We start from the raw sequence: 210,595 nt of genomic DNA on the forward strand, positions 1-210,595 counted from the left end.
CGTCAGATCCGCCACCGCCTTGCGAAGCCGTTCGTTCTCCTTCTGGAGATCCTTCAACTGCCGAAGCTGGTCACGGCTCATGCCGCCATATTGCTTACGCCACCGGTAGAACGTCAGCTCGGAAACGCCGATCTGGCGAACGGCATCCGCCATCGCCATGCCTTGGCCGCGCAAAACCTCAACCTGCCGAAGCTTCGTGACGATCTCGTCGGGCTTGTGTCGCTTGTTTGCCATTGTGGTCCTCCTTCAGGGTCAAAACCATACTTCAAGGTGGACCCGTTCAATGGGGGTGGATCACGCATCCGCATAGACATCGAAGGCGGACTTGTAAGCCGTCATGCTGGTCTCGATCTCGGCCTTCACCTCATTGGGAATATAAGCCCGGCCCAGCATCTTGGTGAACATTGCAAAGGCCGTGTCGAACTCCTCACGCGAACCACCGCCCGAAAGGGTAAACTTGCGCTCGGCAAGCTGCACTTCCATGACCGTACGGACGAGCTTCTCGAAGTCGGAAGCACCACCGAACTTGAGCTCGTCATTGATCCGGTTCTTCGCCTTGTCAGCGAAAGCCGTCAGATCCGCCCGGAGGCCTGAACTGCCGTCAAGGCCGATCTTTTCCTGAATGGCATGCAGCTCCGCGAAAGCACCGCCAATGGCCGAGAGCGTATCCTTCACATCCGCCATTTCGTTGGCGAGCGGCTGAGCGGAAGGCATCGCAGAAATCGAAGAAATGCCGGCGTCTGCCTTGGCGGCCTCGGCCTTGAACCTGTCAAAGACGGCAGTGGACGGAGCAGAGAGATAGAGCTTTTCCTCGATCTGCATCTGTTTGGCGATACCGGCAAAATCATAGGCCGCGCGTGCCAGGTTGGTGTTCGCTTCGGACGCCCGGAAAGCGTCTTCCACCTTGGACTGGCTCCACCAGAAGGCAGCCCCCACCACCAGCAGGCCCACGGCCGTAATCAGACTGATGGACAAGATCCGCGCACGTACTGTAAGCCCGTTCGCAGACCGGCCTCCGCCACCGGTTTGTGCAGAAAGGGCCTGTTCTGGAATGGTGTGTGTGTTCCGGATCATTCAGACGCTCCCCATCAGGTGACAGCCACTACACGCTGGCTCAATATTCTTAACAGCAAGAGCCGTTAATGCGGGCTGAATACACCTCTAGGAACAGGCGCCTTTGCCGATTAAATTTTCACCACGCATGCTCTTATCGGTATCACACACCGCAACCCGGCAGACATATGTCTACACAAGCACAAAAACTCGCCCCAATTGCATTCATTTCACTTTGGTCAACCGGATTTATCGGCTCCAAACTCGGAGCACCGTACATTGAACCCTTCGCTTTTTTGGCTTTGAGATATGCTTTCGCCGTTCCGTTGCTGATTAGCCTTGGTGTTTTGCTGGGCTCCGGCCGGTACCTGCCGGTGAAAACCGCGATTCACTGCATGGTCACCGGCACTCTTGTGCACGGCATCTATCTGGGCGGTGTGTTCTGGGCCATCCGGCAGGGTCTGCCCGCAGGTGCAGCGGCGCTGATGGTCGGCTTGCAGCCGGTTGTGACGGCATTGGCGGCCGGCTGGCTATTGAAAGAACAGATCACCTGGCGCCACTGGCTGGGCTTTGCCGGTGGCTCTGCCGGCCTTCTCCTGGTGCTGCTGCCCAAGCTTGGCGAAGCGGCCTCCGGCATCACCTCCGTTACCGTCTCCGTCATGCTGGTGTCCGTCATCGCCATCAGCCTGGGCACGGTCTACCAGAAGCGCTTCGTGCAGGGCGCAGACCACGTGACCGGCACCACCTGGCAATATGCCGGCGCATTGCTCTTCACGGTGCCGCTGACCTTCACCGAAACCTGGGAGATCACCTGGTCGCCCCAGCTCATTTTCGCCATGGCCTGGCTTGTGCTGGTGCTGTCCATCGGCGCCATCCTTTTGCTGATGTACATGATCCGGACCGGATCGGCTGCGGAAGTCGGCTCCCTGTTCTATCTGGTGCCCGCCGCCACCACGCTGGAAAGCTATTTCCTGTTTGGCGAAACGCTCACCCTTGTCCAGATCGCAGGCATGGTGCTGATCATGGCGGCGATCCTGTTCATCCGCCGGAAGCCCCGTCCGGCGTGACCCGGCGCGCCGCCCTGCGCTGCGCCAGCGTCCTCTGGCGCAGGATGGCGGCATTCAGCTCACCGCCGATCAGCAGCAGCACGGCAAGAATGTAGAGAAAGACCAGCGCCGACATGACGCCGGCCAGACCGGCATAGGTGGAGACGTAATCCGCGTAGCCCGCCAGATACCAGCCGAAGACCGTGCCGGACGCCACCCAGAGCACCAGCGTCAGCACCACCCCCGGCAGCGCATCCATCATGCTGCGGCGCCCGGCCGGGAGCAGCCAGTGAATGGCATAAAGGCCGGCAAAGCCGAGGAAACCGGCGATGACATAGCGGGTCAGGTGCAGTTCCTGGAAGACTTCCGCCAGCCCCGGAAACCACTTGAGGGCCGCCGACAGGACCAGAGGTGCCAGCACCACGAGAAAGGTGAAGGCAATCAACGCCACCGAACCCAGGATCACGATCAGGATCGCCTGCAGCCGCAACCAGATGAAGGACCGTGTCTCCCGCACCCGGTAGGCCCGGTTGAGTGCCAGCCGCACCGCGCTGACCCCGTTGGAGGCAAACCACAGGGCCGCCACGGCGCCAAAGGTCAGGAGGTCACCACGGCGGACCGTCAGCACCTTGTTGATCTCATCAGCGACAGGGGCCGCCACACTCTCCGGCCAGGCATCAAAAATCAGCGCCGAGACCTGATCGGCCACGCCCGAGAGCCCCAGAAAACCGGTGAGGGCGGCGATGAAGATCAGGAACGGGAACAGCGCCAGCAGCGTCGACAGCGCCACATGGCTGGCCATGGCCCAGCCATCATCCGTATTGAAATGGCTGACCGCATCCCACAGGACGCGGAAGCTGGCGGGCAGAGACTTTATCAGTTTCATATCCCCGATGTGGCCCGTTTGGCGTGCAGGCGTCAAGCCCATGCTGCCTTTGCGGCACTGTCTGCTTGGCCGAAAGGCGTAGAGCTGTGGCCTCGACAAAGCCGCAGGTGCAGCGCAACATGCTTTCCAGAATGCGACGCAACAAACAACAAATGCAAAGGGACGGACGGATGGGCATGGCTCTGGGACAAAAGACAGCCAGTGGGGCAGCCGGTGAGGACAGTGCAGTGGAACATCTGTTTGCGCAAACGGGAGAGGCCGTAGCCGCGCTGGACACCCTGCTGGATGCCGCCACCCGCGCCGTGCGGGCGAAGGTGGCGGACGGCAAGGGCCTGTCTGCGGAAGCCATGGACCGGCACCAGCATGCCACCCACGGGCTCGCCTGGCTTGCGACCTATGTGGAAGCCCTGCGGCAAATGGATGCCTATGGCCAGCGCCTGCGGACGGAAGGGCGCCTCGGACGCCTTGAGGAACTGATCCTCCGCCTCGGCTTCAGCGAATATCTGGCGCAGGTCCTCGGCGGCATCCCCATGAACCAGGGCGAGTTCATCCGCCTTGCCAGCCTCGGCCTAGGCGAGGCGGACACCGCCGCCCTGCGGTCCTGTTCTGCCGGGCTGATTGCGCAGGGCTCCAGTCCGGAGCTGCGGGCAGAACTTGCAGAGCTCGTCCGTCATCAGGAAGGCCATTCGATTTTCGGCGACAGCGGCCTTGATGAAACGCTGGAGCAAATCCGCAGCGAAATGCGCCGCTTTGCTGATGACAAGGTGAGCCCCCATGCACATCAGTGGCACCTCGACAACGACTATATCCCGCTCGACGTCATCAATCAGATGGCGGAACTCGGCGTCTTTGGCCTGACCATTCCGGAGGAATACGGCGGGATGGGCCTTGGCAAGCAGAGCATGGTTGTCGTCTCGGAGGAGCTCTCCCGCGCCTATATCGGCGTCGGCTCGCTCGGCACCCGCTCGGAAATTGCCGCAGAGCTGATCCTGTGCGGCGGCACCGAAGAGCAGAAGGCGCACTGGCTGCCAAAGATCGCCTCGGGCGAGATCCTGCCCACCGCCGTTTTCACCGAACCCAACACCGGCTCCGACCTTGCCTCGCTGCGCACCCGTGCCGTGAAGGAAGGGGACGTGTGGAAGGTTTCCGGCAACAAGACCTGGATCACTCACCCGGTGCGCGCCGACATCATGACGCTTCTGGCCCGCACCAATCCGGATGAGCCGGGCTACAAGGGCCTGTCCATGTTCATCGCCGAGAAGCCGCGCGGCACGGATGAGGACCCCTTCCCTGCGCCCGGCATGTCCGGCGGCGAGATCGAGGTGCTCGGCTACCGGGGCATGAAGGAATACGAGATCGCCTTTGACGGCTTCGAGGTGAAGGCGGAAAATCTGCTTGGCGGCGAGACCGGTCAGGGCTTCAAGCAGCTGATGCAGACGTTCGAGGGTGCCCGCATCCAGACCGCCGCCCGCGCGCTGGGGGTTGCGCAGGCCGCACTCGACCTCGGGCTTCGCTATGCGCAGGAGCGCATCCAGTTCGGCAAGCCTCTGATCAGCTTTCCGCGCGTTTCCGACAAGCTGGCGCTGATGGCGGCCGAACTGATGCTGGCCCGCCAGCTGACCTATTTCTCCGCCGCCGAGAAGGACTCCGGCCGCCGCTGCGATCTGGAAGCGGGCATGGCCAAGCTGCTGGGCGCGCGCGTGGCCTGGGCAGCGGCGGACAATGCCCTGCAGATCCACGGCGGCAATGGCTTTGCGCTGGAGTATCAGATTTCCCGCGTGCTCTGCGACGCCCGCATCCTCAACATCTTCGAGGGTGCGGCGGAAATCCAGGCCCAGGTGATCGCCCGGCGCTTGCTGGAAACCCGGGCGCTCTGACGGGCGTCCGGCTGCCATCCCTTGAGGCTGCAGCGCGGCGCCACCATATTCTGTCCGTAGCCGGCAAGCACAAGAAGCACCGGCTGCGGAGAGGATGGCCATGACGCATCATACCGAAGCACCCGGCTTTGATCCGGAAATCCTTGGGCCGGAGCTGGGCACGGACGAGCAGAAGTCACGCCGTGTCCGCGAAAAGCTGCTGGAGACGCTGCGCAAGGCGGCCCGGCAGGTGCCCTTCATGGAAGATGTGGTGGCCGCCTATTTCTGTGCGCTTGATCCGGCAACCCCGCGCAAGGTGCGCGCCACGCTGCTGGCGGCGCTGGCCTATTTCGTCCTGCCGCTGGACCTGGTGCCGGATTTCATCCTCGGTATCGGCTTTGGCGACGATGCCACCGTGCTGATGGGCGCCATCGCGATGGTGCGTGCCCATATGCGGCCGGAACATACCGAGGCTGCGAAAGACGTTCTCGCCGGCAACAGGCCGCTCTGATCCGGACGGAACTTCAAAGCAGTCTCAGCCCGGCCTGTCGGCCGTGCTTCTCCAGCAGCCGGATGTGCGCCCGGCAATCACCCAGTAGATGATGCCGCCGGTAAAGCCGGAGGCCAGCGCCACCGTGGTGCCCGGCAGCCACCCGCTGCGGCCATTGGCGGCGAGGCTGCCGTCCCTCATGATCCAGAGCCCGGCCGCGATCAGCCCCGCCAGCCCCACATGATAGACGATGCTGCGCAGCCGCAGCACTTCGGCAAGAGCGATGGCGATGAAAGAGGGCGCGAAGGCAAGCGCCCCCAGAAAGGCCGCAGAGACGAGCGCCGTGCCGGTGACCGCACCGGCCATCACCGGGTCCTGCTGCGCAAACACATCCCGGAAAAAGCCGAAGGCCAGAAAGCCCGCCGCCCCCAGCAGCCCCAAAATGAAACCGGTCACCGCCTTGACCACCTGCAGCACCAGCAAACCGCCGTCAATCATGCTTTCTGCCCCTGCCTGAAACCGGTCCCAGCCTGCCGCGCCAACTGGCCCGTTTCAAGGCAGGCCAATTGCCCCACCCTTTACGCGGCCAGCGGAAAGGCTTCCTCGACAAGATAGGGTCCGCCGCCGATGCTGGCACGGGAGGAGAACAGGACAAAGCGCCCGGCAAGGAAAGTTGGTGCCTGAAAACTGCCGCGCTCCGTCAGCCAGCGGGCAACATCGGCGTTGCTGGCCGTCTTGCAGCGGGCAATCGTGACATGCGGCATGTACTTGCGCCGCTCCGGCGGCAGCCCCAGCCGCTGCAGGATACGCTCCTGCTCAGCCTGAAGCTCGGCCAGCTGGGCGGACGGCTCCACCCGCGCCCAGATGGAATGCGGCTTACCATTGCCGAAGGAGCCAAGGCCATTGAGCCGGATTTCGATCGGGTCCCGCCGGATGCGCGACAGGGCATCGGCCACCTCGTCAGCCGTGCGGTCATCGATATCGCCGATGAAGCGCAGGGTGATGTGGTAGTTTTCGGGATCAATCCAGCGGGCGCCCCGCAGGCCTCCGCGGAGCATGGACAGGTGCAGGCCGGTTTGGGCCGGAATTTCGAGACCTGTAAACAATCGCGGCATCGGGCAACCCTCCGCTGTCGCTGGTCCCTCCATCAGGGGACATCTTGCCGCACTGCGCAAGGAAATTCGCAAAGGCCTTGAAAAGACGGGGCTTTGCGCTCCCGAAATGAAGCGCGGCGCAAAACGCGCCGCACAAGCTGTTGATTCGCAGGCTCTCCCTGCCCTTGCGGCAGCCATGTCACAGGCCATCACACAGATCAGGGCGAGGTGTTGCCATGCATCTGGTGCAGCAGGTCGATCTTGTCGATCAGCTCCGGCGAAAGCTTCAGATCCGCCGCACCGATGGCCACCTGCAGCTGCGCCATGGAGGTGGCACCGATGATCACCGAGGTCATGAAGCTGCGGGTCAGCGGGAAGGCGATGGCCAGCTGCGCCGGATCCATGCCGGCCGACCGGGCCAGCTCCACATAGGCGCGGATGGCTTCTTCGGCGCCCGGCTTCTCATAGCGCTGCAGCCGGTTGTAGAGCTGCTTGCGCGATCCGGCAGGCAGCGCGCCATCCAGATACTTGCCCGTCAGTGTGCCTTGCGCCAGCGGCGAATAGCCGAGCAGGCCGACATCCTCGCGTAAGGAGACTTCGGCCAGCCCCGTGTCGAAGGTGCGGTTCAGCATGTTGTAGGCGTTCTGGATCGACACCGGCCGGGCAAGGCCTTCGGTCTCGGCCAGCTTCAGATAGGTCATCGTGCCCCAGGCGCTTTCGTTCGACAGGCCGATGTGCCGAACCTTGCCTTCCTTGACGAGTTCAGTCAGCGCCGCCAGCGTTTCGGCAATCGGCGTCTCGTCCGCAGCCGGCACTGGATCGTTCCAGCGGGTGGGGTTGGAGCCGAAGCCGGGGACCGTCCGGTCCGGCCAGTGCACCTGATAGAGATCGACGTAATCGGTCTGCAGGTTGTTCAGGCTGCGCTCGATCGCCTCACGGATCTGCGGGCGGGTGAGGCGCACCTCTTCACCAGACTTGCGGTAATAGGTGCTGTCCGAACGGCCCGCCACCTTGGTGGCCAGAACAATCTTGTCCCGGTTGCCGCGCGCCTTCAGCCAGGTGCCGATGATGCGCTCGGTCCGCCCCTGCGTCTCGCCGCTGGGCGGGATCGGATACATCTCGGCGGTGTCGAAGAAGTTGACGCCATGGTCCAGCGCATAGTCGAGCTGGGCATGGCCTTCAGCTTCCGTGTTCTGCTCGCCAAAGGTCATAGTGCCAAGGCAGATCGAGCTGACCATGATATCCGTGCGGCCAAGACGGCGTTGATCCATCGGAACATCCTTCGTGTTTCGAAAGGTCTTTGTTCAAGACAATTTGACAGGCGCGGCGAACCGCGAAAGGCGGGACCCGGCGGGGCAGAAGGTTATTTCTGCCGGGCGCGGGCAACGAGATCCTGCACGAGAGGTAGCACATTGGCAACGATGACCGAAACCCCTTCCCCCGTGGGGTGCATGCCGTCAGCCAGATTGAGTTCCGGCCTCATCGCCACACCTTCGAGGAAGAAAGGATAGAGCAGCGCATCGTGGGCCTTTGCCACGTCCGCGAAGATCGGGTCGAAGGCAGCGGCATAATCCTCGCCCAGATTGCGCGGCGCCATCATGCCGGCCACCAGTACTTCGGCACCCCGCTCCCGCAGGCGGGAGACGATGGCTTCGATATTCTTGCGGGTGGCAGCCGGATCAATGCCGCGCAGGGCGTCGTTGGCGCCCAGTTCCACGATCACCGCATCCGCATCCGGCGGCACCGACCAGTCGAGCCGCGACAGGCCGCCGGAGGAGGTATCACCGGAGACACCCGCGTTGATCACGGTGACGTTCTCACCCCTTTCCTTCAGCGCCTTTTCCAGTTGCACCGGAAAGGCCTCATCAGGGGCGAGCTGATAGCCCGCCGACAGGCTGTCCCCGAGGACAACAATCTTCACAGCTGCGTCATTGGCAAGCGCATGGCCAGAAGAAAGGCTTGCAGACACCGCAATTGCGACAAACAGATACACAAACTTGAACATGGCGGTCTGGATCACTCCGTGACAGGGCCCCATATGCACCCGAAACCCGCAGGTTGCGGGACCATACTTTTCGTTGCCCGATGGGCTGGCACCGCAGTGAAACGGCAGCGGCACCGCGCAGATCTCATCCAGGCACCCAACCTATATAGGGTCACACATGACGACTGGACCAGCCATTGCGCTCAAGGGAGTTCACCTCAGCCTCGGAGACGGCGCAGGCCGGGTTCACATTCTCAAGGGTGTCGATCTGGAAATCGAGGCCGGCAGTTCGACTGGTCTGGTTGGCCCATCGGGCTCTGGCAAGTCCACCCTGCTGATGGTGATGGCCGGGCTGGAGCGGGCCGACAAGGGCTCGGTCATCGTTGCAGGCTCCGAGCTGACGCCGCTGAACGAAGACCAGCTTGCCCGCTTCCGCGGCCGCAATGTCGGCATCATCTTCCAGTCCTTCCATCTGGTGCCCAACATGACGGCGCTGGAAAATGTTGCCGTGCCGCTGGAGCTTGCCGGCGACCCCAAGGCCTTCGACAAGGCCCGCGCGGAACTTGAAGCCGTGGGCCTCGGCCACCGCCTCTCCCACTATCCGGCACAGATGTCCGGCGGCGAGCAGCAGCGCGTGGCCGTCGCACGGGCGCTGGTGGTAGAGCCGGAAATCCTCATCGCCGACGAGCCGACCGGCAACCTCGACGCTGCAACCGGCGAGCAGATCGTCGAGCTGATGTTCTCGGCCATTGCCCGCCGCCGCACCACGCTGGTGCTGGTGACCCATGACCCGGCGCTGGCCGAACGCTGCGACCGGGTGGTGCGCATGCGCTCCGGCCAGGTGGAGGAGGAGCATCACGCCTCCCCGGCGGAGGCCAGCGCATGACGGCCTTTGCCCCGGCCCCGTCAGGCGGCAACAGTTCGCTCGCCCTCGCCTTCCGCTTTGCCCTGCGCGAACTGCGCGGCGGCTTGAAGGGCTTTTACATCTTCATCGCCTGCATTGCCCTTGGCGTTGCCGCCATCGCGGGCGTTGCCTCGGTATCGCGGGCCCTGACGGAAGGCATTTCCAACGAGGGGCAGGCGATCCTCGGCGGCGACATGTCCTTCCGCCTCGTCCACCGCGAGGCCGATGCCGCCGAATATGCCTATGTGCAGAGCCTTGGCGAAGTCACCCGCACTGCGGCCCTGCGCGCCATGGCCCGCAAGACCGACGGCAGCGATCAAGCGCTTGTCGAGCTGAAATCCGTCGATGGCGCCTATCCGCTTTACGGCACTCTCACGCTTCAAGGCGGCGCCAATCCTGCCGAGGCCATGGGCCGCCAGCCCGATGGCAATTTTGGTGCCGTCGCCGATGCCTCTCTGCTCGCCCGCCTCGGTCTCGAAACCGGTGACAAGCTCTCCGTCGGCCGCGCCACGGTCACCGTCACCGGCGTGATCGACACCGAACCGGACAAGCTCTCCGGCGGGCTGGAATTCGGCCCGCGCCTGATGCTGAACGAAGCCGCCCTGCCCGAAACTGGCCTCGTTCAGCCCGGCAGCCTCGTCACCTGGTCTTACATGGTCAAGCTGCCGTCCAATATCACGGATGACAGCATCATCCGCCTTATCGAGCAGGCCCGTGAAAAATTCCCGCAAGCGGGCTGGCGCATCCAGTCCCGCGCCAGTGCCTCGCCGGGGCTGGAGCGCAACATCGAGCGCTTCACCCAGTTTCTGACGCTGGTGGGTCTCACCGCGCTGGTCGTCGGCGGGGTCGGTGTTGCCAACGCGGTACGGGCCTTCCTTGAAAGCAAGCGCGAGGTGATCGCCAGTTTCAAGTGCCTCGGCGCCAGCAGTGATCTCGTCTTCCGCATCTATCTGATCCAGATGATGATCATCGCCGCCGTCGGCATCGCCGTCGGTCTTGCCGCCGGAGCGGCCATACCCTTCGCCGCGGCGGGCGCCATCTCCGGCCTGCTGCCGGTCAAGCTGGCGGTGTCCATCTATCCCCCGGAACTTGGCCTCGGGCTTCTCTACGGCCTGCTGACGGCGCTTGCCTTCGCCATCTGGCCGCTGGGCCGCGCCCATGACGTGCCGCCCACTGCCCTCTTCCGCGATCAGGTGACGGGCGTCAAGGTCTGGCCGCGCAAGCGCTATCTGGCCGCAACGCTGGTTGCCGCCGTGTCGCTGGCAGGCATCGCCATCTTCCTGGCTGAAGACCGGCGCATTGCCTCGATCTATGTGATGGCCTCCACCGCTTCCTTCCTGCTGCTGGGCGGGGTGGCACGGCTGATGATGCTTGCCGCCCGCAAGGCGCCGCAGGTGCGCTCCACCGGCCTCAGACTCGCCATTTCCAACATCCACCGGCCGGGCGCGCTCACCTCTTCTGTGGTGCTGTCGCTCGGCCTTGGCCTCACCCTGCTGGTGTCGCTGGCCCTCATCGACGGCAACCTGCGCCGGGAGCTGACGGCGACGATTGCCGAAAAGGCCCCAAGCTTCTTCTTCATCGACATCCAGAGCACCGAGCGCGATGCCTTCGCCATCTTGCTGCAGCAGGAAGCCGGGGACGCGAAGATCCAGAGCGTGCCCATGCTGCGCGGCCGCCTCGTCAGCCTCAAGGATGTGCCGGTCAACCAGATCACCCCGCCGGCCAGTGCCGCCTGGGTGCTGCGCGGCGACAGGGGCATCACCTATCAGGACAGCCTGCCGGCCAACTCCACCCTGATGAAAGGTGAGTGGTGGCCGGAGGGCTACAGCGGCGAGCCGCTGGTCTCCTTCGATGACGAACTGGCCACCGAACTTGGCCTTGCGGTCGGTGACCGGATCACCGTCAACGTGCTGGGCCGGGAGATCACCGCGAAGATCGCCAACACCCGCAAGGTGGAATGGGAGTCGCTCGCCATCAATTTCGTGATGGTCTTCTCCTCCAACACCTTCGCCGGTGCCCCGCACGCCTTCCTGATGACCGTGACCTGGGATCGGGATGTGCCGGCAGAGCGCGAGCTTGGCCTTTTGAAAACCGTCTCCTCCGCCTTCCCGACAGTCACGGCCATCCGCGTCAAGGATGCGCTGGCGCAGGTGAATGATCTTGTCGCCCAGCTTGCCGTCGCCATACGTGCGGCCTCCGCCATCACGCTCATTTCCAGCATTCTGGTGCTGGCCGGAGCGCTGGCGGCCGGAAACCGCAGCCGCATCTATGACGCGGTGATCCTGAAGACGCTTGGTGCCACCCGCGCCAGGCTGACCGGCGCCTATGCGATGGAATATGCGATGCTCGGCCTCGGTACGGCGGTCTTTGCAGTGCTGGCCGGGTCCATTGCCGCCTGGTTCGTGATCACGCAGGTGATGAACGGGTCCTTCACGCTGCTCCCGGGCACCGCAGTCGCTGCGGCCCTTGCCGCGCTGGTGCTGACCGTCGGCTTCGGCCTCATCGGCACATGGCGCGTGCTGGGCAAGAAACCTGCGCCGGTGCTGCGCAATCTGTGACCCGAAGACGGTCTTCCGGCACCTTTTCACCGGCGCCGGGGACCTCAGATGGAGATTTTGTAATCTTCCCGGAAGCGTTTTTTGGACCATTTGCCCTTGTGCGATGGCGGAACCCCGCCCATATTCCTCTGCAAACGGACTTGCTCCGTCGAGGCGGTTCGGGAGTGTCCCTCCCGCATAACCATGAAGGGGAAACAATACATGTCGACGTTCGACCGGAAAAATGAAGCACCGTACGCGGTCGCCGGCCGCTACGCCGATGCCGGCATTGACCAGGGCCTGCGCTCTTACATGCTGGGCGTCTACAACTACATGACCATCGGTCTTGCCATCACGGGCTTCATCGCCCTGGGCCTTGCCCAGTTTGCGACGACCACTGATCCGGCAGCCGCCGCTGCTGTTCTCGGCAATGGCACGATGCTCTCGCAGCTTGGCTATGCGCTCTATGCCTCGCCGCTCAAGTGGCTGATCATGCTGGCCCCGCTGGGGATGGTGTTCTTCCTCTCCATGCGCATCCAGTCCATGAGTGCCTCGACCGCGCAGGTCAGCTTCTGGGTCTATGCCGCCCTCATGGGTGCGTCCCTGTCCTCGATCTTCCTCGTCTACACGGGCGGATCGATCGCACGCGTGTTCTTCATCACCGCAGCTTCCTTCGGTGCGCTGAGCCTCTATGGCTACACCACCAAGAAGGACCTGTCGGGCTGGGGCTCGTTCCTGCTGATGGGCCTGATCGGCATCATCATCGCCTCGGTGGTCAACATCTTCCTGGCGTCTTCCGCCCTGCAGTTCGCTGTCTCGGTGATCGGCGTGCTGATGTTCGCAGGCCTCACCGCCTATGACACCCAGCAGATCAAGGAAATGTACTACGAAGGCGACTCCGGCGAAGTGGCCGCGAAGAAGTCGATCATGGGTGCCCTGCGCCTCTACCTCGACTTCATCAACCTCTTCCTCATGCTGCTGCAGCTCTTCGGCAACCGCGAATAACTGCGGCACACAGCAGAAAAGTTCGAGGGCGCGGATTACCTCCGCGCCCTTTCCATTTTCTGAAGCCCCCGGAAATCGCCATCACCGGCCATTGATTGAACACAAATCAGTTCTGGACGATATGGAAAGCCTGTTTCTGTTTTTTTCCAGGGCTGACATGCGTAAACACACCCATTTTCTGCGCTCCGCGCTTCTCGGCGCCACGGCGGTTACCACTTTCTCGCTGTCCATAGCTGCATCGCATGCAGCCCCGCTGCTGCCTGTCAACGAATATGATGCCCAGTGGGGTCTGCTGATGACCGGCGCCCCGATCGCTCATTCCCGTGGCTACACCGGAGCCGGTGTCACAATCGGTGTCCTCGACAGCGGCATCCTGGCCAGCCATCCGGATCTCATCGCCAACCTCAGCGCCCTGAACTATAACGGCGCCGAGGAGATGGCGACCTTCACCGACGCCAATGGCCACGGCACCCATGTGGCCGGCATTATCGGCGCATCGGCCAATGGCACCGGCATGATGGGCGTTGCGCCGGGTGTGAGGCTCGCCAACCTTGCCATCATGGACAGCGCCGGTGACATCGAAAACGAATATGTCGCCCGTGTGCTTGACTATGCCCTGGACAATGGCATCCGCATTTTCAACAATTCCTGGGGCAGCTATGTCTACACCCCGACCGGCGATCTGGCGATGGACCGGACAACCTTCGAAGCCGACAACGCGGTGCTGCTGGCCGCTGTGCGGGATGCAGCCAGCCGCGGCGCGGTGATGGTCTGGGCGACAGGCAACGACGGCGCGGCGGATGCAGGCATTGAATCGGCACTGCCCTATCTCTATCCGGAACTGAAGGCCAGCTGGATCTCGGTAACCGCCGTCGGCCAGAACGGCATCACCCCCTCCTATTCCAACCACTGTGGCGTGACCATGATGTGGTGCATAGCCGCACCGGGCGGCGATGACGACGAGACAACAGGCGGCATTTACTCGACCGCCAACACCGGTGATTACGTGCGTATGTCGGGCACCTCGATGGCCACACCGCATGTCACGGGTGCGCTGGCGATCGCCCAGCAGATGTATCCCAACGCCACGCCGCAGGAACTGGCACGCCTCGTCCTGATGACTGCCACAGACATTGGTGCTGCCGGCATCGACAGCCAGTATGGCTGGGGCCTGCTGAGCCTCGACAGGCTGACCAGCACCAATGATGTGAAAAAGGTTGCCGCCTTCTCCCAGACCGCACAGGTACAGACGCAGGCGGTCAATACGGTGATGGGCATCACCGAGCAGCGCGCCAGCTCGCTGCTGGATCCCGCCGGTCCAGCCGTCGCCATCTCCACCAATGGGGCAGCGCCCAGCGAAGCAAGCCGCCGCTTCTGGGCGCAGTCGCTGGCCGGCATCAGCCTGATGGACGGTACCTCCACCTCCGCCTCCTCCACCAGCCGCAGCGCAGGCCTGCTGGTGGGCGGTGAATTCATCGCAACCGAGAATCTGCGCCTTGGCGCCGCCGGCGGCTTCAGCACCTCCTCGATGCGCAGCGCCGGTGACCGCGCCCGGATCAACGGCCTGCATGCCCTGATCTATGGCGGCTACACCTACGACCGCTATTTCCTCGAAGCCGCATCCAGCTTCTCGCGCTTCGAAAATACGCTCGACCGCAAGAACATCACCGGCTCGGGCACCAGCGTGGCCGTCAACGGCCAGACCAAGACCAAGGATCTCGGCCTCTCCGCCTCCGCCCGTATCGGCATGACCTTCGAGACCGAAGGCCTGCTGGCCCGGCCCTATGTCCATGGCCGTGTGCGCCACCAGTGGCTCGGGTCCGGCAGCGAAACGGGCGCCGACGTGTTCAACGCCAGCCTGCGCAGCTCCACCGCCACCGGTTCGGAAACCGGTGTTGGCCTGCGCCTGTCGGCCATGCCGGTCGCCTTCGGCAGCTACAGCGTGACGCCGATGATGGATCTCTCTTATGCCCGCGCCCTGGGTCCGGTTGCCGCGGGCCGCAAGGTTCAGCTGCTCGGAAGCTCCGTCAACAGCGCGGCCCCGGATCTTGGCCGCGATATCGGACGGCTCAACCTTGGCGTTGCCGCCACCAATGCCAGCCAGAAGCTGACCGGCAAGCTGTCCTACGGCGGCGAACTGCGCCGTAACGCCCAGTCCCATTCAGTCAACGCCGAGTTGAGCCTGCGCTTCTGAGGCTTAAAGGAAAAGCTGGAAGAAAAGCCCCCGGATCAGACGGTCCGGGGGCTTCGTATCCGTCACGGGCAATCTGCCTGCGCTCAGGCATCCACCAGCCGCAGATGGCGCTTCTTTTCGAAGACCTTGAGAACAGATGCCAGCTCGTGCCCGCGCTTGAGCACCATGCCGCCCGTGGCCACCACGCTGTAGGCGCCCTGGCGGCGGGCAAGCTTCGGGTCCTTCTCGATCCGGTAAAGCGGCATTTCGCTGCTGCGGCGGAAGACGGAGAACACGGCCCGGTCCTTCATCAGGTCGATGGCATAGTCCCGCCACTCTCCATCGGCGACCATGCGGCCATAGATGCGCAGGATCTGGTCGAGCTCTCTCCGGTCAAAGGCAACGACGGGTTTCGCCGGGATCTGCGGGACGGTGGACTGGGCAGCACCGTGCTGGAGAGCATTGTTCTGGGAACTGGCACCGGGCGGACTGTCCGGCCGGACGGGCATCTCAGAGGGAAAGCCTTGCGGCTGTCCGGCTGCATCTCCTTCGCTTTCGCTCATGCCACCTCCCGTCAACCTTGCTGCGGAATCAGACCTGCTGATGCCTGCCGGCGAGGATATGTCATTGACTTGTCATGATGCCCCTTGCGGACCTCACTGGCAAGCCTGCGTGTGGCAGGGTTTTGAGGCCGCAGGAATGCTGAAAAGATACCTTGCTTTTGCCTCAATTGAGCCCTTCACACGCCACGTTGGCCCACCATCTTATGATCATACCCGTTCGGCCTGAACGGTTCTGGTTCCGGTACGCATTAGCCCCCCAGCCCCCCGGAACGGAGCTGATCAGGTTGAGTGCTGAAGTACATTCGAACGGGCACCTGAAGGGCCAGCACTCGTGCTGGCCCTTTTCATTTGCCGTTGCGGAAGACGGCGCACCTCCCTCTTCATTGCCTGCTTCCTGTTTGCCTCCCGCCCGGCTATCATCTGCCCATGACGACGAGCCTCGTGGAACTGCGCCCCGCACGACATGATGACGCGGCCAGCCTTGCGGCCGTGCATGCGCAGGCGTGGCGCCTTGCCTACCGGGGCATGCTCGACGGGCTGGACCTGGAGCGTTTTGTAGCCCGCCGCAGCGGCGGCTGGTGGCATGACGCCATCGACAAGGGTGTCGAGATCGAAGTGCTGGAAGTGGCAGGCGAGGTGGCAGGCTATGCCAGCTATGGCCCCTGCCGCATGCGGGGCACCGGCTGCGCCGGGGAGGTGTACGAGCTTTATCTCAAACCGGAATATCAGGGCCTCGGCTTTGGCCGCAGATTGTTTGCCAGCGTCAGAACCTGCCTTGAGCGGCGCGGCCTCAAGGGCCTTGCGGTGCGCGTGCTGACGGACAATGAACCGGCCTGCGGCTTCTATGCCGCCCTTGGCGGCGTACCGGCCGGCCGCTCCTGGCACCAGACAGGCAGCAGGCGGCTGGAGCTGTCCATCTATTGCTGGCACGAGGCGGAGCGGTGAACCGCGCCTGCCGGATCTGTCACCCAGCGGCACCGGAAAGCCCCGATTTCAACGCTTTACCACACTTGCCCCTTGCTTCGCGGCGCGGTCCCTGCAATAGACCTGCGCAGCAACTCAAGGAGCAAGCTCATGCGTATTGATGCGGTGCCGATCGGCAAGAACCCGCCGGAAGACATCAACGTCATCATCGAAGTTCCGGTCGGCGGCGAGCCGATCAAGTACGAGATGGACAAGGCAGCAGGTGCCATGTACGTGGACCGCTTCCTCTACACCCCGATGCGCTATCCGGGGAACTATGGCTTCGTGCCCCACACCCTGTGCGGCGATGGCGACCCCATCGACGTGATGGTGATCAACCAGCGCCCGATCCTGCCCGGCGCCATCATGAGCTGCCGTCCCATCGGCGTGCTGCTGATGGAAGACGAGAGCGGCCAGGACGAGAAGATCATCGCCGTTCCCAGCACCAAGCTGACCCGCCGCTACGAGAACGTGAAGTCGGTCGACGATCTGCCGGTGATCACCATGGAGCAGGTGAAGCACTTCTTCGAGCACTACAAGGATCTGGAGCCCGGCAAGTGGGTGAAGATCACCGGTATCGAAGGCCCGGAAAGGGCGCGTCAGCTGATCATCGAGTCGATCGAGCGCGCCAAGGCCGAAGAGAAGTAAGACACTGCTGCCGGGAGCAACGCCCTCCGCAGACAGTCAACAACGAGGCCGCGCGGGTCAACCCGCTGCGGCCTCGATTGCTTCCATGTCCTCATCCGACAGGCCGAAGTGATGGCCGATCTCATGCACCAGAACATGGGTCACCACATCACCCAGCTGTTCCTCGTGCCCGGCCCAATAGTCGAGAATGGGGCGGCGGAACAGCCAGACCCGGTTCGGATGCTGCCCGGTGTGCAAGAAGTCGCCGCCCTGTGCGAGGCCAATGCCCTGAAACAGGCCCATCAGTTCAAACGGGTCCTCAAGGCCGACGCTTTTCAGCATCTCCTCATCGGCGAAATCGGCGACCGTGATCAGCACGCCCTCGCAAAGCGCCTGAAATTCTTCGGGAAGCTGCGCATAGGCCTGGCGGGCAATGATCTCGAAAGCATCCAGCCCCGGGGCCACCATGGCCGCGATGGCTGCAATCTGCGGGTCTGGCGCCCCTGTCCGCTCACTCATCAAATCGCCCCTTGTGAACTTGCAGTTCACATCAGATAGGCGCTGACCAGATAGATGACCAGCCCAACCGCAAACAGCAGGCCGGCCATGCGGCCGATGCGCGTGCCCCAGACCTCGATCCGGTCGTTCTGGTTCTTGTCGGCGGCGCCGAAATGACGCTGGGCATGGCTGGCCATGCGGCTGGTGGCGGAGCCCAGGATGGTTTCGCTCTCGGCCTCAACGCGCGACAGAGCGCGCCTGGCTTCATCTTCCCTGGCTTTTGCCCGCCGTTCCCGCTCACCCATGGCCGTGTCTCCTCTCAGCCCTTGCGGGCCTGGTGGCCTGCAAACAGCGCCAGAACGGCCACTGCGGCGGAGGCCACCATGTTCCAGCCCGCAAAGGACAGGCCTAACATGCGCCAGCTGGCTTCCGTGCAGGAGACGACACGGGTGTTCTGCAGCGCCTGCAGCATGTTGGCCGCAGATTTGGGCGTGGCACCGCCGCCGCCGCAGTCGGATGGCCCCATCCAGAAGCCCCATTCGGCCCCGGCCTGATAGGCGCCAAGTCCGGCCCCATAGGCAAAAACCGCCGCCACGAGAAGCAGCAGCACCGTGGCAATGCCTGTGCGGCGGGTCAGGAGAGCAAGCAGCGCCAGCACACCCAGCGGCAGCCCCACATAATAGGGCACGCGCTGCTCAAGACACAGCTTGCAAGGCAGATACCCGCCAATGAGCTGGAAGCCCCAGGCGGCCGCAATGGAAGCCGTGCCCCCCAGAAGCAGAAGCAGAGTGGCCGCCTTGGCCCGCTGAAGCGACGTCATTTCAGATCCTCACGCGATATCACAGCAGCTTGATAGCAGCGAAGCCGCCAACAAGCAGAATCACAAATACCGTGAAGACGAGGCCAAGGCGCTTTTCGATGAAGTTGCGGATCGGCTCACCGAACAGATACAGCAGCCCGGCGACCGCAAAGAAGCGCAGCCCGCGTGACACGATGCTGGCGATGACAAAGACCGGCATGGAGAGGCCCGTGACGCCTGCGGCGATGGTGATCACCTTGTAGGGAAACGGCGTCAGCCCGGCGATGAACACAAACCACCAGCCCCAGGCATTGAAGATCTCGCTGAAGCGGTCGAACTTGTCCATGTAGCCATAGAAGGTCAGGATCGGCTCTGCGACCTGATGGAACAGGAATGCGCCGATCAGATAACCGAAAATGCCGCCCAGCACGGACATGACCGTTGCGATGGCCGCGTAGAACCAGGCCTTGCGCCGGTTCGCGACCACCATGGGGATCAACAGCAGATCCGGCGGAATCGGAAAGAACGAGCTTTCAATGAATGAAACCGCCCCCAGCGCGTGCGGTGCGCGCGGGCCAGAGGCGAGGGACAAGGTCCAGTCGTAAAGTTTTCTCAGCATAATGGCATTCTGCATAGCCGCCGCCGGAACTTTTGTCATCGGGAGAACGGTGGCAGCAGCCGGATATTTTCGCAGTGCAGCAGACAATTGCCAATTGGAGCGGGGAAAGCACCGGGCAGTGGATTGACGGCAAAGCCAGTCTGGCTATAGTCGCGGCTCCAAGGACGCTGCCCCTGTGGCGGAACTGGTAGACGCGGCGGATTCAAAATCCGTTTCCCGTGAGGGAGTGCCCGTTCGATTCGGGCCAGGGGCACCATACTTTCCAGCGCCATTTGCAGGCACGCTGCATCAGTTCAGCGCATCCGCTTCAGCGCCCCCCTCAGCGCGTTGCCTTGCGCCCCTCCCCTTCATTTGAATCGCCGGTCTTGAGCTTCGGGGACAAGTCTTTAATCTGCCGCTCGATTTACAGCCTGAAGCGAGAGGGAGACGCTGCGTGGGGCAGGCAAAACGCAAGAAGGACACTGGCGCCCGCATATCCTGGTGCCGCACCTGCACCTATTGCTGCGAGCTCCCCGAGATTGGCCCGCTGGACAAGCCGATGTACCGGCCCTGCGCCAGCATCAAGGACCATGGCTGTGCCATCTTCGGCCAGCCAGAGCGGCCCTCTGCCTGCCTTGCCTATCAATGCGCCTATCTCTCGGCCCGGCTGACGAACAGCCCGGACCGCAACCGCATCCCCCATCCGCTGGATGCTGGCGCCTATTTCCACCGCGATCCGATCGAGCGCATCTACGTGATGTTCGTCGATCCGGCCCGCCCGCTCGCCTGGAAGACAAGCGATCTCGTGCCCTATCTGCGCGCCCGCCTGCAGGAAGGCTTCGAGCTGCTGATCCTGGACCGGGGCCGGCGGATGGCCGTCACCTCGGTTCTTCTGTTTGACGCGATCCTCGCCCGTGACATGGTGGCCTTTGCCGATCAGGAAGGCCGCCCGCATGACATCGGGAGCTGGCCCGCCGAAGCGGCACGCTATTCGCGCGAAAACTGATCAATCCGGTGACAAGCGGTTAACCGCATTTGCAACTTGGGGATCTTGCAACACTGCGGTTAAACCACGCGGTAATGAGCCCTGCGGCATAGATTCAGGACCCGCAAGCGCCCGCTGGCAATGAGGCGCCACCGGACAGGAGAAGGCAGGGCATCATGGCACTGATCGAGATTGGCGGCATCGGCAAGCCGCAGGACAGAGACTGTGCAGCGCAGGAGAGCCGCTCCGGCAGTTCAACCCCGGCCTTCCGTTATGCGACCCTCAACACTGCCGCCATGCGCAGCGCGCCGATCCGCCCGGAATGGATCATCGAGGGCACGCCGCAGGCCCGGCTCACCAGCCTGTCGGCCGGCACCAACGGCTGGTCTTCGACCGACCATTGGGAGTGCACCGCCGGCACGTTCCACTGGCACTTCTTCTGGGACGAAACGGTGCTCTTCCTTGAAGGTGAGGTGCATATCACCGACGAGGCCGGCAACACCTATGAAGGCCGCCCCGGCGTCAGCATGCTGTTTCCCGCAGGCACCCGCGCGGTCTGGCATGTGCCGGTCTATGTGCGCAAGATCGCCTTCAACCGCCGCCCTATGCCCTGGACCGTTTCCTTCCTGATGAAGGTGAGCGCCCGCCTTGGCCGCCTGTTCGGGCGCGGCTGACCGCGCAGGTCTCCCAAAATCATTCGACACCGCACCGGCGGCAGGCTAGTAGTTCTGCCATGAGCACGCCGGACAAGGAAGTCGAACTCAAGCTGGAGCTTGAGCCTGGCGCAGCGGAGAGCCTCAAGATCTCCGGGGCCGTCACAGGATTTTTCTCCGGCAAAGCCTCAACGAAGCAACTCACGTCGATCTATTTCGACACGGCAGATCTCAGACTGCACAAGGCCAGGATCGCCGCACGGGTGCGCAAGTCCGGGCGGCGCTGGATCCAGACGGTCAAGCTCGGCAAGCCGCTTTCCGGCGGCCTGTCTTCTCCCATCGAGATCGAGACAGATGTCAGCGGCCCGCACTTCCAGCTGGATCAGGTGCCCGATGAGGATATCCGCCGCCAGATCGCGGACTGCACCGGCGGTGCCGGACTCGTTCCCTGTTTCGAGACGGTGATGCAGCGCACCCAGCGCGACCTCACCCGGGAGGATGGCACCCTCATCGAAGCCGCGCTGGACGTGGGCGAGATTGTTGCGGGAGACAAGCGCCTGCCCCTGTGCGAACTGGAGCTGGAGCTGAAATCCGGCAGCATCGCGCCGCTTTATGAAGCCGCACTGGCACTGACAGGCGCAAATGCCTTCCGCTTTTCGCCGATGAGCAAAGCCGAGCGCGGCTACCGGCTGTTTCTCGGGCAGGACGAAGCCCCATGCAACGCCGGCACCATCGACCTCGACGCGACGATGCGCGTGGAAGACGCCTATCAGCACATCCTGCGCTCCTGCATTGATCAGATTTCGGCCGCCCGCATGGTCTGCCTGACCAGTGCGGACAATGAAGGCCCGCATCAGCTGCGCATTGGTTTCCGGCGGCTGCGCACCGCGTTCAAGCTGTTCCGCCCGATGCTCGACCCGCGCCGCACCGGCGCGCTGGACCAGCAGGCCAGCCGCTATGCCGCCGCCGCCGGAGCGCTGCGGGATCTCGATGTGCTGAGCGATGAAATCATCGCCCCTCTTGCATCTCACGCGCCGGAAGGCATCAATATTCCGCTGCTGCTGGAGCAGCTTGGCAAGGACCGGCAGGCCGCAAGGCAGGGCCTGAAAACGGAACTTGCAAGCGCAGCCTTCAACGGTTTCCTGCTGGATCTTGCCAGCTACTGCGAGACAGCGGGCTGGCGCAAGGAAGAGGATGCTCGTCAGGCGGACCGGCTCGCCGAAGCCGTCACCGCCTTTGCCAGCGAGGCCATTGGCAAACGCTGGCGCAAGGTGCAGAGCTATGGCCGGCGGCTCGACACCCTGTCGCGGACCGAGCGCCATGACATGCGCAAAGCCCTGAAGAAGTTCCGTTACGGGCTGGAGTTCTTCGCCTGCCTGTTCCCCGGCGAAAGCCGCAAGACGTTTCTGAAGCACCTCAAGAATCTGCAGGACGTCTTTGGCTACCTCAATGACGTGGCCATGGCGGAAAGGCTGGCCACACTGACGCCTGGCCCCGTGAAGACGGCAGGTAAAGCGGCGGGCAAGACGGTTCGTGCCACCTCTCTGGCCGCCGCGTCCGGCTTCGTCCTGGGATGGCATGAGGCACAGGCCCGGACAGCCTGGCCGGAAGCCCGCAGCGGCTGGAAGGAAGCCAGCAAGGCAAAGCCCTGCTGGACCCGCAGGAAGAGCTGATCAGCTGCGCACCACCAGTTCCATCCGGTCTGCCGCAACGCGGCTGCGGGCATATTGCACCGGACGGCCATCCGGGTCCTCGTTGACTATTTCCATGACCATCACCGGCGACCCCAGCTCGATATCCAGCAACCGGGCATCGGCCTGCGTCGCCCGTTCGGCATAGATCCGTGTCTCCCGGCGGTAATAGCCGCCAAGGCCGGCACGCGTGAAGCACTGGGTGAAGGAACCCGTCTCGGCGAAATCCGCCGCAAGACCCGGAAAGCGGATCAGTTCACACCAGCTTGTTCCAGCCAGAACCGGTGTCTCTCCAGACACCCGCAAGGTCTCTATCCGCTGCAGCGGCGTTCCCGCCGGCAGCTCGAGCTTGCCGGCAAGGAACTCACTCGCCCCCTCGACCCCGGCTCCCGTCAGGCGCCCGCCCGGCGCCTGGCCTTGTCCGGCCAGAATTTCAGAGAGCCGCGTCTGCCGCGAGATCGGATAACCGACAGAACGGTCGGCAAAAAATGTTCCCCGCCCCTGGTCCGCCCGCAGCAGGCCCTCATGTGTCAGCACGGAGATGGCCCGCCGGACCGTGTGCCGGTTCACGCCGAAGCGGGCCGCAAGCTCCATTTCCGGCGGCAGCTGCATTCCGGGCACAAACCGGCCGGTGGCTGCTTCGGTGCGGATCCACTCGGCTATCTGGCGCCAGACGGCAATCCCGGTTCCCCGGTCCAGCGGTCCAAACCCGGTCATTCAGCGCCCCCTTGCCACGGCGTTGCTTTGCCACTCACCTCAATATATACAAGTAGACAAATTTAACAAACGCTCACCCCCTCACCTGCACGGCAGGGCATTGCAGTAATTACCTATGCCGCTGCGAAAAGCAAGTTAATCCAATACAACCATCGGCGCTACTTCTCAAAAATCTACTCGTAGAGACTGCAGCCGCAAACAGGGATATGATTCATGCCGATTCACGGCCTTTCCCACATGACTTTCATCTGCTGTGAGATCACGCGAATGACCAGAACTCTCACGGAGGTCCTTGGCCTCCGCGAGCTTTACTGCAGCCGCGGGGCCGGATTTTCGTTGTCTGCGGAGAAATTCTTTGTATCTGGAGATATTTGGATCGCTGTCATGCAGGGCGAAAGCCTGCCTGAGCGCAGCTCTAATCACATCGCCTTCAAGGTGGATGACGCGGAGATCGAGCCTGCTATGGAGCGTATCCGCAGCCTTGGCCTTGAGGTAAGGCCGCCCCGGCCCCGCATTGCCGTTGAGGGCCGGTCGGTGTACTTCTGCGACGAAGACAACCACCTGTTCGAGCTTCACTCCGGCACATTGGAGGAGCGGCTGGCCGCCTACGCGCGCCAAACCGGAGCTGAGGACAGCGGCGTCTCTGTCACATAGCCTACATGCGCCAGCCTTAGTTCTGGCCATTGCTTCTTATATCCAGCCTTACGATTCTTGAGACAAGACGGCTCCCCTTCCGATGCGCTACGCTATTTATTACACCGCTCCCGCAGACAGTTCCCTGACCCGGCTCGGTGCCACGTGGCTTGGACGCGACGCGGTGGACGGCACGGCCCTGCCCCAGCCGCATATACCGGGCCTCACAGCCGAAGACCTCGCCACCCTGACCACGGACCCGCGCCGCTATGGCTTTCACGGCACATTGAAGGCGCCGTTTTCCCTCGCAGGCGGACGTGATGAACCGGCGCTGCGCGATGCCTTCCGCAGCTTTTGCAGCCATGCGGCCCCCTTCACCATTCCCGGTCTGTCGGTCACCCGGCTGGGCCGCTTTCTGGCGCTGACCCCGCAGCCGGAGAGCGTGGATCTGAACGGTTTTGCCGCTGCCTGCGTCGAGGCTTTCGAGCCCTTCCGCGCGCCTTTGAGCGAAGCCGACATGGCCCGCCGTCTGGCTGCGAACCTCTCGCCCCGTCAGCAGGACCTCCTGCGGGCCTGGGGCTATCCTTATGTCTTCGAGGAATTCCGCTTCCACATGACCCTTTCGGTGAAGCTTGAGGAGGACAGCACCATGTCTGCCCTTGAAGCGGCCGCTATGGATCATTTTGCTACGGTGACAGACCGCCCGCATCAGATTGCCAGCCTCGGCCTTTTTGCCGAGCCGGAACGCGGCGCACCGTTCCGCGCCGTCGACATCCTGCCCCTCACGGGATCCACCGGCCCGCAGGACCCTGCCCTGCGCCTGATCCCCGTTTCTGCCGAAAGCCAGAGCCAATGACCCACATGACGCACAGCTTCACCAACGCCCGCCTCGTCCTGCCGGAGAATGTCATCACCGGCAGCCTGGAGGTGAAGGGCGGCACGATCAGCGCCATCGATGAAGGCGGCATCCCGGCCCATGGCCATGATTGCGAGGGGGATTTCCTGATTCCGGGACTGGTCGAACTGCATACCGACCATCTGGAAATCCACTATTCCCCGCGCCCTAAGGTGCGCTGGAACCCGGTTTCCGCCGTGCAGGCCCATGATGCGCAGATCGCCTGCGCCGGCATCACCACCGTGTTTGACGCGCTGCGCGTCGGCATGGATGCGGAAGCGGAACTGAATGTGGACGACATGCGCGCGCTCGCCGGCGCCATCGAAAGCGCACAGGCCGAAAAGCGGCTGCGCGCCGAGCATTTCATCCATCTGCGTTGTGAGGTTTCCGCCCCGGACGTGATGAGCGCCTACGAGCATTTCAAGAGCGATGCCCATGTGCGCCTGATGTCGCTGATGGACCACACCCCCGGCCAGCGGCAATTCGTCTCCATCGAGATGTACCGCGTCTATTACCAGACCAAGAAGAACTTCACCGACGAGCAGATGGAAGCCTATATCGCCATGCGGCAGGCTGTTGCGGACAAGAACGCCCCGCAGCACCGCAAGCTGCTGGCAGATTCGGCCCGTGAGCGCGGCATCCTTCTGGCCAGCCATGACGATGCAACCGTGGCCCATGTGGACGAGGCGATCAGCCTCGGCACCGGCATTGCCGAATTCCCGACCACGCTGGAAGCAGCCCGCGCCTCGCATGCGGCCGGCATGGGCGTGCTGATGGGCGGGCCGAATGTGGTGCGCGGCGGCTCCCACTCCGGCAACATTTCCGCCAAGGCACTGGCAGAAGACGGATGCCTCGACATCATCTCCTCCGACTATGTGCCGGTGTCCATGCTGCAGGCCGCGTTCCATCTCGCCGGTGACGTCGAGGGCATTTCGCTGCCGCAGGCCATGGCAATGGTGACCGCCACCCCGGCGAAGATGGCAGGCCTTGCCGACCGTGGCCGTCTGGAGACGGGCCTCAGGGCCGATCTGGTCCAGGTGCGGCTGGTGGGCAATGTCCCGGTCGTACGCGGTGTCTGGCGCGAGGGACGGCGCGTCGCGTGAACGGACGCATCAAACGCTGGCGGCATCTGTCACGGAGAGTGCAATGAACGGCGGGATAGAGGAACGCCAGACAAGTGGCGGTACGGCACTGCTCGGGCCGGGCAGGCTGGTGCTGGTGGTTGGCCCCAGCGGGGCGGGCAAGGACACGCTGATGAATGCCCTGCGTGACAGCCTTGCGGGCGATCCGGCCTATTTCTTCGCCCGCCGCCTCATCACCCGGACAACGGACGGGGCGACGGAGGACCATGACGCCATCGGCCGGGCCGAATTTGACGTGCTTTGCCGCGAGGGCCGCGTGGCGCTTGCCTGGGAGGCGCATGGCCTTGGCTACATCCTGCCGGAGAGCATTGATGACGGCATCCGCGCCGGCCGCACGGTGATCGCCAATGGCTCACGCCAGATCCTCAATCAGGCCCGGCAGAAATATGCCTCCCTGATCATCCTGCTGGTGACCGCCCCCATTGATGTGCTGGCCGGACGGCTGGCAGCGCGCGGACGCGAAAGCCGGGAAGAAATCAGCCGCCGCCTCAGCCGGGCCGACATTGATATGCCCGACGTGCCTGGCGTCATCCGCATCGACAATTCCGGCAAGCTGGATGACAGCCTTGCCTGCATGCGCAAGGCCCTTGGCCTGCCTGACGCTGCAAGCTGACGCCTGTTTCACCTCAAGGCTGGGGCTGGGATTCCGAACCCGGCTCCTCGGGCAGAATCTCCCGCCCCTCCGGCACGCCAGGGCCTGAAGAACCGAGGAAGCCGGACGGCAGGCCAAAGCCCTGCTCCAGCGCCTTCAGCACGCTCTGGTCGCTGACATCGCCGCTCAGAACCTTCTGCACATCGATCTGCACCTTGCCGCCGGTGGTCTGGCTGATCAGGTCATTGGCCACGGTCCCGAGCGCCTCATCCGGCTTGACCTTGAGAAGCTGCACCAGTTCGCCGCCCACCTGCTGCAGCTGTTCATAAGCTGCCTGCGGGTTTTCCAGAATGCCCTGTATATCGGGATAGATCTGCGGCCGGTCCCAGGAGCCCCGGATGACGACCGGCACGCCGAGGGCCGCCATCGTCTTGGATTCGCCCTTGGCCCGCGGCGTCGGCGCAATGCCCTGCAGGCTGGGCACGATCTGCGGCTCCACCCGCCAGTCCAGCGTCCGGCCCGGCATGTCGGTGGTGCCGCTGCCCGTCATGCGGATGAGCGGACCGGCCAGCGCCAGATCCTGGTTGAGGGCAACACCGTTGCTGATCTGGAAGGATGCACTCAAGGTGGTGAAATCCGTCCGCGCCTCGCTGGACTGCTGCCAGCCCAGCAGTGTGCGGGCCGCAACATTGCGCACCATATCCGGCAGGTTGACCCCGAGAATGGCGCCGTTGAGGACCTCAAGCTTCGCTTCGCCGCCGAGATTGCCGATCAGCTCCGCTTCACTGCTGCCACGCGTATTGACGTCATAGGAGAGCGAGCCCACGCCATCGAGCCAGGAAATGCCCGTGGCATCGCGCAAGAGATCCCGGGCTCCGACTTTGGCCAGGGTGAAGGCCGAGCGGATCTGCGGCTGGCGGTTGCCGCCTTCCACCGTCAGCGTGCCCTTGCCCTCGCCGCCATACAGCGAGACCTGCTGCAGATCTGCGGTCAGAACCCCATCGGCAACCGCTACCTTGAGCGCGCTGTTGCCAAGCTTGATCCTGTCCCAGTTGATCGACTTGGCCGTGAGGGTCAGGTCCGCATCAAAAGCCGCAAGGCCGCCGAAATCGACCGGGGCATTGCTCCAGCCCTTCGCAGCTCTGGCGCCGCCGGAGGGGGCCGCAGCACCTGCGGCGGGCTTTGCACCGGAAGGCGCCTGCGCAGGGCCCGTGCCCAGATAGGGATCCAGCGGCAGGCTTTCGAGCACGAGCGAAGCCGTCAGCTTCGGCACCCGGCCAAAGGCCAGCCGGCCCTCGCCGCTGCCGCTGATGCCATCCAGCGTGAAGGCTGTGTTGCGGAAGGAGACCGCATTGTCCCCGGCGGCAAACACACCCGCCACCCGGAACGGGCCAAGACCGGCGCCAGGCGCAAGCGGGCGGCCCAGCCAGGACAGCAGATTGCGCAGGCTCTTCGTCTCCACGAAGACCGAGCCATCCACCCCGCCGGACAAGGAGGCAGAGCCTTCAAACCCGGCGGCCCCCTTGGCACCTTCAAGGCGGATATCGACGGGTGCCGGAAGACCGGCCAGCAGAATGGCCGGAGTGGCGGTTCCCTTCAGGGCGAAGGCTTCGCCGCGCCAGCTCAGCCCGCCGGAGACGGTGACAGGCTTGTCCAGCCCGTCGAAACTTATCTTGGCATTGATGCCACTGATCTGGTTGGCGCTTTCATCGCCGCCGGTGGCCGCTGCCAGGTCAAGGCCTGTCACTGTGCCGCCCGAGACCGAGACAAGGCCGGAGAGCTCCAGCGAGCTCAGCAGCGAGGGCGCATCTGCTCCTGCGGCCGCAAAGCGCAGATCCGTACCGAACTCACCCGTGGCCGGGAAAGGCAGGTTTGCCAGCCTCAGCGCATCCTGCAGGCTGCCGCCCGACGACTGGATACGGCCTTCAAGCCGCGGCGCCTTGCCAGTGAGGTCCGCATTGAGAGAGAGCGCCAGCTTGAGCGCGCCAAGGGCCGCCGTTCCATCCTGCAGGACAATCTGGCGCGTATCACCGGCAACACGGCCCGCGAGGGACACTTCACCGCTGTCCTGCGCACCGTCAGTTCCGGCAAGCGCCATGATGGCAGCCAGAGAAGCGGCCTTGCCATCAACGGCCAGATCCACAGCCAGCGGCGACAGGCCAAGCCCGCCTTCCACATTGACGGTCACCCCGCCCGCCTTGACCATCAGATCAATGGCTGCCGTCTCTCCGGCGGCAAGCTTCAGAAGGCTCGTCACCTCCACATCCAGCACGACAGACTGGCCATTCCACACGGCACTGGCGTCAAGATCGGCCGTGCGGTCCAGCGCGGGCACGGTAAAGCGGCCGTTGATATCGCTCAGTTCCTGCCGGAAACCGCTGCGCGCATCCGCAAAGGTGATGCGGCCACCGCGAATCTGGACATCATCAAAGCCGATCCGGGTCAGGGCGGTCAGATCACGCGCTTCCTGCGGTGTCTCGTCCGGGAGCGCCGGCGCCGGTGATCCGGCAGATGCGGGTTGCGGACTGCCTTTGCCATCGAACTGGGTGAAAACGCCCTCAATCCGCTTCATCGGCTTGCGCGGCGCCCAGGAGGTGCGGCCTTCCGCGTCAATGAGCAGATCGAACTCCGGCTTGTCGAGGCCGATCCCCGTCACCTGAATGGCCCCGCCGAAAAGGGCACCCCAGGCAAGCTCAAAAGAAATGGCGCCGGCGCGTGCAAACTCGACACCCCGCGCCCCGGCCTCGCCCGACAAGCCCACATCCGTGGCGCTGAGCTGAAACTGGGGGAGAAGAGAGATGGCGACGGGCCCGTCGATCCGCAGCCGCCAGCCGGTGGCTGCTTCCACTTCCTGCACGACGCGCGCCTTGATGGCGTCCTTCGGCAGCACCATGGGCACGATGACCACAGCAGAGGCCACGAGCACAGCCACAATGCCCGCCCCGATCACAAGCCGCTTCATCCCAATCTCCCCGAATACCGAATCGAACCGAGTTTAGGACAAAGCGTGTCAACAGCGTGACCTTGAAACGCAGAACTGCGTAATTCTTATGCGGCCCCTTACGCATTCGAGCGCCCGCAAGGCGTTCCCGGCGCCCGGGCTCAGACTGTCAGATGGCGGCGGACTTCCGTCTCATTCAGCTCCGTCCGGAGCCCCGCCATCACCACCTCGCCACGGTCCATCACGGCAAAACGGTCGGCGAGGTCCCTGGCGAACTCGAAATATTGCTCCACCAGAATGATCGCCATGGTGCCCTGATCGCGCAGCCACTCGATGGCCCGGCCAATGTCCTTGATGATCGACGGCTGGATGCCTTCCGTCGGCTCGTCCAGCACCAGAAGCTTCGGCCGCATGACGAGGGCGCGGGCGATGGCAAGCTGCTGCTGCTGCCCGCCGGACAGATCACCGCCCCGGCGCGAGAGCATGTCCTTCAGCACCGGGAACAGCTCGAAGATGGTCTCCGGGATGGTCCGGTCACGGCGGGCGAGCGGGGCATAGCCGGTCTCCAGATTTTCCTTCACGCTCAGGAGCGGAAAAATCTCACGGCCTTGGGGCACGACGGCAATGCCAAGCCGGGCCCGGGCATGGGGCGCAAGGCGCGAGATATCCTGTCCCTGCCACAGGATGCGCCCACCGCTGACCGGCTGCTGGCCCGCGATGGCACGCAAGGTCGAGGTCTTGCCCACACCGTTGCGGCCCATCAGGCACGTCACCTTGCCCGCCTCCGCCTCAATGGACACGCCCTTGAGCGCCTGAGCCGCGCCGTAGTGAAGATCGATCTTTTCAACGCTCAGCATGGTCTGCTCCATTTCACCCGGCACGAGGCGCCGGCCCCTTATCGGGCTCAAGTTCCTCTTCCCTCATGGAGAGAGGGCAGAGGGTAACGAAAACGTAGGCTTTCTTCTCTTTCGTCATGGCCAGGCTTGTCCCGGCCATCTGTAAACTATTGATTTTTATAGATCATCGACAAAAGGCCGAGAATGACGATGGAGAGGTCGAAGATTCGTCAGCTGTCTTGCGCTGCGGCGATTCGAGAAAGCCGCAAGCGCTACAAAATCCCTCACCGTCCCAGATAAACTTCCACCACCCGCTCATTCGAGGACACGTGGTCGATCGAGCCTTCGGCCAGAACGGAGCCTTCGTGCAGCACCGTCACCTTGACGCCCAGCGCACGGATGAAGCTCATGTCGTGCTCCACCACCACCACGGAACGGGTCTTGTTGATGTCCTTCAGCAGCTCCGCCGTTTCCGCCGTTTCGGCATCGGTCATGCCGGCGGCGGGCTCATCGACCAGGAGAAGCTGCGGCTCCTGCGCCAGCAGCATGCCGATTTCCAGCCACTGCTTCTGGCCATGGCTGAGATTGGCCGCCAGCTCGTTGCGCCGTGCGCCGAGCCGGATCAGCTCCAGCAGATCCTCGATCCGCGCCTTTTCCTTGCGCGACAGCACATGAAACAGCGTCGAGAACGGCCCGCGCGGGGCTTTCAGCGCCAGTTCCAGATTGTCCTGAACCGTATGGCTCTCGAAGACCGTCGGCTTCTGGAATTTCCGGCCAATGCCAAGCTCGGCGATATCGGCCTCGTCCAGCTGGGTGAGGTCAGTCTCGCCGCCAAAGAACACCTCTCCCGTATCGGGCCGGGTCTTGCCGGTGATCACGTCCATCATCGTGGTCTTGCCCGCACCGTTGGGGCCGATGATGGCACGCATCTCGCCCGGAGCGATGACGAAGGACAGGGAATTGAGGGCGCGGAAGCCATCGAAGGAGACGCTGACGCCATCCAGATAGAGAAGGCTCGCTTGACGGGTCATGGTTTCACTCCGCCGGTTGCGGCGCTTTGGCGCCAGAAGATTGGGGACCGGATTGGGGGCCCAATGAAGACGTGTCCTGCGGCTTGCTGCGGCCCGCGGTCTTCGTCCGGACCTTCTCCCGGATCTGCGCGGCAAGGCCGGTGATGCCCTTGGGCAGGAACAGCGTCACCACCACGAACAGCGCACCCAGCGCAAAGAGCCAGATTTCCGGCAGAACGGCGGTGAACCAGGTCTTGCCGTAGTTGACCAGCACCGCGCCGATAATCGGCCCATAGAGCGTGCCGCGCCCGCCGACCGCCACCCAGATCACCACCTCGATTGAATTGGCCGGTGCAAACTCGCCCGGATTGATGATGCCCACCTGCGGCACGTAGAGCGCCCCGGCCAGCCCCGCCATCATGGCCGAAACAGTCCAGACGAACAGCTTGTAGCGCTCCACCTTGTAGCCGAGAAAGCGGGTGCGGCTTTCCGCATCGCGCACCGCCACCAGCACCTTGCCGAGCTTGGAGCGGGTGATGGAGCGGGCGAGCAGGAAAGAGACAAGCAGCGCAACACCGGAGGCCAGGAACAGCCCGGCGCGGGTGGCATCGGCCTGCACGGAGAAGCCGAGGATATCCTTGAAATCGGTCAGGCCGTTGTTGCCGCCAAAGCCCATGTCATTGCGGAAGAAGGCGAGCAGCAGCGCATAGGTCAGCGCCTGCGTGATGATCGACAGATAGACCCCCGACACCCGCGAGCGGAAGGCGAACCAGCCGAAGACGAAGGCGAGCACACCCGGCACCAGGAGCACCATCAGCATGGCAAAGGGAAAGCTGTCGAAGCCGTACCAGTACCAGGGCAGTTCCTTCCAGTTGAGGAACACCATGAAGTCCGGCAGTACCGGATCGCCATAGACGCCGCGCGGACCGATCTGGCGCATCAGATACATGCCCATGGCATAGCCGCCGAGGGCGAAGAAGGCCCCATGCCCCAGCGAGAGAATGCCGCAATAGCCCCAGACGAGATCCACCGACAGCGCCAGCAGCGCATAGGTCAGATACTTGCCCATCAGGCTCACCGCATAGGTGGGCACATGCAGCAGATGATCCGGCGGCAGCAGCAGGTTGAGCGCGGGCACCGCCAGGATGATGCCGCCTGCAATGAGGAGGAAAAGCGTGGCCTGCCGGTCGAAGGCGCGGAGAAGGAAATGGATGATCATGCGTCAACTGCCCGGCCCTTGAGAGCGAACAGCCCCCGTGGACGCTTCTGGATGAAGAGGATGATGAAGACGAGCACGAGGATCTTGCCGAGCACGGCCCCGGCATAGGGCTCCAGGAACTTGTTGACGACACCAAGCGTCAGCGCGCCCACCAGCGTGCCCCACAGGTTGCCCACTCCGCCGAAGACGACGACCATGAAGCTGTCGATGATGTAGCCCTGCCCGAGGTTGGGTGACACATTGTCGATCTGCGACAGGGCAACACCGGCGATCCCGGCAATGCCGGAGCCAAGACCGAAGGTCAGCGCGTCGATCCAGGGCGTGCGGATGCCCATCGAGGCGGCCATGCGGCGGTTCTGCGTGACAGCGCGGGTATAGAGGCCGAAGGGCGTCTTCTTCAGCACCAGCATCAGCCCGGCAAAGACCAGCATGGCGAAGACGACGATCCAGAGCCGGTTATAGGTGATGGTCATCTCACCCAGCTGGAAGGCGCCGGACATCCAGTCCGGATTGCCCACTTCCCGGTTGGTCGGACCGAAGATGGAACGCACCGCCTGCTGCAGCATCAGCGACAGGCCCCAGGTGGCCAGCAGCGTTTCCAGTGGCCGCCCGTAGAGGAAACGGATGATGCCGCGCTCGATGGCCATGCCGGTCAGCCCCGTCACCAGAAAAGCCAGCGGCAGCGCAATGAAAAGCGACGCGCCGAACAGGCCGGGGAAACTGGTGCGGATCACCTCCTGCACCATGAAGGTGACATAGGCGCCGATCATCACCATCTCGCCATGGGCCATGTTGATGACGCCCATCACGCCGAAGGTGATGGCAAGGCCGATGGCGGCCAGCAGCAGCACCGAGCCCAGCGACAGGCCGTACCAGATGTTCTGCGCGCCATCCCAGAGCGCCAGGTTTTTTTCGATACGGGTGATGCCGGTCTGCGCCGCATCGCGCAGGGCCTGAGGCGCCCTGGCATCGCTGGCGATCGACGTCAGCACGGACAGGGCATCGCGCCCGCCCGCCGAGGCGATCAGATCCACCGCCGCCAGCTTGTCCGCTTCCGGCGCCTCACCAGCCAGCAGGGTGGCCGCCCGGGCGCGCTCCATCGCAGTCTTCACCCTGGCATCGGTTTCCGCCGCAATCGCGTCCTCCAGCTGGGGCAGCGTTTCCACATCTCGGGAGCGGAACATGGAATTGGCCGCAGCCAGACGCACGGCAGCATCGGACGAGCCCAGCGTCAGGCTGCCGACGGCCGCACGGATGGCCCGGCGCAACCCGTTGTTGACCTTGATCTTGGTCACTTCGCCCGTCGTGACCGTACCCAGCGCCTCACCGGTCAGCGGATCGGTCAAGGCAAGGCCGGAGCCCGCCTTGACGCCGATGACGGCCATGGCGTCGCTCTTGCGCACGTAGAGATCGCCGGACGACAAAGCCTCCAGCGCCGGGGCCACGGCAGGATCACCGGTTGCCGCCAGCGCCCCCACCTGCGCCTCGGTTTCCTTGAACCCGCCCTCGCCCAGCTTGTTCACCAAGGGGCGCAGAGCATCCGTGTCCTGCGCAAGAGCATGCTGCTGCACGGCAACGGACATCACCAGCATCAGCAGACAGATCATGAGGCGTTTCAGAGACATGGGCGTCACCTGGCTGGAAATTCTCTTGATAAACCGGGCGGCTACGCCGTCCGGCAGGTCCCCCCCTGCCCTTGGAGGCAAGCTGCTGCGCTTATGATTCTTTGCGCACAGCAGCCTCTCAGTCCCCCTCCCCTTGAGGGGGAGGGGAGAGGAGACTCTGGTGCGAAGCTGCATTCATCGGATACGGCAGCCTTGTTCCTTGGGAAGCGGGACTGGTCGCGAACCACACGGCACTGAGCAAGGCGGGAGATTCCCGCCCTGCTTCTCACATCAGCTGCCGGAGCCGCCGCACTTGCCGGTCTTCACGTTGAAGTTTCCGCAGGAGAGCGGGGCGCGCCAGTCGGCGATCAGGTCCATGGAGCCCTCCAGATAATCGGACCACTCGTCACCGACCACGAGACCGGGGGTTTCCCAAACGGTCTCGAACTGGCCGTCTGCCTGGATTTCGCCGATGAGCACCGGTTTGGTGATGTGGTGGTTCGGCATCATGGCCGAATAGCCGCCGGAGAGGTTCGGCACGGAGACGCCGATCAGCGCATCGATGACGGCATCCGTGTCGGTGGTGCCGGCCTTCTCGACGGCCTTCACCCACATGTTGAAGCCGATGTAATGGGCTTCCATCGGATCGTTGGTCACGCGCTTGTCGTTGCCGATGAAGGCGCGCCAGCTTTCGATGAACTCGGCATTGGCCGGAGTGTCGACGGACTGGAAATAGTTCCAGGCAGCGAGATGGCCGACCAGCGGGGTGGTGTCGAGACCGGCGAGTTCTTCCTCGCCCACGGAGAAGGCGACGACCGGAATGTCTTCGGCCTTGATGCCGGCGTTGCCGAGTTCCTTGTAGAAGGGCACGTTGGCATCGCCGTTGATGGTGGAGACCACTGCGGTCTTCTTGCCGGTGGAACCGAAGGCCTTGATGTCGGACACGATCGTCTGCCAGTCGGAATGACCGAACGGCGTGTAGTTGATCATGATGTCCTCTTCCTTGACGCCCTTTGACTTCAGATAGGCTTCAAGGATCTTGTTCGTCGTGCGCGGATAGACATAGTCGGTGCCCGCCAGCACCCAGCGCTCCACGCCTTCCTCGTTCATGAGGTAGTCCACCGCCGGAATGGCCTGCTGGTTGGGGGCAGCGCCGGTGTAGAACACGTTGCGCTGGCTTTCCTCACCCTCGTACTGGACGGGGTAGAACAGGATCGAGTTCAGCTCCTCGAACACCGGCAGCACGGACTTGCGCGACACGGAGGTCCAGCAGCCGAAGACGGCCGAAACCTTGTTGACCGAGATCAGTTCACGGGCCTTTTCGGCAAAGAGCGGCCAGTCGGATGCAGGGTCAACGACGACGGCTTCCAGCTTCTTGCCCAGCACGCCGCCCTTCTTGTTCTGCTCCTCGATGAGGAACAGCATGGTGTCCTTCAGCGTCGTTTCGGAAATCGCCATCGTGCCCGACAGCGAATGCAGGATGCCGATCTTGATCGTCTCCTCGGCCAGCGCGCCGCCGATCATGGTCGAAGTCATCAGGCCCGCCACCACGAACCCTGCCACGCGGGAAGTCATCCTGGTCATCATCTGCTGTTCCCCTTGATTTTTGCCCGTCCCGGTCCGTTGCCGGGATCACCCCATCTGGAAGCGGTGCGCCGTCCGGATTGTCTCCGCTCATCCGGCTTGCCGCCCGCGGCCGCCGCTGGCTGCCGTCTGAAGGGGATCGTGCGGCCTCATGCGGCAGCGCAACATACGTCGATTGACGTAGCCCCCTGCGCAGCCCCTGCAGCCTGCCTGCAACACAGGCAATTGCACCCGGCCAAACCGGCATGATCCCTGCTAGGGATGGAGGAATTTGAAAGACAGGAGCGGCATCCGGAGCGTTTCCGAAGATGCGCGGCTGGAAAACTGCCCAATGAATGGGCAGACGCCTAAATAGGGGGCGCCTGAATGACAGCGCGTCAGCGCATCCTGCCGGTGCGCCGGCATTACAATCAATGGGTCAACAACCAGACCCTGGAAGATTATGCGCTGCGCTTCACCGCCAAGAGCGCCCGGCGCTTTTCCAGCCGCGCCATCTCGCACACGGCCGGCGGCGCGATTTCCTTTCTGGCGCTGGAGGCAATTGGCGGGACCATCACCCTGTCCTACGGCACCGCCAATGCCTTTGCCGCCATTCTGGCGGGCTGTGCCGTGCTGCTTTTCGTCGGCCTGCCCATCGCCCGCTATGCCACGCGCCACGGGGTGGATATCGACCTGCTGACGCGCGGCGCCGGTTTCGGTTACATCGGCTCCACCCTGACATCGCTGATCTACGCCAGCTTCACCTTCATTCTCTTCGCCATCGAGGCCTCGATCATGTCGAGCGCCCTCGAATATGCCTTCGGCATCCCGCTGTGGATCGGCTACATCCTCAGCGCCGTGGCGGTGATCCCGCTGGTCACCCATGGCATCACCCTGATCAGCCGCTTCCAGCTTCTGACCCAGCCCTTCTGGATCGTTCTCAACATCCTGCCTTTCATTTTCATTGCGCTGACGGACTGGCAGGCGGTGGGCGTCTGGCTCGGCTTTGCAGGCATTGATCCGGCCTCCGGCGCCCTGCGGGAGGCCTATTCCAATCCGGTTGACCTCTTGCAATTCGGGGCCGCCGCTGCCGTTGTGCTGGCGCTGATGGCGCAGATCGGCGAGCAAGTGGACTTCCTGCGCTTCCTGCCGGCGAAGGAAAACCTGTCTCCGCTGCGCCGCTTTGCCCTGTTTCTGGCCGGTCCCGGCTGGGTGGTCATCGGCCTGCCGAAGCTGCTGGCTGGCTCTTTCCTTGCCGTTCTGGTGCTCTCCTCCGGCATTCCGGCAAGCGAAGCCGATCAGCCATCACGCATGTATGCGGTCGCCTTCGGCTACATGCTGCCGTCCGAACAGGCCGCCATTCTGCTGATGGCCGCCTTCGTGGTGGTGGCGCAGCTCAAGATCAACGTGATGAATGCCTATGCCGGGTCGCTGGCCTGGTCGAATTTCTTCTCCCGCCTCACCCACAGCCATCCGGGCCGGGTGGTCTGGCTGGTGTTCAACGTCGGCATTGCGCTCCTGCTGATGGAACTGGGCATCTACGCCCTGCTGGAGGAGACGCTGGGCGTCTTCTCCATCATCGCCATGGCCTGGCTGTCGGCGATTTCCGCCGATCTCTTCATCAACAAGCCGCTGGGCCTTGCCCCGCCGGGCATCGAGTTCAAGCGCGCCCATCTCTATGACATCAACCCCGTAGGCACCGGCGCCATGGGCGGGGCGGCGCTGATTGCGCTGCTGGCTCACTACGGCATTTTCGGCGTCACGGCGGCGGCGCTCGCCACCTTCATCGCCTTTGTCCTGCCTTTCGTCTTCGCCCCGCTCATCGCCTGGGGCACGAAGGGCAAATATTATCTGGCCCGCAAGCCGCGCCGCCACTGGCAGTCCCGCACCGCCATCACCTGCTCGGTCTGCGAGAACCCGTTCGAGCCGGAGGACATGGCCTATTGCCCGGCCTATCAAGTGCCGATCTGCTCGCTCTGCTGCACGCTGGATGCCCGTTGCGGCGACAGCTGCAAGCCGAAGGCGCGGCTCGCCTATCAGACGAAGACAGTCGCAGCCGCCGCCCTGCCCGCCTGGGTGATGGAAAAGCTCAGCACCCGCCTTGGCCGCTATCTCACCACATCGGTGCTGGTCATCGCCGGCATCGGCCTCATCCTCACCATCATCTACAATCAGTCCATGGTGCACAGCCCGCAGGAAAACCTGGCGCCGGGGCAGATCATCGCGCTGATCTTCGTCGTCTTCGCCATTGCCGCCGGCATCGGCGTCTGGTTTCTGGTGCTCGCCCATGACACACGCCGGGTGGCGGAAGAAGAATCCGCCCGCCAGAACACCCTGCTGCTGCAGGAAATCGAGGCGCACCGCAAGACGGACGCCGCCCTGCAACGGGCAAAGGAAGCAGCGGAAGCGGCCAACCACGCCAAGAGCCGCTATGTCATCGGCCTCAGCCACGAATTGCGCACCCCGCTCAATGCGGTGCTCGGCTATGCGCAGGTGCTGGAGCGGGACGAGGCCATCCCGCGCGAACGCAAGGCCAGCATTCAGGTCATCCGCCGCAGTGCGGAGCATCTCTCCGGTCTGATCGACGGGCTGCTGGACATCTCCCGCATCGAGGCCGGCCGCCTGCAGGTCAGCACGGACACGGTCAACATCCACGAGTTTCTGGACCAGATCGTCGCCATGGTGCGGCTGCAGGCGCAAGCCGCCGGGCTCGGCTTCGAGTTCTCCCGCGCGCCGAACCTGCCCGCGCTGGTCCGCACCGACGAAAAGCGCCTGCGCCAGATCCTCGTCAACCTTCTGTCCAACGCCATCAAGTTCACGGACAAGGGCCAGATCAGGCTGGACGTTGCCTACCGCTCGCAGGTCGCCACCTTCCGCATCACGGATACAGGCCGCGGCATTGCGCCGGAAGATCTGGATCGCATCTTCGAGCCCTTTGGCCGCGGCAGCAGTGAAACGGTACACCGCACGCCGGGTCTTGGCCTCGGGCTGACCATCACCAAGCTTCTGGCGCAGACGCTGGGCGGCTCCATTGACGTCACGAGCGAGACTGGCAAGGGCAGCACCTTCACTGTGCGGCTGATGCTGGCAGCCCTCAATGGCCCGGCTCCGGCCCTTGCTGCCGACCGGCTGGTACGCGGCTATGAGGGGCCGCGCCGTTCCATCCTCGTCATCGACGACAATGGCGACCACCGTGCCCTCATGCGCGAAATGCTGGCGCCACTCGGCTTCATCGTGCTGACGGCGGAAAACGGGCAGGAAGGCATAGACCTCACGCTGGAGCTCGCGCCGGATCTGGTGCTGGCCGACATTTCCATGCCCGGCCTCAACGGCTGGGAAGTGGCAGCCGCCCTGCGCCATCGCGGCTACAAGGGCCGCATCGTCATGCTTTCGGCCAATATAGGCGACACGGCGCTGCGCCCCACCGGCGAGCCTGCCCATGACGATACGCTGGCCAAGCCTGTGGACATGGCCCAGCTTCTCGACCGCCTCGGCCGCCTGCCCGGCCTCGTCTGGCGTTATGGCGCACCGGCCGCACCTGCACCGGAGCCGAAGGCTGCCCCTTCCCTGCCCATCATCCTGCCGCAGGCAGACCCGCAGCGGGAGACAGCCCCCGGACTTTATGCCAATCCCGGCCCCAGCCACTTGCGCGACCTGATGGATCTTGGCGATATCGGCTATGTGCATGGCATCGAGGCAAAGCTGAGCGAGCTGGGCCGGGAGGCGGGCAACGCGCCCCTCGTCGCCGCCCTGCGCGAGCGGCTGGAGCAGTTCGATTTTGCCGGCTACAGAACAATTCTGGAAGAGGTCCAGCCCCATGACTGAAACAAGCTGCGTGAGGCCGTATGACTGAAGCCACTGCCCAGCGCGACATTGTTCTTGTGGTGGATGATTCCCCCGAAACCCTCGGCTTCCTGACGAAGGCGCTGGAGGCCTCGGGCGTGACTGTTCTGGTCGCCACCTCCGGCACGGCAGCGCTCACCATTGCCGGGCGCATCACACCCGACATGGTGCTGATGGACGCGGTGATGCCGCAACCGGACGGCTTCGAAACCTGCCGGCAGCTGAAGGCCATGCCGGAGCTGGCGCATGTGCCGGTGATCTTCATGACCGGCCTCAGCGAGACCGAGCATGTGGTGCATGCGCTGGAAAGCGGCGGCGTCGATTTTCTCACCAAGCCGATCAATCTCGATGAGTTGCAGGCCCGCATCCGCGTGCATCTGGCCAATGCCCGGCAGGTGCAGAGCGCCCGCATCGCACTCGACGCCGCCGGACGGCACCTGATGGCCGTCACCTCAAATGGCAGCGTGAAATGGGCCACCCCGCAGGCCCGCACCGCGCTGAGCCATTTCGTCGGCCGTGCGGGCAGCGATGTGCTCCCCCTTATCAGCCAGCATCTGGGCGCCTGGCTTGGCAGCCTCAGTCAGATGGCAGGCCAGATGGGCGGCAGCCGCTCCACCTCCTTCATGGGGGCGCCGGGGCAGAAGCTTGATTTCACCTATCTGGGCGCCGTCGGCCCGGATGAATATCTCTTCCGCCTGACGGGCGGCGGTGAGGCAGGCCAGACGGATGGCCTGCGCACCCGCTTCGGCCTCACCGCCCGCGAGGCGGAGGTGCTGCTGTGGATCGCCCGTGGCAAGGCCAACAAGGACATCGGCGAGATCCTCGGCCTTTCACCGCGCACGGTGAACAAGCATCTGGAGCAGATCTACGTGAAGCTCGGCGTCGAAAACCGCGCCTCCGCCGCCGTAAAGGCCGCCGAAGCCATGAGCGAGCTGTAGCACCGCGATTGCACGCAAGCACCGATCTGGACTAGAGAAGCTTCGATTGCAGGCGGCTTTTCGCACCCGCAAGAAGAAGGTGACCGGCTGATGATGTTCGACAAGGCCCCCGAAACGCTGCTCAACGTGCTGATGGTGCTCGATTATGTGGGCGTTGCCGTCTTTGCCGTGACCGGCGCCATCGTCGCCTCGCGCAAGGGCATGGACTTCATCGCCTTCCTGTTCTTCGCCACCATGACCGGTGTCGGTGGCGGCACCTTGCGTGACCTGATCCTCGGCGTGCCTGTGTTCTGGACCAAATCGGAAGGCTACCTGCTGGTCTGCTTTGGCGTCAGCGTGCTGATGTGGTTCGGCGCGCATATCGTCGAAAGCTGGGGCAAGCCGCTGCGCTGGGCCGATGCCATCGGCCTTGCCGCCTATTGCGTGATGGGGGCAGCCAAATCCATGGCGGTCGATCACATGCCGCTCGTCGCCATCCTGCTGGGGGCCTCCACCGCCACGTTCGGCGGCATCCTGCGTGACGTTGTCGCCGGCGACCCGACCGCCATTGCCAAGCCGGAGATCTATGTCACCGCCGCCTTTACCGGCGCGGCCGTCTTCGTGGTGCTGACGCTGGCCGGCTTCTCGCTCTGGCCCGCGGCCATCATCGGTGCGCTCGCAGCCTTCATCATCCGGGGCGGCGCCATTCTCAGGGGCTGGACGCTGCCGGGCTATTCCGCACCGAAATCCTGATTTTTGCGCCGGTCTCAGGCAGCGCGGCTGCCCGGACCGGGAAGGGCGCGGGACGGAGAGGACTGCCCGGCCTCGGCCCGCAGCTTGTCGGCTTCCTTGTGCCACTTGTCGGCCTCGGAGCGCTTGACGCGCGCCTCGCGGCGCCAGCGGCCCTGCTTTGCCCAGGCCCCAAGCCCGCCGATGACGATGCCCACCAGAATGGCGGCAAAAATCACCCAGAACAGCGGCACGCCGGTCAGCGTCAGGCGCGGATCCTGCGGATCAAAGGGGTTCAGCGAAAGATCGACCCCGTGCCGGTTGGCCACAGACAGCGGCACCACCACAAGGGCGATGGCAACAAGGATCAGGTTCTTGAGAAACCGGGTCACGGGCCCTGCCTTTTTCTAGTGCATGTCCGGCGCAAACGGCTCTGGATGCAATACTCTCGGGTCTTTGTCTTCACGCAAGTGCGGACACACAACCGGTCTCCGCCGTTGCTGGAACTGCCTTTGCTGCGCAGCGGTCAGTCTTCGTCGCCGCTGTCTTCGCCGTGATCCACGCCATCATTCAGGCGCTCACGCATTTCCTTGCCGGTTTTGAAGAAGGGAACGTATTTCTCATCCACCTCAACCTTCTGCCCCGTGCGCGGATTTCGGCCGACACGGGCCGGGCGGTTCTTGACGGAAAAGGCGCCAAAGCCGCGCAATTCCACACGGTCACCGCGCATCAGCGCCTCGGTGATCTCGTCAAGGATCGCGTTGACGATGTTCTCGACGTCGCGCTGATAGAGATGCGGGTTCTGTTCCGCGATGCGCTGCACAAGCTCGGACTTGATCATTCCCCGCTCCCTTGTTCCTGACCACCCGGCACACCCCCGGGAGCGTGCCAAACAGACACGAGCCCGTCAAGCGTAAGGCTTGGAGAAATCAATCCCTTAGCCTCTGAAACGCCCTCAATCAGCGCCTTGGCGGCCCCTTCACCGATACCTTGCGACATCCGTGCCGCAAACGGCAGGCGGCTGCGCTCATCGGGCACCTTCCAGGTGACGACCGGAAGATCCTTTGCAACACCCTTTTCCTTCTCCAGCCAGGCAATGGCCGCATCTTCGCCGCCGATCGCATCCACCAGCTTGCGCTCCTGCGCCCGGAAGCCTGTGACGATGCTGCCGTCGGCAACGGCGCGGGCCTCTTCCGGGCTCAGCTTGCGCCGCTCAGCCACCAGCTTGACGAACCAGTCGTAGCTGTCGCCTACCAGAAGCGCCAGCATGTCACGGGTTTCGGGCGAGGGATCGGAATAGAAATCGGGCTCGGCCTTCATCGGCGCGCTTTTCACCGCATCCATCTTCACCCCGACCATATCCAGCAGTTTCTCTGCATTGCCGAACTGGAACAGCACGCCGATGGAACCGGTAATGGAATTGTGCCGCGCGACGATGTGATCACTGGCCAGAGCCACCATGTATCCAGCCGAGGCGCCGACCGTGCGGATTTCCGCGACCGCCGGCTTCTTCTTGGACAGCTCATGGAGCGCCTGATAAAGCGCCTCGCCGCCCGTGGTGCTGCCGCCGGGCGAATTGATGGAGATGATCACACCGGCGACTCTCTCGTTCTCGCCGATTTCACGGATCAGCTTGAGCTGGTCGCGGTCCTCCATGATCACGCCTTCGATGGGAATACGCGCAATATGCGGCTTGCTGCGCTCGGCATTGAAACCGCCGCCAAGGGCAATGAGACCTGAGATGAGACCAACGGCCAGGATGAGAAAGGCTGCAACGCGCCAGAACACGAGCTTGCGGCGGAGCCTCCGGCGGTCGGTTATGGCTTCGGCATCCAGGGACATCTGTCACGCTCCACGGTCAACGGCCTTCATGGCTACACAGCCTGCGCTGCGATGAAAAGCCCAAATAGGCTGCAAGGTCAAATCATTGGCAGCGGGGGAGACATTCTGCCTGCCTGACTCTCTGCTCCGGAGCGCCGATGCGGAAGGCCGGGGACAGCCGTACCCCGGCCTTGAGTTAAGATTTCTGCCTTGCTTGAGGCTGACGGCGCAGCGCCTTAACCGGCCGCATGAGCCGCAATCCGGCGCAGCCGGCGCAGAATCATGACAAATGGCACCATGGAGAGGGCCATGACGGCCGAGCCTGTCATCGCCAGCAAGAGATTGCCATCCTCGATGGCAATCGCAACGCCGGGGATCATCAGCCACATGCCGATGGTTGCTGCGACAAAATGCAGCCGCGCCAGCCGGGAATGGGCCGCCTGCGGCACGGCGTTGTAGTAGAGCCCGAAGAGCGTCATCGTCAGAAAGCCGAGCAGGGTCAGCTGCACATTGCCAGTGGCAAAGGCTGCCCCCTCGCCTGCGGACATCTGAATGCCGAAGATGATGCTGCCCACGCCATAGAACATGGCGGAAATGAAGAACCAGAAGGAGATGCCTCGCATGGGTCTGTTCCTTGATCCAAAGCCGCTCCAGCGCCTTCACGGCCCTGCAGCCCGCCCCCATGGCAATGGCATGCGCCTGTTGCGGGACCAAAACCGTGGTCTGCATCACATTCCGGCCGATTGGCTTGCGCTATCACATTCTGCCGCCTGAAGCCGCTGGAGGTTCACGTTCGGTCACAACCGCGTGGGACCGCCGGCTGAAACGGCATTTAACGCCCGCTTTCCCTTGACGAACCGGGGGAAACGAAGGCAAGCCAGCTAACTCGAAGGGCAGGAGCCATCACGAATCATCCACCCTTCGGTTTTACCCATCACACATGCCCGGCTTCTGTGCCGCCGGGTCATCCGGGAGTGCCCGCCATGCGCAAGCTGCTTTGCGCTCTTGCCCTTTCCCTGACTGCATCCTTCGCCCCCGCCCTGACGGCGACGCCCGCCCGGGCGGCCGCCTGCGGCAATGATGCCTCCGGTTTCAATGCCTGGATTGCAGCCTTCAAGCAGGAGGCCCCGGCCCGTCATGGGCTGAAGGCCTACACGGTGGCAAATGCCCTTGAGGGCGTGACCTATGATCCGCAGGTGATCAAGCTCGACCGGGGGCAGCGGTCCTTCAAGCTCAGCTTCGAGGAATTCTACCAGCGCCGCGTCAACAAGGCGCTGATCAACCGGGGCCGGCAGCTGCATGCTCAATATGCCGGGCTGTTCGAGCGCATCCAGCAGGATTTCGGCGTGCCGCCGCAGATCATCATCGCCATCTGGGGCCTCGAAACGGGCTATGGTGCCAACTCGGGCAAGATGGATGTGGTGCGCTCGCTGGCGACCCTATCCTATGACTGCCGCCGTTCGGAATTCTTCACCCGCGAGCTGGTCTCGGCCCTGAAGATCATCGAAAACGGCGACAAGGTGCGCGAGGACATGCGCGGCGCCTGGGCGGGAGAACTCGGCCAGACCCAGTTCCTCGCCAGTTCCTATCTCAACTACGCCGTCGACTATGACCGGGACGGCAAGCGCGACCTGATCCGCTCCATCCCGGACGTGCTGGCCTCCACCGCCAACTACCTGAAGCAGAAGGGCTGGCGCGCCGGTGAAAGCTGGGCTCCCGGCACCCCGAACCACGAAGTTCTGCGGGAATGGAACAAGGCCGAGGTCTATGTCCAGACCATCGGCGTGATGGCTGAACAGCTGGTGGAATGAAAAGAAGGGCGCGCCGGATGGGGGCGCCCTTTATGTTTCACATGCCCGCTTCCGTCATGGCGTGACGAAACTCGAAGGACCGAGCCCTTTGCAGCAAAGGACCCAGTCCCTAATTCGGCACTGTCTTAGCGGAAGACGCCCGTCTTCACCGAGACGTCGGAATCGGTCATCGAATAGCGGCGGACGATGTTCTTGCTGTTGAACAGAACGACAAGCTGCTTGCGCTTGCCCGAGTGGGACGTGCCGAGTGCGCCAACCACGGGGATGAAGTTCACCGCATCAGCCTGCAGGTTGTCGAGCTGGTAGGTCCAGATCTCCTCACCCTCGGAGGTGAAGCTCGTCTGGTAGGGCGAGCCGAACATCTGCTGCACCTCGCTCCGCGTCGTCTTGCCTTCGGTCAGCTTGGCGGAGACGCTCGCCTCCGTTTCGTTCCTGAGACTCTGATTGCCGGAAGATGCGCAGCCGGCAAGGGTCAGGCCTACAACAAGTGCAGTCAGTATCTTCTTCAAGGTTCATCTCCGTCATTGCGGCAAGTCTGCACGCATGGCTGGTAAAAATGGCCATTGGCTAGCGGCTACTGGCAAAACGGACAAGGCCGAGCGAGCCAAAACAGGGCAGCCGCCAGCAACCGCTGATCAGGCATACGGTTGCGTGACCTGATTCCGTCTTGAACTTCAATGCGCTGCGCCAAAGCAGAAAAAACGGAATACCTGCGGAAAACTTTCGGAAAGTCACTGTCTGACGCCTTGCCCATGTGCCCCCTTTGCAAGCCAAGACACCCTTGCAAATGAATGATCGTTCATTTATTTTATTAACCTGGAGGAGACACGCATGGCACGCACGGTGGGCGCCAGAGGAGAGGAAACGGCAGAGCGCGTGCGCGAAGCTGCGCTGCGGCTGTTTGCGCGTGAGGGCTACGCTGCCGTTTCCATGCGCCAGATCGCCACCGCTGTCGGCGTCCAGCCCGGTGCGCTCTACAACCACTTCCCCACCAAGCAGGACATTCTGCGCGACCTGATGGTCAGCCACATGCAGGCGCTGCTTGAAGCCTGGGACGAAAACTGCGCCGCAGCAGAACCCGGTGAAGGCCCGGATGCGGCGCTGGAGCGTTTCACCCGCTTTCACATCCGCTATCATCTGGCGCGCACCGATGCGGTGTTTGTCTCCTACATGGAGCTGCGCAATCTTGAGCCGGAGAATTTTCAGGCCGTCGAGCATCTGCGCCAGCGCTATGAGGCAATCCTGACGGACATTCTGAAGCGCGGTGCGCAGGCGGGCAGCTTTGCCGTCAGCGAGCCGCAGGTCGCCACCCGCGCCATCATCGCCATGCTGACCGGCCTTGGCACCTGGTACCGGGAGGGCGGCAGGCTCTCCAAGGCCGATATCGAAACCATCTATCTGGACATGGTGACTGCAAGCGTCACCGGAGGGAGAGGAGCCGGGAGACAATGGGCATCCTGAAATCGAACGCAGCCACACGCGGCGAGGTTTTCGAGAAGAACCGCAAGGCGCATGAAGCGGCCCTTGAAGAGGTGCGCCGGGCAGCGGAAGCGGCCTTTGAAGGCGGCGGAGCTGAAGCCCGCGCCCGTCATGCCTCCCGTGGCAAGATCCTGCCGCGCGAGCGCGTCTCGCGCCTGCTCGATCCCGGCTCGCCCTTTCTGGAAGTCGGCCTCTTCGCCGCCCATGGGCTCTATGACAACGCCTCCCCCTCCGCTGGCCTGATTGCAGGCATTGGCCGTGTCGAGGGCCGGGAGGTGATGATCGTCGCCAATGACGCGACAGTGAAGGGCGGCACCTACTACCCCATGACGGTGAAGAAACACCTGAGGGCGCAGGAGATTGCCGCCGAAAACAATCTGCCTTGCGTCTATCTGGTGGACTCGGGCGGGGCAAACCTGCCGAACCAGGACGAGGTGTTCCCTGACCGCGACCATTTCGGCCGCATCTTCTTCAATCAGGCCAACATGTCCGCACGCGGCATCGCCCAGATCGCCGTGGTGATGGGCTCGTGCACCGCAGGCGGGGCTTATGTTCCGGCCATGAGCGATGAAACCATCATCGTGCGCAATCAGGGCACCATCTTCCTCGCAGGCCCCCCGCTGGTGAAGGCGGCCACGGGCGAGGAGGTGAGCGCGGAGGATCTTGGCGGCGGCGATGTGCACACGCGCCTCTCCGGTGTGGCTGATCACCTCGCCCGGGACGACGCCCATGCGCTGGCCCTGGCCCGCCGGGCTGTGGCCAATCTCAACCGCACCAAGCAGGTGCATCTCGACCTGCAGAGCCCGGAAGACCCGCTTTATGATCCGGAGGAAATCTTCGGCGTGGTTCCGGCGGATCTGAAGACGCCCTATGACATCCGCGAGGTGATGGCCCGCATCACCGACGGCTCGCGCTTTGACGAGTTCAAGGCCCGCTACGGCACCACGCTGGTCTGCGGCTTCGCCCATATCTACGGCATGCCCGTGGGCATCATCGCCAACAACGGCGTGCTCTTCTCCGAAAGCGCGGTCAAGGGCGCGCATTTCGTCGAGCTTTGCTCCCAGCGCAAGATCCCGCTCGTGTTCCTGCAGAACATCACCGGCTTCATGGTTGGCCGGAAATATGAAAGCGGCGGCATCGCCAAGGATGGCGCCAAGCTGGTGACGGCTGTGGCCACCACCTCCGTGCCGAAGATCACCATGCTGGTCGGCGGCTCCTTCGGGGCGGGCAACTACGGCATGTGCGGGCGCGCCTATTCGCCCCGTTTCCTGTGGACCTGGCCCAACTCCCGCATTTCGGTGATGGGCGGTGAGCAGGCCGCCGGCGTTTTGGCCACCGTCCGGCGCGAGGGCATCGAGCGCAAGGGCGGAAGCTGGTCAGCGGACGAGGAAAAGGCCTTCAAGCAGCCGGTCATCGACCAGTTCGAGGCGCAGGGCCACCCGCTCTATGCCTCGGCCCGGCTGTGGGACGACGGCATCATCGATCCGCGCAAGACCCGCGAGATCCTCGCCCTCTCCCTCTCCGCCGCCCTCAACGCCCCGATCGAAGACACCCGCTTCGGCCTGTTCCGGATGTGAGGGAGGAAATCATGTTCAGAAAAATCCTCATCGCCAACCGTGGCGAAATTGCCTGCCGGGTGATCAAGACGGCGCGCAGGCTTGGTGTCCGCACTGTCGCGGTCTATTCGGATGCGGATGCGGGCGCGCAGCATGTGGCCATGGCGGACGAGGCCTGGCGGCTGGGTCCGGCACCGGTGGCCGAAAGCTATCTCAAGGCGGAGCGTATCATCGAGATCTGCCGCCAGTCGGGCGCAGAAGCAGTGCATCCGGGCTATGGCTTCCTGTCGGAGAACCCGGATTTCGTCGAGGCGCTGGAGGCGGCAGGCATTGCCTTCATCGGCCCCAGCGCCAGCGCCATCCGCGCCATGGGGCTGAAGGATGCCGCCAAGGCACTGATGGAAAAGGCCGGGGTGCCAGTGGTGCCGGGCTATCACGGCGACAATCAGGATGCCGGTTTCCTTCAGGAGCGCGCCGATGAAATCGGCTATCCGGTGCTGATCAAGGCCCGCGCGGGCGGTGGCGGCAAGGGCATGCGCCGGGTGGACCGGCGCGAAGACTTCCGCGCCGCGCTGGAGGGTGCGCAGCGCGAGGGCGCGGCGAGCTTCGGCGATCCGCGCGTGCTGATCGAGAAATATCTGATCAAGCCCCGCCACATCGAAATTCAGGTCTTCGGCGACAATCACGGCAATGTGGTGCATCTGTTCGAGCGCGACTGCTCATTGCAGCGCCGCCACCAGAAGGTGATCGAGGAAGCCCCTGCCCCCGGCATGCCGGAGGCGATGCGCGCCGCCATGGGCGCTGCCGCCGTCAAGGCCGCACAGGCCATCGGCTATTGCGGGGCCGGCACAATCGAGTTCATCGCCGATGTATCGGAGGGCCTGTCGCAGGACCGGTTCTACTTCATGGAGATGAACACCCGCCTGCAGGTGGAGCATCCGGTGACGGAATACATCACCGGGCAGGATCTGGTGGAATGGCAGCTGAAGGTGGCCAATGGCGAGCCCCTGCCCCTGACGCAGGACCAGCTGGCCATCCAGGGCTGGGCCTTCGAGGCGCGGCTTTATGCGGAGGATGCGGAACGCGGCTTCCTGCCGGCCACCGGCACGCTGACCCACCTGCGCCTGCCGGAAGACATGGCCCGCGTTGATTCCGGCGTGCGGCAGGGCGACACGATCACCCCATGGTATGATCCGATGATCGCCAAGATCATTGTCCACGGCCCGGACCGCAAGACGGCACTGGCCCGGCTGCTGGCAGCGCTTGAGGCAACGGAAGTGGCGGGCTCGGTCACCAATGCCGCCTTCCTTGCAGCGCTCTGCCGCCACGAGGGCTTTGCCGCCGGAGACGTGGACACCGGCCTTATCAGCCGCGATCAGGAGGCGCTGACCGCACGGCCCGGCACGCCGCCCGTGGTTCTGGCGCTTGCCGCCCTCACCAGCCTTGGCCTGACGCGCCCTGCCGCCGGACAGGACCCGTGGGAGCGGCTGAGCGGCTGGCGGGCCTGGAGCGCAGCACGCCAGTTTGCCGTGCTCGACCACAAGGGCACGCGGCTTGAAGTCGAGGTGCACAGCCTTGGCCGCAGCCGCTTTGCCGCCCATGTGGCGGACAGCGTTCTGGAGGTCGAAATCACCCATGTGGAGGACGGCACCATCCGTTTCGACATGGGCGGCCACCGGGACAAGGCGCGCATTGCCGATATGGGCGCGGCCATCTCCGTCTTCCACGGCGGTGAGGCCTTCGAATTCACCCGCGCCGACATGCTGTCCGGCGAGGATGAGGGCGATGCAGCCGGTGACCGGCTGATTGCCCCGATGCCGGGACTGGTGAAGGTGCTGACTGCCGCCATGGGGCAGGCCGTGACACGCGGCGAGCCGCTGCTGATCCTGGAAGCCATGAAGATGGAGCACACGCTCACCGCCCCGCGTGACGGGGTGATTGGCGATGTCTTCGTCAGCGAAGGCGAACAGGTGACCGACGGCACGCTGCTGCTGGCCCTTGCACAGGAGAGCGCCGATGCTGCCTGAAGCTGACAGCTATGACGCCATGCGGGCGGCCTTCCGCTGGCAGATCCCCGAGCGCTTCAACATCGGCACCGCCATCTGCGACCGCTGGGCGGATGCAGAACCAGACCGCGAGGCCATCACCTATGTGGCCGAAGACGGCACCGCCACCCGCGTCAGCTATGGCGAGCTGAAAGCCCTGTCCAACCGCATGGCCAACCTCTTCCGCGCCCGGGGTCTTGAGCGCGGCGACCGGGTGGGCGTGCTGCTGCCGCAGAGCGTCGAAACCGCCGCCGCCCATATCGCCGCGCTGAAATGCGGGGCGGTCACCATTCCGCTCTTCACCCTCTTCGGCGAAGAGGCGCTGGAATACCGGCTGTGCAATGCGGGGGTGAAGATCCTCGTCACCGATGCAGGCGGCGCAGCCAAACTGGAGCGCCTGCGGGACAAGCTGCCCGCCCTCACCACCGTATTCTGCACCGGCGGCGCCCATCACGGCGCGGAGGATCTGGCACGGTCCCTGACCGGCCACGAGACCACCTTCACTCCGGTGGACACCGCCGCAGAAGATCCGGCCATCATCATCTACACCTCCGGCACCACCGGCCAGCCCAAGGGCGCGCTGCATGGGCACCGGGTGCTGCTGGGCCATCTGCCCGGCGTGGAAATGAGCCACGATTTCCTGCCCCGCCCCGGCGACCGGTTCTGGACCCCGGCGGACTGGGCCTGGATCGGCGGGCTTCTCGATGTGCTGATGCCCGCGCTCTATCACGGCATCCCCGTGGTTGCCTGCCGCTTCCGCAAGTTCACCGGGGAAGCGGCCTTCGAGCTGATGGAAAAACAGAACATCCGCAACGCCTTCCTGCCGCCCACCGCGCTGAAGATGATGCGGCAGGTGGAAAGCCCGCAGACGCGCTACAAACTGGCCCTGCGCTCCGTCGCCTCGGGCGGGGAGACGCTGGGGGCCGAGCTGATCGCCTGGGGCCGCAAGGTCTTTGGCCTGACCATCAACGAGTTCTACGGCCAGACCGAGTGCAACATGATCGTGTCGAGCTGCGCCGCCATCATGGAGGCGCGCCCCGGCATCATGGGCCGTGCCGTGCCCGGCCATGAGGTGGACGTGGTGACGGAGAAAGGCGAACTTGCCGCCGATGGGGAGCAAGGGCTGATCGCCGTGCGCGGGCCGGACCCGGTGATGTTCCTTGGCTACTGGAACAACGAGGCTGCCACCCGCGCCAAGTTCCTCAACGGCTGGATGCTGACCGGCGACACGGGCGTGCGTGATGCAGACGGGTGGCTGCGGTTCGTGGGCCGCGATGATGACGTGATCACCTCCTCCGGCTACCGCATTGGACCGGGCGAGATCGAGGATTGCCTGCTGCGCCATCCCGACGTTGCCATGGCAGGCGTTGTCGGCAAGCCGGACCCCCAGCGCACGGAAATCGTCAAGGCCTATGTGGTGCTGAAGGCCGGGGTGGAGCCTTCGGACAGCCTCGCCGGTGACATTGCCCGATTCGTCAAGACACGCCTTGCCGCCCACGAATACCCCCGCGAGGTGGAGTTTGTGGACGCCCTGCCCATGACCACCACCGGCAAGGTGATCCGCCGGGAACTGCGCCAGCGGGCGAGCAACGAACATTCCGGAGAAGCGTCATGACCGGCTTCGTCACCCTGTTCGAAATGGCCCCCCGCGACGGGTTGCAGAACGAGAAGACGCTGATCGCCACGGCAGACAAGATCCGCCTTGTGGACATGCTGAGCGCCTGCGGCTTTGCCAAGATCGAGGTCACAAGCTTCGTCAGCCCCAAATGGGTCCCGCAGATGGCCGATGCCGCCGATGTGCTGGCGGGCATCCACCGGCGGCATCAGACCGCCTATACGGCCCTCACCCCCAATGTGAAGGGCTATGAGGCCGCCCGCGCCGCCGGTGCGGATGAGGTGGCCGTGTTCGGCTCGGCCTCGGAGGGCTTTTCGCGCAAGAACATCAACTGCTCCATCGCCGAAAGCCTGGAACGCTTCCGCCCGCTGGTGGACAAGGCGCTGGAAGATGGGATCCCGGTGCGCGGCTATATCTCCTGCGTCACCGATTGCCCCTATGACGGCCCGACCCCGCCGGAAAACGTGGCCGATGTTGCTGCCAAGCTGCTGGCCATGGGCTGCTACGAGATTTCCCTCGGCGACACCATTGGCGCAGGCACGCCGGAGACCATCGCCCGGATGCTGGATGCGGTGCTGGAAAAGGTGCCCGCGCAGAAACTCGCCGGGCATTACCATGACACCAAGGGGCTGGCCCTCGCCAATATCGAGGTGAGTCTTGAAAAGGGCCTGCGTGTCTTTGACGCCGCTGTGGGCGGGCTCGGCGGCTGCCCCTATGCCCCCGGCGCGAAAGGCAATGTCGCCACCGAAGCCGTCGCGGCCCTGCTGGCAGACAAGGGGTTCGAGACCGGCCTCGACAGGGAGAAGCTGGCAGAAGCCGCCGCCTTTGCCCGCACGCTCAGAAAGGACGCATAAAATGAGCGGCACTTACGAGACCATCCGCCTTGAAACGGATGCCCGCGGCGTTGCCACGCTGACGCTCGCCCGCCCGGACAAGCACAATGCCCTATCGGCGCAGATGATTGCCGACCTGACCGGCGCCGCCGCGCAGCTTGCCGCTGACAGCACCGTGCGCGTGGTAATCCTCACTGGCGAAGGTGCAAGCTTTTGCGCGGGCGGTGATCTCGACTGGATGCGCGAGCAGTTTACCGCTGACCGCGCCACCCGCATGGCCGAGGCACGCAAGCTGGCGCTGATGCTGAAGGCACTGAACGAATTGCCCAAGCCGCTGATTGGCCGTGTGCAGGGTCAGGCCTTCGGCGGCGGCATCGGCATGATGAGTGTCTGCGACGTGGCCATTGCAGCGGAAGGCGTGAAATTCGGCCTGACCGAAACCCGCCTGGGCCTGATCCCGGCCACCATCAGCCCCTATGTGCTGGCCCGCATGGGTGAGGGCAAGGCGCGGCGCGTGTTCATGTCCGCCCGGCTGTTCGATGCGCAGGAGGCCGTGGCGCTGGACCTCGCCGCCCGGGCCGTTGCGCCTGAAGAGCTTGACGCCGCTATCGAGCGCGAGGTGAAGCCCTATCTCTCCGCAGCGCCCGGCGCCGTTGCCCGCGCCAAGCGCCTCGCCCGCTCGCTCGGAACGCCAGTCACAGATGCTGTGATCGAAGACACCATCCGCCAGCTTGCCGATTGCTGGGAAGACCTCGAAGCCCATGAAGGCATCTCCGCCTTCTTCGACAAGCGCAAGCCGGCGTGGGCCTGACCTTCCCGCTGCTCTTCAAGTCAGAACGGGAAGAACAGGGGGATGGCCACCATGGCCACAAAGACAAAGATGATGTTCAGTGGCAGCCCGACGGTGATGAAGTCGCGGAACTTGTAGCCGCCGGCGCTATAGACGAAGGTGTTCGTCTGATAGCCGATGGGCGTGGCGAAGCTGGCGCTGGCGGCAAACATCACCGCCATGATGAAGGGCCGGGGGTCAAGCCCCAGCTGCTGCGCCAGGGAGATGGCCAGCGGCCCGACCAGCACCGCCACCGCATTGTTGCTGACCATCTCCGTCAGCGCCGAAGTCAGCACATAGACCATGGCCAGAATGACGATCGGACTGGCATGGCCCAGCACATGCATCACCCCATCCACCACCAGCTGCACAGCCCCGGTCTTTTCCATTCCGATACTGAAGCCAAGCATGCCGTAGATGAGGAAGAGAATATTCCAGTCGATGGAATCGAAGGCATCCTGCGGCTCGATGCAGCGTGTCATCATCACGAGGACCGCCCCGATCAGCGCCAGCCCCTCGATGGGCATCACATTGAGCGCGGCCAGAACCATGACACCCAGAATGGACGCAATGGCGATGGGGGCCTTCTGACGGCGGATCGGGCTTTCCTGCGGGGCAGAGAGGTTGATCAGCCCTTCGCTCTGGGCCAGCCGCTGCAGGCCTTCGGCCGGCCCTTCCAGCAGCAGCGTATCGGCGAAATGCAGGCGGAGCGTGTTGATTTCCTTGGAGATATTGCGGTCCTGCCGGTGCACGGCCATCACATAGACGCCATAGGTGCGGCGCAGGTCCAGCGAATTGAGCAGCCGCCCGATCAGGCGCGAATTGGGGCCGACACTGGCCTCCAGCGTGATGCTCTGATCGGCGGCAACCGGCTCGAAGCCCTGGTCGGACACATCGCGGAATTCGATCTGCCCGTCTTCCTTCAGCGCCAGAATCTCGCCCGTACCGGTCTTCACCACGATGCGGTCACCGGCCTGCAGGGTGATGCCGTCCAGCCTGTTGCGCAGTGACTGTTCGCCGCGCAGCACGTCCACCACCCGGCTCTGGCTGTTGGTGAAAGGCAGTTCACTCAGTGTCTTGCCCACATAGCGCGAGCCCGCCGGCACCAGCAGCCGCGCCATGAAGCGGCGCGAGCCGCCCTGCCCCAGGACGCCTGCCATGGACTGGCGCTCAGGCAGGAGATAGCGCACGGCAAAGAGCATGTAGACAAGGCCGACAGCGGCGAAGACAAGGCCGATACCCGTCATCTCGAACATGCCGATGGCCGGCAGCCCGGCCTTTGTCGTGATGCCGCTCATCAGGATGTTGGTGGAGGTGCCCACCAGCGTCAGCGTGCCGCCGAGAATGGCCGCATAGGACAGCGGAATGAGAAACTTCGACGGGGCAGAGCCCAGCTGCGCCGAAACCGCGATCATCACCGGCGCCAGCAGGATGACCACGGGCGTGTTGTTCATGAAGGCCGAGGCGATGATGGCCATCACCATCATGATGAAGACGGCCCTGAGATAGGAACCCTTGGCCGATGCGCCGAGCCAGTCGCCCATCACCTGCAGAACGCCGGTCCGCTCCAGAGCTGCACTGAGGATGAACATCATGGCGATGGTGATCGGCGCGCCGGAACTGAAGACGGACAGAAACTCCTTGGTGTCGATGATGCCGACCGCCAGAAGCACGGCCGTGCCTGCCAGGGCGGTCACCTCCGGCGGATATATTTCCTTGAAAAAGCTGAAGAGAACGAGGCCAAGAAGGGCGAAGACGATAAACTGGTCAAGTGTCATGTTCGGACAACGCGCCTTTCAGAGCCGCAGGTTCGACGGCGGAGCCTAGCACCGGCAGCGCTTGCGTTGAAGCAACCGCCGGACAACTGTTTCACAGGCATAGCAATGCCATGCCACGGCGGGCGGTTCCCGGAGAATGCAGTTCTCCGCTGGCGCAAGGAAAACGCCGCCCTCTTCAAAGGCCCGCCCGTGAGCTTGTCTGCACCTGCGCCCCGGAGGCACCGGCCTGCTGCCCGGAGAGCTGCCCTGACAGCTGCCCGGAACGTTGTCCAGAACGCTGACGGGCCAGAAGCTCCAGCCCCTCGCGCACGGTGCGCGGCATCTCCGGCGGCAGCGGCATGAAGCTTTCCTTGGGGGCAACCTTGCCATAACGCTTTTCGCGCACCCGCCGGATGCGCCGCTTGCCGCGCTCTGACAGGCCTGCAGGCAGGTCAATGCCGGCACGGTCCATGTCGATGAAGATGCGCTCCAGATCCGGGATTGCCTCGGTGGAGATGATGAAGGTGGACCCATCCTTGCGGCGGAAGGTCAGCGCCGTGGATTCACCGGAGCCGCCCAGCAGCACGACAGCCTTCTCAGCCCCCAGCATGGCCGCCGCCCAGTCCAGCGCGCCGCGCACGTTGCGCAGCTTCAGCTCGACACGGGCAAGATCCGTATACCGCACCCGGATGACACGGCCGAGCTCCGTCACCTCGAAGCCATTGCCGAAGAAGCGGATCCAGGAGGTTTCCTGCCGCACGGAAATCATGAAGACCGGGATCGACAGACCGGCGGGCAGAAGCAGCAGCAGGAACCACAGTCCGGCGCTGCCCGGCACCAGCCCCGCACCGGCAAAAGCCGCAGTAAACAACGGCACACCGATGGCAAAACCGATGAGATCAGAGGTGAAGATCGACGGTTTCCAGCGCGGCTGCACCGCCCCTGTGGGTGGTTTGCGGCGCGGCAGCGACGTGTGGAGCCCGACCGCCCCGCCAAGGCAGACAAGCACCGTGAAGGCACTGAACACGGTCAGCCCCCCGGCGAGCCCCAGAACCGCCAGCCCCATGGCCCCCGCACGCCGCGCAAGCTCAATGGTTCCCGTCTCGCCCAAACACCCCTCCGCCCGGCAGCCCTGAAAGCCCTGCCGAATCACACCCGGCACACAGGCGTTAACCATGGCCTTGTCAAGGCAGCAAGGTCAAGATTGCGGCGCAAATGGGCGGTGGTGTTTGGCAGGTTAGGGGGGTGACGCTTCCCCCAAAGGTCAGTCAGATATCCCGGCCCGGAGCAGGAGGAAGCGTCAGCTCCGCCTTCTCCCGCATCGGTGATCCCTTCCTTAACGGCACCCCATTGCTTCCGTCTTGCCTTTGACTTGTTTGAAGAACTGGCGCTGCCGGCACCGGCCGTAAACGCGGCCGCGCATTTGCCTGCAGCGCTTACCTCGGCGAGAGCACCGGACATTAAGAAGAGCGGGACTTCGTTCGAACTTGTGAAAGCTCCTTACAAGTTGCCGCTTTCTCCAGATCACCCGCTTCAAAGAAGCCGTGAATCTGCTGTGTGACCGCCTGTCTGCAAACCGCAAAACAAGATCGAACTCACATTCACAATACGATCAAACTGGAAAGAAGTGGTGCCGCTGATAGGACTCGAACCTACGACCCCATCATTACGAATGACGTGCTCTACCAACTGAGCTACAGCGGCTTATCCGGTGGGAGCGGTTGAAGCTCTTGCGGATGATGTCCGGCGCAAGGCGCGGAGACCGGCACCGCTTGGTGCGGTGGTGCGCGCTTGATAGCGGAGGCGGGGCGGGGATGCAAGAGGCTTTCTTGCAAGATTGTCACCGCCCTTCCCGCCTGTGAATGCTTCAGCATCCGCGCGGCTGCGGGCGGAGTTTGACGGCCTGCTGCAGGACGCGCACCACAGACGATCAGGCGGATTGCTGCCGCAAAGGCCGGGGGCCTTGCACTCACTCCACGCCAGAGGGTTACGGCCAGATAAAGCGCGGGTCGACCAGCATCCGGAAGATGCGGTAGCGGTGCGTCCCTCACAGGTCCCGGCACAAGGCCGGGACGGTGCGTGGGGCAGCGCTGCTCCCCGCCTCAGTTCACGAACTTCGGCTTGGGCAGAGGTACGTCGTCGGCGGCATCCGGGCCCGGATCATCCGGCAGGCGGGGGAAGGGATAGGTGGCGGGGCGGACGGGGCTGCCCGCATTGTCCGGCGCCGGCGCATCCACCGGCTGGCTTGCCGCCGGGTTGATCACGTCAGCCGGCGCCACGGCTGCGGCAGAAGCCGGTGCGGCGGCAGGCTTGCCCGGCTGGGGGAAAGCAGCGCCGTTGACGGTTGCCGCAGCAGCCCCGGCCGGCTTGACGGCAGGCTTCTCACCGGGCGCTTCCGCCGGTGTTATGGCAGGTGTTGCGGCAGGCTCTGGTGTCAGGTCCATCACCGGTTCGCCCCCGGCTTCCGGCTTGGGCGCACGCACGGGCATGTCGAAGGGGCCACTGGGGCGGGCAGCCTCTGCGGCTGCCTCCTGCGGCGCGGCAAGGCCGGGGCGGTCGAACAGGGCCTCATCGGGCAGGTCCAGCGCCAGCGCACCGGACGGCGCAGGCGGCGTATCCCAGACGAAGGCATCGAGGCGCCCCGTGACCGGCGAAACCGGCGACCAGACGGAGGACACAACGCCATCGGCAATCCACGCCTTGTCGAGCGGCGCGCGCACGGCACGGGCGAGCCACTCACGCATGCGGCCCTTGTCGCCGCTTTCGGCTTCTTCCAGATCCGCCATCAGCAGGAAGGCATTACGGGTGGGCTCGGAGCGCAGCACCTTTTTCAGCTGGGCGCGAGCCTCGGCGAAGTCACGGGCATCCAGCGCCACACGGGCAATGGCAAGCGCACCCTCCGCCGTGTTTGGGCGCAGGGCCGCCAGCGTCTTCACCCGCTTCAGCCGGTCGGCAGCAGCATCACCAATGCGGGCATGGGCATAGGCCTCAGCCAGATCGGGATGCGGTGACAGGCGCCAGGTGGCTTCCAGCACCTTGGCCGCCTTGCGCACATCGCCCTTGCGGGTCGCAAGGCGGGCGGTGAGGGCAGCGGCGGGCACCAGATCAGCGGCCAGCCCATGGGCCTCGCGGGCGAGCTGCATGGCCTGATCAGGATCGCTGTCCTCCAGCTCCAGGGCCCTTGCCGTCAGAAGCACGGCGCGCTGGCGGCGGTAGGCCGGCTTGCCGATGAGGCGGGCGGTGTAGTTCTTGTCCAGGGTGGCAATGGCCGCTTCCCAGTCGGAAGCAACGGCCTGATAGCCCAGGACCGCCTGTCCGGCCCAGTCGAGGCCGGGCTGCGCCCGCAGCGCTTCCTCGGCATAGTGGCGGGCCGCTGCAGAAGCGCCTTCACGCTCAGCTTCGATGAACAGGCCATGCAGACCGAGAACACGGGTGCGCGGATCTTCCAGCATGCTTTCAAAGCGGCGGCGTGCCTCGTCCCGGTCCCCGGACATCTGCGCGGCCTGCGCGATCAGCAGCTGGGCGGCCGGCTCGCCGGGCAGCAGCTTGCCGGCCTCAAGGCCATGCTTGCGGGCAAGCTTTGCGTTGCCCGTGCCCAGCGCCAGCAGGCCGGAGGACAGGGCCTGATAGCCCCGGTCGCGGCGGCGGCGGCGGAAGAAACGGCTGGCAATCTTCGGCGAGCGCAGCACAGTAAGGCCGAGCCAGACTGCTGCGAGGAACAGCACCAGCCCCAGAATGACGACCACAGCCACGGTGGCCGGCGGCTGCTCCCAGATGTAGCCATTCCAGGTGACGGAGACCATGCCCGGCAGATCGGCGAGCCAGGCGAACCCGAGCGCGGCGGCGAACAGGGCGGCGAAGAAGACGAAAACGCGGATCATGCCAGTCCTCCGGGCTGCGGGTCGGGTCAGCTGCCCTTGCGGGCGAGGCTGGAGAGAACGTCCTTCGAAGTCTTTTCCGTAAGCTCATCAACGGCCACACGGGCGCGGGCCGAATCGGCCCAGTCCGCGCCCGCTGCCTTGGCCGCTTCCGGCAGTTCGTCATAAGCGGCCAGCGCGGCAGGCAAGTCCCCGGCAGCAACGGCATTTTCCATGCGCCGCAGAGCAGCCTCAGGCCCCTGCCCGCTGGCATCGCCCGGTCCGCGCACGGTGAAGATGGACGCGGCGCTGGAGGTCAGGCTGCCCAGGATCGACCCGTCTTCGGCTGGCTTGGCAAATGTGGCATGGATGGCGCGGGCAACCGGGGCAAACTCCGCCATCAGCTTCTGCTGCGGGGCAATGCCCTGTGCCGCATGGCTCTCCAGCAGGGCAATGTCCGCCCCTTCAGGCAGGCTGGCGCGCAAGGCGGCCAGTTCCGTCTCGAAGGGCTTGCCCGCATCCACCGCCGTCTTGAGCGCCGAGACGGCAACGGCGCGCGCCGCCATTTCGCGGGCGGTGGCATCGCCCGTGGTGCTTTCCATGGCAGCAAGGCGCTGGGTCAGCGCAGCAGCCTCAGCCTTCAGCGCGTCGAGGGATTTGCGGCTCTCTTCCGTGGCGGCTGTCAGCTCCGCCGAAAGGCTGGTCAGCGTGCCGGCATTGCGCCCCTGCGCGTCGGAGACCATGCGGATAGCCGCTTCCGTGCTGGTGGCAGCCGATTGCAGCGCGGCCAGAGAAGCAGACAGGCCGTCGATGGCCTGCTGCATGCTGTCGAGCCGTGCGCTCAGCTCCACATTACCTGCCGGAGCAGCTGCAGCCGGGGCAGCGCCATCCCCTTCCGCAGGTGCGGTGGCGGCCATGCCATCCACCCTGCCGCGCAGGGCATCCAGCTGGCCGGTCAGCTCGGCAAGGCGCGAGGACGTATCACCGCGCAGGGCGTCAATGGTCTGGGTCAGGCGTGTATCGAGGCTCGCCAGTTCCTCCGGGACGGGAGGCTGGGCACCACCCTGTGCCTGACCTTCAGCCGGAGCCGCAGCCTGTAATTCGGCAAGGCGGCGCTCCAGCGTGTCGAGACGGGTGGCGTCCAGCGCCGCCTGTTCGGCAACCTCTGCACTGAGCCCGGCGCGCAGTGGCAGGTAGCCTGCCAGATTGAGCCCGTAGCCGGCGCCGAACACGGCGGCACTCACCAGCAGCGAGGCGGCCAGCGCACCACCGAAACCGATGGAGGCAGCCGCCGGCCGGTGTGGCTGCGATGAAGACGGCGCCCGCCCGGCCTGAGCCGTGGCAGAAGACGAGGCGGATGCAGCGCCCGGCTCAGCGCCTTGCCCGGAAGCGCTGGCTCCAGCAGGCTTCTGACCTGCCGGATTCTGGTTTGCCGGACCCTGGCCTGCCGGGCTCTGCGAAGCTGCGGAAGCGGCCGACGGCTTGGCGGCACCGGCCGCGCTCTGGCTGGCAGCAGCCGGGCCCGCCTGTGCGGCAGAGGCTGCGGATACAGCGGCTGGCTTGGCCGGAGAGGTGTCCTTACCCGCCCCGGATTTGCCTGTGCCTGCGGGCTCATTGGCAGAACCGGCGGCAACTTCAGCCGCAGGCTTCTCTGCGGCAGCCGTGGAAGACCGGAATTCCGGTGTGGGCCCGGCCGCCTTTGCAGGCGCCTTGGGCGTTTCCGGTGCATCTGTCTTGGGCGTTTCGGGTGTGGTTCCGGATTTTGCCCCGGTCCTGGCAGATTCGGTCCTGGCAGATGCGGTCTTGGCTGCTTCCGCCTTCGCCTCGCCCTTGGCCTCCACCTTCTCCGGCACCAGATCGATGGTCACCGGACGGCGGGAGCCGCCTGCCGCGCCGGACGAAGATGGGCCGGTTGCAGATTCGGAGCCTTTGGCGCCCTGACCGGGCTTGTCCTTTTCGGAAACCATGACCTCTTCCTCCTGTGGCATGACCGGCTTCAGGGCCATCAACTATACACAATACCGGCAGGGCAGGAACCGCTGACCCGGCGTGACATGATGTCTAACCGGCGCGAGCAGGCCACCCAGCCAGTTAACAGCGGTTTAAGGCGCGCAGGAACAGAGCCTCCTCGTCCGGCGTCTCCGCCCATTCCACAGGCCCCAGCGCCGTCAGCGGCGCCCCGGCCTTGGCCGACAGCGCCACCATGCGCGGCAGCATGACAGGCGCAAGGCCGCGCAGCAGATTGGCACAGACCTCGGCGGAACGGGTGGAATAGGCGAGCAGAATGTCGATCTCGCCCTTTACCAGTGCCTCATTGACCTCATGCGGCCAGCTGGCGACCGGATCGGCCTGATAGACCTCGATCAGGCGGCAGCCGATCCCGGCGGCGGCCAAGTGCTTTTCCAGATCGCCCGAGCGGTCCCGCGCACCAAAATAGAGAATATCGCCGCTGCCGTGGCAGGCCTCGATCAGGCGCGACAGATCCCTGGCATCGCCGCCGGCGCTCAGCACCGAGGTGAAGCCCAGTTCCCGCGCCGCCGCCGCCGTGCGTGCACCCACCGTATAGACGGCAAGGCGCGCCAGTTCCGGCAGCTGGCGGTGCCCCGCCAGCGCGCCAATGGCCTGCGAACTGGTGATGGCCAGCGCATCGACACCACCGAGATCGATCTCGTCCGGCGCACGGCGCACGATCTCCAGCGCGGGCGCCTCGATCACCTCATGCCCCATGTCGCGCAGACGCGCGGCGGTTCGGGCACAATGGGGATAGGGCCGGGTGACGAGAATGCGCATGAGGAACCTCAGTACCGGAAGAAGGCAGGACCACCGAGAGACTGCAGAATCTGACCTGCCTCGCAGCCAAGCTCGAAGGCATCGTCAACTCCGCCCTCGCGGGTGACGGCATGGTGCTCGCTTCCATCCGGGCGCAGGATAATGCCCCGGAAGCGCAGGCGGTTCCCGTCAACTTCCGCCAGCCCGCCAATCGGCGTGCGGCAGGAGCCATCCAGCACCGCCAGGAAAGCGCGTTCGGCAGTGAGCCGGATTTCCGTGTCACGGTCATGAATGGGAGCGAGCAGCTTCAGCGTCGCCTCGTCATCGATGCGGCTTTCGATGCCGATGGCGCCCTGCCCCACTGCGGGGAGAAAGTCGTCCGTATCGAGCAGGCTGGTGATGATATGCGCAAGGCCAAGGCGGCGCAGGCCGGCATGGGCCAGAAGCGTGGCATCCACCTGTCCCTCCTCCAGCCGCTTCAGCCGCGTCTGCACGTTGCCCCGGTACATCACCACCTCGATGTCCGGGCGCAGGCGCTTGATCATCGCCTGACGGCGCAGGGAGGACGAGCCCACCACCGCGCCCTGCGGCAGATCCATGAGGTGCTTGGCCTTGGGCGAGATGAAGGCATCGCGCACGTCCTCGCGCGGCAGAAAGGCCGTCAACGCCAGCCCCTGCGGCAGCACGGTGGGCATGTCCTTGGAGGAATGCACGGCCAGATCGATGCGCCGCTCGATCAGGGCCTCTTCGATTTCCTTGGTGAACAGGCCCTTGCCGCCCGCTTCCGAAAGAGGCCGGTCCTGGATCTGGTCGCCCGAGGTCTTGATCACGACAATCTCGAAGTCGTCCTCCTTGAGGCCATGGGCGGCGGCGAGCCGGTCACGGGTTTCATGGGCCTGGGCGAGTGCGAGGGCACTGCCACGCGTTCCGATGCGCAAAGGTTTCGATTGCAAGACGAAGGATCCGGGTGCTAGGGGCTGACCATTGAATTCATGATGACAATAGGTTCTCTAGCGCCATTGTCCAAGGCGGCACAATCCCGGATTATACGGGGCGGGCCGGATTGGGGCACCGGAGCACCTTTTGAGACACCGGCAAAGCCCGTGAAACCACGGCAGCCGCGACGGCGGGCAGGACCCCATGCTGACAGTTCTTGGCATCGAAACCAGCTGCGACGAAACCGCCGCCTCCGTGGTGCGCGGGCCGCAGACGCCCGAAGTCCTCTCCAACGTCATCCGCTCTCAGATTGACGAGCACACCGAGTTCGGCGGCGTGGTGCCGGAAATCGCCGCCCGCGCCCATATCGCCGTGCTGGACCGGATCGTGGCCGAAGCCATGGCGGAAGCTGGCGTCAGCTTCGATGACATCGACGCGGTGGCCGCGACCGCGGGCCCCGGCCTCATCGGCGGTGTCATCGTCGGGCTGATGACGGCCAAGTCCATCGCCATGGCTGCGGGAAAGCCGCTCATCGCCGTCAACCATCTGGAAGGCCATGCCCTGACGGCGCGCCTCACCGACCAGTTGGACTTCCCCTATCTGCTGCTGCTTGTTTCGGGCGGGCACACCCAGTTCCTGCTGGTCACCGGCATTGGTGCCTATGAGCGGCTGGGCAGCACCATCGATGATGCCATCGGCGAGGCCTTCGACAAGACCGCCAAGCTGCTCGGCCTGCCCTATCCGGGCGGCCCGGCGGTGGAGCGTATGGCCGCGCGCGGTGATGCCGGCCGCTTTGCCCTGCCCCGCCCGCTGATGGACCGGCCCGGCCTCGACATGTCCTTTGCCGGGCTGAAGACGGCGCTGCGCACCACGGCGCAAAAACTGCAGCCGGTGGACGAGCAGACCGTCTGCGACCTTTGCGCCGGGTTTCAGAAGGCGGTTGCCGACGTGCTGGCCATCCGCACCCGCGCCGCCCTTGCCCTGTTCCGCGAGCGGTTTGCCGGGGCGGAACCCGTAATCGTCGTGGCGGGCGGCGTTGCCGCCAATGGCGAGATCCGCCGTGCGCTGACATCTGCCGCCGATGCGGCCGGAGCCCGCTTCATCGCCCCTCCGGCCCGGCTGTGCACGGACAACGCCGCCATGATCGCCTGGGCCGGGATCGAGCACATGGTGGAAGCCCGCCGCACGGGCGCCTCCCTCAACGGCATGTCCTTTTCCCCCCGCCCCCGCTGGCCTCTCGACGAGACCTCCGCCGGTCTGCTGGGCGCGGGGAAAAAGGGCGCTAAGGTTTAAGAACATCAAGGCTCTGAACGAGGCACCAAATGGCAAAGACCCAGAGTGGTGATCTTGCGAAAGAGGATATTCTCACCCGCATCGAGACATGGGCAGGCGGAGAAGCTGAGGCTCTGCACTGGTATCGTTCCTGCCCCATTCCAGCTTTCGATGGCAGGACAGCGGAAGCGCTCGTGAAGGCGGGGCAGTCTTCCGCCATATGGGACTATCTCGACAACTTAGACCGCGGCGCATGTTCATAACCCGGTTCCCTTCTCCATCCGGAGTTGCTAGGCAGGGGCGGTTTTGAAGGATGGATACTGCCATGCATGTGCGCCACAAGGCCTATGTCTACCTCACCTGCGGGCGCAAGCTGCTGGTTTTTACCCAGCCGGATCAGCCGGAAATCGGCCTGCAAGTGCCCGGCGGCACGCTGGATCCGGGCGAGAGCCACCTCATCGGCGCGAGGCGCGAATTCTTCGAGGAAACCGGGCTGACATTGGACGGCGCCCTTGATCACCTCGCTGACCAGGACCACGTGTTCGACAATGGCCGGGGGCGTGATCTGCACAAGCGCCGCCATTTTCACGCCACGGTGCCGGCGATTCTCAAGGACGAGTGGGAACACTACGAAATGACGCCGTGCGATGGCGGCGATCCGATCCGCTTCCGCCTGTTCTGGCAGGATCTGTTCACCGAGGTGGACCCTGCCGTGTTCTACGAGGGCTTCGGCGCACAGATCGGCCTGCTGCGGCAGCGCCTGCAAGGGAGATAGACCATGGCCGGGATCGAGACCATTGCCGTTCTGGGCGGCGGTGCCTGGGGTACGGCGCTGGCGCTTTCTGCCGCGCGTGCGGGCCGGTCCGTCCTGCTGTGGGCCCGCGATCCCGCCCTTGTTTCAGAAATCCGCGCCCGCCAGACCAACAGCGCCTATCTGCCGGGCGTCACCTTCGACGAGCCTCTGACGGCCACCGGCGACATCACCGAAGCGGCGAAGGCCGATGCCATCCTGCTGGTGACACCGGCCCAGACCACACGGGCCGTGCTGACGCCGCTGGCAGGGCTTCTGCGCCCCGGCACGCCGGTGGTGCTCTGCTCCAAGGGCATCGAAAAGGGCACCGGTAACCTTCTCACCGGCACGCTGGCCGAAGTGCTGCCGCAGGCCCATCCGGCCGTGCTGTCCGGCCCGAGCTTTGCCGCCGATGTGGCGCGCGGCCTGCCGACGGCCGTAACGGTTGCCGCCCGTGACGGCGCAATGGCTGATGCGCTGGCGCTGGCGCTCGCCTCCGCCAGCTTCCGGCCCTATGCCTCAAGTGACATCATCGGCACGCAGGTGGGCGGGGCGCTGAAGAACGTTCTGGCCATCGCCTGCGGCGCGGTGGCGGGGCGCAAGCTCGGCGCCTCGGCGCAGGCCGCTCTCACCGCACGCGGCTTTGCCGAACTGACACGTCTGGGCCTTGCCATGGGCGCAAGGCCGGAGACGCTGACGGGCCTTTCCGGCCTTGGCGACCTGGTGCTCAGCTGCTCTTCCACCCAGTCCCGCAACTTCAGCTTTGGCCAAAAGCTGGGCGAGGGCCGTACGGCGGAAGACCTGCTGAACGCGGGCGAAAAGCTGGCAGAAGGCGTGTTTTCCGCTGAAATCGCCGTGGAACTGGGCGAGCGGCACGGGGTCGATCTGCCGGTCTGCAAGGTGGTGGCCGATGTGATCGCCGCCCGGCTGACCATTGACGAGGCGCTGAACCGGCTGATGAGCCGCCCGCTGCGGCGCGAGGCCGGAGCCTGACGCAGGCTGCCGCAAGATTTGCGTGAACCCCGGCGATTTTGCCGCTTCATTCCACCGTCAAATGTTCTAACCTGCGGCCCAAACAGGAGGTTCTTCCATGCTTTATGCCCTGATCTGCACCGACAAGCCCGGCGCACTGCAGACGCGCCTCGACAACCGCCCGGCGCATGTGGAATTTCTCAAGGCCATGGGCAGCCGCCTGAAGGCGGCTGGTCCCTTTCTCGATGACGCCGGCAACATGACCGGCAGCCTCGTCATCATCGAAGCGGAGAACCGGGACGAGGCCCTCGCCGTTTCGCAGGAAGACCCCTATGCCCGCGCCGGACTTTTTGCCTCCGTCGAGATCCGCCCGTGGAACTGGGTGATGAAGAACCCGGAGGCGCAGTGACCGTGAAATACTGGCTGATCAAGTCCGAGCCGGACGTGTGGTCCTGGGAAATGCAGAAAGCCAAGGGCGCTGCGGGCGAGGAATGGACGGGCGTGCGCAATTATCTGGCCCGCAACAACATGCGTGCCATGTCGCTGGGCGACCGGGCGTTCTTCTACCATTCCAACATCGGCAAGGAGATTGTTGGCGTGGCGGAAGTGTGCAGCGGCATCGCGCAGGACAGCACGACGGATGATCCGCGCTGGGACTGCGTGCATTTCCGCGCCGTCTGCGACATGCCGAAACCCGTCACGCTGGCCGCCGTCAAGGCCGAACCGCGCCTTGCCCAGATGGCCCTCGTCACCTCCATGCGCCTGTCGGTGCAGCCGGTGACGGAAGAGGAATGGAAACTGGTGTGCGAGATGGGCGGGCTCGATCCGAACGTCTGATTCCCTTTTCCCGCAGTTCAGGAGACCGGATTGACCGGCATTGCAGACCCGAAGCACTTCATCGAGACGAACACGGAAGTGCTCGCCGTCCCGCATGCCAGCGAAATCCGGCTCCACCTCGCCAGCGAAGCCATGGACCTGTGGCAGAAAACCGAGGATGAACTGGGTGAAATCGGCCTGCCGCCACCGTTCTGGGCCTTTGCCTGGGCAGGCGGGCAGGCGCTGGCGCGCTATCTCCTCGACAATCCGGATCTGGTGCAAGGCAAGACGGTGACGGATTTTGCCGCCGGCTCCGGCATTGTCGGCATCGCCGCGATGATGGCAGGGGCCGCTTCGGTGACGGCCGTGGAAATCGACCGCTTTGCCATCGAGGCCATCCGCCTCAATGCGGCGCTCAACGGCGTCCGTCTGTTCACGGAGCTGGGCGACATCACCGGCACTCCGCCGCCGCAGACGGACCTGATGATCTGCGGCGACGTGTTCTACGAGCTGCCCATGTCGCGCAAGCTGATTGCCTGGCTCGACCAGCTGGACGAGGCCCGCACCCTGATTCTCGTCGGCGATCCGGGCCGCTCCTATCTGCCGAAAGACAGGCTGGAGCATCTGGCCACCTATACGGTACCGGTGAGCCGCAGCCTTGAGGATTCGGAAGTGAAGAAAACCAGCGTCTACCGCTTCCGGCCAGCCTAGGGAGCCTGATCCAAAGGCGCCTGCGAACAGCCTCTGCTGCAACGCCGCATAAAGCAGCTTGCGCTTTTTGCAGGCAACCCCTCCTATAGAGATCCCTTTCCGCCAGACCATTCTGGCAAGAAAACCTGCTTTGCCGGCCCGAACCGGCAGCATCAAGTCCCCCGAGGAGCCTTCCATGCCGGTCGTCAACCGTATTGCCGATCTTGCCGATGAAATCGCCAGCTGGCGCCGTGATTTCCATGAAAACCCGGAAATCATGTACGAGACAGTCCGCACAGCCGCCAAGGTTGCTGACCTGCTGCGCAGCTTCGGGCTGGACGAGGTGGTAACCGGCATTGGCAGGACCGGCGTTGTCGGCGTGATCCGGGGCAAGAACGGCGGCGCTGGCAGGGTGATTGGCCTGCGCGCCGACATGGACGCCCTGCCCATCGAAGAGATGACCGGCCTGCCCTATGCATCGAAGACGCCGGGCAAGATGCATGCCTGCGGCCATGACGGCCACACTTCCATGCTGCTGGGCGCAGCGAAATACCTCGCCGAAACCCGCAATTTCAACGGCACGGCGGTGGTCATCTTCCAGCCGGCCGAAGAGGGCGGCGCAGGCGCCAAGGCCATGATCGACGACGGGCTGATGACCCGCTGGGCCATCGATGAAGTTTACAGCCTGCACAATCTGCCCGGCCTGCCGGTGGGCGAATTCGCCATCCGCAAGGGGCCGATCATGGCCGCAACCGATGAGTTCCGCATCACCATCACCGGGCGCGGCGGCCATGCGGCCAAGCCGCATGAGACGGTCGATCCGATCATTACCGGCACGCAGATCGTCAGCGCCTTGCAGACCATCGCCAGCCGCGCGGTCAATCCGCTCGATTCGGTGGTCGTCTCCGTCACGATCTTCGAGGCAGGTACGGCCTTCAACGTCATTCCCGAAACGGCAACCCTGCGGGGCACCATCCGCAGCCTGACCGATGCCACGCGCGATCTGGCGGAGAGGCGCCTGAACGAGATCGTCAGCGCCCTGTGCACCGCCTATGGCGCCACGGCCGAGATCGAATTCCGCCGCGGCTATCCGGTCACCGCCAACCACGATGACCAGACGGACTTTGCCGTCAGCGTCGCCGAGGAAATCGCCGGACCTGAGCGGGTGCAGCGCGAGACCGAACCGATGATGGGCGGCGAGGACTTCTCCTACATGCTGCTGGAGCGCCCGGGCGCCTATATTTTCGCCGGAAACGGCGACAGCGCCAGCTTGCATCACCCGCGCTACAACTTCAATGACGGGCTGATCCCGTCCGGAAGCTCCTATTTCGTGCGGCTGGTGGAAAAAGCGCTCGCCGCCTGATCCTGCCGCGCATCTGACATCGCCTGCCCCGGCTCCGGAACGCCACCGGAACCGGGGCAGGCAATGTGCGAAGCAGGGTTTCATGTGCTGACCGTTCATGCCACCCTCTCAGAAAGCTTCGGAAAAGCTTCCTGCATCATCCTTAGGGATCATGCTTTCATTCTCTTCTGGCAGGCAGCCAAAGAGTTTTTTATGGTGGCGAGAGATAATAGAATATCGGGGCCCCTCATGCTCGTGACTGCTGCAGCCATCGAGGCTGCCTATGACCGAATTACGCCCCATATCCGCGTCACGCCAGCTCTGCAGCTCAGATCCGGAGATCTCAATCTTCCGTCGGGAGTTTCCCTGAAGCTGGAATCCCTGCAGCACAGCGGCTCCTTCAAGGCGCGCGGAGCCTTCAACATGCTGTTGAGCAAGGATATTCCGGCCGCTGGCGTCGCCGCCGCCTCGGGCGGCAATCATGGGGTGGCCGTCGCCTATGCCGCCCGCAGTCTTGGCATCCAGGCCAGGATTTTTGTGCCTGAACTGGCAACCCCGTTCAAGACAGCCAAGATCCGCAGCTACGGAGCCGAGCTTGAAATTGGCGGGGAAACCTATGCCGAAGCGCGTGACGCTTGCAGCGCCTATCAGGCCCAGACCGGCGCAATGGACATTCATGCCTATGCCGCAGCCGAAACAATCGTCGGACAGGGGACCCTGGCGCTGGAGTGGGAAAGCCAGACCCGGGGACTGGATACATTGCTCATCGCCGTGGGCGGTGGCGGCCTGATTTCCGGCATAGCCACGTGGTTTGCCGGAAAAACCCGCATCATCGGCGTTGAGACCGAAGGCTGCCAGACCATGAAATGCGCACTGGAAGCCGGACAGCCGGTTGATGTGCCGGTCTCCGGCATAGCCGTCGACAGCCTCGGTGCGCGGCGGACGTCCGACCTCACCTATGCCATTTCCGTACGCTGCGTCGAGCGGATCGTCACCGTCAGCGACGAAGAGGTGATGGCCGCACAGCAGCGGCTCTGGCAGGGGCTGCAGCTGGTGGCAGAACCTGGCGGTGCGGCAGCTTTCGCAGCGCTGCTGTGCGGTGCCTATGTGCCCCAGCGCGGTGAGCGCACCGGCATCCTTCTGTGCGGCGGCAACATGGATCCTGCGGGACTGACCGCCCACTGATGTACGCGCCTCCCTCACTTGATCAAATGCCCAGCCTTGCTTGAACTCTTGCCGCGCGCCTTCGCCTTGAAAAGGCAGCCTCAAGCCGCTAACCCAAGGGCCAGAGCAATTTCAAAAACGGGATGGACACCCATGGCAACTCACAAGCTTCTTCTTCTGCCCGGCGACGGCATCGGCCCGGAAATCATGCCCGAGGTGAAGAAGATCATCGCCTGGTTCAACGCACGCGGCACGGACACGTTCGAGACCGAGGAAGGTCTCGTCGGCGGCTGCGCCTATGATGCGCATGGCCAGTCCATTTCCGAAGGCGACATGGCCAAGGCCATGGCCGCCGATGCCGTGATCTTCGGCGCCGTCGGCGGCCCGAAGTGGGACAAGGTGCCTTACGAGGTGCGCCCGGAAGCGGGCCTGCTGCGCCTGCGCAAGGACATGCAGCTTTTCGCCAACCTGCGCCCGGCCATCTGCTATCCGGCGCTGGCCGGCGCTTCCTCGCTGAAGCGGGAAGTGATCGAGGGTCTCGATATCCTGATCCTGCGCGAGCTGACGGGCGGCGTCTATTTCGGCGAGCCGAAGACCATCACCGACCTCGGCAACGGCCAGAAGCGCGCCATTGACACGCAGGTCTATGACACCTACGAGATCGAGCGCATCGCCAAGGCGGCCTTCGAGCTGGCCCGCACCCGGAAGGGCAAGGTCACTTCGATGGAAAAACGCAACGTCATGAAGTCGGGCGTGCTCTGGAACGAAGTGGTCACCGCCACCCACAAGAACGGCTATGAGGACGTTCAGCTGGAGCACATGCTGGCAGACGCCGGCGGCATGCAGCTCGTCCGCTGGCCGAAGCAGTTCGACGTCATCGTCACCGACAACCTGTTCGGCGACATGCTGTCCGACGTCGCCGCCATGCTGACCGGCTCGCTCGGCATGCTGCCGTCCGCCTCGCTCGGCGCTCCCGATGCCGCCACCGGCAAGCGCAAGGCGCTGTATGAGCCGGTGCATGGCTCGGCTCCGGACATTGCCGGCACGGGCGCTGCCAACCCGATCGCCATGATCGCCTCCTTCGCCATGGCCCTGCGCTACTCCTTCGAGAAGGTGGCGGAAGCGGACATGCTGGACAAGGCCATCGCCAACGCGCTGGACAAGGGCCTGCGCACCCGCGACATCGCCTCGGAAGGCACCACCGTCATCGGCACCTCCGCCATGGGCGATGCCATCGTGGCTGAGCTGAACGCCCTCAGCGCCTGATCTGAATACTAACCGATCACGAGGCCGCCGCTTGCCATGCGCAGGCGGCGGCCTTATGCATTGCGCCCCAACCAGAGGCACACTCCAGTCGAAAGGCACGGCAACATGGCCAAGGAAAAACCGTTTCTCGGCACCTGGATCCTCGATGTGGAGGAAAGCGACTTCGAGCAGGGCGATCCGCCGCGCTCGGCCACCTTGCGCATCGAAGACGATTTCGGCGTGCTGACCTTCACGATGAACACCGTATCGGCCAATGGCGAAGTCACCAACGACAGCTTCACCGCCATGCCGGACGGCCCGCCGATCCGACTTGGCAAGAGCGGGCTGGCCGATTCCATGCGCCTCGGCTTTGCGACCGAGCGCAATCTCGTCTCCGAAGCCCAGCGCGACGGCGTCACGCTGATGAAGGCGGAGCGCGAACTTTCGGAAGATGGCCGCACGCTGACCGTCACCCAGACTGTCCTGCTGCCCGGCGCCGTCACCAGCCGCAATATCTCCGTCTACCGCCGCTCGCAGTAAAGCCACCCCTTAATGAGGCTCACTCATTGAGGGATGTTATTCCAATGCTCGATGAGCTTGACTCATCGAGCATTGGTTAAGACCGTGCGGCGCTTGAGCCTTTTCAAGGCGTGATGCGTCAGCATCGAAAGCCTTGGTATTAAGGCTGGCGCAGATCAGAACAAAAAGTGAAAATACAGTCAAACCGCCTCTTGACTGGATCAAACCCCTCTGGAATCGATAGGAACATAGAAAGAACAAAATCCAGATGACGGGCCGGAACGCCAACCGGACCATTCAACGCCAGCCTGGAGGGAGGCTCCCTATCCGCACATGGTTTGCGCCCGGCACACAACCGGGCATAGTCAGGCATGCTGGCAGTATCCCCGCCTGCGTGGGTGCCGCAGACCATGCCGCACCTGCCCGCAGACACAGCAGGCAACAGCGCAGGCATCCTGCCCCGGGTGCCTTGGCGCTCGCCTTCTGCTCCGCCTTTCCTCCCAGCGCCTTGGGCCGGAAAGGCGGGCGGCCGGGCATTTTGGAAATTCGCCGTGAACGCATGTGCTATGGGCAGGCGGCCAGCCAGCTTGTGCAAGGGCTCCACCAGCGGCATGGCCAGTGATGACGGCGGGTCCAGTGATAACGGCGCATTCTGGTGCTGGCTGCCGGCTGCTGGGTTTTGGCTCCGCCTGCCTGCACCAAAAACAATCGGGGCGCAAAAACAATCGGGGCGCCGATTGCGCGGCGCCCCGGTCTGAACTTGCCGCCCTGAGAAATGCTCAGCGGCTCTGGTTACGCTTGGCGAGGGTGCGCAGGCGCAGGGCGTTGAGCTTGATGAAGCCGGCGGCGTCCTTCTGATCGTAGGCGCCCTGGTCGTCCTCGAAGGTGACCAGCTTGTCGGAATAGAGCGACTTCGGGCTCTCGCGGCCGATGACCATGACGTTGCCCTTGTAGAGCTTCAGAGTCACTTCGCCTTCCACATGCTCCTGGCTCTTGTCGATCAGGGCCTGCAGCATTTCGCGCTCGGGCGAGAACCAGAAGCCGTAATAGATCAGCTCCGCATAGCGCGGCATGATCTCGTCCTTCAGGTGCGCGGCGCCGCGGTCCAGCGTGATGGATTCCATCGCGCGGTGTGCGGTGAGCAGGATGGTGCCGCCCGGCGTTTCGTAGACGCCGCGGCTCTTCATGCCGACGAAGCGGTTCTCGACGAGGTCCAGGCGGCCGATGCCGTTGTCGCGGCCATAGTCGTTGAGCTTGGCCAGCAGGGTTGCCGGGGACAGGCGCTCGCCGTTGATGGAAACCGCGTCACCGCGCTCGAAGCCGATCTTGATGATCGTCGGGGTGTCGGGCGCCGATTCCGGGGAAATGGTGCGCATATGCACATATTCGGGAGCCTCGACCGCCGGGTCTTCCAGCACCTTGCCCTCGGAGGAGGAGTGCAGCAGGTTGGCGTCCACGGAGAACGGGGCCTCGCCCTTCTTGTCCTTGGCGACCGGAATCTGGTGCTTCTCGGCAAAGTCCAGCAGGTCGGTGCGGCTCTTGAAGGTCCAGTCGCGCCAGGGGGCGATGATCTTGATATCCGGATTCAGCGCATAGGCGGACAGTTCGAAGCGGACCTGATCATTGCCCTTGCCGGTGGCGCCATGGGCGATGGCATCCGCGCCGGTCTTGCGGGCGATTTCGATCAGGTGCTTGGAGATCAGCGGACGGGCGATGGAGGTGCCCAGCAGATAGACGCCTTCGTAGACGGCATTGGCGCGGAACATCGGGAAGACGAAATCGCGGACGAATTCTTCGCGCACGTCCTCGATGAAGATTTCCTTGATGCCCAGCATCTCAGCCTTCTTGCGGGCCGGCTCCAGCTCCTCGCCCTGGCCGAGGTCAGCGGTGAAGGTCACCACTTCGGCGCCCAGTTCGGTCTGGAGCCACTTCAGGATGATGGAGGTGTCGAGGCCGCCGGAATAGGCAAGCACGACCTTCTTGATGTCGCCATGGGCCATGGAGATATGTCCGTTCGCTGTTCTTTTTGACGTCACATTTGGCGTGTTAAGACATTCCGGCTGCGCCGCCGGATGCCTTGGAAAACCGCGCGCACTCTAGTTGCGGCAAAGCAGACTGCAAAGCCTTTTTCTGCGCCAAGCGCCTCAAGCCCCAAAGGGCCGCGAGCCAAGCAAATACGCCGCTTGCAGGTATATCGCCGCAGATGTATTTTCCGCCGCCGCCCTGAAATGGGCAGATTTGCCGGGCCTGTTCCCAGCTGGCGGTTTTTCCATCAGGGATGTCTCATGCGTTTCTTCGCTTCCTGTCTGCTTCTTCTCGGACTGACTGCGGCCTCCGCCGGATCAGCGCTTGCCGGCGACCTGTCCGCCCGGCGCGGTCCTGCATCGCCCTTCAGCTTCGATACCGTGATTGGCCAGGCCAAGGCTCTGGCGGCCAAACCCTATGCAGAGCCCAAGACCCGCTCTGCCGACACGCTCGAAAAGATTGACTTCGATGCTCACTGGAAGATCCGGTTCGATCCGAAGGAAACGGTGTCCATCAGCCCGGATGCACCGGTCCAGTTTTTCCATCTCGGCCGCTATTTCAAGAACCCGGTCAAGATCTATCAGGTCGAAAGCGGAGTCAGCCGGGAAATCCTCTACGATCCGGCCTATTTCGACAGCCCCAAGGACAGCCCGGCGCGCAAGCTGCCTGCCGATATCGGCTTCGCCGGTTTCCGCATCATGCGTCCAGACCTGAAGACGGACTGGGTCTCCTTCCTCGGCGCGTCCTATTTCCGCACCGACGGCCAGTCGCATCAGTATGGCCAGTCGGCCCGCGGCCTTGCCATCAACTCGGGCATGTCCGAACCGGAGGAATTCCCGCGCTTCACGTCCTTCTGGCTGGCGCCGGGCGAAGCTCCGGAAGAAACCATGGTGCTCTACGCGCTGATGGACAGCCCCAGCGTTGCCGGGGCCTACAAGATGACCATGCGCAACAAGGATGGCGCAGGCCAGACCATCGACGTGGAAAGCCGCCTGTTCTTCCGCAAGCCGGTGGAGCGCCTTGGCATCGCGCCGCTGACCAGCATGTACTGGTATTCCGAGACGAACCGCTCCACGGGCCTCGACTGGCGCCCGGAAGTGCATGACACGGACGGCCTTGCCATCGTCATGGAAAACGGCGAGCAGATCTGGCGTCCGCTGAACAACCCGAAGAGCGTGCGCACCTCCACCTTCCAGGCCACCAACCTGAAGGGCTTCGGCCTGGCTCAGCGTGACCGCGCCTACACCAACTATGAAGATGACGGCGTGTTTTATGAAAAGCGCCCGTCCGTCTGGCTGGAGCCGCTGACGCCGTTTGGCGAAGGCGCGGTGCAGCTGATCGAGATCCCGACCGATGACGAGATCTACGACAACATCGTCGCCTATTTCATCCCCAGCAACCTGCCGGCCGCCGGTGAGGAGCGCAGCTTTTCCTACCGGATGCACTGGAAGGACGCCCATCCTCTGCCCGGCTCCGGCGCACGCACCGTAGCCACCCGTGCCGGTCAGGGCGGTGTTCCCGGCCAGCCGCGCCCGGCAGACCAGATCAAGCTGTCCATCGACTTCGAGGGCCCGGCCCTCAAGGGTCTCGGCCAGCAGGATGGTGTGACGGCGGTGGTGGAACTGTCGCGCGGCGAGCCGATCAACCCCTACGTCCTGCCGGTCGTCGGCACGAACCGCTGGCGCCTGATCTTCGACGCCAAGGTGGAAGATCATGACCCGATCGAAGCCCGCGCCTTCCTCAGGCACGGCGATGACGTGGTGACCGAAACCTGGCTCGGCCAGATCAGTCACGAACTGGTCGCCCGCCCGCAGTAAGGGCTTGTAACGCAAACAGAAAGGGCCCGGACGGCATCCCCGTCCGGGCCTTTTCCGCTCTTGCAGGACCAAGCCATCTGTCAGGCAGCCATCAGGCGCCAGTTCCGGAGCCGGGGCCATAAGCCCGCAGCATCATATCCACGGTCTCGGAGATGATCGCGCCCATCTCCTCCCGGCCGACCGCGCTGCCCGAGAAGAAATAGGGATAGAAACCGCGCGACTTCAGCAGCCCCAGGAACTGGGCGGCGGCCACTTCCGGCTTTCCCCTTTGCAGGGCACCGGCTGCGAAAGCATCCTGCATGAAGCGTTCGAAAACACGGAACTTGTCCATGCGCGCGGCAACTTCAGCAGACAGGACTGGATCACGGAACGCCTCGCCAAAGATCATGCGCGCCATCCGCAGGAAGCAGGGATTGACCAGAAGCTCGCCCTCGGCCCAGCCAAGGGCTTCAAGCTGCCCGGCAACCGGCAGGTCCGGACGGAACGTCACATTGAGGGCTGCGGTCATCCAGGAAGCGAGGCAATCCGTGATGGCACGGAACAGCGCTTCCTTGCTTTCGAAGTGATTGTAGACCGTGCGTTTGGAAACACCTGCTCGGCCGGAGATGCGGTCCATGCTGGCCCCTGCAAATCCGCGCTCCTGAAACTCGGCCACGGCGGCTTCAATGATCTGTTTGCGCTTCTGCTCGCTGAGCGAAAGCCCTCTGTCCTCGGTCATGGCCCTTTCTTTCCAGAAACTGGCCCCCTTGTAAACTCGGGACTTTACATAACGCCGCCCACGATGTAAACTATACCGTGTAGTTTACCCTTAGCCAACACAAGCTAGCCACGGGAGCCCTTCATGCCAGTTACCCTGACACTCAACGGCAAGGAACAGGTGATCGACGCCGGCCCGGACACGCCCCTGCTCTGGGTCCTTCGCGACACCCTCGGCCTCACGGGCACCAAGTTCGGTTGCGGCATTGCCCAGTGCGGCGCCTGCACGGTGCATCTGGACGGCACCCCGGTCCGCTCCTGCCAGACCTATCTGGGCGATCTGGAGGGAACCAGCATCACCACGATCGAAGGGCTTGAAAGCCCGGCCGCCAAGGCCCTTCAGGCGGCCTGGACGGAACTTGACGTGCCGCAGTGCGGCTATTGCCAATCCGGGCAGATCATGGCCGCAGCGGCCCTGCTGATGGAAACACCGAAACCCACCGACGCCGATATCGAGGCGGCCATGGATGGCAACGTCTGCCGCTGCGCCACCTATGCCCGGATCAAGACAGCCATTCACGCGGCTTCAGACAAGCTGGAGGGCTGACAGAATGCAGCACAGGATTTTCTCTCCCCTCACCGCTGCAGCGCCCAGCCGCCGCGGTTTCCTCAAGCTTTCCGCAGGCGCTGCCGGCGGGCTGCTGATCGGCCTCAACCTGCCGGGCAGCGGAAGAACAGCGGCTGCCGCAACGTCTGAAGGCATGTTCCTGCCTTTCGTGCATGTGCTGCCGGACAACACCGTCGTTGTCCTGTCCAAGCATCTCGACAAGGGACAAGGTGTGGCCACGGGTCTTGCAACACTGGTTGCAGACGAAATGGACGCAGAATGGGCCCAGGTCCGGGCCGATTTCGCCCCGGCCGACGCCGCGCTCTACAAGAACCTGCTCCTCGGCATCCAGGGCACGGGCGGCTCCACAGCCATTGCCAATTCCTTCATGCAATACCGCACGGCCGGAGCGGCCGCGCGCAGCATGCTGGTTCAGGCAGCCGCCAGGGCCTGGTCGGTCCCCGCAGCTGAAGTCACCGTCAGCGCCGGCCGGATCTCTCATCCTTCCGGCAAATCAGCGAGCTTCGGCGAGATGGCCGGGCTTGCGGCGGCCGAGGCCGTTCCGGCCGAACCGCGGCTGAAAACTCCGCAGGAATGGGTCTATATCGGCAAGTCGTTCAAGCGGGTCGACACTGCGCGCAAATCCAACGGCGCAGCTGGCATCTATGGCATGGACCAGCGTTTCGACAACATGCTGACCGCCGTCCTCGCCCGCCCTCCGCGCTTCGGCAGCACGGTGGCCAGCGTCGATGACAGTGCCGCCCGCGCCATTGCCGGCGTGGTGGATGTGATCACCGTGCCCAGCGGTGTTGCGGTTCTGGCAAGCGGCACCTGGCAGGCCATGCAGGGGCGTGATGCCCTCTCCGTCACCTGGGACGACAGTGGCGCCGAAATGCGCTCGACTGCGGACATGGAAGCCGAGCTGAGAGAACTGACCGGCACACCGGGCGCAGCCGCAGAAGGCAACGCCGATGCAGAGCCCCTGCTGGCCGGGGCAGCGCGGATCATCGAAGCGGATTACATGTTCCCCTTCCTCGCGCATGCACCGATGGAGCCGCTGGACATCACCGTGCTTTACGACGGCAGCAGCGCCACCTTCTGGACCGGCTCGCAATTCCAGACGACGGATCAGGCCGTCAGCGCCGCCATCCTTGGACTGACACCGGACAAGGTGACAATCAACACGCTCTGGGCCGGCGGCTCCTTCGGCCGGCGCGCCCAGCCGGACAGCCACTATTTCGCCGAAGCGGCTCTGATTGCCAAGGCACGGCATGAGGCAGGCCATGCCCCCCAGCCGCTGAAGATTGTCTGGACCCGTGAGGACGACATTCGCGGCGGCTATTACCGCCCGATGACGGCCCACAAGGTGAAGGTGGGACTGGACGAGGCAGGCCGGATCACCGGCTGGCTGCATCGCATCGCGGGCAAGTCCATCATGAAGGGCACGGGGTTCGAAGCCTTCATGATCAAGAACGGCATCGATGACACCATGGTGGAAGGCGTGCATGGCACGACCTACGACATCCCCGGCTTCCAGCTGGAAGCGCACATGACCGCAACGCCGGTGCCGGTGCTGTGGTGGCGGTCGGTCGGGCACACCCACACGGCCTATGTGATGGAGACCATGATCGACCGCATCGCCCGGGAAACCGGCGCCGATCCGGTCGCCTTCCGCGAAAGCCTGATCAAGAATGATCCGCGCAAGCTGGGCGTTCTGCGGCTGGCCGCAGAAAAGGCAGGCTGGGACACCCCGCTTCCCGAGGGCCGTTACCGCGGCGTTGCGGTTCACACCTCCTTCAGCAGTTATGTGGCCGAAGTTGCGGAAATCTCCTTCCGCGAAGACGGCACGGTGAAGGTGGAAAAGGTCGTCTGCGCCGTGGACTGCGGCATCCCGGTCAATCCGGACAATATCCGGGCTCAGGTCGAAGGTGCCATTGGCTATGGGCTTGGCGCCGTGCTGCGCAACGAGATCACGCTCACGGACGGCGAGGTGGACCAGTCGAACTTCGACACCTACCTGCCCCTGCGCATGTCCGACATGCCTGTCATCGAGGTGCATATCGTTCCGTCCGAAGAAGCCCCGACCGGCATCGGCGAGCCCGGCACGCCGCCGATCGGACCGGCAGTGGCCAATGCCATTGCAGCAGCAAGGGGTGACTATGTGACGGTGCTGCCCTTCAGCAAGCACGGGCTGGCCTGACCCTCAAAGGCCGGCGCAGCGGTCAGTCACAGACTCGCCTGACAGGCATATGGCTGTATCAGGGACCCGGTTGGAACCCCTCCGGGTCCTTTTTCCTTGGCCGAACGGGACTGACACCGGCCCTCAAGCTCCGCGCAGGCAACACGCCTGTGCGGACCATTCTGAGGTATCAGGCCGCGCCTTCCAGCGCGTCCCGGTCCTTCTTGCGCATGCGCTCAGAGGCGGACTTGAGCTGGCCGCAGGCGGCGAAAATGTCGCGGCCGCGCGGGGTGCGGATGGGCGAGGCATAGCCGGCGCGGTTGACGATGTCGGCGAATTCCTCGATCCGTTCCCAGTCGGAGCACTCGTAGTCCGAGCCCGGCCAGGGGTTGAAGGGGATGAGGTTGATCTTCGCCGGAATGCCCGCGAGCAGGCGCACCAATTCCCGCGCATCCGCATCGCTGTCGTTCACGCCCTTCAGCATCACATATTCGAAGGTGATGCGCTTGGCATTGGACAGGCCCGGATAGCGGCGGCAGGCCTCCAGAAGCTCCTGGATCGGCCACTTCTTGTTGATCGGCACCAGCACGTCGCGCAGATCATCGCGCACCGCATGCAGGGAAATCGCCAGCATGCAGCCGATCTCGTCGCCCGTGCGGGCAATCTCCGGCACCACGCCGGAGGTGGACAGGGTGATGCGGCGCTTGGACAGCGACAGGCCGTCACCATCGGACGCGATCAGCAGCGCCTGCTTCACATTGTCGAAATTGTAGAGCGGCTCGCCCATGCCCATCATCACCACATTGGTGACGAGGCGGCCTTCGGAGGGCACGATGGCACCCTGCGGGGTAGCGGCGTCAGGAAAATCGCCCAGCCGGTCGCGCGCGATCAGAATCTGCGAGAGGATCTCTTCCGAAGTGAGATTGCGCACCATCTTCTGGGTGCCCGTGTGGCAGAAGGTGCAGGTCAGCGTGCAGCCCACCTGCGAGGAAACGCAGAGCGTGCCGCGCCCTTCTTCCGGAATATAGACGGTCTCGATCTCCACCGGGCGCCCTGCCCCGCGCGGGGGAAAGCGGAACAGCCACTTGCGCGTGCCGTCGACGGAAATCTGCTCCGAGACGATTTCCGGCCGCGCAATGGAGAAATGGTCCTGCAGCGTGTAGCGCAGATCCTTGGCGATGTTGCTCATCTGGCCGAAGTCAGACACGCCGCGCACATAGAGCCAGTGCCACAACTGCTGGGCGCGCATCTTGCGCTGGCGCTCGGGGATATCGATGGAGGCCATGGCTTCGGCGAGCCCGGCCCTGTCGAGACCGATCAGCGTAGGCTTTTCCGCCGCAGCAACAAGCGCCGGGGCCGGAGCGGCCGGCTGTGCAGCTGCAGATGTCTGCGCGGCGGAACGATGCGCAAGGTCAAGCGAGATCGCCATGGCGTCCAGTATCCAGATCCGAGGGTCAAAACCCGAAGGTTGAGAGGCCGCAAAGGCCATGCGCCGGAACGGACCAGTCCGCTGCTTCAGCGCTTTGAAAACAGAAAAGGCGCAGCCTCCCGCAGGAGCCGCGTCCATTGGCGCCTGAAAAACCACAGGAGCGCCGGAAAATCAACTGCCGATGCGATGAGAGGCGGCAAATGCCGTGCGGCAAGGGGTGCAGCCTGGAGGCTGCCCCCTTTGCGCCGTGTTCAAGCCGCTGGTCCGCGGAGTGCCAGGCGGCCGGTACAGCCGGCTGCCTTCAGGCTCAGCGGCAGGCCTGGTTGGCGGTGTCGATGGCCGCCGTCACGCCCGAGAGCGAGAAGGAATAGGATGTTTCCGTGCCGCGGCCCGAAACAGCCTTTACACTCATCTTGCTGCCCGCCTTCATGGCGGCAACGAGCTGCTGTTCGGCAGCCGCGTTCTCCACCCATGCCCCATCGTTCTTGGTGAACATGGTGAAGGGCTTGCCGTCGATATCGACAGTCACCTGCGATCCTTCCCGCAGCGGATAGCCGACCTGCAGGCTCGGCTCGTTGTTCACGCCTTCCGAAGGACGGGTCGACACGAAGAAGAACACATCTCCGTGATTACGGTCCGTCGGCAGCATCTGCGTGGGCTTGGTCAGGGCGAAGCAGACCTTGCCGCCACCGCTCGCGTGGGTATAGGCCGCCCAATCCCTCTGCTGCTTCAGCAGCGTCGGAGCCTGGGCGACGGCGGCAGCTCCGGACAGAGCGAGGAACAGACCGGCGGTTACCAGGGTTCGTGCTTGCATCATCTCCACACCGTTTTGCTTGCGCGTCAAACGCTTCAGATTTTACTCAAGTGTCGTCCGGCATATAAACCTTGGATTAAGGCTACCTTAAAGCCGGTTACGAAAGGGTTGAAAGCCAATCAATCGCGTGGCGCTCGCCGCCATTCCCGCTATTATCGGCTCGCGTCATGCGCACGCTGGCTGGATAAATCGGGCGAGAGTGTGACATACGTTCCGGGATTACCGGATTATGATCGTGTTAAAACCCGGCGCATTGGGAGTGAAGTCTGCGGTGAGTCAGGCGCAGTATTTTTCAGAACTGATCGAGAGGGTCGCCGCAACGCAGGATAAGGCTGCGTTCATCGAATTATTCGATCACTTCGCGCCGCGCATCAAAGGCTACCTGATGCAGCAGGGCACCGACAGCGCCAGCGCCGAGGAACTGGCGCAGGAGGTGATGGTCATCCTGTGGCGCAAGGCCGCCCTTTTCGACAAGAGCAAGGCCTCTGCCAGCACCTGGCTGTTCCGCATTGCCCGCAACCGGCGCATCGACTCCCTCCGCCGCCTGAAGAACGGCGATCTGGATGCGGAAGATCCCGCCCTGCAGCCCTCCGCGCCGGAAGATCCAGATGTCATTCTCGACACAGGATTGCGGGAGGAGCGCATCCGCGCAGCTCTCGATGAGCTTCCCGAGGCTCAGCGGGAGGTGGTGCGCCAGGCCTTTTTCCTCGGGCTGTCCCACAACGAGATCGCCGAAAGCACCGGCCTGCCGCTCGGCACCGTCAAATCCCGCATCCGCCTTGCCTTCGCCCGCCTGCGGCAGGTGCTGGAGGCAGATGCGGCGGTCGACACCGACTGAACACGGCTGATGATGCTGGCGCATCATGCCTGGAAATTGCTCAAGGGCCGCACGGCTTCATCAGCCTCCGGTGAACCAGAGTCACCGGAAGCTGATGTCAGTCGTCCCAGCCCGGAATCTGCCGCCCCTGCCGCATGATGGGCCCGCCATGGCGGTGCGGGATCTTGTCCTGCTTCGGCCCGCCGGCTGTCACCGGCCTGTCAGCATAGCGGCCCAGCGCCCGGTGCCGGTCATAGAGCACGATGGCCCCGGCGGTGGCGACGTTGATGCAGAACTTGGCCGGGATCTTCACCACATGGTCGCAGCGCGCCAGCATGGCGGAGGACAGGGAGCCGCGCTCTGGCCCCAGTACATAGGCAGCGCGCAGCGGGTGCATGAAGCTCGGCAGATCGATGGCCTCGTCCGTCAGCTCGATGCCGACAAGCTGGCAACCCGCGGGCAGATCCATCGTGTCCACGGTGTCCCATTCGAACAGCGGCAGATGATCCGGGCTCTTGGAGGTGTCGGAGCGCGGCGCCCGGCGGATGGCAGGCCCAGCATCCACGGTGAAGAAGAAGCTCGCCCCGAAGGCATGCGCCGAGCGCATCAGGTTGCCAAGGTTCATCCGCTTGGACAGGCCCTCAGCCCCCACACCGAAATAGCCGCGCATCTTCCACTTCCCTCTTCCGTCATTCCTGCAGAGGCTCATAGACGCTGGGGCTGCCCGCCTCAACCCGTCAACGCGCATCTGCGTTCATGGGTCCCCGCTGCGCAGCGCGTTCCGTGACGAGATTTCCCTTGCAGTGCAGCACTGCGGACCGCAGATTAACCATGGTTCACAACATGTGTGGAGCGGGGGCCCTGCGTGAAAGCCATCCTTTGTCATACCTACGGTCCGGCTTCATCGCTGACCGTTGAAGATCTGCCTGTGCCGCCAGTTGGTCCGGGTGAAGTGCTGGTCCGCGTCAAAGCCTGCGCGCTGAACTTCTTCGACACGCTGATCATTCAGGGCAAATACCAGCTGCAGCCGGAAATGCCCTTCTCCCCCAGCGCCGAATTTGCAGGCATCGTGGAGCGCACCGGCGAGGGCGTGGAACGCCTGCGCCCGGGCGACAAGGTCATCGGCTACATCCGCTTCGGCGCGGCGCGGGAACTGGTGGTGGCCAGCGAGGATGACCTCATCCCCATGCCCGAAGGGATTTCCTTCGAGGAAGCTGCCGGGGTTTCCGTCACCTATGGCACCACGCTGCACGCCTTCCGCGACAGGGCAAAGCTCCAGGAAGGCGAAACCGTGGCGGTGCTGGGCGCTTCCGGCGGCGTTGGGCAGGCTGCGGTGGAGATCGCCTCCCTGATGGGCGCACGCGTCATCGCCTGCGCCTCCTCGGAAGAAAAGCTCAGCCGCGCCCGCCAGCTCGGCGCAGTGCTGACCATCAATTACGAGAAAGAGAACCTGAAGGCGCGGATCAAGGAGCTGACGGATGGCGCCGGGGCCGATGTGGTTTATGATCCGGTGGGCGGTGATCTGGCCGAGCAGGCGCTGCGGGCCACCGGCTGGGAAGGCCGCTATCTGGTCATCGGCTTTGCGGCAGGCCAGATCCCGAAGATCCCGCTCAATCTGGTGATGCTGAAGGGCTGTGATGTCCTCGGCGTCTTCTGGGGCGAATCGATCATCCGCGACCCCGAGGGCCACTGGGCCAACATGAGCCAGATTCTCGACTGGGTGCGCCAGGGCCGGTTGAAGCCGCAGATCCACGCGGTCTACCCGCTGGAGGAGGCCGCAAAGGCCATCCAGGAGATCGCAGACCGCAAGGTCATGGGCAAAGTGATCCTGACGCCCTGACAGGGCTGCCAAGGCTCTTCGCCCGTCTGCCGTTTGAAACGAAAAGAGCCCGGGCGTGAGACCCGGGCTCCGGTCTTGGCATCTGCGGAAGAGATCAGTTCAGCTTGTCCACCGAACCAAGGGTGAAGATCTGGGTTTCACCCGGCGCATCGTCGACGCCGTCGTTGTCGGTGACGAGGATCATCCGGCCATCGGCGGTGACGGTAAAGCCTTCCGGCTTGTCGAGCAGCCAGCCCTTGGACGAGGCCAGCGCCGGGATCAGATCCAGCTTCACGGTCTTTTCCACCACCGGCAGGGTGCCGCCGAGGGCAACCGGCTCGATGCCGGCAAGATCGATCACAGTGATCTGCTTGATGGCAGCAAATTCACCCCCCTGATTGTCACGCTCCAGCACGGCGAAGCGCTCGCCGCCCAGATGGGTGATTTCGGACAGGCCAACCCAGCCGCCGGCAGAGCTCTTCGGCTTGTCGAGCGGATAGTGGACGAAGCCCCAGGATTTGTCCGCCGGGTCGTAGATGCCCAGCTTGACGAGGCCCTTGGCATCATCGCCCCACTCGCGCTGGATCGCCGTCACGACCAGCGTCTTGCCGCCGCGCTCGAATTCGGCAACGCCCTCAAAGCCGAAACGCCTGGACTGGGCAACGAGAGCTTCCGGCAGGCTGATTTCTTCCGTCACCTTGCCGTTGGCATCGGCCTTGACCAGGAGATGCGGCACGCCTTCCTTCTCCGGATTGCCTTCGCTGACAAGCCAGAAACCACCATCCTTAGCCAGCGAAATACCTTCCATGTCGAACTTCTTCGGCGAGCCGCCGGTGATGTTCACATAGGACGTGATCTCCACCGGGCTCATCGACAGATCGAGCGTGTAGATGCGGGCCTTGTCATAGAAGCTGTCCGAAACCGCATAGAGCTTGTTCGGATTGCTCTTGTCAGCCGCAAGGCCCGAGAGCGCACCCCAGCCGATCGGAGCACCGGTTTCCGGATCAAAGGCGGAGGTCAGCACCGGATAGGCCGGCTTGTCTGCGCCAAATTCATAGATGCTAACCTGCGAGCGCAGGCCATCTTCGGCGCTGTCCGCTTCGTTGGCGACGACAAACAGATTGCGGGACGGAATGACCAGCACGCCCTCCGGCGCCACATGGGTGGGCAGCATCTGCAGGAATTGCGGCTCGCCGCCCGTGTCCTTGAACACCGACACCATGTTGGCGCGCTCGGAGTTCACGAAAATGAGCTTCTGGCCGCCGAATTCACCAACGGTCACACCTTCCGGCTCCGTGCCCTTCTTGGAGGCGCGCTTGGCCGGATAGTGGCCGGTCATCATGGCGATGTGCTCAAGCTTGTTGCCGCTGTCGTAGAGCACTTCACCCTTGGTGTTCCAGATGGTGAAGCCGCGCGAGCCGCCTTCATAGTCGCCTTCGTTGGCGGTGATGAAGCGGTCATTGCCGAGCCAGGCCACGGCATCGGGCTCGCGCTTGACGTTCTCGGTGTTGCCCGAGGCGTCGGAGCTGGCGCCCTTGGCGACCGGAACAGCTTCCGCGCTGGCGGTACCGGCGGAGAAATGTGCCGTCACCGTGCCGGAGGCAAGATCGATGAGGACCAGATGGTTGTTTTCCTGCAGTGTCAGGACCGCGACGTTGTCTTCGTTGATCGAGACGAATTCCGGCTCCGGATCCTCCGGTGCGATCTCGGCAAGACCGGTCACGTCAACGATGCGGGCCGCCTCGCAATTGACGGGCATGCCATCGGCATCCAGATCGAAGATGGCGACATGGCCGGCGGGAAGCTGCGGCAGCTTGCCTTCGTTCAACTCTTCATCGCGCTCGTTCTCGATGGCAACGGCCAGGAACTTGCCATCCGGCGAAATGGCGACCGAATCCGGCTGGCCCTTCACGTCGCAGGTGGCGGCGATGGACTTGTCCGCAAGGCTGATCACCGCCAGATGGCCCGACGGCTCGGTGTAGTTCGGGCTGGTGTTGACACCGGCGAGGATGAACTTCTGCGCCGCCGTCACCGAAGTGGGCTCACCGCCCATGGCGATGCGGCCCGCCGGCTTCGGCTCGGCCGGATTGGCGATGTCAACGAAGACCACGGCTTCACCGGGGCTGTCGGAAAAAACCAGCGTCTGGCCATCCTTCGTCGCGGTGATGATCTCGGCAGAGGTCTGCGCCGCAGGATCAACGCCTTCGGCCAGCGTCTTGTAGACAGGCATGGTGGCGATGCGGGTGAAATAGGTGTCGGCAGCAAATGCCTGTGAAACCGCGGCCAGAACGGAAAAACCAGCCAGAAGCTGGCTGCGCAGAGAAATCATGATGCCCCCCGAAGCGGGATGTTTGGTTGAAAGACGGGGCACGCTAGGCAGCACAGACGAAGCTGCGGTGACAGAGCGATGAAGCTTTTGTGACGCAGACCCCGGAACTGCGGCAGTTGCGCCACAGCCCGCAAGGCTCGGGGTGTCAGACTGCAGATAAATTCTGGACAGAAGCCCCCCGCCGGGTTTCTACTAAGGTACTCCTTGCGGATGGCTCAACATCCGCTGGCTGGCCACTTGAGTGCCGCCAGCCATTCCCACGCTCTCCTTTTGCGGACACCCAGCATGACACGCGGCTTCTTGCGCCTTGCCCTTGTGCTTGGCCTGCTTTCCTGCATTGGCCCCTTTGCGGTCGATCTCTATCTGCCGGCCCTGCCGCAGATCACGGCTGGCCTTGGCACGACCGCCAGCGCTGCTCAGATGACGTTTACCGCCTATTTCCTCGCCTTTGGCCTTGCCCAGCTGATCTATGGACCGATGGCAGATTGGCTGGGCCGCAAGCCGCCGGTCTATGCAGGCCTTGCCGTGTTCATCGCCGGATCCGCCATCTGTGCACTGTCTGCGGATATCAACTGGCTTGTCTTTGGCCGCTTCGTGCAGGCCTTGGGCGCGGCATCTGTCATGGTCATTCCGCGCGCCATCGTGCGCGACATGCACACCGGCACAGAAGCTACTCGATTGATGGCGCTGGTGATGCTGGTGATCAGCATCTCGCCGATGCTGGCACCGCTCACCGGCTCAGCCATCATTGCGGTGGGGAGCTGGCGCTTCCTGTTCGTGGCCCTTGGCCTTGCCGCAGCACTGGCCATGGCCCTCACCGCCTGGCAGCTGCCCGAAACCCTGCCGCCGGAGCGGCGCATGCCGCTGCGGCTGAAAGCCATTTTCGGAGGCTGCCTTGACCTGATTCGCGATGCCCGCTTCCTCGGGCTGACGATGACAGGCGGCTTCGGCATGGCGAGTTTCTTCGTCTTCATCGGCGCGGCCTCGTTTGTCTACACCGGCCACTATGGCATGAGCCCGGTGGGCTTCAGCCTTGCCTTCGCGCTGAATGCTATCGGCTTTTTCGGCACGTCGCAGCTCGCGGCTGGGCTCGGGCGCAAGCATGGCATGGCGCGCGTCGCCTTTCTGGCCGTCACTGGCTTTGCCCTTTGCAACGGGGTGCTGGTGACGCTGGTGGCCTTCGGCTTCGATGCTCTTGCCGTGGTGATGGTGCTGCTCTTCCTCGGCAATGCCTGCCTTGGTCTCGTCATTGCCCCCACCATGGTGATGGCGCTGGACGATCACGGCGAGAACGCAGGCCTTGCCTCGTCCCTCGGCGGCACGCTGCAGATGCTGGCTGGCGCCCTGATGCTGGTGCTGGCCAGCCCGTTCTTCGACGGAAGCGTGCTGCCCATGGTGGGCGCCATCGCCGCCTGTGCGGCCTGCGCCTTCATCGTCGCTGTCCCCACGCTGGGGCGGAACCGGACCGCACCGCTCCACCCCTGAGGTGGAGCGGCCTCCAGCCAATCAAACATTGACAACAGCCGCAATTCCCGCCAAAAGCGTGGCCGGTCCTGCCGTTAGAGAGTGTGGATTGAGACGATGATGTTCCGGCTTGCTGCCGCAGACATGGGCATTGAGGCGATGGCTCCGGCCAGCGCTGCTGCCGCTCGTCTTATGACCACCGCAGCCAAACTCACTAAAACCACCGCTAAAACCACCGTTTGACGGTGCCTCTCGTCCCGCGCTCCCCCGGGATGGGCGGGCGCCGGAGAGCCGGGCAGGTGCCGCGTGTGCGGACCCGCCGGGCAAGCGGGGAGACGGATGAGAGAGGAATTCATGGGCTACAAGATCGCCATTGTTGGTGCCACGGGCAATGTGGGCCGCGAAATGCTGGACATTCTGGCCGAGCGCGGCTTCCCGGCGGCTGAAGTCGTGCCGCTGGCCTCGCGCCGGTCGCAGGGCACCGAAGTCTCCTTCGGCGACAAGACGCTGAAGGTACAGGCGCTGGAAAACTATGATTTCTCCGACACCGATATCTGCCTGATGTCCGCCGGCGGCAGCGTTGCCAAGGAATGGGCTCCGAAGATCGGCGCACAGGGCTGCGTCGTCATCGATAACTCCTCCGCCTGGCGCTACGACGCGGACGTGCCGCTGATCGTGCCGGAAGTGAATGCCGACGCAGTTGCCGGCTTTTCCAAGAAGAACATCATCGCCAACCCGAACTGTTCCACCGCGCAGCTCGTCGTGGCGCTGAAGCCGCTGCATGACGCGGCCACCATCAAGCGCGTCGTCATCTCCACCTACCAGTCCGTTTCGGGCGCCGGCAAGGAGGCGATGGAAGAGCTGTTCAACCAGACCCGCGCCATCTTCGTGAATGATCCGGTCGAGAACCAGAAGTTCACCAAGCGCATCGCCTTCAACGTCATCCCGCACATCGACGTGTTCATGGAAGACGGCTACACGAAGGAAGAGTGGAAGGTTCTGGCCGAGACCAAGAAGATCCTTGATCCGAAGATCAAGGTCACCTGCACCGCCGTGCGCGTGCCGGTGTTCATCAGCCACTCGGAAAGCGTCAACATCGAGTTCGAGAAGCCGATCTCGGCCGATGAAGCGCGCGATATCCTGCGCGAGGCGCCGGGCTGCCTTGTCATCGACAAGCGCGAGGACGGCGGCTACATCACGCCTCACGAGACCGCCGGTGAAGACGCCACCTACATCTCGCGCATCCGCGAGGATGCCACGGTGGAGAACGGCCTCAACATCTGGGTCGTGGCCGACAACCTGCGCAAGGGTGCAGCCCTCAACGCCGTGCAGATCGCCGAAGTTCTGGTGAACCGCGGCCTGATCAAGCCGAAGAAGCAGGCCGCCTGATCCTTCTGCACTGAACAGAGCCCGTCAGCAAAAGCCCCGGATTGAACCTCCGGGGCTTTTCAGCTTTAACATGCCCGCCAGAACAGAACGCCGCGCGCCGGACAGGCAGCCTGCGGCCATGGAGGAAACAGATGAGGGGCATCTTGGGCGCAGCCGCTAGAGGCCATGCCGCCACGCGCTTTTCGGACCAGCTGGTGCAGGCCGCCGGAGCGAACTGGACCGCTGCCACCGAACATCCCTTCACCCATGCCATCGGCAGCGGCACCATGCCCCGGGACGCCTATGTGCGCTATCTCATCGAGGACTATACGTTCATCACGGATCTGGCTTCCGTGATCGGCTATCTGGTGGCCAAGGCCCCGGACATGGCGGCAAAGCGCCCGTTCGCGGCGTTTCTGGCGCTGCTGACCTCCAACGAGAACGACTATTTCATCCGCTCCTTTGCAGCGCTCGATGTGGCGCCGGAGGTCTATCTTGAGGCCGCACAGGGGCCTGTGACCCGTGCCTTCGCCAGCCTGCTGCTGGAGGCGGCCGAGGCAAGCTACGAGGAAGGGCTTGCCTGCCTGCTCTGCGCCGAATGGGTCTATCTGACCTGGGGCGAACGAGAGGCCCGAAAGCCGCGCCCGGCCGATTTCTGGCTGGCCGAATGGATTGATCTGCACGCCGGTCCCGGCTTCGAGGGCTTCGTCTCGTTCCTGCGCGACGAGATGGACCGGACTGCCGCCCGCCTTACGGAAACTGAGAGAAACCGGGCCATGGAGCGGTTTGTGCACATGTGCGCACTGGAAAAATCCTTCTTCGACGCGGCCTGGAACGGCCCAGCAGGAGCGGCCCAACCGGCCTGACCCCCACCATCATGCCCATCCATGAAATCGCCGCGCTCGCGGCCGCGGCCCTCTGGGCTTACGGCGGCATCATCTCCGCCACCCCGTCCTCCCATCTGGGTGCGATTGCCTTCAACCGGCTGCGCATGCTCATGGTCTTTGCCATGCTGGCCGCTGCGGTGACCGTTGGCCCCGGCTGGAGCTCGCTTGGCTTTGAGCACTTGGGCGCACTGGTGCTCTCCGGCCTCATCGGCATCTTCATCGGCGATACGGCCCTGTTCCTGACGCTCAACCGGATGGGTCCGCGCCGCACCGCCATGCTGTTCTCGCTGAACGCACCCATGTCTGCGGTGCTCGGCTGGCTGGTGCTGGGCGAGGCGCTGAGCGGACAGGTGCTGGCAGGCGTCATCATCTGCTTTGCCGGAGTGATACTGTCCATCGCCTTCGGCAAACGCCGGTCGCAGCTCCACACCTGGGAGAGCATCAAGGGGCCACTGTGGATCGGTCTTCTCCTCGGCCTGGCAGCCGCCCTGTCGCAATCCGTTGGCTCCCTCATTGCACGCCCGGTGATGGAAACGGGCGTTGATCCGGTCGTGGCCTCGGCCGTGCGCATCGGCATCGCCGCGCTCGGCCTTGTCTGCCTCGGCGCCCTGCCCTTTGCCTATCTGAAACCGGCGAACCCGCTCACGCTCAGGATTGCCGGCTGGACGGCCCTGTCGGGCTTCATCGGCATGGGTGTCGGCATGACCCTGGTGCTGTTTGCGCTGTCCGGCGGCAAGGTGGGGATCATCTCCACCCTGTCCGCCACGACGCCAGCCCTGCAGCTGCCGCTCCTGTGGTGGCGCACCGGCGAAATGCCGGCCCCTGGCGCCTGGATCGGCGCCGCACTGGTCGTCTTCGGCTGCGGGCTGATGTTCGGGGTATAGCCCCTTCAGGCCGCCCGCTCTCCCTGCTCGCCGGCAATGCGCACCACATCGGCCATGATGCCGGTGAGCTGGAAGTCCTTCGGGGTGTAGACCGCAGCAACGCCCATGGCCTTCAGCGTCCGGGCGTCCTCATCCGGAATGATGCCGCCGACAACGACTGGAATATCGGCAATGCCTGCCGCCCGGAGCCGCTCCAGCACGTCGCGCACCAGCGCCAGATGGGAGCCGGAGAGGATCGACAGGCCGATGACATGCACGCTCTCCTCCAGCGCCGCGTTGACGATCTGCGCCGGGGTGAGGCGGATGCCCTCGTAGACCACTTCCATGCCGCAGTCGCGGGCACGCACGGCAATCTGCTCCGCGCCATTGGAATGGCCATCGAGCCCCGGCTTGCCAACAAGGAACTTCAGCCTGCGGCCCAGCTTGCGCGAGACGGCTTCCACGCTTTCGCGCACCGCCGCCACATCGCCCGCATCGTCCCGTGCGGCGCGGCCAACGCCGGTGGGGGCACGGTATTCGCCAAAGACCTCGCGCAGCGCCGCACCCCATTCGCCAGTTGTTACGCCCGCCTTGGCCGCAGCGATCGAGGGTTCCATGATGTTGCGCCCTTCACGCGCCGCCGCCTTGAGCCCGGCAATCGCCGCCTCCGCTGCGGCCCCGTCACGAGCGGAACGCCAGGCCTTGATGCGCTCGATGGCTTCATCTTCCACATGCGCTGAAACGGTGAGGATGCCGCCATCTTCCCCGGCGGCCAGTGGCGAGGGCTCGCTTTCCGTCCAGCGGTTGACACCGACGACGATCTGCTCGCCGCTCTCGATGCCTGCAAGCCGGCGGCTGTTCGCCTCCACCAGCTGCTGCTTCATGTAGCTGGTCTCAACAGCAGCGACGGCCCCACCCATGGCATCGATCCGGGCCAGCTCTGCCCGCGCTTCGGCCTTCAGCTCTTCCACCTTTGCGTTGATGACGGAGGAGCCGTCAAAGATATCGTCATAGTCGAGCAGGTCGGTCTCATAAGCGAGAATCTGCTGCATGCGCAAGGACCATTGCTGATCGAACGGCCGGGGCAGGCCCAGCGCCTCGTTCCAGGCCGGAAGCTGCACCGCACGGGCGCGGGCATTCTTCGACAGAACCACGGCCAGCATCTCGATCAGAATGCGGTAGACGTTGTTCTCCGGCTGCGGCTCGGTCAGGCCCAGCGAGTTGACCTGCACCCCATAACGGAAGCGGCGGTAGCGCGGATCGGCGATGCCATAGCGGTCGCGGCAGATCTCATCCCACAATTCGGTGAAGGCGCGCATCTTGCACATCTCGGTGATGAAGCGCATGCCCGCATTGACGAAGAAGGAAATGCGGCCCACTGCCTGCGGAAACTCGGCTTCCGGAATGGCACCGCTCGCCTTCATGCCGTCAAGAATGGCGATGGCCGTTGCCAGTGCGAAGGACAGCTCCTGCACCGGCGTCGCCCCCGCTTCCTGCAGATGGTAGGAGCAGACATTCATCGGGTTCCACTTCGGCATCTCGCTGTAGGTCCAGGCGATTACATCCGTGGTGAGCCGCAGCGAGGGTGCGGGCGGGAAAACGTAAGTGCCGCGCGAAAGATATTCCTTGATGATGTCGTTCTGGGTGGTACCGGCCAGCCGCTTGCGGTCCGCGCCCTGTTCATCTGCCGCAGCCACATAGAGCGCCAGCAGCCAGGGGGCGGTGGCGTTGATCGTCATGGACGTGTTCATCCGCTCCAGCGGAATGTCCTGAAACAGGGTGCGCATGTCGCCCAGATGCGCCACCGGCACGCCCACCTTGCCGACCTCGCCCCGCGACAGCAGGTCATCGGGATCATAGCCCGTCTGGGTCGGCAGATCGAAGGCGATGGAAAGACCGGTCTGGCCCTTGGTCAGATTGGCCCGGTAGAGCCTGTTGGAATCGGCCGCCGTGGAATGGCCCGCATAGGTGCGGAAGATCCAGGGCTCATCCCGCTTCCGGCCGCCCTCGCCCATCGTCTTGTCATCACTCATGCGGACACCCTCCACCCGGCCTGACGGCCGTCATCCATCCCAGCACGATAAGGCCTCAGCGGCACCGGATAAATTCGCCAAAAGTCGCCCTGCTGCGGCGCAATATAATTTCACCAAACGAAATAATTTTCATAAGAAAATACCGCGCCGTACAAATTTACCGTTACGTCAAATAATAAGAAATTAACACGAACTATACTTATCGTATAGTTAGGTTGAAATCAGGAACTCAGTCACATGAGATTATCATTTATACTTAGAGCAGTTGTCGTAACACTTGCCGCAACGGCATGCCCGGTCACAGGATGGATAAGTATTGAATCGAACTCGAGGCTTCAGAAATATAGCCTTGCAAGTGCGCGCGTTAAGACGATGCAGGCCCTGTCTGACATTCCCGCAAATGCGAACGCGGATCGGGGCCTGATCACTCTTCTTCTGGATTCCGAAAACGCGGCCGAACGCTCGCGTGAGGCCGACGTTGCCAAGAGCCGCCAGCCGGCGGATGTTGCCTTCACCAAGGCCTTGGATGCAGCGGCAGAGCTTGCCGCGCTTGAGCCGGCCAATGCCGCCGCTGCAGACATCGTGAAAAAGAGCCAGGCAGACTGGCTCCAGATGCGCGCAGCCAATGACCGGCTGGTGTTCTCCGCTCCGCTGGAGCAGCGCCGCAAGGCCTCGCAGGATACGTTTGCGGCTTCCGCAAACATGAACAAGACGGTGCTGGATGCAATCGACCGCGAAATGGAGATCCCAGCCGAAGTCGATGGCGAAGTCCGCCAGATCCGGGGCGAGAATGTCGAGGAAGCGGCGGCCGGCACAGTGAAAGTCTCCCGCAACATCACCGATGTGAACGAAGCCGCAGAACTGACCGGCCACATCGCCCGTGATGTTGTCAGCGCCTCCAACGGCATTTCCAGCCAGGCAGAGGAACTGAAGGGCAAGGTGGAAAGCTTCGTCCGCCGCGTTCGCGCCGGCTGACAGCCACCGCCACCACTGCAAGACGAGGACAGCCCCCGCGCGGGGCTGTCTTCATGTGAGGCCCCCCGGCGAAATACCGGTTTTCCGGCCGCAATGGCTGGCAAACGGCAGCATGAGCCCCTATGTTGGACCCATCGGCCGGGTGAATGTCCCGGAATGGCGGCCCGCTGCGGACATGGCATGACACCTGCACACAGCAGACAGGATATAGAAGACGGCACCGCAGGCGCATCCCGCCTTGCGCCGGTTCTGTTCAAGCTGCTGCTGCTGGCTTTTCTGGCCACCCTGCAATGGACGGCCCTGCCGGGACAAATCTCCCGGCCGGATCTGCAAAGGGCCGAGGCAGGGCTTGCCAGCGCCGGACAGGCCGCGCAAGCGGCCCAGCGCGCCAGAGACGCCTGGCGCAATGCCACGGCAGAATGGCGCAAGTCCGGACCGGACCGTCACCTCTCCCCGCCTCCGCAAGGCTCTGATCCGGCTGGCCTTGCCCCCTCAGGCACAGAGCACCTTCCGCAGGCCGGACGGCTAGCACAGGCAGCAGTTTCCCCTGCCCTGCCCGCACTGGCACTGCCGCGCGATTTTGATGCCCGCGCCCCTCCGGCTGCGGCCTGACGGAGCATTGCTCCCTTTCTGACCTGACTTTCCCTGTTTTTCTCCACGGCTGACGCTTGCGCAGGACTGGTTCCGCGCGGGTGTGCCGTTCCATGGATCATCACACCATGCGCAAATCACGCTGGGTGCTTGCAGCCTATCTGGCTGTCATCATCTTCGGGCTGCTGGCGGCATTGCCCAATTTCCTGTCCCCCTCACAACTGGCCAGCCTGCCCGGCTGGCTGCCGAAACAGCCCGTCACGCTGGGCCTTGATCTTCGCGGCGGATCGCATCTCGTGCTGGAAACGGACACGAAGGCCCTGCTGAAGGACCGGATCGACGATCTGCAGCGGCAGGCCCGTCAGAGCCTGACCAGCGCCGGCATTGCCACATCGTCCCTGCGCGCCGGGGACGGCACCGTCACCATTGCCCTCAAGGATGAAGGGCAGACGGACGCCGCCCTAGAAGCGCTGCGCCCGCTGATCAACGCCGCTGGCGGACTGATGCCCGGCATGGCCGGAGCGCCGGACATGACCATCACCCGCACCAGCCCCGGCACGCTGGAGATGAAGCTGACGGAAGAAGGCATCCGCGACCGCATCAGTGCGGCCGTGGCCCAGAGCCTTGAGATCATCCGCATGCGCATCGATCAGGCCGGTGTCGCCGAGCCCGTGATCCAGCGGGCGGGCGGGGACCGCATCATGGTGCAATTGCCCGGCGTGCAGGACCCGGCCCGCATCCGCGAGCTTCTTGGCAGCACCGCCAAGCTCTCCTTTCACATGCTGGCCGATGCCGCACCGGGCGCACGCCTGCCGGCCGGTGTCAGCCTGCTCCCGGCAGTCAGGGGCAGCACGCAATATCCGGTCGAAAACCGTGCCGCCCTGTCAGGCGAGCGGCTGGCCGATGCAAGGGCAGGCTTTGACCCGCAGACCCGCGCTCCGCTGGTGCTGTTCCGCTTTGACAGCAGCGGCGCACGGCAGTTTGCCGAAATCACAAAGGCCAACACCGGCAAACCTTTCGCCATCGTGCTGGATGGCAAGGTCTTGAGCGCGCCGGTCATCCAGCAGCCGATCACTGGCGGCTCGGGCCAGATCAGCGGCAACTTCACCATTGCGGAAGCTGCAGACCTTGCCGCCCTGCTGCGTGCGGGCGCCCTGCCTGCCCCGCTCACCGTCATCGAGGAGCGGACCGTCGGCGCGGATCTGGGAGCAGATGCCATTGCAAGGGGCGTTGAAACCGGCATCGCAGGTTTCGGCCTGGTGTTTGCCTTCATGATGGTGCTCTACGGCCGCTGGGGCCTTGTCGCCAATTTCGCGCTGGCGCTGAACGTGCTGCTGACGCTGGGCGGCCTCAGCCTGATGGGCGCAACGCTGACGCTGCCCGGCATCGCCGGTATCGTACTCGGCATCGGCCTTGCGGTGGATGCCAACGTGCTGATCAACGAGCGCATCCGCGAGGAAACACGCAAGGGGCTCAGCGCCCACGCGGCGCTCGATGCCGGCTTCAGGCGCGCCTATGCGACGATTGTGGATTCCAACGTTACGGCACTGATCGCAACCGTCCTGCTTTTCTGGTTCGGCACCGGCCCGGTGCGCGGTTTTGCCGTCACCATGGGCCTCGGCATCGCCATTTCCATGTTCACCGCCGTGTCGATCGTCCGGGTCATCATGACGGCCATCGTGCGCAGGTGGCGGCTGAAGAAGCTGGTCATCGAACCGCCCTTCGGCTTCCGCCTGATCCCCGACGGCACCAGCATCCGCTTCATGCGCGGGCGCTTCATCGGCATAGGCATGTCCATCTTCCTGTCGCTTGCTTCCGTGGCTCTGCTGATCAAGCCGGGCCTCAACCTCGGCGTCGACTTCCGGGGCGGCATCCAGATGGAGGTGACAACGCAAGGGCCCGCCGATCTTGCCGGCCTGCGCAGCGGGCTGGGCGGGCTGGGTCTAGGCGAGATCGCCCTGCAGCAATTCGGCGATCCCACCCACGTCCTCCTGCGGGCCGAGCGCCAGCCGGGCGGCGAGGAGGCACAGACGGCAGCCGTCAACACCATCCGCAGCAGCCTTGCCCAGATTGCACCCGGCTCTCAGGTGGAGCGTACGGAAGTGGTTGGGCCGAAGGTCAGCGGCGAACTGGCGGCAGCGGGCATCCTTGCCGTCATTCTGGCCAGCCTTGCCATGCTGTTCTACATCTGGGTCCGCTTCGAATGGCCGTTCGCGGTCGGCGCCATCGCCACACTGGTGCTGGACGTGACCAAGACGGCCGGCTTCTTCGCGCTCACCGGCATCGACTTCAACCTCACGGCCATTGCCGCGCTGCTGACGCTCGTCGGCTACTCGGTCAATGACAAGGTGGTGGTCTATGACCGCATGCGCGAGAACATGCGCCTCTACAAGCAGATGCCGCTGCGGGAGATGATCGACAAGTCGATCAACGAAACCCTCGGGCGCAGCCTCTACACCTCGATCACCGCCTTCCTGGCCATGCTGCCCATGGCCATATGGGGCGGCAGCGCGGTGGAGAGCTTCGCCGTGCCGATGGTGTTCGGCATCGTGGTGGCGGCCAGTTCATCGGTGTTCATCGCCGCACCGATCCTCCTCTTCCTCGGCGACTGGCGCAAACGCCGCCAGAAAAAGGCAGAAACACCGGCTGCCGAACCGGCGGCGCAAGCCTGAGCGCATAAAAACGGACTGCCCCGCCGCTTTTTGCCGGCGGGGCACTTGCACCGCACGGACGAACTCAATCAAAAAGAAAGTTCCAGAAGGATAACAGCCATATGCCCCATGACACGCCGCTGATTGCCACCATCGTTGCCGGACTTGGCATCGCATTCATTCTGGGGGCAATTGCGAACCGGCTGAGGCTGCCGCCGCTGGCGGGCTACCTGATCGCGGGCGTGCTGGTGGGTCCGCACACCCCGGGCTTCGTCGCCGACCAGAATCTCGCGCCCGAACTTGCGGAGATCGGCGTCATCCTGCTGATGTTCGGCGTCGGCCTGCATTTTTCGCTGAAGGACCTTTTGTCGGTGCGGGCGATTGCTGTGCCAGGCGCATTGGTGCAGATCCTCGCCGCGACGCTGATGGGGGCTGGCCTTGCCTGGATGATGGACTGGCCGCTGCGTTCCGGGCTTGTCTTCGGCCTTGCCCTGTCGGTTGCCAGCACCGTAGTGCTGCTGCGCGCCCTGCAGGAACGCCGCCTCGTTGCGACAGAACAAGGGCGCATCGCGGTCGGCTGGCTGATCGTCGAAGATCTGGCCATGGTGCTGGCGCTTGTCATCCTGCCCGCGATTGCCAGCGTCATCGGCGGGCAAAGCAACATTGCGCCCGATCCGCTGGCCGCCCGTTTCGGCCTTGGCATCTGGGGCGTCCTGGGTCTGACACTGGTCAAGGTCGCGGCCTTTGTGGCGCTGATGCTGATCATCGGGCGGCGGGTGATCCCCTGGATCCTGCATTACATTGCCCACACCGGCTCGCGCGAACTGTTCCGCCTTGCGGTGCTGTCCATCGCTCTGGGTGTCGCCTTTGGCGCGGCCAAGCTTTTCGGCGTGTCGCTGGCGTTGGGGGCCTTCTTCGCCGGCATGATCCTGAGCGAATCCCAGCTCAGCCACAGGGCCGCCGAGGAATCCCTGCCCCTGCGCGATGCCTTCGCCGTGCTGTTCTTCGTCTCGGTCGGCATGCTGTTCGACCCGGCGAGCATCATCGAGGACCCGCTGCCCGTCATGGCAACGGTCTTCATCATCATTGCCGGCAAGTCCGTTGCGGCCTTTGTCATCGTCCGGCTGTTCGGGCATTCGCGGGAGACTGCGCTGACCATTGCCGCGAGCCTTGCCCAGATCGGCGAGTTCTCCTTCATCCTCGCCGAGCTTGGCGGCAAGCTGAACCTCCTGCCGGACCAGGGCCGCGATCTCATCCTTGCCGGTGCCATCCTGTCCATCCTGCTCAACCCGCTGTTCTTCGCCGCCATCGACTGGCTGAAGCCCAGGACGGAAGCACAGGAGGAAGGCGCTGATGCACCAACGGCCCAGCAAGCGGAAAAGCAGGCGAATACGCCGGTCGTGCAGGCCACCAGCCAGACCGGGCATACCATTCTCGTCGGCTTCGGCCGGGTCGGCAGCCTTACCGGGCGGGAGCTGCAGGCTGCAGGCGAACCGCTGCTGGTGATCGAGGATGCGGACAAATCCCTGACCGCGCTGAAAGAAGCCGGCATCGAGGCGATCGTTGGCAATGGCGCCCGTCAGGACGTGCTGCAGGCGGCCAACATCGCAGAAGCCCGGCGGCTGATCATTGCCATTCCCAACGCCTTCGAGGCGGGGCAGATCGTCCTTCAGGCCAAAGCCGCCAATCCGGAGATCGAGATCATCGCCCGCGCGCATTTCGATGCGGAGGTGGACCATCTCGCAGGCCTTGGTGTCGGCACCATCATCATGGGCGAGCATGAGATTGCAAGGGCCATCGTGGAGAAGGTGACCGGAGCGCGTCCGCTCACCTGATCCTGCCCTGCACCCAGCGCCCTGCCTTCTGTGCACCGCAAAACAGTGCAGACTGCCGCAACGCAAGTTAAGCAATAGTCGTATAGATCAAGCGCCATTTTAGACGGATAGTTGCGCGATAGCAGGTCTTTCGCACCCAACCGCTGCTGCGCCGCAATAGTCCTGCGCCGCAGGGAGGCGTGCAGGAGCCGGGCTGGCAGTTTCATGCCGGAGTGGAGGAGGACACCCATGGCGACCGTGGCACAGGCAGCATCGCAGGCAGCATCCGAGGCAAACGACAATCTGACGAAGAGGGACACACCCTTGAAGGATCTTTACGAAATCGGCGAAATCCCGCCTCTCGGCCATGTGCCGGAGAAGATGTATGCCTGGGCAATCCGGCAAGACCGGCACGGCCCGCCGGAAGAGGCCATGAAGCTGGAAGTGGTGCCGACCTGGACGCTCGACAGCCACGAGGTTCTGGTTCTCGTCATGGCCGCTGGCGTCAACTACAACGGCATTTGGGCCGCACTTGGCGAGCCCATCTCCGTCTTCGGCAGCCACAAGAGCGCCTATCACATCGCCGGTTCCGATGCCTCGGGCATTGTCTGGGCCGTCGGCTCCAAGGTGAAGCGCTGGAAGGTGGGCGATGAAGTCGTCATCCATTGCAATCAGGATGACGGCGACGACGAAGAGTGCAATGGCGGCGACCCGATGTTCTCGCCCACCCAGCGGATCTGGGGCTACGAGACGCCGGATGGCTCCTTCGCCCAGTTCGCCCGCGTCCAGTCGCAGCAGCTGATGCCGCGCCCCAAGCACCTGACCTGGGAAGAAGCCGCCTGCTACACGCTGACGCTGGCGACCGCCTACCGCATGCTGTTCGGCCATGCGCCGCACCAGCTGCGGCCGGGCCAGAACGTGCTGGTCTGGGGCGCCTCGGGCGGCCTTGGCGTCTTCGGTGTGCAGCTGGCCGCCGCCGCCGGGGCCAATGCCATCGGCGTCATCTCGGACGAGGACAAGCGCGATTACGTCATGTCGCTGGGCGCCAAGGGCGTGATCAACCGCAAGGATTTCAACTGCTGGGGCCAGCTGCCCAAGGTCAACTCCCCCGAGTTCAACACCTGGACGCAAGAAGCGCGCAAGTTCGGCAAGGCCATCTGGGACATCACCGGCAAGGGCAATGACGTGGACATGGTGTTCGAGCATCCGGGCGAGCAGACCTTCCCGGTCTCGGCTCTGGTGGTCAAGCGCGGCGGCATGGTCGTGTTTTGTGCGGGCACGACAGGCTTCAACATCACCTTTGACGCCCGTTATGTCTGGATGCGGCAGAAGCGTATCCAGGGCTCGCACTTCGCCCATCTGAAGCAGGCATCCGAGGCGAACAAGTTCGTCATCGACCGGCGCATCGATCCGTGCATGTCGGAAGTGTTCGGCTGGCACCAGATCCCCAAGGCCCACACCAAGATGTGGAAGAACCAGCATGCGCCGGGCAACATGGCGGTTCTGGTCAACTCGCCAGTGCCGGGCCTGCGGACCTTCGAAGATGTGCTGGAGGCGGGCAAGCGCTGAAAGGGCTTGTCAGTGAGCGGGCGGCCCCCCGGCGGCCCGCATCACGTCATGGCGAACATGCGCACCTGTTTGGAGAAACGCGAATGGCGCAGGCCGAAGAGGTGGTGCAGGATGCTGTCCACGTCCGCCGGATAGAAGGGCTTGCGCAGGAAAGCACGGGCCCGCACCTTCTCGGCAGCTGAGTCCAGCGTGTCGTTGTATTCGGTCGACATCAGGATCACATCCGAGCCGCGCGCCAAGGTCGACAGCCGCTCGGCCAGTTCCAGACCCGTCATGTTCGGCATGTTGAAATCGGTGAAGATCACCCGGTAGGGTTTTTCGCTGACCAGCTTGATGGCGGCCGCGCCGTCCCCGGCTTCGACGATGTTCAATTTGAAGATCGACCGCTCCAGCACCTTGCGCACGATCTTGCGGACAGTCGTCGAGTCATCCACGATCAGAACGTCAAAGGGCGTGCTGATGGCCTGAAAGACATCGAGGATATGCTTGACCTGTGCAGCCGTGAAAGGCTTGGCCAGAAAGTCGTAGGCACCGAAGTTCTTGAGCTTGGACTCTGCCGCCTCATCCAGGCCATCGGACATGGAGACGGCGAAAGTCTTCGAACCCATGACCTGAATGGCCGCCATGACCTCGACGCCGTTCAGCTGCGGCATGTTGATGTCGAGGAAGGCAATCTGAAATGCGTTCTTGCTCAGAAGCTCGACCGCTTCCTTTCCATCAGCCGCAGCGGTGATGGCAACGTCATACCCTGAATATTGCAGCGCCCGCTCAATAAACTTGCGCACAGTTGCACTGTCGTCTGCAACCAGCACCCTGATTGGCTCTTCAGCTGACGATCCCAAAAAGCTGCCCCGCGATTGCCTTGAGTTGTCTTTTTCCGGCCGCTCATTCCGGGTGGCGGTCTTGGCGGCAATATGAAACATGATTTTCTTAATTTTCCAGAAGCATTCGGCGGAACCCCCCTTATTTAGCGAGGCCGATCAGAAAAAATTACAGGTACGCAACCTGAAATATATTAAGTGTTGAGCATTCCACGCGCCGTCTATCGCCCGGCGCCGGAATTCCGGCCTAATGTGCGCATACGATTCGGCGGGTTGCGGGGCGACCGGACAAGAGGCGGCGAAGACATGCATTTTGATGAGGAAGCCATCGCTTCCAGGCGCGAGATCCTGACAGGTTCCATGATGCTGGGCGGCGCGCTGCTGCTGGCCGGCTGCCAGAGCAAGACACCAGCTGACGTTCCGCCCTATTACCGGGATCTGGCGCGGGTGAACGCCGTTGTCGATCAGGCAACGGCCCAGCAGATGATTTCCCAGTACCGGGAGAACAACGGACGCGGCCGCGTCGTGGCGGACCCGGTCCTGATCACCCTTGCCCAGCAGCAGGCAAGGGTCATCGCAGCGGCGGATGATATCCGCGCCTCGCTCTACCCGCAGAACCAGCTGAAGAACCGGCTGGATGCCATCGGCGAGAGCAAGTCCTATGGCGTCGAGAACGTCAGCGCCGGTTACCGCACGCTGGCTGAGGCCTTCTCCGGCTGGCGCGAGTCGCCCACCCATAACAAGGTGATGCTGGATGAGCGCGTGACCCGCATGGGCATTGCCACCGCCTACAGCCCCTCCTCCAAGTACAAGGTGTTCTGGAGCCTCGTGCTCGTCTCGCCCAAGGGCTGACCTCAGGACGGCGCAAGAACGAAGGGCAGGCGGCGGCTTCCCCTCCCTGCCCTTTCCCGTTCTCTTTCCAGCGGCATCAGCCTTGCGGCGCCGCAATAATCTCGTAGCCGGGGCAGGTTTCGAACCGCTCGCTCTCCGGGTCCATCACCCGCAACTCGCCGCTGCCGATATCGAACCAGGCGCCGTGAACCTTGAGAGAACCGTCCGTGCAGGCCTGATCGATGAAAGGGAAGGTGCGCAGGTTCTTCAGCGACTGGCGCACACCGGCATATTCCATCGCCAGCTGCGGGTCATCCAGCCGGTCCACCGGCATGCAGGCCATGGCGATGGCAGCAGGCTCCAGCAGCTTGATCCAGCGGCCGATGAACTCACCCGTCGCCAGCGGTGCATTGGCATTCTGCCGGAATGCCTGCACGCCGCCGCATTTGGCATGGCCCATGACAACGATATGCTTCACCTTGAGAACGCGCACGGCATATTCCAGCGCGGCACTGGTTCCGTGCTGGCCTTCGGTCTGCTCAAAGGGCGGCACCAGATTGGCAACGTTGCGCACCACGAAAAGCTCGCCGGGACCTGCATGGAACACACCTTCCGGCGCGACCCGGCTGTCGCAGCAGGAAATGACCAGCACCTCGGGCTTCTGGCCATAAATCGCCAGCTGCTCCTGCTGTTCGCGGAAGCGGACATAGCCCTTCTGGAGATAGCGGCCATAACCGTCGATCAGGTCCTGCGGAAACTCGTTTGCCATGTCAGTCATGCTCCTTGCCATCCGGCAGGCCCCAGTATGCGGCGCGGAAGGCGGTTATAAAGGCTGGGGACGCTGCCGCCAACCCCGCGCCTTCCCTGCCCTGCACCTGTCCTCCCTTGCGCCGGCTTGTCCCAAGGCCTTCAACCAAGGTTCCCCTTGCCCCGGAGCCGGGCAGCGGTCTTAATCATCCGCAGATGCAACGATTTGGGAGGCGGAACGTGAGCAAGACCAGCGCGGGCAATTTCTTCGAGGACTTCCGGATTGGCCAGGTGATCCGGCATGCAACCCCGCGCACGGTGACCGCTGGTGACGTAGCGCTCTACACCGCCATCTACGGCCCGCGTTTTGCGGTGCAAAGCTCGAATGCCTTCGCGCAGGAACTGGGCTATCCGGCCGCACCCATCGACGACCTGCTGACCTTCCACATCGTCTTCGGCAAGACGGTGCCGGACATTTCCCTCAATGCCGTGGCAAACCTCGGCTATGCGGGCGGGCGCTTCCTTGCCCCCGTCTATCCCGGCGACACCCTGTCCGCCGTGTCGGAAGTGATCGGCCTCAAGGAAAACTCCAACGGCAAGACCGGAGTCGTCTATGTGCGCTCCACCGGCTACAAGTCCGATGGCACCGAGGTTCTGGACTACGTGCGCTGGGTCATGGTCAACAAGCGGGACCCCGGCAATCCGGCGCCTGCGCCCGTTGTCCCGACTCTGCCCGAGAGCATTGCGCCGGATGCTCTTGGCGATGCCGTGCCGCTGCTCGATACGGCCAACTGGGACAATGACCTGGCCGGCAGCCGCTTCCGCTTTGATGACTATGTGCCCGGCGAGCGCATCGACCATGTGGATGGCATGACGGTGGAAGAGGCCGAGCACCAGCTTGCCACCCGGCTCTACCAGAACACGGCGAAGGTGCACTTCAATCAGCACACGGAAGGCAAGGGCCGGTTCGGCAAGCGGCTGATCTATGGCGGCCACGTGATCTCACTGGCCCGCGCCCTCTCCTTCAACGGGCTGGGCTCCGCCTTCCACATCGCCGCCATCAACGCCGGCCGCCATGTGGCACCGCTGTTTGCGGGCGACACGGTCTATGCCTGGTCGGAAGTGATCGATGCGGCAACGATCGAGGGCCGGGAAGACGTGGGCGCGCTGCGCCTGCGGCTCGTCGCCACCAGAAACACCCCTTGCGCGGACTTCCCCTATGCCACGGCAGATGGCGTCTATGCGGACAATGTGGTGCTGGACTTCGACTACTGGGCCTTGATGCCGAAGTGACCCGCCAACCCCTTACCGCTTCGCCAGCGGATGATGGGTTTCGACGAGGGCCTGCAGGCGCTCGTCGAGGACATGGGTGTAAATCTGCGTTGTGGAAATATCCGCATGGCCCAGCAACTGCTGCACAACGCGCAGATCCGCGCCGTTCTGCAAAAGATGCGAAGCGAAGGCATGGCGCAGCACATGCGGCGAGACCTTCTGCACATCAAGGCCGATAGAGGCGGCGAGCGCCTTCAGGTCGCGGGCAAAGGCCTGACGGGTGAAGTGGCCGCTTTCGCCATAGGAGGGAAACAGCCAGGGGCTGGCGGTAAAGGCGCCTGCGGCGTTGCGCAGGGCCACATAGTCCTTCATCGCCGCCTGCGCCCTTGAGCTCAGTGGCACGAGCCGCTCCTTGCCGCCCTTGCCCTTGATTTCGATGAGCCGGGCATCGCGCAGCGCCGCCTTCACCGGCAGGGCCACCAGTTCGGACACACGCAGGCCCGTGGCATAGAGCACTTCGAGCAGCGTGTAGAGCCGCGCGGCCCTGAGGCGGCGGCTGGCGGCCGTCTGCGCATCCTCGCCATCCCCTGCCTGCACCGCATCGGCAGCGCTGCGCGCGGCTTCGATCAGCCGGTCCACCTCGTCTTCGGAGAGAACCTTGGGCAGGGACTGGCGCCGCTTCGGCGCCCCTTGTGTGCGCGTCGGATCATCCGTGCGCATACCCTCGGCATACAGAAACTTGAAATACTGGCGCAGCGCCGAAAGCCGCCGCGCCTGCGAGGACGGGGCAAAGCCGCGCCCTGCCAGATCGCCGAGATAGGCGGAGATATCGTCCTGGCCCGCCAACTGCGGCGCGGTGGAGCCCAGAAAGTCCGAAAAATCCTCCAGATCGCGCCGGTAGCTTTCCAGCGTGTTGAGCGCCGCGCCGCGCTCGGCCGCGATCATTTCCAGAAAGGCTTCGATGCTGCTGTTCATGCTGGCTGCACCCTTGTGGCCGCCCGTCAGCGGGCAAAGCCATCCTTCTGCACCCGCACGGTGATCTCCCGCTCGCTCGGATGGACAAAATTCGCCAGCGAAAAGACGATGCCATAGGCAGCAGCCCCCAGAAGGGCCAGAACCAGGATCAGTCGGGTCAAGGTCGGCACGGCAAAAACCCCAGAGAACCGGCAAGGAGAATCGGCGGCGGCTCGCCTTTCTTTTTGCGGCAGGCAGGCTCCCCTAGCAAGCCGCTTGTTTTTTGCCGGAATATGTTAAAAGGCGCTTCATGAACCGTTCAGGGAGGGCCAAGGTGAACGCAGCCGCATCGGGCACACAGGTGAAGGACGCACGTGCGGCCCGGATCGTCACCGCCCTTGGAAACCGCTCCATCGTGCTTGTCGGCATCATGGGCTGCGGCAAATCCAGCGTCGGGCGCCGCCTTGCCCAACGCCTGGGCCTTGATTTCGTCGATGCCGATACCGAAATCGAGACGGCAGCCAACATGACGATCTCCGAGATTTTCGCCCTGCACGGCGAGCCGGAATTCCGCCGCGGCGAGGAAAAGGTGATCGCCCGCCTGCTGCAGCAGGGTCCGCAGGTGCTGGCCACCGGCGGCGGCGCTTTCATGAGCGAGGCGACACGCAACGCGATCAAGGCAAACGGTGTGTCTGTCTGGCTGAGAGCCGACCTTGCGACAGTGATGGTGAGGGTCCGCAAGCGCCCGACGCGCCCGCTGCTGCAAAACGCCGATCCGGAAAGCACCATGCGCCAGCTGCTGGAAAAGCGCGAGCCGGTCTATGCCCTGGCGGACACCACCGTCTGGTCCCGGGAAGTGCCGCATGAAGTGGTGATGGAAGACGTGATTTCGGCGGTCGAAGGCCATCTGAACCTGCGCACAGGCAGGATGAACAGCGAAGAGGGCCAAAATGGCTGACAGACTTGAGACCACGGCAGAGCCGGTCACCGTGCCGGTGGATCTGGGCGAGCGTTCCTATGACATCGTCATCGGCCGCGATGTGCTGACGGGCGCCGGTGCGCGCATTGCCACCCTCATGCCGGGTGCAAGGCTCGCCGTCATCACCGACGAAACCGTCGCCCGCACCCATCTGCCCGCGCTGTCGGCCAGCCTGAAGGCCGCAGGACTGGAACACACGGTCATCACCGTGCCGCCGGGCGAGCAGACCAAATGCTATGCCCAGTTCGAGCGTCTGTGCGACGAGGTTCTGGCTGCACGGCTGGAGCGCGGCGACGCGGTTCTTGCCTTTGGCGGCGGCGTTGTGGGGGATCTGGCAGGCTTCGTATCGGCTTCCGTGCGCCGGGGCATGACCTTCATCCAGATGCCGACCACGCTGCTGTCCCAGGTGGATTCCTCCGTCGGCGGCAAGACCGGCATCAACTCCCGCTACGGCAAGAACCTGATCGGCGCCTTCCACCAGCCCGCCCTGGTGCTGGCCGATACGGCCATTCTCGACACACTTTCGGACCGCGAATTCCGCGCCGGCTATGCCGAAGTGGTGAAATACGGCCTTCTGGGCGATGCGGACTTCTTCGAATGGCTCGACCTCAACTGGAAGGGCATCTTCGACGGCACCTCCGCCCGTGAGGAAGCGGTGGCGCGCTCCTGCGCCGCCAAGGCAGCCATTGTCGGCGCCGACGAGCGGGAAAGCGGCCAGCGGGCGCTGCTGAACCTCGGTCACACCTTCGGCCACGCCCTGGAATCAGCGGTCGAATATGACGGCACCCGGCTCGTGCACGGCGAAGGCGTGTCCATCGGCATGATGCTGGCGCATGAATTCTCCGCCCGCCTTGGCCTGCTGCCGCAGGCGGATGTGGAGCGGGTCGAAGCCCACCTGATCAAGGTGGGGCTGCCCGTCCGCATGCATCAGATCCCCGGCCAGCTGCCGCCGGCCGAAACCCTTCTCGACAGCATCGCCCAGGACAAGAAGGTCAGCCGCGGCGCCCTGACTTTCATCCTGACCCGGGGCATCGGCCACGCCTTCGTGGAAAAGGGCGTGGACCCGGCCGCCGTACTCGAATTCCTGAAGGAGAAACTTCAGCGATGAACGACACCACCCTCTGGTTCACCGGCGGCTCCATCCTGTTCCTGCTCGTTCTGTCCGGATTTTTCTCCGGCTCCGAGACAGCCCTGACGGCAGCTTCCCGCGCGCGTATGCACCAGATGGAAAAGGCCGGTGACAGCCGCGCCGGCATCGTCGGCAAGCTGATTGCCGCCCGTGAGCGCCTCATCGGCGCGCTGCTTCTGGGCAACAACATCGTCAACATTCTGGCGTCATCGCTGGCCACCAGCCTGTTCCTCAGCCTTTTCGGCGAGGCGGGCGTGGCGCTGGCGACGCTGGTGATGACCGTGCTCGTCGTGGTTCTCTCGGAGGTGATGCCCAAGACCTGGGCCATTTCCAACCCGGACCGCTTCGCCCTTGCCGTTGCCCGGCCGGTGCGGATCATCGTTGCCATCTTCGGCCCGGTCGTCATGGGCATCGAAGTCATCGTCCGGCTGCTGATGCGGGCCATCGGCATCCGGGTGGACGACAACACTTCGATCCTGTCGCCTCATGAGGAACTGCGCGGCGCCGTGGACCTGCAGCATCTGGAGGGCGGGCTGGTCAAGGCCGACCGCGACCGTCTGGGCGGGCTGCTGGACCTTGCCGAACTGGAAGTCTCCGACGTCATGGTCCACCGCACCAACATGATGGCGCTCAATGTGGATGACGATGTCTCCCGGATCGTCGATGCTGCCCTCGCCGCACCCTACACCCGCATGCCGCTTTGGCGCGGGGAGAGCGACAATTTCGTCGGCGTGCTGCATGCCAAGGATCTGCTGCGCGCGCTGAAGGCGGCTGATGGTGACTTCGGCAAGCTGGACATTATGAAAATCGCCACGCCGCCCTGGTTTGTGCCCGACACCACAAACCTGCAGGACCAGCTCAACGCCTTCCTCAAGCGAAAGTCCCATCTGGCCTTCGTCATCGATGAATATGGCGAGGTCATGGGCATCGTAACGCTGGAAGACATTCTGGAAGAGATCGTCGGCGAGATTGCGGACGAGCATGACGTGGAACTGAGCGGCGTGCGCCCGCAGGCGGACGGCTCGGTCATCGTCGACGGATCGGTGACGATCCGCGACCTCAACCGCGCCAATGATTGGGCTCTGCCGGATGACGAGGCGACAACCATCGCCGGGCTTGTCATCCATGAGGCGCGGATGATCCCCGAGGAGCGTCAGATCTTCACCTTCCACGGCTTCCGCTTCACCGTGCTGCGGCGGGAGAAGAACCGCATCACCCGGCTGCGCGTCATGCCGCTGTCGGCCAAGGACCAGCGCCCTGCGCCGCAGAAGCGCGAGACAAAGGCGGCCTCCGGCAGCGCTTCGGGCTGAATGCAGGTCAGCCGGCCGGCTGGCTGACCTGACGGGCGCGCGGGTCCGGCTCATCCGGCGTGCGCGCTTCGATCGCGAGCGCATGCAGCCCTTCGGCGAAGAACTCCGCAGCCGCATCGTTGATGGCGCGGTGGCGGGCCACACGGCTCATTCCAGAGAAAGCCTCGGCCACGATACGGATGCGGAAATGGGTCTCGCCGCCCTCCCGCCATCCGCCGTGCCCCTTGTGCCGGTCCGATTCGTCCAGAACCTCCAGCGCAGCGGGGGAAAAGATCGAAGTCAGCCTTTCGGCCATGCGGGTCTTGATACTCATGGCATCCCGTGTGAGTTATGAGCTTCATGCCCTGTGGCACCGGCACCACGCACCGGACTGCAAGGCCTGTTCTGGTACTCATTCCTCCCCTTTATTGTCCGGGTCAACCTTGTTCCGGGCACAAGCGCTGTCCATAATCGCTGCATGAAACTGGATTCCAAAATCTTCGACCGCATACGCGTCAAGCCGGACAGGGACCGGCTCGAAGAAGACACCTATCCCACCTGCCAGTTTCCGGGGTGCAGCCGCCCCGGAACCCATCGCGCGCCGCAAGGCCGCGACCGGGAAGGCATGTTCTTCAATTTCTGCGTCGACCATGTGCGCGAATACAACAAGTCCTACAATTATTTCTCCGGCATGAGCGACGATGCGGTGCGCGCCTATCAGAAGGAATCACTCACCGGCCACCGTCCCACGTGGAAAATGGGCGTCAACCGGCAGGCAGCTGACGGGCCGGACGGGTTCGATCCGAGGGCCACGGTCCGCCAGCGCGCCCATGCGCGGCAAAATGCCGGACATGTGTCGCGCGCAAGAAAGCTACTGGCCCTTGAAAAGCGGTCCTTTGATGTGCTCAATCTTCCCGGAGAGGCACGCGGAGACGAAATCAAGGCGCGCTACAAGGAATTGGTGAAATTGCATCATCCGGATGCCAATGGCGGGGATCGTTCTTCCGAGGACCGCCTGCGGGAAATCATTCAGGCCTACAACGTCCTGAAGAAAGCCGGTTTCTGTTAGCCCGCCGTTCCGCGGGCATCCCCCCAACGACCCTGACCCCGGCCCGGCCGTGGCAGCGGAGGACCGATGACTGATACGAAGACTGTGGCTGAAAATACGCCTGACACCGAAATCTCCGTCGAGGAAGTCTTCGGCTTCCAGAGCACCCTGCGCGTGCCGGCCTACAGGACGGCCAACGAATATGTGCCGGAAGCCGACCCGGACTACCTGTTCGACCGCGTCACGACCCTTGCGATCCTCGCCGGCTTTGCCCGCAACCGCCGCGTGATGGTGACCGGCTACCACGGCACCGGCAAGTCGACCCACATCGAGCAGGTCGCTGCCCGCCTCAACTGGCCTTGCGTGCGTGTCAACCTCGACAGCCACATCAGCCGCATCGACCTCATCGGCAAGGACGCCATCGTCCTGCGTGACGGCAAGCAGGTGACCGAATTCCGCGATGGCATCCTGCCCTGGGCCTACCAGAACAACGTCGCCCTCGTGTTCGACGAATATGACGCAGGCCGCCCCGACGTGATGTTCGTGATCCAGCGCGTGCTGGAATCCTCCGGCCGCCTGACGCTGCTCGACCAGAACCGCGTCCTGCGTCCGCACCCCTATTTCCGCCTGTTCGCCACCGCCAACACCATCGGCCTTGGCGACACCTCCGGCCTCTACCACGGCACGCAGCAGCTCAATCAGGCGCAGATGGACCGCTGGTCGATCGTGACAACTCTGAACTATCTGCCGCATGATAACGAGGTGGAGATCGTGCTGGCCAAGGCCAAGCACTTCCAGGGCGCGGCAGGCCGCAACACCGTGTCGCGCATGGTGCGCCTTGCCGACATGACCCGCAGCGCCTTCGTCAATGGCGACCTCTCCACCGTGATGAGCCCGCGTACGGTCATCACCTGGGCCGAGAACTGCGAGATTTTCGGCGACGTCGGCTTCTCCTTCCGCCTGACCTTCCTCAACAAGTGCGACGAGACCGAGCGCACGCTGGTGAGCGAGTTCTATCAGCGCTGCTTCGGTGAAGAGCTGCCGGAATCTTCCGTCAACATGGTCATGAGCTGAGGCAATGGCAGGTCCGGGCAGCAACAGCGGAGCCGGGGGCAAGGGGCAGCCGCCCACGGAGCCCTTCAAGCAGGCCCTCACCGGCACCATGCGTGCCATTGCGGGCAATCCGGAACTGGAGGTCATCTTCTCCGGTGACCGTCCGGGCCTTGCCCCCAATGCGGCGCGCCTGCCCGAACCGGCACGCAAGCCGGGTCTGCGGGAGCTGACGATCACCCGCGGACTGGGTGATTCCATGGCCCTGCGCATGGCCTGCCACGACGTGAAGGTGCATCAGCGCCACGCGCCGAAAGCTCCCGATGCACGGCAGATCTATGATGCGGTCGAGCAGGCCCGCTGCGAGGCGGTGGGCGCGGCCCGCATGCCTGGCGTTGCCAGCAATCTGGCCGCCATGCTGGATGACAGATACGTCCGCCTCGGCTCTGCCGATATCACCAGCCGCGAGGAGGCGCCGCTGGTCGATGCCCTGTCGCTGATGATCCGCGAGCGCCTGACCGGAGCCCCGCCGCCGCCAAGCGCCGGCAAGCTCGTCGACATGTGGCGCAGCTGGATCGAGCAGAAGGCCGGACACGATCTCGACCGGCTCGTCACCCGGTTTGAGGATCAGGCGGCCTTTGCCGGCCAGATGCGCAACGTGCTGAAGGCGCTCGACATGGCCGATGAGGCCGGCGACGAGAATGACGAGCACGACGATCCGGAGGAGAGCAACGAGCAGGGCCGCAACGAGGACGCGGAAACCGGCGGCGAAGCGGAAGAAGACACTGGCGGCGACGAAAGCGTGCCGCAGGAAACGGAGATGACCGGCGAGGAAATGGAGGCCGGCGACACCGAAGCCTCCGAATCCGGCTCCATGGAAATGGATCAGGAAGACCTCGATGCGGATGCGGAGGAGCCCGGCGAGAACCAGCGCCGTGAAGCCCCGCTGAGCAACCGCCCGGTCTCCGATTACCGCATCTACACGCCCCGCTTCGACGAGGTGGTGACGGCGGAAGATCTGTGCGATGCGGCCGAACTCGACCGTCTGCGCGCCTTTCTCGACAAGCAGCTCGTCAACCTGCAGAGCGCCGTAGCCCGGCTTGCCAACCGCCTGCAGCGCAGGCTGATGGCTCAGCAGAACCGCTCCTGGGACTTCGATCTTGAGGAGGGTATCCTCGACACCGCCCGCCTGACGCGCGCGGTGACGGACCCGATGCAGCCGCTCGCCTTCAAGCAGGAGCGCGACACCAATTTCCGCGACACGGTGGTGACGCTGCTTCTCGACAATTCCGGCTCCATGCGCGGCCGCCCGATCACCGTGGCGGCCGCCTGCGCCGATATTCTGGCCCGCACGCTGGAGCGCTGCGGCGTGAAGGTGGAAATCCTCGGCTTCACCACCAGGGCCTGGAAGGGCGGCCAGTCCCGCGAGGCCTGGCTTGCCGCCGGAAAGCCGGCTCAGCCGGGCCGCCTCAACGATCTGCGCCACATCATCTACAAGGCGGCAGATGCCCCTTGGCGGCGGGCACGGCGCAATCTCGGCCTGATGATGCGCGAAGGCCTCTTGAAGGAAAACATCGACGGCGAGGCGCTGGACTGGGCGCACCGCCGCCTGCTGGCGCGGACCGAAAACCGCCGCATCCTGATGATGATCTCCGATGGCGCGCCCGTGGACGACTGCACCCTGTCGGTCAATCCGGGCAACTATCTGGAGCGGCACCTGCGTTTCGTCATTGATGAAATCGAGAACCGGTCGCCCGTGGAACTGATCGCCATCGGCATCGGCCATGACGTGACGCGCTACTATTCGCGCGCGGTGACGATCGTCGATGCGGAGGAACTGGCCGGCGCCATGACCGAGCAGCTCGCCGACCTGTTCCAGGACACCAATGTGGGCGCAGTGCCCCAGCGCGGGCGGCGCAAGCGCGCATGAGGAAGGCCTGGCTGGCGGCGGCAGCCGCCGTCCTGCTGGCCTTCACCGGTGCGGCAGGCCTTCCGGAGGCCCATGCCGCACCGCTGCTGCAGGACGGGGAAAGCCTCTCCATCCGCACGCGGCCAATCACGCAGTTTCAGCGCGGCAGCGATGCAACCCGCTTTGGCAAGCTCACCTTTCTGGGCGGGCTGGACCTGTCCTTGCCTGCCAAGAAATATGGCGGCATCTCCGCCCTGATCACGCTGGAGGGCGGAACGTCCCATCTGGCGGTGACCGATGACGCCCGCTGGATTGCCTTTGAGCTGCAGCAGGACGCCAACGGCCGCCCGCTGGGCATCGTGTCTGCCCGCACCGCCCTTGCACTCGACCCGAAGGGCACCGCCCTGCAAAACAGCAATGCCTGGGACACGGAAGGCATGACGCTTGGCATCAACGGCAAGCGGACGGAACTGTTCGTCAGTGTGGAGCGGGTCAACCGCATCTACCGCTTTGCCTGGCCGCTGACGTCAGGCAAGGCCAAGGCCCTGTCGCAGGTGGAAACGCCGGAAGGCTTCCGCAAACTGCGCGGCAACAAGGGACCGGAGGCACTGGCAGGCTCGGCCCTGTCCAGCCCGCTGAAGGGCGGTCTCGTTGCCATCGGTGAACGCCACCCGGATGCGGCGAAGAACGCCCTGCCCGGCTTCATCATCGGCGGGCCATTGGCGGGCAGTTTCGAGATCGAGCGCTCCGGCGAGTTCGATGCCACGGAGGCCGAGTTCCTGCCGGGTGGCGATCTGCTGCTGCTGGAGCGGCGCTTCAACATGCAGGACTGGATCGGCATGCGCCTGCGCCGCTTCAAGGGCAGCGAGATCCGCCCCGGCGCAAAACTGAAGGGGGAAATCGTGCTGGAGGCAGGTCCCTCACATGAGATCGACAATATGGAAGCGCTCGGCATCCACAAGGATTCGGCCGGGCGCGTGATCCTGACCCTGATGTCGGACAACAACCGCTCGCTGCTGCAGCGCACGCTGCTGCTGCGGTTCAGGCTTGATGATTGAAACGGCAGATCAGCGGGAGGCCGGTGCGGAGCCTGCGTCCTGCATTGGCCGGATGAACGCAAAGAGAATGCGGTAGGGTGCCAGCAGGAATAGGGCGACGGAAAGCTTCACCGTCAGATCGCCCAGGGCCCAGGAAATCCAGCGCGGCAGTTCCGCGGCGAAGATGCCGAAAAGCGGGGCGTTTTCAACGGCGAAGTCATCGTGATAGCCAAGCAGGCCGGTAAAGAGCGGCGAAAAGGCAATCGAAAAGAAGATCAGCGTATCCACCACCGAGCCGATAACCGACGAGACGAGCGGCGCTTTCCACCAGGCCGCGCGGCGCAGCCGGTTGAACAGCGTCACATCGAGAAGCTGGGCAATCAGGAAAGCCGAGCCGGAAGCCACCGCTAGGCGCGGCGTTGCCAGAACCACCGAAAGCAGCACCGCCAGCACAAAGCCGGCATAAACCACCCGGCGCGCAGCGGCAGGACCGAAGCGCCGGTTGGTGAGATCGGTGACAAGGAAGGCAGCCGGATAGGTGAAGGCGCCCCAGGTCAGCAGGTCGGCCAGCAGAAGGCCGCCCACCGTTCCCTCGACCGGAAACTGGACCAGAAAATTGGAGGCCACAACGACAATCGCCATCGCAAGCACTGCGATGGCGATATCACCATTGGAAATGGCGTTTGTCTTGCTCATCCGGCAAGAGCCAAATCAGGCAGCGGCGGCCTGGCGGCGCTTGACTTCGGCCTTGATCAGGCGTGCCTTGCTGGACAGCTCGCAGTCAGCAGCCTTCAGAAGGAAGGCATCCAGGCCGCCACGGTGCTCGACCGAGCGCAGGGCGTGGGCGCTGATGCGCAGCTTGAACGTCTCACCCAGCGTGTCGCTGATGAGGGAAACGTTGCACAGGTTCGGCAGGAACCGGCGACGGGTCTTGTTGTTGGCGTGGGAAACGTTGTTCCCGGACATGACGTCCTTGCCGGAAAGCTCGCAACGGCGTGCCATTGGATCACCCTTTTTCTACTGGCCGGGGCCGCTGGGACCCGGTACGGTTACAGCCGGTATGGAGCGGACCGCGAGGTCCGGCAACATCAAAACCGGCTCATTTCGGAAAAATCTGGCTCCCTATACTGGCCTTGGCGGTCAGCGTCAAGGCATCACCGCCTCAGGAAAGCGAAAGCTGCAAAATCCGATGCAGGATGCCGGAAATTAACCAAGCGGTTACCATACCGCCGAACAATTGGCATGATGATGCCGTTCGCTGCGCGCCAGCCGCGCCGGAAGCACATGAAAGAATTCGCCAGGCAGGCAGCAAAGGGGCGGCGGCTCCTGCCAGGAAAAGTTGTCACCAGGCACCGGACAAGGTGCCGAGGAGGTTCGACGTGTCGAGATACGTATTGAGCAGAAAGGCCGGAACCTTGCCCGCCACCCTTCGTGCGCTCGCCCTGACCTGCGCCACCGCCCTGCCCGTTTCGATGGCTTCCGCGGACGCAGGTGCCAAGACCGCCCGCATCGGCGGACTCTATGACATCACGGTCGCGGGACTTGTCATCGGCAAGGGCAGCATGTCCATCGTGCTGCAGGGCAATGCCTATTCGGCCAAGGTCGGGCTTGAGCCCGCCGGTATCGGCAGCCTGTTTTCCACCGGACGCGGCGGGGCAGAGGCCACCGGCTGGCTGGTGGGCGGCAAGGTGGTTCCGTCCAAATATTCCATGGCCTCGCAGGCAGCGAACCGCGATTTCTACGTGCTGATGACGCAGGGCTCCGGCAACATCCGCGAGGCAGAGGCCGCGCCCCCCTTCAAGCCGGTGCCGGACCGCATCGAAATCACCAAGAAGCACCAGCAGAACGCCATGGACCCGCTGAGCGCCGCCGTGATGCCGGTCGCCACGGGCAAGGACGCGCTGGGGCCCGCCGCCTGCAATCGCAAGCTGCCCGTGTTTGACGGCTGGACCCGCTTCGACATCGAGATGGAATACAAGGAGATCAAGGAAGTCTCCGGCCGCGGCTATGACGGGCCCGTCGTCGTCTGCGGGGCGCGCTGGAAGGCGATTGCCGGCCACCGCCCGGGCAAGGAATCCGTCAAGCAGATGGAAGAGGCCCAGATGGAAGCCTGGCTGGCGCCAATGGGCCGCAATGACGTGCTCATCCCCTACCGGATCGTCATGCCCACAGCCAGCGGCCAGATGGTTGTGGAAGCAACAAAGCTGAACATCAACGGCCCCGGACAGGATCAGGCTGCCCGCTGAAGGCACGGATCTCCGGCCTTTTCAAAACAGGCCCCGGCGGTTTTGCCGGGGATCGCTTGCACGATCCTTAACCTCCTGATACAGCCCCGCTTGACTCATGGGGTCTTGCTCTCCAGTGTCGCGCCACAACATTAGACCCGGGACACACGGCGCGCGAAAGGTCCGGCCCTCTGCGGGCAGGACTGCGGCGGCCATCAGGTAAACGGTTCATGCACAGCTATCTGGAATTTGAAAAACCCGTCGCCGACATCATCGGCAAGGCCCAGGAACTGCGCGCGCTGGCAGCGACCGGCGAAGCGGTGAACGTGGACGAGGAAGTCGGCCGCCTTGAAGCCAAGGCCAGCCAGACCCTCAACGACCTCTATTCCAAGCTGACCCCCTGGCAGAAGACGCTGGTGGCCCGCCATCCGGACCGCCCGCATGCGGCCCATTACATCCAGGGACTGATCGAGGATTTCACGCCGCTGGCCGGCGACCGCAAGTTCTCCGACGATCAGGCGATCATTGCCGGTTTCGGCCGCTTCCGGGGCCAGTCTGTCGCCATCCTGGCGCAGGAAAAGGGGTCGGATACGGAATCCCGCCTCAAGCACAATTTCGGCATGGCCCGTCCGGAAGGCTACCGCAAGTCGGTGCGCATCATGGATCTGGCCGACCAGTTCGGCATTCCGGTGCTGTCCTTCGTCGACACGGCCGGTGCCTATCCGGGCCTTGGCGCGGAAGAGCGCGGCCAGGCGGAAGCCATCGCCCGCTCTACCGACCGCTGCCTCAGCCTCGGCGTGCCGAACATTGCCACCGTCATCGGTGAAGGCGGCTCGGGCGGCGCCATCGCCATTGCCGCCACCAGCAAGGTGCTTATGCTGGAACACGCCATCTACAGCGTGATCTCCCCGGAAGGCGCAGCCTCGATCCTGTGGCGCGACAGCGCCAGGGCGCAGGAAGCGGCGACCAGCATGAAGATCACTGCACAGGACCTCCTGAAACTCGGCATCATCGACGGCATCATCGAAGAACCGGCGGGCGGCGCCCACCGCGCCCGTGAAACGGCCATCGACCGCACCGGCAAGGCGATCGAAGAGGCGCTGAAGTCCTTCGAGGGCCTGTCTGCCGATGAGGTCCGCAAGCTGCGCCGCGACAAGTTCCTCGCCATCGGCCGCAATCTCTGAGAGCTGCGCAGATGGAATCTTCTGAAACCGGTGCAGGGATGCCTGCGCCGGTTTTTGTTTTGACCGGTTCATGCCCTCCACTCCCCGTTTTCTCTACGGTGATTTATGATCCAGCGTGGTACTGCCATCTTGCGGAAGAAGAGACGGCACCTTACCCTTGTGCCGGTGATGGCTTTGCCTGTCCTCAGCGGGAAGATGGGCAGTTTTTCTTTCAGGTGTGACGGCAGATGGGCGTGATTGCCTTTCCAAAGATTCCGGGCCGCAAGGTGATCCGCCTGGCTGGCGCCCTGGCTGTGGCCACGCTTCTTGCCGGCTGCCAGTCGGGGGATGAATACGTTGCCTTCGGCCCCAAGCACCTGCGCGAGGTGCGCCCGGCAATCAAGGCGAAGTTCACCGAACTGAAGATGGATGCGCACTCGCCCATCCTGATCCGCATCTTCAAGGAAGAAAGCACGCTTGAGGTCTGGAAGCAGAACCGGGAAGGCCGTTTTGCCCTGCTCCAAACCTTCGATATCTGCAAGTGGTCCGGCGAGCTTGGACCGAAGATCAAGGAAGGTGACCGGCAGGCGCCGGAGGGTTTCTACGAGATCACGCCGGGGCTGATGAACCCGAACTCCAGCTACCATCTTGCCTTCAACATGGGCTTCCCCAATGCCTATGACCGGGCGCACAACCGCACCGGCACGCATCTGATGGTGCATGGCGCCTGCTCCTCGCGCGGCTGTTATGCCATGACCGATCCGCAGATCGAGGACATCTATGCGCTGGCACGGGACAGCTTCAAGGGCGGGCAGCGGTCGTTCCAGGTGCAGGCGTTCCCCTTCCGCATGACGGCGGAAAACATGGCGCGGCACAATGACAGCCCGCACATGGATTTCTGGCGCATGCTGAAGGTGGGCTACGACCACTTCGAGGTGACGAAACAGGCGCCGAAGATCGATGTCTGCGAAAAGCAGTATGTGTTCAACGCCATGCCGCTGATGGCCAATGTGCCCTTCCGCGCCACGGCCAAATGCCCGGCCTATGAAGTCCCGCAGGCCATCCGCCTCGCCGTGGAAGCCAAGCAGAAGAAGGACGCTGAGGCCTTCGAAGTGGCGATGGCCAATATCCGGGAAGAGGCGGAGCGCGAAAAGCGCGCCAAGGAACGCGCTGCCCTGATCGCCTCTATCGTCAACCCGAAGTTCGGCAGCCATAGCAAGCCGGAAGAGGCAGGCGAACAGGCGGCTGCCGCGACGTCTGCCGAAGAGGCTCCAGCAACACCGGCCTCCACCGGCGGCGTCTTCGCCAGCCTTTTTGCCTCGAAAGCCGCCCAGCCGGCAGAGACAACACCTGGCGAACCCGGGCAGACCGCCGCCAGTGCGGCATCACCTGCGGCCTCTCAAGCAGCCTCTCAGGCAGCCACCCCTGCCGCAGCAAAGCCGCAGCCCGCAGCGGAGGTGACCGCAACGGCCTTCGCTCCGGACGCTCAGGCTGGTGAACAGAAGCCCGGCTTCTTCAAGCGCTGGCTGAGTTTCAGCGGCTCGCAAGACGATGACACCACCCCGCCCCAGGTCGACCTGACCACCGTCACCACGGCGCCGCGGGTAAAGCCCTGAACCCCGCGGAACCTTAGGCCCAGATGGCGATGCGGTGGCCGAGGCTGTCGCGGGAGAAATCCTTCGGGAAGGGCTCCGCCCCGCCTGCCAGGATGCGCAGGGCCATGACGGCATTGACGCAGGCATCGAGGAAATCATCCGCCCCTGCCCCGCGCGGCGGCTTTTGTGACAGGAACGCAGGCTCAAGCCGGTGAGCGGCGAGACAGGCACGGCGCTCGTCCATGCCGTCTGGATTGATGCGGCTCTTGATCTTCTTCGGCAGGCTCATGGGCGCGCCGCCATTGAGCCGCCAGAAGGCCACCTCGGGGTGCACCTCGAACACGCGCTCTTGCCGTTCCGAGACCAGCGCATTGTCCAGCTCGCGGATTTTCGGGAAGAGATGGAAGGCCTGTTTTGACACCTTGCGCGGCGGCTCGGATGTTTCCTGCGCGATGCGGCAGGCTTCCCGGTAGTCTTCGCAATAGACCGCGGCACGGGAGGGAACGGAAAACACCGAGGACTGGCGCATGCCCAGAAGCGGGCGCACATGCCGTTCCGGCCCGCGCCCCTCGGGGCCGATCCGGTCCGGCAGGCCGATGGGCATGTCCACGGCCAGAACCTCAAGCCGGGGCTGAAGCGCCAGAAGATCCGCAAAACGGGGCGTCACCAGCACCTGCGGCTGCGCGGTCAGGCTTTCGTCAAGAATTACCGCAATCCAGCCCGCCGGACAGCCATCAACTCCGGCAACCCGTCTGGCCTGAGACATGGACCCCGGCCCGGTCATCGCGCGCCGGCGCTCTCCATCACCCGGCGGGTGCTGACCAGCGCCATGGGACGGCAGAGCGTCTGCTGTTCGGCGGCGTAAAGCAGTTCGTTGGCGCCCTGCTTCACCGTGCGGGCAACCAGCTCGAATACGGAAGCGGCAGCGCGCACCAGCGCCTCGTCCTCATCCATGCCTTCCAGCAGGCGGGCCATGAACAGGGCAGAGAAGAAATCACCCGTGCCATGCGGCGGATTGTCGATGGCCGCGTGTTCGGCCGCAACGGCGCCGCGCTTGCCCACAAGCAGGTTGGAGATGGAATTGCGCCGCAGCGCCGGGGCGGAGGTGACAACCACCCGTTCCGGACCCAGATGCCGCGCGGCGGACAGGGCCTGCAGCTCCGTATCGGTTGGCCGCCCGGTCAGCCAGGCCAGCTCGTAACGGTTCGGCGTCGAGATATCCGCCAGCGGGACAAGCTCGTCACGGATGGCTGCAGCGGTTGCCTCCGGCACATAGAGGCCTTCCAGATCGCCGATCACCGGATCGCAGAGATAGGACACCTCGGGCCGCAGCTTGCGCAGCGCCTTGACGAGCCGGGCGACGGCAGAGGCCTGTTCCGGCGAGCCGAGATAACCGCTGATGACCGCGCCGATCTCCGGCAGGAAGGGGGAAGCTGCCAGATCCGCCGTGATGGCGTCGAAATCCGTCATCGGCGCAACGATGCGCTGACCGCGCCCGACCAGCGGCTGCCAGGGCAACAGAATGGTCGGCAGATACCACACCGGGAAGCCCAGACGCTCCAGCGCGAAGACAGCGCCGCGCCCGCCCACACTGCCGCGCACCACCTGTGATGTGATCACCAGAATGGCCGGCTTTGCACCGCCGTCCTTCACCGCATTCAGCATTCCGGCAACTCCTGTTTCAGCACTGCGGCCGGGAGGGCGAACTCACTCCTGCGCAGCGGAGGGCAATTCCAGCGGCTTGCCCGAACCGTATTTCTGCTCGATATAGCCCAGCACCATGGCCTTGAAGTCTTCCGCGATGGAGGGCCCGCGCAGCGTCATGACCTTCTCGCCATCGATGAACACAGGCGCAGAAGGCGATTCGCCCGTGCCCGGCAAAGAGATGCCGATGTCGGCGAATTTGGATTCGCCCGGCCCGTTGACGATGCAGCCCATCACTGCGACGTTGAGATTCTCCACCCCTGGATACTGCTCGCGCCAGACCGGCATCGACACGCGGATATGCTCCTGGATGTCGCTGGCCAGCTCCTGGAAGACGGTCGACGTGGTGCGCCCGCATCCCGGACAGGCCGCCACCACCGGCACGAAGGCGCGGAAGCCCATCACCTGCAGCAGCTCCTGCGCCACCTGCACCTCGCGCGAGCGGTCACCGCCCGGCTCCGGCGTCAGCGACACGCGGATGGTGTCGCCAATGCCCTGCTGCAGCAGGATGCCCATGGAGGCCGCCGAGGCGACGATGCCCTTGGTGCCCATGCCCGCTTCCGTGAGGCCCAGATGCAGCGCATAATCGCAGCGCGCCGCCAGATCCGCATAAACGGCGATCAAGTCCTGCACATTGCTGACCTTGGCGGACAGGATGATCTTGTTGCGCGCCATGCCGAGACCTTCGGCGCGCTCGGCCGAGAGAAGCCCGGACTGGATGATCGCCTCACGCATGACGGCGGAAGCGGCAACCGGATTGGCGCTGGCGGCATTCTCGTCCATCAGCTTCGTCAGAAGCTCCTGATCGAGAGAGCCCCAGTTGACGCCGATGCGCACCGGCTTGTCATATTTCTGGGCGATGTCGATGATCTGCGAGAACTGGGTGTCGCGCTTGGCCTTGAAGCCCACGTTGCCCGGATTGATGCGGTACTTGGCCAAAGCCTCGGCACAGGCCGGATGGTCGGCCAGCAGCTTGTGGCCGATGTAATGGAAGTCGCCGATCAGCGGCACATTGATGCCGATGCGATCCAGCCGCTCGCGGATGCGCGGAACGGCCGCAGCGGACTCGTCCCTGTCCACCGTGATGCGCACCAGCTCGGACCCGGCCCGCGCCAGCGCGGCGACCTGCGCCACGGTGGCATCGGCATCCGCCGTGTCCGTGTTGGTCATGGATTGCACGACGACGGGCGCATCGCCGCCCACCATCACGGAACCCACCTGCACGGCAACCGACCGGCGCCGGGGCAGGCGCATCGGGACATACTCGCTCATCAGATCAGCCAACCTCGTATTCACCCTCCGCCCGCACCGGGGACGGGCGCTTTTCATGGCCTGATTAAATTGGCTCTCACATAAGGGCAATCAAGAACCGCACGCAAGGCGCGATGCAGCGCATCAGCGCGGCAAACTGTGATCCGGAGCACTTGCGCCGCCCCGCCGGACCAGCCTATAGACCTGATGATTGCACTTGGCATTTCCTGCAAGTGACAAGACCAGCCTGGAGCCCCCATGTATTCGGATATCCTGCATCAGTCAGCGTCCCTGATCCGCCAGAACATCACCATCGCCTTCCGTATTGCCGGATCGTGGATGGTGATCATGCTGGTCATCAATGCCCTGACCGATGCAAGCGAAGGCGTCCCGGGCCTGAATATCATTCTGGCCCTGACCGGTTTCGTGCTGTCGCTGGTCAGCGGCGCCTCCATCGCCAGCGGCTGGCACCGGTTTGGCCTGCTGCAGGAACAACCCGATCTCATCCACCTGCGCTTTGGACTGTATGAGCGGCGGGTACTCTGGCGCATGGTGCAGACGGCCCTGATCCTGATGGGGCCGGTCATCGGCATCATTCTCGTTGCCATGATGTTCAACACTTTCGTGCCGCATATCATCATGGTGGTGCTGCTTGCCGGGCTGACGGTCCTGACCATTGCGCTGATGTACCGCATCAGCTTCATCGTCCCGGCCTCTGCCGTTGGCCACCATCTGCCGGTCGCAGAAGCCTTCCGCATCAGCAAGGGCTATGCCGGCCCGATGTTCGTGACAACGCTTCTGCTCAGCATTCCGGTGATCCTGGTCCTCGGCCTTGCCATTGCAGGCGGATATCAGATCCTCGCCGGTGGCTCGATCATCCTCGGTTTCGTGGTTCTGGCGGTTTTCGGTACACTGCTGCAGATCATCACCACCACCATTGGCCTTGCTGTCGTGACGGTGGCCTACAAGGACGTCGCGGAAAAACTCTGGGCCGAAAACCCTGACAATCCGATATTCGCCCAGTACTGACAGGCTGGCCAGCGCAGGCAGCGCAGCGTCCTGCAAAAGCTCAGGCTTTCATTACCGATTTGTCATGCAACCGCATCAGCGCAACTGCGTTGTTGCAGTGCAAGGCAGCTTCATGTGAAGCTGCGGCCGGAATTCGGTCAGGGAGCCTGAAAGACATGCTGAAGAACAGAAACGCCGTCATCACCGGATCCACCTCCGGCATCGGCCTTGCCTATGCGCGGGCGCTGGCAGCCGAAGGCGCCAATGTGATGATCAACGGCTTTGGCGACAAGGACAAGATCGAGGCCGAGCGCTCCGGCATCGAAAAGGACTTCGGCGTCCGCTGCATCTATTCGCCAGCCGACATGACCAAGAGCGACGAGATCGCCGCCATGATCGCCGCGTCGGAGAAGGAATTCGGCAGCGTCGACATCCTGATCAACAACGCCGGCATCCAGCATGTCTCGCCCATCGACGAGTTCCCCGTCGACAAGTGGAACGCGATCATCGCCATCAACCTGTCGTCCGCCTTCCACACCATCCGCGCCGCCCTGCCAGGCATGAAGGCACGCGGCTGGGGACGGATCATCAACACCGCCTCCGCTCACGCGCTGGTCGCCTCCCCCTTCAAGTCCGCCTATGTGGCCGCCAAACACGGCATTGCCGGGCTGACCAAGACCGTTGCGCTGGAAGCTGCCGAAAAGGGTGTCACCGTCAACGCCATCTGCCCTGGCTATGTCTGGACGCCGCTGGTCGAGGCCCAGATCCCCGACACGATGAAGGCGCGCCACATGACCGAGGACGAGGTCAAGCGCGAGGTGCTGCTCAAGGCCCAGCCGACCAAGGAATTCGTCACCGTGGAAGAGGTCGCGGCTGTTGCCGTCTTCCTGTGTTCGGATGCAGCAAAGTCCATTACGGGCACGCTGCTGCCCGTCGATGGCGGCTGGACGGCCCAGTAATGACAGAGGCCAGAAAGCGGAAAGTTCCGCCGCGCAAATCCGCGCCGGGGCGCAAGGTCATCAATCTGGCCCTTCAGGGGGGCGGCGCCCATGGCGCCTTCACCTGGGGGGTGCTGGATTATCTTCTGGAAGATGACCGCTTTGAAATTGACGGCATCAGCGGCACTTCGGCAGGCGCCATGAATGCAGTAGCCCTGGCCTGCGGCCTGCACGAGGGCGGACCAGAAGGGGCGCGGGAGCGTCTGCGGACCTTCTGGAAGAAGGTGAGCCAGCACGCCTATCTCAGCCCGATCCGGCGCTCGCCGCTGGACATGGCCCTTGGCCAGTGGAGCCTCGACTTCTCGCCGAGCTACATTGCCATGGATCTCATCTCCCGCTTTGCCTCGCCCTACGAGTTCAATCCGCTCAACATCAATCCGCTGCATGAGGTGCTGAAGGAGATCATCGACTTTGACTCCGTCCGCGCCTGCGGGCGTGTGCGGGTGTTCGTGTCGGCCACCAATGTGCACACGGGCAAGATCAAGGTTTTCAGCGGTGACGAGCTGACGGCCGATGCCGTGATGGCCTCGGCCTGCCTGCCGCAGGTGTTCCAGGCGGTCGAGATTGACGGCGTGCCCTACTGGGACGGCGGCTACATGGGCAACCCGCCGCTCTATCCGCTGTTCTACGAGACCGGCACGCAGGACCTGCTGCTGGTGCAGATCAACCCGATCGAGCGCAAGGGAACCCCGAAGACGGCCCGCGAAATCCAGAACCGGATGAACGAGATCACCTTCAATTCCACGCTGTTGCGCGAAATGCGGTCCATCGAATTCGTGCTGCGCCTTCTCAACGAAGGCAAGCTGGATGAGAAGGACTACAAGAGGGTCTATTTCCACCGCATCGACGGAGAAGCCCTGAAGCCGCTGCAGGCCTCCTCCAAGTTCAATGCGGAATGGGCCTTCATCAAGGAGCTGTTCTCCATCGGCCGCAAGACCGCAGCCGGCTGGGTGGAGCGCAATTACGATGCCGTTGGCGAGCGATCGACCGTCGATCTGCGCTCGGAGTTCCAGTGATTAATAGAAATTAACCGGAATTTGCATTCTGCCACGCAGAATAAAATCAATAACAAAGATAAACATCATTAAACCAAACAAAACGCACGAAGATCAGTTTTATCGGCAAAGAAAACCTTTTGGAAACCACTCCAATCCTAATGTCGGAAAGCTGATTGTCAGGTTGTGCGTCGTCAGCGATTGCAGACGGAAGGAAGTGGCACTGCGACCCGCTACTTCCTTCCGGCCCGCAGCACTCTTCCCCCCATCTTTGAAATGCAGACCGGGACAAGATGTCCGGCTATGCAACTCTGTGCTTTGCGCCCGGCCCGGTGAGGGCTAAAAGAGGCGCGGGGCGCAGGAGGTTGGACATGGCACTGCGATTGACATCGAGACTTGCAGGAGCGCTCATCCTGACGGCCTTGGCATTGCTGCCGCAGGGCTCAGGCGGCGCCTTTGCACAGACGGCGGCCCCGCAAGGCACATTCGATCAGATCACCGCACAGAATGGCTGCCCCGGCTGCGACCTGAAGCTGGAAAGCCTGCGCACATTGAAACTGGACATGCCGGATTTCACCGGCGTCAACCTGCGCGAGGCCGATCTGAAGGAAGCCATTCTCACCGGCGCCAGGCTCGCTGGCGCCGACCTGCGCCGCACGGAACTGGAGCGAGCCATTCTCGATGGGGCGGACATGACCCGCAGTTCCATGCGCGGCGTGGATCTGGAGAAGGCCTCCCTGATCAAGGCAAGGCTGTCCGGCTCAGACATGCGGGACGCGGATCTGAATGACGCGGTGCTGACCAGCGCCAAGCTGGACAACACGGATCTGCGCAACGCCAAACTGACCCGCAGCATAGCCATCGGCGCCAATTTCTCCGGCAGCAAGATGGACGGAGCAAGTCTGGAACGGGCGGACCTGAGCAGTGCCATGCTGGACAATGCCCGCCTGCCCTATGCCGGCCTCGACCGGATCATCGCGGTGGATGCCAGTTTCCGCAATGCGGACCTCAGCGGCACCCGCATCACCAGCGGCGACCTCACCGATGCCGACCTCTCGGGCGCCAACATGACCGGCGCACTGCTGCGCAACACCCGCCTGCCCGGCGCAAAGCTGAAGGATGTGCGCGGGCTTGACCCCAAGCGCATGATCAACCTGTGCGGCGACGCGCGCACCGAATTGCCTGCCGGCTTCGAGCCGCTGAAGCCTTGCTCGTGAGTGGCAGGGATAGAATCAAAAGGGCCGCCCCACCGGACGGCCCTTTTTCATGTCTGTCAACCGGTAACGCGGCTCAGAACGCGTCGAAGGAGAAGCGGTAGGTCACGCCGGTGCCGATGGTGTACTGATTGCGGCTGCCGCGGTTGCGGACGATCGGGCTGCGGGCCGCATCGCCGATCAGCCGGTCATAACCGCCTTCCACATGCAGCTTCACCTGATCCGTCAGATCATAGCTGGCGCGGGACGCAACGCCGATGCTCTTGAAACCGCCGCTGGCGCGGAACTCGTTGAGCCCGCTGGCCTGGGCCTCAGACGGCGAAACGCTGAAGTAGGTGTCCATGTAGCGGCTGGAGGCAAAGCCGAGGCGCGGACCGGCGCTGAGTTCCAGCTTCGGCATCGGCTTCATGATCAGGTCAGCGCCGATCTGGCCGGTCTGCCCCTTGTGACCGTTGAAGCCCTGGCGCAGCTCGCCGAACACCCGGAACCCATCGCCCTGGAAACCGGCACCCAGCCCTGCTTCCAGTGCCCAGTCCACCTTGCGGGTGCCGCTCAGCCTGGACGTGTCGGACGGCCGGCGCTGTCCGATGAAGTTGAAGGACGGGTAGAAATAGATGCCCGTGCGCGCCTGGCCGTCAGCCACCTGCCCCAGAATCGGCAGATAGAAGCGGCTGACGTAGATCAGCGGAACCGGTGACACCAGATAGGTATCCGCGCCATCATAACGCGGCTTGACCATGGCACCGACACCCAGATCCAGCACATACTGATGGCCGGAGGTGCCGCTGGAGGAACCATAGGAATAATCCTGCGCGGCCGCCGGAAGGGAGGCACCGGCAAAAGCAGAGGTCAAGGCGAGGAGAGCGAACTTGCGCATCATGGGTGGGGTCTGTCCTGAACGAACTACTGAATGGGACGGATCTTAAGGCAAATTGCGATAAAGAGTTTAACAAAAGGGTAATTTTAACGAGCTGTTGCCAATGCGCACCGCACGGATTTGCAACCCGCTCTGCAGACATTAAAAAAGGCCGCCTTGCGGCAGCCTTTTTTCGAAACTGGAGCGGGCGATGGGATTCGAACCCACGACCCCAACCTTGGCAAGGTTGTGCTCTACCCCTGAGCTACGCCCGCACAAATCCGGCAAGCCGGATGGGTATCCTCAATGACGCTGGACCAGATTGCCGATTGACCGGAAACTGGAGCGGGCGATGGGATTCGAACCCACGACCCCAACCTTGGCAAGGTTGTGCTCTACCCCTGAGCTACGCCCGCTTAAGCGCCGCAGAAAGCCGTCTTGCGAAGGCCCGCCGCTGAGGTGGGCTGTATATGAACCAAGCGGCCTGCGAATGCAACAGGCTTTTTTGACCCGGCTACGGCTTTTTCCGCCGTGTGGACGAGCTGTGGACAGAAGGCCGCAGCGCGCCCTTTGCCCGCTCCGCGGAAGCCTTGCCGCGCAAGACCCTGATCAGCTAGAAGCATGGAAAGAGAGCGATTTTGCGGCCCCAGCGGCGGGCGGGAAGCGGGAGACGGCATGATGGCAACACGCAGCGAGCTGCTGGCATTTCTGGATGATCTTGGGCTTGAAACCAGCACCACGGATCACCGGCCGGTGTTCACGGTGGCGGAATCCGAAGACGTGCATGCCATGATCCCCGGCGCCCACACGCGCAACCTCTTCCTGAAGGACAAGAAGGGCCGCATCTTTCTGGTGGTGGTGCTGCATGATGCCACGGTGGATCTGAAGCAGATCCACACGCTGATCGGCGGACAGGGCCGCGTCTCCTTCGGCAATGCTGACCAGCTGATGGAATGCCTTGGCGTGGTGCCGGGCTCCGTCACGCCCTTTGGCCTCTACAACGACCGGGAAGCGCAGCGCGTGACGCCCATTTTCGACGCGGCGATGATGCAGCACGAGGTGCTGAACTTCCACCCGCTGTCGAACGACGCCACCACCACCATTTCCCGCGACGGCCTGCTGGCATTTGCCCGCGCCTGCGGGCATGAGCCGCAGGTGCTGGCAGTCACGGAAGAGGCGAAGGCGCAGGGTTTGTAATTCCCCCGCCGCCGCGCCATGTTAAAGACAAAGCAAACTCCAGACGGCTCACGCGCCATGCTGTTGAGCTGTCCTTGTGACGGCAAGGGAAGACGAAGATGAACGGTGGAAACTTCAGCATGGGCGGTCAGTCTGGCGGCTCCTTTGGCGGCAGCTACGGCGGCTCCGGCTATGGCAGCCAGCAGGGCCAGTCTCATTCTCAGGCGGCAGGCGCAGACAATCTGATCTTCGACGTCACCACCCCCACCTTTGCAAAGGCCGTTCTGGAGGCCTCGCGCAACCAGACGGTGCTGGTGGACTTCTGGGCCCCCTGGTGCGGCCCCTGCCGCCAGCTGACCCCGGCGCTGGAAGCCGCCGTTAAGGCCGCCAAGGGGGCCGTGCTGCTCGCCAAGATGAACATTGACGACCACCCGGAAGTGGCGGGCCAGCTCGGCATCCAGTCGATCCCGGCCGTCATTGCCTTCAAGAACGGCCAGCCGGTCGATGGCTTCATGGGCGCCCAGCCGGAAGGCCAGATCAAGGCCTTCATCGAGCGCGTGGCAGGCCCTGCCCCCGCCTCGCCGGTGGACACCTATCTGGCCGAGGGAGAGACCCTGCTGGCGGCCAAGGATTACGGTCAGGCCGCCCAGATGTTCGGCGGTGTACTGCAGATGGACAGCGCCAACACCCGCGCCCTTGCCGGTCTTGCCCGCTGCTATCTGGGCGCCGGGGATCTGGCCCGCGCCCGGCAGGCGCTGGAGATGATCCCGGAAGACGCCCGCAAGGACGCGACTGTCATCGCCGCCTTTGCCGCACTGGATCTGGCCGAACAGGCCGGACAGCTGGGCGATCTTGCCGGGCTGCAGGCGAAGGTGGAGGCAAACCCCGGCGACCATCAGGCCCGCTTCGATCTGGCGCTGGCGCTGAACGGGCGCGGCGACCATCAGGGTGCCGTCGATCAGCTGATCGGCATCATCCGCCGTGACCGCAGCTGGAATGAGGACGGCGCGCGCAAGCAGCTGCTGCAGTTCTTCGAGGCCTGGGGCCCGAAGGAGCCGGCCACCAATTATGGCCGCCGCAAGCTGTCGTCAGTGCTGTTCTCCTGACCTATATGTCCCTTGGCGGGCATTTGTCCGCCCAGGGACAATCCATGCGAGGTGACACGATGAAGGCGGGAAACGCGAGCTACACGAGTATCAAGGACCTGCCCGCGACGCTGCCCGTCTTTCCGCTGCCCGGTGCCCTGCTGCTGCCGCGCACCCAGCTGCCGCTGAACATCTTCGAGCCGCGCTATCTGGCCATGGTGGATGCGGCCCTGGCCGGCCAGCGGCTCATCGGCATGGTGCAGCCATCCATCACTGACATGCAGAATGGATCAAAGCCCGCGCTGTGCCGCGTCGGCTGCGCCGGGCGGATCACGTCGTTTCAGGAAAGCGGCGACGGCCGTTACCTGATCTCGCTTCAGGGGGTCGCCCGCTTCCGCATCACCGAAGAGCTTCCGGCGATGACGCCCTTCCGGCAGGTGGCCTGTGACTTCATGCCCTATCTGCCCGATCTGGAGACCGGCCGCGGCGAAGGTGACGTGGACCGGGAAGGCCTTCTGCGTGCCTTCCGCGCCTATCTCGACGCCCATGACATGGAAGCGGACTGGGACAGTGTGGAACGGGCCGAAACGGAAGTGCTCGTCAACGCCCTGTGCATGATGAGCCCCTACGGCCCGGCGGAGAAACAGGCCATGCTGGAAGCCGCCGACCTCAAGACCCGCGCCGAAACGCTGGTCGCCATCACCGAGATTGACCTGGCGCGCAGCTCAGGCCATGAGGGGGGCCCGCCCCTTCAATAAGACCCGAAAGACCGGAACGCCCAGATGACGGAAACCGCCGCTTCACACAGTGCCAGACAGATCGACCGCAAGATGCTGGAGCTTCTTGTCTGCCCGTTGACCAAGACGACGCTGGAATATGATGCCAATGCGCAGGAACTGATCTCCCGCGCCGCCAAGCTGGCCTATCCGATCAAGGACGGCATCCCGGTCATGCTGCCGGACGAAGCGCGCAAGATCGAAGACTGATCAAGGCTCAGCGAAAGCATCATGCCAAGGCATCTGAGATGCTGACGCATCACGCCTTGAAATTGCTCAGGCGCCGCACGGGCTTAACCACCACATACCGCCTCAAGTGCGGCCATCAGCGTGTCCGGCTCGCCGGTCACATGCAGCGTCTTGATGCGGGCGGTGGAGCCTGCCGCGAGGTATACGGCGGATTTGGGCAGGCCAAGGGTTTTGGCCATCAGCACCTCAAGCGCCGCATTGGCCGCGCCCTTTTCCGGCACGGCCCGCACACGTGCCGCCAGCACCTGGCGGCCATCGGACAGGGCGGACAGGCCATCCACACGGTCATGACCAGAACGCGGTGTCAGGCGCACATCGATGCTGACCCCGCCTTTGACCGGACGCCAGGGCCTATCCGGCCCCGTCATCAGAAGACGGCGGGGTAGATGTAGCGGATGATGACGTTCTGCAGCAGGAAGATCAGCAGCAGCAGCACGATGGCCGAAAGGTCCAGCCCGCCGACCGAAGGCACCACGCGGCGGATCGGGCGCAGCAGCGGCTCGGTGAGGGCATAGAGCGTCTGGCCTATGGTCGCCACGAACTGGTTGCTCATGTTCACCACATTGAAGGCATAGAGCCACGAGAAGATCGCGCTGGCGATGATCACGTAGGTATAAAGCTGAAGGACCAGCATGAGCACGTCCAGAATTGCACGCATAATGAGTTCCGCTTTGTGATGGCGTTCAGTTCTCCATGATGTAGCGGCGCACAGGTGCCGCCGCAAGGCATCATGTTGAACAGGATTAAGTGACGGGCCTTTGCAGTCCCCCTGACCTGCACGCAGCGCCCCCAGGAGGGGCCATATCGCAGAGCAAGACACCACACCCGTTGGCTTTATGCCGGAAAGACAAGAAATTTGAGAGTCTTACTTCTCTGGCTGAGGCCTCCCGTTTCCCCTCCCCCTTGAGGGTAGGGGTGGGGGTCTTCACGCAGGAGCGGTGCTTGATTGATGCTCATCTTTACACAGAGCGCCTTCAACGAAAATACCCCGTGTTTTCAGCCTGTTACCCCACCCCTCCCCTCAAGGGGGAGGGGGACAGATAGGCCGTGCCGTTGAAACAACGGCTGCCAATTTGTGCCAAAGCCCTGGACGTCTTTCTGCGCGATGTGTTCATCCAATTGGATACGGGCGGGGCACGCGCCCGTCCCGCACCAGCTGGACGCGGCAGGGCGTAAAACCACGTGCTTGACAGATCTTCGGAGCCCCTCCTAAATTCCGCAACCTGCTCAGGGGCCGTAGCTCAGATGGGAGAGCGCTGCAATCGCACTGCAGAGGTCAGGGGTTCGATTCCCCTCGGCTCCACCAGCCCTCTCGTGTAGCACATGCACTCCGCCCTGGCAGGGTGTTGAAAAGGGACGCTCGCGGCGGCTCGCAAACCATGATTCAGTAGCTCGGGAGAGGGTTGGGAGAACGAGACATGCGCGGCGTGGACGAGCAAACTGGCGAACTGTTCAGTTATGTGGACCTGGAGGCGCGTGTGCGTCGCGATCATCCGCTGCGAGCGATACGGACGATCGTGAACGAAGCGCTTGGGGCGCAGGAGCGGGAATTCGCGGCGCTCTGCTCGTTGATCGGGCGGCGGCCGGTCCCGCCCGAGAAGTTGCTGCGGGCGATGCTGCTTCAGGCATTCCACTCAATCCGCTCGGAGCGGCTCTTGATGGAGCGGCTGGAATACGACCTTCTGTTCCGCTGGTTCGTGAGCATCGGCGTCGATGACGCGGCACGGGACCACTCCACATTCTCCAAGAACCGCGACCGGCTGCTGGCAGGCGGCATTGCCGCGAATTTCTGGCGGCGGTGCTGGCCCAGCCCCGGATCAAGCGGCTTCTGTCGAGCGATCACGTCTCGGTGGACGGCACACTGATCGAGGCCTGGGCGTCGATGAAGAGCGTGAGGCCGAAAGATGGCCCGGACAATCCTCCGGCCGAGGGCGGCGGACGCAATGCCGAAGCCGACTTCCACGGCCAGAAGCGGACGAATGACACGCATGCCTCGACCACCGGCCCGCAGGCATGGCTCTACAAGAAGGGCAAAGGCAAGGAGGCGAAGCTTTGCTTCATGGGGCATGGACTGATGGAGAACCGTCACGGTCTTCTGGTCGATGCCTGCCTGACGCCGGCCGGCGGTTATGCCGGGCGGGTGGCGGCGCTGCACATGATCGAGCCCTTGGCCGACCGGCCTCGCAGGATCACGCTCGGCGCCGGCAAGGGTTACGATACGGAGGACTTCGTCAACGAATTGCGCTCGATGAAGGTGACGCAGCATGTGGCGCAAAACACCAGCAGCCACCGTTCGGCGATCGACGGCCGTACAAAGCGCCACGGCAGCTATGCCGTAAGTCAGCGTATCCGTAAGCGCATCGAAGAAGCATTCGGCTGGATCAAGACGGTCGCCTGTCAGGACATGACGAAATTCCGCGGCCGGGATCGCGCCGGATGGGCATTTACCTGCGCAGCAGCCGCCTACAATCTGGTGCGGCTGCCAAAGCTCATGGCGGCGTCGGCATGAGCGCCGCCTCGGGCTGCCGCCTGATGGGCCGATGGCGGATCGTCGAGGCCGACATTTGGGATCGCGGCCATCTCGACCTGGTCGAGCCCGCAATGATCACGATCGGCGCCAATGGTCACGGCGAAATCGCCTTCGGCGCGCTGCAGGCGGGCCCCGATCTCGGCGACAGCCAGTCCATCGTCCACTTCACGTGGGCCGGATATGAAGAAATGGACGAGGTCTCCGGCGACGGCCACGCCGAATTGCTCGACGATGGCACCATCGAGATCACCTTCGCATATCACAACGGCGACGAGGCTATCCTCAAGGCTAGACGAAAGACTTCTTCAACAGCCTGCTAGTCTCACAGGATGAAGGGTTAGTTGTTGCGTAAAAAAATGCGCGCGCTTGTCTTGCGTGTCAACCATATGTTGACGGCGGCTGATTGCGTTCTCACAGGCTGAACCGTGCATCCGGATCCTGCGCCAGGGTCTCGGCGCAGTGGATGCGGAGCTTGTCGGTGACTTCGGCAAGGTCGCCGTCCAGCTGGCCGGGTGCCAGCGGCTCGCCCACGTGGAAGCGGAAGTGGGCGTGCTTCTTGTTAAGAAGCTCGTTGAAGACGGTCATGTCGCGCAGTTCGATCGAGACCTTTGCGAGGAAATAGAACAGACGCGAATTGCGCGCGCCCATGTGAATGGGGATGACCGGCACCTGATGGCGGCGGGCCAGGGCGAGGGCCGAGGTCATCCATGGCCGCTCCGTCAGTTTGCCCTTGTTCATGTAGGCAAGGCGGCCGGAAGGGAACAGCACCACTGCGCGGTTGCGCTCGAAGGCGGAGGCGGCGTTCTTCAGGGTTTCACGCGTTTTTTCGCGGGTCTTGAAGTTTGCGCGCCATTCCACCGGCACGATCATGCCGGCAAGGCGCGGGTTGACGCGCACCGCATCCCGGTTGGCGAAAATGGAAATGTCCCGGCGGCGGTTCTTCACTGCGTCATAGAGCGCCACACCATCGGCGATACCTGTCGGATGGTTGGAAACGAGGATGCAGGGCCCGTCAGCCGGAATGCGCTCCAGCCCCTGAACGGTCAGTTTCAGCTGCAGCAGATTGGACAGATAAACGAAGACCTCTTCCGCCGGCAGGTTGGAGATGGCGTCTGCCATTTCCAGCGCATCGAAATAGCGCAGCATCCGGTAGGCGATGGGCCGGAACAGCGGCCACCAGGGAGCGGCCATCACATGTTTGCCGCGCTCGGCAATCAGCACATCGACGATATGGCGGGCGGAGCCGCTGGTCTCATCTGTGTGGCTCTGTGTCAGGAGGGCCGAATCAGGGTGCTGGAAACGCGGCACGGGCACAATCCTCAAGGCGGGCGGACATGCCCTTTGAAGGCCTGATGGTTACAGATCCAGACAGCAACCTGCAATGGCCATGAACCTTCAGCCTCGCAGAGCCCTGTGACAGCATTCTGTCATAAAGCGGGCATTTTTTGTCGCGGCGGGCGCCGGTCCGCCCATCAGCTCCAGACGGGACTTGTGAAGATGGCAACGGCACAGGCTGTTGCCGCAATCCATATGAGCGAGCGCAGGGTGGCCTTGTCCATCCAGTAGCAAAGCACATAGAGGACGCGCAGCCCGATGAAGGCCGCCGCCAGCACATCGATCCAGAACGGGTCGCCGCCCTGCTGAAAAGCCACGAGTACGGCGACGGCAAACAGCGGAAAGGCCTCGAAGCCATTGGCTTGCGCGCCTTGCGCCCGTGCCCGGAAACCTTCTGCCCAGAAGGCGGGGTCACGCGGGCGGGCATTGCTGAAGTCTCTGGTGAGCTTGGCGGGAAACACCGACAGAATGGGCAGGAAGGCGGCGGCAAGCACGCACCAGATTGCGACGGGCATGGGATGATCCTTTTGGCGTTTGCTGGAATTTCTGTGTGGAGAGGTAACGTTTTAAGCGGCCCGGTCAATCTCTCAAGGTGTCACGCAGCACATCGCCAATGAACCCGGCGAAGGCGCGAACCTTGGCCGGGACGTGGCGGCGCGAGGGATAGACGGCGTTGATCGTTACCTCGCTCATGCCCCACTCCGGCAGCAGCCGGACAAGCGTTCCCGCTGCCAGGTCCGCCGCCACATAGGCCTGCGGAATGAGGCTGAGGCCGAAGCCGGCGCGCAGGGCATCCATGACGGCTAGGCTGGAGGAAACCTTGTAGCGCCCGGCCACCCGCTGCCGGTGCTCCTTGCCATTGCGGAAGAAGGTCCATTCGTCCGCGTGGCCGGACAAGGTGAAACGGATGCACTCGTGCCGGGCAAGGTCGGCAGGCTCCTGTGGCATTCCTGCGCGGGCAAGGTATGCGGGCGAAGCGCAGAGAACGTGTTTCAGCGCCCCGAGCCTCTTGACGATCAGCTCCCGGTCCTCATCCCGGCGTCCGCCGCGCAGGGCCATGTCAAAGCCGTCTCGGACAAGGTCCACGCGCCGGTCGTCCAGGTCAAGGTCGAGCGAGACTTTTGGGTAGCGTGCCAGAAACTCCGGGATGCGGCTGGTGATGAGTACAAGGCTGGATGTCATGGGCGCGCTCACCCGCAGCAGGCCGGAAGGCTCTGAACTGAGATTGCCGACAGACTGCTGCGCCTCTTCCAGATCCTCCAGCACCCGGCGGATCTGGTCGAGATAGAGCGTGCCCGCCTCCGTCAGGCTGAGACGGCGGGTGGTGCGGTGGAAGAGCCTTGCCCCCAGATCGCCTTCCAGTTCCGACATGGCCTTGCTGACGGCGGCGGGAGACAGGCTGTGGCTGCGGGCCCCTGCGGCGCTCCTGACGGAACCGGCCCTGCCGCCGCTGACGGGCTGGAACATTGCGGGCTTTGCCTACATGACCTTCATTGGCGCAGGCCTGACCTATCTTCTGTGGTTCCGGGGCATTGACCTGCTTGGCCCTTCGGCAATCCCGCCGCTGGGCCTGCTCAGCCCGCTGATGGCGGTGATCCTCGGCTGGGCCATTCTGGATCAGACCCTGAGTGCGGTGCAGATTGCCGGCATGGTGCTGGTGCTGGGCAGCGTTCTCGTTGGTCAGTATACCGGGCAGCTGGCCCAGCGGCGTCCGGCTGCCAATCTCGAGGGTACGCCTGCAGGCAAGCCGGGCTGAGGGTCAGCCCGGCAGCTGGCTTTCGCGGCTGGTGCGGGAAATGCGTGCTTCCTCATGCAGCCAGGCGCGGAAGGCAGCGACAACCGGGCGCAGGGTGCGGTCCTGCGGATAGACGAAGTGATAGGCGGTCTTCTGGTCCAGCGGCTGGCCGAACAGGCGCACCAGACGGCCGCTTGCCAGTTCCTCGTCGATGAAAAGCCGGGGCATCAGCGCCACGCCCAGATGATGGGCGGCGGCTTCCGCGATCATGCCGAACTGCTCGAAGCGCGGGCCCTGATAGGCGCTGTCCGTTTCCACCCCCATGGCGGCAAACCAGTCGCGCCAGGCCATGGGCCGCGTGGAGAGCTGCAGGCGCGGCACCTTCAGCAGGTCACGCGGCTCGCTGATCATGTGCCGGTCGCGGAATGTGCGCGAGGCCACGACCACGGATTCCTCCGGGAACAGCGGCTCGACAATGGCCCCCGCCCAGATTGGGTCACCATGATGGATCGCGCCGTCGAAGGGCTCTTCGGCAAAATCGAAGGGCCTCAGACGGATTGAGATGTTGAGCGCAGCTTTCGGCGTGCGGCGCAGGAATTCGGCCAGGCGCGGCGCCAGCCAGCGGGTGCCGAAGGTGGGCAGAACCGCCAGATTGAGCACATCGGCACTCCCGGCAAAGGACATGACCTGCCGTGTGGCATCGCCCAGCTGGTCCAGCGCACCGCGCACCTCATGCAGGTAAAGCCGCCCGGCATCGGTCAGCACCACGCGCTGGCGAACACGGGCAAACAGCGGCACGCCCAGCCTTTGCTCCAGATGGCGGATCTGCTTGGAAATCGCACCCTGCGTCAGATGCAGCTCTTCCGCCGCGCGGGTGAAGCTTTCATGCCGGGCGGCGCATTCGAAGGCGATGAGGGCATCGGCGGGCGGCAGGAAGGCGCGCTTGACCATCAGGCTCATTCCACTGGCTCATGACTTGCGGAGAACTTATCTCTTCCCGCGTCTCCTGTCAGCAGGCATAGTCCGCGCAATTCTGGCGTTTGCCTCACATGGAGGTACGGCGCTGAGGCATGACCCATGAGACGGAGGAATGTGATGGCAGCTCTCAAGTCCGATCCCACCGGCGGCGGCACCTTTGCCTGGGAAGATCCCTTCCTGCTGCGCGAACAGCTGAGCGAGGACGAGACCCTCATCATGGAAACCGCCCGCGCCTATGCGCAGGACAAGCTGCTGCCACGCGTGCTAGAAGCCTATGCCCATGAGAAGACGGACCGCGAGATCTTCAACGAGATGGGTGAGCTTGGCCTGCTCGGCGTGACCCTGCCAGAAGAATACGGCTGTGCCGGCGCATCCTACGTTTCCTACGGTCTCGTTGCCCGCGAGATCGAACGTGTTGACAGCGGCTACCGCTCGATGAACTCGGTACAGTCCTCGCTGGTGATGTATCCGATCTATGCCTATGGCTCGGAAGAACAGCGCAAGAAGTATCTGCCCAAGCTTGCTTCCGGCGAGTTCGTCGGCTGCTTCGGCCTGACTGAACCGGATGCAGGCTCCGATCCCGCCGGCATGCGCACCCGCGCCGAAAAGATCGACGGCGGCTACCGGCTCAAGGGCTCCAAGATGTGGATCTCCAATTCGCCGATCGCTGATGTCTTCGTGGTCTGGGCGAAGTCCGAAGCCCATGACGGCGCCATTCGCGGCTTCGTGCTGGAGAAGGGCATGAAGGGTCTGTCCGCGCCGAAGATCGGCGGCAAGCTGTCCCTGCGCGCGTCCATCACTGGCGAAATCGTCATGGACGGGGTGGAAGTCTCGGAAGATGCACTGCTGCCGAATGTCTCGGGCCTCAAGGGGCCGTTTGGCTGCCTCAACCGCGCCCGCTACGGCATTTCCTGGGGTGCGATGGGGGCCGCCGAAGACTGCTGGCACCGCGCCCGCCAGTATGGCCTCGACCGCAAGCAGTTCGGCCGCCCGCTGGCCCAGACGCAGCTGTTCCAGAAGAAGCTGGCCGACATGCAGACGGAAATCGCGCTCGGCCTGCAGGGCTCGCTGCGCGTTGGCCGCCTGTTCGACGAGGGCAAGGTGGCGCCGGAAATGATCTCCATCGTCAAGCGCAACAATTGCGGCAAGGCGCTGGATATCGCCCGCCAGGCCCGCGACATGCACGGCGGCAACGGCATTCAGGAAGAATATCACGTGATGCGTCACGCGCAGAACCTTGAAACCGTCAATACCTATGAAGGCACGCATGATGTGCATGCCCTCATCCTGGGCCGTGCCCAGACCGGTCTTCAGGCCTTCTTCTGAGGCATGCGGGCAAGGAACACTCGCGGACAGCAGCATCCTGTTTCTGTCCGTTTTATTCCGGCCGGATGGTCTGATATTCGGGTCCCCACCGCCTGAATGCAGGTCACTCCGGCCGGAAGCCGTTTCGCCGCCGCAGCGTGCCGCGGCAGGCTTTCAGTCCTGCAGCAGGTCCGGCAGGTGGTCCAGCAGCACGCGGGCAGGGGCCTTGCGTTTTCCGTTGGCCCACTCGATCAGCTTCTGGCAGAAGTTGCGCAGGGCAATACGTGTTTGCCGGCTCCGCTCCCTGTCCATCTCGAAGGGCGGGTTTTCGTGGCGGATGTAGGACCTGAGCGCCAGTGCCAGCGTCAGCACATGCACCCCGCCTGAAGGGTTGCCATAGGTCTGGGCGATATAGCCGCCGCCCACGGCGTCATTTTCCGAAAAGGTCTTGTCGGTGAAGTCATGCAGCATGGTCATGCTGAGGCTGGCCACATCCTCGTGGCAGCTGCGGCCATACAGGGTGCCGATGTTGACCAGCGGCAGATCGCCCGGATAACGGCCCTTGATGCGGCTGCGCATGGATTGCAGGCTGATCACCGTGATGCGGCCATGGATGGCGCGCAGCCGCCGGATCTGTGCACTCAGCGCATCGTGGAACGGTGCATGATAGAGCCGCCGCCGCTCGTCCATCTCGAAGCGGCCCGGATCTTCGCCAGGCAGATAGACGCGCTTGCCCTCCAGTGTCAGCACCGGGCAGATGGACAGGGCGCCATCCTCGAACGGGCGGCCAAAGCTGGCCGGGTCGCCATCCACATCCACGACAAGCCGGGAAATGGGGGTTGAGATCACCGTCGCCTGAATGTCTTCGGCAAAATCCACCAGCTGGTCCATGTGCCAGGAGGCATCGGCCTGCAGCCGTCCCGTTGCCGAAAGGCGCTTGTCGATAGCCGGCGGAATCCGCAGGCCAGAATGGCCGATGCAGAGGATCAGCGGTGAGGAACGTTCCTTTACGGCAATCATGGATGATGGGCCTGCCGGGATGGGTACGCCTCAGCGGCGTGATGCGAGGCGCATCACGGTCAAGGGCGTTTATTTTAATCTTTCCTAAACTTTTGCCACGTCTGCCGCGACCCGTCGCAGAGGAGCTTCTTGCTACGCAGGGTAATCCCCAGAAACTTCAATTTTCCCGGCCATATATGAATGTTTGCCCGGCTGAATCTGCGGCAGAGTTGCTGCTTGAGTTCGTTCTGCGGGCAGCTATGCTGGCGGCCCCACCTTCCGGACGACAATTCCAGGGCAAAGAAAAATGACGCTGCGGTATGGCAAGGAATTCCTCATGATCCCGGGTCCGACAAACGTGCCGGACGAAGTTCTGAGGGCCATGCACCGCCCGGCTGTCGATATCTATGAAGGCCCGCTGCTGCAGACGACGGACGCTTGCCTGAAGGGCATCTCCCGCGTGTTCCGCAGCACCTCGGGCAAACCCTATATTTACATCGCCAACGGCCACGGCACCTGGGATGCGGCGCTGTCCAATACCCTGTCGCGCGGTGACAAGGTGCTGGTGCTCGAATCGGGCCGCTTTGCCATCGGCTGGGGCGAGGCGGCAGAGCTGATCGGCATCGAGGTTGAAATCCTGCCGGGACACTGGCGCAAGGCGGTCGATCCGGCGGCGCTGGAAGCGCGGCTGCGGGCTGATGCGGAAGGCGCGATCAAGGCCGTTCTGGTGGTGCAGGTGGACACGGCCTCCGGCGTGCTCAACGACATTCCGGCGATTCGCAAGGCGATGGATGCCAGCGGCCACGGCGCCTTGCTGATGGTGGACTGCATGGCCTCGCTCGGCTGCGTGCCGTTCGAGATGGAAGAATGGGGCGTGGATGTGGCCATGGCCGGGTCGCAGAAGGGCCTCATGTCTCCTCCGGGTCTGGCTTTTGTCATGGCTGGACAGAAGGCGCTGGCCGCCCACAAGACCGCCGGGCTGCGTAATGCCTATATGGACTGGACCTTCCGCGATGGTCCGGAACATTACATGAAATATTGCGGCACGCCGCCGGAGCATCTGCTCTTTGCCTTCCAGAGATCGCTGGAGCTGATCGAGGAGGAAACGCTGGAAGGCGTCTGGCGCCGCCATGCGATCCTCGCCGAAGCCGTGCGCGCTGCCGTTGAGGTCTGGGGCCGCAAGGGTGTGCTGGAGATGAACATTCTCAAGCCTGAAGACCGCTCGGACAGCGTGTCGGTCATCTGCTTCAACGGGGTTGATCCGGCGCCGCTGCGCAGCTTCGTCAAGAGTGTCTGCGGCATCACCATAGGCATCGCCATCGGCGATCTCGCCGGCAAGGGCATCCGCATCGGCCACATGGGCCATGTGAATGCGGCGATGGTTCTGGGCACGCTTTCCGCCATGGAACTGGGGCTGCGGCGCCTCGGCATTCCGCATGAAAGCGGTGGTGTGGAGGCGGCCATTGCCGTGATCGACAGGGCGCTAGGCGGAAACTGAACTGTTTCATCCCTGTAACTCATTGTCCGGAAAGATATCTTTCTTTCCAGACACGAAGTTTGCCCCTTTGGCAATATGAGGCCTTGCCAAAGGGGCGTGTGCTTCTGATATAAGGGGCTCGGGAGGTTGGTGGTGGACGAGCCACTCGCCAACCGGGTCAGGTCCGGAAGGAAGCAGCCCCAACGAGTTCCGGCACGGGTCGCCGTGCCAGCCTCCCACCCTTTTCCCCGCGCAGATGCACCATGGCGTCGCGTGCCTCAGGCGCGGCGGGGCTTCCGGCTGTCTTTCGTGAAGGCGCCGGCTTCATGAATTCAAGACGGGGACAGGCGGGCTGGATGAGCGGCATGGACGGTGACAGCCCCGGAGGCAACGGCCCCGAGCACGCAGCAGAGCATGAGCGGGATGACCTGACGATCTCCATGTTCGGCGATGCTCCGGCTGAACCTGCCCCTTCTGCTCCCGCACCTGCGCCTGCTGGCGAGGGGAAGCAGTCCGGCGCCTACCGGGTGCTGGCGCGCAAGTACCGTCCCCAGACCTTTGACGATCTCGTCGGCCAGGAGCCGATGGTCCAGACGCTGGAAAACGCCTTTGCAACGGGGCGCATTGCGCAGGCCTGGATGCTGACCGGCGTGCGCGGTGTCGGCAAGACGACGACCGCCCGCATTCTGGCGCGCGGCCTCAATTATGAGATCCCCGGCGAGGTGGAGCGCCCGACGGTGCAGCTCACCCGCGAGGGCACCCATTGCCGCGCCATCATGGAAGGCCGCCATGTCGATGTGATCGAGATGGACGCCGCCTCGCACACCGGCATCAACGATATCCGCGAGATCACGGATGCAGCGCGCTACCGCCCCGCTTCGGCGCGCTACAAGGTCTACATCATCGACGAAGTGCACATGCTCTCCAACGCGGCCTTCAACGGCCTGCTGAAGACGCTGGAAGAGCCGCCGGAGCATGTGAAGTTCATCTTCGCCACCACGGAAATCCGCAAGGTTCCGGTGACGGTGCTGTCCCGCTGCCAGCGCTTTGACCTGCGCCGCATCGAGCAACCCAAGCTCGTTGGCCTCCTGCGGCGCATTTCCAACGCCGAATCCATCGACATTTCCGACGAGGCGCTGACGCTGATTGCCCGCGCGGGCGAAGGCTCGGCGCGTGACAGCCTGTCGCTGCTGGATCAGGCGATCGCCCATGGCGGCGGTCACATTGATGCAGAACAGGTGCGGCAGATGCTGGGCCTTGCCGACCGGGCGCGGGTGATCGACCTTTTTGGCCATCTCATGTCCGGCCGCATTGCCGAAGCGATGGAAGAGCTTGCCGGGCAATATGCCATTGGCGCAGACCCCGCCGTCGTGCTGACGGATCTGGCCGATTTCACCCATCTTGTGACCCGGCTGAAGATTGTGCCCAAGGCGGGTGAGGAAGTCTCCGTCACTGAGACAGAGCGTCTGCGTGGCCGGGAATTTGCCGAAAAACTGTCGATGCGCGCCCTGTCGCGGGCCTGGCAGATCCTGCTGAAGGGCATTTCCGAGGTCCAGGCCGCGCCCAAGCCGCTGGCGGCTGCCGATATGGTGCTGGTGCGCCTTGCCTATGCGGCGGACCTGCCGGATCCGGAAGAGGCGCTGAAGCTGCTGAAGAGCGGCGGCTTCCCGTCCCTGCCCGCCGGCGGCGCGCCGCAGGGGGCAGGTCAGCAAGGTTCTGGCCAAAGTGGTGGCCAAAATGGCGGCATGCAGCCGCAGGCCGGCGGTCAGATGGGCCAGCCGGGCGGCCAGAGTGGCCCTGCAGGGCAGAGCGGCTATGCTGGCCCCACGATGAGCGGCAACGGCCCGCGTCTTTCGGCCATCGCCGGGGGCGCAGCCCAGTCTGTGGCCCAGTCAGTTGCTCAACCGTCTCCCCAGCCAGCCGCCGTGCAGCAGGCACCTGCTGTTCAGCTGCGCTCGCTGGCCGATTGTGCGGCGCTTGCCTCCGAGCGGCGTGACATTCCGCTGAAGGTCTCCATCGAGCGGCAGATGCGGCTGGTGAAGTTCGAGCCGGGGCGCATCGAGATCCAGCCGACAAAGGACGCGGGCGCGGATCTGGCCGGTGAATTTGGCCGCAAGCTGACCGAATGGACCGGCATGCGCTGGATCGTTTCCGTCAGCCGCGAGCAGGGCCGCCCGACGATCCACGAGGAGCGCGAGGCAATGCAGGCCCAGCTCCTCTCCGATGCCCGATCGCATCCGACCGTCGCCGCGCTTCTGGCCGAATTCCCCGGCGCCCGCGTCGTCGATGTGCGGGTCAACGAGGAAGAGGAAAGCATCGACGATCCACTGCTTGCCGAAGCCCTCGGCACGGATGACGACGACCTGTGATACCAATGCCCGGTGAGCCTGACTCATCGAGCATTTGTTAAGCCCGTGCGGCGCATGAGCAATTTTAAGGCATGATGCGTCAGCATCGAAAGCCTTGGTACAATGGCGCCTCTTGCATTCCGGCAGGCGCAAGCCCAGTTGCTGAAAAGCCGGTACTGGTCCGGCACAAGGCAACCATGGGAGCCGCTGCATGCTCGTCACCACCACCAGCACCCTTCAGGGCCGCGAGATTGTCGAATACCGGGGCCTCGTCACCGGTGAGGCCATTCTGGGGGCCAATATCTTCAAGGATCTTTTCGCCGGCATCCGTGACATCGTCGGCGGGCGCTCGGGTGCCTATGAGGCGGAGCTGGCCAAGGCACGCAAGATTGCGCTGGACGAGTTGCTGCAGCAGGCCGCGAGCCTCGGCGCCAATGCGGTGATCGGGGTTGACCTCGACTATGAAACCGTCGGCAATGGCGGCTCAATGCTGATGGTCAGCGCCACCGGCACGGCGGTTGTCATCCGCTGAAGCGCAGATTCAGTCCTGAATGCGCAAAGGGCAGCCGGTGAAGGCTGCCCTTTGCTATTTTGAATGGCTGAAAGGCTCAGTTGCCCTTGGATGCAGCGCGTTCGGCGCGCTTGCGGTCGTTCGGGTCCAGCAAGGCCTTGCGCAGGCGGATGTTCTTCGGCGTTACTTCCACCAGCTCGTCGTCAGCGATGTAGGACAGCGCCGCTTCGAGGGACAGGCGGATCGGGGTGGTCAGCTTGACGGCTTCATCCTTGCCGGCGGCGCGGATGTTGGTCAGCTGCTTGCCCTTCAAAACGTTCACTTCCAGGTCGTTGCCACGGGTGTGCTCGCCGATGATCATGCCCTGATACACCTTGACGCCCGGCTCGATCATCATCGGGCCACGGTCTTCCAAGTTGAACATGGCATAGGCCACGGCCTCACCATCGCCGTTGGAGATCAGCACGCCGGTGTGACGGGTCGGAATGTCGCCCTTGTAGGGGGCGTATTCGTGGAACACGCGGTTGAAGATCGCCGTGCCGCGGGTGTCGGACAGCAGCTCGCCCTGATAGCCGATGAGGCCACGGGTGGGGGCGAGGAACTGCAGACGGGTGCGGCCGCCGCCGGAGGGGCGCATTTCACGCAGCTCGGCCTTGCGCTCGGACAGCTTCTGCACCACGACGCCGGAATGCTCCTCATCCACGTCGATGGTGACTTCCTCGATCGGCTCCAGGCGGTTGCCCTTCTCGTCGAACTGGAAGACCACGCGCGGACGGCCGACGCAGAGCTCGAAGCCTTCGCGGCGCATGTTCTCGATCAGGATGGCGAGCTGAAGTTCACCACGGCCGGACACGATGAAGGCGTCGCCTTCCGGGGTGTCCTCGACCTTCAGCGCAACGTTGCCTTCCGCTTCGTCCATCAGGCGCTTGCGGATAACGCGCGACTGCACCTTGTCGCCTTCGGTGCCGGCCAGCGGGCTGTCGTTGACGAAGAAGGTCATGGACAGGGTCGGCGGATCAATCGGCTGTGCCATGATCGGGGTGTTCACGTCCATGGAGCAGAGCGTGTCGGCGACGGTTGCTTCCTGCAGGCCTGCGATGGCGACGATGTCACCGGCCTCGCCCTTCTCGATGGGCTGGCGCTCGAGGCCACGGAAGGCGAGCACCTTGGAGATGCGGCCGCTCTCAACCACCTTGCCTTCACGCGAGAGGGCCTTGATGGGCATGTTCGGAATGGCTTCTCCGGCAACGATGCGGCCCGTCAGGATGCGGCCCAGGAAGGGGTTGCTCTCGATGGTGGTCGCCAGCATGCGGAAGGAGCCTTCCTCTGCCTTCGGTGCCGGAACGTGGCTGACGATCAGGTCGAACAGCGGGGCCATGGATTCAGCCGGACCGGTCGGGTCATTGGCCATCCATTCCTGCTTGGCAGAGCCATAGACGACCGGGAAGTCGAGCTGCTCTTCGTTGGCATCGAGGGCGGCGAAGAGGTCGAACACTTCGTCCAGCACTTCCTCGGCGCGCTGCTCCGGCTTGTCGATCTTGTTGATGGCGACGATCGGCTTGAGGCCGAGCTTCAGGGCCTTGCCGAGCACGAACTTGGTCTGCGGCATCGGGCCTTCGGCAGCGTCCACCAGCAGAACCACACCGTCCACCATGTGCAGGATGCGCTCGACTTCACCGCCGAAGTCGGCGTGGCCCGGGGTGTCCACGATGTTGATGCGGGTGTCGCCCCACACCAGCGAAGTCACCTTCGCCAGAATGGTGATGCCACGCTCACGCTCCAGGTCGTTGGAGTCCATCATGCGCTCTTCCGTGCGCTGGTTCTCGCGGAAGGAGCCCGACTTCTTCAGAAGGACGTCGATTAGGGTTGTCTTGCCATGGTCGACGTGGGCGATGATGGCGATATTGCGCAGCTTCATTAAGGGCTCCAAAAGACACTGCGGGCAGGGTGCCCGCAGTGCTTGTCTTCAAATTGTGGCTGACGCCCGCTGGTGCTCACGGGCGGAAATTCGCGCCCTGTATAGTCTGCGGCGGCCATTTGTGCAACGCGGCAGCGCATCTTGACGCAAATCAGCTGCCGCTCTAAATGTAAGTCAGCCTTACTATATGTCCGTCTTATGAAATTTGCATGGTGCCTTGCGTGGCTGATCCGACCCTTGGTTTTCTTGTCGCCGATGTCGGCCGGCTGATCCGCCAGCGCTTCGAGGCGGCGCTGAGCGGCGTGGACTGCGGCCTGACGGCGGCGGAGGCCCGGACGCTTAACATGGTGCGGCAATTGCCGGATCAGCGCCAGAGCGTGCTGGCGGCGATCCTCGGCATCGAGCCGATGACGCTGGTGGGGCATCTCGACCGGCTGGAACAGGCGGGCCTGATCTGCCGGGAGACCGACCCGCAGGACAGGCGCGCCAAGATCGTCGTTCTGGGCGAAGCGGCGCAGAGTGTGCTGGCCAAGATCGACGAGGCGCTTTTGCAGGTGCGCGCGGAAATCAGCCACGGCATGACCCCGGAGGAGACCGCAGCCGCGGTGCGGGTCCTGCTTCAGGTGCGCAGCAATCTGGCGGCGGCCGCAGACCGGGCCTGAGACCAGAGGCATGCAGCCAGAAGCCAGAAAGATGGAATTCGGATTTCTCCGGGCGGGGAGGCCCGCACAACGGATGGATCAGATGCGGGACAGCGTGACACCTCCCATGAGCGAAAGGCGCACCGCCCTGATCGGCGCGGCGCTGGTGGCAATCGGGCCGATTTCCATGGCGCTTTATACGCCGGCCATGCCGGTGCTGGCCGACGCTTTCGAGACGACGCGCTCGATGATCAAGCTGACACTCACGGCCTATTTCACCGGCTTTGCCCTGACACAGCTGATCTGTGGCCCGCTGACCGATGCCTTCGGGCGCCGTCCGGTCACCCTTGCCTTTCTGCTGCTGTATCTCGCCTCCACCCTGCTGGCGGCCTTCGCGCCAAGTGTCGAGGGCATGATTGCCGCCCGCGCGCTGCAAGGGGTTGGCGCGGCCATCGGTGTGTCCGTGTCCCGCGCCATCGTGCGCGACCAGTTCACCGGGCAGACCTCGGCGCGGATCATGAACACGGTGGCGATGATGCTGGCCATCGGCCCGGCCATCTCGCCCACCGTTGGCGGGTTGACGCTGGAGTTCTTCGGCTGGCGTGAGATCTTCTATTTCATGATCGTCTATGGCGCGGTCCTGCTGGGGGCGGTGTGGATCTTCATGACGGAGACCAACCGCTACATCGACCGGGCCAATCTTCAGCCTGCGCGGCTTGTCATCAACTATCTGACGCTGCTGAAGACGCCCTCCTTTCTGCGGCCCAGTCTGCTGGTGGGGTTTGGCATCGGCACCATCTACACGCTGGCCACCATCCTGCCCTTCGTGCTGATCGACCACGTGAAGCTGACGCCCAGCGAGTTCGGTCTCGGCATGATGGTGCAGTCCGGTTCCTTCATGGCGGCAACGATTGTCGCCTCGCAGGTGCTGCGGCGGCATGATGCGGGCCTGCTGGTGCCGCCCGCGCTCTGCGGCATGGCGCTGGCTGCCGCGGCGATCATCGTCTCCCACGCGCTGTTTGCGCCGGGCTTTCTCAGCGTGATGCTGCCGGTGGGCCTGTTCTCCTTCTCACTGGCCTGCCTTCTGCCCGCTGCCACCACGGCGGCGCTGCAGGGCTTTCCGCAGCTTGCTGGCTCTGCCTCCTCGCTGACAGGTTTTCTGCAATTCGGCACCGGCATTCTCGGCAGTCTGGTGGCCGCATGGATTGGTGACCCGGTGCTGGCGCTGATCATCGTTGCGCCGGGCATGATGCTGCTGGGGGCGGGGCTCTACCTGGCTCTGACGCCGCTTGCGAGGGCGAAGGAGTGGGGCGGCGGCAGCTGACCGGCGGCCTTGCGGCGTTTTCTGTGCCGCAACCGTCCTGCAGCTTGACCTCTCCCCGGCAAAGCGCGACATAGCGCCTTCGATCTTGCGGGAGCTTCCTCAATGACACAGGCTGCCTATCAGCTGCCGGACCTTGCCGGTTCTGCCCGCCCGCATGTGATGGGCATTCTCAATGTCACGCCGGACAGTTTCTCCGACGGCGGGCTGCACGCGGCAGCGGAAGCGGCCATCGCCCATGCCCGGCAGATGATTGCCGAAGGCGCCGATATCATCGACATCGGCGGCGAAAGCACGCGGCCGGGAGCGGCACCTGTCTCGCTGGACGACGAGTGGGCCCGCCTTGCCCCGGTTCTGGAACCGGTGGTGGCGCTGGGCTGCCCGGTCTCCATCGACACCTACAAGGCGGAGACCGCCCGCCGGGCCTGCCGCGCCGGGGCGGTCATCGTCAATGACGTCTGGGGCCTGCAGAAAGATCCGGCCATGGCCGGTGCCGTGGCCGAAGCGGGCGTCCATGTGGTGATGATGCACAACCGCGAGGCCGCAGATCCCGCCATCGACATTCTCGCCGACATCGACCGCTTCTTCGAACGCTCGATGGAGCTGGCAGAGCGCGCCGGGATTGCGAGAGAAAAGCTGATCCTCGATCCGGGCTTCGGCTTCGGCAAGACGCTGGACCAGAATTTCCTCATCCTCAACCGCTTCGCAAGCTTGCGCAAGCATGGCCTGCCGCTGCTGAGCGGCGCCTCGCGCAAGCGCATGATCGGCGCGGTGCTGGATGTGCCGCCGCAGGAGCGGCTTTTCGGCTCGCTGGCGGTGCATCTTCTGTCGCTGGAACGGGGCGCGGCGATCCTGCGCGTCCACGATGTCCGCCCGCATGTGGAGGCGGCGAAGATCTTTGCCGCGATGAAAAGGGAAGCCGTCTGAATGAGCCTTGCTGACAACGCGGTGCGCGCGGCGCTGGGCCTCGGCTCCAACATGGGCGACCCGAAGGCCAATCTGGCCGCCGCCATCGCCCGGCTTGATGCGAGCGAGGGGATCTCCGTTCTGGCCGTTTCCTCCGCTTACCGCACACCGCCGTGGGGGCCGATCCCGCAGGATGACTACCGCAACATCTGCCTCGTCATCGAGACGGTGCTGAGCCCGCGTGACCTGCTGGGCCGGTGCCTTGAGATCGAACGGGAACTGGGCCGGGTGCGGGACGTGCGCTGGGGCCCGCGCATCATCGACATCGACGTGCTGATCTATGGCGGTGAACAGGTGGAGGAGGAGCATCTCTCCATCCCCCATCCGCGCATGGGCGAAAGGGCCTTCGTGCTGGTGCCGCTGGCCGAAATCTGGCCGGATGCTCCGATCGGCGGCGGCCGCACCGCCGCGCAGGCCCTCGCCACCTGCGAAGGCCGCGAGGAAATTGTCCTGCTGGCGGATTGAGCCTATACAGCGCGGGGACTGATCTGAGCCAGATCTTCTGCGATTTCACGGCGCCGCTGCATCAGGTCATAGTCTGCCTGAAGGCCAAGGAAAAAGCCTTCCGAGATGCCGAAATAGCGCGCAAGCCGCAGATCCGTGTCAGCGCTGATGGACCGCTTGCCGAGCACGATTTCATTGATGCGCCGCGGCGGCACATCCAGCGCGCGCGCAAGGGCATTCTGGCTGAGATCCATCGGCTTGAGAAAGTCCTCAAGCAGAACTTCGCCCGGATGCGGGTTCGGCAAAAGATCAGCTGTGGTAGCCGGTGATGGTGACATGTGCCGGACCTCCTTCCTGCCAGACAAAACAGATGCGCAACTGATCATTGATGCGGATGCTGAACTGGCCGGTTCTATCGCACTTCAGGGCCTCCAGGCGATTGCCCGGCGGCACGTGCAGGTCATTGATGACCCTTGCCTGTTTCAGCATGCGGAGCTTGCGCAATGCAACGGACTGCATGGCGGACGGAAGGCGCCGGCTCACGCGCCCGGACCAGATAAGTTCCGTTTCAGGATCGGCAAAGCCCTGGATCATGGGTAAATATAACGCATGGCGTTATATAGCGCCATGCGTTATTTCAGGCTGCGATCACTTGCCCGCAGTTCGCCGCGCAGCCACTGCTGCCATTGGGACCGGGTGCCGAAGAAGACATTGCGGTCGACGGGGCCCTTGATGCCCTTGATGGTGCCTTGCGCGGTGTATTGCCAGAAAACCCAGTTGTCGCGCCGGTCGTATTTGTAGCTCGGATGGCTGGCGACCGACCTGAGCCAGAAGTCGTGGCCGGTGTATCTGCCGACCAGAACGTCCCGGTGGAAGTCGATGGTGGTGTAGACGATCGGACGCTTGCCGTAATGGGCTTCGACGGCATCCAGGAACACGCCAACATCTGCGGCAATCTTGTCGGCTGGGGGCGGTTTCGGGCAGTTCTTCGAGATGTGGTTCCACTCCATGTCGAGCACCGGCGGCAGGGCCTCGGGATCGCGCGGAACATTCTGGATGAACCAGGCGATCTGTTCTTCGACAGGGCGGCAGAAATAATAGAAATGGTAGGCACCACGCGGCACACCGGCCTCCTTGGCCGCATACCAGTTGGTCACGAACATCGGGTCGATGAAATCACCGCCCTCGGTCGCCTTGATGAAGGCAAATTCGACACCGTCCCGTTTGACCTCATGCCAGTTGATCTCCGCCTGCCAGCGGGACACGTCGATGCCGTGGACAGGGAAGTCCTGCGGCATGGGATCGCGGTATTCCACCCCCGAACAGGAGGACAGAAGCGCGGTAAGGGCAAGCATGGCAAGGAAGCGCGGGCGCCGGAACACGTGTTCCTCCGGGTTAACGAATTACAAACACCTAGCGTCAAATTGCGCGAAAAGTCCTAACGGATCGTAGAAAAATCGTGGCGGGAATGCGGCATTTGCGGTTACCCCGCCTGTGCTGCACCGTCTTTGCTGTCTGAAACCGGCTTGACGGGCGGGGCAACACCGGGTCACGTGCTTGTCCAGACTTGTCACGCCCGCTGCACAGCCTGTCCCGGCTCACACCTACGGACCTCTTCATGACCGAACGCCTGACCCTCGCCACCTGGAACATCAACTCCGTCCGGCTGCGCATGCCGATTGTCGAGACCTTCCTCATCACCCATGCGCCGGATGTGCTGTGCCTGCAGGAAACCAAGTGCCCGGATGCCAACTTTCCGTTCGGAGCCTTCCGCAAGCTGGGCTATGAGCACGTGGAGATCAGCGGTCAGAAGGGCTACCACGGCGTTGCCATCGTCTCGCGCCGCCCCTTGGAGGCCGTGGAACGGCGGGATTTCTGCGGCAAGGGCGATGCCCGGCACATTGCCGCCAGCGTGCCGTTCAATGGCGGCTCGTTCCGCCTGCATAACTTCTACGTGCCGGCGGGCGGCGACGAGCCGGACCGGACGGTCAACGAGAAATTCGGTCACAAGCTGGACTTCATGGCCGAGATGAAGGCGATGCTGGCCGGGGACGAGGCGTCGCGTCCGGCCGTTGTCGTGGGGGATCTCAACGTCGCGCCCTATGAGCATGACGTGTGGTCGCACAAGGCGCTGCTGAAGATCGTCAGCCATACACCGGTGGAGACGGAACTGCTGGAAGCCATCCGCACCGGCGGCAACTGGGTGGATGTGATGCGCCAGCACGTCCCCATGTCCGACAAGCTCTACACCTGGTGGAGCTACCGGGCGAAGGACTGGGATGCAGCCGACAAGGGCCGCCGTCTCGATCACATCTGGATGACCCAGAGCCTTGCCCCGCACGCCCGCGGCATCGAAGTGCTGCGTGCTGCGAGAGGCTGGGAAAAGCCCTCCGACCACGTTCCGGTGATTGCGCGGCTGGAGGCCTGACGCCGGCTAGAAGATCCGGTCTTGGCATAATCTTAAGGCTGCCGTGGCAGGATCGCGGGGTGTTGGATGTGCAGAGGGACTGGATCTGGTGCAGGCGCAGGACGGCGGCGGAAAGGCCGGGCAACAGGCAGCAGGTCTTCAGCGGCTCTGGCTGAGCCTTGCGGGCGGGGGCGCCCGCAAGGCCGCGCTGGTGACGCTGGCCATCCGTATCGCCGGTGCTGCGCTCGCCTATGTGGCACAAGTGCTGATGGCCCGCTGGATGGGCGCATTCGACTACGGCATCTATTCGGTCGTCTGGACCGTGGTGATGATCCTCGCCCTGTTCGCCTGCCTCGGCTTTTCCTCGTCACCCGGCCGTTTCATCCCGCTTTACCGGGGTGAGGGCGCGCTGGCGCTGTTGCGTGGTTATCTCACGGCCAGCCGGGTGATTGTCTTTCTGGCGGCCTGCGTCATCGGCACGGCCGTGGCGCTGATGGTGCTGCTGCTGCGTCCCATTCTCGATCCGGCCTATGTGCAGCCCCTCATGCTGGCAATGCTGGCCTTGCCGTTCTTTGCGCTCGCAGGTGTGCAGGATGGCATTGCAAGAGCGCATGACCGGCCGGATCTGGGCCTGATGCCCAGCTTCATCTGGCGGCCCTTGCTGATCCTGCTTCTGCTGTTCCTCGCCCTTCAGGCGGGGTTTGCGGTGGATGCTGCCACCGCGGTGCTGGCCGGGGCCGTTGCCAGTGCTCTGGTGGCACTGGACCAGCTGTGGCGGCTGAACCGGGTGATTGGCCGGCAGCTGCCCGCGGGCCCGCGGGCCCATGCGCCGCGCCTGTGGCTGGCGGTTTCCCTGCCCATGCTGCTGGTGGAGGGCTTTCTGCAGCTCGTCACCAGCGCCGATGTGATCATGGTCAGCTTCTGGCAGAGCCCGGACGAGGTGGCGGTTTACTTTGCCGCCTCAAAAACTCTGGCGCTGGTGCATTTCATCTATTTCGCCGTGCGTGCCGCCTCCGCCCACCGCTTCGCCGCCCTGCATGGCGCCTCTCATGAGGCCGCGGGCCGCAGCGCCTTCGAGGCCTATGTCCGCCGCGCCGGGTTCTGGACCTTCTGGCCCTCAGTGGGAGCGGCCGGCGTGTTGATCGCCGCAGCACCCTTTCTGCTGGCCCTGTTCGGGCCGGGGTTCGAGGCGGGCACGCCGCTGATTGCCGTGCTGCTCATCGGCGTGCTGGCGCGGGCCAGCGCCGGGCCTGCCGATGCTCTTCTCTCCATGTGCGGCCTGCAGAAGGCCTGTGCCGCGATTTATTCCGGCGTTTTCGTGCTCAATGTGGGGCTGAACCTGCTGCTGATCCCGCCTTTCGGGCTGATGGGCGCGGCTGTGGCGACGTCCCTTGCCATCACCGGCGAGGCGCTGGCGCTGATCTTCGTTGCCCGCCGCCGCCTTGGCGTGCTGTCCTTTGCGCCCTTCGCCTTCTCCCTCGCTCTGAGCCGGGAGGGCCGCAATGGTTGAAACGGCTGAAAAACCGGAAGGCCTGCTGCTGCCGGTGGCCGATGCGCCGGAATGGGATGTGCTCGTGCGGGAGGCGCTGAGCCCCACCCCCTTCTTCTCTCCTGCCTTTCTCGTGCCTTATGCCGCCCATCTCGGGCCGGCGGACCTGAGGCTTGCCGTGGTGCGCGAAAGGGGCGGCGGGCGCTGGCTGGCAGCGGCTCCCGTTGCGCTGCGGCGCTGCGGTTTCCTCTTCCGGGAGCGGACGTTCTGGGCGGCAGAATATGGCCCGCTTGGCGTGCCACTGGTGCATCCGCAGGCGCCGGATGAAGCGCTGGCCTTGCTGCTGGAGACAGCTGCCGCCGGGTCCCCGGTCCTGCGCCTGCCGTTTCTGCCCGTGGCCGGTGCCGTGACGCAGCGGCTGAAGGCCGCCGCCGTCAGTTGGCGCTGGCTGGAAGGGCCGGTGCAAGAGCGCGCGTCCCATGATGGCGCGGCAGACGGCGAGGCCCAGCTTGCCGCCGCCCTGACCACCAAGCGCCGCAAGGAGATGGAGCGGCTGAAGCGCCGTCTCTCGGAAGACGGTGAACTGGTCTTCGACAGCCTGACCGGCGACGAAGCCTTGGCCGCCATGGCAGAGTTTCTGGCGCTTGAGGGCTCCGGCTGGAAGGGCAGGAGTGCAACGGCGCTGGCAAGCCGCGAGGTGACGCGCCGCTTTGCGGAAGGATTTGCCGCACGGCTTGCAGACATGGATGGCTTGCGGCTGGACCGGATGCGGCTTGATGGCAAGCCGCTGGCGATGCTCGCGGTTATCAAGGCAGGCGGCCGCGCCTTTGCCTGGAAGATTGCCTTTGACGAGGACTTTGCCCGCTTTTCGCCCGGCCAGCATCTGGCCCTGCATACCATGCGGACGACGCTTGCCGACCCGGCGCTGCCGCTCGGCGGCGATTCCCTTGCAGTGCCTGGCCACCCGATGATCGAGCCCCTGTGGCGCGGGCGCTTGACCTATGCCCATCCCGTGCTGCTGCGCGGTGCGGCGGGCGCTTTGCTGCACCGGTTGCACCAGCTGGATGCTTTCGCCTTCCGGGCCGTGAAGGCGCTGGCGCGGCGGGTTTTGCGGCGAAGGTAAGGGTCAGCCCTCTTTCCTTGCCAGATCCCGCAGGGTGCGGCGGATGATCTTGCCCGTGGTGGTCATCGGCAGTTCATCAATGAAGGCGATCTCGCGCGGGTATTCATGCGCCGAGAGGCGGTCACGCACGTGGATGCGGATGGCCTCTTCCAGCTCCGGCGAGGGCTGGTGCCCGTCGGCCAGCACCACATAGGCCTTGACGATTTCCGTGCGCAGCGGATCCGGTTTGCCGATGACGGCAGCCAGCGCCACCGCCGGATGGGTCAAGAGGCAATCCTCGATCTCGCCGGGGCCTATGCGGTAGCTGGCGGAGGTGATGAGGTCATCATCGCGCCCGGTGAAGTGGACATAGCCATCGGCGTCCATCTCGCCCTGATCGCCGGTGGTCATCCAGTCGCCGATGAACTTTTCCGCCGTGGCCTCCGGCTTGTTCCAGTAGCTGAGGAACATCACCGGATCGGGGCGGCGGATGGCGATCTGTCCCAGCGTTCCGGGCGGCAGGGGATTGCCCGCCTCATCGATCACCGCCACCTCATGGCCGGGAATGGCAACGCCGATGGCGCCCGCCCGGCTGATGCCGAGCCCCGCGCAGGAGCCAAGCACCGCGTTGCATTCGGTCTGGCCGTAGAATTCATTCACGGGCAGGCCCAGTTCTGCCTTCGCCCAGTCATAGGCCTCACGGCCCAGCGACTCGCCCGCCGAGCCAATGCTGCGCAGGGCAAGGTGGAAGCGCCTGCCGGGGCTGTCCACCGCCCGCAGCATCTTCAGCGCCGTGGGCGGGATGAAGGCATTGCGCACCCCCTCCCGCTCCATCAGGGCAAAGGCGGCTTCCGGGTCAAACTTGCGCGCAGCATTCGCAATCACCGGCACGCCCAGATGCAGGGCCGGGAACAGCGCATTCAGCAGCCCGCCCGCCCAGGCCCAGTCGGCCGGGGTCCACAGCAGGTCGCCCGGCTGGCCGAGGAACTCCTGCGACAGCTCAATGCCCGGCAGATGGCCCAAGAGCACCCGGTGCCCATGCAGCACGCCTTTGGGCTGGCCGGTGGTGCCGGAGGTGTAGATCATCAGCGCCGGATCATGGAGGCTGGTATCCAGGGTTGCGAAACTGTCCCGTGCATTGGCGCAAAGGGCGGAAAGGCTCTCGCTGCCGCTTTCCGGCGCGCCGGTGGTGATCAGCAGCTCCAGCCCCGGCAGATCCGCCTTGAGCGGCAGCGCCTTGGCAAGGCCCTGATCATTGGTGATCAGCGCCCGCGCACCGGAATCGCCCAGCCGGTAGCGCAGGGCCTCGGGGCCGAACAGGGCCGCCAGCGGCACGGCAATGGCGCCCATGCGGTAGATGGCGAGATGGGCAATCGCCGTCCAGGCGCATTGCGGCAGCAGCAGCGCCACCCGGTCCCCGCGCGATATGCCTTTTGCAGACAGTGCGTTGGCAAGCTGTGCCGAGGCACGGGCAAGCGCCGAATAGCTCCAGTCTGTGGCCTTGCCGTCCTCGCCGATCTCACGGATGGCCAGCCGCTCTGGTTCAGCGGCGGCCCATGCCTCGCAGGTGGAAGCCGCAATGTTGTAGCGCTCGGGCAGCTGCCAGGTGAACTGGCGCCGCAAGCTGCCGAAATCTGCTGCCCGCTGAAGCATGGCCTTGTCCCGTCACAAACCGGAGGCGGAGCCTATCCCCCTCCGTGCTGCGGTGCAATAACCTTGGCAAAGCTGACAGTCCACCCGGCCAGAGACGGGGTCAGTTCAGCTGCACCAGCGCAAGGTTGAGCGCCGTGGCAAAGCCGGCCCAGGCGGCATAGGGCACAAAGAGCAGGGCCGCCAGCCGGTCGCGCTGCCAGCCTGTGGCGATGAAGGCGAGGATCGAGGCCAATAGCGCCAGAATGATGCCGAGCCCTGCATCCAGCCGGTGAAAGGTGAAGACGGTTGGACTCCAGGCGAAGTTCAGCACCATCTGAAGCACCCACAGCCAGAACAGGGGGGAGCCTGCGCCAGCCCCAAAGCTGCGCCAGCCGGCAATGCCGATGAGGATGTAAAGCACGGTCCACACGGGCGCAAAAAGCCAGTTGGGCGGTGTGAAGGAGGGTTTGGCGAGCCCGGCATACCATTCGCCGGGCAGGTTCGTGGCGCCGATCAGCAGCCCGCCGCCCACGCTGATGACAAGGAAAACGGCGAGAAGGGGGAGCGATGGCTTGCGTGTCATTGCGTGTCTCCAGAGATTTGGAAATGGGGTTCGCGTCCCGTTCCGTCTGTTCCCTCAGATCAGTCAGCACCAGTGTGGCGGGCTGCCGCGCTCATGTCTCCTCCATCGCCTCCACATAGTACCAGCGGCCGGATTTCTTGCGGAAACGGCTGAGCTCCCGGTGGATGTGCAATTGTGCACAAGACAGATACCGCGCCTCAAACAGCACCGTTCCATCCCGGTCATCCGGTCCGCCGCCGGTGGTCTGCAGCACCTTGAGGCCCGTCCACCGGCTTTCCGAGGCCCAGCGGGCCGTAGCCGCCTCGTCAAAACCCGGCTGATATTTCGGCCAGAGCGTTTCCTTCAGATACGTAATGTCCTGCATCACATAGGCGCTGTAGCGTGAGCGCATCAGTGCCTCGGCCGTTCCCGCGACAGCCTTGCGCGCCAGCACCGGCCCGCAGCACAGCGCCAGGATCTGGCCGGAACCGCAGGGGCAGGGGGATGCATCAGTCATGAGGGGAGGTCCGCAGTGGAAAGGATCTGAGGACGATTTCTAGCGCGGATGCGGGAGGGCGTCGAGGTGGGAGGTATGCGGATGCTTTTCGATTGTTTCGAATATTACGGCTGTTTCAAATAAGTGATTCAATGAAATCCCATAGGAAAGATGCAACAAGAGGATGTGATGTCCATTTCCGCCAACGCCCATGAACTCGGAAGCAGGCTTCCCTCAAGGAAGGAGCGGGAAGCGGCAAACCAGTTGCGGCGTATTCTCGCTGCGTAAGCGGGCGGAGCGGTCTTGCGCGTGCTGGAAAATGGCAAGCCTGCCGATGTCATCCTGACGCCAGCCTTGTCTGCGCTTCTGATGGACCTCCTGCGGCATGCCGGCAAGGCAGACGCGGTAACGCTCGTTCCTGTCTCTCAGATGCTGACGACCCAGCAGGCGGCGGACATTCTCAACATGTCCCGGCCATTCCTGATCGGGCTGCTGGAGCGCGGCGATATTCCCTATGACCGCGTTGGCCGTCACCGGCGCAGCAGGGCGGAGGATCTGTTCGCCTATAAGGACAAGCGTGACGCCGTTCGCGGCAAGGCACTGGAAACACTCGCCGAACTGGATGGGGAACTGCCCTGGCCGTGTTTGCCAACAGGTTCCTAGGGCTCCCGTAGGTTGGGCGAAAAAGCCGGCGCAAGCCGGTTTTTTATGTCTTGGGCCAGACATTGCCGACGTTGCGAACGCGCATCTACATTGATGGCTACAACCTCTATTGTTGGCTGTCTGAACAAGACTGGGTTCAAGTGGCTCGACGTACTGACACTGTTCGAGACAAGGATCTTACCAACGGTCCTTCACAAACCGTCAGATCCGTCAGATCGTGTCCCGGCGCGTGGTGTAGCTTGTTGGTAGCGAAGCCGCTCGCGAGCGCGCCCTCCAATGTGCTGTAGGGAGCGGGCGGCGTCCGATTGACCTGATCGAGACGGACGATGGAGCCTCCGAGGTCTTCAGCTATATCGAATCCTACATTCGAGGCCAGCAGGGCAACATTGACGGCTGAAGCCCTTGCCGCTGCAAAAACCTCGCGGTCTTGCACAGGTCATCCACAGGCTGACATTGCCCGGTGCGGGCGAATAGGGGATGGTGCGGCGACGAAGGAATCACCTGTTCATGCCGCAAGCACAGCCTCGTCTCGCCGGGACAGAGTACACAGCAGCGTCTGAGGGCACCGCAAGGCCCGCAGCGAAGGATCCTGCACAGGTTCTGGCGGATGTGTTCGGCTACCCCAGTTTCCGCGGCCGCCAGCGCGAGGTGGTGGACACGCTGATCGCCGGGGACGATGCGGTGGTGCTGTTCCCCACGGGGGCCGGCAAGTCCATTTGCTTCCAGATCCCTGCGCTCTGCCGCCCCGGAACGGGTGTGGTGATCTCTCCCCTCATTGCGCTGATGAAGGATCAGGTCGGTGCACTGACGGGTGCTGGCGTGCGCGCTGCCGCGCTCAATTCCTCCGTCCCGCCGGAAGAGCAGGCGCGCATTGCCGCAGAGCTGCGCAAGGGCACGCTGGATTTTCTCTATGTGACGCCCGAACGGGTGGCGACGGCCGGCTTCTCCCGCCTGCTGGATGGCGCGGCCATCTCGCTCTTTGCCATCGACGAGGCCCATTGCGTCAGCCAGTGGGGGCATGATTTCCGGCCCGAGTATCTGCAGCTGGCGAGCCTTGCGGACCGCTATCCCGGTGTGCCGCGTGTGGCGCTGACCGCCACCGCCGATCCGCATACGCAGGAGGATATCCGCGTCCGGCTGAAGCTGGAGACGGCGCAGGTCTTCACCACCTCCTTCGACCGGCCCAATATCCGCTACGAGATCGTCGAGCGGGTGAACCAGCGCCAGCAACTGCTGGATTTCCTCAAGCGCCACAAGGGCGAGAGCGGCATCGTCTATTGCCTGTCCCGCGCCAAGGTGGAGGACATCGCCAATTGGCTGACGGAGAAGGGTATCCGCGCCCTGCCCTATCACGCCGGGCTCGACCGGGAGATCCGCGAGGCCAATCAGGACGCTTTCCTGCTGGAAGAAAACCTCGTGCTGGTGGCGACCGTTGCTTTCGGCATGGGCATCGACAAGCCGGATGTACGTTTCGTCGCCCATCTCGACCTGCCGTCTTCCGTCGAGGCCTATTATCAGGAAACCGGACGCGCGGGCCGTGATGGCGCCCCGGCCGAGGCCTGGATGGCCTATGGCATGGCCGACATGGTGCAGCGCCGCCGCATGATTGCCGAAGGCGAAGCACCGGAAGAGGTGAAACGGGCGGAAACCGCCAAGCTCAACGCCCTTGTCGGCATCTGCGAAACCGCCGGATGCCGCCGTCAGGCGCTGCTGGCCCATTTCGGCGAGACCTATTCCCAGCCTTGCGGCAACTGCGACACCTGCCTGTCTCCGGTGGAGACATGGGACGGAACGGAAGCTGCCGCCAAGTTCCTGTCCGCCATCTACCGCACCGGCCAGCGCTTTGGCGCAAGCCATGTGATCGACGTGCTGCTGGGCAAGGAAAACGACAAGATCGCGCGCTTCGGCCACGACAAGCTGTCGGTCTATGGCATCGGCAAGGAGCTTTCACCCAAGACCTGGCAATCGGTGGCGCGCCAGCTGGTCGCCATGGGCCTTGTCGGCGTCGATCATGCCAATTACGGCGCACTGGTGCTGACGGACGAATGCCGCGCCGTGTTCCGCAACGAGCGCAAGGTGCTGCTGCGCCGCGACCGCGCCGCCGCCAGCCTCAGAGCCTCGCGCGGGGAACGGTCGGCGAGCCTTGCCGATGATCTTGATCCTGAAGACCGGCTGCTGTTCGAGCGCCTGCGCCGCCTGCGCACCCAGATCGCCCGGGAAAACGAAGTGCCGCCCTATGTGGTGTTCCCGGACGCGACCCTTGCCGGCATCGCCATCGCCCGGCCCCTGACGCCCCATGCCCTGCTCGCCGTCTCCGGTGTCGGCCAGTCGAAACTCGACCGCTACGGCTCGCAGATCATCGATCTGGTCGAGGCCTTTGAAGCGGGCGTGTGAGCCGGGCAACGCCTGATTTTCCACCTCTCCATCGTCATCGCGGACGAAGCGCAGCGGAGATCCGGGATGACAATGGAGGGGCTTCATGCCGGAAAGAACGGCATGTAAAATCTGTCACCCCCTCACGGCTGCCAGCCTTCCGGGGCCATTTCGAAGCCGTCGAAGGTGAAACCGGGGGCGACTGTGCAGCCCACGAGGGTGAAATCACCAAGGCTTTGCGCCTGCTGCCAGGCGTGGCGCGGCACCACCGCCTGCGGGCGCTGCCCCGCGGCCAGATCGGACCCGAGGGTCACGAGCTCAACCGGCCCTTCTGCGTCACTGATCAGAAGCTCCAGCGGCGCCCCGCCATACCAGTGCCACACCTCCACCGCATCCACCTTGTGCCAGCGCGACAAGACGCCCTCCGGCAGCAGGAAATAGATCGCCGTCGAGGCCGCGCGGCCTGATGCATCACAGACCGGATCGCGGAAGGTCTCGGCGTAATAACCGCCCTCGGGATGCGGCTGCATGCCCAGCGTCTCGATGATTTCGGCGGCAGTGAATCCGGTCAGCGGTCTCATGGCTCAGAACCTGTCCTTACGTCCCCGCAGCTCCGCGAAGACTTCGGCAGGGCTGGCCCCTGCCATGCCGAGGGCTGCGGCGAGGGCCGGATCACCCGCCCGCAGGAACGGATTGGTGGCCCGCTCCCGCCCCATCGTGGTGGGCAGGGTGGCCATATGCTCCGCCCGCAGCCGCTCCACCTCTGCTACCCTTTCCTTGAGCGCAGCGTTATCCGGATCAACACTCAGCGCGAAACGGGCATTGGACAGAGTATACTCATGGCCGCAGTAGACAACCGCATCATCCGGCAGGCGGCGGTTCAGCTTGCCGAGCGAGGCCCACATCATTTCCATGTCGCCTTCGAAGACGCGCCCGCAGCCCAGCGAGAACAGTGTGTCGCCGGTGTGGATGACCCCCGCCTGTTCAAACCACCAGGAGATCTGGTCCAGCGTATGGCCCGGCGTCGAGATGGCCTCCACCTTCAGCTCGGCGATGTGGAAGATGTCGCCGTCTTCCACCACTTCATCAAGGCCGGAAATCTTGTCGCGCGACAGGCCGGGGCCGATGACCCGTGCGCCGGTGGCCTCCTTCAGCGGCACCAGCCCCTGCACATGGTCCCAGTGATGGTGGGTGATGAGAATATGCGTGAGGCGCCAGCCGGTTTCGGCCAGTTCCGCCAGATAGGGCGCGGCATCCGGCACATCGATGGCGATCACCGATCCGCTCTCCGGATCGCGTGCCAGCACACCGTAATTGTCGGACAGGCAGGGAAACTGCCTGATCTGAAGCCGCGCCATTTTGTCTCTCCCGTTGATGAATCCGGCCTGCAGAGTGGCAAATGCCGCAGGCAGGGGCAAGGGCGATCGGGTCATCAGCCCTTGCGTCTTGGGTCAAGGCAAGGTTCAATCGCGCCGGATTGAACCGGGCAGGCCATGTATCTCGACGTTGCTGATCTCAGAACCTTTTACGACCTGCCGCTTGGCCGCCTGCTGCGCAGCCTCATCGGCGCGCGCGTGCGCTCCCTCTGGCCCAGCGCAAAGGGCGAAAGCCTGCTCGGCATCGGCTATGCGGGACCGTTCCTGCGCCCCTACATGGATGAGGCGGAGCGCTGCGTTGCGGCCATGCCGGCGGCGCAGGGCGTCGTCCACTGGCCTCGCGAGCGGGCCAATGCCTCGGTTCTGGTGGAAGCGGATCAGCTGCCCTTTTCCGACAGTTTCTTCCAGCGCGCCATCATGGTGCATGCGCTGGATATGGCGGGCGATCCTGCCGCCCTGCTGCGCGAGGCCTGGCGCGTGCTGGTGCCGGGCGGCAAGCTGATCGTCATCGTGCCGAACCGGCGCGGCGTCTGGGCACGGGCGGAAACCTCGCCCTTCGGCTATGGCCGCCCGTTCTCCAAAAGCCAGATCCAGGCGCTGCTGCAGAGCTGCCAGTTCGACGTGATCTCGAGGGAAGAAACGCTCTACATTCCCCCGGTGAAATCGAAGGTCATCCTGCGCTCGGCCCGCACCTGGGAAACCGTGGGCCGCGCACTCTGGCCGGCCTTTGCGGGTCTTCTGGTGATCGAGGCGCAGAAGCGGCTCTACAAACCCGCCCAGGCCGATGGCGGCAAGCGCAGCGTGCTCAGGGTGCTGAGACCCGTCTTCGTGCCGGAGGCCGGCGTCACCCCCGGCCTCAATCCGAACCGGCGCGACAGAACGCCGCCGCGCACCCGCTGAAATTCAGCGGCGCAGCAGGAACACGGCCTGCTCGCCCACCAGATTCCACAGCCACCAGGGCGCATTGAAGCTGATGCGCGCCCCCTGCCCGTCGAGCGCAACGGCCTTCACCACCGTGGCATCCATCTCCTCTACCAGCGCGACAAAATCACGGATGGAACAGAAGTGGATGTTGGGCGTGTCATACCACTGGTAGGACAGATACTTGGTCACCGGCATGCGCCCGCGCAGCAGCAGCTGCATGCGGTTGCGCCAATAGGCGAAATTCGGGATCGAGACGATCACCTGCCCGCCGATGCGCAGCAGCTGCTCCATCACGCCCTTCGGATCGCGGGTGGCCTGCAGCGTCTGGCTGAGGATCACCACATCGAAGGCATTGTCCGGATAGTCAGCAAGATCCGTGTCGGCATCGCCCTGCACCACGGACAGCCCGCGTGCCACGGCCTTGTTAACGCCGCCCTGCGACAGCTCCATGCCGCGCCCGTCAACGCGCCGCCGCTCTGCCAGAAGCTGCAGCAGCGCCCCGTCCTCGCAGCCCACATCCAGCACCCTTGCGCCCTCGGGCACAAGCTCGCACATCACGAGATGATCGCCGCGCGGCTGGGTCAGAGTTCCGCCCGTGTTGCCGTTTGCCATCTTACGCCCCTCCTGGTCCGGCAATGCCACGTGCGGCGGCTGCTCCCGTCAGGAAGCCGCGCACGGTGCGGAACATTTCCGGCTCATCCAGCAGGAAGGCATCATGGCCGCGGTCACTGCTGATCTCCACGAAGGAGACGTTGGCCGCAGCCGCATTCAGCGCCCGCACCACCGCCTTGCTTTCCGATGTCGGGAACAGCCAGTCCGAGGTGAAGGACATGACGCAGAAGCGGGTCGGCGTATGCAGGAAGGCCTTGCTCAGGACCCCGTCATGCTCTGCCGCCAGATCGAAATAGTCCATCGCCCTCGTCACATAGAGATAGGAGTTGGCATCGAACCGGTCGACAAAGGTCATGCCCTGATGGCGCAGGTAGCTTTCGATCTGGAAATCCGCATCGAAGCCGAAGGTCAGCGCCTCACGGTCCTGCAGGTTACGGCCGAATTTCTGATGCAGCGACATGTCGGACATGTAGGTGATATGCGCGGCCATGCGCGCCACTGCCAGCCCCTTACTGGGGCGGGTGCCATCGGCAAGGTAGCTGCCGCCGCGCCAGTCGGGATCGGCCATCACGGCCTGACGGCCCACCTCGTGGAAGGCAATGTTCTGCGAGGAATGGCGGGCACTGGTGGCAATCGGCACAGCGGAGAAGACACGCTGCGGGAACAGCGCTGCCCATTGCAGCACCTGCATACCGCCCATGGAGCCGCCCACCACGGCAAACAGGGTTTCGATGCCCAGATGATCCACCAGACGGGCCTGCGCGCGCACCATGTCGCGGATGGTCACCACCGGCATGGTCAGCGCATAGGGCTGGCCGGTTTCCGGATTGGTGGAGGCCGGGCCCGTCGTGCCCATGCAGCCACCCAGCACATTGGCGCAAATGACGAAGAAACGCTCCGTGTCCACCGGCTTGCCAGGCCCCACCAGCATCGTCCACCAGCCGGGCTTGCCCGTCACCGGATTGCGCGAGGCGACATACTGGTCACCGGTCAGCGCATGGCAAATGAGAATGGCGTTGCTGCGGTCCGCATTGAGCGTGCCGTAAGTCTCATAAGCGATCTGCCAATTGGCCAGCGTGCCGCCGGCATCCAGCGGCAGCGCCTGATCCGGCCCGAAACGCAGGCACTGGCTGCTGGGCGTATCGATTTCCCGGCGCTGTGCCTTTTCCAGATCGGCAAGGCTCGCGGCCACGGCAGCTGCGCCGTCCTGCGGGATCGAAGTCTGAGGTGTATCGGTCATGCCGGACGCATCATCCCGTTTTCACTGGCCGTTTCAAGGGCCGTTCTCACACGCCATTTTCCCGAGAGAGGCCTGCCCTGCCGGGCGGCGGAAGCCTCGCTGCGGCAACAGCGCGCCACCATCTTCAAGGGGTTGTTAGCTAGGGTTCGCGGGGCCATGGTGTCAACGTTTTCTTTTGCTTTCCGCCCGCTTGCTGCCTATGACTATCGCCGAATGCATCGCATGTTTCAGGAAGGCATTTCCCGCCCATGGCCAGTGACCACACCCAAGGCACCGCTCTCGACAGCCTGCGCCAGCGCATCGACGTGCTCGACGCCGAGCTGCATCGTCTGCTGATGGAGCGGGTGCGCGTCATCGACGGCATCATTGCGGCCAAGCGCGCCAGCGGCGCAGACGGCGTGATGTTCCGCCCGGACCGGGAAGCCGACATGATGCGCCGCATGGTCGAGCGCCACGAAGGCAGTCTGCCGCTGACCAGCGCCGAGCATCTTTGGCGCGAGATCATCACGGCCTGCACCCGCCTTCAGGGCGAGTTTCAGGTGCATCTGGACGGGTCCGCCGACATTGCCGCCATGCGCGATGCCGCGCGCTTCTACTTCGGCTTTGCCGTGGAGATGGAAACAGCCGGCGATCCGGCGGATGTGGTCGGCACGGTCGCCGCCTCCCATTCCGACCTTGGCGTCATTGCCCTGACAGAACGGGCCGAACTACCCTGGTGGCGCGGTCTTGGACAGGACGGAGCACAGATCATCGCCCGCCTGCCCTTCTTCGTGGCCGAGGAGCGCCCGGCGGATCTGGCCTCCATGGTCATCAGCCGCCCCATTCCGGGCTCCGGCGCGCCGGATACGGCTGTCTATGATGCCCGCTGGCGCGGCGTTCTGCCCGGCAGCCTGATGGATTCGGGCCTCGAAATCCTGAGCTTCTTCCGCCATGCCGACGGCGTTGACGCCCTGCTGGCCGCCTCCGGCGATATCAGCGAAGACGAGGTTCTGACGATCTGCCGCGAGGCCGGGGCGGAGCCGGACGTGCTGAGGTTTGTTGGCGGCTACGCCTCTCCCATCGACATCGACGAGGGCGAGGCGGACGAGCTTGACGATTTCAGCGAAGACCAAGACTGATATCCTGGCCTGCAGGCCTTTCACAGACAGCGGCCAAACACACGAGAGACAGAGACACTTCCATGGACAGCGCCAGCAAATCCCGCCCCCAACCGCGCGCAGGCATTCTCGACATCGCCCCTTACGTTCCCGGCAAGTCCAAGGCCTCGGGCACCGCCAAGGTGCACAAGCTGTCCTCGAACGAATCCCCGCTGGGCGCCAGCGAAGCGGCAAAGAAGGCCTATGCGGAAGTCGCCTCCAAGCTGGAGCTTTATCCGGATGGCGCGTCCACGGCCCTGCGTGACGCCATCGGCGAGGTGGTGGGCATCAATCCGGAGCGCATCATCTGCGGCGCCGGGTCGGACGAGATCCTGACGCTCATCGCCAACACCTATCTGGCGCCGGGCGATGAGGCGATCTATTCCGAGTTCGGCTTCCTCGTCTATCCGATTGCCATCCGCGCTGCCGGTGCAACGCCCGTTGTCGCCCCGGAGAAGAACCTGACGACGGATGTGGACGCGATCCTGGCCCGCGTGACGGAGAAGACCAAGATGGTCTTCCTCGCCAACCCGAACAATCCGACCGGCACCTACATTCCCTTTGACGAGGTGCGCCGCCTGCACGCGGGCCTGCCCTCCCATGTGGTGCTGGTGCTGGACGCGGCCTATGCGGAATATGTGCGGCGCAATGACTACGAGAGCGGCATCGAGCTGGTGGCGACCTCGAACAATGTCATCATGACGCGCACCTTCTCCAAGATCTATGGCCTTGCCAACCTGCGCCTCGGCTGGTGCTTCGGCCCGGCGGAGATGATCGATGCCATGAACCGCATCCGCGGGCCGTTCAACGTTTCGGGACCGGCCATGGCCGCCGGCATTGCCGCAATCCGCGACCGTGCCTTCGTGGAGGCAGCCATAGCCCACAACGAGACCTGGATGGCCTGGACAGCGGCGGAGATCGAAAAGCTCGGCCTCAAGACCACGCCCAGCGTCGGCAACTTCCTGCTCATCCACTTCCCGGATGAGGACGGCAAGCGCGCCACCGATGCAGATGCCTATCTGTCAGAGCATGGCCTGATCCTGCGGATGGTTGCCAATTACGGCCTGCCGGACGCGCTGCGCCTGTCCATCGGCACCGAGGAAGCCAACAAGGCGGTGGTTGCCGCTCTTGCCGGTTTCATGGCGCGCTGAAAGCGCCAAGCCCCTGATGGCCCGGCAACAGCCCCAGCGGCAGCCGGGCCAAACCCATTTGAAGACACCAGACAAGACATGTCAGATCCCCATTTCCAGCGCGTTGCCCTGATCGGCATCGGCCTCATCGGCTCCTCCCTTGCCCGCGTCATCCGCGAAAAGGGCCTGGCGGAGACCATCACCATCTCGACCCGCTCGGCGCCGACACTGGCCCGTGCGGAAGAGCTGGGGCTTGGGGACCGATACTGCCTCTCGGCAGCGGATGCGGTGAAGGATGCGGATCTGGTGGTGGTCAGCGTGCCGGTCGGCGCTTCGGAAGAGGTGGCAAAAACCATCGCGCCGCATCTGAAGCCGGGCGCGATCCTGACGGACGTGGGCTCCACCAAGGGCTCGGTCGTCTCGCAGATGGCCCCGCATGTGCCGGAGGGTGTGCATTTCATCCCCGGCCACCCGATTGCAGGTACGGAGCATTCCGGCCCGGACGCAGGCTTTGCCGCGCTGTTCCAGAACCGATGGTGCATTCTGACGCCGATACCGGGCACCGATGCCGGGGCGCTTGAAAAGCTCGCGGCCTTCTGGACCGCCTGCGGCTCCAATGTGGACACCATGGACCCGCAGCACCATGACCTGGTGCTCGCGATCGTGTCGCACCTGCCGCATATCATCGCCTATAACATCGTCGGCACCGCGGATGATCTCCAGACGGTCACCAAGTCGGAAGTCATCAAATATTCCGCGTCCGGCTTCCGCGACTTTACCCGTCTGGCAGCATCTGACCCCACCATGTGGCGCGACGTGTGCCTGCATAACAAGGATGCGATCCTGGAAATGCTGGCGCGGTTCTCGGAGGATCTGTCCGCCCTGCAGCGGGCCATCCGCTGGGGCGACGGGCAGGCGCTGTTCGACCTGTTCACCCGCACGCGCGGCATCCGCCGCTCGATCATCGAGGCCGGCCAGGAAACCCCGGCGCCTGACTTCGGCCGTCAGGCCGCAGCCCCCGGCGCAGGCGAATAAGACCAGACCTTGATGAGATGTCTCATCCAGGTTTGGTCAAGCCCGTGCGGCGTGTGAGCATTTCAAGGCGTGATGCGTCAGCATCGTCAGACTTGGTCTAAGGGCACGTCCTCAGACCGTCACATCCGTCTGCAGCACAAGGCTGACGGATGTGGATGACAGGCTGACGGCCAGCTTGAAATCCTGACCCAGTTTCTTCAACTCGCGGATCAGGGCCTTGGCCTGCGCGGGGCTTGCAAACTTCAGCCGTTCCTTGAGGGCATCGATGCGCTGCTGCGATCGGGCGATCTTGTCTGCACGCTGGTCGTCCCTGGCCTTTGCCATGGCGTCTTGCAGCGAGTTGCCGAGTTGCAGGGAGCCCTCAACCTCCTTGAGGAACTCTTCGGAGAACTCACCAAGAATCCCGCCCCTGACGATCGGCAGAAGTTTCGCATCCTGCTTGTCGAGACGGCCCTGCACCAAATTGCTGGACGTCCCGCCCTTTTGCTCCATGATCGTCATGGACTGAGGCCTGGACGGTGCCCGCTGAGAAAGCCCAGCCGCCGGGCTGGCATTGGCGGCGAGAGGTGCAAGGATTGCGCCTTCTCCTTGGAACCGCGCTCATTCATCCAAAGGCTGCGGCTGGAGGATGGAGGATGGAGGATGGAGGATGGAAGCAGGACCAGTCATAGTTCCGGCGCTACAGCAGAAATCTGCGCTAACCCCGCAACCGGAACCATATTGAATTGTATCAATAAAATTCTCAACTAGGCATTAATCTCCTGCAACCAAAAGCAGAGAGCGCCCTCAGCATTTACCACCCTAGAAACCACGCCCTGGATAGGGAAAATTAGGGAGTTTCTGTCTAGCTTCTTCCGGGCTGGAGCGGGGGGTGGTGATGAGAAAGCCAGCAAGATCTGCAGACTTTCGGCTGATTGGCGGCTCTATACTTATTGCACTCATCTTTGTTGCAATCGCGATGTCTGTTCTGGGAACAGCAGTCAGCCACTGGGTCCGGCAGGATGCCAGAATCCAGAGCGCGGCGCTTGCAGAGGCACTGGCCGGAAAGCTGCCTGATCTTGCCGGAATTGTCAGCGGCACGGCACCCTCACAACAGGAAACTCAAGCCCTTGCGCTGATGCAGGCTCTCGGCCGGACCACACGCTTCATTCTGGCAACGCCGGATGGAGATCCTGTCCTGCGGGTCGAAGACCGGCGGGTCGAGCTTCTGCGTGGCCCATCCGCGCCAGAGACCCGGCTGACGGCCACCAATACCCCGGACCGTCTTCACACAACGGTCGAAAGAAATTTGCTGGCAGGCCGGATATCGATCACAGCGGTAACGACCTTGCCCGTTCAGCAGCAAGGCCGGACGATTGCACTGCTTGAGACAGTCATCGACGAATCCGACCTGGCGGCAGGCTTCCGCAAGGATCTGATCCTTGCAAGCCTCGTGCTGGCATGCCTGCTGGGGCTGGGCTTTGCCATCTGCTTTTCCTGGATCATGACAGCGGTGCGCGCCCGCAATGCCTCGGAAGAACGGGCCGAATTCCTGGCCAGCCACGACCGGCTGACCGGATTGTTGAACCGTACGGCCTTCCAGGCCCGCCTGGAAACAGCCTTGTCGGAACTGGACCGGGGCCGTTCAATCGCGCTGCATCATCTCGACATCGACCGGTTCAAGCGGATCAACGACGAACTGGGGGAAGATGGCGCTGATGGGCTGATCCGGCTGGTGGCGCTGCGCCTGAGCGAAATGGTGCGGCCGGGCGACTTTGTTGCCCGTCTGGGCGGTGATGAACTGATCGTGGCCCAATGCGGCATCACGTCGGCGCAACAGGCAAGGGCCATGGCCGCGCGGCTCGTTGAACAGCTTTCTCAAGTTTACGCCCTGGAGGGCCGTGAAGTTCAGATCTCTGTCAGCGCCGGAACCAGCCTCGCCCCGGCGGATACGACTGTTGCCAATGAGCTGATGACAAAGGCAAGCATGGCGCTGCAATTCGTCAAGTCCACCGGCAGCCGTGGCTCGGGCTTCTTCAGCGGCACGATGGAAGAGGAGCTGAACAGCCGCCGCCAGCTGGAGCAGCTGTTGCGCTCCGCAATCCAGAACAATCTCCTCAGCCTCAATTTCCAGCCGATCCTCAGTCTGTCACAGAACCGGATCTCAGGCTTTGAAGCCCTGATGCGGATGAGCGACGGAAACGGCGCCCCTGTCTCGCCTGCACTCTTCATTCCCGTTGCAGAAGAGCTGGGCCTGCTGCCGGAGTTTGGCGAGTGGGCCCTGCGGCAGGCCTGCGGAGCAGCGGTGGGCTGGGGCGGTAACATTGCCGTCGCCGTAAACCTGTCTCCCACGCAGTTTGCCTCTGGCAACCTGCCGCAGAAGGTGGCTGACGCTCTTCAGGCCTCCGGGCTTCAGGCCAGCCGGCTGGAACTGGAAATCACCGAAGGCATCCTGCTGCAAGACACCGGCGCCATCCTGCAGCAGCTGACCGACCTGAAAGCGCTCGGTGTCAGCATCGTCATGGATGATTTCGGCACCGGATATTCCAGCCTCAGCTATCTGTGGCGCTTCCCCTTCGACAAACTCAAGATCGACCGCAGCTTCATGGAGGCCTATTCCCATTCGGGCGAGACCATCCAGCAGATCCTCAAGGCCATCGTGGCCCTTGGCCGGGCCTTGAAGCTGCAGGTGACGATCGAAGGCATCGAGACCGTGTTTCAGGCCCGTGTCATCCGGGATCTGGAGATCGACAATGTGCAGGGCTACCTGTTCGGCAAGCCCGTCACCGCAGCGGAAGTTCCCGGTGTGATGCTGCGGGACATGGCCAAGGCGATGAACACGGGTCAGGATACGGCCTCCAGCGCCACGCCAGGCCCAAAAGCCTGTCCCAGAACGGCCTCAAGCTGAGGTCCCGCAATCTGCGGGGGCCGGGCACGGCTCAGGCCTGACGTTCAGCGGTCGCGGAAGGCAACGAAAGCTGCGACTTCCGCCAGACGCCTGCCGCCCTCGCCGGCGCCCGCCACCAGCTGCTCCGCCTCGGCGGCAAGGCCTTTGAGAATGGCACGGGTGCGCTCGGGCCCATAGAGGCTGACCAAGGTGGCCTTGCCCGCCCCGGCATCCTTGCCCGTCGCCTTGCCCACCACCTCCGGCGAGGCCTCCAGGTCCAGAAGATCATCCGCCAGCTGGAAGGCGAGGCCAATGATCTCCCCGAACCGGGTCATGCGCGCCACATCGTCAGGGGCAGCCCCGGCCAGAATGGCACCGGCCCGGCAGGCATAGCGCAGCAGCGCGCCGGTCTTCATTGCTTGCAGGGTGCGGATTTCGTCTTCGGACAACTGCCGGTGCTCTGCCGCCAGATCCAGCATCTGCCCGCCCGCCATGCCGCCAACACCGGATGCGCGCGCCAGTTCCTGCGACAGCTGCAGCCGCACAGCCGGATCAGCATGGATCTCCGGTTCCGCGATCAGATCAAAAGCCAGGGTCAGCAGCGCATCGCCCGCCAGAATGGCGGTTGCCTCGTCAAAGGCCTTGTGAACGGCCGGCTGGCCCCGGCGCAGGTCGTCATCATCCATCGCCGGAAGATCGTCATGCACCAGTGAATAGCAATGCACGCATTCCAGCGCCGCAGCCGCCAGCAGAACGCCCTCATCCCTGCGGCCGAAGACAGCGGCGGTTTCGGCAACCAGCAGCGGGCGCAGGCGCTTGCCGCCGTTGAGCGAGCCGTGGCGCATGGCCGCCAGCAGCTGTGCGGGCCGCAGAACCTCGCCCGGCCGCGGCGCGTCCGACAGCACCCTGCCCAGAACCGCATCCATCTGCTGCACCATCTGGCGCAGGCTGTCCTCAAGCCACGTCATTGCATCTGCCCTTCACGCAAGGCTCCAACCGGATGCCCTCGTCACCCGAAACCGGTCCGCCGTCAAGACGGCTTGCACATCTTCCGCCCGGCTTTGACGCAGGACCCAACCGCATGTAGAAACGGCAGGAAGGCACGAGGCGGCATGCACCCGCCGCGATGGTGAGGAGCAGCGTTCCTTTGGCCCAGGAAGATGGCTTGCCAGGCAGCACGACCAGTCCGCCGGAAACGCGGCATCCAGGCACGCTGGACACGGGTGTGCGCGAGACAGACGCGCCCGGAACCAGCGATGGGGATGAGGCCGCAAGAATGCCGCGCAACCGGACAAGACGCAGCCTGAAGATCACCCGGATCATCGTCTGGACGCTGTTGCTGCTTGTCCTGGCGCCGCCGCTGCTGACAGTCATTTATTCCGTTGCCCCCCCCATCAGCACGCTGATGATCGGCCGCTATGCGCAAGGCCTCTGGGTGGACCGGCAATGGCGGTCTCTCGATCAGATTTCCCCGCACCTGGTGCGGGCCGTGATCACCTCCGAGGACGCCCGCTTCTGCGAGCACCGGGGCGTGGACTGGGATGCATTGCATGGGCAGATCCAGAAGCTCAATGCCGGCCAGGAAGCACGCGGGGCCTCCACCATCACCATGCAGCTGGCCAAGAACCTGTTTCTCTGGGGCGACCGCAGCTTCATCCGCAAGGGGCTGGAACTGCCCACCGCGCTGATGATCGACCAGATCCTGACCAAGCGCCGGATCATGGAGCTTTATCTCAATGTCGCCGAATGGGGCGAAGGCATCTTCGGAGCGGAAGCCGCCGCGCAGGCCTGGTTCGGCAAGTCAGCGGCAGACCTGACGCAGGCCGAGGCGTCACGCCTGGCCACAGCCTTGCCCAACCCGATCCTGCGCAACCCCGCCAGACCCGGCCGCGGACACGCCCGCCTGGCCGACACGAATCAGCGCCGGATTGCGAATGCGGGCAACATTTTCGGCTGCGTTCTGGCCAGCCGCTGAGGCGGTGAAGAAAAATTCTGTTATGGACTGGCAAAAGCCTTCAGTTGCCTGTATAACCCCGCCCATTCTTACACGCTGCGTGATGCCACGCCCCGGGCAATCCCGGTCCGGGCCGCGCTGACTATGGACCACGGAGAACAAAAAATGGCCGTTCCGAAGAGAAAAACGTCGCGCATGAAGCGCGGTTTTCGCCGTTCCGCGGACGCCCTGAAGCAGCCGACCTACGTCGAGGACAAGGATTCGGGCGAACTGCGCCGCCCGCATCACGTTGACCTGAAGACCGGCATGTACCGGGGCCGTCAGATCCTGCAGCCGAAGGCCGACGTCTGAGGCAAGGGTCGCGACCGCGATCTCAAGATCAAGGCTGGTGGCAACACCGGCCTTTTTCGTGTGCACCGGACAGCCGTCCAGGATGGCGGGGGCCGGCAGCTGCAAGCCATGATGCGCCGGCATCGAAAGAGTTGGTATAAGACAGGCGGCATCACCGCAGAATCGAGTCTCCAAGGAGAGGCGCATGTCAAGGTTCCTGTCCCTTCCCCTGACGCTCATCCCCCTCGCGCTCTACAATCTGACCGCCTTCGGCTTTTTCGGAAGTCCCGCAGGAGACCCGTGGTTCCAGCCGATGCTGACGCTGGAACTGGTATCAGGCGCAAGGTTTTCGCTGGTCTCGGGCGACCTGATGATCCTCTGCGGGCTGGTGGTGCTGTTTGCCGAAATCCTCAAGGCCACGCGCACCGGTACGGCAGCCCTTTCCGACCACATCCTGTCGATGATGGTCTTTGCCGTCTATCTGGTGGAGTTCCTGACCCTGCCGCAGGCCGCCAGCTCGGTTTTCTTCATCCTGACGGTGATCGCGATGATCGACGTGATTGCAGGCTTTACCGTCAGCCTCACCGGCGCCCGCCGGGACATCAGCCTCGACGGGCGGGACTAACACCAACGCTCGATGAGCTTGACTTGTCGAGCGCTGGTGAAGCCCGGGCAGCGTTTGAGCCTTTTCAAGGCGTAATGCGTCAGCATCTCAGAGCCCTGGTATGAACCGCTCCCGCGGGCTGGACTGGACTTCAGGCGTCCGTCTTGCTGCTCTCGTCCGGCAGGGAATGGCGCTGGATCAGCGGCAGCTGGCTCATGGTGAAGATGAGCGTGACCGGCATCATGCCGAACACCTTGAAGCTGACCCAGAAATCCGTCGAGAAATTGCGCCAGATCACTTCATTCAGCACCGCCAGCGCCAGAAAGAAGATGCCCCAGCGCAGGGTGAGAATGCGCCAGCCCTCGTCCGTCAGGCGGAAGGCGCTGTCGAAGATATAACCCAGCAGCGACTTGCCGAAGAAAAGCCCGCCCAGCAGAATGACGCCGAACAGGGTATTGATGATCGTCGGCTTCAGCTTGATGAAGAGATCATCATGCAGCCACAGGGTCAGCGCGCCGAACACAAAGACCACGATGCCCGACACCAGCGGCATGATGGGCAGGCGGCGCGTCAGATAGAGCGACACGGCCAGCGAAATGGCAATGGCCACCATGAAGGCAGCGGTCGCCAGAAAGATCGGCGCGCCAAAGACGCTGAGCGCCGGAAAAGCCGCCGCGATCTCCTCGCCGCGCGTATTGAACAGGAAGAAGACCGCCAGTGGCCCCAGTTCCAGGGCCAGCTTCAAGAGTGGTGCCATATCCTTGTGTGCAGGGTCGTTCGGGGCCCGTTCAAATTCCATGCTCACTCCACCAGCCGCAGGCCGTCATTGTGTCAAGGCGCAAGATGCTGACGCATCGCGCCTTGAAATTGCTCAAGCGCCGCACGGGCTTGGGCAGCACTCAATGATAGTGGCTTATCAAGTGCTGCCGTTGCGCCTGCCTGCAGATAGGGACAGCAGGGTCACGAGGTCAAGGGTGTTGCACCCGGCCGGTAGAGTTTCGGAATAGAAAACCCCGCCGCAGCCTTCAGGGCCACGGCGGGGCTCAGTCAAAACGTCACGCTCTATCAGCCGTTGGCGATGTACTGGCCGCCGTTGATGGTTATCACCGCGCCGGTCATGAAGGCGGCCGCGTCGGAGGCGAGATAGACCACCGTCTGGGCGATTTCCTCCGGGTGGCCGAGACGGCCGACCGGGATGCCGGCGACGATCTGCTGCAGCACCTTTTCCGGCATGGCGGCAACCATGTCCGTGTTGATGTAGCCCGGGCAGACCGTGTTGACGGTAATGCCCTTGAAGGCATTTTCCTGCGCCAGCGCCTTGCTGAAGCCGATCACACCGGCCTTGGCGGCGGAGTAGTTGGCCTGGCCCATCTGCCCCTTCTGACCGTTGATCGAGGAAATGTTGATGATGCGGCCCCAGCCCCGGTTGCGCATGCCCTCGATGACCGGGCGGGTCATGGTGAACATGCTGTCGAGGTTGGTGGACATCACCGCGCGCCACTGCTCGAACGTCATCTTGTGGAACATGCCGTCACGGGTGATCCCGGCGTTGTTCACCAGGATCTCGACCGGACCGAGCTCTGCTTCCACCTTGGCAATGCCTTCGGCGCATTCCTGCTCATTGGCCACGTCCCATTTGTAGACGTGAATGCCCGTGGCCGCCTTGAAGGCTTCGGCCTTTTCGGTGTTGCCGGCATAGGTGGCGGCCACCGTGTAACCGGCGGCCTTCAAACCCAGAGAAATGGCCTCACCGATACCGCGGGTGCCACCGGTGACCAACGCAACCTTGCTCATTCATCTCTCCCCAGACTACGGGCCTGTTTCTTCAGCCCTGTTCCCGATTGAACTTCCCGGCAGGCACCCCGCCGGGAAGGAACTGGACATGCAGGCTCTTGCGGCCCGCTTCGCGGCAAAGGCTTGTGCTTAGCGCTCGACGCAGAGCGCCACGCCCATGCCACCGCCGATGCAGAGCGTCGCAAGGCCCTTCTTGGCGTCGCGGCGGCCCATTTCGTGCAGCAGCGTGACGAGAATGCGCGCGCCCGAGGCACCGATCGGGTGACCGATGGCGATGGCACCGCCGTTGACGTTGACGATGTCCGGGTTCCAGCCCATGTCCTTGTTGACGGCACAGGCCTGCGCCGCGAAGGCTTCGTTGGCTTCCACCAGATCGAGGTCGGCAACGCTCCAGCCGGCCTTCTCCAGCGCCTTGCGCGAGGCCGGGATCGGGCCGGAGCCCATGACGGCCGGATCAACGCCCGCCGTTGCCCACGACGCAATGCGGGCGAGCGGGGTGAGGCCGCGGCGGGCAGCTTCGGCCGCGCTCATCACCACCAGCGCTGCCGCGCCATCGTTGATGCCCGAAGCATTACCAGCGGTGACGGAGCCTTCCTTGTTGAAGGCCGGGCGCAGCTTGGACATGCTCTCCAGCGTTGCGCCATGGCGGATGTATTCGTCATCCTCGATCACCTTGTCGCCCTTGCGGTCGGCGATGGTGACGGGCGTGATCTCGTCCTTGAAGCGGCCGGCCTTCTGGGCAGCTTCCGCCTTGTTCTGCGAGGCAAGGGCGAAAGCGTCCTGCTCGTCGCGGCTGATCTGCCACTTCTGGGCGACGTTCTCCGCCGTCTGGCCCATGTGGTAGCCGTTGAAGGCATCCCACAGGCCATCCTTGATCATGGTGTCGATCATCTTGTAGTCGCCCATCTTGTAGCCGGCGCGCATCGGAGCGCAGTGCGGCGAGAGCGACATGTTTTCCTGACCGCCTGCAACCACGATGCTGGCGTCGCCGCACATGATCTGCTGAGCAGCAATGGCAACGGTGCGCAGACCGGAACCGCAGACCTGGTTGAGCAGCCAGGCGGTGGAATCCTGGGAGAGGCCGGCGGCAATGGCGGCCTGACGGGCCGGGTTCTGCCCCTGACCGGCGGTGAGCACCTGGCCGAAGATCAGTTCGTTGACGTCTGCTGCATCCACGCCAGCCTTTGCCAGCGCTGCCTTGATGACGGCGGCACCCAGCTCATGGGCGGGCGTATTGGCGAAAGACCCGTTGAATGAACCCACGGCCGTACGGGTGGCACTGACAATAACGACGTCTGTAGAAGCGCTCATGAAGACCTCCTGAAACTGATTCCTCCCGGGATATGGCGGGTCCGCCGCTTGTTTTTTCTGACAGGACCACACTCCCCGCTCCGTCAGACTAGAGACTGTGAAACGCGACAAGTCAACCGCCCTTCGCGCCCGCAACAACCCGTATAGCGTGCACCACACACCCGATTTCGCCCCGCAACAGGAAAAGGCTGGCATGGGTGCCCGGCTTTGGCATAGTCTTGTCGCGGAGGACGCTGCAACACGGGGAAGATGTTGCAGCAAAAGAGGAACTTGCCGCCACCTGCCCCGCAAACCCGGGCAGGCAGGACAGGCAACCGGGAGCGAAAGAAAAGATGGCCAAGACCAGCGAGCCCACGATCATCAAGAAATACGCCAACCGCCGCCTCTACAACACCGGCACCAGCACCTATGTGACGCTGGAGGATCTGGCGGTGATGGTCAAAGGCGAAGAGGATTTCGTCGTTTTCGACGCCAAGACCGGCGAGGACATCACCCGCTCCGTCCTGACCCAGATCATTTTCGAACAGGAAGGCAAGGGCGGGCAAAACCTGCTGCCGATCACATTCCTGCGCCAGCTGATCCGCTTCTACGGCGACAGCATGCAGGGTCTGGTGCCGAGCTTTCTGGAGTTCTCGATCTCCTCGCTCACCAAGGAGCAGGAGAAGCTGCGGGCTCAGATGAGCGAAGCCTTCGGCGCCAGTGCTTTCGAGGCAATGGAAGAGCAGGTCAAGCGCAACACCGAAATGTTCGAGCGGGCGATGAAGATGTTCATGCCCTTCTCGCTGCCCGGCGCCGCCGCCCCCGGCACGGCCGCAGCCCCTGCCGCCGCACCGGAAAAACCGGCCGCCTCCGCCGGATCGGATCTGGACGACATGAAGAAGCAACTGGCCGCCATGCAGAAAAAGCTCGACGCCATCAGCGGCAGCAAGGACTGAGGCAGCCTCCCGGCGCGCCGTCTCACCAGACCGCGCTCACGTCCGCGAAATACCCTGGACGTGAGACGGCAAGGGCCGCGGGCGCCTCTCAGACGGCAGTGTTTGAACCGGGCTGCCAGCCAGGCACCAACTCCTCTCCCCCTTGAGGGGGAGATGCCCCCGGCAGGGGGCAGAGGGGGTGACGGACTGTCCATTTATGCGAGAGGCAGAACCCTGTTGAGACGCTGATACCCCCCTCTGTCTGCTGGCGCAGACATCTCCCCCTCAAGGGGGAGAGGGGCTCTGCGGCAAAAGAAGAATGTGCCCCTTACGTCCGATTGTAAGAGCCGGCCCCTCAGCCGCAGTCCGGCTTGAAACCGGCGGCTTCAATGCCCGCCACGGCGCAGGCCTCGTCATTGTCCGAGGTATCGCCGGAGATGCCCACGGCGCCAAGAATCTCCCCTGCCCCATCGCGGATCAGCACGCCGCCGGGCACCGGCACGATGGCACCGCCCGAAATGCCATTGAGCGCCTGGACGAAATGCGGCCGCTCGGCAGCGGCCGTGTTGAGCCAGCGCGACCCAGCCCCAACCCCGACAGCACCGTAAGCCTTGCCGAAGGCAATCTGCGGCCGCAGGATCGAGGAATTGTCCTGCCGGACCATGGCGACCAGATGCCCGCCGGCATCGATCACCGCCACGGTCAGAGGCTTCAGCTTCAGGCTCCCCGCTTTTGCCAGAGCGGCAGAGATGATTGTCTGTGCGGATGAAAGTGTCAGTTTGCTCATGGCCCGGCTTCTCCTCTAGACTTGCTCCATGCAGGGCCTCATCGCCCTGCCCTTCCATCTGGCTACCAGATCTTACGGACGGGACACAGCGGCAGCAGCGGGTAAAGATCTGCGCCGGGAGGGAAACAATGGGCGAGGGAGAACACGATCTTGGCGCGAAACTTTGAAATGCCCGGCCGCTCGCCGGTCTATGCCACCAACGGCCTTGCCGCCACCTCCCACCCGCTGGCGACGGCCGCCGCCCTGGAGGTGCTGCAGGATGGCGGCAACGCGGTGGACGCGGCCATTGCCGCCGTCGCCGTGCAATGCGTGGTCGAGCCGCATATGACCGGCATCGGCGGCGATTGCTTTGCCATCGTGACGGAAGCCGATGGCCGCATGGCGGGCTTCAACGGTTCGGGCGCAGCACCAAGCGGCGTTTCCTCCGCAGCCTTGCGCGATGCGGGACTGGCCAGCATCCCCCTCGAAAGCGCCCACGCGGTGACGGTGCCCGGCGCGGTGCGCGCCTGGGAGACCCTGCTGAAGGCCCACGGCACCCGCTCCTTCGCAACCCTGTTCAAGCGCGCCATTGCCTATGCCCGCGACGGCTTTGCCGTGGCGCCGCGCGTCGCGCTCGACTGGCCGGCCTCCATCGCCAAGCTTTCGGCCGATGAAGCAGCGGCCAAGACCTACCTGCCCGGCGGCAGGGCGCCGGAAGCGGGCGATATCATGCGGTTCCCGGCGCTGGCCGACACGCTGGCCGCCATCGCCAGCGGGGGCGCGGATGCCTTCTACACCGGCCCGGTAGCCGAGGACATCGTTGCAACGCTGAAGGCGCGCGGCAGCTATATGACGCTGGAGGATCTGGCCGCCTGCCACACCACCGCCGTTGCCCCCGTCACCCGAGACTACCGCGGCTACACGGTGGCCGAGCTGCCGCCCAACGGCCAGGGCATTGTTGCGCTGATCATGCTGGGCCTGCTGGAACGCTACGACCTTTCCAGCCTCGATCCGCTGGGCGGCGAGCGGCTGCATCTGGAAATGGAGGCGGCCCGCATCTCCTATGCCATGCGCGACCGGTTCGTCGCCGATCCGGGACATATGGATGCCTGCCACATGTCCCTCTTCGCCGATGACATGATCGAAAGACTTGCCCCGCTTCTCAACCCTGCTGCACGCACGCAGGACCTGCCCCTGCCCAGCGCCCCGCCGCAGACGGATACCGTCTATCTGACCGTCGCCGACAGCAGCGGGCTGACGGTGTCCTTCATCAATTCCATCTTCCACAGCTTCGGATCGGGCATTCTGGCGCCCAACTCCGGCGTGCTGCTGCACAACCGGGGGGCCAGCTTCAAGGTGGCGCCGGGCCATCCCAACACCATCGAGGGCGGCAAGCGGCCCATGCACACAATCATTCCCGCCTTCGTGCTGAAGGATGGTGCGCCGTGGATGTCCTTCGGCGTCATGGGCGGCCAGTATCAGGCCTGCGGCCACACCCATGTGCTGACCAACATGATCGACTATGGCATGGACGTGCAGCAGGCGATCGACTTCCCGCGCATCTTCATGGATGACGGTTTCAGCTTCCTGCAGGCCGAGAGCGGCATTCCGGCAGAAAGCCTCGACGTGCTGCGCGCCAGGGGCCACATCGTGAAGCAGGCACCTGCACCGATTGGCGGCTCGCAGGCCATCCGCATCGACCGCAAGCGCGGCCTGTTCATCGGCGGTTCCGACCCGCGCAAGGATGGCCACGCGGCGGGATACTGACCCCGAAAAGGCGAGAGGGCGGCTCCCCCCGAAACCGCCCCCTCCTGAAGTCCCCACCCGGGGACCTCGTATCAGCACTGATACCTGTCTTCAGAAACTGGCTGACACCACGAAACCGGCCGGCCGGCGGCGCGGGCTGGCGGCCGTGCGCCGGTAACTCACCGCCGCATCGCTCCCCGCATCATCATTCAGCGTACCGGCATCACGCATGGCGATGAGCTGAGCCAGAAACGCCGCATCGGGCCGGTACATGGTGAAGCTGGCGGTGCGCTCCTCGGTGCGCAGCACCATGGGCACGGGAACGGAGGGCGGCGTGCGGCGCAGCTCTTCGGCCTGCGCGGCGGTGGCAGCTTCGGCCTTGGCTCTCGCTCTGGCACTGCGGCGGGCGGCGGCACGCTCTTGGGCTCGGATAGGATCGATACGCAACGGATCTGCCTCTGCCTGTTTCACTTCGGGACGCCCTCACGGGGCTTGTCCTGAAAGTCGCAAGGCATGTGCCAGCAGGCCGGATCGCGTTAACTTTTTAACATTGAATTTATTGAGAAATTTCATTTAATGGTTAACGCCACAGGCCACAGGAAGACCTGAAGCGCTCAAGACACTGAGATTCCGTCCGAATCTTCCCGCCCCGCCACCCGCTTCCGGCGGCCCTTTGCGCCGTACTGGCGCCCCGGGGCGGGCATAGTGCGCAGGTCAGGTCCATGCCTCCGGTCCGCCAGCCTGTCCCGTCCCGGCACCCGGCCCCGCTTTGGCACAGAAATGGGGACGTGAAATGGGACGGGATGGCGATGGAGGGGTTCATGCATCAATCCACTCCAAAAAGAAAAAGGCGCCCCCGTTTCCGGGAGCGCCTTGCGATCATGCGATCACGCCGCGAGGGCCAGACTGCTTAGGCAGCCAGAGCACCCTGAGCCTTCTCGACCAGAGCCTTGAAGGCTTCCGGCTGATGGATGGCGAGATCGGAAAGGACCTTGCGGTCGACTTCGATGCCAGCCTTGTTGAGGCCATCGATGAAGCGGCCGTAGGTCAGGCCCAGCTCACGGGTGGCAGCGTTGATGCGCTGGATCCAGAGCGAGCGGAAGTTCCTCTTCCTGACCTTGCGGTCGCGGTAGGCATATTGTGCTGCCTTTTCGACGGCCTGCTTGGCCACGCGGATGGTATTCTTGCGGCGGCCATAGTAACCCTTGGCTGCCTTGATAACCTTCTTATGACGGGCATGGGCCGTTACGCCCCGCTTGACACGCGCCATTGGTAGTCTCCTTGATTGTCAGGTGGCGTTAGGCGTTCGGCATGTACTGCTTCACGATCTTGGCGTCCTGCGGCGACAGCGTGGTGGTGCCACGTGCGTTGCGGACGAACTTGGCCGTGCGCTTGATCATGCCATGACGCTTGCCGGCCTGACCGGTCTTGACCTTACCGGTCGCGGTCAGCTTGAAGCGCTTCTTGGCTCCAGACTTGGTCTTCAGCTTGGGCATTTTGCATCCTTTCATTGGCGCGGGCCAAAGCCCGCTCGTTTGTTGGTGCATCGAGAAGCCGCCACGGCATGCCCTGGTTCTCTTGGGACCCGCCTGCGCAGTCTGATTTGTTTCAGGAAAACAGGTCAGAAAACGGCAACAGACAACTGGTCCACGGAGAGCCGGACGACTCTGGACCGGAGGCTTATAGGGACAGCCAGCCGCCTTTGCAACCGGATTCATGCGGGCACAGGATCACCTGCATCACAAAAGCAGGGCGGCCACGGATTGCTCCGCAGCCGCCGCACGAATCTTTTTCCGGAAAAGGCTCAGCGCTGGATCGGCGACAGAACCATCACCATCTGGCGGCCTTCGAGGCGGGGCGCGGACTCGACCTTGGCGATTTCCGCCGTCTCGTCGCGCACCTGCATCAGCAGCTTCATGCCAAGATCCTGGTGAGCCATTTCACGGCCCCGGAACCGGAGCGTGACCTTCACCTTGTCGCCTTCAGAGAAGAAACGCATCATCGCCTTCATCTTCACTTCATAGTCATGAGTGTCGATGTTCGGACGCATCTTGATCTCCTTGATCTCGACGGTCTTCTGCTTCTTGCGCGTTTCAGCTGCTTTCTTCTGCGCCTGATACTTGAACCGGCCGTAGTCAAGGATCTTGCATACGGGCGGCTGCGCATTCGGCTGAATCTCGACCAGATCGAGACCGGCCTCCATCGCGATTTCGAGAGCTTCACCGGTCGGGACAATGCCGCGGTTCTGGCCTTCGTGATCAATCAGCTGGACTTCGCGAACGCGAATTTCTTCATTGGTGCGCGGGCCATCCTTCGTGGGAGGCGGGGCGCGGAACGGACGGCGAATGGTCGCTATCTCCTCTATCGTTGCAGCACGGTCATGTGGCAGTTCCCGCAAGGGCACAGAGCACCATTCCAGAACGGGAACAGAGCACCACTCCAATGCACTTCAGCCCCGCACGCTTACGCCGGGGCCGCGGCCACATCCAGTGTGGCAGGAACGGACAAAGCATTGGCCGAAGCGCAGAGAAAGTCAACCTTTCTTGCAAGCCGGCGATCATTCTGCCCTGCGGCCAAGCAGCCCGGCATAAGCTTCAAGCGTGGAAGCGCACATGGCTTCCACCGTGAAATGCCGTGCCACATGCCCCTGCGCCCGCTCCACCAGCGCCGCCCTTGCATCAGGGGAAAGCGTCAGAATGCCGGCAATGGCACCGGCCAGCGCGGCGGCATCCCCCGGCGGCACACGCCAGCCGGTGCGCGCGTCTTCCGGCACTTCCGGCGGGGCCAGCACCGTCTCCGGCACGGCGCCCAGATCCGACACGATCACCGGCACGCGGGCCGCCTGCGCCTCCACCGCCGCCCGGCCGAAGGCTTCAGGCTCAATCGACGCCACCACGGAGAGGGAGGAGAGGGAAAGTGCGGCGGGCACATCGGCACAGTGCCCCACCAGCCGCACGTCGCCTTCCAGACCGGCAGCGGCAATCTGCGCCTTCAGTTCGGCCAGATAGCCGCTGCGGCCCTGATCATCCCCGGCAACGATGGCGAGCGGCAGCGCCGCGCCCTGCGCCTTCAGCTCCGCCAGGGCGGCAATCAGCACCTTCTGCCCCTTCCAGCCGGTCAGCCGGGCCAGCTGCAACAGAATGGGCCGGGACCCGTCCACGCCCCAGGCCTCCATCAGCGCCACACGCCGCTCCGCCGTCACCGCCTCGGGCGCCAGCGCGGCGATGTCCGAGCCCCGGTAGATGACCGTAATCTTGCCGCGGGCAAATTCATGACGGGCAGCAATGAGATCTGCCGTGTAGCGGGAATTGGCGATGACACAGTCGCCCCGCGCCATCACGGAATTATACCAGGACTTCAGCGCGCCCTTCTGCTTGTAGATGCCGTGATAGGTGGTGACGAAAGGAAGCCCGAGCCCGCGCGCCGCCATCAGCGCCGACCAGGCGGGTGCACGGCTGCGGGCATGGATGAGCGAAATACTCTCCGCATGCGCCACCTGCTTCAGCCGCCGTGCATTGGCAAGGATCGTCAGCGGGTTCTTGGATTTCACCGGCAGGATGATGTGCTTGGCGCCAAGGGCTTCCAGCTCCGGCACCAGCCGCCCGCCTTCGCTGACGACAACCGCCCGCCAGCCCTTGGCCACCAGCGCCGCAGCCACATCCACCGTGGTGCGCTCGGCCCCGCCGGTGTTAAGATCCGGGATGACCTGAAGCACGGCCGGGCGGGTGGTGGTGTCGCTCTTCACAGGCAGGGCCCTTCAATTTGCCGCCCGCCTGTGCCACACCGGCCCGCAGCAGGACTGTTACAGCGGAGCCTTACATTGGATCAGGACGGCCTTCAATTCCTCACCCTCGGCCATGGCGCGGATGAACGGCAGATCGCGGTGAAGACGGAACCGGGCAGGCAGCCCGGCCTGTTCTGGCTCTCCGGCTTCAAGTCCCACATGAACGGCTCCAAGGCCGAGGCACTGGCGGCCCATGCGACGGCGCGCGGGCAAGCAGTGACGCGCATGGATTACTCCGGCCACGGCCTGTCGGGCGGCGCTTTCGAAGACGGCACCATCTCGCGCTGGCTGGAAGAGGCGCAGGCCGTGTTTGACCGCTGCACCAGCGGCCCGCAGGTCCTCATCGGCTCGTCCATGGGCGGCTGGCTGGCGCTGCGGCTGACGCAGGAGCATCGCAAAGCCGCACTGGCCGCCGGGCAGCCGAGCCGCATTCGCGGCCTCGTGCTCATTGCTCCGGCCACGGACTTCACCGAGGAACTCATCTGGAAGAAGCGGCTGGACGAGCAAGGCCGGGAGCAGCTGATGCGCGAGGGCCGGATCGAGCGCCCCTCCGCCTATGGGGACGGGCCTTATGCCATCACCCGCCAGCTGATCGAGGATGGCCGCAATCACCTGCTTCTGGACAAGCGCCTCGCCACGGGCTGCCCGGTCACCATCCTGCAGGGGCGCGAGGACCCGGACGTGCCCTGGCAGCATGCAAGCCGGCTGGTGGAGGCTCTGGCGGAAGATGATGTCACCTTCACGCTGATCCCTGATGGCGATCACCGCCTGTCCCGCCAGCAGGATGTGGACTTGCTCCTGCAGGCGGTGGACCGGCTTTCGGGCCTGAAGGCCTGAACCTCAGCGGTTGAAGACGATGGTCTTGTTGCCAACGATGATCACCCGGTTTTCCAGGTGATACTTCACGGCACGGGCCAGCACCCGCGCCTCGATGTCGCGGCCGCGGGCCGCGAAATCATTGGCCGACAACGAGTGGTTCACCCGCTCCGCGTCCTGCTCGATGATCGGGCCTTCGTCGAGATCCGCCGTTACGTAGTGAGCTGTCGCACCGATCATCTTCACGCCGCGCTCATGCGCCTGATGATAGGGCCGCGCCCCCTTGAAGCTTGGCAGGAACGAGTGGTGGATGTTGATCACCTTGCCGAACAGCCGCTTGGACAGGGTGTCGGACAGGATCTGCATGTAGCGGGCCAGCACCACCAGATCTGCACCGGTCTCCTTCACCAGTGCCAGCAGCTTGTCTTCCTGCTCAGCCTTGTTGGCCTTGGTCACCGGCCAGTAGTGGAACGGAATGCCCTCGTGGGTAGCGGTGCGGGCGCTGTCCTCGTGGTTGGAGACAATGGCGGCGACCTCCGCATCCATCCAGCCGACGCGGATCTGATAGAGAAGATGCAGCAGCGCATGGTCGAACTTCGACACCATGATGATCATCTTCTTGCGGCGCGACATGTCGGTAAGTTCGGTCTTCAGGTCGAAGCGGTTCACCACGGGCGAGATGGCATTGGCAATCGCGTCCCGGCTGGTTTCATCCGGCACGATGAATTCGATCCGCATGAAGAAGCGGTTGGTCACCCGGTCCCAGAACTGATCGCTCTCGGCAATGTTGGCGCCAAGATCGGCCAGCTCGGTGGTGATGGCCGCCACGATTCCCGGACGGTCTTCGCAGGACAAGGTCAGGACAAAAGACTTCATTTTGAGGACCAATCTTGTTTTCCAGTCAGTGGGCGAGCCTTGTAAATCAATTCGGCGGAAAGTGCAGTGCGCTTTTCTGTCCACCCGCTTGAGATCATCTCAGCTTCGGCCAATTGCGCCTCCGCACTGGTCCGTTTCCGTCACCAGGCGGCACGGAAAACGCCATGCAGCAGACGGTGAAAGGCAAAGCCTCACGGCGTGCGGCTGATGCCGGACTTGACACGGCGCAGAGGGATTGAGCTTTCGATGCTGGAAACGCAGGCAAGCTTTGTCAGCCGGCCGGTCAGAAACGCCTCGAACCCCGCCAGACCATCCGTCACCACCCGCAGCAGATAGTCCCGGTTGCCCGTCATCAGCCAGCAGTCCACCACTTCGGGAAAGGCGCGCACTGCCTCCTCGAACTGGGCCAGTGCCTGATCCACCTGCCGGTCGAGCTTCACCGACACGAAGACGGAAACGGAAAACCCCAGCGCGGCCTCGTCGATGAGGGCGGCATAGCCGGTAATGATGCCTTCCGCCTCAAGCTGGCGCACGCGCCTTGCCACCGGCGTCGGACTCAGGCCCACGCGCTCGCTTAGATCCTGCACGCTCAGGCGGCCATTGGCGCCCAACTCCCGCAGGATACGGACATCAAATTCATCAATCCTGGCTGTTTCCACCACCAGAACTCCAAAATTGGAGAAAACCAGCAAAACACTGCGCCTGAAAGGCGGAAATAGCAAGGACACACTCCGCCACTTCATCCCATGATGGGATGCCGGAAGGAGAGAACAACCATGTCCCATCAGCATCTCAAGACCATCGAGCAGCGCCTGCTCTGGCTGTCGCACTGGATGATCCACAACGCCAACCATCTGCGGCCCAAGGCGGACGGCATCAAGATTGGTGGCCATCAGGCTTCATCCGCCTCGATGGTGTCGATCATGACGGCGCTCTATTTCTCGGCCCTGCGGCCGGAAGACAGAGTGGCGGTGAAGCCCCATGCGGGGCCGGTGTTCCATGCGATGCATTACCTGATGGGCAACATCGCCCGCGAGAAGCTGGAGAATTTCCGCGGTTATGGCGGGGTGCAGAGCTATCCGAGCCGTACCAAGGACGTGGATGACGTGGATTTCTCCACCGGCTCCGTCGGCCTTGGCGTTGCCATCACCTCCTTTGCCTCCATCGTGCAGGACTACATCTCCGGCAAGCCCTGGGGCAAGGATCTGCGCCAGGGCCGCATGATCGCGCTGATGGGCGATGCGGAGGTGGACGAAGGCAATGTGCATGAGTGCCTGCAGGAAGGCTGGAAGCACGACCTGCGCAATGTCTGGTGGATCATCGACTATAACCGCCAGTCCCTCGATGGCGTGGTGCATGAGGGCCTGTGGGCCCGCATCGAAAAGATCTTCGAAGCCTTCGGCTGGGATGTGGTGAAGGTGAAATATGGCGTGCTGCAGCGCGCCGCCTTTGCCGAGCCGGGCGGTGAGCGCCTGCGCGCCTGGATCGACGCCTGCCCGAACCAGCTTTACTCCGCCCTCACCTTCAGCGGCGGCGCCGTCTGGCGCCAGCGGCTGATGGATGATCTGGGCGATCAGGGCGATGTTTCCGCCCTGATCGCCCGGCGCAGCGACGCAGAACTCGCCGCGCTGATGGAAAATCTCGGCGGCAACTGCGTGGAAACCATGGCGCAGACCTTCGCCGGCATCACCCATGACCGGCCGGTCTGCTTCCTCGCCTATACGGTGAAGGGCTGGGGCACGCCGATTGCCGGGCACAAGGACAACCATGGCGGCCTGATGACCAAGGCGCAGATGCAGGACTGGCAGGCCCATATGGGCGTGCCGGAAGGGCAGGAATGGGAGCCTTTCGCAGGTGTGAAGGACCGGGCCGGACTGCAGGCCTTCCTGAAATCCGTGCCCTTCTTCGCCGCAGGCCGCCGCCGTCACAGCAGTGACAGGGTCAGCGTCCCTGCCTTGCCCGCCCCTTCGGGCGAACGCGAGACCTCCACCCAGATGGCCTTCAGCCGCATTCTGGATGATATCGGCCGCCAGAAGAGCGAACTGGCGGAGCGTATCGTCACCCTCTCCCCCGATGTCACCGGCACCACCGGCCTCGGCCCCTGGGTCAACCGGCGCAAGCTCTGGGCCCGGAACGCCAGAGCCGATCTCTTCCGCGCCCAGAACATTCCTTCCACCGCCAAGTGGGACTTCGCCCCGGAAGGCCAGCACATCGAGCTGGGCATTGCGGAGATGAACCTCTTCCTGCAGCTTGCAGCGGCGGGGCTTTCATCCCCCCTCTTCGGCAAGCGGCTGCTGCCGGTCGGCACGGTCTATGATCCCTTCGTCTGCCGTGGCCTCGATGCCCTCAACTATGCCTGCTATCAGGATGCCCGCTTCCTCATCGCCGGAACGCCTTCGGGCATAACGCTTGCCCCCGAAGGCGGCGCGCATCAGTCGATCAACACACCGCTCATCGGCATGTCGCAGGACGGGCTGGCCGCCTTCGAGCCCGCCTTTGCCGCCGAGCTGGCGCTGATCATGGGCTGGGCCTTCGACTACATGCAACGCGAGGGAGAGGCCACACCCGATCCGTTGAACCTGCTCCCGGATGCCAAGGGCGGCGCGGTCTATCTGCGCCTGACGACCCGGCCCATCGAACAGGCCACGCTTCCGGCAGGTGAGGCCTTTGCCGGCGATGTGATCAACGGCGCCTACTGGCTGCGCCCGCCGGGGCCGAACTGCGAGGTGGTGATTGCCTATCAGGGCGCCGTGGCGCCGGAAGCCATTGCCGCTGCCGGCTATATCGGCGAAGGCCGCCGCGATGTGGCCGTGCTGGCCGTTACATCCGCCGGGCGCCTGCATGCGGGCTGGACGGCGGCCCAGCGTCTGCGCCGCAAGGGCGGACTGCCGCCCTTCGGCCCGGCAAGCCATGCAGAACGCCTGCTGTGGAACCTGCCGCGCCATTGTAAGCTGGTGACTGTGATCGACGGCCACCCGGCCACGCTCTCCTGGCTTGGCAGTGTCTGTGGTCATCAGTCGCTGGCACTCGGGGTGGAGCATTTCGGCCAGACCGGCACCATCGGCGATCTCTACCGCCACTTCGGCATCGACACGGCCTCGATCGTTGCCGCCGTCTCCAGCCTCACCGCCGGCCGCCAGCTGCGGCAGGTTCCAGCATAAAACAACAACGGGGAGCCAAGGCTCCCCGTTCATACATTCGGATTGCGCTCAGTCCTTGCCCGCATGCCGGTCCTCCGGCTCCACAAGCATCTTGAAGGGGTCGGCCAGCGCAGCTTCCGGGCGGCTGACCGGATAGGCGCGGTTCGAGGTGCGGGCGGCCAGCTGTTCCGGCCCGTCACGGCGCAGCAGCGCACGGAAGCTCGGGTGCATGCCGCCGTCCACATAGGACACCACATGGTTTCCGCGGCTTGAGGCAATCGCCTTGTCCACCTTCAGCTTTTCCGCTTCCAGCTGGGCCACCAGTTCCGGTTCCGGCGGAACGGCCACCTCCGGGCACGGCGCCAGCGGATTACGTGGCGTGCCGTCCTTGAACTCGGTGTTGAAGACATAGCGCCTGCCGCAGGCTGCCACCTTCGGCTGCTGCTTCGTCAGTTCGAAACTGTCGTAGCCTTCCTTGAGCGTCCGCCAGAACGGCATTTCCGGATCGGACCGGTGCAGAGCCATGTTCTCCGCCGTCATGCGGAAGGGATAGGCCTGCACCTGGAAAGCGGCCTGACCGGAGGCCAGCGCCTTGGCGACAATGGCGTAAATTTCGCCCGCCGCCTGATCGGTCATCGCATAGCAGCCGGAAGACGAGCAGGCGCCATGCACCATGAGCGCATCCCCCGTGTAGCCCAGCGCCGATTCCAGCCGGTTCGGATAACCGAGATTGAAGGAGACGTAATACTGCGACTGCGGGTTCAGCATCCCCGCTGACACATGGTAAAAGCCCTCGGGCGCCTGACGGTCTCCCTGCTTGCGCTTCGGCCCCAGCTTCCCGGACCAGCGGCACATGGGATAGGTCTTGAACAGGGCATAGCGCCCGGTCTTGTCCACCTTCCACACCTCCAGCTCGCTCTCCTGCTTGAAGATGCGGACCAGCACCGGGCTTTCCGGCTTCATGTCCTTCTTCGCCATTTCGGAGATCGTGGCGCTGGAAAGGCGCGGCGCATTGCGCGACAGGTTTTCGTAGTCCGGCCCGGCACAGCCGGCGAGAGCAAGCGCCATGACGCCCGCAAGGACGAACCTGCGCAAGGACCGCAGCCCCTGTCTCGAACGGCCTTGGGGTTGGATGGATGTGCCGGGCGGATGGAACAGCGAACTCATTCTGGCAGTATCTTCAGCTTCCGGTCCTGAGCCCCCCGGAGCGGGTGGTGGCATGGATATGCGTCAACATCAACCGAAGTTATTACCGGTGCGTTAAGGATGTGAACACGTTCAGGTGAGCCGCGGGCTGGCGCAGCAAACCCGCCGCTGTAAGGGCCGGTCAAGCCTTGCCTGGCCTGACCCTAAACCCCAGCCGGATCTGTTTTTCGATCTCCGTCAGGGCGAAGAATACCACGCCGGCCGCGACGATCAGAAGCCCGTCGGCGAAAGGCACCGCCTCAGTCCCCAGCAGCATCTGCAAGGGCGGCAGATAGGTGGCGGCGAATTGCGCGGCGGTGACCGCCAGAACCACCGTCCAGACCACCTTCGTCCCTTTCACCGCCGCCCATGTGAGGGAGGTGCCGTAGATGTTGCGGATGAAGAAGAGGTGGAAAATCTCGAGCACGACAACGGTGTTGACCGAGATGGTCTGCGCCAGTTCCAGCGAGTAGCCGCGCGCCAGCGCATAGTTGAACATGCCAAAAACGGTTGCGACGAAAAGGCTGCCGACCAGCACGATGTGCCAGGCCAGATCCCCCGTCAGCAACGGCTCATCACGGCGGCGCGGCGGGCGCGCCATCGTGCCGGGCTCAGAGGGTTCAAAGGCGAGCGCCAGCCCCAGCGTCACGCTGCTGACCAGATTGATCCACAGCACCTGCACCGCCGTGACCGGCAGGGCAAGGCCGAGAAACAGCGCCAGAATGATCGGCAGGGCCTGACCGGCATTGGTCGGCAGCGTCCAGCTGATCACCTTTTTCAGATTGTCCCACACCGTGCGCCCTTCGCGCACAGCGGCGGCGATGGAGGCGAAATTGTCGTCAGCAAGCACCAGATCTGCGGCTTCCTTGGCCGCTTCCGAGCCCTTCAGCCCCATGGCAATGCCCGCATCGGCACGCTTCAGGGCCGGGGCATCATTTACCCCGTCGCCCGTCATGGCCACGGAGAGGCCCCGCGCCTGCAGGGCCGCAACCAGCCGCAGCTTGTGCTCGGGGCTGGTGCGGGCGAAGACATCGCAATCCACCACTTCCATGGCAAGCTGAGGGTCATCCAGCCTGTCGAGATCCGCCCCGGTGAGCACCCGGTGCGGATTTTCAAGTCCGATCTGCCGGGCGATGGCCGCAGCCGTTCCGGCGTGGTCACCGGTGATCATCTTCACCCGGATTCCAGCGGTCCGGCATTCGGCCACGGCCTCGACCGCCTCCGGGCGCGGCGGGTCGATCAGCCCGGCCAGGCCCAGGAACGTCAGGCTTCCGTCAAGGCTGTTCCGGTCGATTTCCGGACCCGTCTCGTGCCGCATGGCAAGGGCCAGAACACGCAGACCCCGTTTTGCCATGGCTTCGGCCCGGTCATGCCAGTGCGGCAGGTCAATCCCGTGGCACATGCGCAGCACCCGCTCCGGCGCACCCTTCACATGGGTGACGCGCTCGCCGCCGGCCTCCGCCAGGACCGCCATATAGCGGTGGCGGCTGTCGAACGGGATGACATCCAGCCGCTCGGCATTGATCTCGCCCGCAGCCTTGCCCGCCAGCGCAAGCAGCGCCCCTTCCATCGGATCGCCCTCGACGATCCAGTGCCCGGCCTTGCAGGCAAGGGCCGCATCGTTGCAAAGCGCGGCCGTCCGGGCGAGCTGAGAGAGATCTCCGCGCGGCTGGATCGCTCCGGAGGGGGCATAGCCGTCGCCTTTAACCTCGAACACGCCGTCCGGCGTCTCGACGCAAACAACCGCCATCTCGTTGCGGGTCAGGGTTCCGGTCTTGTCGGTGCAGATCACCGAGACCGAGCCGATGGCCTCGATGGCCGGAAGGCGGCGGATGATGGCATGGCGCTGCGCCATGGCCCTGACGCCGATGGCCAGCGTGATGGTGGTGACCGCCGGCAGGCCTTCCGGAATGGCGGCCACAGCCACGCCGACAACCGCCATGAACAGGGATGCAAAAGGATGGCCGCCGAGGAAATACCCCCAGGCCAGCAGGATCGCGGCGGCCAGAACGATCAGCAGCGAGAGCCAGCGGGCAAAGTGATCCATCTGCTCCACGAGCGGCGTCTTCAGCGTCTCCACGCCGGATAGAAGCCCGCCGATGCGGCCGATTTCCGTATGCGGACCCGTTGCCACCACGAGGCCGCGCCCGGAACCTTGCGTCACCAGCGTGCCGGACCAGAGCATGGACCGCCGGTCCCCCAGCGGTGCATTCTCCGCAACCGGGGCGGCGCTCTTGTCCGTGGGAACCGATTCGCCGGTCAGGATGGCTTCCTGCGCGCTCAGCCCATGGGCCTGCAGCAGCCGCAGATCCGCAGGCACCTTGTCCCCGGCCTCCAGCAGCACGACATCGCCCGGCACCAGCGCCGTGCCATCCACCGAAACCCGCTGCCCGCCGCGCAGGACAGCCGTCCGCGGCGCCAGCATGCTGCGGATGGCGGCCATCGCCGCCTCTGCCTTGCCTTCCTGCAGGAAGCCGATCATGGCATTGCCCGCCACCACTGCCAGAATGACGGCGGTGTCGATCCAGTGCTGCAGCAGGGCCGTCACTACAGCCGCCCCCAGCAGCACATAGATCAGCACATTATGGAACTGGGAGAGAAACCGGACAAGCGCGCTGCGCCCGGCAACTTCCGGCAGACGGTTGGGGCCGTAGGTCACCAGGCGGCTGGCCGCCTCTTCCGGGGACAGCCCCCCGGGGCCTGCGGACAATTGATCAAGGCAGGCCTGCGCGGTCTGGCTATGCGGAGAGGTCAGGGTCATGCAGTTTCTGGCTCCTTCGTCATCAGATGTCAGAGGGCCCTGCCCCCACGCGATCCTCTTTCAGATCCTTTCTCAGGCCGTGGCACGGCCTTCCGAGGCAATTTCAGGGATCTCGGTGCGCTCCTCCGCCTCGGCACCGCACAGCAGCTCTGCTGCCCGGTCCGCCGCATCCTGGAACGGCTCCAGCACCAGATTGACGCCCGAACCGGACAGGACGCCTGTGTCGTGAGCGGTGTGGGAGGCCGCTGCGATGCGCCCGGTAAAGCCAGCCGCCCGCGTCAGCTGGATCAATGTCCGGCGGGCATCCTCATGGCTGATCCCGGCCGGGTGGATCGGCACCGTGGAGACAATCCAGACCGCCTCACGCAATGGCAGTTCGGCGACGAATTCCGGATCGGTCGCATCCCCGAATTCGGCGGCAAGGCCAAGTTCCTTCCAGCGCTGCACGGCCTGCGGATTGAAATCGATGCCCAGCACCCGGATGCCCCGCCGCTGCAGCCGCATGCCGATGGCAGTGCCGAAGCGCCCGAGGCCGAAGAGAATGATCTGGAACCGCCCCTTGGGCAGAGGCGCAGCCTCCCCTGCCTCCCGGTGGGCATTGCGCCGCTCGAACAGGCCGAGCCAGGGCTCACACAGGGCATAGAGCTGATGGGAATAGGTGATCATGTAGGTCGAGGCGGCGATGGTGACGAGGCCAACCATGGTCACCAGCCCCAGCGCCTCGTCCGGCACATGACCCAGCGTCACGCCCATGGCGATGAAGATCAGCGAGAATTCGCTGATCTGCGCCACCGTCAGGCCGGCCAGAAAGCCGGTACGCTTGCGGTAGCCGAGTGCCCCCATGATCGCCAGAACGATCAGCGGATTGCCGATGAGCACGAACAGGGAAAACACCACGGCCCCGGTCACATGGCTGCCCAGCTGCGACAGATCCAGCGTGGCACCGAGCGCAATGAAGAAGAAGAGCAGCAGGAAATCGCGCAGCGGCCCGAGCCGGGCTGCAATGGTTTCCCGGTAGGCGGTGGAGGCCAGCGCCACACCAGCCAGCAGGCCGCCCACTTCCTTGCCAAGGCCGATCTGATCGCCGATGGCTGCAAACATGGCCGCCAGCGCAAGCGCGAAGATCACCAGCAGCTCCGGCACCCGGGCCAGCCATGCGGTGAGCGGATTGGCAAGATAGCGCACGAACAATACCACCGCTGCCACCATGGCAAGCCCCGCACCCATGATGGTGACGATGGAGCCATCCCCATGCCCGCCTTCTCCGGCAGCCCCGATTCCGATGGCCGACAGCACGATCATGGCAAAGACCACAAACAGATCCTGCACGATGAGGAAACCAAGAGCGATCTGGCCATGCAACGCATCGATCTCGCGCTTGTCGGACAGCAGCTTGACGATGATGATGGTGGAGGAGAACGTCAGGGCCACCGCCACATAGAGGCTGGTGACATGGCCAAGGCCCAGCGCAAGCCCGATCAGATAGCCGAAGAAGGCGGTGAAGAGCACCTGCCCCAGGCCGGTCATGACCGAAACAAGGCCAAGGGACCGGACCAGCTTCACATCCAGCTTGATGCCGACGAGGAATAAGAGAACCGCAATGCCGAGTTCGGACAGCAGCTTGATCTGCTCCCCGGAGTGAACGGCATCCAGTGCCGATGGCCCGGCGACCAGCCCGACAGCAATGAAGCTGACGATCAGCGGCTGGCGCAGCAGCGTGCCGGCAAGGCCGACGGCGGCAGCCAGCACAAGCAGCATCGAGACTTCGGTGAAAACACTCATTCGCTTTGCCCCTCCGCATGCGGCGTTTCAGACGGTCCGCAGGTCCTTGGCACGGTTTCATGGCGGCGCAGGAACTCGGCCAGATCCGCATCCGCGATCCGCCAGCCCCTGCCGATATCGATGGCCCTGAGTTCTCCGGCCTTGATCCAGTGCCGGACCGTGGCTTCGGCAATCTTCAGGCGGTCAGCGACCTCCCGGACGGTCTGATAGGTTTCGCAAGGCATCCTGACTGCCCCTGACTTCAATTCGGTGAAGCATAGCGGCGTTTGACATCTTTTGATTGAGATGGATCAATTCAGCAGCTGCCGATGCGTGCTTGTATGACGGGAAGACGGCCTGAACAGCCAAGGGAGGCGGCCCGTGCGGGATGTGAAGCGCCACCGTGAAACGTCAGGGTTTCAACCAAGGTGATCGGGAAGCCGCCAGGCAGCAGGATGGCTTGCCAGACGTCCGGGACCTGCCCGGCAGGCCTGTTCCGGCATCCCGCATGGGGGCAGAAGGAGGACACCATGGCACAGATGATGAAGGCAGCGATCTTCGCCGGACCCAACCGCATCGTTCTTGATGAAAAGCCGGTGCCGGATGTGGGCCCGCTGGACGCGCTGATCCGCATCACCACCACGACGATCTGCGGCACGGACGTGCATATTCTCAAGGGTGAATACCCGGTGGAACGGGGGCTGACCATCGGGCATGAGCCGGTCGGCATCATCGAGAAGCTGGGCTCCGCCGTGAAGGGCTACCAGGAAGGACAGCGGGTGATTGCCGGCGCGATCACACCCAGCGGCCACAGCGCGGCCTGCCTGTGCGGCTGCATGTCCCAGGATGGCGCTGGCACGAAACATGGCTTCAAGGCCATGGGCGGCTGGCGCTTCGGCAACACGATTGATGGCGCTCAGGCCGAATATCTGCTGGTGCCCGACGCAATGGTCAATCTGGCGCCCATCCCCGACGGGCTGACGGACGAGCAGGTTCTGATGTGCCCGGACATCATGTCCACCGGCTTCTCCGGGGCGGAAAGCGGTGCCATCAAGATCGGCGACACGGTGGCGGTGTTTGCGCAAGGCCCCATCGGCCTGTGCGCCACGGCGGGTGCGCGGCTGATGGGCGCAACGGCCATCATCGGGGTGGAAACCGTCCCTGCCCGCATGGAAATCTCCCGCCGCATGGGCGCGGACCACATCGTCGACTTCAGCAAGGGCGACCCGGTGGACGAAATCATGCGGCTGACGGATGGGCGCGGCGTGGATGTCGCCATCGAGGCCCTCGGCCGGCAGGAAACCTTTGAAGCCGCGCTGCGGGTGCTGCGCCCCGGCGGGACCCTCTCCTCGCTCGGCGTCTATTCCAGCGACCTCACCATCCCGCTCGGGCCCTTCCTCGCCGGACTTGGAGACCACAAGCTGGTCACATCCCTGTGCCCCGGCGGCAAGGAGCGCATGCGCCGGCTGATGGATGTCATTGCCTCCGGCCGCCTCGACACCAGCTCGCTGGTGACGCACCGGTTCAAGCTGGATGACATTGAAGCGGCCTATGACCTCTTCGCCAATCAGCGCGACGGCGTTCTGAAAGTCGCCATCACGCCCTGAAAATCTCCATTCCGGCGCTATGGCGCATAAAAAAGAAGCGGCGCCACCGGATGGATGGCGCCGCTTAATTTCATTCACATGGTTCGCTGGCACATGCCCCGTCGGCCGGATCAGTCCGAGCCGCGGGCGAGCATGCCCGGCGTGACGAAGCGCTTCTGATAGGCAAGCAGCGCCACGCCGATGGCAAGGCCGGCGAGATCGGAGATCAGGCCGCCCTGGATCATGCACAGAGCGCCGATCAGCAGCACCACGCGCAGGACAGAAGCGAGTTTGCCGAAGTACCAGCCCTGCACGGACGCCGAGAGCATGTAGATGCCGACGCTCGCCGTGACGAAGACATGCAGGACTTCCATCCACGTGCCCTGCATGAGCATTGCCTGCGAATAGAAGAACATGAAGGGCACGACGAAAGCGGCAAGACCGATCTTGAAGCTTTCGACCGACGTCTTCATCGGATCCGACCCCGACAAGGCCGCCCCCGCATAGGCGGCAAGCGCCACCGGCGGTGTGATGGCGGACATGACCGCGAAGTAGAACACGAAGAAATGCGCCGTCAGCACCGGGATGCCGAGGTTGACGAGGCCCGGTGCCACGACAGCGGCAGCGACCGCATAGGCGGCCGTCGTCGGCATGCCCATGCCCAGCACGATGGAAATGCACATGGCAAAGAACAGCGCCAGAAGCTGGTTCTGTTCGGCAATGCCAAGCAGCAGGCTGGAGAAGCGGGCACCAACACCGGTGAGCGCGATCACGCCGACGATGATACCGGCGCAGGCACACACCGCCACCAGCTGGATCGACATGCGCGCCGCCAGATCAAAGGCCTTGGCGAGAAGGCGCGGCCCCATCCGGTGCGGCGTGAGCCAGCTGACCACCGCCGCCGCCATCATCGACACCGTACCGGCACGGATCACAGAATAGCCGGCAAACAATGTGTAGATCAGCATGATGATCGGGATGAAGAGATAGACCTGCTTCAGCAGTTCCTTGAACACCGGCAGTTCTTCCTTGGGAAGGCCCTTCATACCCATCTTCGTCGCCTGAAGATCGACCATGAAGTAAACCGAAGCGAAATAGAGCACCGAGGGGATGATCGCCGCAATGACGATATCCGTGTAGGGGATGCCCGTCACTTCGGCCATGATGAAGGCGCCCGCGCCCATGATCGGCGGCATGATCTGCCCGCCGGACGAGGCAGCCGCTTCGACGGCAGCCGAGGTCTTGGCCGGATATCCGACCTTCTTCATCAGCGGGATGGTGAGCGAGCCGGTCGACACCACGTTGCCGGCCGATGTGCCGTTGATCATGCCCATCAGGCCCGAGGCCAGAACCGCCACCTTGGCCGGTCCGCCACGGGCGCGGCCTGCTGCTGCAAAGGCGAAGTTGACGAAATAATCGCCCACTTTGGAGGCCTGCAGGAAGGCGGCGAAGGTGATGAACAGGATGATGTAGGTGGAGGACACCGCCACCGGATCACTCAGGATGCCCTGATCGGTGAAGATGTAGGTGAAGAAACGGGTCGGCTCATAACCACGGTGGTTGAGGAAGCCGGGCAGGTAGGGGCCTGCAAAGGAATAGAGAATGAAGATCGAGGCGATCACCACCAGCGCGAGGCCGGCCACGCGCCGCGTCACCTCGAGAATGAGGATCACACCGACGAGTGCTGCATAATAGTCCGCCGGCTGCGCCATGGCGGTACCCGCGCGCAGGCGCAGCGGCCCGACGTTGAAGAGGATGTAGCCCAGAACCGCAATGGACGCGATGCCGAGGGCATAATCCGCCCAGCCGATGCGGGCACGGTCGCGGTTCGGCAGGAACCAGGCCCCGGCCAGAGCCGCAAGCGTGCCAACCAGAAGCGGCAGGCCGAAATTGGCGAAAACGAACGCCGGCGGACGCGGAATGCCGGCCAGCCAGTAGCCGCCCCAGGCATAGGCCACCATGGCAAAGCCATAACCGATGCCGCCGGCACCCACGGCCATGAACAGCCAGTCGAGCGGATTGCGGCGCGCCTCGGCGGGCGCCGTATGCGGCAGCTGCACGGCGGAATAGATCAGGAACCCGAGCAGCAGCCCGCCGCAGACGTGGATCAGGCGGTAGGTCCAGGTCTCCAGCGGGTAGAGGTTCATGACCCCGATGTGAAAGGCCGTATAGGCAATGCAGAGAACCGTGATTGTCAGGTTGATCCAGCTGCCATGCAGGCGCTGGTTGCTGGCAACCGGTTCTTCATCGACATTCTGGGCCAGAATCGGCCCGCTGCCCTTGGGCGCTGAGGCGTTGTCAGCTTGTGTCATGGTGTTCGTCCCGAATGGATACCGGATCATTCACGAAGAATGGCGGCAGCCGGCAGCTGCCGCCCTCCGGAGTTTGGCCACCCGGCACAAGGGCCGGGGGCTCATCTCAGGGCTTGATGCGTCAGCATCTATAGCCTTGGTCTTACTGACCCTTCAGGGCATCGGGAATGGTGATGCCCTTTTCTTCATAGTAGCGCACGGCGCCCGGATGGAACGGCAGGAACGAGTTCTTGTCGATGTTCTCTGCAATTGTCTCGGCAGCGGTGGCGTGGATCTGCACCATGCGGTCATTGTTTTCCATCACCAGCTTGGTGATTTCATAGGCCAGCGTTTCCGGCATTTCGGCATTGGCAACGGCGAAGTTCCACAGGCTCACGGTGCCCTGCGGGTCCGGGAAGCCCTGATAGAGGCCGCCAGGCACTTCGAAGGCAGCCAGTTCCGGCATGGCTTCGAGGATCTTCGTCTGCTCGTCTTCACTGAAGCCAAAGATGTTGACCGGGTTTTCAGCTGCAATCTGGGCGAAGGCGGAGATCGGAACGCCGGCAGCGAAAGCGAAGGCGTCGATCAGGCCGTCCTTGACCTGGCTGGTCGCATCATTGGCGCCGGAATAGGAAATCACCGGCTTCACGCCGACGGTTTCAAAGTAGCGGGGCCAATAGGTTGCGGCCGTACCGCCAGCCGGACCAACCGACACGCGCTTGCCGTCAAGATCGGCTACCTTCGTGATGCCCGACGACTTCAGCGCAACGACCTGGAACGGCGTCTGATACATTGGGAACAGGGCGCGAAGCTTCTTGTGCTCGACACCCGGAGCCAGTTCGCTTTCACCCATCCAGGCCTGATAGGCCGGCCCCATGGTGACGAGGCCCATCAGATGGTCGCCCGTTTCCACCAGCGTGGCGTTCTGCACCGGCCCGCCGGTCACTTCAGCCGAAGAATTGACGCCGAGCTTTTCGGTGATCAGGCCGGCAAGGCCCGTGCCGTAGATGAAATAAGTGCCACCCTGACTTGCCGTTCCAATGGTCATGCTGCCGGGCCAGCCGGTCTTGTCCTGAGCAACGGCCGGGGCAGCAACGCAAAGCGCCATGGCACCAGCCATGGCAATCATCAGCTTCTTCATGGAATCCTCCCAACGGTCTTCCGGTATGGTCCATCCGGCGCCTCCTCTGGGCCGGACTTGACCGGACCTAAGCGCCTGCCGGGACGCATGGCAACGCCGGGAGGTCCTCCAGACGGCCGGTTTGTTTCATTTTCCGTTAAAGGATGGGAGGAATCCGTAACATTGCCCCGTTGGCATGTGTGGAATTCCACACATGCGCAGGTCATCCGGCCCATCTGAACAGAACTGACGCCTTGCCCTACTCGCGGGCATCCAGCGCAAGACTCTTGTCGAGCCCGTATTTCTGCATCTTTTCGTAAAGCGTCTTGCGCGAAATGCCGAGCTGTTCGTAGACCGGTTTCAAAGCCCCGCCATGAGCCGTGATGGCATTGGCAATGAGCTGCCGCTCATAGGCGGCCACCTTGTCGGCCAGCCGGGTCGAGGGCGCATCCTGAGCCCCGGCGCTGTCCAGTCCGGTCTCCAGCCCCAGCACCAGCCGGTCGGCCGCATTGCGCAGCTCGCGCACATTGCCCGGCCAGTCACGCCCGGCGATTTCCGACAGGACCTCCGGCGCCACTTCCAGATCCTCGCGGCCATAGCGTGCACAGGCCTCCCGCACCAGATGCAGGAACAGAAGCGGAATATCCTCCCGCCGCTGCGCCAGGGACGGAACGCGGATGGTCGCCACATTCAGCCGGTAGAACAGGTCGGCGCGGAACCGCCCGGCCGCCACTTCCGCCGCCAGATCCACCTTGCTGGTCGCCAGAAACCGCAGGTCCAGCGGCACGGCCTCATTGGAACCGAGCCGGGTGATCGTACGCTCCTGCAGCACCCTGAGAAACTTGGCCTGCAGGTCCACCGGCATGGAGCCGATCTCATCCAGCAGGATTGTGCCTCCCCGCGCATGCTCGAACTTGCCGTAACGCGCGCGCAGCGCCCCGGGAAAGGCTCCCGCCTCATGGCCGAACAGCTCGCTCTCGATCAGCGTTTCCGGCAGCGCCGCGCAATTGATGGCAATGAACGGTCCCTTGGCGCGGGCGCTGATGTCATGCAGGCTGCGGGCGACGACTTCCTTGCCCGCCCCCGTCTCGCCAATGATCAGCGCATCCGCATCGCTGGCGCCGATGGCCCGCAACCGGTAGCGCAGATCGACCATCACCGGGGTGCGGCCCGGCAGGCGCGTCTCGATATCATCACGCTTGCCTGCAACAGCCCTGAGGCGGCGGTTCTCCAGCACCAGTGCCCGCCGGTCCAGCGCATGGCGCGCCACACCCGCAAGCGCCTGGGTGGTGAAAGGCTTCTCGATGAAGTCATAAGCCCCTTCGCGCATGGCCTTCACGGCCAGTTGCACGTCGCCATGGCCGGTCACCAGGATCACCGGGATCTCGTGATCCAGCTCCCGGATCCGTTGCAGCAGCGTCATACCGTCCATGCCCGGCATGCGTATGTCGCTGACCACAATCCCGTCGAAGCCGAAGCCGGTGCGTGCCAGCACTTCTTCTGCGGAGGAGAATGTCTTGACCTGCAGCCCGTAGAGCTCCAGCGCCTGACTGGTGGAGAGGCGCAGATCCTCCTCATCATCAACAAGCAGAACCACGCCGGAGTTCATACGGCCACCTCTTGCAAAGTCCCGGCGCCCGCTTCCACCTGCGCCTGCATAAGCCCGATACGGAACAGCGCCCCGCCCCCCGGCCTTGGCAGAACGGCGAGACTGCCACCGAAGTCCTTGATGATGTTATAGGAAATCGAAAGGCCCAGACCAAGGCCCTTGCCGACACCCTTGGTGGTGAAAAAGGGATCGAAAATCCGCTCGATGATTGCCGGCGGCACACCGGGCCCCCGGTCGCCGATTTCTATGACGATATGGCTCCCCTCCTCACGGGCGCGGAGCATGATCTCCCGGTCCTCAAGCTCCTCGACCGCATCACAGGCATTGGTCAGAATGTTGACGAGCACCTGCTGCAGGCGCACCGGACCGCCGCGCACCGGCGGAAGGCCCGCAGGAATGCTGGCATTCACGGTTGCACCGGCCGAAGCCAGCCGGGCCGAGACAATTTCCAGAGTATCACGGACAGCATCCTCGATCCGCACCGCCCCAAGCCGCTCGTTCGGCTTGCGGGCAAAATTGCGCAGATGCCGTGAAATCGACGCCATCCGGTCGATGAGCTTGGAAATGCGGCCGAGATTGTCCAGCGCCTCCGCGATGCGGTTCCGCTCGATCAGCAGGGCGGCACTGTCCGCATAGGTCTTGGCGGCGGCCAGCGGCTGATTGAACTCATGCGAGAGGGCCGCTGACATCTGGCCGAGCCCGGCGAGCTTGCCGGCCTGGATCAGATCGGCCTGGGTCTGGCGCAGCTGCAGGTTCACCCTTGCAAGATCGGCCGTGCGCTCCTCCACCCGCCGCTCCAGTTCCGCCTGCGCCTCGATCTGCATGAACATGCGCTCCTGCAGCCGGGCGCGGCGCTGGATGACGGCGGAGCCCCCGAGCACGGACAGGCAGAGGAACAGGAGAATGGCGACAAGACTGGTGCGCGCCTGGGTGTGGATCGAGGCCGTGTCGAGCAGCACCTTCACCGTCCAGTCGGCTCCGGGCATGTAATGCTCGAGCATCAGATATTCACGGCTGCCGCCGGTCTGGCTGCCGGACTGGCCGCCGGTTTGACTGCCGGTTTGACTGATGGTCATCAGATCATGCCCGGCAAAACTGCTGCGCGCCACCGGCAGCTCCCGCAGGATCGCGTCGGAATAGCGGCGGGATTCTTCTGTCCGGCTCAACCGCTCCTGGGTCAGCGGCAGCACCGAGGCATAGAGCCATTCGGGATTGCCGGTCATGAAAATGATGCCTTCCGGATCCGAAACGAGGATCTTGTATTCGCCGCCCTGCCAGGAGCTTTCGATGCCTTCGATATCGACCTTGAAGACAATCACCCCGCGGATTTCTCCCGAGACCCGGACCGGTGCCGAAAAGTAATAGCCGCGCTTGGCCGAAGTGGTGCCAAGGGCATAGAAGCGCGCCGGCCGCCCGGCTGCAGCCTCCTGGAAGTAGGGGCGGTAGCTGAAATTCTCGCCGACGAAACTCGCCGGCCCGTCAAAATTGCTGGCGGCGATGGTCGTGCCATCCATTGTCATGACATAGATGTCGGAGGATTCCAGCAGCGTGTTGATGTCCTTGAGATACTGGTTTGCCAGCTGGCGCAGGCCGGCATTGTCCGGATCCATCAGCAGATCCTTCATGTCCTGATGATCGGCGATCAGGGTCGGCAGCGGCTCATAGCGGCTGAGATGGCCGCTGAGGGCTGCGACCGCCAGACGCAAGGCACTGCCGGCCTGCAGCGAGGCCTCCTGCATGAAATGCCGTGTCAGGGTCCTGTCGCCGATCGTCACAAGCGCCAGGGCCGAAAGCCCCAGCAGCACGATCAGCGCCGCAATCATCCGCCGCGCTGCAATGATGCGTCTTTCAGGAGATATTGCATCAGCCATCAGGTCAGGTCCTCTTCGGGCAGAAGATACCGTGGCAGGCGGAGGTTTCCAATGGCAAGCCAAGGCCGCAGCTGCTGCCCGTCAGAAACCGGCGCCCTTGCGGAACCGCGCGGGCGGAAGTCCGGTGAGACGGCGGAAGTCACGGGAGAAATGATAAGGATCGGCATAGCCGCAGGCGGCGGCAACCTCTGCCACGGAGCCGGAGCTTTCCGTCAGCACCCGCTTGGCGGCGGTGATGCGCTCATGGCGCAGGAAATCCATCGGCGTCGTGCCCGTAGCCGCCCGGAAGGCCCGGAAAAGCTGGGAGGGGCTGAGCCCTGTCAGCGCCGCCATGTCCCCGATCCGCCAGGGATGGGAAAGACTGACACGCAGGCGCTCCATCAGCGCGGCGATACGGGGATCCTGCGTGCGCCCTCCATCCGCCGGGCGCCCGGCCGCCAGCCGTGAAACAATGAGTGCCACTTGCGCATTCACCAGGGCATCCACCGCAGGCCCGCCCTGCTGTGCCAGCCGCAGCACAGCCGCAAAGGCAGCTTCCATGTCCCTGCAGGCCTCAGGCAGAAACAGCGGCTGGCGCGCCACATCCAGCACCCGGTGCAGCGCATCAAGCCCCGCGCCGCGCAGACCCATCCAGTAATAGCGCCAGCGGCCCTCCCCCGCCGCGCCATGCGCATAAGGCCTTGATGTGTCGAGCCAGGCGACCATGCCCGGCAGGACCGTGTGCGTGGCACCGCCCGTCTCGATCCAGCCCTGCCCTTGCGTGGCGATAAGCAGCACGTGATCACGGTAGCGCTTGCGCGTCGGCTCGGCGCCGGGCAGCGCCAGCCCGTGACCGGCCGCCTGCAGCGCATAGGGCAGCACCGCCGCCAGCGCACCAGGGGTGTGAAAGGCAATCTCTTCACGCTCGTCCATTATGCGCTGACGATGCGGCGCCTTGCGAGTTTTGTCCAGTTTTTGCGTTGATCCTGCATTTCCGCCCGGATTTTATGAAGCTATCTTCCGCCCCTTGAGGGAGATTTTGTCATGTCAGGTTCCGTAGCCGGCGCAGCGCCGTCACAGGGTGAGTTTGTCTTTGCGCCGCTGGAGCCTGCCTTTGCGGCGGATCCCTATGCCGCCTATGCGCAGCTGCGGGCGCGCGAGGGGCTGACATGGTTCCCCGATTTCAAGATCCATCTCGCCTCCCGCTTCGAGGATGTGTCCGCCATCGTCATGGACAAGCGCATGGTGCGCTCGCTGGACGGGCTGGTGAGCCCCGAGGAGATCGCCGCTGAAAAGCGCGCCGGAAACTGGCACGACATGCCCCACCATTCCCGCTTCGTGCAGTTCAGCCTGCTGGACAGTGACGGCGAGGTGCATGACCGGCTGCGCAAGGCCGTGTTCCGCCTGTTCACCCCGGCCATGATCGCAAGGCTGCGCGACAGCATCCAGTCCTACGTGGACGGGCTGGTGGACCGCCTGCTGGACCAGCGGGACATCGACTTCGTGGAAGATCTGGCGGCGCAGGTGCCGGGGCATATCATCGGGCGGCTGCTTGGCGTGCCGGATGAGGACTGCCCGCAGCTGCGCATCTGGTCCGAGAATATCGTCCAGTTCTTCGACATCGACCGGTCGGACGCCCGCAAGCAGCTGGCCGAAACCGCGACCACCGAGTTCTACACCTATCTCACCGCGCTGAAGGCAGAGCGGCAGAAGGCCCCGCGCGAAGACCTGATTTCCGAGCTGATCCGCGCCGAAGCCTCGGGACAGTTCACCGAGGACGAGTTCATCTCCACCTGCATGCTGATCCTCATGGCCGGGCACGGCTCCACCATCGACGTGCTGGGCTCAGGCATGCACTGCCTGTTCCGCTTTCCGGACGAGCGGGAGAAGCTGAGGGCAGATCCCGGCCTGCTGCCCACCGCCGTGCAGGAGATGTTCCGCTTCGAGGCGCCCCTGCCCTTCTTCCACCGCTACGCCACGGAAGACGTGACCATCGCCGGCACTGCCTATCCGCGCGGGACGAAATTCGGCCTGCTCTATGGCGCGGCCAACCGCGACCCTGCGGCCTTTGCCGATGCGGACCGGTTTGACGCAGGCCGCAAGCCCAACCGGCATCTGGCCTTTGGCGGCGGCGCGCATTTCTGCCTGGGCAACCATCTGGCGCGGCTGGACATGGAAATCATCTTCGCCACCCTGCTGCGCCGCTGCGCAAGGCTGGAGCTGGCGGAAGACCAGGTGGACTACAAGCGCGGCCTTTCCGTGCGCGGGCCCAAGCGCCTCAACCTGCATCTGGCTCCTGCCTGAGCCTTCAGCTTCCAATTGGACACGCCCCCATGCCCCGTATCATCTTCCAGTCCGCCGATGGCACCCGCACCGAAGTGGAGGCCGCAAGCGGCCAGAGCCTGATGAGTGCCGCCGTTGCCCATGGCATCGAGGAAATCGCCGCCGAATGCGGCGGTGCCTGCGCCTGCGGCACCTGCCATTGCTACATCCCCGAGGGACAGGGCATCGCCCTGCCGGAGGCGGAAGAGATGGAACTGGCGATGATCGAATGCGTCATCGATCCCCGCCCGCAAAGCCGCCTCACCTGTCAGGTCACCGTCAGCGAGGCCATGGACGGCCTGGTGGTGGAGCTTCCAGCAAGCCAGCACTGAAGCCGGCTCTCGATGAGCTTGACCGATCAGGAACCGGTCAAGCCCGTGCGGCGCCTGAGCAATTTCAAGGCGTGAGGCGGCAGATGGCATCTGGTAAGGATATGAATTTCAGGATATGATAATATCCTTGAAAGGATATGCTGCCATGCCGCTCTACATCAAAGACCCGGAGGTCGACAGGCTCACCAATGAGCTGATCGGCCTGACCAAGTCAAGCAAGGTCGATGCGGTCAAGGATGCCCTCAAGAGCGCCATCGCCAATAAACGGGCCAATCTCCCGATCCGCGAAAAGCTGGCAAAGACCTTTGCCATGATGCATGCGCTTGGACCACTGGCACCGGGAGACCACAAGCAGGAAACCGATGAGATGTGGGGTGAGAACGGCTGATGCTGTTTATTGATGCCTCTGTCATCGTCGCAATTCTCGCCCAGGAGGAAGATGCAGGCGCGCTTCTGGACCGCCTCGAGGCGGATGGTGGACCTTACTACATCTCCTCCATCGTCCGCATGGAGGCGACACTGGCCTTGACCCGCCGGATGGCAGAGGCCACCGGCAGGGATATGCCCGCGACCACCCAGATGATGCTGAAGGCGCGCAGTCTGGTCGAACAGTTCGCCTTGGACCTCGACTGCAAGGAAGCCATGATTTCCGGCGATGTCGGGTCCAAGGCGCTCGATGCAGCCCTGCAGTTCGGCAAGATCATGAACCACCCGGCGCGCCTGAACATGGGCGACTGCTACAGCTACGCTTGCGCGAAAGCCTACCGCACGAAGATCGCCTACAAGGGTGATGACTTCACCCATACGGATCTGGGCTGGCCAGTCTAGGTTGGCCTATCTGGACCGCCCCATCCGCTGACGCGGAAACCAGCAGCACAAGCCCACGCATGCGGGCTTCTCTCCTCTTCCGGGTGAAACAGTGCCGTGCATCAGGCACTCCGGATGGCTTGCCAGATTCAACAGGGAGACTCGCTGCAGCTTTCAGGCTATAGGTGGATATGTTCACGTTTTACCCCAAGCCTGCCAAGTGATGAGCAACAGTCCGTCAATCTCCCTTCCCGTTCTGGCTCCGGACCGGGTGCACGAAGCCTCCGGCCCGGCAGCGCTGGCTTTTGCACTGCTGCAGGCGGCGCAACCGCGTGAGGGCAAGGGAACGGACAAGGCGGTGCTGCTGATCGTGCCCACCCATCTGCGCGGCGGACTGCTGCCCTCAGGCGTTGCGCCGCTGATCGACCCCAGCCACCTCATCACCGTGCTGGCCCCCACGCAGACGGATCAGCTGTGGAGCATGGAAGAGGCGCTGCGCTCCGGCGCGGTGCATGCGGTGATCACCCTGACGGAAAAGCCCCTGACCCTGACGCAGGGCCGCCGCCTGCAGCTGGCCGCAGAAAGCGGGCGCACGCTGGGCCTGCTCGTCACCGGACAGGAGGGCGGCAGCAACGCCAGCGAAACCCGCTGGCACTGCGCGCCCCTGTGGGACGAGGCGGACTCGACTCTGCAGGCCTGGCGGCTTATAAAGAACAAAAGAGGAACAAACGGCAACTGGATGGTGCGCCTCAATGACAAGAGCTCTGGCCCGGCGGGTGTTGTGCATCTGGTTTCCCAGACTGGCGAGCGACCGCATCCTGCGGCTGCGGCCTCATGAGGGGCCGTTTGCCATCAGCCTCAACCGCAGCAACAGCGAGCATATCCACTGCCTGAACAGGGCGGCAGAAACACGCGGCCTGCGCCGGGGCATGAGCCTTGCCGATGCACGCGCCCTGTGCCCGCAGCTTGTCAGCGAACCGGCCGACCTGCCCGGCGAACGGCAGTTTCTGGCCGCTCTTGGCCGCTGGGCCGGGCGCTATGGCCCCATGGTGGGGCGCGATGGCGCCGATGGGCTGGTGGCCGACATCACCGGCGTCCCGCATCTTTTCGGCGGGGAGGAGGGTCTACTTGCCGATCTCCATGGCCGCTTCAGCCAGGCCGGACTGACAGCCGCCGCCGCCATTGCCGGTACGCGCGGGGCGGCCTATGCGCTCTCGCGCCATGGCGGCGGTATTGCTCCGCCGGGTGAGGAGCTCGCCGCCATCGGCGCCCTGCCGCCCTCGGCCCTGCGGATCGATGGGGAAACCGCCAACGGCCTGCAGCAGATGGGCCTGCGCAATATCCGCGACCTCACGCAGGTGCCGCGTGCGCCACTGGCGCGCCGCTTCGGCGCCTCGCTGATGCTGCGGCTCGATCAGGCGCTCGGCCTTGCCGGAGAGCCCGTTTCTCCCGATGGCCCGCCGCCGCATTTCGGCGCCCGCATCACCCTGCCGGAGCCGCTGGGCCTTGTCGATGACGTGATGGCCGCCCTCACCCGCCTGCTGGAGCGGCTGTGCGAAAAGCTGGCGGCCGTCAATCTCGGCGCCCGGCGGCTGCATGTGGAACTGCGGCGGGTTGACGGCGATCTGGCACAGCTGGACGTGGGCCTTGCCCGGCCCATGCGCGACCCCGCCGCCATCGCCCGCCTGTTTGCCCGCTCGATCGAAAAGCTGGATGCCGGTTTCGGCTTCGACCAGCTGCGCATGACCGTCAGCCTCGTGGAGGAGATGCAGCCGCAGCAGCTGACGAGTGCTGGTGAGGGCGAAGCGGAGGGCAAGCTCGCCGATCTCATCACCCGCATCGGCAACCGGCTGGGCTTTGATGCCGTGCGCCGCCACCTGCCTGCGGACAGCCACATTCCGGAACGCAGCTATCTCGCCGCCCCCGCCGCCTTCAGCCGGCCGGAGCCTTTTCCCCGAAGTGGCCCGCGCCGCCCGCTCCTGCTGTTTCCGCCCGAGCCGCTGACGGCACAAGGGCCAAAGCCGCCCGCCCGTTTCTCCTGGCGGCGCATGCGCTTCACCCTTGGCCGCGCCTCCGGGCCGGAGCGGCTGTCGCCAGAATGGTGGCTGGATGATCCCGCCTGGCGCCGGGGCCTGCGCGATTACTGGTTCGTCGAAACCCGCGAGGGCCGCCGCCTCTGGCTGTTTCATACACCGCAGGACCCGGGATGGTACATCCATGGCGAATTTGCCTGAAACGGCAGCGGGCGGCTATGCCGAGCTTTGCGTCACCAGCAACTTCACCTTCCTGACAGGCGCCTCGCATCCGGAGGAGCTGGTGTTGCGGGCGGCGGAACTGGGGCTGCAGGCGATTGCCATCACCGACCGCAACAGCCTTGCAGGCGTGGTGCGGGCCCATGTGGCCCTGAGCGAGCTGCGGCGGCAGCGGGCGGAACAGGCTGGCGCGCCGGAAAGGCCGGAAGAAACACCGCTGCACCCGATGACGGGCCGCCCGCATCCGCCCGTCCGCTCCCACCGGCGCATTGACCCGTCAAGCCGGCAGGATATGGGCCGGCAGGATATGGGCCGGCAGAATATGCAGGCGCCAGAATCCGGCGAGCCGCAGAAGCCCGCAGGCCCCGCCCTGCCGAAGCTGATCCCCGGGTCACGGCTGGTGCTGCAGGAGTGCCCGGTGGAGTTTGCGGCTCTGCCGGTGGACAAACCCGCCTATGCAAGACTGTCGCGGCTGCTGACCATCGGCAAGCGCCGTGCCGTCAAGGGCGCCTGCACGCTCTATCTCTCCGACCTGATGGAGTGGGGCCGCGGCCTCATCCTCATCGCCCTGCCGCCGGATCTTCTCACCGCGAAGCCGGAGATGGCGCTGGAGGTGAAGGCCGTGCTGAACCGGCTCGTCCAACAGTTCCCCGGCCATGTCTACACCGGCGCGGCACCCGGCTATGACGGGCAGGATCAGGCCCGCTTCGATGCGCTGTACCGCCTGTCGCTGGCGACGGCCGCGCCTCTGGTGGCCGTTGGCGATGTGCTGATGCACCGGGCGGGCCGCCGGGCGCTCGCCGATGTGCTGACCTGCCTGCGCGAGGGCTGCACCATTGCCACCCTTGGCCGCCGCGCCCTGCCCAATGGCGAAAGGCGGCTGAAGGACGGTGCCAGCATGGCCCGCCTCTTCGCCCGTTATCCGGCAGCGCTCCGCCGCACGCTGGAGATTGCCGCCCGCTGCGGCTTTTCGCTGGATGACCTCAGCTACCAGTACCCGGAGGAAGTGAGCGGCGGCGAGGATGCGCAAGGCCGGCTGGAGCGGCTGGTGCGGGCCGGTCTCGAAAGCCGCGAGCGCTTTCCCGATGGCGCGGATGCGGACACGCTGGCCAAGGTGGAGAAGGAGCTGGCGCTCATCCGCCTCAAGGCCTATGCGCCCTATTTCCTCACCGTGCATGACATTGTCCAGTTCGCCCGCAGCCGGAACATCCTGTGCCAGGGGCGCGGGTCGGCGGCCAATTCCATTGTCTGCTATGCGCTTGGCATCACCGAGGTGAAGCCCGGCACCACGCTGATGGTATTCGAGCGCTTCATTTCCGCCGAGCGCAGCGAACCGCCGGATATCGACGTCGACTTCGAGCATGAACGGCGCGAGGAGGTGATCCAGCACATCTACGAGCGCTATGGCCGCCACCGCACCGGGCTCACCGCCACCGTCATCCATTTCCGCTCCCGCGCCGCCATCCGCGAGGTGGGCAAGGCCATGGGCCTGTCGCAGGATGTGCTCGCCGCCATTGCCGGGCAGAGCTGGGGCTGGTCCAATGGCCCGCCGGATCCGGCGCGGCTGCGCGAAATCGGGCTGGACCCGTCGGAGCGGCGCCTTGCCATGACGCTGGAGCTGATTGCGGAAATCATCGGCTTTCCCCGCCATCTGTCGCAGCATGTGGGCGGCTTCGTCATCACCCGTGACCGGCTGGACGAGTTGTGCCCTATCGAAAATGCCGCGATGGAGGGGCGCACGGTCATCGAGTGGGACAAGGACGACATCGACGCCCTCGGCATCCTCAAGGTGGATGTGCTCGCCCTCGGCATGCTCACCTGCCTGCGCAAGGGCTTTGATCTTCTGGTCCAGCACGAGCGGCAGGCGTTGACGCTGGCCAGCGTGCCGGAGGAGGATGCGGCCGTCTATGACATGCTGTGCCGTGCCGATGCCATTGGCGTCTTCCAGGTGGAAAGCCGGGCGCAGATGAATTTTCTGCCGCGCATGCGCCCGCGGGTCTTCTACGATCTGGTGATCGAGGTCGCCATCGTCCGCCCCGGCCCCATCCAGGGCGGCATGGTGCATCCTTATATCAACCGGCGGCGGGGCAGGGAAAAGGTGGAATACCCGTCCGAAGCACTCAGGACTGTGCTGGGCAAGACGCTGGGCGTGCCGCTGTTCCAGGAACAGGCGCTGCAGATTGCCGTGGTGGCAGCGGGCTTCACGCCCGGCGAGGCCGACCGGCTGCGCCGCAGCCTTGCCACCTTCAAGCGCATGGGCACGATCCATACGTTCCGGGACAAGTTCATCTCCGGCATGCTGGGCAATGGCTACAGCCCGGAGTTTGCCGAACGCTGCTTCAGCCAGATCGAGGGTTTCGGCGAATATGGCTTTCCCGAAAGCCATGCGGCGAGCTTTGCCCGGCTGGTCTATGCTTCCGCATGGATGAAATGCCACCATCCGGCCATTTTCGCCTGCGCCCTGCTCAATGCCCAGCCCATGGGCTTCTATGCTCCGGCGCAGATCGTGCGCGATGCGCGCGAGCATGGGGTGGAGGTGCGGCCCGTCTCGGTCAATCACTCCGCATGGGACAACACGCTGGAGCGGCGCAGCGACGGCGCACTGGCCCTGCGCCTCGGTTTCCGCCAGATCAAGGGCCTGCGCGAGGCGGATTGCCAGGCCATCGCCGCCAGCCGGGGCAACGGCTATCCGGATGTGGAAACCATCTGGCAGCGCACGCGCCTCAAAGGCGATGTGCTGCAGCGGCTGGCGGAAGGCGACGCGCTGAGCTGCCTTGGCCTCACCCGCCGGGCCGCCCTGTGGCAGGTGAAGGCGCTGGGGCAGGCCCGCACCCTGCCGCTGTTCTCCGGCATGGACGGGGAAGCGATTGCCGAGCCTGAGGTTGCCCTGCCCTCCATGTCGCTGGGAGAAGAGGTGGTGGAGGATTACGCCGCCCTGCGCCTGTCCTTGCGTGCCCACCCGATGGAGCTGCTGCGCCCCGCGCTGCCGGGCCTCACGGCCCATGACCAGCTGACCCGGCCGGATCTGCGGCAGGTGAGCGTGGCCGGTCTCGTCATCACCCGCCAGCGCCCCGGCACCGCCTCGGGCGTCATCTTCCTGACGCTGGAGGATGAAACCGGCGTCAGCAATGTGGTGGTCTGGCCCAAGGTTTATGAAGCCTTCCGCCGCGCCGTCATCGGCGGGCGGCTGTTGCGCGTGACGGGGCGTTTGCAGCGCGAAGGGCAGGTGGTGCATCTCATCGCCGGACAGATCGAGGACCTGTCCCACATCCTGCCCGGCCTCGGCCAGTTTGGCGGAGAGATAGATGCCACGGGCGGAACGCCTGCCGCACCCGGCGGCGCTGATCTGAGGGGGGGAAAACCCGGCGCCCGCCATCCGCGTGAACAGGCCAAGCTTTTATTCCGGAGCCGCGATTTTCATTGAGGGGCTGCTTTGCCCGTGTTGACACGGGCGCGCAATGCAAAAGGCCTCCCGCTCGGGAGCCTCGGAAGCTACTGATATATTTGATAATTCTGGTTGCGGGGGCAGGATTTGAACCTGCGGCCTTCAGGTTATGAGCCTGACGAGCTACCGGGCTGCTCCACCCCGCGTTGAGGTGTTTTGGCGGTTTTTTTTGCCGCGGTTTGTTGAAGAGTTTGATTTTATCTGCGTTTTGCAGGCCTGGCAGCGACCTACTCTCCCGTGTCTTGAGACAAAGTACCATTGGCGCTGGGGGGTTTCACGGCCGAGTTCGGGATGGGATCGGGTGTTGGCCCCCCGCTGGGGCCACCAGGCCGGCGAAACGCAGATGAGAGGAACTGGTCTTTTCAGCTGTTGCTGATCGATGTGTTTCTTAGTTTGAGATACGCGCGGGATGTTAC

Annotated in this window: 195 protein-coding genes, 6 tRNA genes, 1 rRNA gene, 1 other RNA gene and 1 pseudogene; 111 read left to right on the forward strand and 93 right to left on the reverse strand. The window is 64.1% G+C overall.

Features of this window, described 5'->3' with window-relative positions; translation table 11 throughout:
* On the reverse strand, positions 1–234 hold a 234-nt coding region (locus ASC48_RS10450; protein ID WP_055455710.1), incomplete at its 3' end, for a transposase.
* Positions 235–294: 60 nt separating this feature from the next.
* Entirely contained in the window at positions 295–975 is a 681-nt protein-coding gene (locus ASC48_RS10455; protein WP_208975655.1) for a hypothetical protein, read from the reverse strand.
* A gap of 266 nt (positions 976–1,241) precedes the next feature.
* Here ASC48_RS10455 and ASC48_RS10460 point away from each other — a divergent pair, with 266 nt between their 5' ends.
* Positions 1,242–2,120: a DMT family transporter gene (locus ASC48_RS10460; RefSeq protein WP_055455711.1), complete on the forward strand. Its 879-nt coding sequence runs from the start codon at positions 1,242–1,244 to the stop codon at positions 2,118–2,120.
* Here the strand turns inward: ASC48_RS10460 and ASC48_RS10465 are convergent.
* Positions 2,092–2,985 (reverse strand): YihY/virulence factor BrkB family protein, encoded by an 894-nt coding sequence (locus ASC48_RS10465; protein ID WP_055455859.1) that lies wholly within the window; start codon positions 2,983–2,985, stop codon positions 2,092–2,094. The genes ASC48_RS10460 and ASC48_RS10465 overlap by 29 nt on opposite strands.
* A gap of 170 nt (positions 2,986–3,155) precedes the next feature.
* Between ASC48_RS10465 and ASC48_RS10470 the strand changes: the two genes are divergently transcribed.
* Entirely contained in the window at positions 3,156–4,862 is a 1,707-nt protein-coding gene (locus tag ASC48_RS10470) for an acyl-CoA dehydrogenase family protein (protein ID WP_082440083.1), read from the forward strand.
* 94 nt (positions 4,863–4,956) lie between these two features.
* Positions 4,957–5,352 (forward strand): YkvA family protein, encoded by a 396-nt coding sequence (locus ASC48_RS10475; RefSeq protein ID WP_082206148.1) that lies wholly within the window; start codon positions 4,957–4,959, stop codon positions 5,350–5,352.
* Positions 5,353–5,376: 24 nt separating this feature from the next.
* On the opposite strand, the gene ASC48_RS10480 is transcribed toward ASC48_RS10475, so the two are convergent.
* From ASC48_RS10480 to ASC48_RS10495, 4 genes are all read right to left on the reverse strand, one after another.
* A complete protein-coding gene (locus ASC48_RS10480; RefSeq protein WP_055455713.1) occupies positions 5,377–5,829 on the reverse strand; it encodes a hypothetical protein in 453 nt (150 codons plus the stop codon).
* Between the two features lie 80 nt (positions 5,830–5,909).
* The gene (gene thpR / locus ASC48_RS10485) at positions 5,910–6,446 is read right to left on the reverse strand and encodes an RNA 2',3'-cyclic phosphodiesterase (protein ID WP_050475124.1); all 537 of its coding nucleotides are present in this window, start codon (positions 6,444–6,446) and stop codon (positions 5,910–5,912) included.
* 197 nt (positions 6,447–6,643) lie between these two features.
* Entirely contained in the window at positions 6,644–7,696 is a 1,053-nt protein-coding gene (locus tag ASC48_RS10490) for an aldo/keto reductase (RefSeq protein ID WP_055455714.1), read from the reverse strand.
* A gap of 92 nt (positions 7,697–7,788) precedes the next feature.
* On the reverse strand, positions 7,789–8,430 hold the full coding sequence (locus ASC48_RS10495) for an arylesterase (protein WP_208975657.1): 642 nt from the start codon (positions 8,428–8,430) through the stop codon (positions 7,789–7,791).
* Positions 8,431–8,587: 157 nt separating this feature from the next.
* Here ASC48_RS10495 and ASC48_RS10500 point away from each other — a divergent pair, with 157 nt between their 5' ends.
* The 4 genes from ASC48_RS10500 (at position 8,588) to ASC48_RS10515 (ending at position 15,049) form a co-directional block, all read left to right on the forward strand.
* The gene (locus tag ASC48_RS10500; RefSeq protein ID WP_055455716.1) at positions 8,588–9,295 is read left to right on the forward strand and encodes an ABC transporter ATP-binding protein; all 708 of its coding nucleotides are present in this window, start codon (positions 8,588–8,590) and stop codon (positions 9,293–9,295) included.
* Positions 9,292–11,871, forward strand: a complete 2,580-nt coding sequence (locus ASC48_RS10505; RefSeq protein ID WP_055455717.1) for an ABC transporter permease — start codon at positions 9,292–9,294, stop codon at positions 11,869–11,871. The genes ASC48_RS10500 and ASC48_RS10505 overlap by 4 nt, the downstream gene beginning before the upstream one ends.
* A 201-nt stretch (positions 11,872–12,072) precedes the next feature.
* Positions 12,073–12,855, forward strand: a complete 783-nt coding sequence (locus ASC48_RS10510; protein ID WP_055455718.1) for a Bax inhibitor-1/YccA family protein — start codon at positions 12,073–12,075, stop codon at positions 12,853–12,855.
* Between the two features lie 157 nt (positions 12,856–13,012).
* Positions 13,013–15,049, forward strand: a complete 2,037-nt coding sequence (locus ASC48_RS10515) for a S8 family peptidase (RefSeq protein WP_167345132.1) — start codon at positions 13,013–13,015, stop codon at positions 15,047–15,049.
* 83 nt (positions 15,050–15,132) lie between these two features.
* On the opposite strand, the gene ASC48_RS10520 is transcribed toward ASC48_RS10515, so the two are convergent.
* Positions 15,133–15,591 (reverse strand): DUF2794 domain-containing protein, encoded by a 459-nt coding sequence (locus tag ASC48_RS10520; protein ID WP_055455720.1) that lies wholly within the window; start codon positions 15,589–15,591, stop codon positions 15,133–15,135.
* Positions 15,592–16,017: 426 nt separating this feature from the next.
* Here ASC48_RS10520 and ASC48_RS10525 point away from each other — a divergent pair, with 426 nt between their 5' ends.
* Together ASC48_RS10525 and ppa are read left to right on the forward strand one after the other, a co-directional pair.
* Positions 16,018–16,536, forward strand: coding sequence for a GNAT family N-acetyltransferase (locus tag ASC48_RS10525; RefSeq protein ID WP_055455721.1), 519 nt, complete (start codon positions 16,018–16,020; stop codon positions 16,534–16,536).
* 129 nt (positions 16,537–16,665) lie between these two features.
* Positions 16,666–17,202 (forward strand): inorganic diphosphatase, encoded by a 537-nt coding sequence (ppa, locus tag ASC48_RS10530; protein WP_055455722.1) that lies wholly within the window; start codon positions 16,666–16,668, stop codon positions 17,200–17,202.
* 57 nt (positions 17,203–17,259) lie between these two features.
* On the opposite strand, the gene ASC48_RS10535 is transcribed toward ppa, so the two are convergent.
* Genes ASC48_RS10535 through ASC48_RS10550 form a run of 4 tightly spaced genes read right to left on the reverse strand, consistent with a single transcriptional unit; the run spans position 17,260 to position 19,097 of the window.
* Positions 17,260–17,700 (reverse strand): metallopeptidase family protein, encoded by a 441-nt coding sequence (locus ASC48_RS10535; RefSeq protein ID WP_082440084.1) that lies wholly within the window; start codon positions 17,698–17,700, stop codon positions 17,260–17,262.
* A 26-nt stretch (positions 17,701–17,726) separates the two neighbouring features.
* Complete coding sequence (locus tag ASC48_RS10540) at positions 17,727–17,984, reverse strand: hypothetical protein (protein ID WP_055455723.1); 258 nt, start codon at positions 17,982–17,984, stop codon at positions 17,727–17,729.
* 14 nt (positions 17,985–17,998) lie between these two features.
* Positions 17,999–18,499 (reverse strand): disulfide bond formation protein B, encoded by a 501-nt coding sequence (locus ASC48_RS10545; RefSeq protein WP_055455724.1) that lies wholly within the window; start codon positions 18,497–18,499, stop codon positions 17,999–18,001.
* A 19-nt stretch (positions 18,500–18,518) separates the two neighbouring features.
* Entirely contained in the window at positions 18,519–19,097 is a 579-nt protein-coding gene (locus ASC48_RS10550) for a YqaA family protein (RefSeq protein ID WP_055455861.1), read from the reverse strand.
* A 169-nt stretch (positions 19,098–19,266) separates the two neighbouring features.
* Here ASC48_RS10550 and ASC48_RS10555 point away from each other — a divergent pair.
* From ASC48_RS10555 to ASC48_RS10570, 4 genes are all read left to right on the forward strand, one after another.
* A tRNA-Leu gene (locus ASC48_RS10555) sits at positions 19,267–19,353 on the forward strand.
* A gap of 177 nt (positions 19,354–19,530) precedes the next feature.
* Positions 19,531–20,082 carry a hypothetical protein gene (locus tag ASC48_RS10560; protein ID WP_055455725.1) on the forward strand — a complete coding sequence of 184 codons (552 nt, stop codon included), beginning with the start codon at positions 19,531–19,533 and terminating at the stop codon, positions 20,080–20,082.
* Between the two features lie 155 nt (positions 20,083–20,237).
* On the forward strand, positions 20,238–20,735 hold the full coding sequence (locus ASC48_RS10565) for a cupin domain-containing protein (RefSeq protein WP_055455726.1): 498 nt from the start codon (positions 20,238–20,240) through the stop codon (positions 20,733–20,735).
* Between the two features lie 59 nt (positions 20,736–20,794).
* The gene (locus tag ASC48_RS10570; RefSeq protein WP_055455727.1) at positions 20,795–22,387 is read left to right on the forward strand and encodes a CYTH and CHAD domain-containing protein; all 1,593 of its coding nucleotides are present in this window, start codon (positions 20,795–20,797) and stop codon (positions 22,385–22,387) included.
* Here the strand turns inward: ASC48_RS10570 and phnF are convergent, their stop codons facing one another.
* Positions 22,388–23,122, reverse strand: coding sequence for a phosphonate metabolism transcriptional regulator PhnF (gene phnF / locus ASC48_RS10575; protein ID WP_055455728.1), 735 nt, complete (start codon positions 23,120–23,122; stop codon positions 22,388–22,390).
* A 213-nt stretch (positions 23,123–23,335) separates the two neighbouring features.
* Here phnF and fosX point away from each other — a divergent pair, with 213 nt between their 5' ends.
* The 4 genes from fosX to phnN all read left to right on the forward strand — a co-directional run bounded on the left by fosX (position 23,336) and on the right by phnN (position 26,405).
* Positions 23,336–23,776 carry a FosX/FosE/FosI family fosfomycin resistance hydrolase gene (fosX, locus tag ASC48_RS10580; RefSeq protein ID WP_055455729.1) on the forward strand — a complete coding sequence of 147 codons (441 nt, stop codon included), beginning with the start codon at positions 23,336–23,338 and terminating at the stop codon, positions 23,774–23,776.
* A gap of 82 nt (positions 23,777–23,858) precedes the next feature.
* The gene (locus tag ASC48_RS10585; protein WP_055455730.1) at positions 23,859–24,611 is read left to right on the forward strand and encodes a DUF1045 domain-containing protein; all 753 of its coding nucleotides are present in this window, start codon (positions 23,859–23,861) and stop codon (positions 24,609–24,611) included.
* Complete coding sequence (locus ASC48_RS10590) at positions 24,608–25,753, forward strand: alpha-D-ribose 1-methylphosphonate 5-triphosphate diphosphatase (RefSeq protein WP_055455731.1); 1,146 nt, start codon at positions 24,608–24,610, stop codon at positions 25,751–25,753. The genes ASC48_RS10585 and ASC48_RS10590 overlap by 4 nt, the downstream gene beginning before the upstream one ends.
* A 43-nt stretch (positions 25,754–25,796) precedes the next feature.
* The gene (phnN, locus tag ASC48_RS10595) at positions 25,797–26,405 is read left to right on the forward strand and encodes a phosphonate metabolism protein/1,5-bisphosphokinase (PRPP-forming) PhnN (RefSeq protein WP_055455732.1); all 609 of its coding nucleotides are present in this window, start codon (positions 25,797–25,799) and stop codon (positions 26,403–26,405) included.
* Positions 26,406–26,418: 13 nt separating this feature from the next.
* Here phnN and ASC48_RS10600 read toward each other — a convergent pair whose 3' ends face one another.
* The 6 genes from ASC48_RS10600 to urtA form a co-directional block, all read right to left on the reverse strand.
* The gene (locus ASC48_RS10600; RefSeq protein WP_055455733.1) at positions 26,419–29,346 is read right to left on the reverse strand and encodes an AsmA family protein; all 2,928 of its coding nucleotides are present in this window, start codon (positions 29,344–29,346) and stop codon (positions 26,419–26,421) included.
* A gap of 140 nt (positions 29,347–29,486) precedes the next feature.
* Positions 29,487–30,182: an urea ABC transporter ATP-binding subunit UrtE gene (gene urtE, locus ASC48_RS10605; protein WP_055455862.1), complete on the reverse strand. Its 696-nt coding sequence runs from the start codon at positions 30,180–30,182 to the stop codon at positions 29,487–29,489.
* Between the two features lie 263 nt (positions 30,183–30,445).
* Positions 30,446–31,192 carry an urea ABC transporter ATP-binding protein UrtD gene (urtD, locus tag ASC48_RS10610; RefSeq protein ID WP_055455734.1) on the reverse strand — a complete coding sequence of 249 codons (747 nt, stop codon included), beginning with the start codon at positions 31,190–31,192 and terminating at the stop codon, positions 30,446–30,448.
* Between the two features lie 4 nt (positions 31,193–31,196).
* The gene (urtC, locus tag ASC48_RS10615) at positions 31,197–32,390 is read right to left on the reverse strand and encodes an urea ABC transporter permease subunit UrtC (RefSeq protein ID WP_055455735.1); all 1,194 of its coding nucleotides are present in this window, start codon (positions 32,388–32,390) and stop codon (positions 31,197–31,199) included.
* Positions 32,387–34,015 (reverse strand): urea ABC transporter permease subunit UrtB, encoded by a 1,629-nt coding sequence (gene urtB / locus ASC48_RS10620; protein WP_141658920.1) that lies wholly within the window; start codon positions 34,013–34,015, stop codon positions 32,387–32,389. Before urtB ends, urtC begins: the two co-directional genes overlap by 4 nt.
* A 270-nt stretch (positions 34,016–34,285) precedes the next feature.
* Positions 34,286–35,569 carry an urea ABC transporter substrate-binding protein gene (gene urtA, locus ASC48_RS10625; protein WP_425270023.1) on the reverse strand — a complete coding sequence of 428 codons (1,284 nt, stop codon included), beginning with the start codon at positions 35,567–35,569 and terminating at the stop codon, positions 34,286–34,288.
* A gap of 375 nt (positions 35,570–35,944) precedes the next feature.
* Between urtA and ASC48_RS10630 the strand changes: the two genes are divergently transcribed.
* From ASC48_RS10630 to ASC48_RS10640, 3 genes are all read left to right on the forward strand, one after another.
* On the forward strand, positions 35,945–39,382 hold the full coding sequence (locus ASC48_RS10630) for a hybrid sensor histidine kinase/response regulator (protein WP_055455736.1): 3,438 nt from the start codon (positions 35,945–35,947) through the stop codon (positions 39,380–39,382).
* 20 nt (positions 39,383–39,402) lie between these two features.
* Positions 39,403–40,338, forward strand: coding sequence for a response regulator (locus tag ASC48_RS10635; RefSeq protein WP_055455737.1), 936 nt, complete (start codon positions 39,403–39,405; stop codon positions 40,336–40,338).
* A gap of 90 nt (positions 40,339–40,428) precedes the next feature.
* Positions 40,429–41,070, forward strand: coding sequence for a trimeric intracellular cation channel family protein (locus ASC48_RS10640; protein WP_082440085.1), 642 nt, complete (start codon positions 40,429–40,431; stop codon positions 41,068–41,070).
* A 14-nt stretch (positions 41,071–41,084) separates the two neighbouring features.
* On the opposite strand, the gene ASC48_RS10645 is transcribed toward ASC48_RS10640, so the two are convergent.
* The 4 genes from ASC48_RS10645 to ASC48_RS10660 all read right to left on the reverse strand — a co-directional run bounded on the left by ASC48_RS10645 (position 41,085) and on the right by ASC48_RS10660 (position 43,490).
* On the reverse strand, positions 41,085–41,438 hold the full coding sequence (locus ASC48_RS10645) for a LapA family protein (RefSeq protein WP_055455738.1): 354 nt from the start codon (positions 41,436–41,438) through the stop codon (positions 41,085–41,087).
* A 134-nt stretch (positions 41,439–41,572) separates the two neighbouring features.
* The gene (locus tag ASC48_RS10650) at positions 41,573–41,887 is read right to left on the reverse strand and encodes an integration host factor subunit beta (RefSeq protein WP_055455739.1); all 315 of its coding nucleotides are present in this window, start codon (positions 41,885–41,887) and stop codon (positions 41,573–41,575) included.
* Positions 41,884–42,888, reverse strand: a complete 1,005-nt coding sequence (gene sppA, locus ASC48_RS10655; protein ID WP_055455740.1) for a signal peptide peptidase SppA — start codon at positions 42,886–42,888, stop codon at positions 41,884–41,886. Before sppA ends, ASC48_RS10650 begins: the two co-directional genes overlap by 4 nt.
* A 215-nt stretch (positions 42,889–43,103) precedes the next feature.
* Positions 43,104–43,490 carry a hypothetical protein gene (locus tag ASC48_RS10660; RefSeq protein WP_055455741.1) on the reverse strand — a complete coding sequence of 129 codons (387 nt, stop codon included), beginning with the start codon at positions 43,488–43,490 and terminating at the stop codon, positions 43,104–43,106.
* A gap of 360 nt (positions 43,491–43,850) precedes the next feature.
* Here ASC48_RS10660 and ASC48_RS10665 point away from each other — a divergent pair, with 360 nt between their 5' ends.
* The gene (locus ASC48_RS10665) at positions 43,851–44,678 is read left to right on the forward strand and encodes a lytic murein transglycosylase (RefSeq protein ID WP_055455742.1); all 828 of its coding nucleotides are present in this window, start codon (positions 43,851–43,853) and stop codon (positions 44,676–44,678) included.
* Between the two features lie 125 nt (positions 44,679–44,803).
* On the opposite strand, the gene ASC48_RS10670 is transcribed toward ASC48_RS10665, so the two are convergent.
* Positions 44,804–45,187 carry a hypothetical protein gene (locus ASC48_RS10670; RefSeq protein ID WP_050473961.1) on the reverse strand — a complete coding sequence of 128 codons (384 nt, stop codon included), beginning with the start codon at positions 45,185–45,187 and terminating at the stop codon, positions 44,804–44,806.
* Positions 45,188–45,509: 322 nt separating this feature from the next.
* Here ASC48_RS10670 and ASC48_RS10675 point away from each other — a divergent pair, with 322 nt between their 5' ends.
* From ASC48_RS10675 to ASC48_RS10700, 6 genes are read left to right on the forward strand one after another with little or no spacing between them, the layout of a single operon-like run.
* Positions 45,510–46,139: a TetR/AcrR family transcriptional regulator gene (locus ASC48_RS10675; RefSeq protein WP_055455743.1), complete on the forward strand. Its 630-nt coding sequence runs from the start codon at positions 45,510–45,512 to the stop codon at positions 46,137–46,139.
* Positions 46,127–47,734, forward strand: a complete 1,608-nt coding sequence (locus ASC48_RS10680; RefSeq protein WP_055455744.1) for a carboxyl transferase domain-containing protein — start codon at positions 46,127–46,129, stop codon at positions 47,732–47,734. Before ASC48_RS10675 ends, ASC48_RS10680 begins: the two co-directional genes overlap by 13 nt.
* Before the next feature lie 11 nt (positions 47,735–47,745).
* Complete coding sequence (locus ASC48_RS10685) at positions 47,746–49,740, forward strand: acetyl/propionyl/methylcrotonyl-CoA carboxylase subunit alpha (RefSeq protein ID WP_055455745.1); 1,995 nt, start codon at positions 47,746–47,748, stop codon at positions 49,738–49,740.
* On the forward strand, positions 49,730–51,373 hold the full coding sequence (locus tag ASC48_RS10690; protein ID WP_055455746.1) for an acyl-CoA synthetase: 1,644 nt from the start codon (positions 49,730–49,732) through the stop codon (positions 51,371–51,373). Before ASC48_RS10685 ends, ASC48_RS10690 begins: the two co-directional genes overlap by 11 nt.
* Positions 51,370–52,227, forward strand: a complete 858-nt coding sequence (locus ASC48_RS10695) for a hydroxymethylglutaryl-CoA lyase (protein WP_055455747.1) — start codon at positions 51,370–51,372, stop codon at positions 52,225–52,227. The genes ASC48_RS10690 and ASC48_RS10695 overlap by 4 nt, the downstream gene beginning before the upstream one ends.
* A gap of 1 nt (position 52,228) precedes the next feature.
* Positions 52,229–53,017, forward strand: coding sequence for a crotonase/enoyl-CoA hydratase family protein (locus ASC48_RS10700; protein WP_055455748.1), 789 nt, complete (start codon positions 52,229–52,231; stop codon positions 53,015–53,017).
* 20 nt (positions 53,018–53,037) lie between these two features.
* Here the strand turns inward: ASC48_RS10700 and ASC48_RS10705 are convergent, their stop codons facing one another.
* From ASC48_RS10705 to hemC, 7 genes are all read right to left on the reverse strand, one after another.
* Entirely contained in the window at positions 53,038–54,813 is a 1,776-nt protein-coding gene (locus tag ASC48_RS10705; protein ID WP_055455749.1) for an SLC13 family permease, read from the reverse strand.
* A 175-nt stretch (positions 54,814–54,988) separates the two neighbouring features.
* The gene (locus tag ASC48_RS10710) at positions 54,989–55,903 is read right to left on the reverse strand and encodes a hypothetical protein (RefSeq protein WP_208975658.1); all 915 of its coding nucleotides are present in this window, start codon (positions 55,901–55,903) and stop codon (positions 54,989–54,991) included.
* A gap of 517 nt (positions 55,904–56,420) precedes the next feature.
* Positions 56,421–56,496 (reverse strand) — tRNA-Thr (locus ASC48_RS10715).
* Between the two features lie 398 nt (positions 56,497–56,894).
* Positions 56,895–58,673 carry a heme biosynthesis protein HemY gene (locus tag ASC48_RS10720; protein ID WP_055455750.1) on the reverse strand — a complete coding sequence of 593 codons (1,779 nt, stop codon included), beginning with the start codon at positions 58,671–58,673 and terminating at the stop codon, positions 56,895–56,897.
* A 26-nt stretch (positions 58,674–58,699) separates the two neighbouring features.
* A complete protein-coding gene (locus tag ASC48_RS10725) occupies positions 58,700–60,616 on the reverse strand; it encodes a COG4223 family protein (RefSeq protein WP_167345133.1) in 1,917 nt (638 codons plus the stop codon).
* A gap of 124 nt (positions 60,617–60,740) precedes the next feature.
* The gene (locus ASC48_RS10730; RefSeq protein WP_055455752.1) at positions 60,741–61,439 is read right to left on the reverse strand and encodes a uroporphyrinogen-III synthase; all 699 of its coding nucleotides are present in this window, start codon (positions 61,437–61,439) and stop codon (positions 60,741–60,743) included.
* 8 nt (positions 61,440–61,447) lie between these two features.
* A complete protein-coding gene (gene hemC, locus ASC48_RS10735; RefSeq protein ID WP_055455753.1) occupies positions 61,448–62,371 on the reverse strand; it encodes a hydroxymethylbilane synthase in 924 nt (307 codons plus the stop codon).
* A gap of 187 nt (positions 62,372–62,558) precedes the next feature.
* On the opposite strand from hemC, the gene tsaD reads away from it, so the two are divergent.
* From tsaD to ASC48_RS10785, 11 genes are all read left to right on the forward strand, one after another.
* Positions 62,559–63,647, forward strand: coding sequence for a tRNA (adenosine(37)-N6)-threonylcarbamoyltransferase complex transferase subunit TsaD (gene tsaD / locus ASC48_RS10740; RefSeq protein ID WP_055455754.1), 1,089 nt, complete (start codon positions 62,559–62,561; stop codon positions 63,645–63,647).
* Between the two features lie 29 nt (positions 63,648–63,676).
* Complete coding sequence (locus ASC48_RS19540; protein ID WP_141658921.1) at positions 63,677–63,889, forward strand: DUF2384 domain-containing protein; 213 nt, start codon at positions 63,677–63,679, stop codon at positions 63,887–63,889.
* Positions 63,890–63,939: 50 nt separating this feature from the next.
* Entirely contained in the window at positions 63,940–64,401 is a 462-nt protein-coding gene (locus ASC48_RS10745) for an NUDIX hydrolase (protein WP_082440086.1), read from the forward strand.
* Between the two features lie 3 nt (positions 64,402–64,404).
* Entirely contained in the window at positions 64,405–65,409 is a 1,005-nt protein-coding gene (locus ASC48_RS10750) for an NAD(P)H-dependent glycerol-3-phosphate dehydrogenase (protein ID WP_055455755.1), read from the forward strand.
* Positions 65,410–65,506: 97 nt separating this feature from the next.
* On the forward strand, positions 65,507–65,797 hold the full coding sequence (locus ASC48_RS10755) for a YciI family protein (protein WP_055455756.1): 291 nt from the start codon (positions 65,507–65,509) through the stop codon (positions 65,795–65,797).
* Positions 65,798–65,799: 2 nt separating this feature from the next.
* The gene (locus ASC48_RS10760; protein ID WP_072242594.1) at positions 65,800–66,225 is read left to right on the forward strand and encodes an EVE domain-containing protein; all 426 of its coding nucleotides are present in this window, start codon (positions 65,800–65,802) and stop codon (positions 66,223–66,225) included.
* 30 nt (positions 66,226–66,255) lie between these two features.
* Positions 66,256–66,915 carry a class I SAM-dependent methyltransferase gene (locus ASC48_RS10765; RefSeq protein ID WP_055455757.1) on the forward strand — a complete coding sequence of 220 codons (660 nt, stop codon included), beginning with the start codon at positions 66,256–66,258 and terminating at the stop codon, positions 66,913–66,915.
* Positions 66,916–67,090: 175 nt separating this feature from the next.
* Positions 67,091–68,257: a M20 aminoacylase family protein gene (locus tag ASC48_RS10770; RefSeq protein WP_055455869.1), complete on the forward strand. Its 1,167-nt coding sequence runs from the start codon at positions 67,091–67,093 to the stop codon at positions 68,255–68,257.
* 228 nt (positions 68,258–68,485) lie between these two features.
* The gene (locus tag ASC48_RS10775; protein WP_055455870.1) at positions 68,486–69,421 is read left to right on the forward strand and encodes a threonine/serine dehydratase; all 936 of its coding nucleotides are present in this window, start codon (positions 68,486–68,488) and stop codon (positions 69,419–69,421) included.
* Positions 69,422–69,553: 132 nt separating this feature from the next.
* Entirely contained in the window at positions 69,554–70,666 is a 1,113-nt protein-coding gene (gene leuB, locus ASC48_RS10780) for a 3-isopropylmalate dehydrogenase (RefSeq protein ID WP_055455758.1), read from the forward strand.
* Positions 70,667–70,771: 105 nt separating this feature from the next.
* Positions 70,772–71,185 carry a hypothetical protein gene (locus ASC48_RS10785; protein WP_055455759.1) on the forward strand — a complete coding sequence of 138 codons (414 nt, stop codon included), beginning with the start codon at positions 70,772–70,774 and terminating at the stop codon, positions 71,183–71,185.
* Positions 71,186–71,943: 758 nt separating this feature from the next.
* On the opposite strand, the gene ASC48_RS10790 is transcribed toward ASC48_RS10785, so the two are convergent.
* The gene (locus ASC48_RS10790) at positions 71,944–73,164 is read right to left on the reverse strand and encodes an argininosuccinate synthase (RefSeq protein WP_055455760.1); all 1,221 of its coding nucleotides are present in this window, start codon (positions 73,162–73,164) and stop codon (positions 71,944–71,946) included.
* 285 nt (positions 73,165–73,449) lie between these two features.
* Here ASC48_RS10790 and ASC48_RS10795 point away from each other — a divergent pair, with 285 nt between their 5' ends.
* The gene (locus ASC48_RS10795) at positions 73,450–75,006 is read left to right on the forward strand and encodes an OpgD/OpgG family glucan biosynthesis protein (RefSeq protein ID WP_055455761.1); all 1,557 of its coding nucleotides are present in this window, start codon (positions 73,450–73,452) and stop codon (positions 75,004–75,006) included.
* Between the two features lie 91 nt (positions 75,007–75,097).
* Here the strand turns inward: ASC48_RS10795 and ASC48_RS10800 are convergent, their stop codons facing one another.
* The gene (locus ASC48_RS10800) at positions 75,098–75,724 is read right to left on the reverse strand and encodes a TetR/AcrR family transcriptional regulator (RefSeq protein WP_055455762.1); all 627 of its coding nucleotides are present in this window, start codon (positions 75,722–75,724) and stop codon (positions 75,098–75,100) included.
* 123 nt (positions 75,725–75,847) lie between these two features.
* On the opposite strand from ASC48_RS10800, the gene ASC48_RS10805 reads away from it, so the two are divergent.
* Positions 75,848–76,309 carry a (2Fe-2S)-binding protein gene (locus tag ASC48_RS10805; RefSeq protein ID WP_055455763.1) on the forward strand — a complete coding sequence of 154 codons (462 nt, stop codon included), beginning with the start codon at positions 75,848–75,850 and terminating at the stop codon, positions 76,307–76,309.
* 4 nt (positions 76,310–76,313) lie between these two features.
* Positions 76,314–78,509, forward strand: coding sequence for a xanthine dehydrogenase family protein molybdopterin-binding subunit (locus ASC48_RS10810; RefSeq protein ID WP_055455764.1), 2,196 nt, complete (start codon positions 76,314–76,316; stop codon positions 78,507–78,509).
* 169 nt (positions 78,510–78,678) lie between these two features.
* On the opposite strand, the gene rlmN is transcribed toward ASC48_RS10810, so the two are convergent.
* Positions 78,679–79,917, reverse strand: coding sequence for a dual-specificity RNA methyltransferase RlmN (gene rlmN, locus ASC48_RS10815; RefSeq protein WP_055455871.1), 1,239 nt, complete (start codon positions 79,915–79,917; stop codon positions 78,679–78,681).
* Between the two features lie 307 nt (positions 79,918–80,224).
* Positions 80,225–80,731 carry an invasion associated locus B family protein gene (locus ASC48_RS10820; protein ID WP_208975659.1) on the reverse strand — a complete coding sequence of 169 codons (507 nt, stop codon included), beginning with the start codon at positions 80,729–80,731 and terminating at the stop codon, positions 80,225–80,227.
* Positions 80,732–80,960: 229 nt separating this feature from the next.
* On the opposite strand from ASC48_RS10820, the gene ASC48_RS10825 reads away from it, so the two are divergent.
* Entirely contained in the window at positions 80,961–81,569 is a 609-nt protein-coding gene (locus tag ASC48_RS10825; RefSeq protein WP_055455765.1) for a sigma-70 family RNA polymerase sigma factor, read from the forward strand.
* A gap of 97 nt (positions 81,570–81,666) precedes the next feature.
* On the opposite strand, the gene ASC48_RS10830 is transcribed toward ASC48_RS10825, so the two are convergent.
* Positions 81,667–82,218: an RNA methyltransferase gene (locus tag ASC48_RS10830; protein WP_055455766.1), complete on the reverse strand. Its 552-nt coding sequence runs from the start codon at positions 82,216–82,218 to the stop codon at positions 81,667–81,669.
* A 195-nt stretch (positions 82,219–82,413) separates the two neighbouring features.
* Here ASC48_RS10830 and ASC48_RS10835 point away from each other — a divergent pair, with 195 nt between their 5' ends.
* Entirely contained in the window at positions 82,414–83,388 is a 975-nt protein-coding gene (locus ASC48_RS10835; RefSeq protein ID WP_055455873.1) for an NADPH:quinone oxidoreductase family protein, read from the forward strand.
* A gap of 94 nt (positions 83,389–83,482) precedes the next feature.
* On the opposite strand, the gene ASC48_RS10840 is transcribed toward ASC48_RS10835, so the two are convergent.
* The gene (locus tag ASC48_RS10840; RefSeq protein WP_055455767.1) at positions 83,483–85,696 is read right to left on the reverse strand and encodes an esterase-like activity of phytase family protein; all 2,214 of its coding nucleotides are present in this window, start codon (positions 85,694–85,696) and stop codon (positions 83,483–83,485) included.
* 285 nt (positions 85,697–85,981) lie between these two features.
* Here ASC48_RS10840 and ASC48_RS10845 point away from each other — a divergent pair, with 285 nt between their 5' ends.
* The 4 genes from ASC48_RS10845 (at position 85,982) to ASC48_RS10860 (ending at position 90,299) form a co-directional block, all read left to right on the forward strand.
* The gene (locus tag ASC48_RS10845) at positions 85,982–87,181 is read left to right on the forward strand and encodes a multidrug effflux MFS transporter (RefSeq protein WP_082440087.1); all 1,200 of its coding nucleotides are present in this window, start codon (positions 85,982–85,984) and stop codon (positions 87,179–87,181) included.
* Between the two features lie 333 nt (positions 87,182–87,514).
* A complete protein-coding gene (locus ASC48_RS10850; RefSeq protein WP_055455874.1) occupies positions 87,515–88,549 on the forward strand; it encodes an aspartate-semialdehyde dehydrogenase in 1,035 nt (344 codons plus the stop codon).
* 131 nt (positions 88,550–88,680) lie between these two features.
* Complete coding sequence (locus tag ASC48_RS10855; RefSeq protein WP_055455769.1) at positions 88,681–89,394, forward strand: TenA family protein; 714 nt, start codon at positions 88,681–88,683, stop codon at positions 89,392–89,394.
* Between the two features lie 11 nt (positions 89,395–89,405).
* A complete protein-coding gene (locus ASC48_RS10860; protein WP_055455770.1) occupies positions 89,406–90,299 on the forward strand; it encodes a DMT family transporter in 894 nt (297 codons plus the stop codon).
* A 5-nt stretch (positions 90,300–90,304) separates the two neighbouring features.
* Here the strand turns inward: ASC48_RS10860 and ASC48_RS10865 are convergent, their stop codons facing one another.
* Positions 90,305–92,311: a protein meaA gene (locus ASC48_RS10865; RefSeq protein WP_208975661.1), complete on the reverse strand. Its 2,007-nt coding sequence runs from the start codon at positions 92,309–92,311 to the stop codon at positions 90,305–90,307.
* Positions 92,312–92,683: 372 nt separating this feature from the next.
* Between ASC48_RS10865 and ASC48_RS10870 the strand changes: the two genes are divergently transcribed.
* From ASC48_RS10870 to ccrA, 5 genes are all read left to right on the forward strand, one after another.
* Entirely contained in the window at positions 92,684–93,286 is a 603-nt protein-coding gene (locus ASC48_RS10870) for a hypothetical protein (RefSeq protein ID WP_055455771.1), read from the forward strand.
* A 180-nt stretch (positions 93,287–93,466) separates the two neighbouring features.
* A complete protein-coding gene (locus ASC48_RS10875) occupies positions 93,467–93,898 on the forward strand; it encodes a hypothetical protein (RefSeq protein ID WP_055455772.1) in 432 nt (143 codons plus the stop codon).
* 107 nt (positions 93,899–94,005) lie between these two features.
* Positions 94,006–96,549 carry a protein translocase subunit SecD gene (gene secD, locus ASC48_RS10880; RefSeq protein WP_055455876.1) on the forward strand — a complete coding sequence of 848 codons (2,544 nt, stop codon included), beginning with the start codon at positions 94,006–94,008 and terminating at the stop codon, positions 96,547–96,549.
* A gap of 101 nt (positions 96,550–96,650) precedes the next feature.
* Positions 96,651–98,363 carry a YbaL family putative K(+) efflux transporter gene (ybaL, locus tag ASC48_RS10885; protein WP_055455773.1) on the forward strand — a complete coding sequence of 571 codons (1,713 nt, stop codon included), beginning with the start codon at positions 96,651–96,653 and terminating at the stop codon, positions 98,361–98,363.
* 228 nt (positions 98,364–98,591) lie between these two features.
* Positions 98,592–99,911 (forward strand): crotonyl-CoA carboxylase/reductase, encoded by a 1,320-nt coding sequence (ccrA, locus tag ASC48_RS10890; protein WP_208975662.1) that lies wholly within the window; start codon positions 98,592–98,594, stop codon positions 99,909–99,911.
* 41 nt (positions 99,912–99,952) lie between these two features.
* Here ccrA and ASC48_RS10895 read toward each other — a convergent pair whose 3' ends face one another.
* Positions 99,953–100,834, reverse strand: coding sequence for a response regulator (locus ASC48_RS10895; RefSeq protein WP_055455774.1), 882 nt, complete (start codon positions 100,832–100,834; stop codon positions 99,953–99,955).
* A 204-nt stretch (positions 100,835–101,038) separates the two neighbouring features.
* On the opposite strand from ASC48_RS10895, the gene ASC48_RS10900 reads away from it, so the two are divergent.
* The gene (locus ASC48_RS10900) at positions 101,039–101,584 is read left to right on the forward strand and encodes a CAP domain-containing protein (protein WP_072242587.1); all 546 of its coding nucleotides are present in this window, start codon (positions 101,039–101,041) and stop codon (positions 101,582–101,584) included.
* Positions 101,585–101,660: 76 nt separating this feature from the next.
* Here ASC48_RS10900 and ASC48_RS10905 read toward each other — a convergent pair whose 3' ends face one another.
* Entirely contained in the window at positions 101,661–102,332 is a 672-nt protein-coding gene (locus ASC48_RS10905; protein ID WP_055455879.1) for a carbonic anhydrase, read from the reverse strand.
* 218 nt (positions 102,333–102,550) lie between these two features.
* Here ASC48_RS10905 and ASC48_RS10910 point away from each other — a divergent pair, with 218 nt between their 5' ends.
* On the forward strand, positions 102,551–103,603 hold the full coding sequence (locus ASC48_RS10910; RefSeq protein ID WP_055455775.1) for a MaoC family dehydratase: 1,053 nt from the start codon (positions 102,551–102,553) through the stop codon (positions 103,601–103,603).
* Between the two features lie 12 nt (positions 103,604–103,615).
* Here the strand turns inward: ASC48_RS10910 and ASC48_RS10915 are convergent, their stop codons facing one another.
* Both ASC48_RS10915 and ASC48_RS20105 read right to left on the reverse strand, forming a co-directional pair.
* Entirely contained in the window at positions 103,616–104,557 is a 942-nt protein-coding gene (locus ASC48_RS10915) for a site-specific tyrosine recombinase XerD (RefSeq protein WP_055455776.1), read from the reverse strand.
* Positions 104,558–104,583: 26 nt separating this feature from the next.
* Positions 104,584–104,718, reverse strand: a complete 135-nt coding sequence (locus ASC48_RS20105; RefSeq protein ID WP_279626042.1) for a hypothetical protein — start codon at positions 104,716–104,718, stop codon at positions 104,584–104,586.
* A gap of 152 nt (positions 104,719–104,870) precedes the next feature.
* On the opposite strand from ASC48_RS20105, the gene ASC48_RS10920 reads away from it, so the two are divergent.
* The 3 genes from ASC48_RS10920 to ASC48_RS10930 are packed head-to-tail and all read left to right on the forward strand — an operon-like array spanning position 104,871 to position 107,954.
* The gene (locus tag ASC48_RS10920; protein ID WP_055455880.1) at positions 104,871–105,494 is read left to right on the forward strand and encodes a shikimate kinase; all 624 of its coding nucleotides are present in this window, start codon (positions 104,871–104,873) and stop codon (positions 105,492–105,494) included.
* On the forward strand, positions 105,487–106,623 hold the full coding sequence (gene aroB / locus ASC48_RS10925) for a 3-dehydroquinate synthase (protein WP_055455777.1): 1,137 nt from the start codon (positions 105,487–105,489) through the stop codon (positions 106,621–106,623). The genes ASC48_RS10920 and aroB overlap by 8 nt, the downstream gene beginning before the upstream one ends.
* Positions 106,620–107,954: an HlyC/CorC family transporter gene (locus ASC48_RS10930; protein ID WP_055455778.1), complete on the forward strand. Its 1,335-nt coding sequence runs from the start codon at positions 106,620–106,622 to the stop codon at positions 107,952–107,954. Before aroB ends, ASC48_RS10930 begins: the two co-directional genes overlap by 4 nt.
* 7 nt (positions 107,955–107,961) lie before the next feature.
* On the opposite strand, the gene ASC48_RS10935 is transcribed toward ASC48_RS10930, so the two are convergent.
* Positions 107,962–108,267, reverse strand: coding sequence for a BolA family protein (locus tag ASC48_RS10935; protein WP_055455779.1), 306 nt, complete (start codon positions 108,265–108,267; stop codon positions 107,962–107,964).
* Positions 108,268–108,411: 144 nt separating this feature from the next.
* On the opposite strand from ASC48_RS10935, the gene ASC48_RS10940 reads away from it, so the two are divergent.
* From ASC48_RS10940 to ASC48_RS10955, 4 genes are all read left to right on the forward strand, one after another.
* The gene (locus ASC48_RS10940; RefSeq protein ID WP_055455780.1) at positions 108,412–109,002 is read left to right on the forward strand and encodes a J domain-containing protein; all 591 of its coding nucleotides are present in this window, start codon (positions 108,412–108,414) and stop codon (positions 109,000–109,002) included.
* A gap of 66 nt (positions 109,003–109,068) precedes the next feature.
* The gene (gene cobS / locus ASC48_RS10945) at positions 109,069–110,055 is read left to right on the forward strand and encodes a cobaltochelatase subunit CobS (protein WP_055455781.1); all 987 of its coding nucleotides are present in this window, start codon (positions 109,069–109,071) and stop codon (positions 110,053–110,055) included.
* Between the two features lie 4 nt (positions 110,056–110,059).
* Positions 110,060–111,961 carry a cobaltochelatase subunit CobT gene (cobT, locus tag ASC48_RS10950; RefSeq protein WP_055455782.1) on the forward strand — a complete coding sequence of 634 codons (1,902 nt, stop codon included), beginning with the start codon at positions 110,060–110,062 and terminating at the stop codon, positions 111,959–111,961.
* Positions 111,958–112,998: an esterase-like activity of phytase family protein gene (locus tag ASC48_RS10955; protein WP_055455783.1), complete on the forward strand. Its 1,041-nt coding sequence runs from the start codon at positions 111,958–111,960 to the stop codon at positions 112,996–112,998. The genes cobT and ASC48_RS10955 overlap by 4 nt, the downstream gene beginning before the upstream one ends.
* A 9-nt stretch (positions 112,999–113,007) precedes the next feature.
* Here ASC48_RS10955 and ASC48_RS10960 read toward each other — a convergent pair whose 3' ends face one another.
* Both ASC48_RS10960 and rpmB read right to left on the reverse strand, forming a co-directional pair.
* Positions 113,008–113,673 (reverse strand): VUT family protein, encoded by a 666-nt coding sequence (locus ASC48_RS10960; RefSeq protein ID WP_055455784.1) that lies wholly within the window; start codon positions 113,671–113,673, stop codon positions 113,008–113,010.
* A 15-nt stretch (positions 113,674–113,688) separates the two neighbouring features.
* On the reverse strand, positions 113,689–113,979 hold the full coding sequence (gene rpmB, locus ASC48_RS10965) for a 50S ribosomal protein L28 (protein WP_055455785.1): 291 nt from the start codon (positions 113,977–113,979) through the stop codon (positions 113,689–113,691).
* 413 nt (positions 113,980–114,392) lie between these two features.
* On the opposite strand from rpmB, the gene ASC48_RS10970 reads away from it, so the two are divergent.
* The 4 genes from ASC48_RS10970 to ASC48_RS10980 all read left to right on the forward strand — a co-directional run bounded on the left by ASC48_RS10970 (position 114,393) and on the right by ASC48_RS10980 (position 117,981).
* Complete coding sequence (locus tag ASC48_RS10970) at positions 114,393–115,223, forward strand: DUF3108 domain-containing protein (RefSeq protein WP_208975667.1); 831 nt, start codon at positions 114,393–114,395, stop codon at positions 115,221–115,223.
* A gap of 209 nt (positions 115,224–115,432) precedes the next feature.
* Positions 115,433–116,386 carry an acetyl-CoA carboxylase carboxyltransferase subunit alpha gene (locus tag ASC48_RS10975; RefSeq protein ID WP_055455786.1) on the forward strand — a complete coding sequence of 318 codons (954 nt, stop codon included), beginning with the start codon at positions 115,433–115,435 and terminating at the stop codon, positions 116,384–116,386.
* An 11-nt stretch (positions 116,387–116,397) separates the two neighbouring features.
* Positions 116,398–116,607, forward strand: a complete 210-nt coding sequence (locus ASC48_RS19665) for a hypothetical protein (RefSeq protein WP_167345134.1) — start codon at positions 116,398–116,400, stop codon at positions 116,605–116,607.
* Positions 116,608–116,613: 6 nt separating this feature from the next.
* Positions 116,614–117,981, forward strand: coding sequence for a L,D-transpeptidase family protein (locus tag ASC48_RS10980; RefSeq protein ID WP_055455787.1), 1,368 nt, complete (start codon positions 116,614–116,616; stop codon positions 117,979–117,981).
* 13 nt (positions 117,982–117,994) lie between these two features.
* Here ASC48_RS10980 and ASC48_RS10985 read toward each other — a convergent pair whose 3' ends face one another.
* Genes ASC48_RS10985 through ispG form a run of 3 tightly spaced genes read right to left on the reverse strand, consistent with a single transcriptional unit; the run spans position 117,995 to position 120,936 of the window.
* The gene (locus ASC48_RS10985) at positions 117,995–118,726 is read right to left on the reverse strand and encodes a DUF429 domain-containing protein (RefSeq protein WP_244270043.1); all 732 of its coding nucleotides are present in this window, start codon (positions 118,724–118,726) and stop codon (positions 117,995–117,997) included.
* A gap of 14 nt (positions 118,727–118,740) precedes the next feature.
* Entirely contained in the window at positions 118,741–119,625 is an 885-nt protein-coding gene (pdxY, locus tag ASC48_RS10990; RefSeq protein WP_055455789.1) for a pyridoxal kinase, read from the reverse strand.
* A gap of 42 nt (positions 119,626–119,667) precedes the next feature.
* The gene (ispG, locus tag ASC48_RS10995) at positions 119,668–120,936 is read right to left on the reverse strand and encodes a flavodoxin-dependent (E)-4-hydroxy-3-methylbut-2-enyl-diphosphate synthase (protein ID WP_055455882.1); all 1,269 of its coding nucleotides are present in this window, start codon (positions 120,934–120,936) and stop codon (positions 119,668–119,670) included.
* Positions 120,937–121,173: 237 nt separating this feature from the next.
* On the opposite strand from ispG, the gene ASC48_RS11000 reads away from it, so the two are divergent.
* The 4 genes from ASC48_RS11000 to ASC48_RS11015 all read left to right on the forward strand — a co-directional run bounded on the left by ASC48_RS11000 (position 121,174) and on the right by ASC48_RS11015 (position 125,133).
* On the forward strand, positions 121,174–121,944 hold the full coding sequence (locus ASC48_RS11000) for a hypothetical protein (protein ID WP_055455790.1): 771 nt from the start codon (positions 121,174–121,176) through the stop codon (positions 121,942–121,944).
* 155 nt (positions 121,945–122,099) lie between these two features.
* Positions 122,100–122,882 (forward strand): 3-hydroxybutyrate dehydrogenase, encoded by a 783-nt coding sequence (locus ASC48_RS11005; protein ID WP_055455791.1) that lies wholly within the window; start codon positions 122,100–122,102, stop codon positions 122,880–122,882.
* Complete coding sequence (locus tag ASC48_RS11010; protein WP_055455792.1) at positions 122,882–123,937, forward strand: patatin-like phospholipase family protein; 1,056 nt, start codon at positions 122,882–122,884, stop codon at positions 123,935–123,937. The genes ASC48_RS11005 and ASC48_RS11010 overlap by 1 nt, the downstream gene beginning before the upstream one ends.
* 350 nt (positions 123,938–124,287) lie before the next feature.
* On the forward strand, positions 124,288–125,133 hold the full coding sequence (locus tag ASC48_RS11015) for a pentapeptide repeat-containing protein (protein WP_072242588.1): 846 nt from the start codon (positions 124,288–124,290) through the stop codon (positions 125,131–125,133).
* 73 nt (positions 125,134–125,206) lie between these two features.
* Here ASC48_RS11015 and ASC48_RS11020 read toward each other — a convergent pair whose 3' ends face one another.
* The 3 genes from ASC48_RS11020 to ASC48_RS11030 all read right to left on the reverse strand — a co-directional run bounded on the left by ASC48_RS11020 (position 125,207) and on the right by ASC48_RS11030 (position 126,402).
* Complete coding sequence (locus tag ASC48_RS11020) at positions 125,207–126,010, reverse strand: MipA/OmpV family protein (protein ID WP_055455794.1); 804 nt, start codon at positions 126,008–126,010, stop codon at positions 125,207–125,209.
* Positions 126,011–126,186: 176 nt separating this feature from the next.
* Positions 126,187–126,261 (reverse strand) — tRNA-Gly (locus ASC48_RS11025).
* A gap of 66 nt (positions 126,262–126,327) precedes the next feature.
* Positions 126,328–126,402 (reverse strand) — tRNA-Gly (locus ASC48_RS11030).
* A 259-nt stretch (positions 126,403–126,661) separates the two neighbouring features.
* On the opposite strand from ASC48_RS11030, the gene ASC48_RS11035 reads away from it, so the two are divergent.
* From ASC48_RS11035 to ASC48_RS11050, 4 genes are all read left to right on the forward strand, one after another.
* A complete protein-coding gene (locus tag ASC48_RS11035) occupies positions 126,662–127,183 on the forward strand; it encodes a prolyl-tRNA synthetase associated domain-containing protein (protein WP_019965362.1) in 522 nt (173 codons plus the stop codon).
* A 98-nt stretch (positions 127,184–127,281) separates the two neighbouring features.
* On the forward strand, positions 127,282–128,268 hold the full coding sequence (gene trxA, locus ASC48_RS11040) for a thioredoxin (protein ID WP_141658923.1): 987 nt from the start codon (positions 127,282–127,284) through the stop codon (positions 128,266–128,268).
* Positions 128,269–128,327: 59 nt separating this feature from the next.
* Positions 128,328–129,005 (forward strand): LON peptidase substrate-binding domain-containing protein, encoded by a 678-nt coding sequence (locus ASC48_RS11045; RefSeq protein ID WP_055455795.1) that lies wholly within the window; start codon positions 128,328–128,330, stop codon positions 129,003–129,005.
* 24 nt (positions 129,006–129,029) lie between these two features.
* Positions 129,030–129,233 carry a Trm112 family protein gene (locus ASC48_RS11050; RefSeq protein ID WP_055455796.1) on the forward strand — a complete coding sequence of 68 codons (204 nt, stop codon included), beginning with the start codon at positions 129,030–129,032 and terminating at the stop codon, positions 129,231–129,233.
* An 83-nt stretch (positions 129,234–129,316) separates the two neighbouring features.
* Here ASC48_RS11050 and ASC48_RS11055 read toward each other — a convergent pair whose 3' ends face one another.
* Positions 129,317–129,640, reverse strand: a complete 324-nt coding sequence (locus ASC48_RS11055) for a DUF167 family protein (protein ID WP_055455797.1) — start codon at positions 129,638–129,640, stop codon at positions 129,317–129,319.
* Positions 129,640–129,930, reverse strand: a complete 291-nt coding sequence (locus ASC48_RS11060; protein ID WP_055455798.1) for a YggT family protein — start codon at positions 129,928–129,930, stop codon at positions 129,640–129,642. The genes ASC48_RS11055 and ASC48_RS11060 overlap by 1 nt, the downstream gene beginning before the upstream one ends.
* Positions 129,931–130,502: 572 nt before the next feature.
* Here ASC48_RS11060 and ASC48_RS11065 point away from each other — a divergent pair.
* The 3 genes and pseudogenes from ASC48_RS11065 (at position 130,503) to ASC48_RS11075 (ending at position 132,122) form a co-directional block, all read left to right on the forward strand.
* Positions 130,503–130,578: transfer RNA gene (locus ASC48_RS11065), tRNA-Ala, on the forward strand.
* 112 nt (positions 130,579–130,690) lie between these two features.
* A pseudogene (locus ASC48_RS11070) lies at positions 130,691–131,781 on the forward strand (IS5 family transposase).
* Complete coding sequence (locus ASC48_RS11075) at positions 131,778–132,122, forward strand: hypothetical protein (protein WP_055455799.1); 345 nt, start codon at positions 131,778–131,780, stop codon at positions 132,120–132,122. The pseudogene ASC48_RS11070 and the gene ASC48_RS11075 overlap by 4 nt, the downstream one beginning before the upstream one ends.
* A 91-nt stretch (positions 132,123–132,213) precedes the next feature.
* Here the strand turns inward: ASC48_RS11075 and ASC48_RS11080 are convergent, their stop codons facing one another.
* The 3 genes from ASC48_RS11080 to ASC48_RS11090 form a co-directional block, all read right to left on the reverse strand.
* Positions 132,214–133,110 carry a GNAT family N-acetyltransferase gene (locus tag ASC48_RS11080; RefSeq protein WP_055455800.1) on the reverse strand — a complete coding sequence of 299 codons (897 nt, stop codon included), beginning with the start codon at positions 133,108–133,110 and terminating at the stop codon, positions 132,214–132,216.
* A gap of 164 nt (positions 133,111–133,274) precedes the next feature.
* Positions 133,275–133,652 (reverse strand): MAPEG family protein, encoded by a 378-nt coding sequence (locus ASC48_RS11085; protein WP_055455801.1) that lies wholly within the window; start codon positions 133,650–133,652, stop codon positions 133,275–133,277.
* Between the two features lie 64 nt (positions 133,653–133,716).
* Complete coding sequence (locus ASC48_RS11090; protein ID WP_055455802.1) at positions 133,717–134,604, reverse strand: LysR family transcriptional regulator; 888 nt, start codon at positions 134,602–134,604, stop codon at positions 133,717–133,719.
* Here ASC48_RS11090 and ASC48_RS11095 point away from each other — a divergent pair.
* Positions 134,507–134,893 carry an EamA family transporter gene (locus ASC48_RS11095; RefSeq protein ID WP_208975669.1) on the forward strand — a complete coding sequence of 129 codons (387 nt, stop codon included), beginning with the start codon at positions 134,507–134,509 and terminating at the stop codon, positions 134,891–134,893. The two genes, ASC48_RS11090 and ASC48_RS11095, sit on opposite strands and share 98 nt — an antisense overlap.
* Positions 134,894–134,896: 3 nt before the next feature.
* Here the strand turns inward: ASC48_RS11095 and ASC48_RS11100 are convergent, their stop codons facing one another.
* Entirely contained in the window at positions 134,897–135,832 is a 936-nt protein-coding gene (locus tag ASC48_RS11100) for a LysR substrate-binding domain-containing protein (protein ID WP_082440090.1), read from the reverse strand.
* A 135-nt stretch (positions 135,833–135,967) separates the two neighbouring features.
* Between ASC48_RS11100 and ASC48_RS11105 the strand changes: the two genes are divergently transcribed.
* On the forward strand, positions 135,968–137,176 hold the full coding sequence (locus ASC48_RS11105; RefSeq protein ID WP_055455803.1) for an acyl-CoA dehydrogenase: 1,209 nt from the start codon (positions 135,968–135,970) through the stop codon (positions 137,174–137,176).
* 153 nt (positions 137,177–137,329) lie between these two features.
* Here the strand turns inward: ASC48_RS11105 and ASC48_RS11110 are convergent, their stop codons facing one another.
* Positions 137,330–138,175, reverse strand: a complete 846-nt coding sequence (locus ASC48_RS11110) for an N-formylglutamate amidohydrolase (RefSeq protein WP_055455804.1) — start codon at positions 138,173–138,175, stop codon at positions 137,330–137,332.
* A 286-nt stretch (positions 138,176–138,461) separates the two neighbouring features.
* On the opposite strand from ASC48_RS11110, the gene ASC48_RS11115 reads away from it, so the two are divergent.
* The 4 genes from ASC48_RS11115 (at position 138,462) to ASC48_RS11125 (ending at position 142,511) form a co-directional block, all read left to right on the forward strand.
* The gene (locus ASC48_RS11115; RefSeq protein WP_055455805.1) at positions 138,462–139,652 is read left to right on the forward strand and encodes a pyridoxal-phosphate-dependent aminotransferase family protein; all 1,191 of its coding nucleotides are present in this window, start codon (positions 138,462–138,464) and stop codon (positions 139,650–139,652) included.
* Positions 139,653–139,773: 121 nt separating this feature from the next.
* An RNA gene (gene ffs / locus ASC48_RS19310) (signal recognition particle sRNA small type) lies at positions 139,774–139,871 on the forward strand.
* A 200-nt stretch (positions 139,872–140,071) separates the two neighbouring features.
* The gene (locus ASC48_RS11120) at positions 140,072–142,000 is read left to right on the forward strand and encodes a DNA polymerase III subunit gamma/tau (protein ID WP_208975679.1); all 1,929 of its coding nucleotides are present in this window, start codon (positions 140,072–140,074) and stop codon (positions 141,998–142,000) included.
* A gap of 190 nt (positions 142,001–142,190) precedes the next feature.
* Positions 142,191–142,511: a heavy metal-binding domain-containing protein gene (locus ASC48_RS11125; protein ID WP_055455807.1), complete on the forward strand. Its 321-nt coding sequence runs from the start codon at positions 142,191–142,193 to the stop codon at positions 142,509–142,511.
* Positions 142,512–142,587: 76 nt separating this feature from the next.
* Here ASC48_RS11125 and typA read toward each other — a convergent pair whose 3' ends face one another.
* Positions 142,588–144,408 carry a translational GTPase TypA gene (gene typA, locus ASC48_RS11130; RefSeq protein WP_055455808.1) on the reverse strand — a complete coding sequence of 607 codons (1,821 nt, stop codon included), beginning with the start codon at positions 144,406–144,408 and terminating at the stop codon, positions 142,588–142,590.
* A 221-nt stretch (positions 144,409–144,629) separates the two neighbouring features.
* On the opposite strand from typA, the gene ASC48_RS11135 reads away from it, so the two are divergent.
* The 4 genes from ASC48_RS11135 to folK all read left to right on the forward strand — a co-directional run bounded on the left by ASC48_RS11135 (position 144,630) and on the right by folK (position 147,801).
* Positions 144,630–145,070 (forward strand): MarR family winged helix-turn-helix transcriptional regulator, encoded by a 441-nt coding sequence (locus tag ASC48_RS11135; RefSeq protein WP_167345135.1) that lies wholly within the window; start codon positions 144,630–144,632, stop codon positions 145,068–145,070.
* A 106-nt stretch (positions 145,071–145,176) separates the two neighbouring features.
* A complete protein-coding gene (locus ASC48_RS11140) occupies positions 145,177–146,373 on the forward strand; it encodes a multidrug effflux MFS transporter (RefSeq protein WP_208975670.1) in 1,197 nt (398 codons plus the stop codon).
* Between the two features lie 102 nt (positions 146,374–146,475).
* The gene (gene folP, locus ASC48_RS11145; RefSeq protein WP_055455810.1) at positions 146,476–147,297 is read left to right on the forward strand and encodes a dihydropteroate synthase; all 822 of its coding nucleotides are present in this window, start codon (positions 146,476–146,478) and stop codon (positions 147,295–147,297) included.
* Positions 147,298–147,801: a 2-amino-4-hydroxy-6-hydroxymethyldihydropteridine diphosphokinase gene (folK, locus tag ASC48_RS11150; protein WP_055455811.1), complete on the forward strand. Its 504-nt coding sequence runs from the start codon at positions 147,298–147,300 to the stop codon at positions 147,799–147,801.
* 2 nt (positions 147,802–147,803) lie between these two features.
* On the opposite strand, the gene ASC48_RS11155 is transcribed toward folK, so the two are convergent.
* The 3 genes from ASC48_RS11155 to ASC48_RS11165 are packed head-to-tail and all read right to left on the reverse strand — an operon-like array spanning position 147,804 to position 149,162.
* Positions 147,804–148,118: a HigA family addiction module antitoxin gene (locus ASC48_RS11155; RefSeq protein WP_055455812.1), complete on the reverse strand. Its 315-nt coding sequence runs from the start codon at positions 148,116–148,118 to the stop codon at positions 147,804–147,806.
* On the reverse strand, positions 148,090–148,374 hold the full coding sequence (locus ASC48_RS11160) for a type II toxin-antitoxin system RelE/ParE family toxin (RefSeq protein WP_055455813.1): 285 nt from the start codon (positions 148,372–148,374) through the stop codon (positions 148,090–148,092). The genes ASC48_RS11155 and ASC48_RS11160 overlap by 29 nt, the downstream gene beginning before the upstream one ends.
* A gap of 38 nt (positions 148,375–148,412) precedes the next feature.
* Positions 148,413–149,162: a glycoside hydrolase family 25 protein gene (locus tag ASC48_RS11165; RefSeq protein ID WP_082440092.1), complete on the reverse strand. Its 750-nt coding sequence runs from the start codon at positions 149,160–149,162 to the stop codon at positions 148,413–148,415.
* Between the two features lie 236 nt (positions 149,163–149,398).
* On the opposite strand from ASC48_RS11165, the gene xth reads away from it, so the two are divergent.
* The 3 genes from xth (at position 149,399) to ASC48_RS11180 (ending at position 152,799) form a co-directional block, all read left to right on the forward strand.
* On the forward strand, positions 149,399–150,208 hold the full coding sequence (xth, locus tag ASC48_RS11170; RefSeq protein ID WP_055455814.1) for an exodeoxyribonuclease III: 810 nt from the start codon (positions 149,399–149,401) through the stop codon (positions 150,206–150,208).
* A gap of 88 nt (positions 150,209–150,296) precedes the next feature.
* The gene (locus ASC48_RS11175) at positions 150,297–151,697 is read left to right on the forward strand and encodes a lipopolysaccharide biosynthesis protein (protein ID WP_072242589.1); all 1,401 of its coding nucleotides are present in this window, start codon (positions 150,297–150,299) and stop codon (positions 151,695–151,697) included.
* Complete coding sequence (locus tag ASC48_RS11180) at positions 151,690–152,799, forward strand: GNAT family N-acetyltransferase (RefSeq protein WP_055455816.1); 1,110 nt, start codon at positions 151,690–151,692, stop codon at positions 152,797–152,799. Before ASC48_RS11175 ends, ASC48_RS11180 begins: the two co-directional genes overlap by 8 nt.
* A gap of 3 nt (positions 152,800–152,802) precedes the next feature.
* Here the strand turns inward: ASC48_RS11180 and ASC48_RS11185 are convergent, their stop codons facing one another.
* The 3 genes from ASC48_RS11185 to ASC48_RS11195 all read right to left on the reverse strand — a co-directional run bounded on the left by ASC48_RS11185 (position 152,803) and on the right by ASC48_RS11195 (position 155,489).
* Positions 152,803–154,431 carry an AMP-binding protein gene (locus ASC48_RS11185; RefSeq protein ID WP_055455817.1) on the reverse strand — a complete coding sequence of 543 codons (1,629 nt, stop codon included), beginning with the start codon at positions 154,429–154,431 and terminating at the stop codon, positions 152,803–152,805.
* A 100-nt stretch (positions 154,432–154,531) separates the two neighbouring features.
* The gene (locus ASC48_RS11190; RefSeq protein ID WP_055455818.1) at positions 154,532–154,993 is read right to left on the reverse strand and encodes a TspO/MBR family protein; all 462 of its coding nucleotides are present in this window, start codon (positions 154,991–154,993) and stop codon (positions 154,532–154,534) included.
* 91 nt (positions 154,994–155,084) lie between these two features.
* Positions 155,085–155,489, reverse strand: coding sequence for a YchJ family protein (locus ASC48_RS11195; protein WP_055455819.1), 405 nt, complete (start codon positions 155,487–155,489; stop codon positions 155,085–155,087).
* A 288-nt stretch (positions 155,490–155,777) separates the two neighbouring features.
* Here ASC48_RS11195 and ASC48_RS11200 point away from each other — a divergent pair, with 288 nt between their 5' ends.
* Complete coding sequence (locus ASC48_RS11200; protein ID WP_244270045.1) at positions 155,778–156,131, forward strand: helix-turn-helix domain-containing protein; 354 nt, start codon at positions 155,778–155,780, stop codon at positions 156,129–156,131.
* A gap of 507 nt (positions 156,132–156,638) precedes the next feature.
* Positions 156,639–158,525 (forward strand): DNA helicase RecQ, encoded by a 1,887-nt coding sequence (recQ, locus tag ASC48_RS11205; protein WP_072242590.1) that lies wholly within the window; start codon positions 156,639–156,641, stop codon positions 158,523–158,525.
* A gap of 122 nt (positions 158,526–158,647) precedes the next feature.
* Here the strand turns inward: recQ and ASC48_RS11210 are convergent, their stop codons facing one another.
* Both ASC48_RS11210 and gloB read right to left on the reverse strand, forming a co-directional pair.
* On the reverse strand, positions 158,648–159,085 hold the full coding sequence (locus ASC48_RS11210; RefSeq protein ID WP_055455821.1) for a cupin domain-containing protein: 438 nt from the start codon (positions 159,083–159,085) through the stop codon (positions 158,648–158,650).
* A gap of 3 nt (positions 159,086–159,088) precedes the next feature.
* Entirely contained in the window at positions 159,089–159,862 is a 774-nt protein-coding gene (gloB, locus tag ASC48_RS11215; RefSeq protein ID WP_055455822.1) for a hydroxyacylglutathione hydrolase, read from the reverse strand.
* Positions 159,863–159,997: 135 nt separating this feature from the next.
* Here gloB and ASC48_RS11220 point away from each other — a divergent pair, with 135 nt between their 5' ends.
* On the forward strand, positions 159,998–160,780 hold the full coding sequence (locus ASC48_RS11220; protein WP_055455823.1) for a class I SAM-dependent methyltransferase: 783 nt from the start codon (positions 159,998–160,000) through the stop codon (positions 160,778–160,780).
* Between the two features lie 3 nt (positions 160,781–160,783).
* On the opposite strand, the gene metW is transcribed toward ASC48_RS11220, so the two are convergent.
* Both metW and metX read right to left on the reverse strand, forming a co-directional pair.
* A complete protein-coding gene (gene metW / locus ASC48_RS11225) occupies positions 160,784–161,416 on the reverse strand; it encodes a methionine biosynthesis protein MetW (RefSeq protein ID WP_055455824.1) in 633 nt (210 codons plus the stop codon).
* A 1-nt stretch (position 161,417) separates the two neighbouring features.
* Positions 161,418–162,656 (reverse strand): homoserine O-acetyltransferase MetX, encoded by a 1,239-nt coding sequence (gene metX / locus ASC48_RS11230; protein ID WP_208975671.1) that lies wholly within the window; start codon positions 162,654–162,656, stop codon positions 161,418–161,420.
* Between the two features lie 248 nt (positions 162,657–162,904).
* Here metX and ASC48_RS11235 point away from each other — a divergent pair, with 248 nt between their 5' ends.
* The 3 genes from ASC48_RS11235 to ASC48_RS11245 all read left to right on the forward strand — a co-directional run bounded on the left by ASC48_RS11235 (position 162,905) and on the right by ASC48_RS11245 (position 165,957).
* Complete coding sequence (locus ASC48_RS11235; RefSeq protein ID WP_055455825.1) at positions 162,905–163,774, forward strand: chorismate mutase; 870 nt, start codon at positions 162,905–162,907, stop codon at positions 163,772–163,774.
* A 62-nt stretch (positions 163,775–163,836) separates the two neighbouring features.
* Positions 163,837–164,943, forward strand: a complete 1,107-nt coding sequence (hisC, locus tag ASC48_RS11240; protein ID WP_055455826.1) for a histidinol-phosphate transaminase — start codon at positions 163,837–163,839, stop codon at positions 164,941–164,943.
* A 78-nt stretch (positions 164,944–165,021) separates the two neighbouring features.
* Entirely contained in the window at positions 165,022–165,957 is a 936-nt protein-coding gene (locus tag ASC48_RS11245) for a prephenate/arogenate dehydrogenase family protein (protein WP_055455827.1), read from the forward strand.
* Between the two features lie 111 nt (positions 165,958–166,068).
* Here ASC48_RS11245 and ASC48_RS11250 read toward each other — a convergent pair whose 3' ends face one another.
* The gene (locus tag ASC48_RS11250; RefSeq protein ID WP_055455828.1) at positions 166,069–166,458 is read right to left on the reverse strand and encodes a hypothetical protein; all 390 of its coding nucleotides are present in this window, start codon (positions 166,456–166,458) and stop codon (positions 166,069–166,071) included.
* Positions 166,459–166,915: 457 nt separating this feature from the next.
* On the opposite strand from ASC48_RS11250, the gene ASC48_RS11255 reads away from it, so the two are divergent.
* Positions 166,916–168,844 carry a putative bifunctional diguanylate cyclase/phosphodiesterase gene (locus tag ASC48_RS11255; RefSeq protein ID WP_167345136.1) on the forward strand — a complete coding sequence of 643 codons (1,929 nt, stop codon included), beginning with the start codon at positions 166,916–166,918 and terminating at the stop codon, positions 168,842–168,844.
* A gap of 44 nt (positions 168,845–168,888) precedes the next feature.
* Here the strand turns inward: ASC48_RS11255 and ASC48_RS11260 are convergent, their stop codons facing one another.
* Positions 168,889–169,791 (reverse strand): polyprenyl synthetase family protein, encoded by a 903-nt coding sequence (locus ASC48_RS11260; protein ID WP_055455830.1) that lies wholly within the window; start codon positions 169,789–169,791, stop codon positions 168,889–168,891.
* A 308-nt stretch (positions 169,792–170,099) separates the two neighbouring features.
* Here ASC48_RS11260 and mtgA point away from each other — a divergent pair, with 308 nt between their 5' ends.
* The 3 genes from mtgA (at position 170,100) to ASC48_RS11275 (ending at position 171,732) form a co-directional block, all read left to right on the forward strand.
* Entirely contained in the window at positions 170,100–170,798 is a 699-nt protein-coding gene (mtgA, locus tag ASC48_RS11265; RefSeq protein ID WP_055455888.1) for a monofunctional biosynthetic peptidoglycan transglycosylase, read from the forward strand.
* A gap of 144 nt (positions 170,799–170,942) precedes the next feature.
* Complete coding sequence (gene rpmF / locus ASC48_RS11270; protein ID WP_026355869.1) at positions 170,943–171,128, forward strand: 50S ribosomal protein L32; 186 nt, start codon at positions 170,943–170,945, stop codon at positions 171,126–171,128.
* Between the two features lie 184 nt (positions 171,129–171,312).
* Positions 171,313–171,732 (forward strand): hypothetical protein, encoded by a 420-nt coding sequence (locus tag ASC48_RS11275; RefSeq protein WP_055455831.1) that lies wholly within the window; start codon positions 171,313–171,315, stop codon positions 171,730–171,732.
* A 130-nt stretch (positions 171,733–171,862) separates the two neighbouring features.
* Here the strand turns inward: ASC48_RS11275 and ASC48_RS11280 are convergent, their stop codons facing one another.
* From ASC48_RS11280 to ASC48_RS11290, 3 genes are all read right to left on the reverse strand, one after another.
* The gene (locus tag ASC48_RS11280) at positions 171,863–172,510 is read right to left on the reverse strand and encodes a septation protein A (RefSeq protein ID WP_055455832.1); all 648 of its coding nucleotides are present in this window, start codon (positions 172,508–172,510) and stop codon (positions 171,863–171,865) included.
* Positions 172,511–172,776: 266 nt separating this feature from the next.
* A complete protein-coding gene (gene phbB / locus ASC48_RS11285) occupies positions 172,777–173,505 on the reverse strand; it encodes an acetoacetyl-CoA reductase (protein ID WP_055455833.1) in 729 nt (242 codons plus the stop codon).
* Between the two features lie 129 nt (positions 173,506–173,634).
* The gene (locus tag ASC48_RS11290) at positions 173,635–174,816 is read right to left on the reverse strand and encodes an acetyl-CoA C-acetyltransferase (protein WP_055455834.1); all 1,182 of its coding nucleotides are present in this window, start codon (positions 174,814–174,816) and stop codon (positions 173,635–173,637) included.
* A 332-nt stretch (positions 174,817–175,148) separates the two neighbouring features.
* Between ASC48_RS11290 and phaR the strand changes: the two genes are divergently transcribed.
* The gene (gene phaR / locus ASC48_RS11295) at positions 175,149–175,751 is read left to right on the forward strand and encodes a polyhydroxyalkanoate synthesis repressor PhaR (protein ID WP_055455835.1); all 603 of its coding nucleotides are present in this window, start codon (positions 175,149–175,151) and stop codon (positions 175,749–175,751) included.
* A gap of 334 nt (positions 175,752–176,085) precedes the next feature.
* On the opposite strand, the gene ASC48_RS11300 is transcribed toward phaR, so the two are convergent.
* The gene (locus tag ASC48_RS11300) at positions 176,086–176,517 is read right to left on the reverse strand and encodes a GlcG/HbpS family heme-binding protein (RefSeq protein ID WP_055455836.1); all 432 of its coding nucleotides are present in this window, start codon (positions 176,515–176,517) and stop codon (positions 176,086–176,088) included.
* Between the two features lie 168 nt (positions 176,518–176,685).
* On the opposite strand from ASC48_RS11300, the gene ggt reads away from it, so the two are divergent.
* Positions 176,686–178,263, forward strand: a complete 1,578-nt coding sequence (gene ggt, locus ASC48_RS11305; protein WP_055455837.1) for a gamma-glutamyltransferase — start codon at positions 176,686–176,688, stop codon at positions 178,261–178,263.
* 90 nt (positions 178,264–178,353) lie between these two features.
* Here the strand turns inward: ggt and ASC48_RS11310 are convergent, their stop codons facing one another.
* The 5 genes from ASC48_RS11310 to ASC48_RS11330 all read right to left on the reverse strand — a co-directional run bounded on the left by ASC48_RS11310 (position 178,354) and on the right by ASC48_RS11330 (position 181,987).
* The gene (locus ASC48_RS11310; RefSeq protein WP_141658924.1) at positions 178,354–178,689 is read right to left on the reverse strand and encodes a hypothetical protein; all 336 of its coding nucleotides are present in this window, start codon (positions 178,687–178,689) and stop codon (positions 178,354–178,356) included.
* A gap of 463 nt (positions 178,690–179,152) precedes the next feature.
* Positions 179,153–179,512, reverse strand: coding sequence for a 50S ribosomal protein L20 (gene rplT / locus ASC48_RS11315; protein ID WP_019965303.1), 360 nt, complete (start codon positions 179,510–179,512; stop codon positions 179,153–179,155).
* 28 nt (positions 179,513–179,540) lie between these two features.
* Positions 179,541–179,738 (reverse strand): 50S ribosomal protein L35, encoded by a 198-nt coding sequence (gene rpmI, locus ASC48_RS11320; RefSeq protein WP_055455838.1) that lies wholly within the window; start codon positions 179,736–179,738, stop codon positions 179,541–179,543.
* A 308-nt stretch (positions 179,739–180,046) separates the two neighbouring features.
* Positions 180,047–180,589, reverse strand: coding sequence for a translation initiation factor IF-3 (gene infC, locus ASC48_RS11325; protein ID WP_055455889.1), 543 nt, complete (start codon positions 180,587–180,589; stop codon positions 180,047–180,049).
* A gap of 210 nt (positions 180,590–180,799) precedes the next feature.
* On the reverse strand, positions 180,800–181,987 hold the full coding sequence (locus tag ASC48_RS11330; protein WP_082440094.1) for a glycosyltransferase family 4 protein: 1,188 nt from the start codon (positions 181,985–181,987) through the stop codon (positions 180,800–180,802).
* A 75-nt stretch (positions 181,988–182,062) separates the two neighbouring features.
* Between ASC48_RS11330 and ASC48_RS11335 the strand changes: the two genes are divergently transcribed.
* A complete protein-coding gene (locus ASC48_RS11335) occupies positions 182,063–182,863 on the forward strand; it encodes an alpha/beta hydrolase (RefSeq protein ID WP_055455840.1) in 801 nt (266 codons plus the stop codon).
* Between the two features lie 3 nt (positions 182,864–182,866).
* Here the strand turns inward: ASC48_RS11335 and purU are convergent, their stop codons facing one another.
* Together purU and ASC48_RS11345 are read right to left on the reverse strand one after the other, a co-directional pair.
* Complete coding sequence (purU, locus tag ASC48_RS11340; protein WP_055455841.1) at positions 182,867–183,718, reverse strand: formyltetrahydrofolate deformylase; 852 nt, start codon at positions 183,716–183,718, stop codon at positions 182,867–182,869.
* A 191-nt stretch (positions 183,719–183,909) separates the two neighbouring features.
* Complete coding sequence (locus tag ASC48_RS11345) at positions 183,910–184,380, reverse strand: Lrp/AsnC family transcriptional regulator (protein WP_055455890.1); 471 nt, start codon at positions 184,378–184,380, stop codon at positions 183,910–183,912.
* 114 nt (positions 184,381–184,494) lie between these two features.
* Here ASC48_RS11345 and ASC48_RS11350 point away from each other — a divergent pair, with 114 nt between their 5' ends.
* A complete protein-coding gene (locus ASC48_RS11350) occupies positions 184,495–186,879 on the forward strand; it encodes a hypothetical protein (protein ID WP_055455842.1) in 2,385 nt (794 codons plus the stop codon).
* 48 nt (positions 186,880–186,927) lie between these two features.
* On the opposite strand, the gene ASC48_RS11355 is transcribed toward ASC48_RS11350, so the two are convergent.
* The 4 genes from ASC48_RS11355 to ASC48_RS11370 form a co-directional block, all read right to left on the reverse strand.
* Positions 186,928–187,926 (reverse strand): L,D-transpeptidase family protein, encoded by a 999-nt coding sequence (locus ASC48_RS11355; protein ID WP_055455891.1) that lies wholly within the window; start codon positions 187,924–187,926, stop codon positions 186,928–186,930.
* Between the two features lie 259 nt (positions 187,927–188,185).
* The gene (locus ASC48_RS11360) at positions 188,186–190,804 is read right to left on the reverse strand and encodes a cation-transporting P-type ATPase (protein ID WP_055455843.1); all 2,619 of its coding nucleotides are present in this window, start codon (positions 190,802–190,804) and stop codon (positions 188,186–188,188) included.
* Positions 190,805–190,876: 72 nt separating this feature from the next.
* Positions 190,877–192,586, reverse strand: a complete 1,710-nt coding sequence (locus ASC48_RS11365) for a cation:proton antiporter (protein ID WP_055455844.1) — start codon at positions 192,584–192,586, stop codon at positions 190,877–190,879.
* Positions 192,583–192,810, reverse strand: a complete 228-nt coding sequence (locus ASC48_RS11370) for a helix-turn-helix domain-containing protein (RefSeq protein WP_055455845.1) — start codon at positions 192,808–192,810, stop codon at positions 192,583–192,585. The genes ASC48_RS11365 and ASC48_RS11370 overlap by 4 nt, the downstream gene beginning before the upstream one ends.
* 285 nt (positions 192,811–193,095) lie before the next feature.
* Here ASC48_RS11370 and ASC48_RS11375 point away from each other — a divergent pair, with 285 nt between their 5' ends.
* Positions 193,096–194,172 carry an NAD(P)-dependent alcohol dehydrogenase gene (locus tag ASC48_RS11375; protein ID WP_055455846.1) on the forward strand — a complete coding sequence of 359 codons (1,077 nt, stop codon included), beginning with the start codon at positions 193,096–193,098 and terminating at the stop codon, positions 194,170–194,172.
* 110 nt (positions 194,173–194,282) lie between these two features.
* Here the strand turns inward: ASC48_RS11375 and ASC48_RS11380 are convergent, their stop codons facing one another.
* From ASC48_RS11380 to ASC48_RS11400, 5 genes are all read right to left on the reverse strand, one after another.
* Positions 194,283–196,463, reverse strand: a complete 2,181-nt coding sequence (locus ASC48_RS11380) for a TRAP transporter permease (RefSeq protein WP_055455847.1) — start codon at positions 196,461–196,463, stop codon at positions 194,283–194,285.
* 142 nt (positions 196,464–196,605) lie between these two features.
* Positions 196,606–197,583: a TAXI family TRAP transporter solute-binding subunit gene (locus tag ASC48_RS11385; RefSeq protein WP_055455848.1), complete on the reverse strand. Its 978-nt coding sequence runs from the start codon at positions 197,581–197,583 to the stop codon at positions 196,606–196,608.
* A gap of 238 nt (positions 197,584–197,821) precedes the next feature.
* The gene (locus ASC48_RS11390; protein WP_055455849.1) at positions 197,822–199,171 is read right to left on the reverse strand and encodes a sigma-54-dependent transcriptional regulator; all 1,350 of its coding nucleotides are present in this window, start codon (positions 199,169–199,171) and stop codon (positions 197,822–197,824) included.
* Positions 199,168–201,042 carry a sensor histidine kinase gene (locus tag ASC48_RS11395; protein WP_055455850.1) on the reverse strand — a complete coding sequence of 625 codons (1,875 nt, stop codon included), beginning with the start codon at positions 201,040–201,042 and terminating at the stop codon, positions 199,168–199,170. Before ASC48_RS11395 ends, ASC48_RS11390 begins: the two co-directional genes overlap by 4 nt.
* 81 nt (positions 201,043–201,123) lie before the next feature.
* Complete coding sequence (locus ASC48_RS11400) at positions 201,124–201,954, reverse strand: helix-turn-helix transcriptional regulator (protein WP_055455851.1); 831 nt, start codon at positions 201,952–201,954, stop codon at positions 201,124–201,126.
* A 111-nt stretch (positions 201,955–202,065) separates the two neighbouring features.
* On the opposite strand from ASC48_RS11400, the gene ASC48_RS11405 reads away from it, so the two are divergent.
* From ASC48_RS11405 to ASC48_RS11435, 7 genes are all read left to right on the forward strand, one after another.
* Positions 202,066–203,325, forward strand: a complete 1,260-nt coding sequence (locus ASC48_RS11405; protein ID WP_055455852.1) for a cytochrome P450 — start codon at positions 202,066–202,068, stop codon at positions 203,323–203,325.
* Between the two features lie 29 nt (positions 203,326–203,354).
* Complete coding sequence (locus ASC48_RS11410) at positions 203,355–203,675, forward strand: 2Fe-2S iron-sulfur cluster-binding protein (RefSeq protein WP_055455853.1); 321 nt, start codon at positions 203,355–203,357, stop codon at positions 203,673–203,675.
* A gap of 145 nt (positions 203,676–203,820) precedes the next feature.
* Positions 203,821–204,063: a type II toxin-antitoxin system VapB family antitoxin gene (locus ASC48_RS11415; RefSeq protein ID WP_055455854.1), complete on the forward strand. Its 243-nt coding sequence runs from the start codon at positions 203,821–203,823 to the stop codon at positions 204,061–204,063.
* Positions 204,063–204,503: a type II toxin-antitoxin system VapC family toxin gene (locus ASC48_RS11420; protein WP_055455855.1), complete on the forward strand. Its 441-nt coding sequence runs from the start codon at positions 204,063–204,065 to the stop codon at positions 204,501–204,503. The genes ASC48_RS11415 and ASC48_RS11420 overlap by 1 nt, the downstream gene beginning before the upstream one ends.
* Before the next feature lie 202 nt (positions 204,504–204,705).
* Positions 204,706–205,320 carry an ImuA family protein gene (locus ASC48_RS11425; RefSeq protein WP_072242592.1) on the forward strand — a complete coding sequence of 205 codons (615 nt, stop codon included), beginning with the start codon at positions 204,706–204,708 and terminating at the stop codon, positions 205,318–205,320.
* The gene (locus ASC48_RS11430) at positions 205,235–206,716 is read left to right on the forward strand and encodes a Y-family DNA polymerase (RefSeq protein WP_055455857.1); all 1,482 of its coding nucleotides are present in this window, start codon (positions 205,235–205,237) and stop codon (positions 206,714–206,716) included. Before ASC48_RS11425 ends, ASC48_RS11430 begins: the two co-directional genes overlap by 86 nt.
* Positions 206,700–210,158, forward strand: coding sequence for an error-prone DNA polymerase (locus ASC48_RS11435; protein ID WP_055455858.1), 3,459 nt, complete (start codon positions 206,700–206,702; stop codon positions 210,156–210,158). The genes ASC48_RS11430 and ASC48_RS11435 overlap by 17 nt, the downstream gene beginning before the upstream one ends.
* 90 nt (positions 210,159–210,248) lie before the next feature.
* Here the strand turns inward: ASC48_RS11435 and ASC48_RS11440 are convergent.
* Both ASC48_RS11440 and rrf read right to left on the reverse strand, forming a co-directional pair.
* A tRNA-Met gene (locus ASC48_RS11440) sits at positions 210,249–210,325 on the reverse strand.
* A gap of 68 nt (positions 210,326–210,393) precedes the next feature.
* Positions 210,394–210,508: ribosomal RNA gene (gene rrf / locus ASC48_RS11445) — 5S ribosomal RNA — on the reverse strand.
* Positions 210,509–210,595: the final 87 nt, after the last annotated feature.

This window comes from Pannonibacter indicus (assembly GCF_001418225.1).
GTDB lineage: Bacteria > Pseudomonadota > Alphaproteobacteria > Rhizobiales > Stappiaceae > Pannonibacter > Pannonibacter indicus.

Coding starts and splice junctions, on each gene's coding strand:
- ASC48_RS10460 (WP_055455711.1), top strand. CDS start 1,242: ATGTCTACACAAGCACAAAAACTCGCCCCAATTGCATTCATTTCACTT.
- ASC48_RS10465 (WP_055455859.1), bottom strand. CDS start 2,985: ATGAAACTGATAAAGTCTCTGCCCGCCAGCTTCCGCGTCCTGTGGGAT.
- ASC48_RS10470 (WP_082440083.1), top strand. CDS start 3,156: ATGGGCATGGCTCTGGGACAAAAGACAGCCAGTGGGGCAGCCGGTGAG.
- ASC48_RS10475 (WP_082206148.1), top strand. CDS start 4,957: ATGGCCATGACGCATCATACCGAAGCACCCGGCTTTGATCCGGAAATC.
- ASC48_RS10480 (WP_055455713.1), bottom strand. CDS start 5,829: ATGATTGACGGCGGTTTGCTGGTGCTGCAGGTGGTCAAGGCGGTGACC.
- thpR (WP_050475124.1), bottom strand. CDS start 6,446: ATGCCGCGATTGTTTACAGGTCTCGAAATTCCGGCCCAAACCGGCCTG.
- ASC48_RS10490 (WP_055455714.1), bottom strand. CDS start 7,696: ATGGATCAACGCCGTCTTGGCCGCACGGATATCATGGTCAGCTCGATC.
- ASC48_RS10495 (WP_208975657.1), bottom strand. CDS start 8,430: ATGTTCAAGTTTGTGTATCTGTTTGTCGCAATTGCGGTGTCTGCAAGC.
- ASC48_RS10500 (WP_055455716.1), top strand. CDS start 8,588: ATGACGACTGGACCAGCCATTGCGCTCAAGGGAGTTCACCTCAGCCTC.
- ASC48_RS10505 (WP_055455717.1), top strand. CDS start 9,292: ATGACGGCCTTTGCCCCGGCCCCGTCAGGCGGCAACAGTTCGCTCGCC.
- ASC48_RS10510 (WP_055455718.1), top strand. CDS start 12,073: ATGTCGACGTTCGACCGGAAAAATGAAGCACCGTACGCGGTCGCCGGC.
- ASC48_RS10515 (WP_167345132.1), top strand. CDS start 13,013: ATGCGTAAACACACCCATTTTCTGCGCTCCGCGCTTCTCGGCGCCACG.
- ASC48_RS10520 (WP_055455720.1), bottom strand. CDS start 15,591: ATGAGCGAAAGCGAAGGAGATGCAGCCGGACAGCCGCAAGGCTTTCCC.
- ASC48_RS10525 (WP_055455721.1), top strand. CDS start 16,018: ATGACGACGAGCCTCGTGGAACTGCGCCCCGCACGACATGATGACGCG.
- ppa (WP_055455722.1), top strand. CDS start 16,666: ATGCGTATTGATGCGGTGCCGATCGGCAAGAACCCGCCGGAAGACATC.
- ASC48_RS10535 (WP_082440084.1), bottom strand. CDS start 17,700: ATGAGTGAGCGGACAGGGGCGCCAGACCCGCAGATTGCAGCCATCGCG.
- ASC48_RS10540 (WP_055455723.1), bottom strand. CDS start 17,984: ATGGGTGAGCGGGAACGGCGGGCAAAAGCCAGGGAAGATGAAGCCAGG.
- ASC48_RS10545 (WP_055455724.1), bottom strand. CDS start 18,499: ATGACGTCGCTTCAGCGGGCCAAGGCGGCCACTCTGCTTCTGCTTCTG.
- ASC48_RS10550 (WP_055455861.1), bottom strand. CDS start 19,097: ATGCTGAGAAAACTTTACGACTGGACCTTGTCCCTCGCCTCTGGCCCG.
- ASC48_RS10565 (WP_055455726.1), top strand. CDS start 20,238: ATGGCACTGATCGAGATTGGCGGCATCGGCAAGCCGCAGGACAGAGAC.
- ASC48_RS10570 (WP_055455727.1), top strand. CDS start 20,795: ATGAGCACGCCGGACAAGGAAGTCGAACTCAAGCTGGAGCTTGAGCCT.
- phnF (WP_055455728.1), bottom strand. CDS start 23,122: ATGACCGGGTTTGGACCGCTGGACCGGGGAACCGGGATTGCCGTCTGG.
- fosX (WP_055455729.1), top strand. CDS start 23,336: ATGCCGATTCACGGCCTTTCCCACATGACTTTCATCTGCTGTGAGATC.
- ASC48_RS10585 (WP_055455730.1), top strand. CDS start 23,859: ATGCGCTACGCTATTTATTACACCGCTCCCGCAGACAGTTCCCTGACC.
- ASC48_RS10590 (WP_055455731.1), top strand. CDS start 24,608: ATGACCCACATGACGCACAGCTTCACCAACGCCCGCCTCGTCCTGCCG.
- phnN (WP_055455732.1), top strand. CDS start 25,797: ATGAACGGCGGGATAGAGGAACGCCAGACAAGTGGCGGTACGGCACTG.
- ASC48_RS10600 (WP_055455733.1), bottom strand. CDS start 29,346: ATGAAGCGGCTTGTGATCGGGGCGGGCATTGTGGCTGTGCTCGTGGCC.
- urtE (WP_055455862.1), bottom strand. CDS start 30,182: ATGCTGAGCGTTGAAAAGATCGATCTTCACTACGGCGCGGCTCAGGCG.
- urtD (WP_055455734.1), bottom strand. CDS start 31,192: ATGACCCGTCAAGCGAGCCTTCTCTATCTGGATGGCGTCAGCGTCTCC.
- urtC (WP_055455735.1), bottom strand. CDS start 32,390: ATGATCATCCATTTCCTTCTCCGCGCCTTCGACCGGCAGGCCACGCTT.
- urtB (WP_141658920.1), bottom strand. CDS start 34,015: ATGTCTCTGAAACGCCTCATGATCTGTCTGCTGATGCTGGTGATGTCC.
- urtA (WP_425270023.1), bottom strand. CDS start 35,569: ATGACTTCCCGCGTGGCAGGGTTCGTGGTGGCGGGCCTGATGACTTCG.
- ASC48_RS10630 (WP_055455736.1), top strand. CDS start 35,945: ATGACAGCGCGTCAGCGCATCCTGCCGGTGCGCCGGCATTACAATCAA.
- ASC48_RS10635 (WP_055455737.1), top strand. CDS start 39,403: ATGACTGAAGCCACTGCCCAGCGCGACATTGTTCTTGTGGTGGATGAT.
- ASC48_RS10640 (WP_082440085.1), top strand. CDS start 40,429: ATGATGTTCGACAAGGCCCCCGAAACGCTGCTCAACGTGCTGATGGTG.
- ASC48_RS10650 (WP_055455739.1), bottom strand. CDS start 41,887: ATGATCAAGTCCGAGCTTGTGCAGCGCATCGCGGAACAGAACCCGCAT.
- sppA (WP_055455740.1), bottom strand. CDS start 42,888: ATGTCCCTGGATGCCGAAGCCATAACCGACCGCCGGAGGCTCCGCCGC.
- ASC48_RS10660 (WP_055455741.1), bottom strand. CDS start 43,490: ATGCGAGGCATCTCCTTCTGGTTCTTCATTTCCGCCATGTTCTATGGC.
- ASC48_RS10665 (WP_055455742.1), top strand. CDS start 43,851: ATGCGCAAGCTGCTTTGCGCTCTTGCCCTTTCCCTGACTGCATCCTTC.
- ASC48_RS10675 (WP_055455743.1), top strand. CDS start 45,510: ATGGCACGCACGGTGGGCGCCAGAGGAGAGGAAACGGCAGAGCGCGTG.
- ASC48_RS10680 (WP_055455744.1), top strand. CDS start 46,127: ATGGGCATCCTGAAATCGAACGCAGCCACACGCGGCGAGGTTTTCGAG.
- ASC48_RS10685 (WP_055455745.1), top strand. CDS start 47,746: ATGTTCAGAAAAATCCTCATCGCCAACCGTGGCGAAATTGCCTGCCGG.
- ASC48_RS10690 (WP_055455746.1), top strand. CDS start 49,730: ATGCTGCCTGAAGCTGACAGCTATGACGCCATGCGGGCGGCCTTCCGC.
- ASC48_RS10695 (WP_055455747.1), top strand. CDS start 51,370: ATGACCGGCTTCGTCACCCTGTTCGAAATGGCCCCCCGCGACGGGTTG.
- ASC48_RS10700 (WP_055455748.1), top strand. CDS start 52,229: ATGAGCGGCACTTACGAGACCATCCGCCTTGAAACGGATGCCCGCGGC.
- ASC48_RS10705 (WP_055455749.1), bottom strand. CDS start 54,813: ATGACACTTGACCAGTTTATCGTCTTCGCCCTTCTTGGCCTCGTTCTC.
- ASC48_RS10720 (WP_055455750.1), bottom strand. CDS start 58,673: ATGATCCGCGTTTTCGTCTTCTTCGCCGCCCTGTTCGCCGCCGCGCTC.
- ASC48_RS10725 (WP_167345133.1), bottom strand. CDS start 60,616: ATGGTTTCCGAAAAGGACAAGCCCGGTCAGGGCGCCAAAGGCTCCGAA.
- ASC48_RS10730 (WP_055455752.1), bottom strand. CDS start 61,439: ATGCGCATTCTCGTCACCCGGCCCTATCCCCATTGTGCCCGAACCGCC.
- tsaD (WP_055455754.1), top strand. CDS start 62,559: ATGCTGACAGTTCTTGGCATCGAAACCAGCTGCGACGAAACCGCCGCC.
- ASC48_RS19540 (WP_141658921.1), top strand. CDS start 63,677: ATGGCAAAGACCCAGAGTGGTGATCTTGCGAAAGAGGATATTCTCACC.
- ASC48_RS10745 (WP_082440086.1), top strand. CDS start 63,940: ATGGATACTGCCATGCATGTGCGCCACAAGGCCTATGTCTACCTCACC.
- ASC48_RS10750 (WP_055455755.1), top strand. CDS start 64,405: ATGGCCGGGATCGAGACCATTGCCGTTCTGGGCGGCGGTGCCTGGGGT.
- ASC48_RS10755 (WP_055455756.1), top strand. CDS start 65,507: ATGCTTTATGCCCTGATCTGCACCGACAAGCCCGGCGCACTGCAGACG.
- ASC48_RS10770 (WP_055455869.1), top strand. CDS start 67,091: ATGCCGGTCGTCAACCGTATTGCCGATCTTGCCGATGAAATCGCCAGC.
- ASC48_RS10775 (WP_055455870.1), top strand. CDS start 68,486: ATGCTCGTGACTGCTGCAGCCATCGAGGCTGCCTATGACCGAATTACG.
- leuB (WP_055455758.1), top strand. CDS start 69,554: ATGGCAACTCACAAGCTTCTTCTTCTGCCCGGCGACGGCATCGGCCCG.
- ASC48_RS10785 (WP_055455759.1), top strand. CDS start 70,772: ATGGCCAAGGAAAAACCGTTTCTCGGCACCTGGATCCTCGATGTGGAG.
- ASC48_RS10790 (WP_055455760.1), bottom strand. CDS start 73,164: ATGGCCCATGGCGACATCAAGAAGGTCGTGCTTGCCTATTCCGGCGGC.
- ASC48_RS10795 (WP_055455761.1), top strand. CDS start 73,450: ATGCGTTTCTTCGCTTCCTGTCTGCTTCTTCTCGGACTGACTGCGGCC.
- ASC48_RS10800 (WP_055455762.1), bottom strand. CDS start 75,724: ATGACCGAGGACAGAGGGCTTTCGCTCAGCGAGCAGAAGCGCAAACAG.
- ASC48_RS10805 (WP_055455763.1), top strand. CDS start 75,848: ATGCCAGTTACCCTGACACTCAACGGCAAGGAACAGGTGATCGACGCC.
- ASC48_RS10810 (WP_055455764.1), top strand. CDS start 76,314: ATGCAGCACAGGATTTTCTCTCCCCTCACCGCTGCAGCGCCCAGCCGC.
- rlmN (WP_055455871.1), bottom strand. CDS start 79,917: ATGGCGATCTCGCTTGACCTTGCGCATCGTTCCGCCGCGCAGACATCT.
- ASC48_RS10820 (WP_208975659.1), bottom strand. CDS start 80,731: ATGCAAGCACGAACCCTGGTAACCGCCGGTCTGTTCCTCGCTCTGTCC.
- ASC48_RS10825 (WP_055455765.1), top strand. CDS start 80,961: ATGATCGTGTTAAAACCCGGCGCATTGGGAGTGAAGTCTGCGGTGAGT.
- ASC48_RS10830 (WP_055455766.1), bottom strand. CDS start 82,218: ATGCGCGGCTATTTCGGTGTGGGGGCTGAGGGCCTGTCCAAGCGGATG.
- ASC48_RS10840 (WP_055455767.1), bottom strand. CDS start 85,696: ATGATTTCTCTGCGCAGCCAGCTTCTGGCTGGTTTTTCCGTTCTGGCC.
- ASC48_RS10845 (WP_082440087.1), top strand. CDS start 85,982: ATGACACGCGGCTTCTTGCGCCTTGCCCTTGTGCTTGGCCTGCTTTCC.
- ASC48_RS10850 (WP_055455874.1), top strand. CDS start 87,515: ATGGGCTACAAGATCGCCATTGTTGGTGCCACGGGCAATGTGGGCCGC.
- ASC48_RS10855 (WP_055455769.1), top strand. CDS start 88,681: ATGAGGGGCATCTTGGGCGCAGCCGCTAGAGGCCATGCCGCCACGCGC.
- ASC48_RS10860 (WP_055455770.1), top strand. CDS start 89,406: ATGCCCATCCATGAAATCGCCGCGCTCGCGGCCGCGGCCCTCTGGGCT.
- ASC48_RS10865 (WP_208975661.1), bottom strand. CDS start 92,311: ATGAGTGATGACAAGACGATGGGCGAGGGCGGCCGGAAGCGGGATGAG.
- ASC48_RS10870 (WP_055455771.1), top strand. CDS start 92,684: ATGCAGGCCCTGTCTGACATTCCCGCAAATGCGAACGCGGATCGGGGC.
- ASC48_RS10875 (WP_055455772.1), top strand. CDS start 93,467: ATGACACCTGCACACAGCAGACAGGATATAGAAGACGGCACCGCAGGC.
- secD (WP_055455876.1), top strand. CDS start 94,006: ATGCGCAAATCACGCTGGGTGCTTGCAGCCTATCTGGCTGTCATCATC.
- ybaL (WP_055455773.1), top strand. CDS start 96,651: ATGCCCCATGACACGCCGCTGATTGCCACCATCGTTGCCGGACTTGGC.
- ccrA (WP_208975662.1), top strand. CDS start 98,592: ATGGCGACCGTGGCACAGGCAGCATCGCAGGCAGCATCCGAGGCAAAC.
- ASC48_RS10895 (WP_055455774.1), bottom strand. CDS start 100,834: ATGTTTCATATTGCCGCCAAGACCGCCACCCGGAATGAGCGGCCGGAA.
- ASC48_RS10900 (WP_072242587.1), top strand. CDS start 101,039: ATGCATTTTGATGAGGAAGCCATCGCTTCCAGGCGCGAGATCCTGACA.
- ASC48_RS10905 (WP_055455879.1), bottom strand. CDS start 102,332: ATGGCAAACGAGTTTCCGCAGGACCTGATCGACGGTTATGGCCGCTAT.
- ASC48_RS10915 (WP_055455776.1), bottom strand. CDS start 104,557: ATGAACAGCAGCATCGAAGCCTTTCTGGAAATGATCGCGGCCGAGCGC.
- aroB (WP_055455777.1), top strand. CDS start 105,487: ATGGCTGACAGACTTGAGACCACGGCAGAGCCGGTCACCGTGCCGGTG.
- ASC48_RS10930 (WP_055455778.1), top strand. CDS start 106,620: ATGAACGACACCACCCTCTGGTTCACCGGCGGCTCCATCCTGTTCCTG.
- ASC48_RS10935 (WP_055455779.1), bottom strand. CDS start 108,267: ATGAGTATCAAGACCCGCATGGCCGAAAGGCTGACTTCGATCTTTTCC.
- ASC48_RS10940 (WP_055455780.1), top strand. CDS start 108,412: ATGAAACTGGATTCCAAAATCTTCGACCGCATACGCGTCAAGCCGGAC.
- cobS (WP_055455781.1), top strand. CDS start 109,069: ATGACTGATACGAAGACTGTGGCTGAAAATACGCCTGACACCGAAATC.
- cobT (WP_055455782.1), top strand. CDS start 110,060: ATGGCAGGTCCGGGCAGCAACAGCGGAGCCGGGGGCAAGGGGCAGCCG.
- ASC48_RS10955 (WP_055455783.1), top strand. CDS start 111,958: ATGAGGAAGGCCTGGCTGGCGGCGGCAGCCGCCGTCCTGCTGGCCTTC.
- ASC48_RS10960 (WP_055455784.1), bottom strand. CDS start 113,673: ATGAGCAAGACAAACGCCATTTCCAATGGTGATATCGCCATCGCAGTG.
- rpmB (WP_055455785.1), bottom strand. CDS start 113,979: ATGGCACGCCGTTGCGAGCTTTCCGGCAAGGACGTCATGTCCGGGAAC.
- ASC48_RS10975 (WP_055455786.1), top strand. CDS start 115,433: ATGCACAGCTATCTGGAATTTGAAAAACCCGTCGCCGACATCATCGGC.
- ASC48_RS19665 (WP_167345134.1), top strand. CDS start 116,398: ATGGAATCTTCTGAAACCGGTGCAGGGATGCCTGCGCCGGTTTTTGTT.
- ASC48_RS10980 (WP_055455787.1), top strand. CDS start 116,614: ATGGGCGTGATTGCCTTTCCAAAGATTCCGGGCCGCAAGGTGATCCGC.
- ASC48_RS10985 (WP_244270043.1), bottom strand. CDS start 118,726: ATGTCTCAGGCCAGACGGGTTGCCGGAGTTGATGGCTGTCCGGCGGGC.
- pdxY (WP_055455789.1), bottom strand. CDS start 119,625: ATGCTGAATGCGGTGAAGGACGGCGGTGCAAAGCCGGCCATTCTGGTG.
- ispG (WP_055455882.1), bottom strand. CDS start 120,936: ATGAGCGAGTATGTCCCGATGCGCCTGCCCCGGCGCCGGTCGGTTGCC.
- ASC48_RS11000 (WP_055455790.1), top strand. CDS start 121,174: ATGTATTCGGATATCCTGCATCAGTCAGCGTCCCTGATCCGCCAGAAC.
- ASC48_RS11005 (WP_055455791.1), top strand. CDS start 122,100: ATGCTGAAGAACAGAAACGCCGTCATCACCGGATCCACCTCCGGCATC.
- ASC48_RS11010 (WP_055455792.1), top strand. CDS start 122,882: ATGACAGAGGCCAGAAAGCGGAAAGTTCCGCCGCGCAAATCCGCGCCG.
- ASC48_RS11015 (WP_072242588.1), top strand. CDS start 124,288: ATGGCACTGCGATTGACATCGAGACTTGCAGGAGCGCTCATCCTGACG.
- ASC48_RS11020 (WP_055455794.1), bottom strand. CDS start 126,010: ATGATGCGCAAGTTCGCTCTCCTCGCCTTGACCTCTGCTTTTGCCGGT.
- ASC48_RS11035 (WP_019965362.1), top strand. CDS start 126,662: ATGATGGCAACACGCAGCGAGCTGCTGGCATTTCTGGATGATCTTGGG.
- trxA (WP_141658923.1), top strand. CDS start 127,282: ATGAACGGTGGAAACTTCAGCATGGGCGGTCAGTCTGGCGGCTCCTTT.
- ASC48_RS11045 (WP_055455795.1), top strand. CDS start 128,328: ATGAAGGCGGGAAACGCGAGCTACACGAGTATCAAGGACCTGCCCGCG.
- ASC48_RS11050 (WP_055455796.1), top strand. CDS start 129,030: ATGACGGAAACCGCCGCTTCACACAGTGCCAGACAGATCGACCGCAAG.
- ASC48_RS11055 (WP_055455797.1), bottom strand. CDS start 129,640: ATGACGGGGCCGGATAGGCCCTGGCGTCCGGTCAAAGGCGGGGTCAGC.
- ASC48_RS11060 (WP_055455798.1), bottom strand. CDS start 129,930: ATGCGTGCAATTCTGGACGTGCTCATGCTGGTCCTTCAGCTTTATACC.
- ASC48_RS11075 (WP_055455799.1), top strand. CDS start 131,778: ATGAGCGCCGCCTCGGGCTGCCGCCTGATGGGCCGATGGCGGATCGTC.
- ASC48_RS11085 (WP_055455801.1), bottom strand. CDS start 133,652: ATGCCCGTCGCAATCTGGTGCGTGCTTGCCGCCGCCTTCCTGCCCATT.
- ASC48_RS11095 (WP_208975669.1), top strand. CDS start 134,507: ATGGCCTTGCTGACGGCGGCGGGAGACAGGCTGTGGCTGCGGGCCCCT.
- ASC48_RS11090 (WP_055455802.1), bottom strand. CDS start 134,604: ATGTTCCAGCCCGTCAGCGGCGGCAGGGCCGGTTCCGTCAGGAGCGCC.
- ASC48_RS11100 (WP_082440090.1), bottom strand. CDS start 135,832: ATGAGCCTGATGGTCAAGCGCGCCTTCCTGCCGCCCGCCGATGCCCTC.
- ASC48_RS11105 (WP_055455803.1), top strand. CDS start 135,968: ATGGCAGCTCTCAAGTCCGATCCCACCGGCGGCGGCACCTTTGCCTGG.
- ASC48_RS11110 (WP_055455804.1), bottom strand. CDS start 138,175: ATGATTGCCGTAAAGGAACGTTCCTCACCGCTGATCCTCTGCATCGGC.
- ASC48_RS11115 (WP_055455805.1), top strand. CDS start 138,462: ATGACGCTGCGGTATGGCAAGGAATTCCTCATGATCCCGGGTCCGACA.
- ASC48_RS11120 (WP_208975679.1), top strand. CDS start 140,072: ATGTTCGGCGATGCTCCGGCTGAACCTGCCCCTTCTGCTCCCGCACCT.
- ASC48_RS11125 (WP_055455807.1), top strand. CDS start 142,191: ATGCTCGTCACCACCACCAGCACCCTTCAGGGCCGCGAGATTGTCGAA.
- typA (WP_055455808.1), bottom strand. CDS start 144,408: ATGAAGCTGCGCAATATCGCCATCATCGCCCACGTCGACCATGGCAAG.
- ASC48_RS11140 (WP_208975670.1), top strand. CDS start 145,177: ATGAGCGAAAGGCGCACCGCCCTGATCGGCGCGGCGCTGGTGGCAATC.
- folP (WP_055455810.1), top strand. CDS start 146,476: ATGACACAGGCTGCCTATCAGCTGCCGGACCTTGCCGGTTCTGCCCGC.
- folK (WP_055455811.1), top strand. CDS start 147,298: ATGAGCCTTGCTGACAACGCGGTGCGCGCGGCGCTGGGCCTCGGCTCC.
- ASC48_RS11155 (WP_055455812.1), bottom strand. CDS start 148,118: ATGTCACCATCACCGGCTACCACAGCTGATCTTTTGCCGAACCCGCAT.
- ASC48_RS11160 (WP_055455813.1), bottom strand. CDS start 148,374: ATGATCCAGGGCTTTGCCGATCCTGAAACGGAACTTATCTGGTCCGGG.
- xth (WP_055455814.1), top strand. CDS start 149,399: ATGACCGAACGCCTGACCCTCGCCACCTGGAACATCAACTCCGTCCGG.
- ASC48_RS11180 (WP_055455816.1), top strand. CDS start 151,690: ATGGTTGAAACGGCTGAAAAACCGGAAGGCCTGCTGCTGCCGGTGGCC.
- ASC48_RS11185 (WP_055455817.1), bottom strand. CDS start 154,431: ATGCTTCAGCGGGCAGCAGATTTCGGCAGCTTGCGGCGCCAGTTCACC.
- ASC48_RS11190 (WP_055455818.1), bottom strand. CDS start 154,993: ATGACACGCAAGCCATCGCTCCCCCTTCTCGCCGTTTTCCTTGTCATC.
- ASC48_RS11195 (WP_055455819.1), bottom strand. CDS start 155,489: ATGACTGATGCATCCCCCTGCCCCTGCGGTTCCGGCCAGATCCTGGCG.
- recQ (WP_072242590.1), top strand. CDS start 156,639: ATGCCGCAAGCACAGCCTCGTCTCGCCGGGACAGAGTACACAGCAGCG.
- ASC48_RS11210 (WP_055455821.1), bottom strand. CDS start 159,085: ATGAGACCGCTGACCGGATTCACTGCCGCCGAAATCATCGAGACGCTG.
- gloB (WP_055455822.1), bottom strand. CDS start 159,862: ATGGCGCGGCTTCAGATCAGGCAGTTTCCCTGCCTGTCCGACAATTAC.
- ASC48_RS11220 (WP_055455823.1), top strand. CDS start 159,998: ATGTATCTCGACGTTGCTGATCTCAGAACCTTTTACGACCTGCCGCTT.
- metW (WP_055455824.1), bottom strand. CDS start 161,416: ATGGCAAACGGCAACACGGGCGGAACTCTGACCCAGCCGCGCGGCGAT.
- metX (WP_208975671.1), bottom strand. CDS start 162,656: ATGACCGATACACCTCAGACTTCGATCCCGCAGGACGGCGCAGCTGCC.
- ASC48_RS11235 (WP_055455825.1), top strand. CDS start 162,905: ATGGCCAGTGACCACACCCAAGGCACCGCTCTCGACAGCCTGCGCCAG.
- hisC (WP_055455826.1), top strand. CDS start 163,837: ATGGACAGCGCCAGCAAATCCCGCCCCCAACCGCGCGCAGGCATTCTC.
- ASC48_RS11245 (WP_055455827.1), top strand. CDS start 165,022: ATGTCAGATCCCCATTTCCAGCGCGTTGCCCTGATCGGCATCGGCCTC.
- ASC48_RS11250 (WP_055455828.1), bottom strand. CDS start 166,458: ATGACGATCATGGAGCAAAAGGGCGGGACGTCCAGCAATTTGGTGCAG.
- ASC48_RS11255 (WP_167345136.1), top strand. CDS start 166,916: ATGTCTGTTCTGGGAACAGCAGTCAGCCACTGGGTCCGGCAGGATGCC.
- ASC48_RS11260 (WP_055455830.1), bottom strand. CDS start 169,791: ATGACGTGGCTTGAGGACAGCCTGCGCCAGATGGTGCAGCAGATGGAT.
- mtgA (WP_055455888.1), top strand. CDS start 170,100: ATGCCGCGCAACCGGACAAGACGCAGCCTGAAGATCACCCGGATCATC.
- rpmF (WP_026355869.1), top strand. CDS start 170,943: ATGGCCGTTCCGAAGAGAAAAACGTCGCGCATGAAGCGCGGTTTTCGC.
- ASC48_RS11275 (WP_055455831.1), top strand. CDS start 171,313: ATGTCAAGGTTCCTGTCCCTTCCCCTGACGCTCATCCCCCTCGCGCTC.
- ASC48_RS11280 (WP_055455832.1), bottom strand. CDS start 172,510: ATGGAATTTGAACGGGCCCCGAACGACCCTGCACACAAGGATATGGCA.
- phbB (WP_055455833.1), bottom strand. CDS start 173,505: ATGAGCAAGGTTGCGTTGGTCACCGGTGGCACCCGCGGTATCGGTGAG.
- ASC48_RS11290 (WP_055455834.1), bottom strand. CDS start 174,816: ATGAGCGCTTCTACAGACGTCGTTATTGTCAGTGCCACCCGTACGGCC.
- phaR (WP_055455835.1), top strand. CDS start 175,149: ATGGCCAAGACCAGCGAGCCCACGATCATCAAGAAATACGCCAACCGC.
- ASC48_RS11300 (WP_055455836.1), bottom strand. CDS start 176,517: ATGAGCAAACTGACACTTTCATCCGCACAGACAATCATCTCTGCCGCT.
- ggt (WP_055455837.1), top strand. CDS start 176,686: ATGCCCGGCCGCTCGCCGGTCTATGCCACCAACGGCCTTGCCGCCACC.
- rplT (WP_019965303.1), bottom strand. CDS start 179,512: ATGGCGCGTGTCAAGCGGGGCGTAACGGCCCATGCCCGTCATAAGAAG.
- rpmI (WP_055455838.1), bottom strand. CDS start 179,738: ATGCCCAAGCTGAAGACCAAGTCTGGAGCCAAGAAGCGCTTCAAGCTG.
- purU (WP_055455841.1), bottom strand. CDS start 183,718: ATGAAGTCTTTTGTCCTGACCTTGTCCTGCGAAGACCGTCCGGGAATC.
- ASC48_RS11350 (WP_055455842.1), top strand. CDS start 184,495: ATGTCCCATCAGCATCTCAAGACCATCGAGCAGCGCCTGCTCTGGCTG.
- ASC48_RS11355 (WP_055455891.1), bottom strand. CDS start 187,926: ATGGCGCTTGCTCTCGCCGGCTGTGCCGGGCCGGACTACGAAAACCTG.
- ASC48_RS11360 (WP_055455843.1), bottom strand. CDS start 190,804: ATGACCCTGACCTCTCCGCATAGCCAGACCGCGCAGGCCTGCCTTGAT.
- ASC48_RS11365 (WP_055455844.1), bottom strand. CDS start 192,586: ATGAGTGTTTTCACCGAAGTCTCGATGCTGCTTGTGCTGGCTGCCGCC.
- ASC48_RS11370 (WP_055455845.1), bottom strand. CDS start 192,810: ATGCCTTGCGAAACCTATCAGACCGTCCGGGAGGTCGCTGACCGCCTG.
- ASC48_RS11375 (WP_055455846.1), top strand. CDS start 193,096: ATGGCACAGATGATGAAGGCAGCGATCTTCGCCGGACCCAACCGCATC.
- ASC48_RS11380 (WP_055455847.1), bottom strand. CDS start 196,463: ATGACACAAGCTGACAACGCCTCAGCGCCCAAGGGCAGCGGGCCGATT.
- ASC48_RS11385 (WP_055455848.1), bottom strand. CDS start 197,583: ATGAAGAAGCTGATGATTGCCATGGCTGGTGCCATGGCGCTTTGCGTT.
- ASC48_RS11390 (WP_055455849.1), bottom strand. CDS start 199,171: ATGAACTCCGGCGTGGTTCTGCTTGTTGATGATGAGGAGGATCTGCGC.
- ASC48_RS11395 (WP_055455850.1), bottom strand. CDS start 201,042: ATGGCTGATGCAATATCTCCTGAAAGACGCATCATTGCAGCGCGGCGG.
- ASC48_RS11400 (WP_055455851.1), bottom strand. CDS start 201,954: ATGGACGAGCGTGAAGAGATTGCCTTTCACACCCCTGGTGCGCTGGCG.
- ASC48_RS11405 (WP_055455852.1), top strand. CDS start 202,066: ATGTCAGGTTCCGTAGCCGGCGCAGCGCCGTCACAGGGTGAGTTTGTC.
- ASC48_RS11410 (WP_055455853.1), top strand. CDS start 203,355: ATGCCCCGTATCATCTTCCAGTCCGCCGATGGCACCCGCACCGAAGTG.
- ASC48_RS11415 (WP_055455854.1), top strand. CDS start 203,821: ATGCCGCTCTACATCAAAGACCCGGAGGTCGACAGGCTCACCAATGAG.
- ASC48_RS11420 (WP_055455855.1), top strand. CDS start 204,063: ATGCTGTTTATTGATGCCTCTGTCATCGTCGCAATTCTCGCCCAGGAG.
- ASC48_RS11425 (WP_072242592.1), top strand. CDS start 204,706: ATGAGCAACAGTCCGTCAATCTCCCTTCCCGTTCTGGCTCCGGACCGG.
- ASC48_RS11430 (WP_055455857.1), top strand. CDS start 205,235: ATGACAAGAGCTCTGGCCCGGCGGGTGTTGTGCATCTGGTTTCCCAGA.
- ASC48_RS11435 (WP_055455858.1), top strand. CDS start 206,700: ATGGCGAATTTGCCTGAAACGGCAGCGGGCGGCTATGCCGAGCTTTGC.